Source organism: Burkholderia sp. FW306-1C-G01B (genome assembly GCF_058781685.1).
In genome coordinates this window covers 1-225,202 of record NZ_JBYSWZ010000011.1, presented here as the reverse complement: position 1 = coordinate 225,202, position 225,202 = coordinate 1, and the positions used below count along the sequence as shown (strand labels likewise).

The 225,202-nt window shown below is 68.2% G+C and carries 207 protein-coding genes, 1 tRNA gene, 2 pseudogenes and 1 riboswitch (1 of these 211 cut by a window edge); of the genes and pseudogenes, 92 read left to right on the top strand and 118 right to left on the bottom strand.

Features of this window, described 5'->3' with window-relative positions:
- Positions 1-1,007, top strand: the 3' portion of a protein-coding gene (locus tag AC3WLY_RS22795) for a DUF72 domain-containing protein (RefSeq protein WP_492308923.1). 292 nt of this gene lie to the left of the window's left edge; 1,007 of the gene's 1,299 nt are visible here — the last part of the coding sequence; its start codon lies off the left edge, out of view; it ends in the stop codon at positions 1,005-1,007.
- 42 nt (positions 1,008-1,049) lie between these two features.
- Here AC3WLY_RS22795 and msrA read toward each other — a convergent pair whose 3' ends face one another.
- Positions 1,050-1,610 carry a peptide-methionine (S)-S-oxide reductase MsrA gene (gene msrA, locus AC3WLY_RS22790; RefSeq protein WP_310142253.1) on the bottom strand — a complete coding sequence of 187 codons (561 nt, stop codon included), beginning with the start codon at positions 1,608-1,610 and terminating at the stop codon, positions 1,050-1,052.
- 54 nt (positions 1,611-1,664) lie between these two features.
- Between msrA and AC3WLY_RS22785 the strand changes: the two genes are divergently transcribed.
- The 4 genes from AC3WLY_RS22785 (at position 1,665) to AC3WLY_RS22770 (ending at position 5,070) form a co-directional block, all read left to right on the top strand.
- On the top strand, positions 1,665-1,796 hold the full coding sequence (locus AC3WLY_RS22785; protein ID WP_492308924.1) for a hypothetical protein: 132 nt from the start codon (positions 1,665-1,667) through the stop codon (positions 1,794-1,796).
- A gap of 393 nt (positions 1,797-2,189) precedes the next feature.
- Positions 2,190-3,596, top strand: a complete 1,407-nt coding sequence (locus AC3WLY_RS22780; RefSeq protein WP_131947550.1) for a selenium-binding protein SBP56-related protein — start codon at positions 2,190-2,192, stop codon at positions 3,594-3,596.
- Positions 3,593-4,258 (top strand): hypothetical protein, encoded by a 666-nt coding sequence (locus tag AC3WLY_RS22775; RefSeq protein ID WP_175961924.1) that lies wholly within the window; start codon positions 3,593-3,595, stop codon positions 4,256-4,258. The genes AC3WLY_RS22780 and AC3WLY_RS22775 overlap by 4 nt, the downstream gene beginning before the upstream one ends.
- Before the next feature lie 302 nt (positions 4,259-4,560).
- Positions 4,561-5,070, top strand: coding sequence for a flavin reductase family protein (locus AC3WLY_RS22770; protein ID WP_034178871.1), 510 nt, complete (start codon positions 4,561-4,563; stop codon positions 5,068-5,070).
- Here the strand turns inward: AC3WLY_RS22770 and AC3WLY_RS22765 are convergent.
- On the bottom strand, positions 5,057-5,557 hold the full coding sequence (locus AC3WLY_RS22765) for an Lrp/AsnC family transcriptional regulator (RefSeq protein WP_006477992.1): 501 nt from the start codon (positions 5,555-5,557) through the stop codon (positions 5,057-5,059). The genes AC3WLY_RS22770 and AC3WLY_RS22765 overlap by 14 nt on opposite strands.
- A 130-nt stretch (positions 5,558-5,687) precedes the next feature.
- On the opposite strand from AC3WLY_RS22765, the gene kynB reads away from it, so the two are divergent.
- From kynB to kynA, 3 genes are all read left to right on the top strand, one after another.
- Positions 5,688-6,329, top strand: a complete 642-nt coding sequence (kynB, locus tag AC3WLY_RS22760; protein WP_492308925.1) for an arylformamidase — start codon at positions 5,688-5,690, stop codon at positions 6,327-6,329.
- A gap of 25 nt (positions 6,330-6,354) precedes the next feature.
- Positions 6,355-7,608 carry a kynureninase gene (kynU, locus tag AC3WLY_RS22755; RefSeq protein ID WP_492308926.1) on the top strand — a complete coding sequence of 418 codons (1,254 nt, stop codon included), beginning with the start codon at positions 6,355-6,357 and terminating at the stop codon, positions 7,606-7,608.
- A 91-nt stretch (positions 7,609-7,699) separates the two neighbouring features.
- Complete coding sequence (gene kynA / locus AC3WLY_RS22750; RefSeq protein WP_175962076.1) at positions 7,700-8,644, top strand: tryptophan 2,3-dioxygenase; 945 nt, start codon at positions 7,700-7,702, stop codon at positions 8,642-8,644.
- A gap of 39 nt (positions 8,645-8,683) precedes the next feature.
- Here the strand turns inward: kynA and AC3WLY_RS22745 are convergent, their stop codons facing one another.
- The 4 genes from AC3WLY_RS22745 to mdlC all read right to left on the bottom strand — a co-directional run bounded on the left by AC3WLY_RS22745 (position 8,684) and on the right by mdlC (position 14,387).
- Positions 8,684-10,081 carry an MFS transporter gene (locus AC3WLY_RS22745; protein WP_492308927.1) on the bottom strand — a complete coding sequence of 466 codons (1,398 nt, stop codon included), beginning with the start codon at positions 10,079-10,081 and terminating at the stop codon, positions 8,684-8,686.
- Positions 10,082-10,339: 258 nt separating this feature from the next.
- On the bottom strand, positions 10,340-11,284 hold the full coding sequence (locus tag AC3WLY_RS22740) for a ketopantoate reductase family protein (RefSeq protein WP_492308928.1): 945 nt from the start codon (positions 11,282-11,284) through the stop codon (positions 10,340-10,342).
- A 14-nt stretch (positions 11,285-11,298) separates the two neighbouring features.
- The gene (locus AC3WLY_RS22735; RefSeq protein WP_492308929.1) at positions 11,299-12,750 is read right to left on the bottom strand and encodes an aldehyde dehydrogenase; all 1,452 of its coding nucleotides are present in this window, start codon (positions 12,748-12,750) and stop codon (positions 11,299-11,301) included.
- 29 nt (positions 12,751-12,779) lie between these two features.
- Positions 12,780-14,387 (bottom strand): benzoylformate decarboxylase, encoded by a 1,608-nt coding sequence (gene mdlC / locus AC3WLY_RS22730; RefSeq protein ID WP_492308930.1) that lies wholly within the window; start codon positions 14,385-14,387, stop codon positions 12,780-12,782.
- Positions 14,388-14,484: 97 nt separating this feature from the next.
- Between mdlC and AC3WLY_RS22725 the strand changes: the two genes are divergently transcribed.
- The 4 genes from AC3WLY_RS22725 to AC3WLY_RS22710 all read left to right on the top strand — a co-directional run bounded on the left by AC3WLY_RS22725 (position 14,485) and on the right by AC3WLY_RS22710 (position 19,651).
- Positions 14,485-15,396, top strand: a complete 912-nt coding sequence (locus tag AC3WLY_RS22725) for a LysR family transcriptional regulator (protein ID WP_310142267.1) — start codon at positions 14,485-14,487, stop codon at positions 15,394-15,396.
- A 193-nt stretch (positions 15,397-15,589) separates the two neighbouring features.
- Positions 15,590-16,984: a D-arabinitol 4-dehydrogenase gene (gene dalD / locus AC3WLY_RS22720; protein WP_492308931.1), complete on the top strand. Its 1,395-nt coding sequence runs from the start codon at positions 15,590-15,592 to the stop codon at positions 16,982-16,984.
- Positions 16,985-17,088: 104 nt separating this feature from the next.
- Positions 17,089-18,570 (top strand): xylulokinase, encoded by a 1,482-nt coding sequence (xylB, locus tag AC3WLY_RS22715; protein WP_492308932.1) that lies wholly within the window; start codon positions 17,089-17,091, stop codon positions 18,568-18,570.
- 124 nt (positions 18,571-18,694) lie between these two features.
- The gene (locus AC3WLY_RS22710) at positions 18,695-19,651 is read left to right on the top strand and encodes a sugar-binding transcriptional regulator (RefSeq protein ID WP_425133094.1); all 957 of its coding nucleotides are present in this window, start codon (positions 18,695-18,697) and stop codon (positions 19,649-19,651) included.
- Between the two features lie 16 nt (positions 19,652-19,667).
- Here AC3WLY_RS22710 and AC3WLY_RS22705 read toward each other — a convergent pair whose 3' ends face one another.
- Positions 19,668-20,879, bottom strand: a complete 1,212-nt coding sequence (locus tag AC3WLY_RS22705) for an MFS transporter (protein ID WP_492308933.1) — start codon at positions 20,877-20,879, stop codon at positions 19,668-19,670.
- Positions 20,876-22,072 carry a serine hydrolase domain-containing protein gene (locus AC3WLY_RS22700; protein ID WP_492308934.1) on the bottom strand — a complete coding sequence of 399 codons (1,197 nt, stop codon included), beginning with the start codon at positions 22,070-22,072 and terminating at the stop codon, positions 20,876-20,878. The genes AC3WLY_RS22705 and AC3WLY_RS22700 overlap by 4 nt, the downstream gene beginning before the upstream one ends.
- 114 nt (positions 22,073-22,186) lie before the next feature.
- Here AC3WLY_RS22700 and AC3WLY_RS22695 point away from each other — a divergent pair, with 114 nt between their 5' ends.
- Entirely contained in the window at positions 22,187-23,071 is an 885-nt protein-coding gene (locus AC3WLY_RS22695; protein ID WP_310142277.1) for a LysR substrate-binding domain-containing protein, read from the top strand.
- A gap of 13 nt (positions 23,072-23,084) precedes the next feature.
- Here AC3WLY_RS22695 and AC3WLY_RS22690 read toward each other — a convergent pair whose 3' ends face one another.
- From AC3WLY_RS22690 to AC3WLY_RS22655, 8 genes are all read right to left on the bottom strand, one after another.
- Positions 23,085-24,194, bottom strand: coding sequence for an ABC transporter ATP-binding protein (locus tag AC3WLY_RS22690; protein ID WP_492308935.1), 1,110 nt, complete (start codon positions 24,192-24,194; stop codon positions 23,085-23,087).
- A 55-nt stretch (positions 24,195-24,249) separates the two neighbouring features.
- The gene (locus AC3WLY_RS22685; protein ID WP_492308936.1) at positions 24,250-24,948 is read right to left on the bottom strand and encodes an HAD family hydrolase; all 699 of its coding nucleotides are present in this window, start codon (positions 24,946-24,948) and stop codon (positions 24,250-24,252) included.
- Positions 24,945-25,796, bottom strand: a complete 852-nt coding sequence (locus AC3WLY_RS22680; protein WP_310142283.1) for a carbohydrate ABC transporter permease — start codon at positions 25,794-25,796, stop codon at positions 24,945-24,947. Before AC3WLY_RS22680 ends, AC3WLY_RS22685 begins: the two co-directional genes overlap by 4 nt.
- Positions 25,793-26,740, bottom strand: coding sequence for a carbohydrate ABC transporter permease (locus AC3WLY_RS22675; RefSeq protein WP_425133098.1), 948 nt, complete (start codon positions 26,738-26,740; stop codon positions 25,793-25,795). Before AC3WLY_RS22675 ends, AC3WLY_RS22680 begins: the two co-directional genes overlap by 4 nt.
- 114 nt (positions 26,741-26,854) lie before the next feature.
- Positions 26,855-28,180, bottom strand: coding sequence for an ABC transporter substrate-binding protein (locus AC3WLY_RS22670; RefSeq protein WP_492308937.1), 1,326 nt, complete (start codon positions 28,178-28,180; stop codon positions 26,855-26,857).
- A gap of 58 nt (positions 28,181-28,238) precedes the next feature.
- Positions 28,239-29,600 (bottom strand): D-tagatose-bisphosphate aldolase, class II, non-catalytic subunit, encoded by a 1,362-nt coding sequence (locus AC3WLY_RS22665; RefSeq protein WP_492308938.1) that lies wholly within the window; start codon positions 29,598-29,600, stop codon positions 28,239-28,241.
- Entirely contained in the window at positions 29,588-30,544 is a 957-nt protein-coding gene (locus AC3WLY_RS22660; protein ID WP_492308939.1) for a sugar kinase, read from the bottom strand. Before AC3WLY_RS22660 ends, AC3WLY_RS22665 begins: the two co-directional genes overlap by 13 nt.
- Before the next feature lie 93 nt (positions 30,545-30,637).
- Positions 30,638-31,414 carry an L-iditol 2-dehydrogenase gene (locus tag AC3WLY_RS22655; RefSeq protein ID WP_034178892.1) on the bottom strand — a complete coding sequence of 259 codons (777 nt, stop codon included), beginning with the start codon at positions 31,412-31,414 and terminating at the stop codon, positions 30,638-30,640.
- 328 nt (positions 31,415-31,742) lie between these two features.
- On the opposite strand from AC3WLY_RS22655, the gene AC3WLY_RS22650 reads away from it, so the two are divergent.
- The 4 genes from AC3WLY_RS22650 to AC3WLY_RS22635 are packed head-to-tail and all read left to right on the top strand — an operon-like array spanning position 31,743 to position 34,842.
- Positions 31,743-32,204, top strand: coding sequence for a Fur family transcriptional regulator (locus AC3WLY_RS22650; protein ID WP_011546084.1), 462 nt, complete (start codon positions 31,743-31,745; stop codon positions 32,202-32,204).
- 46 nt (positions 32,205-32,250) lie between these two features.
- Positions 32,251-33,165 (top strand): metal ABC transporter solute-binding protein, Zn/Mn family, encoded by a 915-nt coding sequence (locus AC3WLY_RS22645; RefSeq protein ID WP_492308940.1) that lies wholly within the window; start codon positions 32,251-32,253, stop codon positions 33,163-33,165.
- Between the two features lie 14 nt (positions 33,166-33,179).
- Positions 33,180-34,067: an ABC transporter ATP-binding protein gene (locus AC3WLY_RS22640; protein WP_175961944.1), complete on the top strand. Its 888-nt coding sequence runs from the start codon at positions 33,180-33,182 to the stop codon at positions 34,065-34,067.
- Positions 34,060-34,842, top strand: a complete 783-nt coding sequence (locus AC3WLY_RS22635; RefSeq protein ID WP_174419802.1) for a metal ABC transporter permease — start codon at positions 34,060-34,062, stop codon at positions 34,840-34,842. Before AC3WLY_RS22640 ends, AC3WLY_RS22635 begins: the two co-directional genes overlap by 8 nt.
- Before the next feature lie 128 nt (positions 34,843-34,970).
- Here AC3WLY_RS22635 and fghA read toward each other — a convergent pair whose 3' ends face one another.
- The 3 genes from fghA to AC3WLY_RS22620 form a co-directional block, all read right to left on the bottom strand.
- The gene (gene fghA / locus AC3WLY_RS22630) at positions 34,971-35,819 is read right to left on the bottom strand and encodes an S-formylglutathione hydrolase (protein ID WP_492308941.1); all 849 of its coding nucleotides are present in this window, start codon (positions 35,817-35,819) and stop codon (positions 34,971-34,973) included.
- A gap of 16 nt (positions 35,820-35,835) precedes the next feature.
- The gene (locus AC3WLY_RS22625; protein ID WP_006483756.1) at positions 35,836-36,942 is read right to left on the bottom strand and encodes an S-(hydroxymethyl)glutathione dehydrogenase/class III alcohol dehydrogenase; all 1,107 of its coding nucleotides are present in this window, start codon (positions 36,940-36,942) and stop codon (positions 35,836-35,838) included.
- A gap of 239 nt (positions 36,943-37,181) precedes the next feature.
- Positions 37,182-38,648, bottom strand: coding sequence for a xylulokinase (locus tag AC3WLY_RS22620; RefSeq protein WP_492308942.1), 1,467 nt, complete (start codon positions 38,646-38,648; stop codon positions 37,182-37,184).
- A gap of 3 nt (positions 38,649-38,651) precedes the next feature.
- Here AC3WLY_RS22620 and AC3WLY_RS22615 point away from each other — a divergent pair, with 3 nt between their 5' ends.
- Complete coding sequence (locus AC3WLY_RS22615) at positions 38,652-39,092, top strand: hypothetical protein (RefSeq protein ID WP_492308943.1); 441 nt, start codon at positions 38,652-38,654, stop codon at positions 39,090-39,092.
- Positions 39,093-39,097: 5 nt separating this feature from the next.
- Complete coding sequence (locus tag AC3WLY_RS22610) at positions 39,098-40,474, top strand: nucleobase:cation symporter-2 family protein (RefSeq protein ID WP_492308944.1); 1,377 nt, start codon at positions 39,098-39,100, stop codon at positions 40,472-40,474.
- Between the two features lie 132 nt (positions 40,475-40,606).
- Here AC3WLY_RS22610 and AC3WLY_RS22605 read toward each other — a convergent pair whose 3' ends face one another.
- The 3 genes from AC3WLY_RS22605 to AC3WLY_RS22595 are packed head-to-tail and all read right to left on the bottom strand — an operon-like array spanning position 40,607 to position 46,605.
- Entirely contained in the window at positions 40,607-42,130 is a 1,524-nt protein-coding gene (locus AC3WLY_RS22605) for an efflux transporter outer membrane subunit (RefSeq protein WP_492308945.1), read from the bottom strand.
- Complete coding sequence (bpeB, locus tag AC3WLY_RS22600; protein ID WP_175961953.1) at positions 42,130-45,330, bottom strand: efflux RND transporter permease BpeB; 3,201 nt, start codon at positions 45,328-45,330, stop codon at positions 42,130-42,132. Before bpeB ends, AC3WLY_RS22605 begins: the two co-directional genes overlap by 1 nt.
- Positions 45,331-45,345: 15 nt before the next feature.
- Positions 45,346-46,605, bottom strand: coding sequence for an efflux RND transporter periplasmic adaptor subunit (locus AC3WLY_RS22595; protein WP_492308946.1), 1,260 nt, complete (start codon positions 46,603-46,605; stop codon positions 45,346-45,348).
- Between the two features lie 398 nt (positions 46,606-47,003).
- Here AC3WLY_RS22595 and AC3WLY_RS22590 point away from each other — a divergent pair, with 398 nt between their 5' ends.
- Entirely contained in the window at positions 47,004-47,645 is a 642-nt protein-coding gene (locus tag AC3WLY_RS22590; RefSeq protein WP_174419810.1) for a TetR family transcriptional regulator, read from the top strand.
- Positions 47,646-47,754: 109 nt separating this feature from the next.
- On the opposite strand, the gene AC3WLY_RS22585 is transcribed toward AC3WLY_RS22590, so the two are convergent.
- Complete coding sequence (locus AC3WLY_RS22585; protein WP_175961955.1) at positions 47,755-48,408, bottom strand: cysteine hydrolase family protein; 654 nt, start codon at positions 48,406-48,408, stop codon at positions 47,755-47,757.
- A 152-nt stretch (positions 48,409-48,560) separates the two neighbouring features.
- Here AC3WLY_RS22585 and AC3WLY_RS22580 point away from each other — a divergent pair, with 152 nt between their 5' ends.
- Positions 48,561-49,565: a helix-turn-helix domain-containing protein gene (locus AC3WLY_RS22580; RefSeq protein ID WP_492308947.1), complete on the top strand. Its 1,005-nt coding sequence runs from the start codon at positions 48,561-48,563 to the stop codon at positions 49,563-49,565.
- 68 nt (positions 49,566-49,633) lie between these two features.
- Here the strand turns inward: AC3WLY_RS22580 and AC3WLY_RS22575 are convergent, their stop codons facing one another.
- The 6 genes from AC3WLY_RS22575 to AC3WLY_RS22550 form a co-directional block, all read right to left on the bottom strand.
- The gene (locus AC3WLY_RS22575; protein WP_175961957.1) at positions 49,634-50,341 is read right to left on the bottom strand and encodes an SRPBCC family protein; all 708 of its coding nucleotides are present in this window, start codon (positions 50,339-50,341) and stop codon (positions 49,634-49,636) included.
- 28 nt (positions 50,342-50,369) lie between these two features.
- The gene (locus AC3WLY_RS22570) at positions 50,370-50,729 is read right to left on the bottom strand and encodes a DUF427 domain-containing protein (RefSeq protein ID WP_310142321.1); all 360 of its coding nucleotides are present in this window, start codon (positions 50,727-50,729) and stop codon (positions 50,370-50,372) included.
- A gap of 136 nt (positions 50,730-50,865) precedes the next feature.
- Positions 50,866-51,303, bottom strand: coding sequence for a carboxypeptidase-like regulatory domain-containing protein (locus AC3WLY_RS22565; protein ID WP_034178906.1), 438 nt, complete (start codon positions 51,301-51,303; stop codon positions 50,866-50,868).
- Positions 51,304-51,404: 101 nt separating this feature from the next.
- On the bottom strand, positions 51,405-52,889 hold the full coding sequence (locus AC3WLY_RS22560; RefSeq protein WP_175961959.1) for a DegQ family serine endoprotease: 1,485 nt from the start codon (positions 52,887-52,889) through the stop codon (positions 51,405-51,407).
- Between the two features lie 112 nt (positions 52,890-53,001).
- Positions 53,002-54,348 (bottom strand): ATP-binding protein, encoded by a 1,347-nt coding sequence (locus AC3WLY_RS22555; RefSeq protein ID WP_175961960.1) that lies wholly within the window; start codon positions 54,346-54,348, stop codon positions 53,002-53,004.
- A gap of 3 nt (positions 54,349-54,351) precedes the next feature.
- Positions 54,352-55,014 carry a response regulator gene (locus tag AC3WLY_RS22550; protein ID WP_009691805.1) on the bottom strand — a complete coding sequence of 221 codons (663 nt, stop codon included), beginning with the start codon at positions 55,012-55,014 and terminating at the stop codon, positions 54,352-54,354.
- Positions 55,015-55,215: 201 nt separating this feature from the next.
- On the opposite strand from AC3WLY_RS22550, the gene dacB reads away from it, so the two are divergent.
- From dacB to AC3WLY_RS22535, 3 genes are all read left to right on the top strand, one after another.
- Positions 55,216-56,748 carry a D-alanyl-D-alanine carboxypeptidase/D-alanyl-D-alanine endopeptidase gene (gene dacB, locus AC3WLY_RS22545; protein ID WP_492308948.1) on the top strand — a complete coding sequence of 511 codons (1,533 nt, stop codon included), beginning with the start codon at positions 55,216-55,218 and terminating at the stop codon, positions 56,746-56,748.
- A gap of 392 nt (positions 56,749-57,140) precedes the next feature.
- A complete protein-coding gene (locus AC3WLY_RS22540; protein ID WP_175961962.1) occupies positions 57,141-58,055 on the top strand; it encodes a sterol desaturase family protein in 915 nt (304 codons plus the stop codon).
- Between the two features lie 94 nt (positions 58,056-58,149).
- The gene (locus AC3WLY_RS22535; RefSeq protein WP_492308949.1) at positions 58,150-59,286 is read left to right on the top strand and encodes an SGNH/GDSL hydrolase family protein; all 1,137 of its coding nucleotides are present in this window, start codon (positions 58,150-58,152) and stop codon (positions 59,284-59,286) included.
- Between the two features lie 191 nt (positions 59,287-59,477).
- On the opposite strand, the gene AC3WLY_RS22530 is transcribed toward AC3WLY_RS22535, so the two are convergent.
- The 6 genes from AC3WLY_RS22530 to pyk all read right to left on the bottom strand — a co-directional run bounded on the left by AC3WLY_RS22530 (position 59,478) and on the right by pyk (position 66,260).
- Complete coding sequence (locus AC3WLY_RS22530) at positions 59,478-60,506, bottom strand: L-threonylcarbamoyladenylate synthase (protein ID WP_492308950.1); 1,029 nt, start codon at positions 60,504-60,506, stop codon at positions 59,478-59,480.
- Between the two features lie 11 nt (positions 60,507-60,517).
- The gene (locus AC3WLY_RS22525; RefSeq protein ID WP_175961965.1) at positions 60,518-61,714 is read right to left on the bottom strand and encodes a 5-(carboxyamino)imidazole ribonucleotide synthase; all 1,197 of its coding nucleotides are present in this window, start codon (positions 61,712-61,714) and stop codon (positions 60,518-60,520) included.
- 81 nt (positions 61,715-61,795) lie between these two features.
- Positions 61,796-62,317 carry a 5-(carboxyamino)imidazole ribonucleotide mutase gene (gene purE / locus AC3WLY_RS22520; RefSeq protein WP_006413303.1) on the bottom strand — a complete coding sequence of 174 codons (522 nt, stop codon included), beginning with the start codon at positions 62,315-62,317 and terminating at the stop codon, positions 61,796-61,798.
- A gap of 15 nt (positions 62,318-62,332) precedes the next feature.
- Positions 62,333-63,223 carry a phosphoribosylaminoimidazolesuccinocarboxamide synthase gene (locus AC3WLY_RS22515; protein ID WP_034178915.1) on the bottom strand — a complete coding sequence of 297 codons (891 nt, stop codon included), beginning with the start codon at positions 63,221-63,223 and terminating at the stop codon, positions 62,333-62,335.
- A gap of 229 nt (positions 63,224-63,452) precedes the next feature.
- Positions 63,453-64,517: a class II fructose-bisphosphate aldolase gene (fba, locus tag AC3WLY_RS22510; RefSeq protein WP_034178916.1), complete on the bottom strand. Its 1,065-nt coding sequence runs from the start codon at positions 64,515-64,517 to the stop codon at positions 63,453-63,455.
- A 306-nt stretch (positions 64,518-64,823) separates the two neighbouring features.
- Positions 64,824-66,260, bottom strand: coding sequence for a pyruvate kinase (gene pyk, locus AC3WLY_RS22505; RefSeq protein WP_175961967.1), 1,437 nt, complete (start codon positions 66,258-66,260; stop codon positions 64,824-64,826).
- Here pyk and AC3WLY_RS22500 point away from each other — a divergent pair.
- Positions 66,259-66,387, top strand: a complete 129-nt coding sequence (locus AC3WLY_RS22500) for a hypothetical protein (protein ID WP_258170483.1) — start codon at positions 66,259-66,261, stop codon at positions 66,385-66,387. The genes pyk and AC3WLY_RS22500 overlap by 2 nt on opposite strands.
- 157 nt (positions 66,388-66,544) lie before the next feature.
- Here AC3WLY_RS22500 and AC3WLY_RS22495 read toward each other — a convergent pair whose 3' ends face one another.
- From AC3WLY_RS22495 to AC3WLY_RS22485, 3 genes are all read right to left on the bottom strand, one after another.
- A complete protein-coding gene (locus tag AC3WLY_RS22495) occupies positions 66,545-67,741 on the bottom strand; it encodes a phosphoglycerate kinase (RefSeq protein ID WP_492308951.1) in 1,197 nt (398 codons plus the stop codon).
- Positions 67,742-68,020: 279 nt separating this feature from the next.
- Positions 68,021-68,344 carry an AzlD domain-containing protein gene (locus AC3WLY_RS22490; RefSeq protein WP_059523415.1) on the bottom strand — a complete coding sequence of 108 codons (324 nt, stop codon included), beginning with the start codon at positions 68,342-68,344 and terminating at the stop codon, positions 68,021-68,023.
- A complete protein-coding gene (locus tag AC3WLY_RS22485) occupies positions 68,341-69,096 on the bottom strand; it encodes an AzlC family ABC transporter permease (RefSeq protein WP_175961969.1) in 756 nt (251 codons plus the stop codon). Before AC3WLY_RS22485 ends, AC3WLY_RS22490 begins: the two co-directional genes overlap by 4 nt.
- A 194-nt stretch (positions 69,097-69,290) precedes the next feature.
- Between AC3WLY_RS22485 and AC3WLY_RS22480 the strand changes: the two genes are divergently transcribed.
- The 6 genes from AC3WLY_RS22480 (at position 69,291) to AC3WLY_RS22455 (ending at position 73,850) form a co-directional block, all read left to right on the top strand.
- Positions 69,291-70,214: a branched-chain amino acid transaminase gene (locus AC3WLY_RS22480; RefSeq protein ID WP_047898927.1), complete on the top strand. Its 924-nt coding sequence runs from the start codon at positions 69,291-69,293 to the stop codon at positions 70,212-70,214.
- A 50-nt stretch (positions 70,215-70,264) separates the two neighbouring features.
- Entirely contained in the window at positions 70,265-70,459 is a 195-nt protein-coding gene (locus AC3WLY_RS22475; RefSeq protein ID WP_006749970.1) for a zinc-finger domain-containing protein, read from the top strand.
- Positions 70,460-70,598: 139 nt separating this feature from the next.
- On the top strand, positions 70,599-71,636 hold the full coding sequence (gene waaF / locus AC3WLY_RS22470; RefSeq protein WP_492308952.1) for a lipopolysaccharide heptosyltransferase II: 1,038 nt from the start codon (positions 70,599-70,601) through the stop codon (positions 71,634-71,636).
- 115 nt (positions 71,637-71,751) lie between these two features.
- A complete protein-coding gene (locus tag AC3WLY_RS22465; RefSeq protein WP_034178922.1) occupies positions 71,752-72,198 on the top strand; it encodes a nuclear transport factor 2 family protein in 447 nt (148 codons plus the stop codon).
- Positions 72,199-72,232: 34 nt separating this feature from the next.
- On the top strand, positions 72,233-73,270 hold the full coding sequence (locus AC3WLY_RS22460) for a hydrolase (RefSeq protein WP_175961971.1): 1,038 nt from the start codon (positions 72,233-72,235) through the stop codon (positions 73,268-73,270).
- Positions 73,263-73,850 carry a DUF2946 family protein gene (locus AC3WLY_RS22455; protein ID WP_175961972.1) on the top strand — a complete coding sequence of 196 codons (588 nt, stop codon included), beginning with the start codon at positions 73,263-73,265 and terminating at the stop codon, positions 73,848-73,850. Before AC3WLY_RS22460 ends, AC3WLY_RS22455 begins: the two co-directional genes overlap by 8 nt.
- A 39-nt stretch (positions 73,851-73,889) precedes the next feature.
- Here the strand turns inward: AC3WLY_RS22455 and AC3WLY_RS22450 are convergent, their stop codons facing one another.
- Entirely contained in the window at positions 73,890-75,584 is a 1,695-nt protein-coding gene (locus AC3WLY_RS22450; protein WP_492308953.1) for a M48 family metalloprotease, read from the bottom strand.
- A gap of 178 nt (positions 75,585-75,762) precedes the next feature.
- Between AC3WLY_RS22450 and moaC the strand changes: the two genes are divergently transcribed.
- Both moaC and AC3WLY_RS22440 read left to right on the top strand, forming a co-directional pair.
- Positions 75,763-76,251, top strand: a complete 489-nt coding sequence (gene moaC / locus AC3WLY_RS22445; RefSeq protein ID WP_006759657.1) for a cyclic pyranopterin monophosphate synthase MoaC — start codon at positions 75,763-75,765, stop codon at positions 76,249-76,251.
- A 98-nt stretch (positions 76,252-76,349) separates the two neighbouring features.
- On the top strand, positions 76,350-77,567 hold the full coding sequence (locus AC3WLY_RS22440) for a hypothetical protein (RefSeq protein ID WP_492308954.1): 1,218 nt from the start codon (positions 76,350-76,352) through the stop codon (positions 77,565-77,567).
- Between the two features lie 121 nt (positions 77,568-77,688).
- Here the strand turns inward: AC3WLY_RS22440 and AC3WLY_RS22435 are convergent, their stop codons facing one another.
- From AC3WLY_RS22435 to recA, 9 genes are all read right to left on the bottom strand, one after another.
- Entirely contained in the window at positions 77,689-78,039 is a 351-nt protein-coding gene (locus tag AC3WLY_RS22435; RefSeq protein WP_492308955.1) for a TonB family protein, read from the bottom strand.
- Positions 78,040-78,491: 452 nt separating this feature from the next.
- The gene (locus tag AC3WLY_RS22430; protein ID WP_175961977.1) at positions 78,492-80,270 is read right to left on the bottom strand and encodes a PglL family O-oligosaccharyltransferase; all 1,779 of its coding nucleotides are present in this window, start codon (positions 80,268-80,270) and stop codon (positions 78,492-78,494) included.
- 156 nt (positions 80,271-80,426) lie between these two features.
- The gene (locus tag AC3WLY_RS22425) at positions 80,427-81,023 is read right to left on the bottom strand and encodes a pilin (protein ID WP_175961978.1); all 597 of its coding nucleotides are present in this window, start codon (positions 81,021-81,023) and stop codon (positions 80,427-80,429) included.
- Between the two features lie 97 nt (positions 81,024-81,120).
- Entirely contained in the window at positions 81,121-81,825 is a 705-nt protein-coding gene (locus tag AC3WLY_RS22420; protein WP_175961979.1) for a TerC family protein, read from the bottom strand.
- Positions 81,826-81,981: 156 nt separating this feature from the next.
- A complete protein-coding gene (sucD, locus tag AC3WLY_RS22415) occupies positions 81,982-82,863 on the bottom strand; it encodes a succinate--CoA ligase subunit alpha (RefSeq protein WP_034178933.1) in 882 nt (293 codons plus the stop codon).
- Positions 82,864-82,927: 64 nt separating this feature from the next.
- Positions 82,928-84,094, bottom strand: a complete 1,167-nt coding sequence (gene sucC, locus AC3WLY_RS22410; RefSeq protein WP_110281496.1) for an ADP-forming succinate--CoA ligase subunit beta — start codon at positions 84,092-84,094, stop codon at positions 82,928-82,930.
- Positions 84,095-84,161: 67 nt separating this feature from the next.
- The gene (locus tag AC3WLY_RS22405) at positions 84,162-84,785 is read right to left on the bottom strand and encodes a DUF2889 domain-containing protein (protein ID WP_175961980.1); all 624 of its coding nucleotides are present in this window, start codon (positions 84,783-84,785) and stop codon (positions 84,162-84,164) included.
- 146 nt (positions 84,786-84,931) lie between these two features.
- Positions 84,932-85,801, bottom strand: coding sequence for a recombination regulator RecX (recX, locus tag AC3WLY_RS22400; protein WP_425132509.1), 870 nt, complete (start codon positions 85,799-85,801; stop codon positions 84,932-84,934).
- Positions 85,801-86,871 (bottom strand): recombinase RecA, encoded by a 1,071-nt coding sequence (gene recA, locus AC3WLY_RS22395; protein WP_175961982.1) that lies wholly within the window; start codon positions 86,869-86,871, stop codon positions 85,801-85,803. Before recA ends, recX begins: the two co-directional genes overlap by 1 nt.
- A gap of 188 nt (positions 86,872-87,059) precedes the next feature.
- Here recA and AC3WLY_RS22390 point away from each other — a divergent pair, with 188 nt between their 5' ends.
- The 4 genes from AC3WLY_RS22390 to AC3WLY_RS22375 all read left to right on the top strand — a co-directional run bounded on the left by AC3WLY_RS22390 (position 87,060) and on the right by AC3WLY_RS22375 (position 91,463).
- Positions 87,060-87,788 carry a response regulator transcription factor gene (locus AC3WLY_RS22390; protein WP_310142364.1) on the top strand — a complete coding sequence of 243 codons (729 nt, stop codon included), beginning with the start codon at positions 87,060-87,062 and terminating at the stop codon, positions 87,786-87,788.
- Between the two features lie 17 nt (positions 87,789-87,805).
- Complete coding sequence (locus AC3WLY_RS22385; RefSeq protein ID WP_310142366.1) at positions 87,806-89,353, top strand: sensor histidine kinase N-terminal domain-containing protein; 1,548 nt, start codon at positions 87,806-87,808, stop codon at positions 89,351-89,353.
- A 226-nt stretch (positions 89,354-89,579) separates the two neighbouring features.
- Positions 89,580-91,238 carry an MFS transporter gene (locus AC3WLY_RS22380; protein ID WP_175961983.1) on the top strand — a complete coding sequence of 553 codons (1,659 nt, stop codon included), beginning with the start codon at positions 89,580-89,582 and terminating at the stop codon, positions 91,236-91,238.
- 148 nt (positions 91,239-91,386) lie between these two features.
- Positions 91,387-91,463: transfer RNA gene (locus tag AC3WLY_RS22375), tRNA-Met, on the top strand.
- Positions 91,464-91,633: 170 nt separating this feature from the next.
- Here AC3WLY_RS22375 and AC3WLY_RS22370 read toward each other — a convergent pair.
- Entirely contained in the window at positions 91,634-92,608 is a 975-nt protein-coding gene (locus AC3WLY_RS22370) for a LysR family transcriptional regulator (protein ID WP_175961984.1), read from the bottom strand.
- 174 nt (positions 92,609-92,782) lie between these two features.
- A complete protein-coding gene (locus AC3WLY_RS22365; RefSeq protein ID WP_492308956.1) occupies positions 92,783-93,754 on the bottom strand; it encodes a GlxA family transcriptional regulator in 972 nt (323 codons plus the stop codon).
- 117 nt (positions 93,755-93,871) lie between these two features.
- Here AC3WLY_RS22365 and AC3WLY_RS22360 point away from each other — a divergent pair, with 117 nt between their 5' ends.
- Together AC3WLY_RS22360 and AC3WLY_RS22355 are read left to right on the top strand one after the other, a co-directional pair.
- Complete coding sequence (locus tag AC3WLY_RS22360; protein WP_492308957.1) at positions 93,872-94,555, top strand: DJ-1/PfpI family protein; 684 nt, start codon at positions 93,872-93,874, stop codon at positions 94,553-94,555.
- A gap of 59 nt (positions 94,556-94,614) precedes the next feature.
- Positions 94,615-94,926 carry a cupin domain-containing protein gene (locus AC3WLY_RS22355; RefSeq protein WP_175961987.1) on the top strand — a complete coding sequence of 104 codons (312 nt, stop codon included), beginning with the start codon at positions 94,615-94,617 and terminating at the stop codon, positions 94,924-94,926.
- 36 nt (positions 94,927-94,962) lie between these two features.
- Here AC3WLY_RS22355 and AC3WLY_RS22350 read toward each other — a convergent pair whose 3' ends face one another.
- Together AC3WLY_RS22350 and AC3WLY_RS22345 are read right to left on the bottom strand one after the other, a co-directional pair.
- The gene (locus tag AC3WLY_RS22350) at positions 94,963-95,247 is read right to left on the bottom strand and encodes a PAAR domain-containing protein (protein WP_175961988.1); all 285 of its coding nucleotides are present in this window, start codon (positions 95,245-95,247) and stop codon (positions 94,963-94,965) included.
- A 245-nt stretch (positions 95,248-95,492) separates the two neighbouring features.
- The gene (locus AC3WLY_RS22345; protein WP_492308958.1) at positions 95,493-95,885 is read right to left on the bottom strand and encodes an MAPEG family protein; all 393 of its coding nucleotides are present in this window, start codon (positions 95,883-95,885) and stop codon (positions 95,493-95,495) included.
- 421 nt (positions 95,886-96,306) lie between these two features.
- On the opposite strand from AC3WLY_RS22345, the gene AC3WLY_RS22340 reads away from it, so the two are divergent.
- Positions 96,307-99,414 (top strand): transglycosylase domain-containing protein, encoded by a 3,108-nt coding sequence (locus AC3WLY_RS22340; protein ID WP_492308959.1) that lies wholly within the window; start codon positions 96,307-96,309, stop codon positions 99,412-99,414.
- Positions 99,415-99,448: 34 nt separating this feature from the next.
- Here AC3WLY_RS22340 and AC3WLY_RS22335 read toward each other — a convergent pair whose 3' ends face one another.
- On the bottom strand, positions 99,449-99,796 hold the full coding sequence (locus tag AC3WLY_RS22335; RefSeq protein ID WP_175961991.1) for a GFA family protein: 348 nt from the start codon (positions 99,794-99,796) through the stop codon (positions 99,449-99,451).
- A 152-nt stretch (positions 99,797-99,948) separates the two neighbouring features.
- Here AC3WLY_RS22335 and AC3WLY_RS22330 point away from each other — a divergent pair.
- Positions 99,949-100,208, top strand: a pseudogene (locus AC3WLY_RS22330) (DUF1272 domain-containing protein).
- Between the two features lie 27 nt (positions 100,209-100,235).
- Here the strand turns inward: AC3WLY_RS22330 and AC3WLY_RS22325 are convergent.
- Positions 100,236-100,919 (bottom strand): FadR/GntR family transcriptional regulator, encoded by a 684-nt coding sequence (locus AC3WLY_RS22325; protein ID WP_175962077.1) that lies wholly within the window; start codon positions 100,917-100,919, stop codon positions 100,236-100,238.
- 155 nt (positions 100,920-101,074) lie between these two features.
- Between AC3WLY_RS22325 and dgoD the strand changes: the two genes are divergently transcribed.
- Complete coding sequence (dgoD, locus tag AC3WLY_RS22320) at positions 101,075-102,223, top strand: galactonate dehydratase (RefSeq protein ID WP_072443519.1); 1,149 nt, start codon at positions 101,075-101,077, stop codon at positions 102,221-102,223.
- A 162-nt stretch (positions 102,224-102,385) separates the two neighbouring features.
- On the opposite strand, the gene AC3WLY_RS22315 is transcribed toward dgoD, so the two are convergent.
- Entirely contained in the window at positions 102,386-103,318 is a 933-nt protein-coding gene (locus AC3WLY_RS22315; protein WP_492308960.1) for a CopD family protein, read from the bottom strand.
- Positions 103,319-103,696: 378 nt separating this feature from the next.
- Here AC3WLY_RS22315 and AC3WLY_RS22310 point away from each other — a divergent pair, with 378 nt between their 5' ends.
- The 3 genes and pseudogenes from AC3WLY_RS22310 (at position 103,697) to AC3WLY_RS22300 (ending at position 107,292) form a co-directional block, all read left to right on the top strand.
- Complete coding sequence (locus tag AC3WLY_RS22310; protein WP_175961993.1) at positions 103,697-104,461, top strand: c-type cytochrome; 765 nt, start codon at positions 103,697-103,699, stop codon at positions 104,459-104,461.
- Positions 104,462-104,480: 19 nt separating this feature from the next.
- A pseudogene (locus AC3WLY_RS22305) lies at positions 104,481-105,773 on the top strand (c-type cytochrome); the annotation flags it as partial.
- A 73-nt stretch (positions 105,774-105,846) separates the two neighbouring features.
- Complete coding sequence (locus tag AC3WLY_RS22300; RefSeq protein WP_175961994.1) at positions 105,847-107,292, top strand: DEAD/DEAH box helicase; 1,446 nt, start codon at positions 105,847-105,849, stop codon at positions 107,290-107,292.
- Here the strand turns inward: AC3WLY_RS22300 and AC3WLY_RS22295 are convergent.
- The 3 genes from AC3WLY_RS22295 to AC3WLY_RS22285 all read right to left on the bottom strand — a co-directional run bounded on the left by AC3WLY_RS22295 (position 107,286) and on the right by AC3WLY_RS22285 (position 110,654).
- Entirely contained in the window at positions 107,286-107,792 is a 507-nt protein-coding gene (locus AC3WLY_RS22295; protein ID WP_310142813.1) for a hypothetical protein, read from the bottom strand. The genes AC3WLY_RS22300 and AC3WLY_RS22295 overlap by 7 nt on opposite strands.
- 76 nt (positions 107,793-107,868) lie before the next feature.
- Positions 107,869-108,696, bottom strand: a complete 828-nt coding sequence (locus tag AC3WLY_RS22290; RefSeq protein WP_034178954.1) for a ferritin-like domain-containing protein — start codon at positions 108,694-108,696, stop codon at positions 107,869-107,871.
- A 317-nt stretch (positions 108,697-109,013) separates the two neighbouring features.
- Positions 109,014-110,654 (bottom strand): gamma-glutamyltransferase family protein, encoded by a 1,641-nt coding sequence (locus tag AC3WLY_RS22285; protein WP_175961995.1) that lies wholly within the window; start codon positions 110,652-110,654, stop codon positions 109,014-109,016.
- A 222-nt stretch (positions 110,655-110,876) separates the two neighbouring features.
- Between AC3WLY_RS22285 and AC3WLY_RS22280 the strand changes: the two genes are divergently transcribed.
- Both AC3WLY_RS22280 and AC3WLY_RS22275 read left to right on the top strand, forming a co-directional pair.
- Positions 110,877-111,656, top strand: coding sequence for a DeoR/GlpR family DNA-binding transcription regulator (locus AC3WLY_RS22280; protein WP_006493999.1), 780 nt, complete (start codon positions 110,877-110,879; stop codon positions 111,654-111,656).
- Between the two features lie 316 nt (positions 111,657-111,972).
- The gene (locus AC3WLY_RS22275; protein ID WP_034179421.1) at positions 111,973-112,170 is read left to right on the top strand and encodes a hypothetical protein; all 198 of its coding nucleotides are present in this window, start codon (positions 111,973-111,975) and stop codon (positions 112,168-112,170) included.
- Positions 112,171-112,273: 103 nt separating this feature from the next.
- Here AC3WLY_RS22275 and AC3WLY_RS22270 read toward each other — a convergent pair whose 3' ends face one another.
- Complete coding sequence (locus AC3WLY_RS22270) at positions 112,274-112,642, bottom strand: hypothetical protein (RefSeq protein ID WP_175961996.1); 369 nt, start codon at positions 112,640-112,642, stop codon at positions 112,274-112,276.
- Between the two features lie 162 nt (positions 112,643-112,804).
- On the opposite strand from AC3WLY_RS22270, the gene glpD reads away from it, so the two are divergent.
- The 3 genes from glpD (at position 112,805) to AC3WLY_RS22255 (ending at position 116,734) form a co-directional block, all read left to right on the top strand.
- Complete coding sequence (glpD, locus tag AC3WLY_RS22265) at positions 112,805-114,328, top strand: glycerol-3-phosphate dehydrogenase (protein ID WP_034178957.1); 1,524 nt, start codon at positions 112,805-112,807, stop codon at positions 114,326-114,328.
- 105 nt (positions 114,329-114,433) lie between these two features.
- The gene (gene glpK / locus AC3WLY_RS22260; RefSeq protein WP_492308962.1) at positions 114,434-115,936 is read left to right on the top strand and encodes a glycerol kinase GlpK; all 1,503 of its coding nucleotides are present in this window, start codon (positions 114,434-114,436) and stop codon (positions 115,934-115,936) included.
- Positions 115,937-116,017: 81 nt separating this feature from the next.
- Positions 116,018-116,734 (top strand): MIP/aquaporin family protein, encoded by a 717-nt coding sequence (locus AC3WLY_RS22255; protein WP_310142824.1) that lies wholly within the window; start codon positions 116,018-116,020, stop codon positions 116,732-116,734.
- Between the two features lie 77 nt (positions 116,735-116,811).
- Here the strand turns inward: AC3WLY_RS22255 and AC3WLY_RS22250 are convergent, their stop codons facing one another.
- From AC3WLY_RS22250 to AC3WLY_RS22240, 3 genes are read right to left on the bottom strand one after another with little or no spacing between them, the layout of a single operon-like run.
- Positions 116,812-118,062: an NAD(P)/FAD-dependent oxidoreductase gene (locus tag AC3WLY_RS22250; protein WP_492308963.1), complete on the bottom strand. Its 1,251-nt coding sequence runs from the start codon at positions 118,060-118,062 to the stop codon at positions 116,812-116,814.
- Positions 118,063-118,066: 4 nt separating this feature from the next.
- A complete protein-coding gene (locus AC3WLY_RS22245; protein WP_072443450.1) occupies positions 118,067-118,375 on the bottom strand; it encodes a non-heme iron oxygenase ferredoxin subunit in 309 nt (102 codons plus the stop codon).
- A 36-nt stretch (positions 118,376-118,411) separates the two neighbouring features.
- Complete coding sequence (locus tag AC3WLY_RS22240) at positions 118,412-119,434, bottom strand: fatty acid desaturase family protein (RefSeq protein WP_371287122.1); 1,023 nt, start codon at positions 119,432-119,434, stop codon at positions 118,412-118,414.
- Between the two features lie 238 nt (positions 119,435-119,672).
- Here AC3WLY_RS22240 and AC3WLY_RS22235 point away from each other — a divergent pair, with 238 nt between their 5' ends.
- The 5 genes from AC3WLY_RS22235 (at position 119,673) to AC3WLY_RS22215 (ending at position 124,752) form a co-directional block, all read left to right on the top strand.
- On the top strand, positions 119,673-120,737 hold the full coding sequence (locus tag AC3WLY_RS22235; protein WP_175962002.1) for a LacI family DNA-binding transcriptional regulator: 1,065 nt from the start codon (positions 119,673-119,675) through the stop codon (positions 120,735-120,737).
- 144 nt (positions 120,738-120,881) lie between these two features.
- Positions 120,882-121,916: a xylose isomerase gene (locus AC3WLY_RS22230; protein ID WP_492308964.1), complete on the top strand. Its 1,035-nt coding sequence runs from the start codon at positions 120,882-120,884 to the stop codon at positions 121,914-121,916.
- A 38-nt stretch (positions 121,917-121,954) separates the two neighbouring features.
- A complete protein-coding gene (locus AC3WLY_RS22225) occupies positions 121,955-122,782 on the top strand; it encodes a TIM barrel protein (protein WP_492309911.1) in 828 nt (275 codons plus the stop codon).
- Positions 122,783-122,893: 111 nt separating this feature from the next.
- Positions 122,894-123,880 carry an inositol 2-dehydrogenase gene (gene iolG, locus AC3WLY_RS22220; RefSeq protein WP_492309912.1) on the top strand — a complete coding sequence of 329 codons (987 nt, stop codon included), beginning with the start codon at positions 122,894-122,896 and terminating at the stop codon, positions 123,878-123,880.
- Between the two features lie 185 nt (positions 123,881-124,065).
- Positions 124,066-124,752, top strand: a complete 687-nt coding sequence (locus AC3WLY_RS22215; RefSeq protein ID WP_492309913.1) for an HAD family hydrolase — start codon at positions 124,066-124,068, stop codon at positions 124,750-124,752.
- A gap of 93 nt (positions 124,753-124,845) precedes the next feature.
- Here the strand turns inward: AC3WLY_RS22215 and ribB are convergent, their stop codons facing one another.
- From ribB to AC3WLY_RS22200, 3 genes are all read right to left on the bottom strand, one after another.
- On the bottom strand, positions 124,846-125,556 hold the full coding sequence (gene ribB, locus AC3WLY_RS22210) for a 3,4-dihydroxy-2-butanone-4-phosphate synthase (protein WP_492309914.1): 711 nt from the start codon (positions 125,554-125,556) through the stop codon (positions 124,846-124,848).
- 118 nt (positions 125,557-125,674) lie between these two features.
- A riboswitch (FMN riboswitch) is annotated at positions 125,675-125,823 on the bottom strand.
- 179 nt (positions 125,824-126,002) lie between these two features.
- A complete protein-coding gene (locus tag AC3WLY_RS22205) occupies positions 126,003-126,686 on the bottom strand; it encodes a helix-turn-helix domain-containing protein (RefSeq protein WP_175962008.1) in 684 nt (227 codons plus the stop codon).
- Positions 126,687-126,903: 217 nt separating this feature from the next.
- On the bottom strand, positions 126,904-128,079 hold the full coding sequence (locus tag AC3WLY_RS22200; RefSeq protein ID WP_492309915.1) for an MFS transporter: 1,176 nt from the start codon (positions 128,077-128,079) through the stop codon (positions 126,904-126,906).
- A gap of 146 nt (positions 128,080-128,225) precedes the next feature.
- On the opposite strand from AC3WLY_RS22200, the gene AC3WLY_RS22195 reads away from it, so the two are divergent.
- The 8 genes from AC3WLY_RS22195 (at position 128,226) to lnt (ending at position 136,537) form a co-directional block, all read left to right on the top strand.
- The gene (locus tag AC3WLY_RS22195) at positions 128,226-129,158 is read left to right on the top strand and encodes a LysR family transcriptional regulator (protein ID WP_310142841.1); all 933 of its coding nucleotides are present in this window, start codon (positions 128,226-128,228) and stop codon (positions 129,156-129,158) included.
- A 214-nt stretch (positions 129,159-129,372) separates the two neighbouring features.
- Positions 129,373-130,746: a tRNA (N6-isopentenyl adenosine(37)-C2)-methylthiotransferase MiaB gene (miaB, locus tag AC3WLY_RS22190; RefSeq protein WP_034178970.1), complete on the top strand. Its 1,374-nt coding sequence runs from the start codon at positions 129,373-129,375 to the stop codon at positions 130,744-130,746.
- Between the two features lie 29 nt (positions 130,747-130,775).
- Positions 130,776-131,819, top strand: coding sequence for a PhoH family protein (locus tag AC3WLY_RS22185; RefSeq protein WP_034178971.1), 1,044 nt, complete (start codon positions 130,776-130,778; stop codon positions 131,817-131,819).
- A gap of 138 nt (positions 131,820-131,957) precedes the next feature.
- Entirely contained in the window at positions 131,958-132,734 is a 777-nt protein-coding gene (gene ybeY / locus AC3WLY_RS22180; protein WP_175962011.1) for an rRNA maturation RNase YbeY, read from the top strand.
- A gap of 12 nt (positions 132,735-132,746) precedes the next feature.
- On the top strand, positions 132,747-133,379 hold the full coding sequence (locus tag AC3WLY_RS22175; RefSeq protein WP_072443462.1) for a gamma-glutamylcyclotransferase: 633 nt from the start codon (positions 132,747-132,749) through the stop codon (positions 133,377-133,379).
- A gap of 71 nt (positions 133,380-133,450) precedes the next feature.
- Positions 133,451-133,600 carry a hypothetical protein gene (locus AC3WLY_RS22170; protein ID WP_175962013.1) on the top strand — a complete coding sequence of 50 codons (150 nt, stop codon included), beginning with the start codon at positions 133,451-133,453 and terminating at the stop codon, positions 133,598-133,600.
- Between the two features lie 305 nt (positions 133,601-133,905).
- Complete coding sequence (locus AC3WLY_RS22165; protein ID WP_072443463.1) at positions 133,906-134,793, top strand: CorC family transporter; 888 nt, start codon at positions 133,906-133,908, stop codon at positions 134,791-134,793.
- A 52-nt stretch (positions 134,794-134,845) separates the two neighbouring features.
- Positions 134,846-136,537, top strand: a complete 1,692-nt coding sequence (gene lnt / locus AC3WLY_RS22160) for an apolipoprotein N-acyltransferase (protein ID WP_492309916.1) — start codon at positions 134,846-134,848, stop codon at positions 136,535-136,537.
- 78 nt (positions 136,538-136,615) lie between these two features.
- Here lnt and AC3WLY_RS22155 read toward each other — a convergent pair whose 3' ends face one another.
- Positions 136,616-138,271, bottom strand: a complete 1,656-nt coding sequence (locus tag AC3WLY_RS22155) for a hypothetical protein (protein WP_492332717.1) — start codon at positions 138,269-138,271, stop codon at positions 136,616-136,618.
- A gap of 321 nt (positions 138,272-138,592) precedes the next feature.
- On the opposite strand from AC3WLY_RS22155, the gene glyQ reads away from it, so the two are divergent.
- The 5 genes from glyQ to AC3WLY_RS22130 are packed head-to-tail and all read left to right on the top strand — an operon-like array spanning position 138,593 to position 144,035.
- Positions 138,593-139,597 (top strand): glycine--tRNA ligase subunit alpha, encoded by a 1,005-nt coding sequence (gene glyQ / locus AC3WLY_RS22150; RefSeq protein ID WP_175962016.1) that lies wholly within the window; start codon positions 138,593-138,595, stop codon positions 139,595-139,597.
- A 22-nt stretch (positions 139,598-139,619) separates the two neighbouring features.
- Positions 139,620-141,719, top strand: a complete 2,100-nt coding sequence (gene glyS / locus AC3WLY_RS22145) for a glycine--tRNA ligase subunit beta (protein WP_175962017.1) — start codon at positions 139,620-139,622, stop codon at positions 141,717-141,719.
- A 10-nt stretch (positions 141,720-141,729) separates the two neighbouring features.
- Positions 141,730-142,293 (top strand): D-glycero-beta-D-manno-heptose 1,7-bisphosphate 7-phosphatase, encoded by a 564-nt coding sequence (gmhB, locus tag AC3WLY_RS22140; protein WP_034178978.1) that lies wholly within the window; start codon positions 141,730-141,732, stop codon positions 142,291-142,293.
- 43 nt (positions 142,294-142,336) lie between these two features.
- Complete coding sequence (locus tag AC3WLY_RS22135; RefSeq protein WP_072443470.1) at positions 142,337-143,101, top strand: lysophospholipid acyltransferase family protein; 765 nt, start codon at positions 142,337-142,339, stop codon at positions 143,099-143,101.
- 46 nt (positions 143,102-143,147) lie between these two features.
- Entirely contained in the window at positions 143,148-144,035 is an 888-nt protein-coding gene (locus tag AC3WLY_RS22130) for a YgjP-like metallopeptidase domain-containing protein (protein ID WP_310142857.1), read from the top strand.
- Positions 144,036-144,143: 108 nt separating this feature from the next.
- Here AC3WLY_RS22130 and gloA read toward each other — a convergent pair whose 3' ends face one another.
- The 5 genes from gloA to AC3WLY_RS22105 form a co-directional block, all read right to left on the bottom strand.
- Entirely contained in the window at positions 144,144-144,533 is a 390-nt protein-coding gene (gene gloA / locus AC3WLY_RS22125; protein WP_031401084.1) for a lactoylglutathione lyase, read from the bottom strand.
- 146 nt (positions 144,534-144,679) lie between these two features.
- Positions 144,680-145,507 carry a 16S rRNA (adenine(1518)-N(6)/adenine(1519)-N(6))-dimethyltransferase RsmA gene (gene rsmA / locus AC3WLY_RS22120; protein WP_175962019.1) on the bottom strand — a complete coding sequence of 276 codons (828 nt, stop codon included), beginning with the start codon at positions 145,505-145,507 and terminating at the stop codon, positions 144,680-144,682.
- Positions 145,508-145,556: 49 nt separating this feature from the next.
- On the bottom strand, positions 145,557-146,543 hold the full coding sequence (gene pdxA / locus AC3WLY_RS22115) for a 4-hydroxythreonine-4-phosphate dehydrogenase PdxA (protein ID WP_492309917.1): 987 nt from the start codon (positions 146,541-146,543) through the stop codon (positions 145,557-145,559).
- An 11-nt stretch (positions 146,544-146,554) separates the two neighbouring features.
- Complete coding sequence (locus AC3WLY_RS22110; RefSeq protein ID WP_492309918.1) at positions 146,555-147,913, bottom strand: peptidylprolyl isomerase; 1,359 nt, start codon at positions 147,911-147,913, stop codon at positions 146,555-146,557.
- A 51-nt stretch (positions 147,914-147,964) separates the two neighbouring features.
- Positions 147,965-150,325, bottom strand: coding sequence for an LPS-assembly protein LptD (locus AC3WLY_RS22105; protein WP_175962022.1), 2,361 nt, complete (start codon positions 150,323-150,325; stop codon positions 147,965-147,967).
- A gap of 223 nt (positions 150,326-150,548) precedes the next feature.
- On the opposite strand from AC3WLY_RS22105, the gene AC3WLY_RS22100 reads away from it, so the two are divergent.
- Positions 150,549-151,598, top strand: coding sequence for an aminoglycoside phosphotransferase family protein (locus AC3WLY_RS22100; RefSeq protein WP_175962023.1), 1,050 nt, complete (start codon positions 150,549-150,551; stop codon positions 151,596-151,598).
- A gap of 31 nt (positions 151,599-151,629) precedes the next feature.
- On the top strand, positions 151,630-152,349 hold the full coding sequence (gene murU / locus AC3WLY_RS22095) for an N-acetylmuramate alpha-1-phosphate uridylyltransferase MurU (RefSeq protein WP_204424464.1): 720 nt from the start codon (positions 151,630-151,632) through the stop codon (positions 152,347-152,349).
- A gap of 107 nt (positions 152,350-152,456) precedes the next feature.
- Here murU and AC3WLY_RS22090 read toward each other — a convergent pair whose 3' ends face one another.
- A complete protein-coding gene (locus AC3WLY_RS22090; protein ID WP_310142877.1) occupies positions 152,457-154,328 on the bottom strand; it encodes an ABC transporter transmembrane domain-containing protein in 1,872 nt (623 codons plus the stop codon).
- 175 nt (positions 154,329-154,503) lie between these two features.
- Here AC3WLY_RS22090 and AC3WLY_RS22085 point away from each other — a divergent pair, with 175 nt between their 5' ends.
- Positions 154,504-154,899, top strand: coding sequence for an acyl-CoA thioesterase (locus AC3WLY_RS22085; protein WP_027789162.1), 396 nt, complete (start codon positions 154,504-154,506; stop codon positions 154,897-154,899).
- Between the two features lie 37 nt (positions 154,900-154,936).
- Here the strand turns inward: AC3WLY_RS22085 and AC3WLY_RS22080 are convergent, their stop codons facing one another.
- On the bottom strand, positions 154,937-155,419 hold the full coding sequence (locus AC3WLY_RS22080; protein ID WP_175962026.1) for a nitrate reductase associated protein: 483 nt from the start codon (positions 155,417-155,419) through the stop codon (positions 154,937-154,939).
- 126 nt (positions 155,420-155,545) lie between these two features.
- Between AC3WLY_RS22080 and fdhD the strand changes: the two genes are divergently transcribed.
- Positions 155,546-156,406 (top strand): formate dehydrogenase accessory sulfurtransferase FdhD, encoded by an 861-nt coding sequence (gene fdhD / locus AC3WLY_RS22075; protein WP_492309919.1) that lies wholly within the window; start codon positions 155,546-155,548, stop codon positions 156,404-156,406.
- On the opposite strand, the gene AC3WLY_RS22070 is transcribed toward fdhD, so the two are convergent.
- The 5 genes from AC3WLY_RS22070 to cyoA all read right to left on the bottom strand — a co-directional run bounded on the left by AC3WLY_RS22070 (position 156,391) and on the right by cyoA (position 161,512).
- Positions 156,391-157,566: a fatty acid desaturase gene (locus tag AC3WLY_RS22070; RefSeq protein ID WP_492309920.1), complete on the bottom strand. Its 1,176-nt coding sequence runs from the start codon at positions 157,564-157,566 to the stop codon at positions 156,391-156,393. The two genes, fdhD and AC3WLY_RS22070, sit on opposite strands and share 16 nt — an antisense overlap.
- Positions 157,567-157,661: 95 nt before the next feature.
- Positions 157,662-157,994, bottom strand: a complete 333-nt coding sequence (gene cyoD, locus AC3WLY_RS22065; RefSeq protein WP_310142883.1) for a cytochrome o ubiquinol oxidase subunit IV — start codon at positions 157,992-157,994, stop codon at positions 157,662-157,664.
- Positions 157,995-158,606: a cytochrome o ubiquinol oxidase subunit III gene (cyoC, locus tag AC3WLY_RS22060; RefSeq protein WP_175962029.1), complete on the bottom strand. Its 612-nt coding sequence runs from the start codon at positions 158,604-158,606 to the stop codon at positions 157,995-157,997.
- Positions 158,606-160,618, bottom strand: a complete 2,013-nt coding sequence (cyoB, locus tag AC3WLY_RS22055; RefSeq protein ID WP_492309921.1) for a cytochrome o ubiquinol oxidase subunit I — start codon at positions 160,616-160,618, stop codon at positions 158,606-158,608. Before cyoB ends, cyoC begins: the two co-directional genes overlap by 1 nt.
- 3 nt (positions 160,619-160,621) lie before the next feature.
- Positions 160,622-161,512: a ubiquinol oxidase subunit II gene (gene cyoA / locus AC3WLY_RS22050; protein ID WP_492309922.1), complete on the bottom strand. Its 891-nt coding sequence runs from the start codon at positions 161,510-161,512 to the stop codon at positions 160,622-160,624.
- Between the two features lie 280 nt (positions 161,513-161,792).
- Here cyoA and AC3WLY_RS22045 point away from each other — a divergent pair, with 280 nt between their 5' ends.
- Entirely contained in the window at positions 161,793-162,086 is a 294-nt protein-coding gene (locus tag AC3WLY_RS22045; RefSeq protein WP_492309923.1) for a hypothetical protein, read from the top strand.
- Here the strand turns inward: AC3WLY_RS22045 and AC3WLY_RS22040 are convergent.
- The 20 genes from AC3WLY_RS22040 to AC3WLY_RS21945 all read right to left on the bottom strand — a co-directional run bounded on the left by AC3WLY_RS22040 (position 162,070) and on the right by AC3WLY_RS21945 (position 185,846).
- The gene (locus AC3WLY_RS22040; protein WP_175962033.1) at positions 162,070-162,837 is read right to left on the bottom strand and encodes an enoyl-CoA hydratase; all 768 of its coding nucleotides are present in this window, start codon (positions 162,835-162,837) and stop codon (positions 162,070-162,072) included. The two genes, AC3WLY_RS22045 and AC3WLY_RS22040, sit on opposite strands and share 17 nt — an antisense overlap.
- 92 nt (positions 162,838-162,929) lie before the next feature.
- On the bottom strand, positions 162,930-164,129 hold the full coding sequence (locus AC3WLY_RS22035; RefSeq protein ID WP_034178997.1) for an acetyl-CoA C-acyltransferase: 1,200 nt from the start codon (positions 164,127-164,129) through the stop codon (positions 162,930-162,932).
- A 31-nt stretch (positions 164,130-164,160) separates the two neighbouring features.
- Entirely contained in the window at positions 164,161-166,596 is a 2,436-nt protein-coding gene (locus AC3WLY_RS22030; protein WP_492309924.1) for a 3-hydroxyacyl-CoA dehydrogenase/enoyl-CoA hydratase family protein, read from the bottom strand.
- A 111-nt stretch (positions 166,597-166,707) separates the two neighbouring features.
- Complete coding sequence (locus AC3WLY_RS22025; RefSeq protein ID WP_175962035.1) at positions 166,708-168,495, bottom strand: acyl-CoA dehydrogenase C-terminal domain-containing protein; 1,788 nt, start codon at positions 168,493-168,495, stop codon at positions 166,708-166,710.
- Positions 168,496-168,553: 58 nt separating this feature from the next.
- Positions 168,554-169,153: a TetR/AcrR family transcriptional regulator gene (locus AC3WLY_RS22020; RefSeq protein WP_034179000.1), complete on the bottom strand. Its 600-nt coding sequence runs from the start codon at positions 169,151-169,153 to the stop codon at positions 168,554-168,556.
- A gap of 199 nt (positions 169,154-169,352) precedes the next feature.
- Entirely contained in the window at positions 169,353-170,627 is a 1,275-nt protein-coding gene (clsB, locus tag AC3WLY_RS22015) for a cardiolipin synthase ClsB (RefSeq protein ID WP_492309925.1), read from the bottom strand.
- Entirely contained in the window at positions 170,624-171,118 is a 495-nt protein-coding gene (gene nudB / locus AC3WLY_RS22010) for a dihydroneopterin triphosphate diphosphatase (protein ID WP_034179429.1), read from the bottom strand. The genes clsB and nudB overlap by 4 nt, the downstream gene beginning before the upstream one ends.
- A 71-nt stretch (positions 171,119-171,189) precedes the next feature.
- Positions 171,190-171,774, bottom strand: coding sequence for a DUF4276 family protein (locus tag AC3WLY_RS22005; RefSeq protein WP_492309926.1), 585 nt, complete (start codon positions 171,772-171,774; stop codon positions 171,190-171,192).
- Positions 171,771-172,901 carry an AAA family ATPase gene (locus AC3WLY_RS22000; RefSeq protein WP_492309927.1) on the bottom strand — a complete coding sequence of 377 codons (1,131 nt, stop codon included), beginning with the start codon at positions 172,899-172,901 and terminating at the stop codon, positions 171,771-171,773. Before AC3WLY_RS22000 ends, AC3WLY_RS22005 begins: the two co-directional genes overlap by 4 nt.
- Positions 172,902-172,960: 59 nt before the next feature.
- Positions 172,961-174,763, bottom strand: a complete 1,803-nt coding sequence (gene aspS / locus AC3WLY_RS21995) for an aspartate--tRNA ligase (protein ID WP_034179002.1) — start codon at positions 174,761-174,763, stop codon at positions 172,961-172,963.
- Between the two features lie 67 nt (positions 174,764-174,830).
- Positions 174,831-175,481: a DUF502 domain-containing protein gene (locus tag AC3WLY_RS21990; RefSeq protein WP_072443501.1), complete on the bottom strand. Its 651-nt coding sequence runs from the start codon at positions 175,479-175,481 to the stop codon at positions 174,831-174,833.
- A gap of 61 nt (positions 175,482-175,542) precedes the next feature.
- Entirely contained in the window at positions 175,543-175,893 is a 351-nt protein-coding gene (locus AC3WLY_RS21985) for an FmdB family zinc ribbon protein (RefSeq protein ID WP_492309928.1), read from the bottom strand.
- 95 nt (positions 175,894-175,988) lie between these two features.
- Positions 175,989-176,615 carry a class I SAM-dependent methyltransferase gene (locus AC3WLY_RS21980; RefSeq protein ID WP_175962038.1) on the bottom strand — a complete coding sequence of 209 codons (627 nt, stop codon included), beginning with the start codon at positions 176,613-176,615 and terminating at the stop codon, positions 175,989-175,991.
- A 17-nt stretch (positions 176,616-176,632) separates the two neighbouring features.
- Positions 176,633-178,210 (bottom strand): ubiquinone biosynthesis regulatory protein kinase UbiB, encoded by a 1,578-nt coding sequence (gene ubiB / locus AC3WLY_RS21975; protein ID WP_072443505.1) that lies wholly within the window; start codon positions 178,208-178,210, stop codon positions 176,633-176,635.
- A gap of 12 nt (positions 178,211-178,222) precedes the next feature.
- Positions 178,223-178,849, bottom strand: coding sequence for a ubiquinone biosynthesis accessory factor UbiJ (locus tag AC3WLY_RS21970; RefSeq protein WP_072443507.1), 627 nt, complete (start codon positions 178,847-178,849; stop codon positions 178,223-178,225).
- Between the two features lie 164 nt (positions 178,850-179,013).
- Positions 179,014-180,054: a Tim44 domain-containing protein gene (locus AC3WLY_RS21965; RefSeq protein ID WP_034179007.1), complete on the bottom strand. Its 1,041-nt coding sequence runs from the start codon at positions 180,052-180,054 to the stop codon at positions 179,014-179,016.
- A gap of 41 nt (positions 180,055-180,095) precedes the next feature.
- Positions 180,096-180,827 (bottom strand): bifunctional demethylmenaquinone methyltransferase/2-methoxy-6-polyprenyl-1,4-benzoquinol methylase UbiE, encoded by a 732-nt coding sequence (gene ubiE / locus AC3WLY_RS21960; protein ID WP_072443509.1) that lies wholly within the window; start codon positions 180,825-180,827, stop codon positions 180,096-180,098.
- Between the two features lie 52 nt (positions 180,828-180,879).
- Entirely contained in the window at positions 180,880-181,293 is a 414-nt protein-coding gene (locus AC3WLY_RS21955) for a gamma-butyrobetaine hydroxylase family protein (RefSeq protein WP_425132687.1), read from the bottom strand.
- A complete protein-coding gene (locus tag AC3WLY_RS21950) occupies positions 181,290-181,733 on the bottom strand; it encodes an HIT family protein (RefSeq protein WP_034179010.1) in 444 nt (147 codons plus the stop codon). The genes AC3WLY_RS21955 and AC3WLY_RS21950 overlap by 4 nt, the downstream gene beginning before the upstream one ends.
- Positions 181,734-181,820: 87 nt before the next feature.
- A complete protein-coding gene (locus tag AC3WLY_RS21945; protein WP_492309929.1) occupies positions 181,821-185,846 on the bottom strand; it encodes a DUF3683 domain-containing protein in 4,026 nt (1,341 codons plus the stop codon).
- Between the two features lie 578 nt (positions 185,847-186,424).
- Between AC3WLY_RS21945 and ilvA the strand changes: the two genes are divergently transcribed.
- Both ilvA and queF read left to right on the top strand, forming a co-directional pair.
- The gene (ilvA, locus tag AC3WLY_RS21940) at positions 186,425-187,948 is read left to right on the top strand and encodes a threonine ammonia-lyase, biosynthetic (RefSeq protein WP_175962040.1); all 1,524 of its coding nucleotides are present in this window, start codon (positions 186,425-186,427) and stop codon (positions 187,946-187,948) included.
- A gap of 12 nt (positions 187,949-187,960) precedes the next feature.
- A complete protein-coding gene (queF, locus tag AC3WLY_RS21935; protein ID WP_175962041.1) occupies positions 187,961-188,785 on the top strand; it encodes an NADPH-dependent 7-cyano-7-deazaguanine reductase QueF in 825 nt (274 codons plus the stop codon).
- Positions 188,786-188,842: 57 nt separating this feature from the next.
- Here the strand turns inward: queF and AC3WLY_RS21930 are convergent, their stop codons facing one another.
- The 4 genes from AC3WLY_RS21930 to AC3WLY_RS21915 form a co-directional block, all read right to left on the bottom strand.
- Complete coding sequence (locus tag AC3WLY_RS21930; RefSeq protein WP_492309930.1) at positions 188,843-189,262, bottom strand: bleomycin resistance protein; 420 nt, start codon at positions 189,260-189,262, stop codon at positions 188,843-188,845.
- 97 nt (positions 189,263-189,359) lie between these two features.
- Positions 189,360-189,746: a RidA family protein gene (locus AC3WLY_RS21925; RefSeq protein ID WP_492309931.1), complete on the bottom strand. Its 387-nt coding sequence runs from the start codon at positions 189,744-189,746 to the stop codon at positions 189,360-189,362.
- Positions 189,747-189,877: 131 nt separating this feature from the next.
- Positions 189,878-191,359: an N-acyl-D-amino-acid deacylase family protein gene (locus tag AC3WLY_RS21920; RefSeq protein ID WP_310142949.1), complete on the bottom strand. Its 1,482-nt coding sequence runs from the start codon at positions 191,357-191,359 to the stop codon at positions 189,878-189,880.
- Between the two features lie 2 nt (positions 191,360-191,361).
- Positions 191,362-192,300: a MurR/RpiR family transcriptional regulator gene (locus tag AC3WLY_RS21915; protein ID WP_175962044.1), complete on the bottom strand. Its 939-nt coding sequence runs from the start codon at positions 192,298-192,300 to the stop codon at positions 191,362-191,364.
- A 119-nt stretch (positions 192,301-192,419) separates the two neighbouring features.
- Here AC3WLY_RS21915 and AC3WLY_RS21910 point away from each other — a divergent pair, with 119 nt between their 5' ends.
- Together AC3WLY_RS21910 and AC3WLY_RS21905 are read left to right on the top strand one after the other, a co-directional pair.
- Positions 192,420-193,700, top strand: a complete 1,281-nt coding sequence (locus tag AC3WLY_RS21910; protein WP_204424507.1) for an amino acid deaminase — start codon at positions 192,420-192,422, stop codon at positions 193,698-193,700.
- 167 nt (positions 193,701-193,867) lie between these two features.
- The gene (locus AC3WLY_RS21905) at positions 193,868-194,449 is read left to right on the top strand and encodes a DJ-1/PfpI family protein (protein WP_034179017.1); all 582 of its coding nucleotides are present in this window, start codon (positions 193,868-193,870) and stop codon (positions 194,447-194,449) included.
- A gap of 122 nt (positions 194,450-194,571) precedes the next feature.
- Here the strand turns inward: AC3WLY_RS21905 and AC3WLY_RS21900 are convergent, their stop codons facing one another.
- Both AC3WLY_RS21900 and AC3WLY_RS21895 read right to left on the bottom strand, forming a co-directional pair.
- Positions 194,572-195,018 carry a MarR family winged helix-turn-helix transcriptional regulator gene (locus AC3WLY_RS21900; protein ID WP_034179018.1) on the bottom strand — a complete coding sequence of 149 codons (447 nt, stop codon included), beginning with the start codon at positions 195,016-195,018 and terminating at the stop codon, positions 194,572-194,574.
- Positions 195,019-195,052: 34 nt separating this feature from the next.
- Positions 195,053-196,648, bottom strand: coding sequence for an MDR family MFS transporter (locus tag AC3WLY_RS21895; RefSeq protein ID WP_175962046.1), 1,596 nt, complete (start codon positions 196,646-196,648; stop codon positions 195,053-195,055).
- 108 nt (positions 196,649-196,756) lie between these two features.
- On the opposite strand from AC3WLY_RS21895, the gene AC3WLY_RS21890 reads away from it, so the two are divergent.
- Positions 196,757-197,599 carry an EcsC family protein gene (locus AC3WLY_RS21890; protein ID WP_492309932.1) on the top strand — a complete coding sequence of 281 codons (843 nt, stop codon included), beginning with the start codon at positions 196,757-196,759 and terminating at the stop codon, positions 197,597-197,599.
- Here AC3WLY_RS21890 and AC3WLY_RS21885 read toward each other — a convergent pair.
- The 6 genes from AC3WLY_RS21885 to AC3WLY_RS21860 form a co-directional block, all read right to left on the bottom strand.
- Positions 197,569-198,531, bottom strand: coding sequence for an alpha/beta hydrolase (locus AC3WLY_RS21885; protein ID WP_492309933.1), 963 nt, complete (start codon positions 198,529-198,531; stop codon positions 197,569-197,571). The two genes, AC3WLY_RS21890 and AC3WLY_RS21885, sit on opposite strands and share 31 nt — an antisense overlap.
- Positions 198,532-198,621: 90 nt before the next feature.
- Positions 198,622-199,056, bottom strand: coding sequence for a CHRD domain-containing protein (locus AC3WLY_RS21880; RefSeq protein WP_175962049.1), 435 nt, complete (start codon positions 199,054-199,056; stop codon positions 198,622-198,624).
- Positions 199,057-199,339: 283 nt separating this feature from the next.
- The gene (locus AC3WLY_RS21875) at positions 199,340-199,525 is read right to left on the bottom strand and encodes a hypothetical protein (RefSeq protein ID WP_175962050.1); all 186 of its coding nucleotides are present in this window, start codon (positions 199,523-199,525) and stop codon (positions 199,340-199,342) included.
- A gap of 45 nt (positions 199,526-199,570) precedes the next feature.
- On the bottom strand, positions 199,571-200,344 hold the full coding sequence (locus AC3WLY_RS21870; RefSeq protein WP_048242764.1) for a class II aldolase/adducin family protein: 774 nt from the start codon (positions 200,342-200,344) through the stop codon (positions 199,571-199,573).
- Between the two features lie 240 nt (positions 200,345-200,584).
- On the bottom strand, positions 200,585-202,210 hold the full coding sequence (locus tag AC3WLY_RS21865; RefSeq protein WP_492309934.1) for a phospholipase D family protein: 1,626 nt from the start codon (positions 202,208-202,210) through the stop codon (positions 200,585-200,587).
- A 245-nt stretch (positions 202,211-202,455) separates the two neighbouring features.
- Positions 202,456-203,172: a FadR/GntR family transcriptional regulator gene (locus AC3WLY_RS21860; protein WP_175962053.1), complete on the bottom strand. Its 717-nt coding sequence runs from the start codon at positions 203,170-203,172 to the stop codon at positions 202,456-202,458.
- Positions 203,173-203,306: 134 nt separating this feature from the next.
- Between AC3WLY_RS21860 and AC3WLY_RS21855 the strand changes: the two genes are divergently transcribed.
- The 4 genes from AC3WLY_RS21855 to AC3WLY_RS21840 are packed head-to-tail and all read left to right on the top strand — an operon-like array spanning position 203,307 to position 208,052.
- Positions 203,307-204,107 carry a (Fe-S)-binding protein gene (locus AC3WLY_RS21855; RefSeq protein ID WP_492309935.1) on the top strand — a complete coding sequence of 267 codons (801 nt, stop codon included), beginning with the start codon at positions 203,307-203,309 and terminating at the stop codon, positions 204,105-204,107.
- On the top strand, positions 204,104-204,844 hold the full coding sequence (locus tag AC3WLY_RS21850) for a LutC/YkgG family protein (RefSeq protein WP_492309936.1): 741 nt from the start codon (positions 204,104-204,106) through the stop codon (positions 204,842-204,844). The genes AC3WLY_RS21855 and AC3WLY_RS21850 overlap by 4 nt, the downstream gene beginning before the upstream one ends.
- Positions 204,841-206,286, top strand: a complete 1,446-nt coding sequence (locus AC3WLY_RS21845; protein WP_492309937.1) for a LutB/LldF family L-lactate oxidation iron-sulfur protein — start codon at positions 204,841-204,843, stop codon at positions 206,284-206,286. Before AC3WLY_RS21850 ends, AC3WLY_RS21845 begins: the two co-directional genes overlap by 4 nt.
- A gap of 56 nt (positions 206,287-206,342) precedes the next feature.
- The gene (locus AC3WLY_RS21840; RefSeq protein ID WP_492309938.1) at positions 206,343-208,052 is read left to right on the top strand and encodes a lactate permease LctP family transporter; all 1,710 of its coding nucleotides are present in this window, start codon (positions 206,343-206,345) and stop codon (positions 208,050-208,052) included.
- A gap of 103 nt (positions 208,053-208,155) precedes the next feature.
- Here AC3WLY_RS21840 and loiP read toward each other — a convergent pair whose 3' ends face one another.
- The 5 genes from loiP to AC3WLY_RS21815 form a co-directional block, all read right to left on the bottom strand.
- Positions 208,156-208,917 (bottom strand): metalloprotease LoiP, encoded by a 762-nt coding sequence (gene loiP / locus AC3WLY_RS21835; protein WP_175962058.1) that lies wholly within the window; start codon positions 208,915-208,917, stop codon positions 208,156-208,158.
- 198 nt (positions 208,918-209,115) lie between these two features.
- Complete coding sequence (locus AC3WLY_RS21830; protein WP_111016112.1) at positions 209,116-209,898, bottom strand: glycosyltransferase family 2 protein; 783 nt, start codon at positions 209,896-209,898, stop codon at positions 209,116-209,118.
- Between the two features lie 125 nt (positions 209,899-210,023).
- Complete coding sequence (locus AC3WLY_RS21825) at positions 210,024-211,340, bottom strand: chorismate transformation FkbO/Hyg5 family protein (protein WP_492309939.1); 1,317 nt, start codon at positions 211,338-211,340, stop codon at positions 210,024-210,026.
- Between the two features lie 87 nt (positions 211,341-211,427).
- A complete protein-coding gene (gene fabG / locus AC3WLY_RS21820) occupies positions 211,428-212,144 on the bottom strand; it encodes a 3-oxoacyl-ACP reductase FabG (RefSeq protein WP_492309940.1) in 717 nt (238 codons plus the stop codon).
- A 110-nt stretch (positions 212,145-212,254) separates the two neighbouring features.
- Positions 212,255-212,539, bottom strand: coding sequence for a phosphopantetheine-binding protein (locus AC3WLY_RS21815; RefSeq protein ID WP_175962078.1), 285 nt, complete (start codon positions 212,537-212,539; stop codon positions 212,255-212,257).
- Positions 212,540-213,087: 548 nt separating this feature from the next.
- On the opposite strand from AC3WLY_RS21815, the gene AC3WLY_RS21810 reads away from it, so the two are divergent.
- The 10 genes from AC3WLY_RS21810 to AC3WLY_RS21765 all read left to right on the top strand — a co-directional run bounded on the left by AC3WLY_RS21810 (position 213,088) and on the right by AC3WLY_RS21765 (position 223,415).
- Positions 213,088-213,741, top strand: a complete 654-nt coding sequence (locus tag AC3WLY_RS21810; protein WP_492309941.1) for a COG4648 family protein — start codon at positions 213,088-213,090, stop codon at positions 213,739-213,741.
- Between the two features lie 64 nt (positions 213,742-213,805).
- A complete protein-coding gene (locus tag AC3WLY_RS21805) occupies positions 213,806-215,560 on the top strand; it encodes an AMP-binding protein (protein WP_492309942.1) in 1,755 nt (584 codons plus the stop codon).
- Complete coding sequence (locus AC3WLY_RS21800; RefSeq protein WP_492309943.1) at positions 215,557-216,513, top strand: lysophospholipid acyltransferase family protein; 957 nt, start codon at positions 215,557-215,559, stop codon at positions 216,511-216,513. Before AC3WLY_RS21805 ends, AC3WLY_RS21800 begins: the two co-directional genes overlap by 4 nt.
- Positions 216,510-217,151, top strand: coding sequence for an outer membrane lipoprotein carrier protein LolA (locus tag AC3WLY_RS21795; protein WP_492309944.1), 642 nt, complete (start codon positions 216,510-216,512; stop codon positions 217,149-217,151). Before AC3WLY_RS21800 ends, AC3WLY_RS21795 begins: the two co-directional genes overlap by 4 nt.
- Positions 217,151-219,610, top strand: coding sequence for an MMPL family transporter (locus AC3WLY_RS21790; protein ID WP_492309945.1), 2,460 nt, complete (start codon positions 217,151-217,153; stop codon positions 219,608-219,610). Before AC3WLY_RS21795 ends, AC3WLY_RS21790 begins: the two co-directional genes overlap by 1 nt.
- Positions 219,607-220,497, top strand: a complete 891-nt coding sequence (locus tag AC3WLY_RS21785) for a polysaccharide deacetylase family protein (RefSeq protein WP_492309946.1) — start codon at positions 219,607-219,609, stop codon at positions 220,495-220,497. The genes AC3WLY_RS21790 and AC3WLY_RS21785 overlap by 4 nt, the downstream gene beginning before the upstream one ends.
- A 62-nt stretch (positions 220,498-220,559) precedes the next feature.
- Positions 220,560-221,771 (top strand): beta-ketoacyl-[acyl-carrier-protein] synthase family protein, encoded by a 1,212-nt coding sequence (locus AC3WLY_RS21780; protein WP_425133429.1) that lies wholly within the window; start codon positions 220,560-220,562, stop codon positions 221,769-221,771.
- An 8-nt stretch (positions 221,772-221,779) separates the two neighbouring features.
- The gene (locus tag AC3WLY_RS21775) at positions 221,780-222,595 is read left to right on the top strand and encodes a beta-ketoacyl synthase chain length factor (RefSeq protein WP_492309947.1); all 816 of its coding nucleotides are present in this window, start codon (positions 221,780-221,782) and stop codon (positions 222,593-222,595) included.
- Positions 222,595-223,098: a hotdog family protein gene (locus AC3WLY_RS21770; protein WP_175962070.1), complete on the top strand. Its 504-nt coding sequence runs from the start codon at positions 222,595-222,597 to the stop codon at positions 223,096-223,098. The genes AC3WLY_RS21775 and AC3WLY_RS21770 overlap by 1 nt, the downstream gene beginning before the upstream one ends.
- Positions 223,095-223,415, top strand: a complete 321-nt coding sequence (locus AC3WLY_RS21765) for a hypothetical protein (protein WP_492309948.1) — start codon at positions 223,095-223,097, stop codon at positions 223,413-223,415. Before AC3WLY_RS21770 ends, AC3WLY_RS21765 begins: the two co-directional genes overlap by 4 nt.
- Before the next feature lie 90 nt (positions 223,416-223,505).
- Here AC3WLY_RS21765 and AC3WLY_RS21760 read toward each other — a convergent pair whose 3' ends face one another.
- The 3 genes from AC3WLY_RS21760 to AC3WLY_RS21750 all read right to left on the bottom strand — a co-directional run.
- Entirely contained in the window at positions 223,506-223,712 is a 207-nt protein-coding gene (locus AC3WLY_RS21760) for a hypothetical protein (RefSeq protein WP_175962072.1), read from the bottom strand.
- Positions 223,713-223,821: 109 nt separating this feature from the next.
- The gene (gene phbB, locus AC3WLY_RS21755; protein WP_072445159.1) at positions 223,822-224,565 is read right to left on the bottom strand and encodes an acetoacetyl-CoA reductase; all 744 of its coding nucleotides are present in this window, start codon (positions 224,563-224,565) and stop codon (positions 223,822-223,824) included.
- 217 nt (positions 224,566-224,782) lie between these two features.
- Positions 224,783-225,202: acetyl-CoA C-acetyltransferase (locus AC3WLY_RS21750; protein ID WP_492309949.1), on the bottom strand; the 420-nt coding region annotated here is incomplete at its 5' end.

Here is a 225,202-nt window from a genome sequence, read left to right as displayed (position 1 = left end):
CGCCGCCGAAGAAAAGCCAGCGCCGGCGCGGCGTGCCGCCCGCGCCGATCGCGGCGGACGTCGCCAAGGCAGCGGCCGGCCTGCCGCCCAACGTCCGGCTCGGCACGTCGTCGTGGTACTTCCCCGGCTGGAACGGCATCGTCTACGACGGCGATTTCGCGCAGACGAAACTGTCGCGCGAAGGGCTCGAAGCATACGGCGCGCATCCGCTATTGAAGAGCGTGAGCCTCGACCGGTCGTTCTACGGCCCGCTGTCCGTCGCGGACTACCTGCGCTACGCGCAGCAGGTGCCCGACGATTTCCGCTTCGTCGTGAAGGCGCCGGCCGCCGTGACCGACGCGGTCGTGCGCGGCCGGCGCGGCGAGCCGTCGGGGCCGAACCCGACCTTCCTCGACGCGCAGCTCGCCACCCGGGAATTCGTGCAGCCGTGCGTCGAAGGGCTCGGCCGGAAAGCCGGCGTACTCGTGTTCCAGTTCTCGCCGTTGCCCGATCATCTGCTCGCCGAACCGGCCGCGCTGATCGACCGGCTCGCCGCGTTCTTCGCGGCGCTGCCGCCGCTGCCGCCGGAAGCCGAGGGCCCGCGCTACGCGATCGAGATCCGCGACGCGAGCCTGCTCACGCCGCGCTTCATCCGCGCGCTCGCCGCGCTCGGTGTGCGCTACTGCGTCGGCCTGCACGCGCGGATGCCCGACCCGCTGCGCCAGGCCGCCGCGCTCGCGCTGCTCGACGGCGACGCGCCGGGCCCGCTGATCGTGCGCTGGAGCCTGCACGGCGGCTTCAAGTACGAACAGGCGAAAGCGAAGTACGAACCGTTCGACAAGCTGGTCGACGAGGATCCGGCCACGCGCTCGGCGCTCGCCGAACTGGCCGCGCGCTATGCGCTGGCCGGTCAGCCGGTGCTCATCACGATCAACAACAAGGCGGAAGGCTCCGCGCCGCTGTCGTGCATCGCGCTCGCGCGCGAGATCGCCGCCGCGTGCGCGCAGTGGCGCGGCGAGGCGGCTTAACGTCGGTTTCGCCGGTTTCGTCGGTTTCCGCCGTTCGCACGCTTACGCGCCGCGCAGCGACTTCAGCCGGTGCGAGAACTTCTGCCGGAATTTCGCGAGCTTCGGCCCGATCACGACCGAGCAGTAGCCCTGCCCCGGGTTACGCGCGTAATAGTTCTGGTGATAGTCCTCGGCCGGCCAGTAGTTGCCGTCGAGCGGCACGACCTGCGTAACGATCGGCTGCCCGAACACCTGCTCGCGCTCCAGCTCGCGGATCACGTCGAGCGCGGTATCGCGCTGCGCATCGGAATGCGTGAACACGACCGACCGGTACTGCGTGCCGACGTCGTTGCCCTGCCGGTTCAACTGGGTCGGATCGTGCGTCGCGAAGAAGATCTCGAGGATCTCGCGATAGCCGATGCGCGCCGGATCGAACGTCACGTTGACGACTTCCGCGTGGCCCGTGTCGCCTTCGCAGATGTCGCGATAACCGGGATTGCGCGTGTGGCCGCCCGCGTAGCCCGACTGGACGGCCGTCACGCCGTCGACGTCGAGAAACACGGCCTCCGTGCACCAGAAACACCCGCCTCCCAACGTCGCGGTTTCAAGCATTGCGTTCCCCATGAAATCAGCCCCTCGTTGATGACGGCAGCCGGCACGCAGGTGCCGGCGCCACCGTTGCCTCTCGCCGCCGCGCGTCCGTGGTACGCGACGCAGCGGCACTTCGGCAAGTATCTCACTCGCGCGCGAACCTGGCAGATCGCACAGGTGCCGCGCGCGACCGACCGCACGTTTCTCGACTACACTTAGGCACGCGTGACCGCGGCGCAAACCGTCCGGCCACGCAAAGCGTCCGATGCACGCCCGACCCTGATGCACCCATCATCTGCCGGAACATCGATATGCACGTCTTGACAGACATCGCCCGCGTTGCGGGCCCGGTCGCCGCCACGTCGCGAGCCGACGCTTCAGCCGTACCATCGCGACGCCGTGCGCCCGTATCACCGCGGGCGCGACGATCCCGCACCTCGTCTTCACCCGCATTCACGATCTGATGCACGGCGCCGCGCGTGTCGCCGACGCGTGCGTCCGCCTGCCGATCACGCCCGCCGGCGAGATGCGCGCCGCGCGGCCACCTCGACCCGCACGCCCGCAGCGCACGGCCGTGCGTCAGTAGTCCGATACCACCGAGAGGGCATCACCATGAGCATGCGGCCTGACCCGACGTTTCACGCTTCTCCCGAGCTTGCGATGCAGGCGCCGGCGGAAGAGTTTGCCTATACGTTGTTGCTGAGCCCCGATTTTTCCAGACCCGACGCGCTCGCCGTGATCGACGTGAAGCCCGGCTCGCCGACCTACGGAAAGATCGTGCACACGGTGACGATGCCGAACACCGGCGACGAGTTTCACCACTTCGGCTGGAACGCGTGCTCGTCGGCGCTGTCGCCGCTGACCGGCCATGCGTTCCTCGAACGCCGCTTCCTGATCATCCCCGGCCTGCGCTCGTCGCGCATCTACGTGATCGACACGAAGCCGCACCCGACGCAGGCGCGCATCCACAAGATCATCGAACCCGACGAGATCTTCGCGAAGACCGGTTATTCGCGGCCGCACACCGTTCACTGCGGCCCCGAGGGCATCTACGTGAGCACGCTCGGCGGCGCGGGCAAGGACGGCACCGACGGCGCGCCCGGCATCTTCATCATGGATTGCGAAACCTTCGACGTGCTCGGCCGCTGGGAGATCGATCGCGGCCCGCAGGACAAGCACTACGATTTCTGGTGGAACCTGCCGCGCGACTACATGGTGTCGAGCGAATGGGCGCTGCCGCCGCAATTCGAGAACGGCATCGTGCCCGAGGACCTGCTCGCGAACAAATACGGGCACCGGCTGCATTTCTGGGACCTGCGCGCGCGGCGCAACGTGCAGACGATCGATCTCGGCGCGCAGCACCAGATGGCGCTCGAAGTGCGGCCCGCGCACGACCCGGTGCGCGAATACGGATTCGTCGGCGTGGTGGTCGATACGACGAACCTCGAAGGCTCGATCTGGACCTGGTGGCGCGAGGACGGCAAGTTCCATGTGAAGAAGACCGCGACGATCCCGGCCGAGCCGGCCGCGGCCGACGAACTGCCGCCGCTGCTGAAAGCGTTCGGCGCGGTGCCGCCGCTCGTGACCGACATCGACCTGTCGCTCGACGACCGCTTCCTCTACGTGTCGTGCTGGGGCACCGGCGAGATGCGCCAGTACGACGTGTCGGATCCGCACAACCCGGTGCTCGCGGGGTCGGTGCGGATCGGCGGCATCGTGCGCCGCGCGCCGCACACGAACGGCCGCGCGTTCGCGGGCGGCCCGCAGATGGTCGAGATCAGCCGCGACGGCCGGCGCGTGTACTGGACCAACTCGCTCTATTCGACGTGGGACGACCAGTTCTATCCGGACGGCGTGCCGGCCGCGCAGGTGCTCGCGCATGCGGGGCCGGACGGCGGGCTGACGCTCGCCGACGATTACTGGGTCGAGTTCCCCGACGGCTATCGCGCGCACCAGATCCGGCTCGAAGGCGGCGACTGCTCGACCGACTCGTTCTGCTACCCGTCGGTCAAGCGTTGAACACCGGACTTCACGCGCAGTTCGCGCTGTGGGCGGCCGTGCTCGCGAGCGGCGTGTATCACGGGCTCAATCCCGCGATGGGCTGGCCGCTCGCGGTGTCGAACGCGCTGATGACGCGCCGCGGCGGCGCGCTCGTCGCGGCGCTCGGCTATCTCGCGCTCGGCCATGCGCTCGCGGTATTCGCGGTGATGCTGCCGTTCGGGCTGCTCGCCGCGCTGCTCGCGTGGCAGTCGGCGATCCGGATCGGCGCGAGCGCGCTCGTGATCGGCTTCGGCGCCGTGCTGCTGATCCGGCGCCGGCATCCGCGCGCGCTTGCGCGGATCCCGCCGGCGCGGCTCGGCCTGTGGTCGTTCGCGGTCGCGATCGCGCACGGTGCGGGGCTGATGCTGGTGCCGATCTACCTCGGGCTTTGCGGGCTCGACATGGACGCCGGCCACCGCGCGGCGGCCACGCTCGTCGATGCGCATCTCGGGATGGCGCTCGTCGTCGCGGCCGTGCATGCGGCCGCGATGATCGCCGCCGGCGGCGGGCTCGCGTGGCTCGTGTACCGCTATCTCGGGCTGAAATTCGTGTCGCGGAGCTGGTTCAATCTCGATGCGGTGTGGGCGTCGAGCCTGATCGTGACGGGCGCGCTGTCGCTCGGGCTGGCGGCGACGCAATAGCACGGGCATCGATAGCGCGCGCGGTGGATCGGCGGGTGGACGGACCGACGGCACCGCACAAAAACGCGACAGAACGGCCATGCCGACCGCGCGCCATCGTGATCCTGGCATCGCGCCGCAGCGTTCGTTACGTCACGCTATCCTCGCAATGCGCCGTCCGGCCGGGCCCGGCGGCGCCGATTCCGCTAAAATCGGGCCATGCGCACCACTTCCCAACCGACCGCCTTGTCGCCTTTCGTCCGCCGCGCCCGTCACCCCCGCGTCGCGTCGCGCCCGCCCGTTTCGTTCCGGATGGCCGCCCGATGAGCCGCGCCAATCCGCCGGATTTCGACGCGGCCGCCTTCCGCCAGGCGCTCGGCCAGTTCGCGACGGGCGTGACGGTGATCACGACGCGCGCGCCGTCCGGGCAATTGATCGGCATCACCGCCAGCTCGTTCAACTCGGTATCGCTCGATCCGCCGCTCGTGCTGTGGAGCCTCGCGCACAAATCGGCATCGACGCCCGTATTCCGCGGCAACAGCCATTACGTGGTGAACGTGCTCGCCGCGTCGCAGCTCGACCTGTGTAAGCGCTTCTCGACCTACAAGGGCGACCGCTTCGAAGGAATCGCGCATGTGGCCGGCAACTCGGGGATGCCCGTGCTCGACGGCGCGCTCGCGTGGTTCGAATGCCACAACCGCAGCCGCTATGACGAAGGCGACCACGTGATCTTCGTCGGCGAAGTGGAACGCTGCGGCGTGCGCGCCGCGTCGGACGAGACACCGCCGCTCGTGTTCCACGGCGGCGGCTTCCACGGCCTTACACCGCTTTGATCGCACCCGTGCGCGCCAGCCCGACCGGCGCGCCGGCTTCGTCCTTCAGCGTCTGCAGCACGATGTTCGAACGGATGTCCATCACGCCCGGCGCCTTGTAGAGCCGGTTCAGCACGAAATCCGAATAGTGCTTGAGGTTGTGCGCGAGCACGCGCAGCAGATAGTGGCTCTCGCCCGTCACGACGAACGCGCCGACCACCTCCGGCCATTCGCGCAGCGCTTCCGCGAAGCGCTCGTGCCATTGATTCTCTTCGTTGCGCATCGATACCTGCACGAACGCCTCGAGCTCGAAGCCGAGCTTCTCGCGGCTCAGGCACGCGCGATAGTGCTCGATCACGCCCTGCTCCTCGAGCAGACGCATGCGGCGCAGGCAGGCGGACGGCGAAAGCGAAATCCGTTCCGCCAGATCGAGATTGCTGATTCTGCCCTCCTCCTGCAATACCGCCAGAATCCGGCAGTCGGTGGCATCGAGCGTGATCGCGTGCATTTTTGGTCCCCGTTTTCCCTCTCAGTCGAATTATCTGCCAATCCGGCGGATTGTCCATGTTTATTTCGCAAGCACTTTCTGCGAGCGTCCACCTATCATTCGAAGCATCGATTCACCGATTCGTCATGCCATGGACACTCTCTGGGACATCTCGCCGCCTGTCAGCCCCGCCACCCCCGTGTGGCCGGGCGATACGCCGGTTTCCGTCGAACGCGTGTGGCGGATGGAGGCCGGCTCGCCGGTCAACGTCGCGCGTCTGACGCTGTCGCCGCATACGGGCGCGCACTGCGACGCGCCGCTGCACTACGACGCCGACGGCGCGCCGATCGGCGCCGTGCCGCTCGACACCTATCTCGGCCCGTGCCGCGTGATCCATTGCATCGGCGCATCGCCCGTCGTGCAGCCGGCCGACGTTGCGGCCGCGCTCGACGGCGTGCCGCCGCGCGTGCTGCTGCGCACCTGTGCGCAAGCGCCGGTCACGCAATGGGACCCCGGCTTCTGCGCGGTCGCGCCTGAAACGATCGACCTGCTCGCCGCGCATAGCGTGAAGCTGATCGGCATCGACACGCCGTCGCTCGACCCGCAGGAATCGAAGACGATGGACGCGCATCACCGCGTGCGTGCGCACCGGATGGCGATCCTCGAAGGCATCGTGCTCGACGACGTGCCGCCCGGCGACTACGAGCTGATCGCACTGCCGCTGAAGTTCGCGACGCTCGACGCGAGCCCCGTGCGCGCGGTGCTGCGCGCGCTGCCCGCGCGTGCTTCCTGATTACCCCGACCTACGACCCCACATCATGATCAAGACCCGTGAAGACGCGCTCGCCCTCGACCGCGACGACCCGCTCGCCCCACTGCGCGACCAGTTCGCACTGCCCGACGGCGTGATCTACCTCGACGGCAACTCGCTCGGCGCGCAGCCGCGCGCGTCGGCCGTCCGCGCGCAGCAGGTGATCGGCGCCGAATGGGGCGAAGGGCTGATCCGCAGTTGGAACACGGCCGGCTGGTTCGCGCTGCCGCGCCGTCTCGGCGACAAGCTCGCGACGCTGATCGGCGGCGCGCCCGGCGAAACGGTCGTGACCGACACCATCTCGATCAACCTGTTCAAGCTGCTGTCGGCGATGCTGCGTCATCAGGCCGGGCGCGCGCCCGAGCGCCGCGTGATCGTGTCGGAACGCTCGAACTTCCCGACCGACCTGTATATCGCGCAGGGGCTGATCGAGCAGCTCGGCGGCGGCTACGAGCTGCGCCTGATCGACGATCCGGCCGACCTGCCCGACGCGCTCGGCGCGGACACGGCCGTCGCGATGATCACGCACGTGAACTACCGCACCGGCTACATGCACGACATGCCGGCCGTCACGCAGCTCGTGCACGACGCTGGCGCGCTGATGCTGTGGGATCTCGCGCACTCGGCCGGCGCGGTGCCGGTCGACCTGAACGGCGCGCGCGCGGACGGCTCGGTCGGCTGCACGTACAAGTACCTGAACGGCGGCCCCGGTTCGCCCGCGTTCGTGTGGGTGCCGCAGCGCCATCACGCGCACTTCTCGCAGCCGCTGTCCGGCTGGTGGGGCCACCGCGCGCCGTTCGCGATGCAGCCGGGCTTCGCGCCCGATCCGGGCATCGCGCGCTTCCTGTGCGGCACGCAGCCGATCGTGTCGATGTCGATGGTCGAATGCGGGCTCGACGTGTTCCTGCAGACCGACATGCAGGCGATCCGCCGCAAGTCGCTCGCGCTGACCGACGCATTCATCGCGCTCGTCGAAGCGCGCTGCGCGGGCCTGTCGCTGAAGCTCGTCACGCCGCGCTCGCATCACCAGCGCGGCTCGCAGGCGAGCTTCGAGCATCCGCACGGCTACGAAGTGATGCAGGCGCTGATCGCGCGCGGCGTGATCGGCGACTACCGCGAGCCGTACGTGCTGCGTTTCGGCTTCACGCCGCTCTATGTGCGCTTCGTCGACGTGTGGGATGCCGTCGAGACGCTGCGCGACATCCTGGCCACCGATGCGTGGAAGGCGCCCGAGTTCGCCGAACGCGGCGCGGTGACCTGACCGGTTTTGCCCGGCGCGCGCCGCAGTGACGTGCGGATAACGCGCCGCGCCCCGTCATTCAATCCTGGAGAAAGTCGTGAATTCTGGTCATATGCAGCCGCCCGGCGACGAAGCGCCGGCGGGCTGCCCGTTCTCGGGCGCACGCGCCGCGCAACCGGTACATTCGGCACAAGCGGCACACGAAGCGCCGCACGTGCCGGGCGATGCCTCGGGCCAAGCCGGCTGGCACAACGCGCAGCTCGATTTCTCGAAGTCGATGAGCTACGGCGACTACCTGTCGCTGAATTCGATCCTCGACGCGCAGCATCCACTGTCGCCCGATCACAACGAGATGCTGTTCATCATCCAGCATCAGACGAGCGAGCTGTGGATGAAGCTCGCGCTGTTCGAGCTGCGCGGCGCGCTCGACGCGGTGCGCTCCGATGCGTTGCCGCCCGCATTCAAGATGCTCGCGCGCGTGTCGCGCATCCTCGAGCAGCTCGTGCAGGCGTGGAACGTGCTGTCGACGATGACGCCGTCCGAATATTCGGCGATGCGGCCGTATCTCGGGCAGTCGTCGGGCTTCCAGTCCTACCAGTATCGCCAGCTCGAATTCCTGCTCGGCAACAAGAACGTGCAGATGCTGCAGCCGCATGCGCACCGGCCCGACCTCCTCGAACAGGTGCGCGCGACGCTCGAAGCGCCGTCGTTCTACGACGAGGTCGTGCGCCTGCTCGCGCGGCGCGGGTTCCCGATCGCGCCGGAGCGGCTCGAGCGCGACTGGACGCAGCCGACACGGCACGACGAGACGGTCGAAGCCGCGTGGCTCGAGGTGTACCGACACCCGCAGCAGCACTGGGAGCTGTACGAGATGGCCGAGGAACTGGTCGATCTCGAGGACGCGTTCCGCCAGTGGCGCTTCCGTCACGTGACGACGGTCGAGCGCATCATCGGCTTCAAGCAGGGCACGGGCGGCACCAGCGGCGCGCCGTATCTGCGCAAGATGCTCGACGTCGTGCTGTTCCCCGAGCTCTGGCACGTGCGCACCACGCTCTAACGCACACGATGCACGCGATGCACGCGATGCGCCCGCACGTCACGACGACGTGCGGGCCAGCTCCTCCCCTTCGCGCGGCACCGACTGCGCGCGCGACAGCCGCGGAATGTGCCGCCGCACCGCGAGCAGCGCGATGCACACGACGCCCATCGCCGCGGCCAGCATCGTCAGGTACGCACCCGCACCGCCCGCCGTGATCACGATCGCGCCCGCGAACGCGCTGAGAATCGCGCCGAGCCGGCCGAACGCGAGCGCGCTCGCGGTGCCCGTCGCGCGCACCGCCGTCGGGTAGATGTACGCACAAAGCGCATACATCGTCGACTGCACCGCGTTGACGAACAGCCCGTGCAGGCCGAGCCCGACGATCAGCCAGTTCGTGTGGCGGCTCGCATCGACACCCATCAGCCACACCGCGCTCGCCGCGCCGCCGATGCTGCACAGCGCGAGCGGCCAGCGCGACCCGGCATGCGCGATCGCCCATGCGCACAGCAGCGCGCCGATCACGCCGCCGAGGTTGTACGCGGTGAGACCCGCGCCCGCGACCGACACGCTCAGCCCGCTCGCGGCCAGCATCGTCGGCAGCCAGCTGAACGCCGCGTAGACAGCAAGCAGACACATGAAGAACGCGCACCACAGCGCGATCGTGTCACGCGCCTGGCCGCTCGCGAACAGCGCGCCGAAGCCGCCGCGGCCACCGGGTGCGCGTGCGTCTTTCGTATCGGTGAACACGGTGCCCGGCGCGACCGGCCGCTGCATCCGCGCGAGCAGCGCGCCGAGTTCCGGCCAGCGCGCGGGACGTCGCGCGAGATAACGCGGCGATTCGGGCAGCGCGCGCACGAGCACGAAGCCGAGCACGAGCGGCAGCGCGCCGCCCGCGAAAAACAGCCCGCGCCAGCCGTAGCGCGGCAGCACCTCGTGCGCGAACAGGCCGGCCAGCATCCCGCCGAGCGGCACGCAGACGATCGTCGCGGTCACCATCATCGTGCGGCGCCGCGCGGGCGTGTATTCGGCCGTCATCGTCGTGGCCGTCGGCAGCGCGCCGCCGATTCCGAGCCCCGCGCAGAAGCGCAGCATCGCGATCGCCGCGACGTCGGGCGCGAAGCCGATCGCGCAGGTCGCGATGCCGAACAGGAACACGCTGCCGCTCACGGCCTGGCGGCGGCCGAAGCGGTCCGCGACGATCCCCGCGCACGCGCTGCCGATGCCCATTCCGATCAGCCCGGCCGCGACGGCCGGCGCGAACGCGCCGCGCGTGATGCCCCATTCGCGGATCAGCACCGGAATCGCGAAGCCGATCAACTGGCCGTCGAAGCCGTCGAGCACGATCGCGAGCGCGGCGAGCAGCACCACGCAGCGCTGCATCGTCGTGAACGGCCCGTCGTCGAGCGTCGTGCCGATGTCGACCGACGGCGGCGGCAATCCGTCGCGCGTGCTCATGCGACCTCCCGTGCGCCGCGCGTCGGCGGCAACATGCGCGAACGGCGCGCGGCAAGACAACGGCATTCGATGGCTTTCATGGCGTCTCCTGTTGTCCGGGCTGGCGCGTCGACGCGTGCCCGAATCTCGTACTGCGCGGTCGGCCGGCGTCAATGCGTCGGCGCCGGTGTCTTTTCAACCCGTCTCGATCCGGCGCCATCGCCTGCGCGCGACGGCTCGTATCGTCGTGCGGCGCAAGCCGCGCCGCCGGCCCGATGCTCAGTTCACCCGTGCGTCGATCAGCCGGACGAGCGCGAGCAGCGTCTCGGTATGCGGCACCGCGACGCCCGCTTCGCGCGCGGCTGCGACGACCTTGCCGTTGATCGCGTCGATTTCCGTGCGGCGGCCCGCGAGCACGTCCTGCAGCATCGACGGGCGATGGCCGCGATGCTCGCCGATTGCGTGTTCGACGTTGCGCGCGATGCGTTCACCGTCGACGGCGATTCCGTTCGCGAGGGCGACGGCGGCCGTCTCGGCTGCGATCGCGAGCGCGAGCCGCGGCCCGTCGTGATGATTGCCGAGCTGGTCGACCGTGCAGCCGGTCACCGCGCACAGCGTGTTGAGCGCAGCGTTGAACGCGACCTTCTCCCAGATCGCGGCCCATACGTCGGCGTCGAGCGTGCATGCGAGCCCCGCGCGCGACAGCGCATCGGCCACGGCCGTCGCGAACGGGTGTGCGTGGCCGTCGGCCGTCATCATGCGGATCGTGCCCGCGCCGTGCGAGCGAACGTGCGCGGGCCCCGCGGCATCGGCCGGCCACGTCGTCACGCCGACCAGGATGCGTTCGAGCGGCACGAACGCATTCAGCGTCTCGACGTTGCCGAGCCCGTTCTGCAATGTCAGCACGTGCGTATGCGACGTCAGCAGCGCGCGCACGCCGTCGAGCGCCGCACGCGTATGCAGCGATTTCGTGAAAACGATCAGCAGGTCGAACGATGCATCGGGCGATGCGGCCGCGTCCGCATTCGCGGCTTCCGGCCGCACGGCCCGCAAAACGCGGATGCGGCGTTCGCCGCGAGCGTCGTCGATGCGCAGCCCGTCGCGACGGATTGCATCGAGATGCGCGTCGTTCACGTCGATCAGCGTGACGGCCTCGCCGCTTTCGGCCAGCAGCCCGCCGAACAGCGAGCCCATCGCGCCCGCGCCCAGAATTGCGATTCTCATCGTCGGTGGCCTCGTCAGAACGGATAGTGGCGCGGCGCGGTCTGCACGGTGATCCAGCGCAGATCCGTGAACGCCGCGATGCCGGCCTTGCCGCCAAAGTGGCCGAAGCCGCTGTCCTTCACGCCGCCGAACGGCATCTGCGCCTCGTCGTGCACGGTCGGGCCGTTCACGTGGCAGATGCCCGATTCGATGCGTGCCGCAACGCGCATCGCGCGCGCGACGTCGCGGCTGAACACGGCCGACGACAGCCCGAACGCGTTGTCGTTCGCGCAGCGGATTGCCGCAGCCTCGCCGTCGACTCGCACGATGCCCTTCACGGGGCCGAACGATTCTTCCGCATAGATGCGCATCGCCGGCGTCACGCGATCGAGCAGCGTCGCCGGGAACAGCGTGCTGTCGGCCCTGCCGCCGCACAGCAGTGTCGCGCCGTGCGCGAGCGCATCGTCGATCAGCGCGTTGCAACGCTCGACAGCCTTCATGTCGATCAGCGAGCCGAGCACGACGGGGCCGTTGCGCGGGTCGCCGAGCGGCAGCGACGCGGCCTTGTCGGCAAGCTTCGCAACGAACGCATCGGCAATCGACGCGTCGACGACGATCCGCTCGGTCGACATGCAGATCTGCCCGGAATTCGCGAACGCGCCGAACGCGGCCGCCGCGACCGCTGCGTCGAGATCGGCATCGTCGAGCACGACGAACGGCGCCTTGCCGCCAAGCTCCAGCACCGCCGGCTTCAGGTGGCGCGCACATGCTTCGGCGACGATCCTGCCCACGCGCGTCGAGCCCGTGAAATTCACGCGGCGCACGGCCGGATGCGCGATCAATGCGTCGACGACGGCACCCGCATCGTCGGGCGCATTCGTCACGAAGTTGACGACGCCCGGCGGCAATCCAGCTTCCTGCAGCGCCTCGACGATCAGCCCGTGCGTGACGGGACACAGCTCCGAGCCCTTCAGCACGACCGTGTTGCCGCATGCGAGCGGCAGCGCGAGCGCGCGCGTCGCGAGGATCACCGGCGCGTTCCACGGCGCGATGCCGAGCACCACGCCGGCCGGCTGCCGCACGCCCATCGCGAGCGAACCGGGCACGTCGGACGGAATCAGTTCGCCGCCGACCTGTGTGGTCAGCGATGCAGCCTCGACTAGCCCGCTCGCGGCAAGGTGCACGTTGAAGCCGGCCCACAGCGCGGATGCGCCCGTCTCGGCCGCCATCGCGGCGACGAACTGTTCATGCTTCGCTTCGAGCGCGGCGGCCGCCTTCAGCAGCAGCGCGCGGCGTGCGCCGGGGCCGAGCGCGGCCCATTCGGGAAAGGCGCGCGCGGCCGCGTCGGCCGCCGCACGCGCATCGTCGACGGTGCACGCGGGCGCCTCGGACGCGATTTCGCCGTCGAGCGGGTTGCGGCGCACGAAGGTCGCGCCGCTGGATGAGTGGCGGCGTTCGCCGCCGATCAGCATCGATACGGTTTGCATGGAGTCTCCGGAAAGACGCGCGTCGCGCGTCAGGCAATCTCGACTTCGACGACGACCGGCGTCGCGGCATGCAGCGCGTCGGTCAGCGTGCCGCGCAGGCGCGCCGCATCGGCGACGCGCACGCCGCGGCAGCCCATCCCTTCCGCGAGCGCGACGAAATCCAGGTCGGGCAGATCGGTGCCCTGCACGGGATCGCCGGGGCCAAAGCCGAACACCGGCGCGAAATCCTGCAGCGCCGCGTAGCGCCGGTTGTTCAGGATCACGAACGTGATCGGCAATTTCAACTGCGCGGCGCTCCACAGTGCCTGGATCGAATACAGGCTCGACCCGTCGCCGATCAGCGCGATCACGCGCCGGCCCGGCTGCGCGAGCGCGACGCCGACGGCGGCCGGCATCCCGTAGCCGAGCCCGCCGCTGTCCATCGTGTAGAACGTGCCGCTGCGCGTGAACGGCAGGTGTTCCTGCATCACGGGCCGCGCGCTCGGCGCTTCCTCTACGACGATGTCCTGGGCGTCGCGCACGTCGGCGAGCGTCTGCAGCGCGAACGCGGCCGACATGCGCTCGCCGGCTGCCGGTGCGTCGACGCGTGCGCGCGGCGGGCGCGGCGCGGGCATCGGCCGCTCGGGCGGCGCCGGCCGCGCCAGCAGGTCGCGCGCCGCGAGCCGCAGGTTGCCGACGACCGCGTCGCCCGACGGCGTCCACGCGGCAACGCCCGGATCGTCGACGAGCTGGACGAGTGCCGCACCCGGCGGCACGTGCGGGCCGAAGCCTTCGATGTGGTAGGTAAATGCAGGCGCGCCGAACGCGAACACGAGATCGTGCCCGTCGAGCCGCGCGACGATCTTCTCGCGGATCGCGGGCAGGAAGCCGGCGAACAGCGGATGATCCTCGGGGAAGCTGCAGCGCCCCGACATCGGCGCGACGTACACGCGCGCACGGTGCCGCTCCGCGAGCCGCACGACGTCGTCCCACGCACCGGCGCGATCGACGGCCGCGCCGACCACGAACGCGGGGCGCCGCGCGGCGTCGAGCGCGTCGCCGAGCCGCGCGAGCGCGTCGGGATCGGGCCGCACGACGCTGCTGACGTCGCGCCGCGGCAGCAGCTCGGCCGGCTGGTCCCAGTCGTCGACCGGGATCGACACGAACACGGGGCCGCGCGGCTCCTGCATCGCGATGCGGTAAGCACGCGCGATCGCGGCCGGCACGTCCTGCGCACGCGCGGGCTCGATGCTCCATTTCACGTACGGCTTCGGCAGCTCGGCGGCCTGCGTCGCGCCGAGGAACGGATCGAACGGCAAGATCGCGCGCGCCTGCTGGCCTGCGGTAACGACCATGGGCGTGCGGTTCCTGAACGCGGTGAAGAGATTGCCCATCGCGTTGCCGACGCCCGCCGCCGAATGCAGGTTGACGACCGCCGCATTGCCGGTGGCCTGCGCATGGCCGTCGGCCATCCCGACCACGACGGCCTCGTGCAAGCCGAGCACATAGCGGAAATCGGCCGGGAAGTCGCGGAACATCGGCAGCTCGGTCGAACCGGGATTGCCGAACACGCGGTCGATGCCGAACTGGCGAAGCAGGTCGATGACCGCATCGCGAACGGTGATCGATGCGGCGGATGGGGGCTGATGGCCGGACATGCTCGGCGCTCCTCGATGGCTTGGCGGTTTCCACAGTATCGAAGCGCAAGCCATTCTCGGATACTGTATTTTTTGCGATAAGCCATTACATTCCGGCATGACTTTCGATCTCCGACAATTGCGCGCCTTCACGACGATCGTCGCGTGCGGCAGCCTCGGCCGCGCGGCCGACGCGCTGCATGTGACGCAGCCGGCGCTGAGCCGGATCCTGAAGCGGCTCGAGGACCAGGTCGGCGCGCCGTTGTTCGAGCGCCATTCGAAGGGCGTGCAGCTCACCGCGTTCGGCGACGCGCTGCTGCCGCACGCGACGCTGCTGCAGCACGAGGCCGAGCACGCGCGCGAGGAACTCGACGCAATGCGCGGGTTCGCGAAGGGCACGATCAAGGTCGGCACGGTGGGCAGCATCGCGAGCCTCGTGCTGCCGGTCGCGGTCGGCCGCGTGCTCGACCGCTGGCCGAACCTGCGCGTCGAGATCCTCGAAGGCGTGTGGGACCGCCTCGCCGAGGGATTGAACAAGCACGAGATCGATCTCGCGCTGTCCGCGCACGGGCCCGACACCGACGAGATCGTCGCGATTCCCGAGTGCCGCTGGGAAGATCGCAGCCATATCGTTGCGGCGCCGCACCATCCGCTGCGCGCGCTCGGCCGCGCGCCGACGCTCGTCGACACGCTGCACGCGCGCTGGGCGATTCCGCCGCGCGGCACCGCACCGTTCGACCACATGCGCGCGACCTTCGACGCACACGGGCTCGCGCTGCCCGACATCGCGGTCGAAACGCGCTCGGTCACGACGCTGAAGAGCCTCGTCGCGCATGCCGGTTTCCTGAGCTGGATGGCCGAGCCGATGTACGGCGCCGAGCAGGCGGCCGGCACGATCGACACGCTGCCGGTGCAGGAGGTCGTCGCAGTGCGCACGCTCACCGCGTTCCGGCGTCGCCACGGGATCCTGCCGGGGCCGGCCGGCAAGCTGCTCGACGAACTCGTCGCGCTCACGCGCGAAGGGCGCTGACACCCGCTCCCGACCGGCCGCCTGTTCGCGCCCCTTCGCCTCCGTTCCCGCGCCACCCGCGCGCCGCCGCAGCGCACCATCGAAATGCCGTCTCCCCGCCTTGACTTTCGCTCGCCCGAATACGATCATTCGCTCACATGAAGAGCAAATGATCTAATCGACAGGAAAGACTGGCACGAACAGGAGACACCGGATGAGCGAATCGCCCTCCGCCCGCGCGCCCGTGCTGCTGCACATCGGCGCGGGCTCGTTTCACCGCGCGCACCAGGCGTGGTATCTGCATCGCGTGAACGCGGCCGTGCCGGCCGACGAACGCTGGTCGCTGACCGTCGGCAACATCCGCGACGACATGCGCGCGACGATGGACGCGCTCGCCGCGCAGCACGGCGAATACACGCTCGAAACCGTCACGCCGCAAGGCGAGCGCGCGTACGAGACGATCCGCGCGATCACGCGCGTGCTGCCCTGGTCGATCGACCTCGCCGCGTTGATCGACGCCGGCGCCGATCCGGCCTGCCGGATCGTGTCGTTTACCGTCACCGAAGGCGGCTACTACCTCGACGAACACAACCGGCTCGACGTCGCGAACGCCGATCTCGCGGCCGACCTGCAGGGCGCGGGCACGACGCTGTACGGCGCGCTCGCGGCGCTGCTCGCCGAACGCATGCGGCGCGGCGCGGGCCCGCTCACGCTGCAGAGCTGCGACAACCTGCGCAACAACGGCGCGCGCTTTCGCGCGGGGATGCGCGAATTCCTCGAACGGCGCGGGGCAGCCGACCTGCTCGCGTGGTTCGACGCGAACGTCGCGACGCCGAGCGCGATGGTCGACCGCATCACGCCGCGCCCGACCGCCGACGTGCGCGAACGCGTGCGCGCGGCCACCGGCCTCGACGACGCATGCCCGGTGATGGGCGAATCGTTCATCCAGTGGGTGATCGAGGACCGCTTCGCGGCCGGCCGGCCGCGCTGGGAGCTGGCCGGCGCGGAACTCGTCGACGACGTGCACCCGTACGAGGAAGCGAAGATCCGCATCCTCAACGCGACGCACAGCTGCATCGCGTGGGCCGGCACGCTCGCGGGCTACACGTATATCCACGAAGGCACGCACGACGCGGCGATCCGCCGCTTCGCGCACGACTACGTGACGCAGGACGTGATCCCTTGCCTGACCCCGAGCCCGCTCGATCTCGCGCGCTACCGCGACGTCGTGCTCGAGCGCTTCGGCAACCCGTACGTGCTCGACACGAACCAGCGCGTCGCGGCCGACGGCTTCTCGAAGATCCCCGGCTTCATCGCGCCGACGCTCGTCGAATCATTCGCGCGCGGCGCGGCGCCGGTCGCCACCGCCGTGCTGCTCGCGCTGTTCCTGCGCTTTCTCGAACGCTGGGCGCGCGGCACGCTGCCGTACGCATACCAGGACGGCGTGATGGACGAAGCCGCAGCGCGCGCGATCGTCGACGCCGACGACCCGGCCGTCGCGCTGTGCGCGAGCCGCCCGCTGTGGGGCTCGCTCGCCGGCAATGCGGCGCTGCTCGAGGCGCTGCGCGCCGCGCTCGCCCGCGTCGACGCATGGCTCGCGCAGCGCTGACGCGCGCCAGCCGGCGCCCGGCCGCCCGGCCGGGCAAACCCGCTTGGCACATGCCGTGCGGCACGGCTAAAGTAGCGGCTCCTCTCTGACGGAACGGATCGCTCATGTATCTCGGCATCGACCTCGGCACCTCGGAAGTGAAGGTGCTGCTGCTCGCCCCGGACGGTGCGGTCGTCGGCACCGCCGGCTCGCCGTTCACCGTGTCGCGGCCGCATCCGCGCTGGGCCGAACAGCATCCGGACGACTGGTGGCACGGCACGCTCGCCGCGCTCGCGGCGCTGCGCGAACGGCATCCGCACGCGTTCGCGCAGGTGCGCGGCATCGGCCTGTCGGGCCAGATGCACGGCGCCGTGCTGCTTGGCCGCGACGACCGCGTGCTGCGCCCCGCGATCCTGTGGAACGACATGCGCAGCGCCGACGAATGCGCGCTGCTCACCGAACGCGCGCCCGATCTCCACGCCCTCGCCGGCAATCTCGCGATGCCGGGCTTCACCGCGCCGAAACTGCTGTGGGTCGCGAAGCACGAACCCGACGTGTTCGCGGCAACCGCATGCGTGCTGATGCCGAAGGACTACCTGCGATTCCGGCTGACCGGCGCGAAGGTGTCCGACCCGTCGGACGCGGCCGGCACGCTGTGGCTCGACGTCGCGCGCCGCGACTGGTCCGACGCGCTGCTCGCCGCGTGCGGGATGACGCGCGACCAGATGCCGCGCATCGTCGAAGGCAATGCGCCGTCCGGCACGCTGCGCGCCGATGTCGCGCGCGAGCTCGGGCTGTCGGAGGCCGTCGTGGTGGCCGGCGGCGGCGGCGACAATGCGACGAGCGCACTCGGCATCGGCGCGATCCATGCGGGCGACGGCTTCGTGTCGCTCGGCACGTCGGGCGTGCTGAGCGTGGTCGGCGACCGCTTCATGCCGAATCCCGCGTCGGCCGTGCATGCGTTCTGCCATGCGATTCCCGATCGCTGGCAATTGATGAGCGTCGTGCTGTCGGCCGCGAGCTGCCTGCGCTGGGTCTGCAAGCTGACGGGCACCGACGAGCCCGCGCTGCTCGCCGAAGTCGAGGCGCTCGACGCCGACGCGCTTGCGACGGCGCCGCTGTTCCTGCCCTACCTGTCCGGCGAACGCACGCCGCACAACGATCCGTATGCGCAGGGCGTGTTTTTCGGGATGACGCACGCGACCGAACGCGCGCATCTCGGCTACGCAGTGCTCGAAGGCGTGACGCTCGGCCTCGCCGACGGCCTCGACGCGCTGCATGCGGCCGGCGTCGAAACCGACCAGCTGTCGCTGATCGGCGGCGGCGCGCGCAGCGCGTTCTGGGCGCAACTGATCGCCGATGCGCTGAACGTGCGCACGCGCCAGATCGGCGGCGGCGAAACGGGCGCCGCGCTCGGCGCGGCGCGGCTCGGCTGGCTGGCCGTCGGCGGCGATCCGCAGACGGTACTGACCAAGCCGCCGGTGCGCGCCGAATACGCGCCGGACGCGGCCCGCCATGCGCTGCTGCGCGAACGCCTCGACGCGTTCCGCGCGCTGTACCGCCACGTGCGCCCGCTGTACGAACCGTCGCGCACGCGGCTCGCGTAAGCCCCGTCGCGGCGGCGCGCACCGGCCGTCGGCCGCGCGCAACACATGCGGTACAGTGGATGCCGTCGCGCGGCCCGCCGGCCGGCCCGCGGGGCGGCCCCCAGATCCGAACCGAATCGCTATCGTGTCCAAGTCCTCAGAAAAACTCGATCTCGCCACGCGTGCCGCGTGGCTCTATTACGTCGCGGGCGACACGCAGAACGAAATCGCCGAAAAGCTGCAGGTGTCGCGCCCGGTCGCGCAGCGCCTCGTCGCGTTCGCGGTCGAGAAGAACCTGATCCGCGTGCGCGTCGACCACCAGCTCGCCGACTGCCTCGATCTCGGCGCGCAATTGTCGAAACGCTACGGCCTCGCGATGTGCGAAGTCGTGCCCGTCGATGCCGATGCGCCCGAAGCGATCGACCGCAAGCTCGCGGTCGCCGGCGCGCAGGTGATGGAGCGCTACCTGGGCGAGACGCGGCCGATGGTGATCGCCGTCAGCAGCGGCCGGACGCTGAAGGCCGCGGTCGCGCAGATCGCGCAGATCGACCGCCCGCAGCACCGGCTCGTATCGATGGTCGGCGCGATCGCGGCCGACGGTTCGTCGAACCGCTACGACGTCGCGCAGTACATCTCCGAGAAGACCGGCAGCAAGCACTTCCTGCTGCCCGCGCCGCTGTTCGCCGACAGCGCCGCGGAACGCGCGCAGTGGTGCAACCACCGGCTGTACCGGATCGTCGAGGCGCTGTCGGGCAAGGCCGACGTCGCGTTCATCGGGATCGGCAACACCGGCCCGCACTGCCCGCTCTACGACGACGGCTTCATCACCGAACAGGAGCTCGACGAGATGACCGCGCTCGGCGCGGTGGCCGAACTGCTCGGCATGCCGATCGACGCGCACGGTAAGCTGATCGACGTGTCGACCAGCGCGCGCGTGACGAGCGTGTCGCTCGCCACGCCGCCGAAGCGCCCGACGATCGCGTTCGCGGGCGGCCCGAAGAAACGCGACGCGGTGATCGCCGCGCTGCGCGGCGGCTGGCTGTCGGGGCTCGTCACCGACGAAACCTGCGCGCGCGCCGCGCTCGACGCAAAGGCGGACTGACGCCGCAGCCGGACGCTCAGGCCGCGCGCGGCGCCGGAAACGCATGCCGGCGCGCGCGCCACGCGCCGATCCACGCGGCCGCCAGCAGCGCCACGAGCACCCACGGAATCGCGCCGGCGCCGGTTGCGCCGAGCAGCATCCCGCCCGCGATGCCGCCACCGGCGATCGCGAGATTCCACACCGTCACGAGCATCGACTGCGCGACGTCGGCCGACTCCCCCGCCGCGTTCGCGGCAGCCGTCTGGAACAGCGTCGGCGCGCCGCCGAACGCGAGCCCCCACAGCGCCACGCCGGCATAGACGATCGCCATCCCCGATCCGGCGCCGAGCATCGCCGCCGCGAGCGCGAACAGCGCGATACTGGCAAGCGTAAGACGCCGTTGCGCGGCACCGATCCACGCGCCCGTCAGCGCGATGCCGACCAGCGACGCGATGCCGAACACCAACAGCACCACATCGACCTGCGCACCCATCCGCACGCCCGCGAGAAACGGCGCGACGTACGTGTACAGCATGTTGTGCGCGAGCACGTACGCGAACATCACGGTCAGCACCGGCCGCACGCCGGGCAGCGTCATCACGCCGAGCACCGGTTCGCGCGCGCCGGCCTGCTGCCCCGGGTAATCGGGCACGCGCCAGCGGATCCAGCCGATCAGCGCGAGCGCCGCGAGCGTGATCAACGCGAACGCGACGCGCCAGCCGAGCGCCGCGCCCAGCGCGGTGCCGGCCGGAATGCCGATCGACATCGCGACCGGCGCGCCGAGCATCGCGACCGCGATCGCGCGGCCGCGCAGCGACGCGTCGACCATCCGGCTCGCATAGCCGGCCAGCAGCGCCCACAGCAGCCCGGCCGACATGCCCGCGACGAAGCGCGCGGCGAGCGTGAGTGCGTAGTACGGCGATGCGGCGGTCAGCGCATTCGACACGACGAAGCCGGCCAGCGCCGCGAGCAGCAGGCGGCGCCGGCGCATCGCGCGCGTCGCGGCGACGAGCGGAATCGCCGCGACGATCGAGCCGAGCGCATACACGGTCACGAGCTGGCCGATCAGCGCGTCGGGCACGCGCAGGTCGGCGCTCATCAGCGGCAACAGGCCGGCCGGCAATGCCTCGGTGAGGATCGTGATGAAGGCGGCCGTCGCGAGTGCCAGCAGGTTCGCGATCGGCAGGTGCTCGCGCGCCTGCACCGGCCCGACGGAAACCTCGTCGTCGATCGACGTGCAGTCGCTCATGCCCGGCTCCCGGTATCGATGCCGTAGACCGCATCGCGCACGTCGGTCACGATGCGCCCGTACATGCCCTCGTACAGCGTGTTGGTCAGCGCGACGACCGTCAGCCCGGCCGCGCGGTCGACGAACCACGCATGCCCGTACGCGCCGCCCCAGCGCCAGGTGCCGACCGACTCCGGCGACTGCGCGGCCGCCGGATCGTGCAGCACCGAAAAGCCGAGCCCGAAGCCGAAACCCGGTGCATCCGGCAGCTCGTGCGCGCCCGGCTGGATGCGCGCCATCTCGTCGATCCACGCGCGTTCGAGCCAGCCGTCGCGGCCGGTGCGCAGCGCGTCGAGCAGCGTCACGCAATCGCGCGCGGTGCCGACCATCCCCGCGCCGCCCGACGGCCACGCGTCGCGATCGAACACGCGCGCCGGCTCGAAGCGGATACCGATCGTGCCGTCGAATACCGGCACGAGATCGGTGTCCGCCATCCGCCGCGGCGCGCCCGGCGTGCTCACGTAAGGCGTCGCGACGCGCGCGGCGTCGTACGCGACGAACGCGGTGTCGGTCATCCCGAGCGGCGTCGTGACGAGCACGGCCACCGCCTCGGCGAGCGGCCGGCCGTCGACCGCCTCGATCAGCGCGCCAACCACGTCGGTCGCCAGCGAATAGCCCCACGACGTGCCGGGCGCGAACTGCAGCGGCACGCCGGCGATGCGCCGCACGTTCTCGGCGAGCGAGATGCCCGCGCGATCCATCCCGTCGGACACGCCGGCACGTGCATACGGGCCGTCGCCGTCGGCTTCGAGGAAGCGGTAGCCGAGGCCGGCCGTATGCGACAGCAGATGACGCAACGTGATCGCGGCGGGTGCGCCGTCGGGCAGCGCCGGGCGGAATTCGGGCAACCAGCGCGCGACGGGTTCGTCGAGCGCGATGCGCCCCGCCGCGACCAGCCGCATCGCGGCAGCCGTCACGACCGGCTTCGTGACCGACGCGAGCCGGAACAGCACGTCTTCCCGCATCGGCGTACCGGCTTCGCGATCGGCGAGCCCGACGGCGCGCGCATGGCGCAGCTCGCCGTCGCGCGCGACCAGCACGACCGCGCCGACGATGCGCTCGTCGGCGAGCGCGCGATCGAGCGCGTCGTCGAGCCGGCGGCGCAGCGCGGCGTCCGGTTCGGCACGGGAAACGGTGACAGGCAGGGATGACATGGCGTGACCTCTCGACAGTGAACGAACGTTCATCGTAGGGAGCCGACGCAAGAAGAAAAACCGGGTTAGAGTTCCGGACAATCCGGACGCTGGCGTCCGCAATCGGGAACTTGCATGGAAAATCTCGGCGGTTTCGTCGTGTTCGTTCAGGTCGCGGAAACGCGCAGTTTCGTCGCGGCCGGCCGCGCACTCGGGCTGTCGGCGTCGGCGATCGGCAAGCGCATCGCGCGGCTCGAGGCGCGCCTGAACGTGCGGCTGTTTCACCGCAGCACGCGCAGCATCACGCTGACGGCCGAAGGCACGCGGTTTCTCGAACGGTGCCGGCGCGTGATCGCCGAGATAGAAGCTGCCGAACAGGAACTGACGCACAGCGCCGAAGCGCCGCGCGGACGCCTGCGCGTGAGCCTGCCGACGATCGGCACGCTGCTGCTGCCGGTGCTCGCCGATTTCATGGCCGAGTACCCGGAAATCGAACTCGATATCGATTTCAGCGACCGGCTCGTCGACGTCGTCGACGAAGGGTTCGACGCGGTGCTGCGCACTGGCCAGCCGTCGGATTCACGGCTGTCGTCGCGGCTGCTCCGCCATTTCCGCCAGCACCTCGTCGCGTCGCCCGACTACCTCGCCCGGCACGGCACGCCGCGCACACCGGTCGATCTCGCGCTGCACCGCTGCCTGCACTACCGCTTTCCGAGCAGCGGCAAGCTCGAAACCTGGCCGCTGCGCGTGCCGCGCTCGGGCACGCCGCCCGAAGTGCCCGTCTCGATGGTCAGCAACAGCGCGGAAGCGCGCCTGTGCTTCGCGCTGCGCGGGCTCGGCATCGCGTGCCTGCCCGAGTTCTTCGTGCGCGCCACGCTCGACGACGGCACGCTGTGCGCGGTGCTCGACGAACACGTCGCGAGTTGCACGCCGATCTACGTGCTGTGGCCGTCGGGCCGCCATCCGACGCCGAAGCTGCGCGCGTTCGTCGACTTCATGGCCGCAAACCTGCGCTTCTGACCGATCACGGCCGTCACGCGGCCTTCGCGTGCACGCCGAGCCGGCGAAACGCCTGCCCGTGCTCGTCGAACAGATGGCAGTGCTCGGCCTGCGCGTGCACGTGCAGCGCCTCGCCGCTGCGATACGTGTCGAGCGGCGGAATCCGCGCGATCAGCCCGTCCGGCGCGACCGCCGACTCCGCGTACAGATACGCGGCATCGCCGAGCGACTCGACGGCCATCGTCCGCGCGGCGACGCCCGTGGCCGCCGTGCCCACCAGCAGGTGCTCCGGTCGCACGCCGACCGTCACCGCAGCGCCACGCTGCAGCCCGGCCGCTTCGACCGCGACGTACTGCGTCTCGCCACTGTCGAAGCGCACGAGCACACCGCCCGCGTCGACCGATTCGACCGCACCCTTCAGGAAGTTCATCTTCGGCGAACCGATGAAGCCCGCGACGAACTGGTTCGCCGGCGCGTGATACAGCGCGTTCGGCGTGCCGACCTGCTGCACCGCGCCGCCCGACAGCACGACGATCTTGTCCGCGAGCGTCATCGCCTCGACCTGGTCGTGCGTCACGTAGATCATCGTCGTCTTCAGCTCGTCGTGCAGCCGCGCGAACTCCAGCCGCATCTTCACGCGCAGCGCTGCGTCGAGGTTCGACAGCGGCTCGTCGAACAGGAACACCTTCGGCTTGCGCGTGATCGCGCGGCCGATCGCGACGCGCTGCCGCTGGCCGCCCGACAGCTGCTTCGGCTTGCGATCGAGCAGGTGATCGATGTGCAGGATCTTCGCGGCCTGCTTCACGGCCTGGTCGATCTCCGGCTTCTTCGCGCCCGCGAGCTTGAGGCCGAACGCCATGTTGTCGTACAGCGTCATGTGCGGGTACAGCGCATACGACTGGAACACCATCGCGATGCCGCGCTTCGCGCTCGGCACGTCGTTGACCTTCGCGCCGTCGATCAGCAGGTCGCCGCTCGAAATATCCTCGAGGCCCGCGATCATCCGCATCAGCGTGGATTTGCCGCAGCCGCTCGGGCCGACGAACACGACGAATTCGCCGTCGGCGATGTCGAGGTTCACGTTGCGCAGCACTTCGGTTTCGTCGTAGCGCTTCGCGATGTTGCGCAGGAGCACGCTTGCCATGATCTGTCTCCGTTCGTTCGTGATGCGCCGCGTGGTACGCGGCGCGCAATCGTTGCTAGTTCGGCAGCACCGCGCCCGTCGCCTGCCAGCGCGCGACGTAGCCGGGCAGCTCGTGCATGTCGTCGAATACGTGACGCGCGCCGATGCCGCGCAGCGCGTCGATCTGCGCGGCCGACGCATGCCCGCCGCCGACGAAGCCGAGCACGGTCATGCCGGCCGCGGCCGCCGCGGTGATGCCGGTCACGCTGTCCTCGACGACGAGGCATTGCGCTGGCGCGACGCCGAGCGTGCGCGCGGCCGCGAGATACACGTCCGGCGCCGGCTTCGGCCGCGCGACGGAATCCGCGCAGAACAGCCGTTCGCCGAAGAAGCGCGCGAGGCCCGTGCGCGCAAGCGCCGCCTCGACGTATGCGCGGTAGCTGTTGCTCGCGCAGGCCGTCGTCAACTGAATCGCGCCGAGCGCCGCGTCGATGCCTTCGACCATCGGCGCATTGACGGCGGCCGCCTCGACCGCGCGGCGGATCGCGTCGACGTCGTCGGCCGACAGCGTGCGTCCGACGGCGTCGCTCGCACCCGCCAGCACGCGCTCGATGCGCAGCCCGAGCAGCGGCATCACGGCCGGACGCGCATCGACGCCCGGCCAGCGCATGTCGAGTTCGCGCACGATCACGTCGGCGGCGACGGCCTCGCTGTCGATCAGCACGCCGTCGCAATCGCAGATCAGCACGTTCGCACCTTGGCCCGCCGCGCTCACTTGACCGCTCCGAACGTGAGCCCGCGCACGAGCTGCTTCTGCGACAGCCAGCCGACGATCAGGATCGGCGCGACCGCGAGCAGCGACGCTGCGGACAGCTTCGCCCAGAACAGCCCCTCGGGGCTCGAGTACGACGCGATGAACACGGTCAGCGGCGCCGCGTTCGAGCTCGACAGGTTGATGCTCCAGAACGCCTCGTTCCACGACAGGATCACGAGCAGCAGCGCGGTCGACGCAAGCCCCGGCAGCGCCATCGGCATCAGCAGGTAGACGATCTCCTGCCACGTCGACGCGCCGTCGATGCGGCCGGCTTCCAGGATGTCCTTCGGGATCTCGTTGAAGTACGTGAAGGTCATCCACACCGCGATCGGCAGGTTGATCAGCGTGTAGACGATCACCAGGCCCGACACCGTGTCGAGCAGCCCCGCGTTCTTCCACAGCAGGTAGATCGGCACGAGCACGCCGACCGACGGCATCATCTTCGTCGACAGCATCCACAGCAGCACCTTCTGCGTGCGGCGGTTCGGGAAGAACGCCATCGCATAGGCGGCCGGCACCGCGAACAGCAGCGAGATCACCGTGACGCCCGCCGAGATCAGCACCGAATTCCACGCGAACGAGAAGTAGTTGCTGCGCGCGAACACCTCGCGGAAGCTGTCGAGCGTCGGCATGAAGAACAGCGACGATGCGTATGCCTGCTGCTCGGTCTTGAACGCGGTGATCGCCATCCAGAAGATCGGGAAGAACAGCAGCAGCGCGATCAGCCACGCGAGCGCGCCGGGCATTGCGCGCCGCACGAGGTCGAACACGGCCGGCGCGCGCCGGCCTTCGAAGGTCAGGTCGCTCATTTCTCGTACTCCCCCTTCAGGTTGCGCGCGAGCATCCGCACGAGGAAGAACGACACGACGTTCGCGACCACGACGGCGATGATGCCGCCCGCGGACGCGAGGCCGACGTCGAACTGCTGCAGGCCGAGCGCATAGATCAGGTAAGACAGGTTGGTGGTCGCGTCGCCGGGGCCGCCGCCGGTCGTCGTGTAGATCTCCGCGAAGATCGACAGCAGGAAAATCGTCTCCATCATCACGACCACGGCGATCGCGCGCTTCAGGTGCGGCAGCGTGATGTAGAAGAACATCGCGATCGGGCCCGCGCCGTCGATGCGCGCGGCTTCCTTCTGTTCCTGGTCGAGCGACTGGATCGCGGTGAACAGGATCAGGAACGCGAACGGCAGCCATTGCCATGCGACGATGATGATCACCGCGGTGAGCGGGTAATCGGCGAACCAGTCGATCGGCGTCATCCCGAACGCGCGCATCGCGTTCGCGACGAGCCCGTACACCGGGTGCAGGATCATGTTCTTCCAGATCAGCGCGGATACCGTGGGCATCACGAAGAACGGCGCGATCGCGAGCAGCCGCGCGATGCCCTGCCCGTAGAACTTGCGGTCGAACAGCACGGACATCAGCACGCCGCCGATCACCGTGATCGCGAGCACCGCGCCGATCAGCACGAGCGTGTGCCAGATCGCCGGCAGGAACGACGGATCGGTCGCGAGGAAGCGGTAGTTGTCGAGCCCCGCGAAACCCTTCACGTCCGGGTTCAGCAGGTTGTAGCGCGAGAACGAATACCAGATCGTCATCGCGAGCGGAATCGACATCCACAGCAGCAGCACCGCGACGGACGGCGAGACGAGCCAGCTCGCGCCGCCGCGCGCGCGGCGCGGCGCGCCTGGCGGCAACGACGCGTCGCCGACCGACGGCGCGTGACTCAGGGGAAGACGCAGGTGACGCATGATCGGGGTCCCTCCGGTTGATGCGCGGGCGCGAACGGCCTGCCCGCCTTTCGGCTTCGCCGGCCCGCACCGCGCGCGACGGCGCACGGCGCGGGCCACGCGACTGCTTGCGCGTTACTTCTTGTAGCCGGCCTGCCGTACCGCGCGGTCGGCGGCGGCCTGCCCGGCGGCGAGCGCCTGGTCGACCGTCATCTGCCCTGCAACCGCACCCGCGATCGACTGGCCGACCACCGTGCCGAACGACTGGAATTCAGGAATCCCGACGTACTGCACGCCCGTGTACGGCACCTTCTTCAGCGACGGATCGTTCGGGTCGGCCGTCTCGATCGCCTTCAGCACGAAGTCCGAGAACGGCGCGGCGGCCTTGTACTCGGGGCGCTGATAGGTCGACGCGCGCGTGCCCGGCGGCACCGACGCCCAGCCCTCGTCCTTGCCGACCATCTCGATGTACTGCCTCGACGTCGCCCACGCGATGAACTTGCGCGCGGCATCCTGCTGCTTCGACGTCTTCGGCACGGCCAGCGCCCACGCCCACAGCCAGTGCGAGCCCTTCGGCGTGGCGGCGACCGGCGCGGGCGCGAAGCCGATCTTGTCGGCGACCTGCGACTGCTGCTTGTTATAGAGCATCCCGGCCGCGACCGTCGCGTCGATCCACATCGCGCACTTGCCCGACGCGGTCAGCGTCAGGTTCTCGTTGAAGCCGTTCGAGCTCGCTCCCGGCGGGCCGTCCTTCTTCAGCAGGTTCACGTAGAACGTGATCGCCTTCTTCCATTCGGGCGACGTGAGCTGCGCGTTCCAGTTCTCGTCGAACCAGCGCCCGCCGAACGTGTTCACGACCGTCGACACGAACGCCATGTTCTCGCCCCAGCCGGCCTTGCCGCGCAGGCAGATCCCGTAGGTGCCCTTCGACTTGTCGGTGAGCTTGTCCGCGAACTCGGCGATCTGGTCGTAGGTCGGCTGGTCGGGCATCTTCAGCCCCTTCGCCGCGAACAGGTCCTTGCGGTAGAACGTCATCGAGCTTTCGACGTAGAACGGCAGCGCATAGAGCTGGCCGTTGTACGACAGGCTGTCGCGCGCGGTCTTCACGATGTCGTTCAGGTCGTAGTCGGCGGGCAGGCCCGTGATCGGCGCGAGCCAGCCGCGCTTGCCCCACTGCGGCGTCTCGTAGGTGCCGATCGCCATCACGTCGAACTGGCCGCTGCCGGTCGTGATGTCGGTCGTCGCGCGCTGGCGCAGCACGTTTTCCTCGAGGATCACCCAGTTCAGCTTGATGTCGGGGTTCGCCTTCTCGAACGCCGGCGACAGTTTCTTCAGCTCGATCATGTCGGGGTTGTTCAGCGTCGCGATCGTCAGCGTGCCGGCGGACGCGGCGCAGGCGGCCGTCGCGAGCGCGGCTCCGGCGAAGCAGCGTGCGGCGGCGTCGAGCATCTTTCGTTGCATGGCATGTCTCCTGTGATTGTTCGATGTGTCGTCGGTCTTGCGTTTCCTTCGCGGCCCGTCACGCCGGCCGCTGCATTCCGCACGCGCGCGCATAGTGCGCGATCACGTCGCGTATCCGGTGGCGCACCCACGCGCGCGGCTCCTTCGCGAGCCCGCCCGCGCGGCACGCCGCGTAGACATCCGGCAGCCACTGCGCGACGAGCGTCTCGGGCACCGGCTGCCGCGCGAGGTTGCCGAACAGCTGCTCGACCGCGGCCGCGACGGCCGGCTGCAGCCAGTAGTAGCGAATCCGGTCGCTGTAGCTGAACTGGCGCGCGAGCCGCTGCTCGGTTTCGTCGCCGCGGTAGTACGGCGCCCAGTGCTCGGGCTGCGCGCGCATCGCGGCATCGACCACGTCGCGCAACCGCGAGCGCTGCAAGACGTCGTCGATCAGCGCATCCTCGATGAACGTCAGCGCGAACAGCGCCTCGCGCAGCGCGAACGTCAGCGCGGGGCCGACCTTCAACACCGCGAAGTGGTCGCGCACGAGCGCGGCGAGCGCGCCCTCGGTCTGGTAATCGGTCGAATGCGCCTCGAACACGAGGCGCGGTGTATGCAGGATACTCGCGCCGAGTGACGCTGCCTTGGCGCTGTCGTAGTCGAGCACGTGGCGATCGTCGAAGTCGACACCCGGCTGCGCGACGATCGCGACGACGCGCGTCCACGCGTCGTCGAGCCCGGCCGACGCGAACGCGCGGCGGTGCGCGTCGAGCGTCGCCGCGATGCTGTCGCTGCGCGTGACCGCGATCCGCGCGATCGCCGCGCCGGTCGCATCGCCCGGATTGCCGCTGACCTCGCCGCCCGGCGTCGGCACCTCGGTGCCGATCACGTAGACGGGCGCGACACCGGCGCGCGCCGCCGCGTGTTCCGCCACGCGGCACAGTTCGGCCGCGCGTGCGGCGATCGTGCGGTCGTCGAGCCGCGCCGGATCGTCCGCGCACGCCATGCTCGCATCGAGGTGGATCTTTTCGAAACCGGCTTCGACATACGCGGCGACCATCGCGCCGGCCTCGCGCATCGCGTCAGCCGCGCGGCGGTGCCGCCACGGGTTCGGGCCGAGATGGTCGCCGCCGAGCACGAGCGCCGACGGCGCGAGCCCGCAGCGCGCGGCGATCGCATCGACGTCGCAGCGGAAATCGGCGGGCGTCATGCCCGTATAGCCGCCGAGATGGTTCACCTGGTTGCAGGTCGCCTCGATCAACAGCGGCGAGCCGTCCGCGCGCGCGGCTTCGCACGCGGCCTCCAGCACCAGCCGGTGCGCGCTGCAGATCGAATAGATACCGCGCTGCGCGTCCGCGCGGTTCGCGTCGAAGATCATCCGCAGCACGGCGTCCGCGTGCGCGGTGCGCGGGCGTTCTGCGACGGTCGTCAGGCCGGGCATGCCACACCTCGTTCGGTCAGAAAGCGGTCGATCTCGGCCGCACTGCTGTTGCCTTCCATCGGGCCGCGCCGCGTGACCGCGATCGCGCCTGCCGCGTTCGCGCGGCGCAGCGCGACCTCGATCGGCATGCCCGCGACAAGGCTCGCGACCAGCGTGCCGCCGAAGCAGTCGCCGGCGCCGGTCGGGTCGATTTCGTCGACCGGAAACGCCGGCACTTCGGCACGGCTCGCGCGGTCGAACGCGACGCTGCCTTCCGAGCCGCGCTTCAGCACGACGCGCTCGAGCAGCGGATGCGTCGCGAGCAGGCCCGCAATCGCGCGCTCGGCCGGCTGCGGCCCGCAGAAGAACGGCAGGTCGGCTTCGCTCGGCAGGAACAGGTGGCAGGCGGCGAGCATTTCGTCGAGTGCCGCACGCATCGGACGGAAGCTCAGCATCTCGGGGCGCACGTTCGGATCGAACGATACCTTCGCGCCGGCGCGCGCGGCCTCGATCACGCCGCGCTGGACCGCCGCGATCGCCGATTCGCTCGTCAGCGACGAGCCCATCACATGGAAGTAGCGGCAGCCGTCGAACATCGCCGTATCGACGTCGGACGCATCGACACACGCGGCCGCGCTGGTGGAAAGACTGAAGACGAAGCTGCGCGAACCGTCGTCGCGATACGCGACGAACGCGGTGCCGGTCGGGCGCGCGACGCGGCGGATGCGCGCGACATCGACACCGTCGCGTTCGAGCCGCGCGACGATCGCGTCGCCGAACGCGTCGCGGCCGACGCAGCCCGCATACGCGACGCGCGCGCCGAGCCGTGCGGCCTGATCGGCAAAGATCGCGGGCGCGCCGCTCGGAAACGGTCCGGCGAACAGGCCCGGCGCGTCGAAACCCTGGCCGCGCTCGGCGGCGACGAATTCGGCGAGCAGTTCGCCGGCGACGACGATCGCGGCCATCAGGCGTGCCCTCGTTCGACGGCAGCCGCGGCGTGCGGCGATGCCGCGTCGTCAAAGGCCGGCCGGCAGGTTGCGCGTGCGAGCGGTGCCACGTCAGCTCATCCAGTTGCCGCCGTCGACGTTCAGCGTCTGGGCGGTGATGTAGTCGGCGTCGGCCGACGCGAGGAACAGCGCGGCGCCCGTCAGGTCGCCCGGCACGCCCATGCGGCCGAGCGGCACGGCTTCGCCGACCAGCCGCTTCTTCTCGCCGAGCGGCCGGTTCTCGTAGCGCGCGAACAGCGCGTCGACCTGCTCCCACATCGGCGTGTCGACGACGCCCGGCGCGATCCCGTTCACGTTGATCCGGTGCGGCGCGAGCGCGAGCGCAGCCGACTGCGTATAGCTGATCACCGCGGCCTTGGTCGCGCAGTAGTGCGAAACGAGCGCCTCGCCGCGACGGCCGGCCTGCGACGACATATTGACGATCTTGCCGCCGCGCCCCTGCTCGACCATCCGCTGCGCGACGGCCTGCATCAGGAAGAACAGCCCTTTCACGTTGACCGCGAACAGCCGGTCGAACACGTCCCACGATTCGTCGAGGATCGGGCGCATGTCGAACAGCGCCGCGTTGTTGAACAGGATGTCGACGCCGCCGAAGCGCTCGACGGCGGTGGCGACGATCCGCTCGATGTCGTCGCGGCGCGTGACGTCCGCGGTGACGGCCACCGCGCGGCCGGGGTTCGCTTCGATGAGCCGCGCAAGCGAGCCGCCTGCCGGCTTCACGTCGACGAGCACGCAGCGCGCGCCCTCGTCCAGATAGCGTTGCGCGACCGCCTCGCCGATGCCGCTTGCCGCGCCCGTCAGGATCGCGACCTTGTCTTCCAGTCTCACTGGCTGTCTCCGGTTCGTTCTGCTGTACGACGGTCACGAGGTGAGCGAACGCTCGCAGACCGATCAATTGCTCTGTTATTGATCGAATGATCGGATACGCGATTCGCGCTGTCAAGGCAACGTGACGGCTTTCTATGACGCGCTGCGGCACGACGGCGCATCGCGCCGGCCCGCGGCGCACGCCCGGCAAGGCGCGGCGCGCGCGGTGCGGTGCGGCCGGATCGGCGATGAAGGGGACGGAGCGTAGACGGAATGGGGAATTCGCGCTGCACGGCGCGGCGATACGTTATATCATCGCCGTACTCTGTTTGACTGCCTGCTTCACGCCATGGCTACCTCATCGTCCATTGACGCCCGGCTGTCCCGGGCCGACGCATTCGCCGCCGAGCACGGGCTCGCGTGGACGCCGCTGCGCCGCCAGGTCTACGAACGCGTGCTGGCCGCGCAGCGCCCGATCGGCGCGTACGACCTGCTCGCCGAGCTCGAACCGCAGCGCGGCCGCGTGCCGCCCACGACCGTCTATCGCGCGCTGGATTTCCTCGTCGAGCACGGTTTCATCCACCGGATCGAATCGAAGAACGCGTTCTTCGCGTGCTGCGAGATCGGCGTGCCGCACGAAGGCCAGTTCCTGATCTGCGATTCGTGCGGCGACACCGTCGAGATTCCCGGCGGCGACCTCGCGAAGCAGTTGTCCGCGAGCGAGCCCGCGCACGGTTTCGAAGTCCACCACCAGGTCGTCGAGCTGAGCGGCCTGTGCGGCCACTGCAAGCGCAAGCCCGCGCAACGCTGACGCCGCATCGCGCGGCGCATGTGCCGCCTTTCCAACGAGGAGTTTCATGTCCATTGCCTTGAAGCGCGCGCCGCGGCGCGCCCTGTCGCCTGTCCGCTGGTTTGCCGCCGCTGCCGCCGCGCTGTCGCTCGCGGCGCCCGCGTTCGCGCAGGCCGTGACCGTCAACGTCGTCGCCGCCGAGAATTTCTATGGCGATGTCGCGTCGCAGATCGGCGGCCGCCACGTCGCGGTAACCAGCATCCTCAGCAATCCCGAACAGGATCCGCACCTGTTCGAAGCAAGCCCGAAGACCGCCCGCGCGCTCCAGCACGCGCAGGTCGTGATCTACAACGGCGCCGACTACGATCCGTGGATGGGCAAGCTGCTCGGCGCATCGAAGCAGGCGAAGCGCGCGACGATCGTCGTCGCCGATCTGGTCGGCAAGAAGGCCGGCGACAACCCGCACCTGTGGTACGACCCGGCGACGATGCCGGCCGCCGCGCGCGCAATCGCGGCCGAGCTCGGCCGCGCCGATCCGGCGAACAAGGCCGACTACGACGCGAACCTGCAGAAGTTCGTCGCGTCGCTGAAGCCCGTCGACGACAAGGTCGCCGCGCTGCGCGCGCAGTACAAGGGCGTGCCGGTGACGGCCACCGAGCCCGTGTTCGGCTACATGTCCGACGCGATCGGGCTCGACATGCGCAACCAGCGCTTCCAGCTCGCGACGATGAACGACACCGAGGCGAGCGCGCAGGACGTCGCCGCGTTCGAGAACGACCTGCGCAAGAAGCAGGTGCGCGTGCTGATCTACAACAGCCAGGCCGAAGCGCCGATGACCAGGCGCATGCTGAAGATCGCGCGCGACGGCGGCGTGCCGGCCGTCAGCGTCACCGAGACGCAGCCGGCCGGCAAGACCTTCCAGCAATGGATGGCCGGCCAGCTCGATGCGCTCTCCAGCGCGCTTTCGGCCGGCAAGAAATAAGCGACTGCAACGACATGACCGCCACTCCCCACGCACTCGCAGTCGATCGCGTCACGCTCGAACTGGGCGGACGCACGATCCTGCGCGACGTCAGCTTCTCGATCGAACCCGGCGAATTCGTCGGCGTGCTCGGGCCGAACGGCGCGGGCAAGACGACGCTGATGCGCGCCGTGCTCGGCCTCGTGCCCGTCTCGGCCGGCACGCTGTCCGTCGGCGGCGTGCCGGTCGTGCGCGGCAACGCGTCGATCGGCTACATGCCGCAGATCAGGAGCGGCCTCGCGAACCGCCGGATGCGCGGCTACGACTTCGTCGCGATGGCCGCCGACGGCCACCGCTGGGGGCTGCCGCACACGAATGCGGCGACACGCCGCGAGGTCGACCGCGTGCTCGACCTCGTCGGCGGCCCGACGCTCGCGCGCCGGCCGCTGTCGGAGCTGTCGGGCGGCGAGCGGCAGCGCCTGCTGCTCGCGCAGTGCCTGCTCGGCAATCCGAAGCTGCTGCTGCTCGACGAGCCGCTGATCAGCCTCGACCCGAACCACCAGCGCGGCGTGGTCGAACTCGTGCGCAACGTGCAGCGCGAGCTCGGCATCACCGTGCTGTTCTCCGCACACGAACTGAATCCGCTGCTGAACGCGCTCGACCGCGTGCTGTATCTCGGCAACGGCGTCGCGGCGCTCGGCACCGTCGACGAGGTGATCACGAAGCCCGTGCTGTCGCGGCTCTACGGATCGCCGATCGACGTGATGCGCGTGAACGGCAAGATCTTCGTGATGTCGGGCGACGTCGAGATCGAGAAGCACGACCACGAACACGAGGACGACGACGGCCACTCGCACGGCGGCGGCGGACACGGCCATCACCACCACGGACACGCTCATCCCGGGCATTCGCACGATGTTTGAATACGACTTCATGATCAACGCCTTCGCGGCGTCGGGCATCGTCGCGGTGCTCGCGGGCATCGTCGGCTACTTCCTGGTGCTGCGCGGGCAGACCTTCGCCGGCCATGCGCTGTCGCACGTCGGCTTCACCGGCGCGACGGGCGCGGTGCTGCTCGGCATCTCGCCGATCTGGGGGATGGTCGGCTTCACGCTCGCAGCCGGGATCGGGATGGGCGCGCTCGGCGAACGGCTCGCGGGCCGCGACGTCGCGATCGGCGTGATCCTGTCGGGCGCGCTCGGCTTCGGCCTGCTGTTCCTGCATTTCTATACGTCGTTCGCGACGCAGGTGACCGCACTGCTGTTCGGCAACGTGCTCGCGGTCAGCCACGACACGCTCGCGGTGCTGGCCGGCATCGGCGCGGTGAGCCTGATCGCGCTCGCGCTGATCGCGCGGCCGCTGCTGTTCGCGTCGCTGCAGCCCGAACTGGCCGAAGCCAAGGGCGTGTCGCTGCGCACGGTGTCGATGCTGTTCCTCGCGGTGTGCGCGCTCGCAGTGGCCGCCGCGACGCAGATCGTCGGCGTGCTGCTCGTGTTCACGCTGCTGGTCGGGCCGGCCGCGGCCGCGCAGAACGTGTCGACGCGGCTGTCGACGGGCGTGCTGCTCGCCGCGCTGTTCGCGCTGTTCGAGGCGTGGGCCGGCATCACGCTTGCCTATCACACCGACTGGCCGACGAGCTTCTGGATCACCGCGCTGTCGGCGCTCGTGTACGGCGCGAGCCTGTTGCGGCGCCACTGATCGCCGCCCGACGGATCGCCGCCCGATGCCAATGAAAACGCCGGCGTGCCCGAGGGCAGCGCCGGCGTTTTTTTTATGCGCCCGCAATCGCGTGCGGCGATGCGTGCGTTACCTGCTTCGCTCCCCGTTCATCGTGAGAGCACGCGCGCGTGATGCGCGATGTGATCGGCGATGAACGTCGAGATGAAGTAATACCCGTGGTCGTAGCCCGGATGACGGCGCAGCGTCAGCGGCTGGCCGGCCTTTGCGCACGCGGCTTCGAACACGTCGGGGTTCAGCTGGTTCGCGAGGAATTGATCGGCGAGGCCCTGGTCGATCAGGATGCCGTCCGCGAACTTCGGCGCATCGGCGCGCGCGACGAGCTCGCTTGCGTCGTGTGCGTTCCACGCGTCGCGATCGTCGCCGAGATAACCCGAGAACGCCTTCTCGCCCCACGGGCAGCGCGTCGGCGCGGCGATCGGCGCGAACGCCGACACCGACCGGTACAGGCCGGGATGACGCAGCGCGAGCGTCAGCGCGCCGTGTCCGCCCATCGAGTGCCCGAAGATCCCGAGCCGCGCGCCGTCGATCGGCAGCTCGGCCGCGACGAGCTCGCGCAGCTCGCCCGTCACGTACGACTCCATCCGGTAATGCGTGGACCACGGCGCCTCGGTCGCATCGACGTAGAAGCCCGCGCCGACACCGAAGTCCCACGCATCGGTCTCGCCCGGCACGCCCGCACCGCGCGGGCTCGTGTCGGGCATCACGAGCGCGACGCCGTGCTGCGCCGCGTATTGCTGCGCGCCGGCCTTGATCGCGAACGTCTCGTCGGTGCAGGTCAGCCCCGCGAGGTAGAACAGCGCCGGCACGCGGCCGTGCGCGGCCTGCGGCGGCAGGTACACCGAGAACTTCATCGGCAGGCCGATCGCCGCCGAATCGTGGCGGTAGAAGCGCTGCTCGCCGCCGTGGCACGCATGCGAGGAAACGAGTTCGAGCATGACGGTGCGCTCCCGGTCAGTACAGCACGACCGAGCGGATCGACTCGCCGGCCTTCATCAGGTCGAAGCCTTCGTTGATCCGCTCGAGCGGCAGCGTGTGCGTGATCAGGTCGTCGATGTTGATCTTGCCTTCCATGTACCAGTCGACGATCTTCGGCACGTCGGTGCGGCCGCGCGCGCCGCCGAACGCCGAGCCCTTCCACTCGCGACCCGTCACGAGCTGGAACGGACGCGTGCTGATTTCCTCGCCGGCTGCGGCCACACCGATGATGAACGACTGGCCCCAGCCCTTGTGCGTGCACTCGAGCGCCTGGCGCATCAGCTTCACGTTGCCGACGCATTCGAACGAGTAGTCGGCGCCGCCGTCGGTCAGCTGCACGATGTGGTCGACGACGTTCTCGACTTCGTTCGGGTTGATGAAGTGCGTCATCCCGAACTTCTTCGCGAGCTCGACGCGCTTCGGGTTGATGTCGACGCCGATGATCTTGTCCGCGCCGACCATCTTCGCGCCCTGGATCACGTTCAGGCCGATCCCGCCGAGGCCGAACACGACGACGTTCGCACCGGCCTCGACCTTCGCCGAATAGACGACCGCGCCAACGCCCGTCGTCACGCCGCAGCCGATGTAGCAGATCTTGTCGAACGGCGCGTCCTCGCGCACCTTCGCGACCGCGATCTCCGGCACGACGATGTAGTTCGAGAACGTCGACGTGCCCATGTAGTGGAACAGCGGCTTGCCGTCGAGCGAGAAACGCGACGTCGCGTCGGGCATCAGGCCCTTGCCCTGCGTCGCGCGGATCTTCTGGCACAGGTTGGTCTTGCGCGACAGGCAGAACTTGCACTCGCGGCATTCCGGCGTGTAGAGCGGAATCACGTGGTCGCCCTTGCGCACGGTGCCGACGCCGGGGCCGACGTCGACCACCACGCCCGCGCCTTCATGGCCGAGGATCGCTGGGAAGATCCCTTCCGGATCGGCACCCGACAGCGTGTAGTAGTCGGTGTGGCAGATGCCGGTCGCCTTCACTTCGATCAGCACTTCGCCTGCGCGCGGCCCTTCGAGATCGACTTCCTCGATCGTCAGCGGCGCACCCGCCTTCCATGCAATCGCGGCTTTCGTTTTCATCGTGTCACTCCTGTCTGTCAATTAGGTTGCCCGGGGCGGCGCTTCGGCGCTTACGCAGGTCCCATTCGCACCGGGCCCCGTTCAAAGCTGTCGAAACCATGCCGCGCGACATCGCGTGACACGGCAAAAGCATCTCGTGCTCGCCATGATGGCCGGTCCCGCCGCACACCGCGAGCGGGAAACGGTCGCCGGCTTGCCACGATGCGTCATCGCTGACGCAAAAGAACAAGTGTCCGAGTTTAAACGCCCGTCGTGAACCATGCATCCGTGCGCGTATACAGATCGATGAAGCGTGCGTGGCGCGCGGCCAGCAGGCGGTCGTCGCGCGGCGCGGCGACCGGCGACGCAGCCGGCGCCAGCGCGTGCAACGCATCTTCCCGCCAGTGTCCGATCGCGACGCCCGCGAGCAGCGCGGCGCCGCGCGTCGCGGCGTTCGGGCAATCGATCGCGTGCAGCGACGCGCCGAGCGCGTCGGCGAGCAACTGGCGCCAGCGCGGATCGACCGAGCCGCCGCCCGCGAGACGCAGCGTCGTCACCGGGTCGCGACGATCCGCATCGCGAATTGCATCGAGCCCCGCGCGCAACGCGAACGCGACGCCTTCGAACGCGGCACGCATCATCGCGCCGCGCGTGTCGCCGAGCCCGAGGCCGAGCCAGCCGCCGCGCGCATCGGGGTTCATCCACGGCGAACGCTCGCCGGTCAGGTAGGGCAGGAAGCACAGCCGTTCCGACGCCGGTTGCGCGAACGCGTCGTCATACGCATCCGCCCATCCCGAATAACCGAGCCAGCCGCGCACGGCTTCGAGCGCGAGCCCGACGTTCTGCATCGCGGCCATCGTGTAATAACCGCCGCCGGCTGCCGCGCGATAGCGATGCAGCCCGCGCCGCGCGGGCGGCAGCGTATCCGCGAGCACGACGATCTGGCCGCCGCTGCCCGTCGTCAGCAGCGCGTCGCCGGCCGCGGCGAGCCCGCTGCCGAGCGCCGCGCATGCGGTGTCGGCCGCGCCCGTCGCCAGCGGCACGCCGGCCGGCAGACCGAGCGCCGCGGCCGCCTGCGCACCGAGCGTACCGCTGCGCGCAGTCGACGCATGGACCGGCGCGAACCGGTCGGCCGGCAGGCCGAGCGCGTCGATCAATGCCGTATCCCATGCGCCGTCGGGCGTCGCGAGCGCGGTCGCGCACGCATCGCTCGGATCGGCCGCGACGTCGCCGCCGAGCGCGATGCGCAACCAGTCCTTCGGCTGCACGGCCCAGCGCGCGGCGCGCAGCGCATCGGGCTCGTGCGCGGCCAGCCAGCGCAACAGCGGGCCTGCCATGCCCGGCGCGACCGGGTTCGGGGCGACGGGCAATCCGGCGACGGGCATTCCGGCAACGGACCAATCGGACGCGTCCGCTTCGCGCACCGCGCGCGTGTCGGGCCACAGCAGCGCGGGCCGCACCGGCTGCCCGGCCGCATCGATCAGCACGACGCCATGCATCTGGCCCGAGAAGCCGATCGCCGCGACCTGCGCGCGCTCGCCGGCCGGCAGCCGCGCGGCCGCGCGCACGAGCGCCTGCCACCAGGCATCGGGCGCGATCTCGGCCCAGCCGGGCCGCGGCGACGACAACGTATAGGGTTCGCTCGCGACCGCACGCTCGACGCCGTCGGCATCGAGCGTGACGAGTTTGACGGAGCCGGTGCCGAGGTCGATTCCGAGCAGGCGCATGACGTGACGGTGAATTCGAATGAACGGATGTCGATGATAACGGGATCGCGATACTCGCCCCGGCTTTTGCGCTCACCGCAGCGCCATGCGATGCACGGAAGCCGCGGTCGGCAGCCGGGTTTCGCCGGGCTGCACCTTGCGCGCAAAAGCGGCCGTTCGCGGGTTAACCCGGCGCGGTTTTCCGACACCCCTTTTTGCCACTATGCGGCCGCGCCGATACACACCATAAAGCGGCCGATATTTGACATGGGGGCCGGCGCTATTTTGAAGGGCTATAAAACCGGGGAACCTCACTCCTGCGGCAGTTTCCCGATGATCGACACCCTGTTTCATGCCGAAATGGCATATCGAACCAGCAAAGAACGGAATAGTACCCAGTGCTCTTGTTGCACGGATTCATTCCGCATAACTTCGTATCACCCCGAAAACAAGATCATGGAGTGAGACAGATGCAATCGAACACGGTCCATCCGTGCGATGAGGTGCTGCCGACCGGCAAGCTGGTAACGCTTGGTCTGCAACACGTCCTCGTCATGTACGCCGGCGCCGTCGCCGTGCCGCTTATCGTCGGCGGCGCGCTCAAGCTGCCGAAAGACCAGATCGCGTTCCTGATCAGCGCCGATCTGTTTTCGTGCGGCATCGCCACGCTGATCCAGACGCTGGGCCTGTGGATCTTCGGGATCCGCCTGCCTGTCATCATGGGCTGCACGTTCGCGGCCGTCGGCCCGATGATCGCGATCGGCACGAACCCCGGCCTCGGCATTCTCGACATCTTCGGCTCGACCATCGCGGCCGGCATCATCGGCATCGTGCTGGCGCCGACGATCGGCAAGCTGTTGCGGTTTTTCCCGCCGGTGGTGGTCGGCACCGTGATTGCCGTGATCGGGCTGTCGCTGATGGAAGTCGGCATCAACTGGGCCGCCGGCGGCGTCGGCAATCCCGAATACGGCAGCCCGGTCTATCTCGGCCTGTCGCTGCTCGTGCTGACGCTGATCCTGCTGATCAACAAGTTCGGCCGCGGTTTCATCGCGAACATCTCGGTACTGCTCGGCATCGTCGCCGGCTTCGTGATCGCGTTCATCCTCGGCCGCGTGAACACCGAAGGCGTGTCGCTCGCGCCGTGGGTCGGCTTCGTGATGCCGTTCCACTTCGGCTGGCCGCACTTCGACCCGCTGTCGATCGCGACGATGGTCACGGTGATGTTCGTCACGTTCATCGAATCGACCGGCATGTTCCTCGCGGTCGGCGACATGGTCGATCGTCCGGTCGACCAGGAGCGCCTGGTACGCGGCCTGCGCGTCGACGGCCTCGGCACGCTGATCGGCGGCATCTTCAACTCGTTCCCGCATACGTCGTTCTCGCAGAACGTCGGCCTGATCGGCGTGACGGGTGTGAAGAGCCGGTTCGTGTGCGCGACGGGCGGCGTGATCCTCGTGATGCTCGGCCTGTTCCCGAAGATGGCGCAGGTCGTCGCGTCGGTGCCGCCGTTCGTGCTCGGCGGCGCGGGCATCGTGATGTTCGGGATGGTGGCCGCGAACGGCATCAAGGTGCTGTCGAAGGTCGACTTCGTGAACAACAGCCACAACCTGTTCATCGTCGCCGTGAGCGTCGGCATGGGCCTCGTGCCGGTCGTGTCGCCGCACTTCTTCTCGAAGCTGCCGCCCGCGCTCGCACCGATCCTGCACAGCGGCATCCTGCTGGCATCGGTAACGTCCGTGATCCTGAACATCGTGTTCAACGGCGTGAAAGGCGAAAAGGATGCGAAGTGCGACATCCGCCGCGCAGGGCACGACTTCGACGGGCGGCCCGCCGACGTGCGCCACTGATCGCGCCGCACCGGACGACGGCGCAACGCGGTAACGAAAAACGCCACGGACTTTCGTCCGTGGCGTTGTCGTTTCCACATACCGCCGGTTCGACGGACAGGAGCGGTCGCCCGCTCCCGCCCTGCTTCGCGCTTACCCGTTCGTTGCCGCCGACGACGCGGGCGCCGGCGCTGCCGCCTTGTCGTAGTCGACCGGCTCATCCGGCGCGCGCGGCGTCTCGCCGGCGCGCTGGGTCCAGCCGCCGCCCAGTGCGCGGTACAGGTCGACCAGGTTCGTCCAGCGCGCGAGACGCGCGCTGATGAGCGTCTGCTGCGCCGAGTACAAATCCGTCTGCGCGGTCAGCACCGACAGGTAGCTGTCGACGCCGTTCTTGTAACGCAGGTCCGACAGGTCGAAGCGGCGCTGCTGCGCGTGCTCGTTGCGTTCGAGCGCGGCGATCTGCTGATCGTACGTGCCGCGTGCAGCCAGCCCGTCCGACACTTCGCGGAATGCCGACTGGATCGCCTTCTCGTAGTTCGCGATCTCGATGCGCTTCTGCACGTGCGCGAGATCGAGATTGGCGATGTTCGAACCGCCCTCGAAGATCGGCAGCGCAATACTCGGCGCAAACGACCACGCCGCCGTACCGGCCTTGAACAGGCCGCCGAGCGTCGGGCTCGCGGTGCCGAATGCCGCGGTCAACGAGATCTTCGGGAAGAACGCCGCGCGTGCCGCGCCGATGTTCGCGTTCGCGGCCAGCAGCGTCTGCTCGGCCTGCATCACGTCCGGACGACGCGTCAGCAGGTCCGACGGCAACCCGGCCGGCACGTCCGTCAGCAGGTTCTGCGCGTCGAGCGGCATGCCCGGCGGCAGGTCGTCCGGCAGCGGCTCGCCGATCAGCAGCACCAGCGCGTTCAGCGCCTGCGCACGCGCACGCGCCTGCGCCTGCTGGTTCGCGAGCGCCGTCTCGACCACCGTCTGCGCCTGACGCAGATCGAGCTCGGAGCCCGTGCCGTTGTCGAACTGCAGCTTCGTCAGGTCGTACGACGCCTGCGCGGTCTTCAGCGTGTTTTCCGTGACCTTCAGCAAATCGTCGGTCGACAGCAGCGTCAGGTACTGGTCAGCCACCTGCGACACCAGCGAGATTTCCGACGCCTGCCGTGCGTACGCGGTCGACAGGTACTGCGCGAGCGCCTGGTCCTTCAGGCTCTGCACGCGGCCGAACAGGTCGAGTTCCCACGACGCGGAAAGCCCGACGTTGTAGCTGCGCGAGATGTACGGCGCACCGGTCGTCGACAAGCCCTGCGGTACGCGCTGGATGCTGCCCGTACCGGTGCCGTCGAGCGTCGGGAACAGGCCCGCGCGCGTGATCTGGTACTGCGCGCGCGCCGCCTCGATGTTCAGCACCGACACGCGCAGGTCGCGGTTGTTCTTCAGCGCGATCTCGATCAGCCGCTGCAGGCGCGGATCGACGAAGAACTCGCGCCAGCCGATGGCGGTCGCCGCCTGGCCGTTCGCGCTGCGCGCGCCGGCAGCGCCCGGCTGCGTCGCGTAGACGCCGCCGGCCGGGTACGCCTGTGCGACGGGTGCGTCGGGCCGTTTGTAATGCGGCGCCATCGTGCAGCCCGTGGCAAAGAGCGCGACCGCGATTGCAGTCAAAGCGTGTTTTTGCATCATCACTGTCCCTTCTTCTCGTCGTCGCCGTGGCCGCCCTTCTCCGCCTCGTGCATGTGATCCTGCGCAAGACGCAGCGCCTCGTCGACATCTTCCTTCTCGCCGCTGAAGATCGCGCGGATCTTCACGAAGAACATCGGGATCATGAAGATCGCGAGGAACGTCGCCGTGATCATCCCGCCGATCACGCCCGTACCGATCGCGTGCTGGCTCGCCGAACCCGCGCCGTTGCTGATCGCGAGCGGCATCACGCCGAGAATGAACGCGAGCGACGTCATCAGGATCGGACGCAGCCGCAGGCGCGCCGCTTCCAGCGCGGCCTCGATCGGCCCCATCTTCTCCGACTCCTGCAGCTCGCGCGCAAACTCGACGATCAGGATCGCGTTCTTCGCGGACAGGCCCACGGTGGTCAGCAGGCCGACCTGGAAGAACACGTCGTTCTCGAGGCCGCGCATCGTCGCCGCGAGCAGTGCACCGATCACGCCGAGCGGCACGACCATGATCACCGAGAACGGGATCGACCAGCTTTCATACAGCGCCGCGAGACACAGGAACACGACGAGGATCGAGATCGCGTACAGGATCGGCGCCTGCGAACCGGACTGGATTTCCTGGAACGACAGGCCGGTCCACGAATAGCCGATACCGACCGGCAGCTTCTTCGCGAGCCCTTCCATCGCGGTCATCGCCTGACCGGTCGACTTGCCCGGTGCCGCCTGACCCTGGATTTCCATCGCCGAGATACCGTTATAGCGCTCGAGCTTCGGCGAACCGTAGGTCCAGTGACCGGTCGCGAACGCGCTGAACGGCACCATCCCGCCCGACCCGTTGCGCACGTACCAGATGTTCATGTCCTCCGGCGTCATCCGGAACGGTGCGTCGGCCTGCACGTAGACCTTCTTGATCCGGCCGTCGGTGTCGAGGAAGTTGTTCACGTACTTCGACGCCCATGCGATCGAGAACGTCTGGTCGATCGCATCCGCCGTCACGCCGAGCGCATTCGCCTTCTCGCGGTCGATGTCGACCTTGTACTGCGGCGTGTCGTTCAGGCCGTTCGGGCGCACGCCCTGCAGCGTCGGATCCTTCGAGGCCATCCCGAGCAGCTGGTTACGCGCGGCCATCAGCGCGTCGTGGCCGAGACCGGCGTTGTCCGTCAGCTCGAAGTCGAAGCCGGCGGCCGTACCGAGTTCGGGGATCGACGGCGGGTTGAACGGGATCACGATCGCGTCCTTGTAGCCCGCGTAGCGCCCGAACATCCGGCCGATCAGCGCCTGCACCTTCTGGTTCGCATGCTGACGCTGCGAGTAGTCCTTCAGGCGTATGAACACGAGACCCGAGTTCTGGCCGCGGCCCGCGAAGCTGAAGCCGTTCACCGTGAACGCCGATTCGACGATTTCCTTCTCGTCCTTCAGCAGGTAGTCGGAAATGTTCGCGAGCGTCTTCGCGGTCGTTTCCTGCGTCGAACCCGACGGCGTCTGCACGATCACGAACATCAGGCCCTGGTCTTCATCGGGCAGGAACGACTTCGGCAGGCGCACGAACAGCAGGCCAACCGCGACGATCACGACCAGGTAGATGATGAGCCAGCGGCCCGAACGCTTGATCACGTGGTGCACGCCGACGTGGTACTTGTCGCGGCTGTTGTTGAACGTGCGGTTGAACCAGCCGAAGAAGCCCTTCTTCTCTTCGTGATGCCCTTGCGGGATCGGCTTCAGGATCGTCGCGCACAGCGCCGGCGTCAGAATCAACGCGACGAGCACCGACAGCACCATCGCCGACACGATCGTCAGCGAGAACTGGCGATAGATCGCGCCGACCGACCCGCCGGAGAACGCGACCGGCACGAACACCGCCGACAGCACGAGCGCCACGCCGACGAGTGCGCCGGTGATCTGGCCCATCGCCTTGCGGGTCGCCTCCTTCGGTGACAGGCCCTCTTCCGCCATCACGCGCTCGACGTTCTCGACCACCACGATCGCATCGTCGACCAGCAGGCCGATCGCGAGCACGAGGCCGAACATCGACAGCGTGTTGATCGAGAAGCCCACCAGCGACATGATCGCGAACGTGCCGAGCAGCACGACCGGCACCGCGATCGTCGGGATGATCGTCGCCCGCAGGTTCTGCAGGAACAGATACATCACGAGGAACACCAGCACGATACCTTCGAGCAGCGTCTTGACCACTTCCTCGATCGACAGCTTCACGAACGGCGTCGTGTCGTACGGATACTTCACGACGAGGCCGTGCGGGAAGAACGGCGCCAGCTCGTCGATCTTCGCGCGCACGGCCTTCGCGGTCGCGAGCGCGTTCGCGTTGGTCGCGAGCTGGATACCGAGTGCCGCGGTCGGCTGACCGTTGTACTTCGTGTCGAAGTTGTAGTTTTCACCGCCGAGGCCGATCTGCGCGACGTCCTTCAGGCGCACCTGCGAGCCGTCCTGGTTGACCTTCAGCAGGATGTTGCCGAACTGCTCGGGCGTCTGCAGCAGCGTCGATTCGGTGATCGTCGCCTGCAGCACGGTGCCCGGCTTCGCCGGCGTGCCGCCGATCTGGCCGCCCGCGACCTGCACGTTCTGCGCGGTGATCGCGGAGCTCACGTCGACCGGCGTGAGGCCGTAGTTCGTCAGGCGGTTCGGGTCGAGCCAGATCCGCATCGCGTACTGCGAGCCGAACAGCGTGACGGTACCGACGCCGTTCAACCGGCTGATCGGATCCTTCACGTGCGACGCCACGAAGTTCGCGAGGTCGTACTTGTTCATGCTGCCGTCTTCGGAGTTGAAGGCGAGCACCAGCAGGAAGCTGCTGCTCGACTTCGTCACCGACAGGCCGAGCTGCTGCACGACCTGCGGCAGAACCGGCGTCGCGAGCGACAGCTTGTTCTGCACCTGGACCTGCGCGATGTCGGCGTTGGTGCCCGGCGCGAAGGTCAGCGTGATCGTCGCGTTGCCCGAGTCGTCACTCGTCGACGACATGTACAGGAAGTTGTCGAGACCGCTCATCTGCTGCTCGATCACCTGCGTCACCGTGTCTTCCACCGTTTTCGCGGAAGCGCCCGGGTAGTTCGCGGTGATCTGGATCGACGGCGGCGCGATCGTCGGATACTGCGAGATCGGCAGCGTGAAGATCGCCGCGATGCCGGCCAGCATCAGGATGATGGCGATCACCCACGCGAAGATCGGGCGATCGATAAAAAACTTTGCCATGAAACAGGCTCCCTGTTATTGCGCGCTCGAAGCAGCGGCAGCACTCGCCGGCGCGGCGCCCGATGCGGCGGCGCCGGAACCGGCGGCAGCCGGTGCGGCGGTTGCGGCGGCGGCGCCCGATGCGGCACTGGCCGCCGGTGCGAGCTGCGCCGGCACCGACTTCACGGTCGCACCCGGGCGTACCTTCTCGCCGCCCTGCACGATCACGTGATCGCCCGCTTGCAGACCGCCTTCGACGATCCAGTTCTGGCCCTGCATGCCCGTCGTCTTCAGCGGACGCGGCTCGACCTTGTTGCCGGCGTTCACCACCATCGCGATCGCCTGGCCCTTCTGGTCATGCGTGACGCCGATCTGCGGCACCAGGAACGCGTTCTCGTTCACGCCTTGCTCGATCCGAGCGCGCACGAACATCCCCGGCAGCAGCACCTTGCCCGGGTTCGGGAAGACCGCACGGATCGTCACCGAGCCGGTGGCCTGGTCGACCGTCACGTCCGAGAACTGCAGCTTGCCCGGCTCCGCATAGGTCTTGCCGTCCTCGAGGATCAGCGACACCTTCGCCGCGCCCGGGCCGCTCGTCTTCAGGCGGCCGCTCTGCACGTCCTGGCGCAGCTTCAGGCCGTCGAGGCTCGACTGCGTGAGGTCGACATACACCGGGTCGAGCTGCTGCACCGTCGACATCAGCGTCGCCTGGCTCGCCTGCACGTACGCGCCCGGCGTCACTTGCGAAATGCCGACGCGGCCCGTGATCGGCGAGACCACGTCCGTGTAGCCGAGGTTGATCTGCGCGGTGTCGACCGCCGCCTTGCCGGACGCGACGTCCGCCGCGGCCTGCCCTTGCGTGGCCACCGCGTTGTCGTAGTCCTGCTTGCTGACCGCGTTCGCGGCCACCAGCACCTTGTAGCGCGCGACCAGCGCGTTCTGCGTGGCGAGGTTCGCCTGCGCCTTCGCGAGCGTCGCCTTCGCGCTGTTCAGCGCGGCGATATACGGCGCCGGATCGATCTTGTAGAGACGCTGGCCGGCCTTGACGTCGGTGCCTTCGGTGAATTCACGGCGCAGCACGATGCCGTCGACCCGCGCGCGGACTTGCGCGACGAGGAACGCGCTGGTGCGGCCCGGCAGCTCGCTGAAGACCGGTACGGCTTGCGGCTGGACGGTGACGACGCCGACTTCCGGCGTTTGCGGTGGCGGTGCCGATTCTTTTTTTCCGCATGCAGCCAGGAAAACCGCGGCTGCCGCGACAGTGATCAAGCGGTATGGAACCCGTTCGACGCGCATGGAGCGACCTCTGTGTGTAACCAATGGAATAAGTGCAGCACCCGACGGGAGCGCAACACGGATGCGCCTCGCGGCGCAGATCGAACACCTGAATTACTGGACTGCTGGATACGGCACGTCGGCACGAAACCTCCATGCCGACGGGATGCAGCGAACTGCGGACTGGTACTAGGGCGGGAATCAGCAGAGTGGGATATTAACTGATTGCCACTTGGGTCATTCGATCGTAGGGTGGTATTGTATATACATTCACGAATGTATGTAAAAAGCCCGTTTGTGTCGCGCAGACCGTCCAGTCTTACGAATTATTACCAGTCGCAAGCATAGCCAATCCGCATGACGGCAAAGAGGGTTGCGGACCCTATATTCACCTACGATCGATCCAATCAGGCCTGCACATGGTCAGACGTACCAAGGAGGAGGCGCTCGAGACGCGCAATCGCATTCTCGATGCCGCCGAACACGTGTTCTTCGAGAAGGGCGTGTCGCACACGTCGCTCGCGGACATCGCCCAGCACGCCGGCGTCACGCGCGGCGCGATCTACTGGCATTTTGCGAACAAGAGCGAGCTGTTCGACGCGATGTTCGACCGCGTGTTCCTGCCGATCGACGAGCTGAAGCGGATGCCGCTCGACGCACCGGGCGGCAATCCGCTCGAGAAGATCCGCAAGATCCTGATCTGGTGCCTGCTCGGCGTGCAGCGCGACTCGCAGTTGCGGCGCGTGTTCAGCATCCTGTTCATGAAGTGCGAATACGTCGCGGACATGGAGCCGCTGCTGCAGCGCAACCGCGCGGGGATGAGCGAGGCGCTGCACATGATCGACGCCGATCTCGCGGTCGCCGTGCGGCTCAAGCTGCTGCCCGAGCGGCTCGATACGTGGCGCGCGACGCTGATGCTGCACACGCTCGTCAGCGGCTTCGTGCGCGACATGCTGATGCTGCCCGACGAGATCGACGCCGAGCAGCATGCGGAAAAGCTCGTCGACGGCTGCTTCGACATGCTGCGCTACAGCCCGGCGATGCTGAAGGAAAGAGACTGACGGCACGGCGGGTGCCCGCGCGCCGTTTGATTGTCATCGATCGGCGAGCCGGGCCGGGCCGTGCAACAGTCGCGGCAATGCACTGCCCGCCTCCGTCTCCCCGGCCGGCTCAGGCCGCCTTCGCGCGATCCGCGCGAGCCCGCCGGTTCGACGCGGCCACCGAATCGCGCTTCGGCATCGGCGCGCCGGCCAGCCCGGCGATCCACGCGTCGGTCGACATCACGGCCGCGAAATTCGACTGGAACACCACCGTGTACGCGCGGTGAATCTCTTCGGCGCTCGCCGCGCCCGCTTCGTTCTCGTACGGCAACGCGCCCGTCGCATCCTCGAGGTACTCGACGTTCAGTCCCGCGTGCGCCGCGTGATAGACCGTCGACGCATTGCAGTTGTGCGTCATGTAGCCGGCCACCGCGAGCGTGTCGATCCCGTGCGCGTCGAGCCATGCGGCAAGATCGGTCCCGGCGAACGAGCTCGCCTGCGCCTTCTCGATCAGGTGCGCGTACGGGCGGCCGGCGACGACCGCGTGCAGCGCGACGCCGTCGGTACCGGGCGCGAAGATCGGCGCGCCGGCCGGCGCGACATGCTGGACGACGATCACGGGCACGCCGGCCGCATGCGCGGCGTCGATCGCGCGGCCAATGTTCGCGAGCGACACGTCGAGCGGCGGATACTCGATCGGCAGGTTGCCCGTCACGTATTCGTTCTGGACGTCGATCACGATCAGCGCGCGGCGGGAAGTGGTATGCGAGGCGGTGTTCGACATGGATGGCTCCTGGTCCTGACGCGCGGCCCCGCCCCGGAACGGGACGGCCAGCGGCGCGATGCGATGCATTGTCGGGCCGCCTCGCACGCGCGGACAGTGGCCCGATAGCCATTCTTCGATAAAATTGGGCCATTGCCATTCCGGAGCCCGTCATGACCGCCGTCGCGTCACCCGCCCCGACCGTCGTCGCCGTGATCGCATACGACGGCATCAGCCCGTTCCACCTGTCGGTGCCGTCCGTCGTGTTCGGCAAGGAACGCGACGCGGCCGCGTCGCCGGCGTTCGAGTTTCGCGTCTGCTCGGCCGAGCGCGGCCCGCTCGCGACGACGGGCGGCTTCACGATCACCGCGCCGTACGGGCTCGACGCACTCGACGACGCGGACATCGTCATCGTGCCGGCGTGGCGCGACCCGGACGAAGCGCCGCCCGACGAACTGCTCGACGCGGTGCGCGCGGTCGCCGCACGCGGCGCGCAACTCGTCGGGCTGTGCCTCGGCGCGTACGTGCTCGCCGCGGCCGGCCTGCTCGACGGCCGCCCGGCCACCACGCACTGGGCGTGGGCCGACGACTTCGCGCAACGCTTTCCGCGCGTGAAGCTCGATCCCGACGTGCTGTACGTGGACGACGGCAACCTGATGACGTCGGCCGGCACGGCCGCGGGGCTCGACTGCTGCCTGCACGTCGTGCGGCGGCGCTTCGGCTCGGATGCCGCGAACCGGATCGCGCGCCGCCTCGTGATCCCGCCGCACCGCCAGGGCGGGCAGGCCCAGTACGTGCCGCAGCCCGTCGCCGCGCACCCGCGCGATGCGCGGCTCGCGGGCCTGCTCGACTGGGTGCGCGCGCACCTCGACGCCGCGCACAGCGTCGATTCGCTCGCCGAACGCGTGCTGATGAGCCGGCGCACGTTCACGCGCCACTTCCGCCAGGCGACCGGCACGACCGTCACCGCGTGGCTGCAGGCCGAGCGGCTCGCGCGCGCGCAGCATCTGCTGGAAACCACCGGACAATCGATCGACGCGATCGCGCAGGCGGCCGGCTACGGGTCGAGCGTGTCGCTGCGCCAGCATTTCGCGGGCGCGCTCGGCACGTCGCCGTCTGCGTATCGAAGGGAATTCCGCGGCGCCGGAGCCGGAGCCGATGCCGTTGCGAGGCAGTAATGCCCGCCGCGCGCCCGGGGGTGGGCGGGCCGTGAAGCGAAACCGGCGGTGCTCGGCCGCTCTGCCGCTCAGCCGCCGTTGATCCAGCGCGCCGCATAAAGCAGCAGCGCGACGAACACGATCATCGCCGCCCATGCCCAGACGGGCACCGTGCCGGCACCGCGATGATGAAGCACGCTGGCCGCACGCCCGGTCGGCGCGCCGCCAACGTGCGGCGGCAGCGGACGCTTCGTCGCGGCCATCAGCGACGCCGGCCGCAGGAACACATGCTGGCGCCGCTGTGCGGCCGGGTTCGCGCGATTCGGCGCGAGGCCGTGCTTCGCCTGCACGACCGCGCAGAACTCGCGGAAGAAATCGTCGGTCCACTCGCGCAGCGCATTCTCGATCTGCCGCGCCGGCAACTCGGCGAGCGGCCCGCTCGCCGTCGCCCAGACGACGTACTCGATGCTTGTGGCGTTCGCATCGTCATCGGGCAGCAGCACCAGTTCGACCTGGCCGCGCAGCGCGCCGAGGCCGTCGGCCCGCGCCTTGAAATTGATCACGCGGCGCGGCCGCCCTTCCGCGTCGCCCTGCTCGCCGGCCGCATGCGCACGCACGTCGTAGTGTGCGCGCAGCGGGCCGAGCGGCACCGTGATCGTCAGCGCGAACTCGCCGTGCGCGAGCTTCACGAACGATTCGCAATGGTCGAAGCTCGCCCGCAGCAATGCGGGATCCTCGAAGGCCTCCCGCACGACAGGCGGCGCGAGCGGGACGCGTAACGTGTCGTTCAGTTCCATGATGTCTCCCCGATGAACGCGCGCCGCATCAGGACGTCTCGACGAGACTGTCGATCCGTGCGACATCGAAGGCGACGTAGTGCGCAAGCGCGGCAACGGCCGCCTTCGGTTCCTCGTAACTCCATGCGGCGTTCTCGATCACGCCGTCTTCCGTCTGCAAGTCGAAATGCACGGCTTCGCCCCTGAACGGGCAGGCGCTCGTCACGCCCGACTTCACGAGCCGGCGCATGTTGACGTCGCCGCGCGGCAGGTAATGGACGTCCGGCAGCCCCGCTTCCCGCACGGTCAGCACGCCGTGCGAATCGGCATACGTGATGCCGCGGTGGATCACGCGCACGCGATGGCGGTTCGGCACGATTTCAAGGTGAGGGGCGGCGGCGTCTGACATCGTTTCTCCTTCGGGCGGCCCGGCAGGCAGGCCGGTGACAGGAAACGAAAAAAGCCACGGCACGAATGCCGTGGCTTTCATTATGGGCGAAACTTCGTCCGATTGCGCAACCCGGGCGGGGGCCGCGTGCGGCCGGCTACTGCGCGCTCCACTGGAACGCGGCTTTCGCGCCGCCCTTCGCGCCGACCGTGACGGTACGGGATTCGTCGCTACCCTGGTACGACGCCTGCACCGTATAGCGCCCCGGCGGCACCTGCACGAGCATATACGGCCCGCGCGTGTCGGTTTTCAGCACTTCTGCACCCTTGCCGTCGACGATCCGCACATGGACGTCGGCCAGGAATTCGCCGCCCTTGCCGGTGAAGCGCAGCGCCAGCGGCCACTTCGCCTCGTTGCGCTGGAACGCCGTCGATTCGTCCAGCCCGATGCCGCCGGACACGAAGGTGACGTCGCCCTGCTGGCGCGCGGCGGGCAAGCCGTCCGATTGCGCGTACGCGCCGGTCGCGCCGGCTGCGAGGCCGGCGGCCAACGCCGCGGCGACGGCAAATCGGGACACGTTGCGTAGATATTGCATGGCTCTCTCCTTTGGGTCGGAACACATACGGGGCACCACGCCACGGGGTCGGACGGCGGCGCCCGCCGCGGCCGGCCTGGCCGGCCGTCGGCCGTCGCCGGTCAGCTCAGGTCGACCGGCACGAAGATCTGTGCATTATCGCGCTGGATCAGCAGAGCAAGACTGTTGCCCGCGCCCTTCACCGCGTCGCGCAACTGCTCGGGGCTCGTGACCGGGCGGCCGTTGACCGCGAGGATCACGTCGCCGGGCTGGATGCCCGCGTTGGCGGCCGGCCCGCCGGCCTGCTGCACGATCAGCCCGTGCGACAGGTTGCTGGCGCTGCGCTCCTGTGGCGACAGCGGGCGCACCGCGACGCCCAGGCGGCCCTGCTCGACCGGCCCGCCGTCGTTCGACGCGAGTTTCGCATCGGCCATCGCGCCGAGCGTCACGCTGATCGACTTCTTCGACTTGTCGCGCCAGATCTGCAGGTCGGCCTTCGAACCCGGCTTCAGGTTAGCGATCTGCGCGGGCAGCGACGTCGAATCGGCGACCGGCGAGCCGTTGACCGACAGGATCACGTCCCCCGGCTGCAGGCCCGCCTTCGCGGCCGGGCCGTTCGAATCGACGGAGCTGACGAGCGCGCCGTCCGGCTTCTGCAGCCCGAACGAGCTCGCGAGCGTCTGGTTCAGCCCCTGCACGGCGACGCCGAGGCGGCCGCGGCTCACGTGGCCCGTCTTCACGAGCTCGTCCTTCACCTTGATCGCCTCGTTGATCGGGATCGCGAACGACAAGCCCTGGAAGCCGCCCGTCTGCGAGTAGATCATCGAGTTGATGCCGATCACCTCGCCCTGCAGGTTGAACAGCGGGCCGCCCGAGTTGCCGGGGTTCACCGGCACGTCGGTCTGGATGAACGGCGTGTAGTTCTCGTCCGGCAGCGCGCGCGACTTCGCGCTGATGATCCCCGACGTGACCGTGTTGTCGAAGCCGTACGGCGAACCGATCGCGACGACCCACTGGCCGACCTTGCTCTGCGCCGGATCGCCGATCTTCACGGTCGGCAGCCCACTCGCGTCGATCTTCAGCACCGCGACGTCGGACTGCTTGTCCGAGCCGACGACCTTCGCCTTGTATTCGCGCTTGTCGGTCAGCCTGACCGTGACGACGTTCGCGCCGTCGACCACGTGCGCATTGGTGAGGATGTACCCGTCGGAACTGATCACGAACCCGGAACCGAGGCTCGCGCTCGGCTGGTCGTCCGGCTGCGCATCGCCGCCCATGCCCGGCACCTGGCCGTAGAAGTGCTTGAAGAACTGGTAGAACGGGTCGCTCGGATCGACCGGCAGCTGCGGCTGCGGCACGCGCCGCGCCACCTGCTTCACGACGTGCTTCGCGCTGATGTTCACGACCGCCGGGCCGTAGGTCTCGACAAGCCCGGAGAAATCGGGGATGCCGGTCTTCGCGGCCGCTTCGGCCGGCATCAGCGCGGCGGCCTGCGCGGGCGTGATGATCTGCGGATCGGCGCGGCGGGTGCCGGCAAAGTAACCGGCCGACAGGGCGGCCGCCACGGCGACCGCGACGGCGCCGCGCGCAAGGAATCGGGTGTTCATCGTTGGACCTCCTCTTTGTTAGGACGCAGCGTAACGACCCTGACTTAAAGGAGGCTTAATCAGCCTTAAGCGGCGCTTAAGCGGGCCGGCAAGGCCCGTCCGACAGCGTTCTTCACACGGATTCGGACTGCTGCGGCGCCTCGGCCGGCATCTCGGCGTCGCGGAACACGACGCTGACGAGCAGGCCGCCCGCGGCCGCGTCGCCGAGCGACACCGTCGCGCCCTGCTGCGCCGCCACGCGCTTGACGATCGCGAGCCCGAGCCCGCTGCCCGACAAGTCGGCACGCGCCCGCGCGGAGCTGTCGCGGTAGAAGCGGTCGAACACGCGCTCGCGCTCGTCGGCAGGGATGCCGGGCCCGCTGTCGCCGATCTGGACGCACGCGCGGCCGGCCGCGTCGGAGGTCAGCGACACGTCGATGCGGCCGCCGTCCGGCGTGTACTTCACCGCGTTGTCGAGCAGGTTGCCGAACATCACGCGCAGTGCGCCGACGTCCGCGACGACGCTCGCCGCGCGTGTCTCCTCGAAGCCGAGATCGATGTCGCGCCGCTGCGCGAGCGGCGCATGCGCGGCCACGCATTCGGCCAGCAGCGCCTGCAGGTCGACCGGCTCGCGCATCGTCGCGCCGTCCGGCTCGGCGCGGGCGAGCGCGAGCAACTGCTCCGCGAGGCGCGTCGCGCGCGTGACGCCGTCCTGGAGATCCGCGACCGCCTCGCGGCGCGACGCGTCGTCCTTCGCGCGGGCGACGAGCTGCGCCTGGATCTGCACGGCCGCGAGCGGCGTGCGCAGTTCGTGCGCGGCATCGGCCACGAACGCCTTCTGCGTGTCGAGCGCGGCCGACAGCCGCGCGAGCAGCCCGTTCAGCGCGCGCACGAGCGGCTGCACCTCGAGCGGCAGGCGCTCGTCGGGCAGCGGATCGAGCGCTTCCGGCCGGCGCGCCTCGACCGCGCGCGTCACGCGGCCGAGCGGCGCCAGCCCGCGCCCGACGATCACCCACACGGCCGCGCCGAGGAACGGCAGCAGCACGATCAGCGGCCACAACGTGCGCAGCGCGACGTTCGCCGCGAGCCGGTTGCGCACCGACAGCGGCTGCGCGAGCTGCACGACGTTGTCGCCGACGATCGCGCCGTACACGCGCCATTCGCCGCGATCGGTGCGCTCGGTCGAGAAGCCGAGCTCCGCGCGCGGCGCGATCGGCGCGCGCGGATGCGAGAAGTACATCAGCACGCCGTTGCGGTTCCAGATCTGGATCACGATGCCTTCGTCGCCGTTGGTCCGCGAGCCGAACACCTGCGAGAACGGCTCGGACGGCAGCGCCGCGGCGATTTCCTGCAGCTGGTAGTCGAACAGCTCGTTCGCCTCGGCGAGCGCCTGCCGGTAGATCAGCCAGCCGGCGAGGCCGACGCCGGCGACGACGATCGCGAGCAGCCAGATCAGCAATTGATGACGAATCGACCTCACGCGTCAGCTTTCCTTGACGACCATGTAGCCGAGCCCGCGCACGTTGCGAATCAGGTCCGAGCCGAGCTTCTTGCGCAGTGCGTGGATGTAGACCTCGACCGTGTTGCTGCCGATCTCCTCGCCCCAGCCGTACATCTTTTCCTCGAGCTGGCTCTTCGACAGCACCGCGCCGGGGCGCGCGAGCAGCGCCTCGAGCAGCGCGAACTCGCGCGCGGACAGCGCGACGGGCGCGCCGTCGAGCGTCACCTGGTGCGAAGCGGGATCGAGCGTCAGCGCGCCGTGGCGGATCAGCGACTCGCTGCGCCCGGCCTGGCGGCGGATCAGCGCGCGCATCCGCGCGCCGAGTTCGTCGAGGTCGAACGGCTTGACGAGGTAATCGTCGGCGCCCGCGTCGAGCCCCTTCACGCGATCGGCGATGGCGTCGCGCGCGGTGACGATCAGCACGGGCAGCGACAACCCGCGTGCGCGCAGCGTGCGCAGCACGTCGATGCCGTCGCGCTTCGGCAGGCCGAGGTCGAGCAGCAGCAGGTCGTACGTCTCGCCGCCGAGCGCCGTGAGCGCCGCGTCGCCGTCCTGCACCCAGTCGACCGCAAAGCCGTCCGAGCGCAGCGCCTTGCGCACGCCCTCGGCAATCATTCGGTCGTCTTCGACAAGCAGAATCCGCATCGGGACAGGCATCCATGGGTCGGGTGAAACACGCCGATCATTGTAGCGCCGCGAATCGCGTGCGCGGCATGCCCGCCGCAAAGTGATGCCTCAATGCGGCACGACACGCGATTTCGGCGGGCATTTGCCCACTTGTCTCTACAATGTGCGCTTGCGCGCGACGCACGCGCCGCCCGAGCCCCTGCTTACCCGTATTCGTCCATGCCGATTTCCGCCCTTTCCGCCCGGTTCGCCCCCCGCGCTCAAGTCTGCCTGCGCGCAGCCGCCGTCATCGCCACCTGCACCGCGCTGGCCTTCGCGCCGCCCGCGCAAGCCCGCAAGAAATTCCACAAGGAAGCGCGCAAGACCGCCGTCGTGTCGCCCGCCGCGCGTGCGGCCGGCCTGCCGGCATCCGTGCTCGTCGCGCTGCAGCGCGCGAAGGTGCCGGCGTCGGCGATGAGCGTCGTCGTCGAGCGCGTCGGCGACCCGGAACCGCTGATCGCGTGGAATGCGAGCCGGCCAATGCTGCCGGCGTCGACGATGAAGCTCGTCACGACCTTCTCGGGCCTGTCGATCCTCGGCCCCGACTTCCGCTGGCGCACGACCGCCTACACGGACGGCACGGTCGACCCCGACGGCACGCTGCAGGGCAACCTGTACATCAAGGGCACCGGCGATCCGAAGCTCGTGCCCGAAGAGCTGATCGACCTCGTCGACAAGATCCGCAAGGCCGGCATCAAGCGCGTGGCCGGCGGCCTCGTGCTCGACAAGAGCTATTTCGCGGCATCGACGCGCGACCTGCCGTCGTTCGACGACGACGTGAGCGCGCCGTACAACGTCGGCCCCGATCCGCTGCTGTACGCGTTCAAGGCCGTGTCGTTCACGGTCACGCCGGGCGACGACGGCAAGGTGGCCGTCGACGTGCTGCCGCCGCTCGCGGACCTGTCGATCGACAACCAGCTGGTCGAAGGCACGGGCTCGTGCAGCGCGGCCGCCGCGGCCGCGCGCCCGACGCTGACGGCCGGCGCCGGGATGATGACGGCGTCGTTCGCCGGCGACTATCCGCTGCGCTGCGGCGCGCGCACCACCAACCTCGCGATCCTCGATCACACGACGTTCTTCGCGCGCGGCTTCCTCGCGCTGTGGCGGCAGGACGGCGGCACGATCGCGGGGCCCGTGAGCGAAGGCAAGGTGCCGACCACCGCGCGGCCCGTCGCCGTGCATCACAGCCCGGTGCTCGGCAGCATCGTCTACGACATCAACAAGTTCAGCAACAACGTGATGGCGCGCAACCTGTTCCTGACGATCGGCGCGGTCAGCGGCAAGCCGCCCGCGACGCCCGAGCAGTCGAGCCGCGCGATCCAGGCGTTCCTGCAGAAGAACGGCATCGCGATGCCGGACCTCGCGCTCGAAAACGGCTCGGGGCTGTCGCGCGAAGAGCACGTGAGCGCGCTGTCGCTCGCCGCGCTGCTGCAGGCAGCGAATGCCAGCCCGGTCGCGCAGGCGTTCGTCGATTCGCTGCCGATCGCCGGCATCGACGGCACGATGAAGAACCGCCTCACCAACGCCGGCGTGCTCGGCAACGCGCACATCAAGACCGGCATGCTGCGCGACGTGCGCGCGATCGCCGGCTACGTCGCCGGCGCCGACGGCCAGAGCTATATCGTCGTCAGCTTCATCAACAACGATCATGCGGAAGGCGCGCGCGCCGCGCACGACTCGCTGCTCGAATGGATCTACGCGGGCGCGCACTGACGGCTCGCGCGCCGCGACGCGGCGCATCCCCGCCCCTCGGTCGGCGTCGGCGTGCGTTGGCTACGGGGCGGCACCGCGCAACGGGCAGCCCAGACGGGCCGCCCGCGCGGCCTGCCGCCGCCCCGCCCACGGAATCCCGCCGTTCGCGGTTTGAAACGGACGCCATCACCGGCGCGCGATGCGCCGCACGCCAGCCATGCCCGTAAAACGGGGCCGCACCGCCCGGCCCCGCGCCGCACGGTTTCCGTAGAAACCCTGTCCTCAGAGGGAACCCTCTACGCTGCCCCCTCGCCTAGCGCGTGGCGATTGCGTAGGCTGTTGGCCTGACCGATATCTACAACGGGCCACGCGCCCGGCCTCACGGCTTGCAGGGGAAAGGAGGAGACACGCCCATGCGATTCGACGTCGAATTGCTTCTGCTCGCGCTGGCGCCCGTCTTCCTGCTCTGCATCGCATGGGAAGCCTGGCACCTCGCCCGCACACGTGCGCAGGACCATGTCTATGCGTGGCGCGACACGCTGTGCAATGCAGCGCTCGCGCTGATGCACCAGGGCGCGGACAAGATCGCGTGGCTCTTCGTGATCCCCGTCTATGCGTACTGCTACCGGCACTATCGCCTGTTCACGTGGCACGACGGCTGGCTGTCGTTCGCGGTGCTGTTCGTCGCGCAGGACTTCCTCTACTACGTGTTCCATCGCGCGAGCCATCGCGTGCGCTGGCTGTGGGCCGCGCACGTCGTGCACCACTCGTCCGAGCGGATGAATTTCTCGACCGCGTTCCGCCAGAGCCTGATGTACCCCGTCGCGGGCATGTGGGTGTTCTGGCTGCCGCTCGCGTTCGCCGGCTTTCCGCCGCAACAGGTCGTCGGCATCGTGCTGATCAACCTCGCGTTCCAGTTCTTCGTGCACACGCAGGCGATCGGCAAGCTCGGCTGGCTCGAGTACGTGCTCAACACGCCGTCGATCCACCGCGCGCACCATGCGCGCAACCCGCGCTACATCGACCGCAATTACGCAGGCGTCCTGGTGATCTGGGATCGCCTGTTCGGCAGCTATGTCGAGGAAACGCCGGACGACCCGCCGCAGTACGGGATCGTCGAGCGGCTCGGCTCGAACAACCCGCTCGTCGCGACGTTCCACGAGTGGGTGTCGATGGCGGCCGACGCGGTGCGCGTCGATGGATGGCGCAACAAGCTGCGCGCGATTTTCGGCCCGCCCGAGTGGGCGAGCGCTTATCATGCGCAGATCGTCGAGGCCGCCAACCAGGATCCGCGCACCGTGCCGCTTGCGGCCGCGCGTGACCAATAACCGTTTCAGCCAACGGCCGCCGCGCAGCCCGGTTCCGAGCAGGCACGCGGCAGATGAGAAACACATCAGGCCATATCTACGAGGAGATCGAACGATGCAGTCACAACAACAATTCCCGTCGCATATCCGGCAACGCCTGCTGCGCACCGCCCAGGTCGCGATCGCGGGCGCCGCGCTCGCGCTGCTCGCCGCGTGCGGCGGCGGTGACGACAACAACAGCAGCGCGTCGAATACGCCGCCTTCCGGCGTGAAGATGCAGGTCGTGTCGTTCGGCGACAGCCTGTCCGACGCCGGCACCTATTCGCAGATCAAGCTCGGCTTCGGCGGCGGCCGCTTCACGACCAACCCGGGCCAGGTGTGGACGCAGCTCGTCGCGACCTACTACGGCGACACGCTGCAGCCCGCGAACCAGGGCGGCTTCGGCATTCCGCTGCAGGCCACGGGCGGCCTCGGCTACGCGCAGGGCGGCGCGCGCGTCACGCTGCAGCCGGGCATCGGCCACGCGGACGCGAGCGTGCCGAATTCCGACTACGCGCAGGCGACGACGATGCCGATCGCCGACCAGGTCAAGCAGTACCTGTCGCAGCACGGCAGCTTCAACACGGGCCAGATCGTGCTGCTCAACGGCGGCGCGAACGACATCTTCTATCAAGCGGCAGTCGCGCAGGCGCAGGGCAACACGCCGGCCGCGCAGCTCGCGGCGGCCCAGGCGATCGGGCTCGCCGCGCAGCAGTACGCAGGCATCGTCCAGCAGATCGTCGGGGCAGGCGGCACGCACGTGTTCGTGTCGAACATGCCGGACATCGGCGGCACGCCACTGGCCGTGGCAGGCGGCACGCAGGCGGCGTTCACGCAGCTGTCGGGGCTGTTCAATCAGACACTCGTCGCGACGCTGCAGGCGCTCAAGGTCGACACGACCAAGTACACGCTGCTCGATATTTTCACGTGGCAGGATGGCATCACGGCCAATTTCCAGGCGAACGGCTTCACGGTGTCGAACACCGGCACCGCGTGCAACCTGCAGGCGATGATCAACGCGGCGAGGGCGTTCGGCGCGCCGATGCCGACCGCATTCGGCTCGTCGCTGTTCTGCTCGCCGCAGACCTACACGACCGCGAACGCGGACCAGACCTACATGTTCGCCGACACGGTCCACCCGTCGACGCACATGGGTCAGCTGATCGCACAGTTCGTCGAGAAGCAGATCGCGGCGACCGGCGTCGGCAAGTAAGCCCCGCGTCCGGTCCGCGCAGCTGCTGCGGACCGGACGGCGGATGCTTCGCGCCAGCGAACGCGAACATAAGCGAAAACGCCCGACCGGGTTCACCGGTCGGGCGTTTGTTTTTCCGATCCCGACGCGTCGCACAATGCATGCTCGTCGGCGAGCGACCTACGGCGTCGGCACGTGCCGCGCTGCCGCGCTCACCCCTGTGCTTCGAACGCGGCCGCAGCACGACCGAGGCGATCGTTGACGGCGATCCATTCGACGGTCTCGGGCAACTTCTCGACGAGAATGCGCGCGACCTGCGCGCGGTCGAGCTCACGCAGCATCCCGTACAGGTCGCGCGCATAGGCCTGCGGATCTTCCGGCGCCGCGACGAAATGCACGCCGTCGGCCTGCGCCCAGCGTCCCGCGCGCGACGCGCGAGCGACGAGCGCGACGCGCTCGCCGTCGGTTTGCGCGGCCGCGAGCAGCGGCTCGAGCGCATCGAACGGCAGCAGCGCGAGCGGCGTGCGCGGCGCGTAATGCGCCTTCAGCGTGCCGGACGCACGCGGCGCGGTCGCGTCGCTGCCGTCCGGCAGCCGCGGCGCACGGCCGAGCACGTCGGCGATCTGCTGCGGCGTCACGTGGCCCGGGCGCAGCAGCGCCGGGAAGCCGCGCGACAGATCGAGGATCGTCGATTCGATGCCGACTTCGGATGCGCCGCCGTCGAGCACATGCACGGTGTCGCCGAATTCGTCGCGTACATGCTGCGCGGTCGTCGGGCTCACATGGCCGAACCGGTTCGCGGACGGCGCGGCAACGCCGCCGTGGCCGCCGCGCCGCGCGCTGAACGCGGCCAGCAGCGCCTGCGCGACCGGATGCGACGGGCAGCGCAGCCCGACCGAATCCTGCCCGCCGCTCACGGCGTCCGGAATGCGCGCATGGCGCTTCAGGATCAGCGTCAGCGGACCGGGCCAGAACGCATCGATCAGCTTCCGCGCATCGTCGGGCAGGTCGTCGGCCCAGTAGCCCGGATCGCCGCCGGGCGGCAGGTGCACGATCACCGGATGGTTCGCCGGCCGCCCTTTCGCCGCGTAGATGCGCGCGACGGCCTCGGGATTCGCCGCGTCGCCGCCGAGCCCGTAGACGGTTTCGGTCGGGAACGCGACGAGTTGCCCCGCGTCGAGCAGCGCGGCGGCCGCGTCGATCTGCGCGGGCGTCACGGAGTTCGGGAGATCGATGGACATCGGCTGGCGCCTCAGTCGAGCGGCACGCGCAGCAACTGTGCGCACGCAGTGGCCGCGGCGACGGCTTCGTCGCGCGTCGGGGCCGTGAAGTTCACGTGCCCCATCTTGCGGCCGACGCGCGCGTCTTCCTTGCCGTACAGGTGCAGGTGCGCAGCCGGCATCGCCGCGACCGTGTCCCACGGCGGCGTGACGGCATCGGCCGCGGCACCGTTCGGGAACCACACGTCGCCGAGGATGTTCAGCATCGCGGCCGGCGAATGCTGGCGCGGGTTGCCGAGCGGCATGCGCGTCATCGCGCGCACCTGCTGCTCGAACTGGCTCGTTGCGCACGCATCGACCGTGTAGTGGCCGGAGTTGTGCGGGCGCGGCGCCATCTCGTTCGCGACGAACGAGCCGTCTTCCAGCACGAAGAATTCGACGCACAGCACGCCGACGTAGCCGAGCGTATCGGCGATCCGCACGGCCGCCTGCTGCGCCTCTTCGACGCGCGCGGCATCGGCGGCCGGCGCGGGCACCACCGTCAGCGCGAGGATGCCGTTGTGGTGCGTGTTCTGCGCGAGCGGAAACGCGGCCGAGCGGCCGTCCGCGCCGCGCGCGATCAGCGCCGACACTTCGTATTTCAGCGGCAGGCGTTTCTCGAGCACGCACGGCACGCCGCCGAGCGCCGCATGCGCGTCGCGCGCTTCCTGCGCGGAGCGCACGCGCACCTGGCCCTTGCCGTCGTAGCCGAGGCGTGCCGTCTTCAGGATGCCCGGCAGCACCGCGTCGAGCGCGGCATCGTCGAGCGCGGCGAGCGCCGCCGACGATTCGATCACGACGTGCGGCGCGACCGGTACGCCCGACGCCTCGATGAAGCGCTTCTCCGCGATCCGGTCCTGCGCGACCGCGACGCAGCGGCCGGCCGGCGCGACGAACGTCGTGCGCGCGAGGAAATCGAGGCTCGCGGCCGGCACGTTCTCGAACTCCGTCGACACCGCGTCGCACAGGTCGGCCAGTTCGGCGAGCGCGGCTTCGTCGTCGTAGGCCGCGCGCAGATGGCGGTCGGCGACCGCGCCGGCGGGGCTCGTCGGATCGGGATCAAGCACGGCGACGCGATAGCCCATCGACTGGGCGGCAAAGCAGAACATGCGGCCGAGCTGGCCACCGCCGACCATGCCCAGCCACGCGCCGGGCAGGATCGGGGAAACGGAATCAGGAGTTGCGGTCATGTCAGTGGTCGGTCGCGGCGGGCGCTGCCCGCCGCAGTGGGAAGAATCAGGCAGCCGCGACGCGCGGCCGCCGGTGCGCCGTCATTCCAGCGGCGGCAGCACCATCGCGTGCGCGGCTTCGTTCTGGCGCACGCGGAACGCGGCGAGCCGGTTCGCGTAGTCGACCGACGTGCCGGACAGGATCGACACCGCGAACAGCGCGGCATTCGCGGCACCGGCCTCGCCGATCGCGAACGTCGCGACGGGCACGCCCTTCGGCATCTGCACGATCGAGTGCAGCGAATCGACACCCTTCAGGTACTTGCTCGCGACCGGCACGCCGAGCACCGGCACCGTGGTTTTCGCGGCCAGCATGCCGGGCAGGTGCGCGGCGCCGCCGGCGCCCGCGATGATCGCGCGCAGCCCGCGCTCGCGCGCCTTCTCCGCATAGTCGAACATCTCGTCGGGCATCCGGTGCGCGGACACGACCTTCGCTTCGTACGGCACGCCGAATTCCTGCAGGATCGCTACCGCGTGCTTCATCACGTCCCAGTCGGAACTCGAACCCATCAGCACACCAACGAGCGGCGCGCTGTGCGTGTGGGCGGTTTGGACTTCGCTCATTTGTCGTTTCCTTGCTCAGGCGAGCGACTGGCCCGTGATGCGCTCGAGCGCTTCCTGGTACTTCGCGGCCGTCTTTTCGACGACGTCGGCCGGCAGCGCCGGCGCCGGCGCCGTCTTGCCCCACGGCTGCGCCTCGAGCCAGTCGCGCACGAACTGCTTGTCGAACGACGGCGGGTTCGTGCCGACCTGGTACTGGTCGGCCGGCCAGAAGCGCGACGAATCGGCCGTCAGCACTTCGTCCATCAGGTACAGCTTGCCGTGGTTGTCGAGGCCGAATTCGAACTTCGTATCGGCGATGATGATGCCGCGCGTCGCCGCGTAGTCGGCCGCTTCCTTGTACAGCCTGATCGAGATGTCGCGGATCGTCGCGGCCAGTTCGGTACCGATGCGGCGCTCGGTTTCCTCGAACGTGATGTTCTCGTCGTGCTCGCCCATCTCGGCCTTCGCGGCCGGCGTGAAGATCGGCTCGGGCAGCTTCTGCGCGTTCTGCAGGCCTTCCGGCAGCTGCACGCCGCACACGGCGCCCGACGCCTGGTATTCCTTCCAGCCGCTGCCGGCCAGGTAGCCGCGCACGACCGCTTCGATCATGATCGGCTCGAGGCGCTTGACGACCACGCCGCGGCCCGTCACCTGCTCGACCTCGTCGGCCGCGACGACCGCTTCCGGCGCGTCGCCCGTCAGGTGGTTCGGCACGATGTGCGCGAGCTTGTCGAACCAGAAGTTCGCCATCTGATTCAGCACGCGGCCCTTGTTCGGAATCGGCTCGCCCATCACCACGTCGAATGCCGACAGGCGGTCGGTCGTGACGATCAGGAGCTTGTCGTTGCCGACCGCGTAGTTATCGCGGACCTTGCCGCGACCGAGGAGCGGCAGCGAGCGGAGCGTGGATTCGTAAAGGGTAGACATCGTCTTTTCGCAGATAAGGAGCCAAACAAAAAGGGAAACGCCGTTCCCCGCGGCAGGCGGGAACGGCGGTCTTGCAATACGTCGGCGAACCGGCCGGGCAGTGCCCGGGCGGTTGCCGGCCGGCCCTCGTTCGGCCGGACGGAACGGCTGCCTGGGGCCGGATCACATCCGGCCTGGCTGCCCGCCCCTGCCTTGCAGAAGAATCGGGCGGGGCAATCGTACTACAGTCTCAGCGTACGACCTGCGCGAGCGCGCCGGACTTGTACTGCTCGGCGATCTTGTCGAGCGACACCGGCTTGATCTTCGCGGCCTGGCCTTCGCAGCCGAACGCGAGGTAGCGGTCGACACAGACCTGCTTCGCCGCTTCGCGCGCGGGCTTCAGGTAGTCGCGCGGATCGAACTTGCCCGGGTTCTCGAACAGGTAGCGGCGGATCGCGCCGGTGATCGCAAGACGCAGGTCGGTGTCGATGTTGATCTTGCGCACGCCGTGCTTGATGCCTTCCTGGATTTCCTCGACCGGCACGCCGTAGGTTTCCTTCATGTCGCCGCCGAACTGGCGGATTTCTTCCAGCAGCTCCTGCGGCACCGACGACGAACCGTGCATCACGAGGTGCGTGTTCGGGATGCGCGCGTGGATTTCCTTGATGCGCTGGATCGACAGGATGTCGCCCGTCGGCTTCTTCGAGAACTTGTACGCGCCGTGCGACGTGCCGATCGCGATCGCAAGCGCATCGCACTGCGTGAGCTTCACGAAATCGGCCGCCTGCTCCGGATCGGTCAGCAGCTGCTCGCGGGTCATCGTGCCTTCCGCGCCGTGGCCGTCTTCCTTGTCGCCCTTCATCGTCTCGAGCGAGCCGAGCACGCCGAGTTCGGCTTCGACCGTCACGCCGATCGAGTGCGCCATCTCGACGACCTTGCGCGACACGTCGACGTTGTACTCGTACGACGCGACCGTCTTGCCGTCGGCTTCGAGCGAACCGTCCATCATCACGCTCGTGAAGCCGCTGCGGATCGCGCCCATGCAGACCGCCGGCGACTGGCCGTGATCCTGGTGCATCACGACCGGGATGTGCGGATACGACTCGACCGCCGCTTCGATCAGGTGGCGCAGGAACGGCTCGCCCGCGTACTTACGCGCGCCGGCCGATGCCTGCATGATCACGGGCGCGCCGACCTGGTCCGCTGCCGCCATGATCGCCTGGACCTGCTCCAGGTTGTTCACGTTGAAGGCCGGCAGGCCGTAACCGTGCTCTGCCGCGTGATCCAGCAATTGACGCATTGATACGAGAGGCATTGTGGAACTCCTTGAATGAAAACCGGTGCGCCCTGACGCCGGCGCGGCACCCGCCCTCGTTCAAACCGGGGCGGCGCGGCGCGGCTGAGCGTCGAATAGCCGCATTTTATCGCGAAGCGCCTCCGATTCCGACCGCCCGGTGGCGCCCACTCGCAATTTGTTACGTTCGCACGGCACAATGCGGGCAAAAAAGAGAAAAAAAGCCGCGCGGGGCTTCGGACCCCGCGCGGCTTTAGCGCGAAAAACGGTGCCGGATCGAGTTCGATCGACCCGGGTCGCCGGCAAGGCGCCCGGCGAATGCTCGACTCAATAGTGCTCGCCGACGCGCACGATCTTCAGCGTGTTGGTGCCGCCCGCCTGCCCCATCGGTTCGCCGACGGTCAGCACGACCATGTCGCCGTGCTGCACGTAGCCCTGCTTGACGACGAGCTCGAGCGCCGCCTGCAGCGCCGAGTCGCGGTCGCTGTTGAAGTCGACGTGCAGCGGCGTCACGTTGCGGTACAGCGCCATCGTGCGCTCGCTGCCGACGCGCGGCGTCAGCGCGAAGATCGGCACGTGCGTGTAGTGACGCGACATCCACAGCGCGGTCGCGCCCGATTCGGTCAGCGCGATGATCGCCTTCGCGCCCAGGTGGTACGCGGTGAACAGCGCGCCCATCGCGATCGACTGGTCGATCCGCGTGAACGTGCGGTCGAGGAAATCCTTGTCCAGCTCGACGTGTTCCGACTTTTCCGCCTCGACGCACACGGCCGCCATCGTCTCGATCGTGACGACCGGGTACTTGCCGGCGGCCGTCTCGGCCGACAGCATCACCGCGTCGGTGCCGTCGAGCACCGCGTTCGCGACGTCCGACACTTCCGCGCGGGTCGGCACCGGCGCGTAGATCATCGATTCCATCATCTGCGTCGCGGTGATCACGAGCTTGTTCGACTCGCGCGCCATCCGGATCATCCGCTTCTGCAGCGCAGGCACGGCCGCGTTGCCCACTTCCACCGCGAGGTCGCCGCGCGCGACCATGATGCCGTCGGACGCGTCGAGAATGCTCTGCAGCGCCGGAATCGCCTCCGCGCGCTCGATCTTCGCGATCATCTTCGGCTTGATGCCGTACGGCGCGCCCGCGATGTTCGCGAGCTGGCGCGCCATTTCCATGTCGGTCGCGTTCTTCGGGAACGACACCGCCACCAGGTCCGCGCCGAGCGACATCGCGGTGCGGATGTCTTCCATGTCCTTCGCGGTCAGCGCAGGGGCCGACAGGCCGCCGCCCTGGCGGTTGATCCCCTTGTTGTTCGACAGCTCGCCGCCCACCTTGACGATCGTGTGGATCTCGTCGCCGAGCACGCGCTCGACGGTCAGCACGATCAGGCCGTCGTTCAGCAGCAGCAGGTCGCCCGGCTTCAGGTCGCGCGGCAGTTCCTTGTAGTCGAGGCCGACCCGCTCGTCGTTGCCGAGCTCGCAGGCCGCGTCGAGGATGAACGGTTGGCCGGGCACGAGCGTGGTCTTGCCGTTCTCGAACTTGCCGACGCGGATCTTCGGGCCCTGGAGGTCGGCCATGATCGCAATCTCGCGGCCGACCTTGCGGGCGGCCTCGCGCACCATCTCGGCGCGCTGGCGGTGATCGTCGGCCGTGCCGTGCGAAAAATTGAGCCGCACGACGTCGAGGCCCGCCTGCATCATCTGCAGCAGAATCTCCGGCGAACTGGAAGCCGGGCCGATCGTGGCGACTATCTTGGTGGCGCGCTGCATGAAACTCCTCATCTGGATCAAGGTGGATGCGCTGGGTGAAACGCTGCGAGAGCCGGACACGGCGGGCCCAGCGGCGGCCGTTCCGGAGGGCGTGCCGGTGCTTGCGCCCGGCATCGCTTTGTTCTGAATCTCGTGGTGCTGCACGGCCGCGTCGCCGGCGGCCGCCGGTGCGCGCGGGGCGGTGTTCGCCCGCGCGGGCGCGCGTTTGCGCTTGCCCGCGCCGGCCGGCTGCTCCGCTTTCGCGGAGCGCGCGGCCTTCGTCACCCCTGCGCGCGCCGCCACGCTCAGGCCGCCCGCGTTTCGAGCACTTCCACCGCCGGCAGCTTCTTCCCCTCGAGGAACTCGAGGAAGGCGCCGCCGCCCGTCGAGATGTAGCTGACCTGGTCGTGGATGCCGTACTTCGCGATGGCCGCGAGCGTGTCGCCGCCGCCCGCGATCGAGAACGCGGACGATTTGGCGATCGCTTCGGCAAGTGTCTTGGTGCCGTTGCCGAACTGGTCGAACTCGAACACGCCGACCGGGCCGTTCCACACGATCGTGCCGGCCTTCTCGAGCTGGCTCGCGAGCGCCTTGGCCGTATCGGGGCCGATGTCGAGGATCATGTCGTCCGCTTCGATGTCGGCGACCTGCTTCACCGTGGCCGCGGCCGTCGGCGAGAATTCCTTGGCCGTCACGACGTCGGTCGGGATCGGCACCGACGCGCCGCGCTCGCGCGCTTCGTCGATGATCGCCTTCGCCTCGTTGACGAGGTCGGCTTCCGCGAGCGACTTGCCGATCGACAGGCCGGCCGCGAGCATGAACGTGTTCGCGATGCCGCCGCCGACGATCAGCTGGTCGACCTTGCCGGCCAGCGACTTCAGGATCGTCAGCTTGGTCGACACCTTCGAGCCGGCGACGATCGCCACCAGCGGACGCGCCGGGTTGCCGAGCGCCTTGCCGAGCGCGTCGAGTTCGGCGGCCAGCAGCGGGCCCGCGCACGCGACCGGCGCGTACTTCGCGATCCCGTGCGTGGTCGCTTCCGCGCGGTGCGCGGTGCCGAACGCGTCGTTCACGTACACGTCGCAGAGCTTCGCCATCTTTTGCGCGAGCTCGTCCGAATTCTTCTTCTCGCCCTTGTTCACGCGGCAGTTCTCGAGCAGCACGACCTGGCCCGGTGCGACGTTCACGCCGTTCTCGACCCAGTTCGACACGAGCGGCACGTCGCGGCCGAGCAGCTCGGCGAGGCGCTTCGCGACCGGCGCGAGCGAGTCTTCCGGCTTGAATTCGCCTTCGGTCGGACGGCCGAGGTGCGACGTGACCATCACGGCCGCGCCGGCGTCGAGCGCGGCCTGGATGGCCGGCACGGACGCGCGCACGCGCGTGTCCTCGGTGATGTCGCCGTGATCGTCCTGCGGGACGTTCAGGTCGGCGCGGATGAACACCCGCTTGCCGGCGAGCTGGCCGGCGGCGATCAGGTCGGTAAGACGCTTGACTTGGCTCATGTTGAACAGATTGAAGTAGTGGATGGGGAAAGGGGTTCACGCTGGACGTGCGCGGGCTGCCGCGAAAGGGCGCCGGATGCGGCCGTGGCTGGCGGTTCGCATGACGCGCACGGGTAAAAAATCTTGAACGGGCATTCTAGCCGATCCACCCGTCAGACTGCCCCGTGCGGCGGCGAATTCCGCCTATTTGGGATCGCGCGCGGCAACGGCCCCATTGCCGCAATGCAGCAATACCCGCGCGCACGCGGCCGACGCCCGGCGGGCCGGAACGGCGGCCCATCAGAAGATCAGGCGCAGCGCGGTGAACACGAGCATCCCGACGACGATCGTGCCAAGCATGCTGCGCCGCCATAAAAACCAGCCGAGGCCGGCGAGCGCCGCGTAGAACGGATGGTTGGACAGCGCGAACGACAGCCCGGCCGGCGTTTCGAGCACGTCGGGCAGCACGACGGCAACGAGCGCGGCGGCCGGCGCATAGCGCAGCGCGCGCTGCGCGCGTTCGGGCAGCACGGTGCGCTCGCCGCCGATCAGGAACAGCGCACGCGTGACGGCCGTGACGATCGTCATCCCGATGATGACGATCCAGATCTCGGTCGCGCTCATTCGACCTCCTTCTCGTGCACGGTTTCGGTGCGGATGCGCCGCCAGTCGGCCCGCTCGACGAAGAAATCGGCCGTGCTGCCGGCCGCGAGCGCGGCGAGCACCGCGAGCGGCAGAGCGAGCCGGTACGGCAGGTCGAACGCGACGAGCGACACGATGCCCGCGACCGCGACGGCCGCGAGCGTCGAGCGGTTCGCGACCGCCGACACCATGATCGGGATCAGCGCGAGCGTGCCGGCCAGTTCCAGCCCCCAGCTCGCGGGAAAGAAGCTCGCCAGCAGGATGCCCGCCAGCGACGACACCTGCCACGACGCCCAGCTCGCCAGCGCCATCCCCCAGAAATACGCTTCCTTGCCCGGCACGTGGCCGTTCGCGAAGCCCTGTTTCTGGAACAGCAGGTAGATCACGTCGCCATTGAAATAGCCGATCGCGAGGCGCCGCCACAGCGGCAGGTAGGAAAAATGGGGAGCAAGACCGGCGCTGAAGATCACGAAGCGCGTGTTGACCATCGCGGCCGTGAGCAGCACGGTCCAGATCGGCAGCTTCGCGGCGAGGAGCGGCAGCACCGCGAGCTGCGACGAGCCCGCGTAGACGAGCAGCGACATCGCGCTCGCCTGCCCGAGCGTCATCACCGACTTGCTCATCGCGATGCCGGTGACGAGCCCCCAGGACAGGATCGCCATCAGCGTCGGGGAATAGTCGCGCGCGCCCTGGATCAGCGCGAAACGGTCGGTGGCGGACAATCGAGCAAGCATGGGAAAGCGGGCCGCAGCGGGCGGTTCGTCGGGACGCCGGCGCCTCCTGCCGGCACGACCCGTCGTTATTGGAATCGGTACCGGGCGATTATAGCGCCGGCCCCGCGCCGGCCGACCGGATCGTCGCCAAATGACGCTAAAATAAGCGTCTTTCCGGCTCAACGCTGCATACAACCGCATCCCAGGAGAATCCTATGTCAATGGCCGACCGCGACGGCAAGATCTGGATGGACGGCAAGCTGATCGACTGGCGCGACGCCAAGATCCACGTCCTGACCCATACGCTGCACTACGGCATGGGCGTCTTCGAGGGCGTGCGCGCGTACAAGACGGCCGACGGCAGCACCGCGATCTTCCGCCTGCGCGAGCACACGAAACGTCTGCTGAATTCGGCGAAGATCTTCCAGATGGACGTGCCGTTCGACCGGGAAACGCTCGAAGCCGCGCAACTCGAAGTCGTGCGCGAGAACAAGCTCGAGTCGTGCTACCTGCGCCCGATCATCTGGGTCGGCTCGGAAAAGCTCGGCGTGTCGGCGAAGGGCAACACGATCCACGTCGCGATCGCCGCGTGGCCGTGGGGCGCGTACCTCGGCGAGGAAGGCCTCGCGAAGGGTATCCGCGTGAAGACGTCGTCGTTCACTCGCCACCACGTGAACGTGTCGATGGTGCGCGCGAAGGCGTCGGGCTGGTACGTGAACTCGATCCTGGCGAACCAGGAAGCGACGGCCGACGGCTACGACGAGGCGCTGCTGCTCGACGTCGACGGCTATGTGTCGGAAGGCTCCGGCGAGAACTTCTTCCTCGTGAACAACGGCAAGCTGTACACGCCCGACCTGTCGTCGTGCCTCGACGGCATCACGCGCGACACGGTCATCACGCTCGCGAAGGACGCCGGCATCGAGGTGATCGAGAAGCGCATCACGCGCGACGAGGTCTACACGGCCGACGAAGCGTTCTTCACCGGCACGGCCGCCGAAGTCACGCCGATCCGCGAGCTCGACAACCGCACGATCGGCAGCGGCGCGCGCGGCCCCGTCACGGAAAAGCTCCAGTCGGCGTTTTTCGATATCGTGTCGGGCAAGAACGCGAAGTACGCGCACTGGCTGACGAAGGTCTGAGCGCGCCGCGCCACCGACCGCCCCACAAAAGAGTGATAAGAGAAAGTCTCATGAGTGAAATCAAGGAAATGCCGCTGGTCGAGCTGACGGCCAAGGATCTTCCCGCCTACTGCCCGAACCCGGCCATGGCGCGCTGGAGCGCGCACCCGCGCGTGTTCATCGACGTCTCGCACGGCGAAGCGCGCTGCCCATACTGCGGCACGCGCTACAAGCTGCGCGACGGCGAGGTCGTCAAGGGCCACTGAGCCCGGGCGGCCGGGCCCGCGGGCCCGCCGCTCGCGAGGCGGCGCAACCGGATGCCCGGCGCGCCGCCCTTCTCCATTCTGGCAACCCGAACGCGGCGCCCGCGCGCCGTGCTTCATTACGACATCGGAAGTCCACCTGATGCGTCGAGCGCTGGTTATCGCACCGAACTGGATCGGTGACGCATTGATGGCGCAGCCGCTCTTTGCGCTGCTGAAGAAGCTCCATCCCCGCATCGCGATCGATGCCGTCGCGCCCTCGTGGGTCGCGCCCGTGCTCGAGCGGATGCCCGAGATCCACGATGTCTACGCGACCGATCTCGCGCACGGCAAGCTGCAACTGCTGCGCCGCTGGCAGCTCGCGAGCGACCTGCGCGACGTCGGCTACGACGCGGCGTACGTGCTGCCGAATTCGCTGAAGTCCGCGGTGATCCCGTGGCTCGCGAACATTCCGCTGCGGATCGGCTACACGGGCGAGCACCGCTACGGGCTGTTGAACGTGCGGCACACGAACCCCGACAAGTCGGGCGAGCGGCCGCCGATGACGACCCACTACGCGGCGCTCGCGTACGCGCCGGGCGCGAAGCTGCCCGAATCGATGAAGACGCTGCCCGCGCCGCGCCTCGACGCCGACCTGAACGAGACGGCGCGCGTGTCCGCGCGTTTCAATCTCGATACGCGCAAGCCGCTCGTCGTGTTCTGCCCGGGCGCCGAATACGGCCCGGCCAAGCGCTGGCCGCCCGAGCACTTCGCGTCGCTCGCGACGATCGTGCACCAGTCGTTCCCGTATACGCAGATCGTCGCGCTCGGCTCGCAGAAGGACGCCGCGGCCGCGCAGGCGATCGCCGACCACGCGCCGAACGTGCGCAACCTGTGCGGGCAAACGTCGCTGTCCGAGGCGTGCGCGCTGATCGCGCGTGCGAACGCGGTCGTCACCAACGATTCGGGGCTGATGCACGTCGCCGCCGCGCTGCGCCGGCCGCTCGTCGCACTGTACGGATCGACCGATCCGCGCCACACCCCTCCGCTGTCGGACCTGGCGAAGGTACAATGGCTGCATCTCGAATGCAGTCCCTGCTTCGAACGCGAGTGCCCGCTCGGCCACCTGAAGTGCCTGCGCGAACTCGGTCCCGAGCAGGTATTCGGCGATTTGCGCGGCATGCTCGTCGGGCAGCGCTGACCCTGGCCGGCAGCGTCGCACGGCGCGCCGGGCAATCCGATTCACCGGTGTGCGGCGGCCCCATCCGGGCCGCCGTGCTGAATACGGCGCGCGACGCGCGCGAGAGACAACCCCGATGCCACGTTTTGCCCGCCTCTTCGAAGCCGCTGCCGATACGCTGAACGCCTACTACCAGGCCGTCGCCGATGCCAATCTCGACGCGCTGCTGGCGTTGTGGATCGACGAGGATTTCGCCAGCTGCGTGTGGGCGGACGGCGAGCATCTGCACGGCCTCGACCAGATCCGCAGCGGGCTCGCCAACCGGCTCGCGACGCGCCCGGTGACGATCGAACCGCTCGACATCCGCGTCTACGACAGCCTCGGCACGGTCGTCTACACGATCGCCGAAGCGCATCAGCAGGCCGACCTGACGGCCGAACCCGACATGGTTTTCGCCACGTACGTGATGATTCACGAACGCGGCGAGTGGCGCATCGCGCACATCCACGCAAGCCCGATTCCCGAACAAGCGGCCGGGCAGTTCGCCGCGAAGATCCGTCATGGGCAGGGCCCGCTGCACTGACGAAAAGACGAAGCAACGCATACGCGGGGCGATCATGAGTACGGCTTCTCCGCCCACCTCGCCGCTCGCCGGGGCCCCGGCCCCGGACGACGACACACTGCGCTATCGCGCACCACGCTGGCTGCCGAACAGCCATGCGCAAACCATCGTGCCCGCGCTGTTCGCGCGACGACCGGCCGTCGCCTACCGACGAGAGCGATGGGAAACCCCCGATCACGACTTCATCGATCTCGACTGGGTCGCCCATCTCGACAGTGCGGCGCCGCCGCCCGATGCGCCGCTGTTCGTGCTGTTCCACGGACTCGAAGGCAGTTCCGGCTCGCACTACGCGCTCGAGATGATGGCCGCCGCGCGCGCAAAGGGCTGGCACGCCGTCGTGCCGCACTTTCGCAGTTGCAGCGGCGAGATCAACCGCCAGCCGCGCTTCTACCATCTCGCCGATAGCGCCGAGGTCGACTGGATCCTGCGCCGGCTCGCCGCGCAGCATCGCGGGCCGCTGGTCGCGGCCGGCGTGTCGCTCGGCGGCAACGTGCTGCTGCGCTGGCTCGGCGAGCATCGCAGCGACACGTCGATCCTGCGGGCGGCCGCCGCGATCTCGACGCCGATCGACGTGCATGCGGGCGGCCGCGCGCTGTCGCAGGGGTTCGCGATGATCTATACGCGCAGCTTCCTGAAGACGCTCAAGCGCAAGGCACTCGCGAAGCTCGACCAGTATCCGGGGTTGTTCGACCGCGACGCGATGCTGGAGGCCGTGACGATGCGCGACTTCGACGAGGCGGTGACCGCGCCGCTGCACGGTTTCGCCGACGCCGACGACTACTGGACGAAGGCGACGACGCGGCCGCTGCTGCCCGCGATCGACGTGCCGACGCTGATCCTCAACGCCCGCAACGACCCGTTCCTGCCCGAATCGGCACTGCCGGGCCCGGCCGACGTATCGCCGGCCGTCGAGCTCGACCAGCCCGAGGCCGGCGGGCACGCGGGATTCATGACCGGGCCGTTCCCCGGCCGTCTCGACTGGCTGTCGGCGCGGGTGTTCGGCTATTGCTCGAAATTCGTCGACCATGGATGACATCGTCAGGCAGGCGCTCGCCAAATGGCCGAACGTGCCGCACTGCACCGGCTGGCTGCTGCTCGACCGGCGCGGCGAATGGCGGCTGCGCGACGACGCGGCGCAGGCGGCCGGCGAGCTCGGCTCGCCGATCCGGCATGCGGCGCTGAACGCGTTCATCGGCCGCAACTACGAATGCGACGCGCGGGGCCGGTGGTTCTTCCAGAACGGGCCGCAGCGCGTATACGTCGAGCTCGCCTATACGCCGTGGGTCGTCCGGCTCGCCGAGCGCGACGGACAGCTCACGCTCACCGACCAGACGGGCGCCGCGTTCGAACCGGACGAAGCATGGCTCGACGATGGGGGCGGCGTGCTGTTTCGCGACGCAGGCGCGCCGCCGCGCATCGCAGCGCTGCACGACCACGATCTCGGGCTGTTCGCCGATCATGCGGATTTCGACGCCGCGCCGCCCGTGCTGCGCTGGCGTGACGGCCGCGCGCTGCCGCTCGGCACCATCGTCTGCGCGGACGTGCCCGCGCGGTTCGGCTACGTCGCGAGTCCGGCGCGACAGGCACGCGACGCGGCCGACAACGGCAACTGACCCGCACCCGCCCTTCCCGCGTTCGCCGCGCGCCGGCCGCTACCCGCGGCCGTTCTTCTCGTCGTCGCGCTCTTCCTTGTAGCGCGCCTCGAATTCCAGCAGCCGCGCGCCGATGATCGACTGCTCGTAGAACGACACGTCCTTCGCATCGCGCGCTTCCTTCAACTGGCGGATCGCCGACGGCCATGCGCCATCGAGTGCAAGTTTCTCCGCGAGCGCGCGGCGCCGCGCGAGCACGTCGCCCTTGCCGTCGCTCGCCTTCGCGAGGTAGTCCCACCAGTCCGGCTGCTCGGGATCGGCCTGCGCCTGCGCGCGTGCGAGCGCCTGCGCCTCGGCGAAGCGGCGCGCGGCGATCAGCGCCTGCAGGTGCGCGACGATCGCCGCGTGCGACGCCGGCCAGCGCCGCTGCGCGAGCGCCGCGAGCCGCACCGCGTCGTCGGTCCGGCCCGCACGGCGCGCGATGTCGGCGGCCAGCACGTCGAGGCTCGGCGAACTCGTCGCCGGGTCGCCCTCGCGCCGCTCGCGCGCATCGAACGCGCCGCGCGCCGAAGCGAGCGCCTTGTCCGCCGCGTCGTACTGGCCGAGCAGCGTGTTCGCGAGCGCGATGCCGTACCAGTTCGCCGCGACGTTCGGCGCCGTGCGATCGTCGATCTCGAGCTGCATCCGGCGCGCCTCGGCCGAGATGTCGGTCGGCGCGCGGTTCTGCAGGACGCGCAGCCGCGCGCGCACGAATCCGTACTCGGCCGACTGGCGCGGCTGCCGGTACGGCGCGCGGCGCGCGCGATCCTCCATGTCGGCGATCCGTTCGCCGGTCAGCGGGTGCGTGCGCGCATAGGCCGGCACGCCCGCATCGCCCATCGACGCGCGTTCGAGCCGCTCGAAGAAACCCGGCATCCCGTACGGGTCGTAGCCCGCGCCCGCGAGCAGCTGGAAGCCGACGCGATCGGCCTCGCGCTCGGCCGAACGCGAGAAGCGCAACTGGTTGTCCACCGCGTACGCCTGCCCGCCCATCGCGATCGCGCTACCGAGATCGCCGCTTCTCGCGAGCACGCCGGCCAGCACGCCGAGCAGCATCGTCGCGAGCGCCGTGTAGCCGCTCTTCTCGCTCGCGCCGATCATCCGCGCGATGTGCCGCTGCAGCACGTGGCCCATCTCGTGGCCGACCACCGACGCGAGCTCCGATTCCGTCTGCGTCGTGACCACGAGCCCGCTGTTGATCCCGATGAAGCCGCCCGGCATCGAGAACGCGTTGATCTGCGGATCGCGCACCGGGAACAGGTCGAAGTCCGGCATGTAGCCGCCGATGTAGCGCGCGGCCGCCGCGGCCGCGAGGCGCGCCGCCATCGCGTTCAGGTAGTCGCGCACGAGCCAGTCGTCGAGATAATCGGGATCGCGCCGCACTTCGCGCATCACGCGCTCGCCGAGCCGGCGCTCGGCACGCGGCGTCAGCGAACCGCCGGAGCCGTCGCCGAGGTCGGGCAGCTCGAGTGCGCGCAACGGCGCGCGCAGGCTCGCGGCCGGCGCCGACGCGCCGCCCGCGCCCGAAAACCGGCTCTCCGCGCCGCCGTACGTGCCGAATACGCCGGTCGCGATGCCGGACGGCACGGTGGAAATCGACGGGGAATCGCCGGCCGCCGCCTCGAGCGGTGGCGCGGACGCGCTCTGCGCATGGCCGCTCGGCGGCAACGCGAGCGCGACCGACAGCGACACGGCGAGCAACTGTTTGACACGCATGGCAGGATGAAAACGACGCCGTCCCGCGCGCCGGGCGCGCATCGCGGCGTTTGGTCTGAATATTCGGGTCATTGTACCGGCGCATGCGCGACTGTCTCGTGCCGCGCATGCGTCATCTGCGCCCCCGGCGACGCGAACGCCACTGCTATGATAAGCGCCCGTTGAGACGGAGCATGACATGTCAGGACTCACCCATTTCGATGCCGCCGGCCATGCGCACATGGTCGACGTCGGCGGCAAGCAGGAAACCCAACGCATCGCGATCGCGCGCGGCACGATCCGGATGCTGCCGGCCACGTTCGCGCTGATCCGCGACGGCAAGGCGAAGAAAGGCGACGTGCTCGGCGTCGCGCGCATCGCGGCCATCCAGGGCGCAAAGCGCACGGCCGACCTCATTCCGCTGTGCCACCCGCTCGCGCTGACGCGCGTGGCCGTCGACTTCGAACTCGATGACGCGCTGCCGGGCGTGCACTGCGTCGCGCAGGTCGAGACGTTCGGCCGGACCGGCGTCGAGATGGAAGCGCTGACCGCCGTGCAGGTCGGGCTGCTGACCGTCTACGACATGTGCAAGGCCGTCGATCGCGGGATGGTGATCACCGAGGTGAGCGTACGGGAAAAGCGCGGCGGGAAGTCGGGGGACTGGAAGGCGGAAGACGCGGCAGGTTGAAGCGCCCGCCGCTGCGCACGTGCGCGCAGTTCACGGAGAATCGTCGGCCGTAACGATTCCCCGTTCGAACGATAAAGAATCAGAACAACAAGTCATCGATGAAGAACAACACGCTGAAGTACGCCGCGCCGCTGCTGTGCGCGCTTTCCCTGCCGCCGGCAACCGCGTCGGCCGTCGGCACCTGCCCCGCCGCCGACACCGCCGCGCGCGCGGCAATCGATGCGCAGCGCCGCGTGCAGCAGGTCCGCAATCCGCAAGGCGACGGTGGGGGCAACGTCGATGTCTCGCCGCCGCTGCGCGACGCGCTTCGCGCATACAAGCAGGCGCTCGTCGGCGCGATCGACGCGCGGCTTGCGTGCAACGACGAACACGTCGAACCGGCTGCACTGAAACGCACGCTCGCGGCCGCGCTCGGCGTGCCGGCTCAATCGACCCAATCGGCAGCACCGAAAAACGGCGAATCGGCGTTCGGCCGCAACCCGGACGTCGACGTCGAACGCGGCGGCGCGTCCCGCCCGCTTCTCTTCGTGCGCGCCGGCTTCGACATCGCGTGCGGCGACGACAACCTGCTCACCGCGTACGCATGGGAAAACGGCGGCTGGCGGCGCGTGCTGCGCTGGCAGGCCGACGATTACAAGGACATCGGCGGCGCCTACGGCGGCGGCTTCTGGTTCTCGGCGCTGCCTGGCGGCCAGGTCGCGGTCGTGCACGGCACACCGTGGTGCTCATCTCGCTGGAGCCGGTTCGGCGCCGACGTGGTCGCACCGGCAAACGGCTCGACCGCGCAACGCACGCTGTTCCATACCGAACACGGCTACGTGATCGACGACGACGCCATCCGGTTCAAGGTGCGCCCCGACGGCTTCGAGCTGCGCACGACGGTCGGCTCGCTCGACAGCGAAGTCATGACTCGGCCGGGCATCTTCCGCTACCGCGTCGAAGGCGACACCGTGCAACGCGTGCAGCCCGCGGCGCTCAACGGCCGCGATTTCGTCGACGAATGGCTGAAGGTGGACGATGCGCTTGCGCGCGAATGGAGCGAGCCCGCCGCCGCAGCGGCCGCGCTGAAAGCCCGGCAGGCGTTCAACGCGGCAAGCAAGGCGCCCGATACAGGCTTCGCGTACGGCCCCGTGCGCGGCTGCTCGGACAGCAACGAGCGCTTTCAGGTCGAACTGGATCTGACGGGCAAGAGCGGGGAAACCGTCACGCGGCGCTATGCACTGATTCGCCAGGAGCGCAACGGATTCACGATGCTCGGGCTGCGCAATTCGGCCGAACAGGCCTGCCACGGCGCGAACCTGATGCCGCAGCACTGAATATCGGGCATGCGCGGCGCAACGGCCGCGCGTATCGACTTTCGACGGCCGCGCGAAACGGCGCGGCCGGACAGAGACAATACCCGACGGAAAGCGGCGCGCAGGGCGCACCATCCGCGCATCACTCGCCGCGTCGCGGCTCGAACACGAACGGCTGGGTCAGCAGGAACGGATTCGCGGTCGCGCCCGTCTGCATGCAGGTCGCGTGCGTCATCGCGTCGACGGCCGCACGATCGGCGGCCGCATTGCGGCTGCTCGTCGTCACGGTGACGTTCTGCGCTTCGCCGGACGTCGTCATCAGCGCGCGCACGAGCACGGTCGCCGGACGCGTGAGCGGCTTCGCGGTGTCCGGATAGACGGCACGCGGAATGTGGCAGGTCAGCTTGCTTTCCTGCGACGACGACAGCATCGCGCAGCCGGAAAACAGCATCGCGACGGCGGGCAGGATCAGGTAGGTCGAGCGAATGGCCATGGTCGAATATCGTTCTTCATCACTGTTCTGGACGAACGCGCGCGTACCGGAAAACCTCGCTCCCGCATCACGTGCGTCGCACTGCGCCGCGGCCATCGGACCGGCGCCCCGTTACGGCCGCATGGCCGATCGATGCTCGGCCGCGATCCTGCCTGGCGGAGCCCGGATAGCCGGGGTGGCCCGCGCTCACGCCGGGCCCCGTGCCACATGCGGGCCGGCTCGCGAGCGCTTGCGCGCATTGTGCACGCGCCACGCGGCCAGCGGCGCCGATTTGACAATGGTTGACGCGAATCGACGCGCCCTCGGCCGGAATCCACGCCATTCGCGAGGTAATCGATACCTGGCCGAATTCACGCGGTTCACGCAGGGCCGATCTGTCCGACGGCGGCCCCTGTCGTGCGCCACGACGCGGCAAACGCCGGAATTCCCCGTTCCGGCGGCCGCTGCGCGTTTTAATCCGAGTCGTCGTCGTCCGAGTCGTCGGCCGCATCGGCCGGCACTTCCCCGTACTTCGCGACAACGGCCGCCTTGAACGCCTTCAGCGCCGGCTGCTGGTCGCACAGCTTGTACAGCAGGGCCAGTTGCTGCGGCCAGTCCTTCAGCTCCTTCGCAAACACATGCAGGCGCGCGACAGTATCGAGCGCGTCGGCCTCGCGGCCCGCCAGCGCCTGCAGCGCTGCATAGCGGCGCAGCACCGTCTCGCCGGGCAGCAGCGCGATCGCGCGCTCATGGGCGGCGAGCTTGGCCGGCAAGTCTTCCGGCGAAATCGTCAGCAGCGTCGCCGCGCCGTAATCGCCCCACGCGCCGAACAGCAGCGACGGCGCATCGCGATACTGCGCGGCCGGGTCGCTGCCGTAATACAGCACTTCCGCGCGCTGGTAGTCGCGCAGCACGGGCACCGCCGCCAGCACGCCGCCGAACGACAGCACCGCGAACAGCCCGAACGCCGCGCGGCCCGGCAGGATGCGCAGCGGCTTCACGTCGAGCAGCCCGATCACGAACATCGCCGGCAGCAGGAAGAACATGTACTGCTGCGGATACTCGACGAGCGCATGCATCAGCAGGATGCCGATCAGCGCGAAGCCGAACACGCGCGTGCTCGACTGCGGCGCGCGCAGCGCACGCACGAACCACATCACGAGCGTGACGGCGAGCACGCCAAGGCCGGCGAGACCCGACTTCGCGAGCAGGTCGATGAAGATGTCGTGCGAGTTGTTCGCGATCTCGACGCCGCCGAGCGTGCGCACGAGCGCAAACTGGTGCGACGGGAATTCACCCCAGCCGACGCCGAGCAGCGGATGCTCGCGGAACATCGCGAGCCCGTACTTCCACAGTGCGAGGCGCGGCGCGATCTGCCCCGCATCGCGCATCCGGTCGGCCGCCGATTCCGCGAGATTCAGGTGATAGTGCACGTTGGCCCAGCGCACCGCGACGTTCACCGCGATGAACGCAACCGCGAGCACGACCGGCATCAGCCACGCACGCGTATTGCCCGGCGCACGGCGCGATTCGAGCCACGCCATCCAGAAGCCCGCGACGACCATCACCGCGACCTGCAGCCAGGGCCCGCGCGACACCGTCAGCGCGAGACCGACCGACAGTACGATCGACAGCACGAACCACGCCCACACCGCGAGCCGGCGCGTCTGCACGAGATACAGCGCGCCCGCGAGCGCGAACGCGATGTAGGTGGCCAGATGGTTCGCCTGCGCCATGTTGCCGTACGGGCGGCGATCGACCGCGATGTTGTACATCACGACGAACGGCGATACGGCCGACTCGAGGTGAAACAACTGCACGATCTGCGTTCCGACCGCGAACACGCCGCCGACGAGCAGCGCACCGGCCATCATCCGCGAGACGGTTTCGGCCAACCCGTCGCGCGCGAGCGCGTAGCCGGCCTGCATCGCGACCAGCGCGGCGGCGAGATAGCCGAGCGCCAGCCAGTTCATCGACGGCACCTTGAGCGACATCAGCGCGACCTGCGCGATCAGCACCGCGGCGAACCCGAGCGGCACGACGAACGCGGCCGGCGCGGCAAACGGCTCGGCCGCTCGGCTCGTCCGTACGAGCAGGACGACCGACAGCCCCACCAGCAGATACAGCACCAGCGCGGAAAATTCGGAATAGAAGGTCGGAATCGGATACGTGTGATTCGTGATCGCGTACGGCACGATCAGGGCGACAGCCAGCGCAACGAGCGACAACGAACGGGAAAAAGTAGAAGGCATGAGCGAACCGGATGTCAGCAACCGGCGCACTATACAAAACTTTCCCCCCTCTGTGCGGGGCCGTCGCTCGGCCACCCGACTCGGCGCGATCGGCCCGGCCGGCCGAAGCGACGGCCGGCGTACCACGCGCGCCGCCGCCCTCCTCCTCCGCGGGCGCTACGCGCGACACTCCGCGGGCGCATATTTCGCAGGCAGCGTCGCGGCGGTGCCCGGCAGCGGCCCGGCCCCCGGCGCCGGCAGCGACGACGCATCCTTGCCGGCGGCGAAGCACTCCCACGCAATCGCACCGGCCTGCATCGCGCCCTTTTTGAGCGCCACGCGCGCGGTGGGCGCATCGGCCTTGTCGGGCGCGGATGGCACGAGTACCAGCGTATTCGTGCCGGCCGAGGCGACGCGGGTCGTGAACGCGACCGTGATCTGGCCGGTCTCGCCGTCGACGGCAACCGATTCGACGTTGCGGGTCGCGGCCGGCGGGCTGTAGCCGCCGTCGAGGCTCGCGCCGCTCGCCGCGTTGTCGGCGACCGCGAGCCGCGCGGACGACGCGAGCGCGAGCCCCTCGCCGACGCGCGAACGGGCAAGGTAATCCTGGTACGCGGGAATCGCATAGGCCGCGACGACGCCGACGATCGCCAGCACGATCATCAGCTCGATCAGCGTGAAGCCGGCCGGCCGCCAGCGCGGCGACGGCCGGTTCGCGCGCCGCAGATCGGCGGCAACGCGACGGAACAGTGAAACGGAAAAGGCTTCGAACATGGCAGGCTCCGGAAACGAAAAACGCCTGCCGGTAAAGGCAGGCGTCTCGATCGTAGCCAGCGGGCCGCGATTCCGGCAGTCGGCCGGACGGCCAACGTCAGTGCGTGCCCGGTGCGCCGCGGCGGCGTCTGAGCGCGTAACCGGCCGCCACAACGAACAGCGCGCCGGCCATGCTCGCACCGTAGATCGCGGGTGGCGTGTCGAGCACCGGCCAGCGATCGCCGACCGGGTCGTTCACGATCAGCCCGCCCGCGATCCAGCCGAGCAGCGCGGCGCCAAGCGTCACGATGATGGGGAAGCGGTCGAGCATTTTCAGCACCAGCGTGCTGCCCCACACGATGATCGGCACGCTGACGACGAGCCCGAAGATCACGAGCGCGATCCGGTGCGACGGATCGGCCTGCTCGGCCGCGCCGGCGATCGCGATCACGTTGTCGAGGCTCATCACCGCATCGGCGATCACGATCGTCTTCACGGCGTCCCACAGCCGGTCGGCCGGCTTGATGTGATCGTGCGCGTCGGCGGCCGGCGCCATCAGCTTGACGCCGATCCACAGCAGCAGAAGCCCGCCGCCGATCTTCAGGAACGGCACGTCGAGCAGCGCGACCGCGAACGTGATCAGCGCGACGCGCAGCAGGATCGCCCCCGCGGTGCCCCAGACGACGCCGCGCAGCCGCTGGTTCGCCGGCAGGTTGCGGCACGCGAGCGCGATCACGACCGCGTTGTCGCCGCCGAGCAGGATGTCGATGATGACGATCTGGAGAACGGCACCCCAGTGCAGCGACGTCAGGAATTCGAGCATGGGGGGATGTGCAGGATATGGCCACCCGGCGGGCGACCCGGTTCATCGCCGGCACATGCGCGATGCATGCCCGGTGCTTACGAATTCATTGCGCGAGCATAACAAAAAACGCCGGCAAAGCCGGCGTTTTCTGCAGGACAAACCCAGGCGGAAATATTACAGCGCTGCCTTCAGCAGACGGCCCATTTCCGACGGGTTGCGCGTGACGGTGATGCCGCACGCTTCCATGATTTCCAGCTTCGCTTCGGCCGTATCCGCACCGCCCGAGATCAGCGCGCCGGCGTGGCCCATGCGCTTGCCCGGAGGCGCCGTCACGCCAGCGATGAAGCCGACGACCGGCTTCTTCATGTTGGCCTTGATCCACTCGGCCGCATTGGCTTCGTCCGGACCGCCGATTTCGCCGATCATCACGACCGCGTCCGTATCCGGATCGTCGTTGAACATCTTCATCACGTCGATGTGCTTCAGACCGTTGATCGGGTCGCCGCCGATGCCGACTGCCGACGACTGGCCGAGGCCAAGTGCCGTCAGCTGTGCAACGGCTTCATACGTCAGCGTGCCCGAACGCGACACGACGCCGATGCGGCCCTTGCGGTGGATGTGACCCGGCATGATGCCGATCTTCAGTTCGTCCGGCGTGATCGTGCCCGGGCAGTTCGGCCCGAGCAGCAGCGTCTTGCGGCCTTCGCGGCGCATGCGGTCCTTCACTTCGATCATGTCGCGCACGGGGATGCCTTCCGTGATGCAGATCGCGAGATCCAGATCGGCTTCGACCGCTTCCCAGATCGCAGCGGCTGCGCCTGCCGGCGGAACGTAGATGACCGACACGGTCGCGCCGGTTTCTTCCTTCGCTTCCTTGACGCTTGCGTAGATCGGAATGCCTTCGAAATCTTCGCCGGCCTTCTTCGGGTTCACGCCCGCGACGAATGCTTCGCGGCCGTTTGCATATTCACGGCAGGCGCGCGTATGGAACTGACCGGTTTTGCCGGTGATGCCCTGCGTGATGACCTTCGTGTCCTTGTTGATCAGAATCGACATGTATTTTGACCTCTGTTCGATTGGCGTCGCGTATCTGCCGCGCCGCCATGCGTATTCGATAGCGTTACTTGCCTGCGGCAGCCGCGACGACCTTCTGCGCAGCTTCTTCCATGCTGTCCGCCGAGATGATCGGCAGGCCCGAGTCGGCCAGCATCTTCTTGCCGAGGTCCTCGTTCGTGCCCTTCATGCGCACGACGAGCGGCACCTTCAGGTTCACGGCCTTCGAACCGGCGATCACGCCTTCCGCGATCACGTCGCAGCGCATGATGCCGCCGAAGATGTTCACGAGGATCGCCTTCAGGTCCGGGTTCTTCAGCATCAGCTTGAACGCTTCCGTGACCTTCTCGGTCGTAGCTCCTCCGCCGACGTCCAGGAAGTTCGCCGGCTCGCCGCCGAACAGCTTGATGGTGTCCATCGTCGCCATTGCCAGGCCCGCGCCGTTCACGAGACAGCCGATGTTGCCGTCGAGCGAGATGTACGCGAGATCGAACTTCGACGCTTCGATTTCAGCCGGATCTTCTTCGTCCAGATCGCGGTACGCGACGATTTCCGGATGACGGAACAGCGCGTTCGAGTCGAAGTTGAACTTCGCGTCGAGTGCGATGACCTTGCCGTCGCCGGAGACGTTCAGCGGGTTGATTTCAGCCAGCGACGCGTCGGTTTCCCAGAATGCCTTGTACAGGCCTTGCAGGATCGCGCGCGCTTGCGGAATCGACGCGGCCGGCACGCCGATCTTCGCGGCGAGGTCGTCGGCCTGGGCGTCCAGCAGGCCCGTCGACGGCTCGACGATGACCTTGTGGATCAGTTCCGGGTGCTTTTCGGCGACTTCTTCGATGTCCATGCCGCCTTCGCTCGAACCCATCAGCACGATCTTCTGCGAGATGCGGTCGACGACGAGGCTGACATACAGTTCCTGCTTGATGTCGGCGCCTTCTTCGATCATCAGGCGGTTGACCTTCTGGCCTTCCGGACCGGTCTGGTGCGTGACGAGCTGCATGCCGAGGATCTGGTTCGCGTATTCGCGCACCTGCTCGATCGACTTCGCGACCTTCACGCCGCCGCCCTTGCCACGGCCACCCGCGTGAATCTGAGCCTTGACGACCCACACCGGGCCGCCCAGCTCTTCTGCCACCTTGACGGCCTCGTCCACCGAGAACGCCGGCTTGCCGCGCGGTACCGCGACTCCGAATTTCCGCAGGATTTCCTTACCCTGGTACTCGTGAATCTTCATGCGTGATTCCCTTCAGTCTGAGAGTTGGATGAAAAGTCGCTTAGACGCTTCTTCGAATGATTTCCGTTCATTCCTTCGTGCCGTCCCTGACGGGCATGTCGTCGACAGGCACGTCCGGCCGGCTCGCGCCATACCAGCGCGGGTAGTACTGCCGCACGACCTCGCCGTCGAACCGCAGCGCACGGCAGCGGCCGAGCTGGAAAGGCGGTTCGTCGCGCACGCCGTCGTGATCCGGCCCTTCGCCGCCCTCCTCGCGCACGTTCCACACGTCACCGGCGAACGCCTGGATCGCTGCCGTCGGCAGCACGGCGCACAGTTCGGTGAGATGGGAGCAGCCTGCGACACCGGACAGCAATCGGTTCGCATCGCGGCGGAAGTGGCGGAAGAGATTGAGCCCGATGAGGGCCCGATAGGCGGGAGGGGCGGATTGACACTGACCGGGATAGGGCACCCATTCCGAAGACGCTTCGGCGTCGACGACATTGAGTTCACGATCGATAGTCACGCGCAGCCAGAGTTCGTGGATCGGCAGGCCCTGGGGCCGGATGCCCGACGCAAGCGCGACATCGCGCGGCTTGTGGTCGGTCAGGCAGGCTTCGATGTCCCACAAGCCGTCGCCGCGCTCGTAAGCTTCCGCTCGGATTGCGCGTCGATGTCGCAACTGACGGGGCACGGGCTCGGATAGCGGCATGCTGGAGGTTGAGGCCGAAGAGGAAAACCCACGGATTTTAGCATATTGGGTATGTGAGACAGTTTGACGCGACGGCGGGTATTCCCGCCTGTCCGGGAGCGGTTGCGTTGCAGCAAAATCGCGCGCCGCGCGCGCGACCGGAGCGCTCAATCGTCGATCGGGAAATCGTCGCCGACCTTCAGCAACTTCACGATGGTCGCGCTCGAGAAGCCGCGCGCGGCGAGAAAGCGCGCCTGCTTCGCCCGCTCGGCCGGCGTTTGCGGCAATGCACCGAATTTCTTGCGCCAGACCGCCTGCGCGCGCGCCCATTCGGTCTCGCGCAGCTGCGCGTTCACTTCCTCGACGAGCGTGTCGCCGACCGCATGACGCTTCAGCTCGCTGACGATGCGCGCGACACCGACGCGCGACGCACGCCGATGCACGAGGCTCTCGGCGAAACGCGCGTCGGACAGCCAGCCTTCCTTCTCCAGCGCATCGAGCACCGGTTCGACGGACTCGTCTTCGCCGACATACGGCGCGAGCTTGCGCGCGAGTTCCGTGCGGCTGTATTCGCGCCTGGACAGATAGCCGAGCGCGCGGCCCTTCAACGAACGCGGCGGCTTCGACGACTTGCGTTTGCCGGCGCCCGGATCGTCGCCGGAGGCAGCGCTTGAAGCAGCGCCGGACGCACGGCGCGTGCGGCGCGGATGCTGGCTGCTGCGCGTATAGACATCTTCCCTGGCAGGTGCCGACGCATCGGATGCGCGATCGCCCGGGAAGCTGACGCCGGACACACGACGGCGGGACCGGTCGTGCGCGTCGAACGATTCATCGTCATCGAACGGATCGTCCGGCGCGGTTATCTCAAACGAAACGAGGGCATCGTCAGATGCCCTCGTCGCGGTGCGGTTCGCGGCGTTGCTGCCAGCGACCCGCCGGTCGGCGCCCGAGGATCCGGCTCGCCGGCCGGAGCGACCCGCCATTTCGGGCGCGTCGCTCTCCTCCGGCTCGCCAGCCTGACCTCGGCGCCCGACCATCACTCTTCTTCGTCCATCGCCTCGGCTTCGTTGCCTACGCCATCGGGCATTGCGACGACGCCGAGCGATTCGCGGATGCGGTTCTCGATCTCGCGGGCGATTTCCGGATTCTCACGCAGGAATTCACGCGCGTTGTCCTTGCCCTGGCCGATCTTCTCGCCGTTGTAGCTGTACCAGGCGCCTGCCTTGTCGACGATCTTCGCCTGCACGCCGAGGTCGATGATCTCGCCCTGGCGCGAGATGCCCTCGCCGTACAGGATGTCGAAGATCGCTTCGCGGAACGGCGGCGATACCTTGTTCTTGACGACCTTCACGCGGGTTTCGTTGCCGATCACTTCGTCGTTCTTCTTGATCGAGCCGATCCGGCGGATGTCGAGACGCACCGACGCATAGAACTTCAGCGCGTTGCCGCCCGTCGTGGTTTCCGGGTTGCCGAACATCACGCCGATCTTCATACGAATCTGGTTGATGAAGATCACGAGGCAGTTCGTGCGCTTGATCGTGCCGGTCAGCTTGCGCAGCGCCTGCGACATCAGGCGGGCCTGCAGGCCCGGCAGCGAATCGCCCATCTCGCCTTCGATTTCGGCCTTCGGCACGAGCGCCGCGACCGAGTCGATGACGATCATGTCGATCGAGCCCGAGCGCACCAGCGCATCGGTGATTTCCAGCGCCTGCTCGCCGGTGTCCGGCTGCGAGATCAGCAGTTCCGGCACGTTCACGCCGAGCTTCGCCGCGTACTGGACGTCGAGTGCGTGCTCGGCGTCGATGAACGCGGCCGTGCCGCCGATCTTCTGCAGTTCGGCGATCACCTGCAGCGTGAGCGTGGTTTTACCGGACGATTCCGGACCGTAGATCTCGACCACCCGACCGCGCGGCAGGCCGCCGACGCCGAGCGCGATGTCGAGCCCCAGCGAACCCGTGGAGACGACCTGGATGTCCTCGGCCACCTCGCCGTCGCCCATCCGCATGATCGACCCCTTGCCGAACTGCTTTTCGATCTGCGCGAGTGCGGCCGCCAGCGCCTTGCTCTTCTCGGCGGTCATCCCGGAGCCCTTCTTGCTTTCTTCCATGAATCGTCCTTTGCTATGATGAGCAGCGTCTGTTAAAGGCGCGCCCGCTTTCAAGCGCCGCCCACGAATGCAGACACTGTATAAAAAAACAGTGTTTTATGCAAGCCCGCAATGCAGGGCGTTGTACACGAATAACTTCGGAGACAGCCGCGCCGGCGCGAACACCCTGCCGGCCATCGGTCAGCAACATGCGAATTCTCATCGCCGAAGACGACAGCATACTCGCGGACGGCCTCACCCGGTCACTCCGCCAATCGGGCTATGCGGTCGACCACGTGAAGAACGGCGTCGATGCCGATACGGCGCTGTCGATGCAGACATTCGACCTGCTGATCCTCGATCTCGGACTGCCGAAAATGTCCGGGCTCGACGTGCTCAAGCGCCTGCGCGCCCGCAATTCCAACCTCCCCGTGCTGATCCTGACCGCCGCCGACAGCGTCGACGAGCGCGTGAAGGGCCTCGATCTCGGCGCGGACGATTACATGGCCAAGCCGTTCGCACTCAACGAACTCGAAGCGCGCGTGCGCGCACTGACCCGGCGCGGCGCGGGCGGCGGCCCGACCGTCGTGCGGCACGGCTCGCTCGCGTTCGACCAGGTCGGCCGCATCGCGTACGCGAACGATCACGTGCTCGATCTGTCCGCGCGCGAACTCGGCCTGCTCGAGGTGCTGCTGCAGCGGATCGGCCGGCTCGTATCGAAGGAGCAGCTCGTCGACCATCTGTGCGAATGGGGCGAGGAAGTCAGCAACAACGCGATCGAAGTCTACGTGCACCGGCTGCGCAAGAAGATCGAACCGAGCGGCGTCCGGATCTCGACCGTGCGCGGCCTCGGCTATTGCCTCGAAAAGGCCGCGCCCGCCGCGCCGGCCGACACCACAGCGCCCCAGCCCGCGACGGCCGGCACGCCGCTGCGCTGAAGCCGCGCGTCGCCGCGATGGCCACGCCGGCCCATTCCCGCCACCCGACCGGCGCGCCGTCGTCGGCCGCCGACGATGCGCGCGACGCGCGCTACGAGAACCCGTTCGCGCCGCCCGACGAAACCGATGCGCCCGAGGCGCCGCGCCCGCGCTCGCTGTTCGGCGAAATCCTCGACTGGATGCTCGCGCCGCTGCTGCTGCTGTGGCCGATGAGCATCGCCGTCACCTATCTCGTCGCGAAGACGATCGCGAACGGCCCGTTCGACCGCGCGCTCGAGACCAACGCATACGTGCTTGCACGCCAGATCCACCCGGTGAACGGCGTCGCCGAGCTGACGCTGCCGGAGCAGACGCGCGACTTCCTGCGCGCGGACAACGTCGACAGCGTTTACTTCCAGGTGCTCGGCGCGCGCGGCGAGCTGGTCGCGGGCGAAGCCGACATGCCGCTGCCGCGCGACGAGGACCGCCCGCCGCCGGGCGTCGTCGTGTTTCGCGACGACCTGCTGCGCGGCAACGACGTGCGCGTCGCGTATACGACGGTCGCGCTGCCGCAGGCGAACGGCACGCAGCCCGTGCTCGTGCAGGTCGGCGAGACGCTCGACAAGCGCAACGCGCTCGCGAACGACATCATCAAGGGCGTGATCCTGCCGCAATTCGTGATCCTGCCGCTCGCGATCCTGCTCGTCTGGTTCGGGCTGTCGCGCGGGCTCGCGCCGCTCAACGCGCTGCAGGCGCACATCCGCGCGCGGCGGCCCGACGACCTGTCGCCCGTCGAGGCGCAGCGCGCGCCGCCCGAGATCGAGCCGCTCGTCACGTCGTTCAACGACCTGCTCGCGCGTCTCGAACAGAACATGGCGCTGCAAAAGCGCTTCATCGCCGACGCCGCGCACCAGATGAAGACGCCGCTCGCGGGCCTGCGCACGCAGGCCGAATTCGCGCTGCGCCACCCCGTCCCGCCCGACGTGCAGCGCTCGCTCGAGCAGATCGCGACGAGCTCCGAGCAGGCCGCGCGGCTCGTCACGCAACTGCTTGCGCTCGCGCGCGCCGAGAACCGCGCGAGCGGGCTCACGTTCGAGCCGGTCGAGATCGCCGCGCTCGCGCGGCGCGCGGTGCGCGACTGGGTGCAGGCCGCGCTCGCGAAGCGGATGGATCTCGGCTACGAAGGCCCGCCGGACGACGCGCCGCTCGATGTCGACGGCAACCCGGTGATGCTGCGCGAGATGCTCGGCAACCTGATCGACAACGCGATCCGCTACACGCCGGAAGGCGGCCGGATCACGGTGCGCGTGCGCGCCGATCGCGCGGCGCGGCTCGCGCATCTCGAAGTCGAGGACACGGGGCCCGGCATCCCGGCCGCGGAACGCGAGCGCGTCGTCGAGCGCTTCTACCGGATCCTCGGCCGCGAAGGCGACGGCAGCGGCCTCGGGCTCGCGATCGTGCGAGAGATCGCCACGCAGCACGGCGGCACGCTGACGCTCGACGATCACGTCTACCAGCAGGCGCCGCGCCTCGTCGGCACGCTCGTGCGCGTCAGCCTGCCGCTGGCGGAAACCGCTCCGGATTAACCCTGACGCGCACCGCGGCAACGCGCCGCGATCGTGCCGAAACCGGCGTTTTGCCGGACGTTCGCATCACGATCGTCACGCGAAGCACCCGATTCGGCACGGGTTAACGCGCAGTCGTTTTGTGCGCGCGAGTCAGTGCGCCGTAAGTTTCCGTGCCAATAATCGTCGACAGGCCCGCCCACCCAAGGCGGCCGCATATCTATATCAAGGGACTTGGAGACGATTCATGGCAACGTTAGGCGGGCAAATTTCGCACGCGCCGATGACGGGCGAAGAGAAAAAGGTGATCTTCGCGTCGTCGCTCGGGACCGTGTTCGAGTGGTACGACTTTTACCTGGCCGGCTCACTCGCGGCCTACATCAGCAAGAGCTTCTTCTCCGGCGTCAATCCGACCGCCGCATTCATCTTCACGCTGCTCGGCTTCGCGGCCGGCTTCGCGGTGCGGCCGTTCGGCGCGATCGTGTTCGGCCGGCTCGGCGACATGGTCGGACGCAAGCACACGTTCCTCGTGACGATCGTGATCATGGGCCTCTCGACGTTCGTGGTCGGTTTCCTGCCCGGCTATGCGTCGATCGGCATCGCCGCGCCGGTGATCTTCATCGCGATGCGGCTCCTGCAGGGCCTCGCGCTCGGCGGCGAGTACGGCGGCGCGGCGACCTATGTCGCCGAGCATGCGCCGGCGAACCGGCGCGGCTTCTACACCGCGTGGATCCAGACGACCGCGACGCTCGGCCTGTTCCTGTCGCTGCTCGTGATCCTCGGCGTGCGCACGTTCATCGGCGAGGAAGCGTTCGGCAACTGGGGCTGGCGCGTGCCGTTCGTCGCATCGATCGCGCTGCTGGCGGTGTCGGTGTGGATCCGGCTGCAGCTGAACGAATCGCCGGTGTTCCTGCGCATCAAGGCGGAAGGCAAGACGTCGAAGGCGCCGCTGACCGAAGCGTTCGGCCAGTGGAAGAACCTGAAGATCGTGATCCTCGCGCTCGTCGGCCTGACCGCCGGCCAGGCCGTCGTGTGGTACACGGGCCAGTTCTACGCGCTGTTCTTCCTCACGCAGACGCTGAAGGTCGACGGCGCAAGCGCGAACATCCTGATCGCGATCGCGCTCCTGATCGGCACGCCGTTCTTCCTGTTCTTCGGGTCGCTGTCGGACAAGATCGGCCGCAAGCCGATCATCCTCGCGGGCTGCCTGATCGCGGCGCTGACCTACTTCCCGCTGTTCAAGGCGCTCACGCACTACGCGAACCCGCAGCTCGAGATCGCCACGCAGAAGGCGCCGATCACCGTCGTCGCCGATCCGGCCACCTGCTCGTTCCAGTTCAACCCGGTGGGCACGTCGAAGTTCACGAACTCGTGCGACATCGCGAAGAGCGCGCTCGCGAAGGCCGGCCTGAACTACGAGAACGTCGCGGCACCGGCCGGCACGATGGCCGAAATCAAGGTCGGCGATACGGTGATCCCGGCGTACGACGGCAAGGCGGCCGACGCGAAGGCACAGGGCGCGGCGTTCGACAAGACGCTCGCGTCGACGCTGAAGGGGGCCGGCTACCCGGCGAAGGCCGACCCGGCGCAGCTCAACTGGCCGATGACGATCGTGATCCTGACGATCCTCGTAATCTACGTGACGATGGTCTACGGGCCGATCGCCGCGATGCTGGTCGAGATGTTCCCGACGCGGATCCGCTATACGTCGATGTCGCTGCCGTACCACATCGGCAACGGCTGGTTCGGCGGCTTCCTGCCGGCGACCGCATTCGCGATCGTCGCGGCGAAGGGCAACATCTATTCGGGGCTCTGGTATCCGATCGTGATCGCGCTGGCCACGTTCGTGATCGGCCTGCTGTTCGTCAAGGAGACGAAGGACTCGAATATCTACGCGCAGGATTGATGTCGAGGCATGGGCGGTTGCCGGGCGCGTTCCGGTGACCGGCAACCGCCCTGCGACGAGGCCGGTACGGATCATCGGCAACTTTTTTCGGGGAAGACGAAAAAAGGTGTTGACAGCCAGACGGCCCATCTCCATAATTCATTTCTTCGGCGAATTAGCTCAGTCGGTTAGAGCGACGGAATCATAATCCGCAGGTCCGGGGTTCGAGTCCCTGATTCGCCACCAGTTGTAAAAAAAGCCGCTGTTCCGCAAGGAACAGCGGCTTTTTCATTTGGCTCATCCGATTCGCGATCCTCTCGCGCCGCCTCCCGCCGGCATGCGGCATTTCACGCGCCCCGGCACCGACGGCCCCCGCTTCGCGGACACAACGGCCGAAACCGCCGCGTCCCGGCTCGTTACGCCGCCACCGTCCCGCGCCGCTCCTCCGGCAACTGCCCGCGCACCTTCCCGCGCCAGTTCTCCCCGCCTTCCAGCGCCGGTGTCGACTCGAACACCTCCGCGATCCAGTCGGCGAACACTCGCACCTTCTGCGACAAATGCCGGTTGTGCGGATAGACGATCGAAATCGGCTTCGGCTTCGGATTGCAGTCCGGCAGCACCTCGACCAGCGATCCGTCGAGCAGGTTCGGCAGCACCATGAACAGCGTCGGCTGGATCATCCCGAACCCTTCGAGCCCGCACGTCACGTAGGCATCCGAATCGTTGACCGTGACGCTCCCGCTCATCCGCACCTCGACCGGCTTGCCGTCGATCATGAACACCCACGGAATCGCACGCGCGCCGTGGCTCGAACGGAAATTCACCGCATGATGTTCGGCAAGATCGGCAATCTCGTGCGGCTCGCCGTGACGCGCGACGTAATCGGGCGACGCGCAGGTCACGCGCTTCAGCATCCCGATGCGCCGCGCAACCATCGACGAATCCTCGAGCGGCCCGACCCGGATCATGCAGTCGATGCCCTCCTCGACCGGATCCACGTAGCGGTCGGAAAGCCCCAGCTCGAGCGTGATGTCCGGATAACGCTGCCGGAAAATCGACAGCGACGGCAGCACGATGCGCCGCCCGAGCGAACTCGGCATGTGGACGCGCAGCACGCCGCTCGGCTTGCGGTTGCCGGTCTGGAAGCTCGCGTCGGCTTCCGCGATCTCCGCGATGATCTTCATGCAATGCTCGTAGTACGCGGCACCTTCCGGCGTCAACGACAGCCGGCGCGTCGTCCGGTGCATCAGGCGCACGCCGAGCAGCGCCTCGAGATTCTGGATGATGGTCGTCACCGACGCGCGCGGCATCGCGAGCGTGTCGGCCGCGCGCGTAAAGCTGTTCGCGTCGACCACACGGGTAAAAACTTCCATTGCCTGGATTCGGTCCATGCTGCCCCCCTTCGAATCGCCAACGGAACAGAATAGAGCGCGCGGCGGGCGCGACACAAGCCCCCGACCATTGTTCTCCAACCCTGAATAGTCTTGGAATTTCGCACTGGAAAATGATCGGTTTTCGTTCAGTTCCACACGACAACCGCTCCGGCCCCGATCGCGCGCCGCGCGTTACCGCACGAACCGCTCCCGATACGCCTGCGGCGACACGCCCAGCACACGCACGAAGCTGCGCCGCAACGTCTCCTCCGAACCGAATCCGCACCGCGCGGCGATCCGCTTGACGGGCCAAGTCGTTTCGCCGAGCAGGCGCTGCGCGGCCTCGACGCGGATCTGCTCGACCGCGCGCGCGGGCGTGCGGCCGGTTCCCGCACGATAGTGGCGCACGAAGCTGCGTTCGCTCATGCGCACGCGCTCGGCCAGCGCGGGCACCGACAGGTCGGCCGTCAGGTGCTCGGCCATCCACGCATGCAGTTCGCCGAACCGGTCGTCGGTGCGCTGCATCGACAGCATCGCGCTGAACTGCGCCTGTCCGCCCGGACGCTTGAGGAACACGACGAGTTCGCGCGCGGCGTCGAGCGCGGTCGCGCGGCCGAGATCCTCCTCGACCAGCGCGAGCGCGAGATCGATGCCGGCCGTCACGCCGGCCGACGTCCACAGCGCGCCCTCGCGGATGAAGATCGGATCGGCTTCGACGCGCACGTTCGGGTAGCGCGCCGCGAATTCGTCGCAGCGCGCCCAGTGCGTAACCGCACGCCGTCCGTCGAGCAGGCCAGCCTCGGCGAGCAGGAACGCACCGGTGCAGACCGACGCAACGCGCCGCGCACGCTCCGCCTGCTGCCGCACCCAGCGCACCAGCCGGGCATCCTGCGATGCCGCGTGCACGCCCTTGCCGCCCGCGACGATCACCGTATCGGGACGGCGCGCGGCCGAGCGCAGCGACTCGGCCATCACGACGAGGCCCGACGACGTCTCGACGGGCCCGGCGTCGGCCGCGACGACACGCGGCGCATACGGCGCCGGCTGCCCGCGCTCAAGCGCGAGTTCGTTGACGGACGCGAACACCTGCAGCGGCCCCGACACGTCGAGCAATTGTGCACGGGGAAATGCAAGGACCAGGATCGAGCGCGGGGCGGCAGGCATGGCGATTGGCTGAAAACGTGGGCGATATGGCAATTTCGCCAAACACTACGCGCCTAGAATCGGTCTGTCCATCGTGTGCCGGCAACGGCGCGTTCCTCTTCCACCCGGAGTCTTCGCATGACCCTGCATATCGGCCTTCTCGTGTTTCCCGGCGTCCAGCAACTCGATCTCACCGGCCCGCACGACGTGCTCGCGTCGCTGCCCGACGCGGCCGTCCACCTGGTCTGGAAGTCGCGCGACACAGTCGCGTCGAGCAGCGGCCTCGCGCTCGCGCCGACCTGCACGTTCGACGACTGCCCGCCGCTCGACGTGATCTGCGTGCCGGGCGGCATCGGGATCAACGACCTGCTGCTCGACGCCGAAACGATCGCGTTCGTGCAGCAGCGCGCGGCTACCGCGCGCTACGTGACGTCGGTCTGCACGGGCGCGCTGCTGCTCGGCGTGGCCGGCCTGCTGCGCGGTCGGCGTGCGACGACGCACTGGGCGTTCCACACGCTGCTCGAACCGCTGGGTGCGGTGCCCGTGCGCGAGCGCGTCGTGCGCGACGGCAACCTGATCACCGGCGGCGGCGTGACGGCCGGTATCGACTTCGCGCTGACGATCGCCGCGGAGTTGGCCGGCGATGAAGAGGCGCAGGCGATCCAGCTTCAGCTCGAATACGCGCCTGCGCCGCCGTTCAACGCCGGCTCGCCCGACACCGCGCCGGCATCGGTCGTGAAGCGCGTCACCGAACGTTCGGCGGCCAGCTTTGCGAAACGCAAGCAGACAATCGAGCAGGCGCTGCGCGCGATGTCGCGCTGAATGCGGATGCAGGAGAATTGACGGGAAGACGACGCGCATTCGCGCCGGAGAACATATCGATGAACATCATCCGCAGCGCGGCATTCACCGCGGACCGCCCGTGGGGCGCGCTCGACATCGCGAACCTGAACGGCATCACGGTCCGCCTGCACTGGACCGACCAGCCGTATCGATGGCATGTGAACGACGGCGACGAAGTGTTCGCGGTGCTCGACGGTCGCGTCGAGATGCGCTATCGCGTAGCAGGCATCGAGCACGCGACGGTGCTCGAAACCGGCGACGTCTTCCACGCGACGGTCGGCACCGAGCACGTCGCGCATCCGCTCGGCGAAGCGCGCATCCTCGTGATCGAGACGGAAGGCAGCGTCTGACGGCAGGCCGCCGTGCGCCGTGCCGCGCGGCGGGTTTTACCCCGAGATCGTCCCCGTGCCCTGCGACGGGATCAGTTTCGGTTGCGGCGTGCACTGGCACTGGCACAGGTCGTGTTCGAGCGCGACGACCTTGCCCATCACGGTCATCGTCCGCTCGCCGCCGTCCGACACGATCACACCTGTCGTCTTGCACGTGGCGCAGAACACGGGCGCGCCGAGATAGGCGAGTTCGCGTCCGTCGAACGACGAATTGGCGATCCCTTCGAGCACCACGCCGCCGTGGTCGGTCGTGTCGCCCTTCAGAATGAATTTGCGGCTCATGATGTCGGTTCTTCCCTCGGAAACGCCGCGCCACGCGGCAGCGTGGCCGCGCACGGGCAATCGGAAACCGCCCGTCGGTCGCGGGCGTCCCGCGAGCATATCACCGCTCGCGGCGGCCGCCGTCGCCCGCCCCGTCGAGTCGGCGCCAGACGCGCACCGGCAGACGGCGGTCAGATACACATCGGTGCGCTTCGACAGGAAGCAGTCGAGCCCTGCCGCGACCTGGCGATACGTCGCGCCGCCGCTCAGACGACCAGCGCGATGCACAGCGCGGCGCCGCACAGATACGTGCCGATCGCGCCGATGAAACGCACGGGATTCGGCCTGGCCATCGTCGGCCACGCGAGCAATCCGATCACGAGCAGGCAACGGCATGCAGTCGCCGCGACGATCAGCGACAGGATCGCGCGCGACGGATCGTGTGCGCCGAAATAGAGAAACAGCACCGCGAGAAACGGCGCGTATTCGGCCGTGTTGCCGTGCGCGCGCACGATCTTGTGCAACCCGTTCGTCGGATCGGGCGCACACCCGGATCCGGTGGTGCACCGGAAGCGCGTGACGGACACGACAAGTCCGAGCCCGAACAGCAGCAGCCCGAGGATGGCCGTGCAAACGAGCGCGACGGGATGGATCGGCATGGGACTCCCGGCGAAAGCGAAAATGCGCCGCAGATCCGGCGATCCTACCCTCTGCCGGCGTGCACGGCTATCGCGGAAACCCGTAGCGTCGCCATGCGCCGGCCGCGATTTCGCGAACAGGATCCGGCCCGATTTGCCGCGATGCCGCACCGCACGAAACCGGTGCAGCGCCCCTGCCCGGCCACCCGGGCCTGCCCGCCGAAACCGTTGTCGCGCGGACGCTTAGGCACGGCACGCGCAAACGTTTCGCCGCGACGGCGTGCGCCATCGCATCGCAACGCCGGTCGCCGCGCGTCACAGGCACGCGCGTTGCATCGGCGCATCTCGGTAGTGAACCGCCCTTGGCAGCCCGCGGTTGAGGACTACACTAATCCTTAATGGGGTGCGGCCGGACAGCCTGTGCCCTCAGGGAGACGCCGCCATGAATCGGCCGCTTAATCGTATCCTGCCGCGCGTGACCGGTCTCGCATCGGTCTGGACGTGGGTCAAATGGTCTTTGCTGGCCGCGCTGCTGATCGCGCTCGCGATAATCGCGCGGCTCGTGCAGACCGAGATCGAAACGTCCCGGCTGCAGGCGCGCTACCTGTCCGAGCTCACCCGCGATGTCGGCTACACGGTCGAAACGGGCCCGAGCGATCACATCCGCTTCCCCGCGAACGGCCCCTACGACCAGCGCCTCGGCTACGCGATGATTCCGTCGTTCCAGGAGCGGCTGCTCGCGCGCGGTTTCGTCGTCGGCAAACAGGCGCGCGATTCGCAACGGATGCTGTCGCTCGGCGAGCGCGGGTTGTTCCTCCCTTACGAAGAAAAGGACCAGACGGGCCTGATGCTATTCGATTCGACCGGCGCGCCGCTGTTCGCGACCGTGTTCCCGCAGCGCGTCTATGCCGACTTCGACACGGTGCCGCGCGTGGTCGTCGATTCGCTGCTGTTCATCGAGGATCGCTACCTGCTCGACGCGAACGAACCGAACCGCAACCCGGCGATCGACTGGGGGCGCTTCAGCCGCGCGCTCGCCGACCAGGCGCTGCACGTCGTCAACCGTCACCAGGCGCGCCCGGGCGGCAGCACGCTCGCGACCCAGATCGAGAAGTTCCGCCATTCGCCCGAAGGCCGCACCGCGACGCCGCCCGAGAAGCTGCGGCAGATCGCGTCGGCGTCGGTCCGCGCGTATCTGAACGGCCCGCAGACGATGCTCGCGCGCCGCACGATCGTCGTGCGCTACCTGAACTCGGTGCCGCTCGCCGCGCGGCCGCATATCGGCGAAATCACCGGCATCGGCGACGGTCTCGCCGCCTGGTACGGCCGCGACTTCAACGACGTGAACCGGATCCTGTCCGCGCCGACGACCGGCGACAACGTCGACGAACAGGGCAAGACGTTCCGCGAGGTGCTGTCGCTGATCATCGCGCAGCGCGCGCCGTCGTACTTCCTCAACCGCGGCTATCCGGCGCTGCAGCGGCTGACCGACAGCTACCTGCGGCTGCTGTCGAACGGCGGCGTGATCTCGCCTGCATTGCGCGATGCCGCGCTGTCCGCGCAGATCGAACGCAGCGCGCCGCCTGCCGCCGCGCAGGTGCAATCGTTCGTGTCGCGCAAGGCGGTGTCGTCCGCGCGCGCGTCGCTGCTGTCGGCACTCGGCATCAGCGACGTCTACCAGCTCGACCTGCTCGACCTGGAGGCGACCAGCACGCTCGACAACGGCGTGCAGCGCGCCGTCGCCGAGCGGCTCGCGAAGGCATCGACGCGCGACGGCGCGCAGGCCGCCGGCCTCTATGGCTACGAGATGCTCGCGCCGAAGGACGACCCGTCGCATCTCACGTACAGCTTCACGCTGTACGAACGCCGCAACGGCGCGAACATGCTGCGCGTACAGACCGACAGCGTGAATGAGCCGTTCGACGTGAATCGCGGCGGCCGCATCAACCTCGGCTCGACCGCGAAACTGCGCACGCTGATCACGTACCTGCAGATCGTTTCCGATCTGCACGCGCGCTATGCGAACCTGTCGAACGCGGAGCTTGCGCGCGTGAAACCCGACCCGGTCGACGCGCTGTCGCGCTGGGCGCTCGACTATCTGTCGCATACGCGCGACCGCTCGCTGCAGGCGATGCTCGACGCGGCCGTCGAACGCAAGTATTCGGCGAGCCCCGACGTGTTCTACACGGGCGGCGGCGCGCAGGTGTTCTCGAACTTCGAGAAGTCGGACAACGGCCGCATCCTGACGCTGCACACTGCGTTCGAGCATTCGGTCAACCTCGTGTTCGTGCGGCTGATGCGCGACATCGTCCACTACGAGACGCTGCAGGCGGCCGGCCCGTCGTCGTCGTGGCTCGGCGATCCCGAACAGCGCCGGCATTACCTGCAGCAGTTCGTCGACGGCGAAAGCCAGGTCTACGTGAAGCGCTACTACACGCGCTATGCGGGCAAGGCACCCGACGACGCACTCGCGCTGATGCTGAAGGACGTGCGCAAGTCGCCGCCGAAGATCGCGACGGTGCTGCGCAGCGTCGCGCCGAACGAATCGCTCGCGTGGTTCGATGCGCAGATGCGCGCGCAACTGAAGGGCACGCCGGCCGCGACGCTGCCCGACGACGATCTCGCCGCGCTCTACGCGAAATACGCGATCGACCGGTTCAACCTCAACGATCGCGGCTATATCGCGAGCGTGCACCCGCTCGCGCTGTGGACGCTCAACTACCTGCGCGCGCACCCGAGCGCGTCGCTCGGCGAGGTCCAGCGCGAGAGCCGCGATGCGCGTTTCTACACGTATTCGTGGCTGTACAAGACGCGCTACCACGCGACCCAGGACCGCCGCATCCGCCGCATGGTCGAGCTGCGCGCGTACGCGGAGATCACGAAGTCGTGGCGCGCGCTCGGCTACCCGTTCGCGGAAGTCACGCCGTCCTACGCGGCCGCGATCGGCGCATCGGGCGACCAGCCCGACGCGCTCGCGAAACTGATCGGCCTGATCGCGAACGGCGGCCAGAAAGCGCCGACCGAGACGATCACGCGGCTCGACTTCGCGAAGGGCACGCCGTACGAAACGCGCTTCGTGCGCGCGGCCGCGCAGCCGCAGCCGATGCTGTCGCCGGAAATCGTCAACGTGGCGCACACGCTGCTGCGCGACGTCGTGCTCAGCGGCACCGCGCGCCGCCTCGCGGGCGGCTTCACGCTGCCCGACGGCAAGACGCTCGAGGTATACGGCAAGACGGGGACGGGCGACCAGCGCTTCAACATCTATGCGCGCGGCGCGCGGCTGATCGAGTCGCGCAAGGTAAACCGCAGCGGCACGTTCGTGTTCGTGATCGGCGACCGGTTCTTCGGGGTCCTGACGGCAACCGCGCACGAACCGTACGCGGCGCGCTACGACTTCACGAGCGCGATGGCCGTGCAGTTGCTGAAGTCGATGGCGCCGGCGCTCGCGCCGCTGATCGAACGCCCGGCCGCCACCGGCACGCACGCCGCGGACCCCGCGCCGCAGGCGGAAATGCCCGCGCCGGGCACCGCGTCGGCGCAACCTTCCTGACCGCGGCACATACGTTCACGCGACGGCACGCCGCTCAGTGCGAGCGGCCGTCATAGTGCGTGACGGGCAGCGCGTCGAGGTCGATATCCTCGAGGCAGCGCACGTTGATCGCGGCCATCGCGGTGCCGTTCGGATGAACGCCCTCGGCGAACGGATGCATCCCGCAGCGCTTGCAGAAGCGATGCCTGATCGCGTGCTTGTTGAACAGGTAGGTCGCGAGATTCTCGTCGGGCGTGAGGAGCTTCATGTGGTCGCGCGGCACGAACCACATCAGCGCGCCCTTGCGCTGGCAGATCGAGCAGTTGCACGCCATCACGCCCTGCAAGTCGCCTTCCACTTCGAACTTCACGTCTCCACAGTGACAGCTTCCGCGATAAAGCATGGTCGTCTCCCGGTGTGGCCCGTGCGCGTCGACGGCGCCCGGACGGACGCCGTTGGCCAGGCCGATTCAAGCGGGTACGGTAGCGCGCGCATGCGCCGCGCGCAATGTCCGGCGGCGCCCGTCCCGAACCTCCCCAATCAAGGAAAACCGTCATGCTCGAACTGCGCCCCGGCTGCGAATGCTGCGACAAGGACCTGCCGCCCGATTCGGCGGATGCGCGCATCTGCACCTTCGAGTGCACGCGGGCGGCGAGCCGTTCTGCGCGACCTGCGCCGACGACGTGCTGAAAGGTCGCTGCCCGAACTGCGGCGGCGACCTGGTCGTGCGCCCGCGGCGTCCGGCAAGCCTGCTCGCGAAGTATCCTGCGTCGACGCAGCGCATCCACAAGCCGGGCGGTTGCGCGAACGCCTGACGACGCCGCACCGCCGGCCCCCGCCCGTCACGACATCTCGATCCGCGCGCGCGTCACCGCGAGCAGCGCCGCCATCGCGCGGCGTGCGCCGTCCTCATCGCGCACGCGGATCGCGTCGCTGACGGTCGTGTGCTCGGCGAGCGACGCGTTGTACACGTCCGCGCGGCGCGCATTCAGATGCAGTTGCGCCTCGAGCGTGCGGTCGATCAGCGCGCCGAGCGGCACCAGCAGTTCGTTGCCGCCGGCCGCGAGCACGCTCAGGTGAAAGCGCAGGTCGGCGCGCACCCATTCGTCGACGTTGCGCGCGGCAGCCATCGCGCGCGCCGCGTCCTCGATCGCATCGAACGCTTCCGGCGTATGCGCGCGCGCGGCAAGCGCGGCCGCGTACGGCTCGATCATCTCGCGCATCTCCTGCAGCTTCAGCGCGAACGCGAGCGGCGGCGCAACGCGCGCGTACCAGTCGAGCAGGTCGGCGTCGAGCAGGTTCCATGCGTGGCGCGGCCGCACGCGCGTGCCGACCTTCGGCCGCGATTCGACCAGCCCCTTCGACGTCAGCGTGCGCAGCGCCTCGCGCATCACCGTACGGCTCACGCCGTACAGCTCCATCAGGTCGGGCTCCCTCGGCAGCAGCGATTCGGGCGGATAGTCGCCGCGCAGGATCGCCGTCGCCAGCCGGAAGGCCGTCTGTCCATGCAGGTCGTGTTGAATGATCGTTCTCCGTTGGGCCCGCGTGCCGGCTGCCCACTATCTGCACAATAGTGCTATTAATACTATTTTTTATCCGACTACGCTAGGATAATCGCGAAAGCACGCGACCGCGCGCCGCGCCCGTGCGCCCGCGCCGGCCAACCATGGAGACTCGTATCGTGAAAATCACCCGCCTCGAAACTTTCGTCGTCCCGCCGCGCTGGCTGTTCCTCAAGATCGAAACCGACGAGGGCATCGTCGGCTGGGGCGAGCCGATCGTCGAAGGCCGCGCGCATACGGTCGAGGCCGCGGTGCAGGAACTGGCCGACTACCTCGTCGGCCGCGACCCGCTGCTGATCGAGGATCACTGGCAGGTGATGTACCGCGCGGGCTTCTACCGCGGCGGCCCGATCATGATGAGCGCAATCGCGGGCGTCGACCAGGCGCTTTGGGACATCAAGGGCAAGCATCACGGCGTGCCGGTGCACGCGCTGCTCGGCGGCCAGGTGCGCGATCGCATCAAGGTGTATTCGTGGATCGGCGGCGACCGGCCGAGCGACGTCGCGAACAATGCGCGCGCGGTCGTCGAGCGCGGCTTCAAGGCCGTGAAGATGAATGGTTCCGAGGAACTGCAGATCGTCGACACCTACGACAAGGTCGAGCAGGTGATCGCGAACGTCGCGGCCGTGCGCGACGCGGTCGGCCCGCACGTCGGGATCGGCGTCGACTTCCACGGCCGCGTGCACAAGCCGATGGCGAAGGTGCTCGCGAAGGAGCTCGACCCGTACAAGCTGATGTTCATCGAGGAACCCGTGCTGTCGGAGAACGCCGAGGCGCTGCGCGACATCGTCAACCAGACCAACACGCCGATCGCGCTCGGCGAACGGCTGTACTCGCGCTGGGACTTCAAGCACATCCTCGCGGGCGGCTACGTGGACATCATCCAGCCCGACGCGTCGCACGCGGGCGGCATCACCGAGTGCCGCAAGATCGCGACGCTCGCGGAGAGCTACGACGTCGCGCTCGCACTGCACTGCCCGCTCGGCCCGATCGCGCTCGCCGCATGTCTGCAGCTCGATGCGGTCAGCTACAACGCATTCATCCAGGAACAAAGCCTCGGCATTCACTACAACCAGGGCAACGACCTGCTCGACTACCTGCGCAATCCCGAGGTGTTCCGCTACGAGGACGGCTTCGTCGCGATCCCGCAGGGCCCGGGGCTCGGCATCGACGTCAACGAGGAGAAGGTGCGCGAGATGGCGAAAACGGGCCACCGCTGGCGCAACCCGGTGTGGCGCCACGCGGACGGCAGCGTCGCCGAGTGGTGAGCACGCTGCGTATCGCGCGCGGCTGCGGCCCGCGCGATACGCATCGACTTCGAAACGGCTGCCCGACAGGCGGTCGCTTTTACGTGAGCGGCGCGACGAGCGGCACGTGCCGCGCACGCGCCCGCGCCCGCGGGCTTGCGTCGCGCCATGCGGAACCCGCCGTCAACCGAGCGCCGCGAACCCCGGCACGCTGAACGACAGCACGGCGGCCGCGACGAACACGCCGATCATCGTCATCCCTTCGAGATGCAGGATGTTGCGGAACGTGTGCGCATCCTCGGTCGACGCGGTGCGGCGCAGCCGCGGCAGCGCCGAGAAGCGGTTCAGGCCGCCGAGCACGAGCGCGAGCGCGACGAGCAGCAGCTTCAGCAGCAACACGCGCCCCCACGTGCTGCCGTCGAGCGGCGCGAGCGAGCCGCCGAGCCCGCGCAGCGCATTGAGCATGCCCGTCCCGAGCAAGAATACGACCGCGATGATCGACGTACGCGACAGTTGCTGGCCGATGCGGATCAGCGCGCCGCGTGCGACCGAAGAACCGAGCGCCGGCAGCACCGCGAGCCCGCCCGCGAGCACGAGGCCGCCCCACACGGCCGTCGCGAGCAGGTGCAGCGTCTGCACGCCGACCGCCGCGGACAGCGCGCCCGTATCGGCCGCATGGCCGAGCGATGCCTTGCCGGCCGCGACCACGATCACCGCGAGCCACAGCACCGCGTGCGCGCCCGGGCCCTCCGGCTTCGCCAGCGCGACGATCGCGAGCACCACCGCGCCGGCGAACGCGACGCTCCACGCGAAGCCCGCGTGCGTCTGCATCAGCACGACGGGAATCGCGGCGAACGCGCCGCCGAGCCCCGCGCCGCTCATCGTCGCGGCCTCGTAGACCAGCCAGCCGAGATCCGCGAGCACGAGCGTCAGCGCCGCCGCGACCAGGGAATGTTGTGCGCGCAACCACGCGGGATGCGAAGGCGAGACGACCGGCCGCGCGCCGTCCTTGCCGAGCCACGCCTTGAGCAGCGCCGAGCCGACCGCCATCGCGAACGCGGCGTCCATCAGCGCCGCGAGCGTGACCTGCCCGATCCACAAGCTGTCGAACTTCATCGTGCACATCCTCCCGGAAAAGGCCGGCCGGCGGCGCGGCGGCAACGGGACAGACAACGGGAACGAGGCAACGGCACGGTAGAAAGCGTCATCGATGAATCCGGAAACGGGAGAAATGACTGGACCTGCGGCGGAGGCGGCGCCGCGCGAGTCGCGAGTGTACGGTCTTCGATGGCGAAAGCGCACGCCGGTTCACTTCGCCGCTGTGCAATACGCGTCAAATTGTCGCAAGTCGTAAACAGACAGGAACCGCTGTCCTTTTGCCAAATAGCCGTCATTACCCATCGATGATAGAATGCCGCGTCGCAGCAGCCCGGCTGTCCTGCCGTCCATGCGCCGAGCCGATCGTAGCCCGGACAAGGTCCCCGACGAATAATCATGGAGTCTCGTGTGTCTTCAAGACGCCTCTTCCGTCCGCTGCTCGCCGTTCTGTTGATCGGCGGAGCGGGCCTTATGAGCGCTGCCCAAGCGCAGACCAAGCCCACGGAGCAAGCGCACGCCCAGCAGGCGCCGCTCAAGGCACCCGATACGATGGCCGAGCGCGTGCGCGGCTGTACCGCATGCCACGGCGTCCACGGCCAGGGCACGGACAACGACTACTTCCCGCGTCTTGCCGGCAAGCCGGCCGAGTACCTGTACAACCAGCTCGTCAACTTCCGTGATGGCCGGCGCAAGTACCCGCCGATGAACTACCTGCTGACGTACCTGAACGACGACTACCTGCGCGAAATCGCCGAGCACTTCTCGGCCGAACGCCCGCCGTACCCGGCGCCGGCGAAGCCGACGCTGCCGGCCGCGACGCTCGCGCGCGGCAAGCAGCTCGTCACGCAAGGCGACCCGTCCCGCAAGCTGCCGGCCTGCGTGGCCTGCCATGGCGCGACGCTGACCGGCATGCAGCCGGCGATCCCGGGCCTCGTCGGCCTGCACGCCGATTACCTGAGCGCACAGCTCGGCGCATGGCGCTCGGGCAACCGCCACGCAAAGGCACCGGACTGCATGCACGACATCGCAGCGAAGCTTTCCGACGAAGACGTGACGGCCGTGACCGCATGGCTCGCCGCGCAACCGGCGCCCGCCAACCCCGTGCCGGCCCCGGCGCGCTCGATGAAGACTCCGCTCGCCTGCGGCAGCGAACCGCAATAAGGCAAGGGAGACAGACACAATGAAACGCAAGTCCCTGTTTGCACTCTCGGCTGTCGCGATCGTCGCGGCTGCCGCCCTCGTGCCGGTCCTGTGGCCGGGCAACGACACGCTGCACGGCGCTGCCGCCGTCGCGGCCACGCCGGCCGACCAGGCCGCGCTGATCAAGAAGGGCGAATACCTCGCGCGCGTCGGCGACTGTATCGCGTGCCACACCGTGCGCGGCGGCAAGTCGTTCGCGGGCGGCCTGCCGATGGCGACGCCGTTCGGCACGATGTACACGCCGAACATCACGCCGGACGACAAGGACGGCATCGGCAAGTGGACCTCGGACGACTTCTACCGCGCGATGCACACGGGTCGCTCGAAGGACGGCAGCCTGCTGTACCCGGGCTTCCCGTTCGCGAGCTACACGAAGGTCACGCGCGCGGATTCGGACGCGATCTTCGCGTACCTGCGCTCGGTCGCGCCGGTGTCGGTGCCGAGCCGTCCGCACGAACTGAAGTTCCCGTTCAACAACCGCAACCTGCTGATCGGCTGGCGCACGCTGTTCTTCAAGGAAGGCGAGTACAAGCCGGATCCGACGAAGTCGGTCGAATGGAACCGCGGCGCCTACCTCGTCGAAGGCCTCGGCCACTGCTCGATGTGCCACACGTCGATCAACATGATGGGCGGCCCGGTGAGCTCGTCGGCGTTCGCAGGCGGCCTGATCCCGCTGCAGAACTGGTATGCGCCGTCGCTGACGAACGACAAGGAACTCGGCCTCGGCGACTGGCACGTGCAGGAGCTGTCCGACCTGCTGCAGGCCGGCGTGTCGCAGAAGGGTGCGGTGTTCGGCCCGATGGCGGACGTGGTCCACAACAGCCTGCAGTACATGACCGACGAAGATACGCGCGCGATGTCGACGTACCTGAAGTCGATCCCGCAGAAGGCTGAAGCGCCGAAGAACATGCAGTACGAGCCGTCGAAGCAGTTCGGCAATGCGCTGTTCGACCAGGGCAAGAAGATCTACGCCGACAACTGCGCGACCTGCCACGCCGAAACCGGCGCGGGCAAGCCGCCGGCATATCCGCCGCTCGCGGGCAACCACTCGATCATGATGGAATCGGCGGTCAACCCGATCCGCATGGTGCTGAACGGTGGCTATCCGCCGAGCACGTTCAAGAATCCGCGTCCGTACGGCATGCCGCCGTTCGCGCAGTCGCTGTCGAACCAGGAAGTCGCAGCCGTTGTAACGTATATCCGGATGTCGTGGGGCAACAACGGTACGCCGATCTCGCCGCAACAGGTGAGCGACCTGCGTTCCGCGCCCCTTTGCTTTTTGCGACGCCAGTCCCCGCGCGGGCCGCGCGAGGTGTCGCCGATCATAAAACTCAAGAGTGGTATCTATGTCTTTCGAATCTCTCGGCCTGGCCGAACCGCTTGTCAAGGCGGTCAACGAGCTCGGCTACACGTCGCCGACTCCGATCCAGCAGCAGGCGATCCCCGCCGTGCTCGGCGGCGGCGACCTGCTCGCCGGCGCACAAACAGGCACCGGCAAGACCGCCGGCTTCACGCTGCCGATCCTGCAGCGCCTGCACACGTTCTACGCCGAGCATCGCGGCGCGAAGCGCGCGGTGCGCGCGCTGATCCTCACGCCGACGCGCGAACTCGCCGCGCAGGTCGAGGAAAGCGTCCGTGCCTACAGCAAGTACCTGAAGCTGCGCTCGACCGTGATGTTCGGCGGCGTCAGCATCAATCCGCAGATCGATGCGCTCAAGCGCGGCGTCGACATCGTCGTCGCGACGCCGGGGCGCCTGCTCGACCACATGCAGCAGAAGACGATCGACCTGTCGAATCTCGACATCCTCGTGCTCGACGAAGCCGACCGGATGCTCGACATGGGCTTCATCCACGACATCAAGCGCGTGCTCGCGAAGTTGCCGCCGCAGCGCCAGAACCTGCTGTTCTCGGCGACCTTCTCCGACGAGATCAAGGCGCTTGCCGACAGCCTGCTCGACTCGCCCGCGCTGATCGAGGTCGCGCGCCGCAACACGACCGCCGAGAGCGTCGCGCAGAAGATCCACCCGGTCGACCGCGACCGCAAGCGCGAGCTGCTCACGCACCTGATCCGCGAACACAACTGGTTCCAGGTGCTCGTGTTCACGCGCACCAAGCACGGCGCGAACCGGCTCGCCGAACAGTTGACGAAGGACGGCATCAGCGCGATGGCGATCCACGGCAACAAGAGCCAGTCGGCCCGCACGCGCGCGCTTGCCGAGTTCAAGAACAGCACGCTGCAGGTGCTCGTCGCGACCGATATCGCCGCGCGCGGGATCGACATCGACCAGTTGCCGCACGTCGTCAACTTCGACCTGCCGAACGTGCCCGAGGATTACGTGCACCGGATCGGCCGCACGGGCCGCGCGGGCGCGACCGGTGAAGCCGTGTCGCTCGTGTGCGTCGACGAGAAGCAACTGCTGCGCGACATCGAGCGACTGATCAAGCGCGAGATTCCGCAGGAAGTGATCGCGGGCTTCGAACCCGATCCGAACGCGAAGCCGGAGCCGATCCAGCAGCGCCGCGGGCAGCAGCAACCTCGCGGCGGTGGTGGCGGCGGCGGCGGCAATCGCCAGCCGCGCGCAGGCGGCTCAGGCCAGCCGGCCGCGAAACGCGACGGCAACGCGCAACCGAAGGCATCGCAGCAGAAGGCCGCGAAGCCGCGCACGCAAGGCGGCGCCGGCGGCAGCGGCGGACGCCCGGCGGGCGGCGGCAACAGCGCGCGCCCCGCGAGCGGCAACGCCGCGCACCCGAACCGCAACCGTTCGTCGCGCAGCGGCCAGCGCGGTCACTGAAGCCGCGCGGCCGCGCGCCGCAGGTGCTCGACCTGGCGTTGCCAGCGCGCGAGCACCGCGGCGCGCTCCCCTTCCAGCGTGAACGTGACGCCTGTCGCGAGACGCGCATAACCGACCCGCTGCGCATCGCCGTGCGCGATCGTCGCAGCGAATCCGGCCAGTCCGCCGAAGTCGCCTTCGAGCGGCTCGATCCTCAATTGCGCCTGAAAGAATGCGCCGTCGGCGACGAGCGTCAACGCGGCCGCGCGCCGTTGCGCGAGCGCGCGCGCCGCACGCGATTGCGGCCATAGCGCCAGCAGCAGCGTGTGCGCATCGTGCGCATAGATCTCGCCGACGCCAAGCAGCGTCGTGCGCAACTGCCCATCGTCGGTCGCGACGATCAGCGATGCGGCGATATCGGCATGACGCTCGAGCGCGGTGCCGTCGAACAGCGATACGACGGCCGGCGGCCACGCGTCGAACGTCCATTGTTCGAGCGCGTGGCGATGGGTATCGGTCATGGTGGCGTGGCCCCGGTGCGGATCAAGATCGGATGACGATGCGGCAGCATACGCCAGCCGGGCCGGGCCGCGGCGATCAGCGCAGGAATACGTGCCGCGTGATCTTCGTGAGCGGATAATGGACGCCCGGCTGGATCCTCGCGGGCAGGTCGAGCGGCTTGAGCAGCATCTTCACGCACATGTCGGCCGACAGGTTGCGCCGCACGAGCGTACTGATGCGCGCGGCGCGCTCGCGGTTGTACTGGCTGTCGCCGACGCGATCCGGATAACGAACCGCGAACACGTGGCGCAGCGCGATCTCGGAATCCTCGTTCTTGATTTCCATCACGCGGCGCGCCAGCGCGCCGAGCACCGCGAGCCGGCCATTGCCTTCGAGCTTGTTGTACTTCTTGAAGAATTTGAAGAAGTGCTTGTAGTGACGCACTTCGTCCGTGCGGATGTTGTCGGTGATTTCCTTCAGCACGGGCTCGTCGGAGCATTCGTTGATCGCACGATAGAGCGTGGCCGTGCCCGTCTCGACGACGCAGCGCGCGACCATCTCGAGCGCGCGGGTCTTCTCGAATGCCTCGACCTTGCAGGTCTTCGAATACTCGGCGAAGAAATTCGCGAAGGCGGTATCCCAGTCGAACTCGGGCCATACGTGCGCGATGTACGCCTTCAGCGCGCGGCCGTGCTGCAATTCTTCGTGCTCCCATGCATTGTTGAGCCACTCGGATACTTCAGGATCGTCGTTGAAGAATTCGCTCAGATTGCTCGTGTAGAGATCCGAGCCGCTTTCGATGAACGACGACGCGCACAGCAGCAGCAGCAGATCCTCGTTCGCGGCGGCACGCTGACGATCGATCCGGTTCAGGTCGATGTCCTCGATTCGCCACGGCATGACATGCGTCGTTTTAGTGTCCATGGTGGTGCGCTCCCAGTCGTCGCGCGGGGGCCGGCCCATGCCTTGGCACAGGCGCCGACCGTCCCGCAGGCGGCGTATTACATGCGTTTCTAGTGAATTGGTCCGGCCGAACCATCCTGGCATCTTAGCCGGACTTTGACGTTCGTGCTCCAGAGCACTGACCATACCGGACAGGCGCAGTTCCACGGCGTCTGTTGCCGTTCGTTAGACGAGTCCTTCGAACTGCTTGCAGCCGTTCAGCAGTACGGCCGCATCAAACGAAACGAAACGGGCGGCCGTTCGGCCGCCCGTCGAGCGCATGAAATTGAGGCGAACCGTCAGAAGCCGGCCGCCAGACCGTCGCGCCGGCTGTCGCTCGCAGCCACGTAGCCGCGCTCGCGATCGTCGCGATCGAGACGCCAGATGAACTGCCCCGAACCGAAATCCATGTAAGGATCGTCGATCGACTTGATCGTATGGCCGCGTGCGGCCAGCGCGTCGACCGTCGCGCGATTCATCGTCGATTCGACGTCGAGCGTGAAGTCGCGGTTGACCTTCCAGCGCGGCGCATCGCATGCGGCCTGCGGCTGCTGCCCATGGCCGAGCATCCGCACGATGGTCTGCAGATGGCCTTGCGGCTGCATGTCGCCGCCCATCACGCCGAAGCTCATCACGGCCTCGGTGCGGCCGTCGACCTGCTCGGTCACGAACGCCGGGATGATCGTGTGGAACGGCCGCTTGCCGCCCGCGACGACGTTCGGCGAAGCCGGATCCATCGAGAAGCCATGCCCGCGATTCTGCAGCGCAATGCCGGTGCCCGGCACCACGAGCCCCGAGCCGAAGCCCATGTAGTTCGACTGGATAAAGCTCACCATCATCCCGCGCTCGTCGGCCGCCGACAGGTAGATCGTGCCGCCCGAATGCGGCCGGCCGGCGCCGAAGTGCGTCGCACGCGCGGGATCGATCTGCTTCGCGCGTTCGGCGAGATACGCATCGTCGAGCATCTGCTCGGGCGTGACTTCCATCGCGCGCGGATCGGCCACGTAGCGATAGACGTCCGCGAATGCGAGCTTCATCGCCTCGATCTGCAGATGCTGCGAGTCGACCGAATCGAGCGGCCATTCGGTCACGCCCGCATGCTCGGCGATCCCGAGCGCGATCAGCGCGGCAATGCCCTGCCCGTTCGGCGGGATCTCGTGAATCGTGTGACGGCCGAAGCGCTTGCCGATCGGCTCGACCCACTCCGGTCGGTACGCGCGCAGGTCGGCTTCGGTCAGCGCGCCGCCGCCGTCGCGGGCGAACGCGGCGATGCGCCCGGCGAGCGCGCCTTCATAGAACGCACGGGCGCCGTCCTTCGCGAGCGTGCGCAGCGTCTGCGCATGGCCCGGCAGGCACACGCGTTCGCCGACGAGCGGCGCACGGCCGCGCGGCATGAAGGTCTCCGCGAAACCCGGCAGGCCCTGCAGCGCAGGCACCGCCGCCGCCCACTTGTGCGCGACGATCGGCGGCACCGCATAACCGCGCTCCGCGATCTCGATCGCCGGCTCGAGCAGATCCGCGAACGGCAGCGAGCCGAACTTCGCGTGCAGCGCCTCCCAGCCCGCGATCACGCCCGGCACGGTGACGGTATCCCAGCCGCGCATCGGCTTGTTCGCGATGCCGTGCGCATCCTCGCCGTGGCGCTTGCGGAAATAGTCGACGTTCCACGCGGCCGGCGCGACGCCCGACGCGTTCAGCCCGGACAGCCGCTCGCCGTCCCACACGAGCGCGAACGCGTCGCCGCCGAGCCCGCAGGACACGGGCTCGACGACGGTAATCGCGGCCGCGGCGGCCAGCGCCGCGTCGACCGCGTTGCCGCCTTTCCACAGCATCCGCAGCCCGGCCTGCGCGGCGAGCGGATGCGACGTCGACACGACGTTGCGCGCGAATACCGGGATGCGGGTCGTCGGATACGGGTTGTGCCAGTTGAAGCCAGTCATCGGTGCCACCTCGTCGAAAGCTGAATGAACGCGCCGAACGCGTGCCCGCGTGCGCGGGCAGTCCGCCATTGCAGCGCGATCAGCGCAATCGCACAAATTCATTTGTCACATGAATCCATGCGATTTCCGCATGAATTTCACGCGGCCGTGCCGGCCAGGCCGGCCGAACGGCGTTGCCGCCCTTACAATACCCGCTCCGTCTCACGACACGACCATCGAGCCATGACCCGAGATCCCCGCCTCACCCTCAACGCGCGCCAGCAGGAACTGCTCGAATGGGTGCAGCGCGACGGCTTCGTGACCGTCGACGATCTCGCCGCGCACTTCGCGGTGACGCCGCAGACGATCCGCCGCGACGTGAACTGGCTCGCCGACCTGAACCTGCTGCGCCGCTACCACGGCGGCGCGAGCCTGCCGACCAGCTCGGAGAACGTGTCGTATACGGCGCGCCAGCGGATGTTCCACGACGAGAAGCGGCGCATCGCGGCGCTCGCGGCTTCGCACATCCCCGACCAGGCGTCGCTGTTCATCAACCTCGGCACGACGACCGAGGAAGTCGCGCGCGCGCTGAACCGCCACCACGGGCTGCACGTGATCACGAACAACCTGAACGTCGCGTCGATGATGAGCGGCTACCCCGACTGCGAGGTGCTGATCACGGGCGGCATCGTGCGGCCGTGGGACAAGGGTATCGTCGGCGAACTCGCGATCGACTTCATCCGCCAGTTCAAGGTCGACTACGCGATCATCGGCACGTCGGCGATCGAGGCCGACGGCACACTGCGCGACTTCGACACGCGCGAGGTGCGTGTCGCCGAGGCGATCATGCAGCATGCGCGCACGGTCTACCTCGTGACCGACCATTCGAAGGTCGGCCGCCCGGCGCTGGTGCGCCAGGGCCACCTGAGCCAGGTGCACGCGCTTTTCACCGACAAGCCGCTGCCGCCCGAGATGGCCGACACGGTGGCCGCCGCCGGCACCCAGGTGTACGTCGCGGAATGATGCTTGCGAAGGTGCCGGCGATGCTGCACCGCACCCGAAACTTCAAGTGAAATCAAGAAGTTGGCGCCGCGAGCGGACCGCTTGCGGTGCATCCTTCTGTCAAACGGAAAATTAACGGGGCACGATTTGTCGTTGCCCGCGCGCTCGACTAGACTCCAGTTCCCCGGCCCGTTCGCAGATCCGCCTGTGCCAGGGCGGGTGCGAATCGCAGGGCCGGCGAATGCAGCTTTTCCCCCCAAGCCATACACCCCGCGGGGTATCGTGCGTCGGCGTTTGCGCCGGCCGCGCGGGCAGACCGGTTGCCATGGAGAGAACGATGCTGAGTCCGCATGAATTCGCCACGCTATTGCTTGTAAAGGACGCGCCTGACCAGCGCGACATGGATCGGGATGAACTGGACACACTGCTCGAACAGCAGCTCGTCCGCCTTGAAGGACTCGGCTCGGGGCGCAAATACTGCGTGACCGAGACCGGCGACGCCGCGCTGCGATCCATCAAGTACCGCTATTCGTGAAACCTCGCTGTTCCTGACCTGACCGCGCGGCCGGACCGACTCCCGGCCGCGCGGTCGTTTCCGCTTCCCCCGCCGGTTCGCCTCACCCGGGCCGCAGCCGGCTTCAGCCGCCGCGCAGCGTCGGATCGACCGCCGCCCGCCAGCTGATGGCCTGCGCGCGCGCACCGTTGAAATACGCGATCCAGCCGGCGCGCGCCGCCGCGTCGGGCGCCGCATAGTGCGTCGAAAGTTCGTTTACGAACGCACAATAGTTCGCTTCGGTCAGCCCGCGATACCGTTTCGCCACGTACGCGTCATACAGCGTCGAGTAGACCGGCTGCGCGTCCGCGCCCCAGTCGCGCGCGGTGCCGCCGCACGATGTCTGCAGGTCGGCGAACGACGGCGCCCGCCAGTTGCCGGCAAGCGGCGGCGTGCCGGCGCTGCACCCGGCCAGAAGGACGGCGCACACGCCGGCCCACATCCCAATACGCATGATTCACCTCGCAAAACGGTCGATTGCGCCAGTATCGTCCGGGATCGCGCCGCGCGCTACTGGCCCCGCTTTTTCGAACTTTACTTTTTCGATTTCGTTCGTTAAATTTCGAATTCGAACATTTCGTGTTCGCCAATTTCCATCAGACGATAAGGACAGCAGGTGACCCAACCGAATCGCTACGATCTGCTCGTCGTCGGCGGCGGCATCAACGGCGCGGGGATCGCGCGCGATGCGGCCGGCCGCGGCCTGTCGGTCATGCTCTGCGAGCAGGACGATCTCGCGTCGCATACGTCGTCGTCCAGCACGAAGCTGATTCACGGCGGCCTGCGCTATCTCGAGTACAACGAGTTCGGGCTCGTGCGCAAGGCGCTGCAGGAGCGCGAAACGCTGCTGCGCGCGGCGCCGCACATCATGTGGCCGCTGCGCTTCGTGATGCCGCACATGCCGAACCTGCGTCCGGCCTGGCTGATCCGCATCGGCCTGTTCCTCTACGATCACCTCGCGAAACGCGAACTGCTGCCCGGCTCGCGCGGCATCGACATGCGCCGCCATGCGGCCGGCGCGCCGCTGATCGACTCGATCAAGCGCGGCTTCGTGTATTCGGACGGCTGGGTCGACGACGCGCGCCTCGTCGTGCTGAACGCGATGGATGCGAAGGAGCGCGGCGCCGAGATCCTGACGCGCACGAAGCTGGTATCCGCCGAACGCCGCGGCGACGAATGGGAAGCACGGCTGCAGCACGCCGACGGTTCGATCCGCGTCGTGCATGCGCGCGCGATCGCGAACGCGGCCGGCCCGTGGGTCGGCGACGTGCTGCACGGCGCGCTCGGCCGCGGCGCGCAGCACAGCGTGCGGCTCGTGAAGGGCAGCCACATCATCACGCGCCGCCTGTTCGATCACGATCACGCGTACATCTTCCAGAACCCGGACAAGCGGATCATCTTCGCGATTCCGTACGAACACGACTTCACGCTGATCGGCACGACCGACGTCGAATACACGAACGATCCCGCGAAGGTCGCGATCGATCGCGACGAGACGCAGTACCTGTGCGATTCGATCAACCGCTACTTCAAGCGCAAGATCTCGCCGGCCGACGTGCACTGGACCTATTCGGGCGTGCGCCCGCTGCTGGAAGACGAGAACGCGGCGAATGCATCGGCCGTCACGCGCGACTACCGCCTCGAGCTGGACGACGGCGCGGGTGCGCCGCTGCTGTCGGTGTTCGGCGGCAAGATCACGACGTTCCGCAAGCTCGCGGAAGAAGCCGGCGACATGCTGTGCCGCGCGCTCGGCCGCGACGCGAAAACCTGGACGGCCGGCGTCGCGCTGCCGGGCGGCGACATCGCGAACGCGAAGTTCGACGTATTCGCCGACACGTTCGCAAAACGTCATCCGTGGCTGCCGGCCGCACTCGCCCGTCGTTATGCGCGCGCCTACGGCACGCGTGCGGAACGCGTGGTCGACGACGCGAAGTCGCTCGCCGATCTCGGCACCGAAATCGCGCCGGGCATCTACGACGCCGAACTGCGCTACCTGCGCGATGCCGAATGGGCGACCTGCGCGCAGGACGTGCTGTGGCGCCGCTCGAAGCTCGGCCTGCACGTCGCGCCTGGCACGCTCGATGCCGTGACGGCCGCGGTCGACGCGTGGTTCGCCGCCGCGCATGCGCCGCACGCCTGATCCGAAAGCAGTTGCAGTTGTCTGACCGAAGTTGACTCAACGACGCGCCGCCCACCATGCGGCGCGCATCACAACTAAGCCAATCCACGGATGGAGATGAGAGACATGCAGGACCAGTACATCCTCGCGCTTGACCAGGGCACCACGAGTTCCCGCGCGATGCTGTTCGATCGCCAGGGCAATATCGTGTCGATCGCCCAGAAGGAATTCGAACAGATCTACCCGCAACCCGGCTGGGTCGAGCACGACCCTCAGGAAATCTGGTCGACGCAAGCCGGCGTCGCCGCCGAAGCCGTCACGCGCACGGGCCTGAACGGCACGTCGATCGCGGCCATCGGCATCACCAACCAGCGCGAGACGACGATCGTCTGGGATCGCGAGACGGGCCAGCCCGTCTACAACGCGATCGTCTGGCAGGATCGCCGCACGGCCGACTTCTGCGACTCGCTGAAGAAGCAGGGCCTCGAAGCGAAGGTGCGCGCAAAGACCGGCCTGCCGATCGATTCGTACTTCTCCGCGACGAAGATCCGCTGGATCCTCGACAACGTGCCGGGCGCACGCGACAAGGCACGCCAGGGCAAACTCGCGTTCGGCACCGTCGACAGCTGGCTCGTGTGGAACTTCACGAAGCACGAACTGCACGTGACCGACGTGACGAACGCGTCGCGCACGATGCTGTTCAACATCCATACGCGCGAGTGGGACAGCGAGCTGCTCGAATTGCTCGACATCCCGCGCAGCATGCTGCCGGAAGTGAAGGCGTCGTCGGAAATCTACGGCCATACGAAAACCACCGTATTTGCGTCGAAGATCCCGCTCGCGGGCATCGCCGGCGACCAGCACGCGGCGCTGTTCGGCCAGATGTGCACGACGTCGGGCATGGTGAAGAACACCTACGGCACCGGCTGCTTCCTGATGATGAACACCGGCGACAAGCCGATCGAGTCGAAGAACAACCTCGTCACGACGATCGCATGGCAGATCGGCGACGACGTGCAGTACGCGCTCGAAGGCAGCATCTTCATCGCGGGTGCGGTCGTGCAATGGCTGCGCGACGGCGTAGGCATCATCAAGACGGCCGCTGAAATCGAAGCGCTCGCCGCGAGCGTGCCGCACACCGACGGCGTCTATCTCGTGCCCGCGTTCGCCGGCCTCGGCGCACCGCACTGGAACCCGCGGGCGCGCGGTTCGGTGTTCGGCGTCACGCGCGGCACGACGGCCGCGCATCTCGCGCGTGCGGCGCTCGATTCGATCGCGTACCAGTCGCTCGACGTGCTGGCCGCGATGGAAGCCGATTCGGGCATCAGCATCGGCGAGCTGCGCGTCGACGGCGGCGCGAGCGCGAACGACCTGCTGATGCAGTTCCAGGCCGACCTGCTCGGCGTCGACGCGGTGCGCCCGCAGATCACCGAGACGACCGCGCTCGGCGCGGCGTATCTCGCGGGCCTCGCGATCGGCTACTGGAAGAACCTCGACGAAGTGCGCGACCAGTGGCAGCTCGATCGCCGCTTCTCGCCGACGATGCCGAAGGAGCAGGTCGAACGCTGCATGGCCGGCTGGCAGCGTGCGGTGCGCGCCGCGAAGGCGTGGGCCGACGACACCCAGTAATCGTCAGCCATCCAGACGAAATACAACAACACCGGCGGACCGCGCGGCGCGCGAGTCCGCCGCGACATACGAGAGACAACCATGTCACCTTATATTGCAGAATTCATCGGCACAGCAATCCTCGTGCTGCTCGGCAACGGCGCGGTCGCAAACGTGCTGCTTGCGAAGACCAAGGGCAAGGGCGCAGACCTGATCGTGATCGTGTGGGGCTGGGCGATGGCCGTATTCGTCGCCGTCTACGTGACCGCGTCGTTCAGCGGCGCGCACCTGAACCCGGTCGTGACGATCAGCCTCGCGCTCGCGGGCAAGTTCGCGTGGTCGAAAGTCGGCGGCTACATCCTCGCGCAGATGCTCGGCGGGATGGCGGGCGCACTGCTCGTGTGGCTCGCGTATCGCCAGCACTTCGCGAAGGAAGCCGATGCGGACCTGAAGCTCGCGGTGTTCTGCACGGCGCCCGCGATCCGCAGCGTCCGGCACAACGTGCTGACCGAGGCGATCTGCACGTTCGTGCTGATCCTCGGCGTGCTGTATCTCGCGTCGCCGCAGGTCGGCCTCGGCGCGCTCGACGCGCTGCCCGTCGGCCTGCTCGTGCTCGGCATCGGCATCTCCCTCGGCGGCCCGACCGGCTATGCGATGAGCCCCGCGCGCGACCTCGCGCCGCGCCTCATGCATGCGCTGCTGCCGATTCCCGGCAAGCGCGACAGCGACTGGCGCTATGCGTGGATCCCGGTGGTCGGCCCGCTGATCGGCGGCTCGCTCGCTGCCGCGCTCTATCTGCAACTGCACGTGCCGCACTGACGCGGCCCGTCGCACCGACGAAGCAACACAGCCCGCGTGCCGGAAGGCCGCGGGCTGTTTTTCATTGCACGTTCCGCCTACCCGCCGGCGGACGCCGGCAACAGCGATTTCAGCTTCAGGTTCGCGTCGGCGACCGCCGCGGGCGCCACCGCGGCGCCGCGTTCGACCAGCGCCCTCGCCAGCTTCATCTCCTTGGCGAATCCGGACGCGCGGCCGAAGCCGCTCGCCGCGACGAGCCGTCCGCCACCATCGAAATGGAAATGGATTTCGGCGTCGCCGTCGAGCCTGCGCGCGACCGACCATTCGCCGAGCGCCGGCTCTCCGGCCACCTGCAACTGTGCGTCGTACTGATCCGACCAGAACCACGGCATCTCTCGATACGGTTCGTCGGCGCCGAGCATGTTGCGCGCGGCGGCGCGCGCCTGGGTCTCGGCGCCGTGCCATGTCTCCTGCCGGACCGGTCGCCCCGACAACGCACTCGGAAACACCGCGACGTCGCCGGCCGCATAGATGCCGCGCGCCGACGTCTCGAGCCGCGCGTTCACGACGATGCCGCGATCGACCGCGAGGCCCGCGTCGCGCGCCAGTTCGTCGGCCGGTTCGATGCCGATGCCGGCCACGACCGTATCGGCGATCAGCGTGTCGCCGTCGTCGAGCACGACTGCCAGCGCGCCGCCCGAGATCCGCTCGATCGCAACGGGCTTCCGGTTCACGCGGATCGCCACGCCATGCTCCTCGTGAAGCGCCTGCACGCGCGCCGCGATCGACTCCGGTACCGCGCGCCCAAGCAGACGCGGCGCGGCGTCGAGCACGGTCGCGCGGCAGCCGCGCAGCCGCGCCGACGCCGCGACTTCGAGACCAATGAAGCCGCCGCCGATCAGCACGATCCGCGCGCCGGACACGAGCCGCGCGCCGAGTGCCGCCGCGTCGTCGAGCGTGCGCAATGCAAACACGCCGTCGAGCGCCGCGCCCGGAATCGCGAGGCGGCGCGCGCGAGCGCCGGTCGCGAGCAGCAGCGCGTCGTAGCCGAACACCCGGCCGCCGGACACGCGCACTTCGCGTGCGTGCGGATCGATGCGCTCGACCGTCGCGACGACCGGCTCGATGCCGTCGGCCGCCCATGCGCCCGGATCGCGCAAGCGGCACTGCGCCGCGCTGCGCTCGCCCGTCAGCACGCCCTTCGACAACGGCGGCCGTTCGTACGGCAGGTGCGCCTCCGCGCCGATCAGCACGATGCGACCGCGCCAGCCGGACTCGCGCAGCACCTGCGCCGCGCGGCCGCCCGCATGGCCCGCGCCGACGATCGCCATCACACGGTGGTTCGTCATCGCATCACACCTCGATCAGGATGCGGCCGCCCTCGATCTTCGCGCGGTACGTGCGCAGCTTCTCGCATGCGGGCGCTGACAGCGGCCGGCCGTCGCGCACGTCGAAGCGGCCGTTGTGCTTCGGGCATTCGATCACATGGCCCATCACGAGCCCGTCCGCGAGATGCACGTTCTCGTGCGTGCACAGGCCGTCGCTTGCATAAACCTGGCCGTCGATCCGGTAGATCGCGTACGTGCGGCCTGCGTGATCGAAGCGCGCGACGTCTTCATCGTCGATGTCGTCGAGCGCGCCGGTGTCGATCCATTGCGTCATGATGCGTGTCTCCTTGATCGGGTTGTTCGATGCCGGTCATGCGCGCGCCGTGTCCGGCACCGGCCGCACGACGTAATGGGACGGGTCGCGCGTCTGCCGGACCAGCGCCGGCACGATCTCCGCATACGCGGCGAGCGTGCTGCAGTATGGCGGCGGCATGTCGGCCTTCACGGCCTCGTGCAGCTTCGGCAGCGCGTGAAACGGCACCATCGGGAACATGTGGTGCTCGACGTGGTAGTTCATGTTCCAGTACAGGAAGCGGAACACCGGATTCATCATCACGGTGCGGCAATTGCGCCGGTGATCGAGCACGTTCTCGGGCATGCCTGCGTGCTGCGTGAGGCCGAAGTACAGGTACAGCCACGCGCCGTAGAGGCTCGGCAAGCCGATGTAGAGCAGCGGCAGGAGCGTGTGCCAGTACAGCGACGCACCGGCCACGAGCGCATAGACCGCCAGATGGATGCGCGCCTCGCGCACGACCTTCGGCCATTCCGACTCGGGCACGTAGGTGCGCTCCTCGTCGTCGAGCCGGCCGGTGAACGCGGCCGCGATCATCTTGCGCAGTTCGCCGGCCACATGCTTCAGCGCGACGACGTTCAGCGCGAGCGCGAGCCAGTCGGTCGGCTTCGGCGCGGCGATTTCCGGATCGCGCCCGACGACCAGCGTGTCGGTGTGATGACGCGCATGGCTCCAGCGCCACGCCGTCGCGCGGCGGAACACCTGGAACGACGCGACCTGGTACAGCGCGTCGTTCATCCAGCGCGTGCGAAACGCGGTGCCGTGCCCGCATTCGTGCCAGCGCGAGTCGGCCGGACTGCAATAGAGCGTGCCGTACACGAAGAACGCGGGAATGGCCCACGCCGAATGCGCACGCCAGGCAAGCCACGCGAGCGCGCCGCTGGCCGCGATCGCCGCGTACCAGATCAGTGTGTCGCGGATCGCACGCGCGTCGCCGCGCTGCATCAACTGCTTCATCAGCGGCCGCGGCACCGCGCACCGGTACCACTCGGCGTTGACGAGCCCAGCCGCGTGCGCGCGCTCGCCGGCGCCGCCGATCATTCTGTATTCCTGACGGCGCGCCGCCGTGCGATCGTGCGCCTGGTCGTCGGTATGGACCACTCGTGTCTCCCTGGTTTGCTTGTGCGCGGGAAGCGCGGCAAGCGCTTCCCCATGGAACCAAAATTAGGCGACCGGCCGCCCCCGCTCAATCGAAACGTTGACGAAATTTCGCCATCGTTTTAGCGTTCCTGGCAGCGCCACGCCCCCGATGATGGCGACCACAACGATGGAGACGACCATGGCAGGTGAATCCGGGCCGCGCTGGCGCAAGCGCACCGCGCGCTTCGACGAGATCGCGGCGCTCGCGGGCGTCAGCACGACCACCGTCGACCGCGTGCTGAACGAGCGCGGCAGCGTGTCGGCGCAGGCGCGCGAGCGCGTGGTCGCGGCGGCGCGGCAGCTCGGCGTGCCGCGGCAACTGCCCGACACGCGGCACGGGCTGATCCACGTCGACGTGCTGCTGCCGGACACCGACGCGCCGTTCTTCCGGCGGCTGCAGCAGGCGCTGCAGCGCTCGCTGCAGATGCTCGACCGGCGCGTGGTCGTGCACCGGACGATCCTGCCCGCCGCGGACGACGAACGCGCCGCCGCGCTGATCGAACGGCCCGCATACCGGCGCGCGGCGCTGATCGTCACGGCACGCGACACCGCCCGCGTGCGCGATGCACTGGCCGGCGCGATCGCGCGCGGCGAAACCGTCGTCACGATGGTCACCGACATCGGCGGCATCGATCGCGTGCACTACGCGGGCATCGACAACTACCGCGCCGGACGCACGGCCGGCTACTACGTCGGCCGCCTGGCGGCACGCCCCGGCCGCGTGCTGCTGCTCGGCGGGCGCATGGGCTACCGCGCGCACGCCGACCGGATGGCCGGCTGCCGCGACCAGCTTGCCGACGCGTTCGCCGCGCTGCGCTGCGACGGCGAGCCGGTCGAGACGCTCGACCAGGACGACCGCTGCTACCGCGCGGTGACGAAGGCACTGCAGGCACACGACGACGTGGTCGCGATCTACAACAGCGGCGCCGGCTCGGCCGGCATCGAAGCGGCGCTGCGCAAGGCCGGCGCGACCGGGCGCGTGGTCTGGATCGGGCACGAGATGCTCGACGAGCACCGCAGCTTCATCGAAGCCGGCGCGATGGATCTCGCGATCGACCAGGATCCCGACGGACAGGCGATTTCCGCGCTGCAGCACGTGCTGCATGCGTGCGGGATCGTCGAACAGCCGCCGCCCGGCGACCCGGTCGAATTCCGCGTGTTCTGTGCGGCGAACGTGAGGACGAGCGCCTACCTGCAGCCCTGAATGTCGCCGCGCCTCGCGGCGCACGCGCGTGCCGAAAAAATCGACCGGCGCATTGGCGATTTTTCGTCAACGTTTGTCATGCAGCCCGCGCGGCGCATCCGTACATTGAGCAGCCATCCCCACGACAACAACGGACAGGAGACGATGGCTGAACCGATCCTCATCGGCGTGAACCTCGACGGCGTGCTCGAACACGACGGCCTGCCGTTGCCCGCGCCCGCCGAACGCTTCCGGATGGTCGCCAATGCCGGCATGTTCGACTACATCGAAAAGAACCCGGCGCGCGGCGAAGATCTGTCGCCGTATTTCGCGCTGGTCGAACGCCATGCGCTGCCGATTCGCGTGATCGGCAGCATCTGGCGCGCGGGCCATGACGAAGCGCATGTCGCCGAAATCGTCGATGCCGGCGCGCGGTTCGGCAGCACGGTGCTCAACTGCCAGCTCTACGCGCATCACGCGGACGGCCATCCGCTGTCGGACCGCGAAGTCGCCGATTTCTACCTGCGTACGTACGAACGCGGCGAGCCGGTCGGCTGCCTGCCGAGCTTCGAAGTACATGTCGACATGTGGAGCGAGGATTTCACGCGCGTCGCGCGTGTCGCGCGGCATGTCGAGCAGGCCGGTGCGCCGTTCCGGATCACGCTCGATCATTCGCACCTGCTGTTCAAGATCGGCAATCGCGCCGAACTCGACGCATCGGGCATTCGCGAACGGGTCGACAGCGGCAGCCTCGTGCTCGACCCTGCATCGCCGGCCGCCATCTACGCCGACTGGATCGCGCGCGGCTGGGTCCGGCATGCGCATGCGCGCAGCGTGATCCCGAACAATCCGGAGAACCGCTGGATGCGCCGCGCGGACGGCAGACCTGGCCGCGGCATCCAGTACCCGTTCGTCATGCCGGCACCGGGTGCATACCACGGCGATTGGCACGCGGCGGCGCTCGACACGTGGAAAGCCGCGCTACGCCAGTTGCTGCAATCGCAGGTTCACGCGCGGCCGGCGCGGCTCGAGCAGATCAGTTGCGAGTTCATCCCGTTTCCCGATTACGGCGGCGGCGCACGCTATTCGATCTTCGACAACAACGTCGCGTGCGCACACTGGCTGCGCGACACGTGGCACGCGCTCGCAGCGCCGCCGGCAAACCCGCCGGCCGGCGGCACCGCCCGCCCCGGCCCCTGATTCGGACCCCGCCCTACTCGACACACAAGGACAGAACGATGACGCAAGCATTCCACTTTTCGCTGAACCGGATGAGCGCGCCGCGCCTGCCGCTCGACCGCTATGTCGCGCTGTGCCGGCGCCTCGGCATCGACGCGATCGAGATCCGCAACGATCTCGACGGCGTCGAGATCGTCGACGGCACGCCGGCTGCCGCCGTGCGCGCGACGGCCGAATCCGGCGGCGTGACGATCCTGACGATCAACGCGCTGCAGCGCTTCGAGCAATGGAACGCCGAGCGCGCGGACGAAGCGACCGTGCTGGCCGACTACGCGGCGCAGTGCGGCGCGCGTGCGCTGGTGCTGTGCCCGACCAACAGCCGCGGCGACACGCGCGGTGCGGACGCGCGCCATGCGGATCTCGTGAAGGCGCTGAAGGCGCTCAAGCCGATCCTCGAAGCGCGCGGCCTGCTCGGCTTCATCGAGCCGCTCGGTTTCGAGGAGTGCGCGCTGCGCCGCAAGTCCGATGCGGTGAAAGGCATCTACGCCGCGGCCGGCGAACAGGTCTTCCGGCTCGTGCACGACACGTTCCACCATCACCTGTCGGGCGAGGACATCTTCTTCCCGAACCTGACGGGCCTCGTGCACATCTCTGGCGTCGACGAAGACGACCTGCCGGTCGACCGGATGCGCGACGGCCATCGCGTGCTGGTCGGCGGCGCCGACCGGCTCGGCAACATCCGGCAGTTGCGCGAACTGCTCGCGCGCAGCTACCGCGGCGCGTTCTCGTTCGAGCCGTTCGCGAACGAAATCGCCGAAGCCGACGACATCGAAGACCGGCTGCGCGCGAGCGTCGAATACGTGCGGCGCGAACTGGCGGATTGCTGAGCGTCGCCGCGGTACGCGGCCGGCGCGGCGACCGGCACGCATGACGCCATGCGCGATACGCGCGGGCCAGACAGGAAGAAGACCACGGACTCAACGGAACAGGAGAACAGGATGATCGAATTCGCTTTGTTCGGCGCGGGAAGAATCGGCAAGATCCATGCGGCGAATCTCGCGCGCCATCCGGGCGCGAAACTGAAATACGTGATCGACCGGCATGCGCCGTCGGCCGAAGCGCTCGCACGCGCACACGGCGCGCAGGTCGCGGATATCGATCGCGCGCTCGGCGACGCAACCGTGCAGGCGGTCGTGATCGCGTCGAGCACCGACACGCATGCGGACCTGATCGTCGCGGCGGCGAACGCGGGCAAGGCCGTGTTCTGCGAGAAGCCGGTCGACCTGAGCGTCGAGCGCTCGCGCGCATGCGCTGACGTCGTGCGGCGCACCGGCGTGACCTGCATGATCGGGTTCCAGCGCCGCTTCGACCCGACCTTCGCCGCGCTGAAGGCGCGCGTCGAACGCGGCGAGATCGGCGCGCCGGAGATGCTGGTCGTCACGAGCCGCGACCCGGGCGCGCCGCCCGTCGACTACATCCGCAGCTCGGGCGGCATCTTCAAAGACATGCTGATCCACGACTTCGACGTGTTCCGCTGGATCCTCGGCGACGAAGCGCAGACGCTGCACGCGACCGGCAGTTGCCTGACCGACCCGGCCGTGCTCGATGCCGGCGACCTCGATTCGACCGCCGTCACGATCCGCACGCGGCGCGGGCTGCTGTGCCAGATCAACACGTCGCGGCGCGCGGCCTACGGCTACGATCAGCGCTTCGAGCTGCTCGGCAGCAACGGGATGCTGCAGGCCGGCAACGTGCGGCCGACCGAGGTGAGCGCGTGGCTGGCCGGCGGCATCGCGACGGACGTGCCGGAGCCGTTCTTCCTCGAGCGCTACCGGCATGCGTATTCGGCCGAGATCGCGCACTTCGTCGACGCGCTGCGCGACGGCACGCCGGTCAGGACGACGATCGACGACGGGCTCGCCGCGCTCGAGCTGGCCGAGGCCGCGATGACGTCGTGGAAAACGGGGCGCGTGATCGAGATGTGACGCAAGCGATGGCGGCCCGTGCAAGCGGGCCGCCGCCGTCGCACCATCGGCAGCACACCTGTACGAAATGCTGCGACGGCACGGCCGCATCGGGCAGATTTGCCGAAACGTCGCGCGGCATGCGCGTGAAAGCACGTATGATGGCGAATCGATCGGCGTCGCCGATATCCCGCTTTTTCACCATCATGCTCGATCACCTCATCTGCGACTGCGACGGCGTGCTCGTCGACAGCGAAGTCATCGCCGACCGCGTGCTGCTCGACACGCTGACCGCCACCTTCCCGCACATCGATTTCGAAGCCGCCGCGAAGTCGGCGTTCGGCCAGCAGACGTCGCGTTTCCTGTCGGGGCTCGAATCCCGCTTCGGGCTCGAGATGCCCGCCGACTTCATCGAGACCATCGAGCACAACATCGAGATCGCGCTGGCGCAATCGCTCGCGCCGATCACCGGCGTGCGCGACGCACTGCTGAAGGTCAGCCTGCCGGCCGCCGTCGTGTCGAACAGCCGGCTCGTGCGCGTGCGCAACTCGCTGAAGCGCGCATCGCTCACCGAGATCTTCGGCGAGCGCGTGTTCAGTTCCGAGCAGGTGTCGCGGCCGAAACCCTACCCCGACGTCTACCTGCATGCGGCGCAGACGCTCGGCGTGGCGCCGGCGCGCTGCATCGTCGTCGAGGACAGCGTATCGGGGTTGAATGCCGCGCGTGCGGCGGGGATGAAGACGATCGCGTTCGTCGGCGCGAGCCACATCCCCGACAACTACGCGGACGCGCTGCGCGCGATGGGCATCACGCGGATCATGCGCAAGATGGACGAACTGCCGGCGCTCGTCGAAGCCGGCATGCGCGGCGAATTCGGCGACGTGCAGTCCTGACTTTTATACAGGCCGGATCAGGCCGGCCCGGCGTGCGCCGGTTCACGCACGCCGTATCAGGCAGGGGCGCGAACGCGCCCGCTCCCTCCTCGCTCAGGCCGGCTCGCAGCAGCGCTCGCGCGCAACGGCCAGCGCCTCGCGGAATTCGACGAGTTCCGCGATCGTCAGCATCGGCAGCCCGTGCTGTTTCGCGAAACGCTCGACGTCGTCGCCGCGCGTCATCGTGCCGTCCGGATTCATCAGCTCGCACAGCACGCCGGCCGGCTTCAGGCCCGCCAGGATCGACAGGTCGACCGTGCCTTCGGTGTGACCGCGGCGCGCAAGCACGCCGCCCGGTTGCGCACGCAGCGGAAACACGTGGCCGGGACGCACGATGTCGTGCGGCTTCGCGTTGTCTGCAATCGCCGCGCGGATCGTCGTCACGCGGTCGGCCGCCGATACGCCCGTATGCACGCCGTCGCGCGCCTCGATCGAGACAGTGAACGCGGTGCCGTTGCGGCTCTCGTTGGTCTGCACCATCGGCGGCAGCTCGAGCGCGCGCACTGTGTCGTCGGTCAGGCACAGGCACACGATGCCGCTGCACTCGCGGATCAGCAGCGCCATCGTCTCGGGCGTGATGCGCTCGGCGGCGACGATCAGGTCGGCCTCGTTCTCGCGGTCGTGGTCGTCCTGCAGCACGACCGCGCGGCCAGCACGCATCGCTTCGAGCGCAGCGGCGATGCGCGGCGGCACCGGTTCGGAATCCAGCAACGGGAGATCGGCAAAGGCGTCGGCGGGTGCCGACGAAACGGACATCAAGGACATGTGAAACGCTCCTCGCAATTACGATTTGGGCGAAAAACGTTTCAGGGCATTGCAAACAGACAGAACGACAACCCGCTTCGCGCGCGTCGCGAAGCGGCCCTGGCGGACATGACTATCTGCACATCTTCTCTCATCCGGACTGTGACCGTCGGCTCTGGCATTCGACCAGATCTGCTGACCCCGCGCGGTTGCGCGGGCGCTCGCGGGCTCGCCGACTTACGCCAGCCTACCGCCGGTGGGGAATTTCGCCCCGCCCTGAAGACGCACTGATTGCCGGATGGGGGCTGCCCATCGACGGCGGGCCAAGCATACAACAGCCGCGCACGTCGCGCAGCCAACAACATCTAAAACCTTACTGACGACTCCGTCTAACGACATCGTCCAAACGGCCGCGCTGCGATCCCGCCCCAGACGGGGACGTCAACCGTTCCGTGCAACCCGCACGATCAGCCGGCCGCGTGCGCCGCCTCGGGCACGAGCCAGCGCGGCGGCACTTCAGGACTCACCGTCACGCGGAACGCGCGCGCTTCGCTGTCGCCCGGGTTGCGCAGGCTGTACGGCTGGTCGGCATCGAACACGATCGCGTCGCCGGTCGCGAGCAACTGGCGGCGGTCGTGCACGCTGACTTCGAGCGTGCCTTCGCTGACGACCAGATTGACCGTCGTGCCGGGCGCGCGGCGCGTACCGGGCTCCGTATGCAGCGGCGCGATCCGCAGCTCGTGGAATTCGGCCGCGGCCGGCTCGCCTTCCGGGTACAGCGCGCGCGCCGAAAAACGGCCGTTCGAGCTGACGACGCGCGACGCGCGCTCGGCCGCCAGGTGCTCGAAGCCGTTCACCGCATGGCGGCGCAGGAATGCGGCGACCGACACCTTCAGCGCCGCGGCGATCTTGCAAAGCACCTTGATCGACGGCACGCTGCGCGCCGACTCGATCTGCGCGAGCATCGCGCGCGACACGCCGGACAGCCGCGCGAGCGCATCGAGCGACAACTGCCGCTCGGCGCGCAAGCGCGCGAGGTTCACGCCGACGACCTGTTCGAGGACATCGAGCGATGCGGATGCCCGCGCGTCGGCGGCGTTGCCGGACTCGAAGGAAGACACGTCGCGCACCAGCGCCAGGGATGAAGACATAGCATTGCCTCCGGGCCGCCGCGCGGCCCTGCGTATGGGGTAAGCCGGGATCGAAATCGGGTTGCGCCTGCAACGGCGCGTATCGAGACGCTATCACCCGGCCTTGCGCGGGCAAACGAAGTTATCTTCACACCGTTATCAGCATCGCGGAGGAATGCGTTTCTCGCGAACCTTTTCCTGCCGCTATGGCGTCGCCGTCACGCCACTATCGCGCCGCTCATTGCGCCGCCGGCGCCGCGCCGCGGGCCGGCGCCCGCGCGTCGAGCCGCATTGCAAGCCACGTGACGACGAGCGCCGCGAACGTCACCGCGACGGCGACCCACGGCAGCGTATCGAGCGCGAAGCCGTGTTCCAGCGCGAGGCCCCCGAGCCACGCGCCGCCTGCATTGCCGACGTTGAACGCACCGATATTGAGCGTCGACGCGAGATGCGGCGCGCTCGCGGCCTTCTCGACCACGCGCGCCTGCAGCGGCGGCACTGTCGCGAACGCGGCGATCCCCCACACGAACACGGTGACGGCGGCCGCGACCGGCAGGTGGCTGGTTTTTGCGAATACGGCCATCACGGCCATCAGCGCGACGAGGATCGCGATCAGCGACGGCATCAGCGCGCGGTCGGCAAGCTTGCCGCCGATCGTATTGCCGATCGTCAGCCCCGCGCCGAACAGCACGAGGATCAGCGCGACCGAGCGCGGCGAGTAGCCCGACACCGTCTCGAGAATCGGCGCGATATACGTGAACACGACGAACACGCCGCCGAAGCCGAGCACGGTCATCAGCAGCGCGAGCCACACCTGCGGCTCCTTCAGCACGCGCACCTCGTGGCCGAGACCGACCGGCCCGCTGTCGTGGCGGTTCGGCACGAGCGCGGCCACGCCGCCGAGCGCCAGCACGCCGAGCGCGGCGACGATCCAGAACGACGCGCGCCAGCCGAGCAGCTGGCCGACGAACGTGCCGAACGGCACGCCGAGCACGTTCGACAGCGTGAGCCCCGTGAACATCAGCGCGATCGCGCTCGCCCGCTTGTCGGCCGGCACGAGCGACGCGGCGACCACCGCGCCGATCCCGAAGAACGACCCGTGCGCGAACGACGTGACGACGCGCGCGACCATCAGCATCGCGTAGCCGGACGCGGTGGCGCACAGCACGTTGCCGACGATGAAGATCGCCATCAGCAACTGCAGCGCGGCCTTGCGCGGCATGCGGCTCGTCAGCACCGCGAGCAGCGGCGCGCCGGCCGCGACGCCGAGCGCGTATCCGGTGACGAGCAGGCCGGCCAACGGCAGCGAGACGGCGAGATCGTGCGCGACTTCGGGCAGCAGGCCCATGATGATGAATTCGGTGGTGCCGATGGCGAAGGCGCTGATCGCGAGCGCCAGTAACGGAATGGGCATGACGTTCTCCGGAAGGCGGCGGACGCGGCGCCCGGTCGGTGCCGCACCGCACAAGAAGCGGGATGTGCGCGCATTGTCCCGAAGACGCCTATATTTGATAATTGGCGTGGCATTTGAACCATTTTCAAAAAATTCTGGAAAATCGAATGGATCGACTGGGCGATATCCGGCTGTTCGTCGAGGCGGCGGAACTGGGCAGCCTGTCCGCGGCCGGGCGCAAGCTGAACCTCACGCCGGCCGCCGCGAGCGCGCGCCTCGCGAAGCTCGAGGCGAAGACCGCGACGCGGCTCTTCGAACGCTCGACGCGGCAGTTGCGGCTCACCGACGAGGGCCGGCTGTACCTGAACTGCTGCCGCCAGGCGCTGCAGGCGCTCGACGACGCGGACGCGATGCTGCAGGAAGGCCGCAACGTCGTCGGCGGCAAGGTGCGGCTGTCGTCGACGTCCGATTTCGGCCGCAACCAGTTGCTCGACTGGCTCGACGAATTCACGACACGCCATCCCGACGTCACGTTCTCGCTGACGGCGTCCGATTCGTCGTCGAACCTGTGGCAGGACGAAATCGACCTCGCGATCCGCTTCGCCGCGCCGCCCGACGGCGCACTGATCGCCCGCCGTCTCGCGACGAACCGGCGCGTGCTGTGCGCGGCGCCGTCGTTCGTCGAGCGCCACGGCATGCCGACCGACCCGCACGATCTGGCCCGCTTTCCGTGCAACGTGATCACGATCGCGTCCGGGCCGATGAACGTCTGGCACTTCACGCGCGGCGACGAGGTGCAGATCCACAGGGTGCCGGTCGCGACCGCGTTCGAGACCAACGACGGCGGCCTCACGCGCGAATGGACGCTGCGCGGCCACGGCATAGCGTTGAAATCGCTGTGGGACATCGCCGACGACGTGCGCGCGGGCCGGCTGCGCGTGCTGCTGCCCGACTGGCGCCACCAGGACGCGCCGCTGCACGCGATCTATCACAGCAAGCGCTACATGGCGCCGCGCGTGCGCGTGCTGCTCGACTTTCTCGCCGAACGCTTCGCGCGCGAGGAAGCCGCTCTCGACGACCTGCTGCACGCATGCCGCTGACGGCCGGTGCACCGCCGCTCAAGGGTCGGAACCTGACGACCGACGTCGCGCGGCCGCAACCCGCCGGCCATCCGGCGCAGCGCGAAAAGCTATAATGGAATGCTTTCCCGACGGCCTTTCATACTCGACGCGCGCAACCTGCGTGCAGCGCACGGCCGTCCCGATTCACCCTTGACGACGCCCCCAGGTCAACCACTGCGAACGGCGAATCCCCATGACCAAGAAAGTTTACGTAAAGACCTTCGGCTGCCAGATGAACGAGTACGACTCGGACAAGATGGTGGACGTGCTCAATGCGGCCGAAGGCCTCGAAAAGACCGACAACCCCGAAGACGCGGACGTCATCCTGTTCAACACGTGCTCGGTGCGTGAAAAGGCGCAGGAGAAGGTGTTCTCCGATCTCGGCCGCGTGCGCGAGCTGAAGGAAGCGAAGCCCGGCCTGCTGATCGGCGTCGGCGGCTGCGTCGCGAGCCAGGAAGGTGCATCGATCGTGTCGCGCGCGCCGTACGTCGACCTCGTGTTCGGCCCGCAGACGCTGCACCGCCTGCCGCAGATGATCGACGCGCGCCGCGCGAGCGGCCGCGCGCAGGTCGACATCACGTTCCCCGAGATCGAGAAGTTCGACCACCTGCCGCCCGCGCGCGTCGAGGGGCCGAGCGCGTTCGTGTCGATCATGGAAGGCTGCTCGAAGTACTGCAGCTACTGCGTGGTGCCGTACACGCGCGGCGACGAAGTGTCGCGCCCGCTCGACGACGTGCTGACCGAAGTGGCCGGCCTCGCCGACCAGGGCGTGCGCGAAGTCACGCTGCTCGGCCAGAACGTGAACGCGTATCGCGGCGCGCTGACGGCCGGCGCATCCGAGATCGCCGATTTCGCGACGCTGATCGAATACGTCGCCGACATCCCCGGCATCGAGCGGATCCGCTACACGACGTCGCACCCGAAGGAATTCACGCAGCGGCTGATCGACACCTACGCGAAGGTGCCGAAGCTCGTGAGCCACCTGCACCTGCCCGTCCAGCACGGTTCCGACCGCATCCTGATGGCGATGAAGCGCGGCTACACGGTGCTCGAGTACAAATCGGTGATCCGCAAGCTGCGCGCGATCCGCCCCGACCTGTCGCTGTCGACCGACATGATCGTCGGCTTCCCCGGCGAGACCGAGGAGGATTTCGACAAGATGATGGCGCTCGTGCACGACATGAGCTACGACACGAGCTTCTCGTTCATCTACAGCCCGCGCCCCGGCACGCCGGCCGCCAACCTGCACGACGACACGCCGCGCGAAGTGAAGCTCAAACGCCTGCAACATCTGCAGGCGACCATCGAGGAGAACGTCGCGCGCATCAGCCAGTCGATGGTCGGGAAGGTCGAGCGGATCCTCGTCGAGGGCCCGTCGCGCAAGGATCCGAACGAACTCGCGGGCCGTACCGAGAACAACCGGGTCGTGAATTTCCCGGCGCCGCTCGCGTCGCACCCGCGCCTGATCGGCCAGATGATCGACGTGAAGATCAACCATGCGTACCCGCATTCGCTGCGCGGCGAGCTCGTGCTCGTCAGCGACGACGCGAGCGCGGCCACCCACTGACCGACGCATCACCGGAGCCCGACGCCACTTTGAAGCCCGCCCACCCCCTGGAATTCATCGCGCCGCGCGACGACAACGCGCGCCTCGCCAATCTCTGCGGCCCGCTCGACGAAAACCTGCGGCAGATCGAACAGGCGCTCGACGTGACGCTCGCGCGGCGCGGCCACCGGATCACGATCCGCGGGCGCGGCGCCAAGCTCGCGCTCGCGGCGCTCGATAACTTCTACAACCGCGCGCGCGATCCGCTGTCGGTCGACGACATCCAGCTCGCGCTGGTCGAAGTGCGCCACACCGCCGGCAACGGCCGCGAGAACACGCTCGACGTGCGCTTTCGCGGCGACCCCGACCATCCGTTCGACGAGCCTGTCGTGCAGCTCGACGACGAGGCGCTCGAAGAGCAGGGGCCGAAGCTCTACACGCGGCGCGCCGACCTGCGCGGCCGCACGCCCGCGCAGCGCGAATACCTGAAGCAGATCCTGTCGCACGACGTCACGCTCGGCATCGGGCCGGCCGGCACCGGCAAGACCTACCTCGCGGTCGCGTGCGCGGTCGACGCGCTCGAGCGCGACCAGGTCAAGCGGATCGTGCTGACGCGCCCGGCCGTCGAGGCCGGCGAGCGGCTCGGCTTCCTGCCGGGCGATCTCGCGCAGAAGGTCGACCCGTACCTGCGTCCGCTGTACGACGCGCTGTACGACCTGCTCGGCTTCGACAAGACCGCGAAGATGTTCGAGCGCCAGATGATCGAGATCGCGCCGCTCGCATACATGCGCGGCCGCACGCTGAACCACGCGTTCATCATCCTCGACGAGGCGCAGAACACCACGCCCGAGCAGATGAAGATGTTCCTCACGCGGATCGGCTTCGGCTCGAAGGCGGTCGTGACCGGCGACACGAGCCAGGTCGACCTGCCGCGCGGCCACAAGAGCGGCCTCGTCGAGGCGCAGCAGGTGCTGAGCGGCGTGCGCGGCATCGCGCTCACGCGTTTCACGAGCGCGGACGTCGTGCGCCATCCGCTCGTCGCGCGCATCGTCGAGGCATACGACGAGTTCCACGCGCAGCATCAGGACGGCTGACCGGCGGCGCCCGCGCGCTGCCCCGGCCTGCCGGCCCGGCCCGCCAGACGGCGCGCCGGGCCTTTTTTCGCCCGCGCGAATTCGGGCGCGATCGGCCGTTTGGTGTATCCTCAACGCGTTCCAATCGCCCCACGTGTCATGAAATCCTCCCGTTCTCGCAAGTCCGGCCGCACCCAGTCCGCCGCGCCCGAATCCCCCCGTCTTTCGCTGTTCGATGCGAAGGGCAAGGCCCGGACCGTCAACGCACTGGGGCTGCGAATCGACTTCCCGGACGGCCGCAGCCTGATGTTCGACCTGTCGGGCAGCTCGGGGGACGCGGCCGTCGCGATCGTCGCGCAGCACAACGATCCGGAGATGCGCGCGAAGCTGGCGCTGCAGCCCGAGCACTACGACAGCGTGACGCTGCACGTGGGCGCCGAGCCCGCGCCGCGCGAAGACGAAATCGAAGGCGCGCTGCGCGAGCCGGAACTCGACCTGTCCGTGCAATACGGCGACGAAATCACGAGCGACGTGCGCAAGACGCTGCCCAAGCGCAAGCTGATCGCCGAATGGATCGAGCCGGCGCTGTTCGCCAGCGCGCAGCTCACCGTGCGCTTCGTCGGCGAAAACGAAGGCCGCACGCTGAACGCCGGCTACCGCCACAAGGACTACCCGACCAACGTGCTGACCTTCGCGTACGACGCGGCGCCCGACGGCACCGTGATCGGCGACCTCGTGCTGTGCTGCCCGGTCGTCGAGCAGGAAGCGCACGACCAGGGCAAGCCGCTCACGGCCCACTACGCGCACCTGCTGGTGCACGGCGCGCTGCACGCGCAGGGCTACGACCACGAGACGAGCGACGAGGACGCGGCCGAAATGGAAGCGCTCGAAGTCGACATCCTCGCGAAGCTGGGCTTCCCGAACCCGTACCAGTAAGCCGGCCGCACGATGCGCAACGCCGCGATGCTCCCGCCCGCCTACCCGCCGTCGATCGGCGACGGGCGGCTTCTGACGGAAGACGAGCTCGCGGCGTCGCTCGCGCACACGATGCGCGACTGGGACGGCCGGCAGGACCTCTGGCTGTTCGGCTATGGCTCGCTGATCTGGAACCCGGGGTTGCCGACCGTCGCCGCCGTGCGCGGCAAGGTGCACGGCTACCATCGCGGGCTCTACCTGTGGTCGCGCGTGAACCGCGGCACGCCCGAACGTCCGGGCCTCGTGCTCGCGCTCGATCGCGGCGGCTCGTGCTCGGGCATCGCGTTCCGGCTCGCGGGCCCGACCGCGCAGCCGCACCTCGAGACGCTGTGGAAGCGCGAGATGCCGATGGGTTCGTACCGGCCCGCGTGGCTGCCGTGCTCGCTCGAGAACGGCGAGCGCGTGAACGCGCTCGCGTTCGTGATGCGCCGCGACGCGCCGACCTATACGGGCAAGCTGTCCGACGCCGTCGTGAAGGAAGTGTTCGGCTGCGCGGCCGGCCGCTACGGCACGACGCTCGACTACGTGAGCCGCACGGTCGACGCGCTGCGCGCGAGCGGCATCCCCGATCGCGCGCTGGAAGGGCTGCTTGCGCGATGCCGGTGACGCAAACGCGACGCCCGGCTTGCCGCGGCGCGAAACCGCGCTCCCTGCGCATTCGAACGAGGTTCCTGCCGATGAAACCGTCACACTGGTCGCGCTGCAAGGTCGCCGCGCTGATCGTCGCCGCGAGCGTCGCGCTGTCCGGCTGCGGAATACTCGGCTGCGGTGGCGCCGCGACCAACGGCGCGGCCGCCGGCGGCTGCTCGACCGGCATGCGGTTCTGAGCCGCGCGCCTGGCGCGATCGCATGCGGCAGAATGCCGCCCCGGTACCGACCGGCCGGCCGGTCGCCCTTGCGCGCCGCACCCGCCCTTCCCGCACCCGTTTTTTGCCGCTGCTGCGCCGCCGCCCTTTTCTGGGATAGGATGGACACGAGGACGATGCCGCGCCCGGCGCGGCCGTCCGCGAGCAGGCCCGCGCGGGCTGCGCACCCTGGCCGCACGGCCGGGGTGACACGGTCGCGTCGTGCCCTTGGTGTATCCTTGCCTACTCCGTGACAGCGCGCCCCGGCACGACCCGGGCGCACCACCATGAACGATTCGTATCCCAGTCGTAAGCCAACCGACAAACCGCAAGAAAAGCGCTCGCTCCTCGAGCGCCTGACCGACTTCATCTCGCCCGAGCCCGAATCCCGCGGCGAGCTGCTGGAAATCCTCCAGGACGCCCACGAACGCAACCTGATCGACGCCGATTCGCTGTCGATGATCGAAGGCGTGTTCCAGGTATCCGACCTGTGCGCGCGAGACATCATGGTGCCGCGCGCGCAGATGGACGCGATCAACATCGCCGACAAACCCGAGGATTTCATCCCGTTCGTCCTCGAAAAGGCGCACTCGCGCTACCCCGTGTTCGAGGAGAACCGCGACAACGTGATCGGCGTGCTGCTCGCGAAGGATCTGCTGCGCTTCTACGCCGAAGAAGAGTTCGACGTGCGCGGGATGCTGCGCCCGGCCGTGTTCATTCCCGAATCGAAGCGCCTGAACGTGCTGCTGCACGACTTCCGCGTGAACCGCAACCACCTCGCGATCGTCGTCGACGAATACGGCGGCGTCGCGGGCCTGATCACGATCGAGGACGTCCTCGAGCAGATCGTCGGCGACATCGAGGACGAATACGACTTCGACGAGGAAGCCGGCAACATCATCGCGGGGCCGGACGGCCGCTACCGCGTGCGCGCGCTTACCGAGATCGAACAGTTCAACGAGGCGTTCGGCACCGATTTCCCCGACGACGAAGTCGATACGATCGGCGGCCTGATCACCCATCATTTCGGACGCGTGCCGCACCGCGGCGAGAAGCTGCAGCTCGGCAACCTCGTGTTCGAGATCCAGCGCGGCGATGCGCGCCAGGTTCATGTACTGCTGGTACGCCGCAACCCGCTCGCCAGCCGTCGCGCCGACACCTCGCACGAGGACTGACCGTCCCGCGCCAGCCGCGTCTCCTTCAACCGCTCGCCCACTTCCGCTTCACATGGACGATCCGATCCCGTCCCGCCCGGCTGGCGGCCTTCTCGCGCCGGCACCCGGCCGCGCGCTGCCGCGCTGGCACTACCCGGCCGCGCTGCTCGCCGGCGCGGCCAATACGCTCAGCTTCGCACCGATGCCGCACGGCGGCTGGCTGCAGCTCGCCGTATTCGTCTGGTTTTTCGCGCAACTGACGCGCACGTCGAGCTGGCGCGGCGCCGCGCTCACGGGCGGCGCGTTCGGCTTCGGCAACTTCATCAGCGGCGTCTGGTGGCTTTACATCAGCATGCACGTATACGGCGAGATGGCTGCGCCGCTCGCGGGCGGTGCGCTCGTGCTGTTCTCGCTGTACCTGTCGCTGTACCCGGCGTTCTCGGCCGGGCTGTGGTCGTTCTGCGCGGGCCATGCATGGCATCGCCGCGCGCCCGACCCGCGGCCGTTCTCGCCGACCTGGCACGGCGCGTTCGCGTTCGCGAGCGCGTGGGCCTTCGGCGAATGGCTGCGCGGCACGCTGCTCACCGGCTTCCCGTGGCTCGCGAGCGGCTACCCGCAGGTCGACGGCCCGTTCGCGGGCTTCGCGCCGATCGTCGGCGTGTACGGGATCGCGTGGGTGCTCGCGCTGTTCGCCGCGCTGGTCGTGCAGGCGCTCGCCGCCGCGCGCCCGTCGCCCGCGCGTGAAAGCGGCGCCGGCGGCAACGCGCGCGTGCGCATCGCCGCGCCGGCCGGCGTCGCCGTCGCGCTCGTCGCGGCCGGCCTCGGGCTGTCGCAGGTCACGTGGACCGTGCCCGCGAACGCGCCGCTCACCGTGCGGCTGCTGCAGGGCAACGTGAAGCAGGACATCAAGTTCGAGCAGGAAGGCATCGACGCGGCGATCAAGATGTACCAGCAGATGATCGTCGAGAAGCCGGCCGACCTGATCGTCACGCCCGAGACCGCGATCGCAGTGATGATCCAGGAGCTGCCCGAGCCGTTCGCCGTCGCGATCCGCAAGTTCAGCGACACGACCGGTTCGGCCGTGCTGTTCGGCGCGGTCGGCGCGTCGGTGACCGAGGAGGGCCGCTACGTCGACTATACGAACAGCCTGTACGGCGTGACGCCGAACTCGCGCGACATCTATCACTACGACAAGCACCACCTCGTGCCCTTCGGCGAATTCATTCCGTGGGGCTTCCGGTGGTTCGTCGACCTGATGAAGATGCCGCTCGGCGATTTCGCGCGCGGCGCGCCGGTGCAGAAGCCGTTCCTCGTGCACAACCAGCCCGTGATGGCCGACATCTGCTACGAGGATCTGTTCGGCGAGGAAATCGCCGCAACGATCCGCGACAACCCGCAGCCGCCCGGCGTGCTCGTCAACGTGACGAACCTCGCATGGTTCGGCGACACGATCGCGCTCGACCAGCACCTGCAGATCGCGCGGATGCGCTCGCTCGAAACGGGCCGGCCGATGCTGCGCTCGACCAATACCGGGATGACGGCCGCGATCGACGCGCACGGGCGCGTGCTCGGCCAGTTGAAGCCGTTCACGATCGGCTCGCTCGACGTGCGGATCGAAGGCACGAGCGGCTTCACGCCGTACGTGACGAGCGGCAACAACATCGTGCTCGCGGTGTCGTTCGTGCTGCTTGCGTTCGGCTTCACGTTCGGGCCGGGGCTGCGCCGGCGCAACGGCCCGAAGCCCGACGACGACCGGCACGCATGACGCAACAGGCGGCCGCCGCGCGCTGCATGGAGGCCGCCGCCGCGCGACGCGGCCCGCGACCGCAACGCGGTCGGCCGCTCAGGCCTGCCGGGCCGATCGGTCCGATTGAGCCGGCTGCGCGGCCAGGCTCCACAGATCGCGGCTCACCTCCTCCATCACCGGCTCCCACGCGCCGAACGTCCGCTGCCGGTACAGCGTCGCGGTCGGATACCACGGGCTGTCCTTGCGTTCGAGCAGCCACGGCCAGTGCGGATTCACGTCGAGCAGCACCCAGGTGCGCGCACCGAGCGCGCCCGACAAGTGCGCAACCGACGTGCACACGGTGATCACGAGATCCAGCGCGCCGATGAACGCGGCCGTATCGTCGAAGCTCTTCAGTTCCGCCGTGAAGTCCGCGATCGCGAAGCCGGCTGCACGCGCCGCCGCGACATCCGCATCCGCGCCCGGCTGCAGCGAATAAAACGCGACGCCGTCGATCCCGCGGAACGCGTCGGCATAACGCTCGAGCCCGACGCGCCGGAACGGATTGCGCTGGTGGCCCGCACTCCCCGTCCACACGAGCCCGACCTTCAGCCGGCGCTCGCCCGCGAGCCGCGCGCGCCACGCATCGCGCGCATCGGGATCGGCCCGCAGGTACGGCACCGACGACGCGAGCGTCGACGCTTCCATGCCCAGCATCAGCGGCAGGCCGATCAGCGGCACTTCGTAATCGAATGCGGGCAGCGCGTCGACGCCGCCGCCCGCGCCGAACGCGTCCGCCTGCGCGCCCAGGCTGCGCTGCATCAGCGTGCCCACCTGCGGGAACGTATTCCACGCGAGCCGGCCGCCCTCGCGATGCACGCGCTCGGCGAGCGGCGTGACGAAGCGGCAGAACTGCAGCACGTCGCCGAGCCCCTGCTCGCCCCATACGAGCAGCGTCTTGCCCGCGAGCGGCTCACCCTGCCAGCGCGGGCCCGGCAGCGCCGGCCGGCGGCCGCGCAGTTCGCCGGCACCGTCCCAGCGCGCCTCGTGGCCGCGCCAGCCGGCCGCGTGGTTGCCGCGCACGAGCTGGATGATCGCGAGGTTGAAACGGAACGACGCGTCGTCGGGCGCCAGCTCGCACGCACGCGCCGCGTAACGCTCGGCGTCGTCCCAGCGCTGCGCCTCCTTCATCGCCATCGCGACGTTGTTCATCGCGAGCGCGTTGTCGGGCGCGAGGTCGGCGAGCCGTGCGGCGCACGCGAGCGCGCCGTCGAGGTCGTGCGTCGCGAGCCGCGCGACGACGAGGTTGATCCATGCCTGCACGTCGCGCGGATCGGCGTTCACGGCCGCGTCGAGCAGCGCGATCTCCTCCGCGCGATCGCCGCCCGACAGCCGCAGCGCGATCGCGAGGTTGTTGCGCAGCGACGGCCAGCCGGCATCGGCCGCCAGCGCCGCGCGGTACGGCGCGACCGCGTCCGCGTGACGGCCGGCCATCTGCAGCGCGTAGCCGTGATTGAAGTGCGCGGCCGCGCCCGGCCGCACGCGCGCCGCGCATTCGGCGAGCGCGAGCGCGTCGGCCGGGCGCTGCCGCGCGACGAGCGTCGATGTGAGCTGCGCGAGCGCATCGGCGTCGACCGCATGCAGATGGGCGGCTGCGGCGAGCCACAGATCGTGCGCGGCGCGCTCGCCGCGCGCCTGCGCATCGGCGGCCTGCCGGAGCAGCGCGAGGAACGGCGGAAGCAGCGGAATGAGGATGTCGGTCGGGTCGTCCATGCGGTCGGAGCCTGCAAGCGGTGACGCGGCACGCGTCGCGCGAGCCGCAATACGCGCATCTTAACGCCCGCGCGAAGCGGCGCGACACGCGCGTCGCGACGGGTCATATGCGCCCGCGCGGAGCGCATGGGGCCACGCTTGCGCAGGCCGCAGGAAGCGGGCCGGCAGCGGCCTCGCCAGCGTTCCGGCCGCATCCGGTCGCCGATCCGGTAAAATTACGCGTTTCAGCACACTAACAAGCCGCGCCGCCGCGCGAGCCGACCCTCGGGGCCCTGCCCGGAGCGCGGCCGCAACGGAGCGCCAGCGCCTCGAAGGCTCTTCATGCTTACGTTTCAGCAAATCATCCTGACGCTGCAGTCCTACTGGGACAAGCAGGGTTGCGCCCTGCTCCAGCCCATCGACATGGAAGTCGGCGCGGGCACGTCGCACGTCCACACGTTCCTGCGTGCGGTCGGCCCCGAGCCGTGGCGCGCCGCATACGTGCAGCCGTCGCGCCGCCCGAAGGACGGCCGCTACGGCGAGAACCCGAACCGCCTGCAGCACTACTACCAGTACCAGGTCGTGCTCAAGCCGGCGCCGGAGAACATCCTCGACCTGTACCTCGGCTCGCTCGAAGCGCTCGGCTTCGACCTGAAGCAGAACGACGTGCGCTTCGTCGAGGACGACTGGGAAAACCCGACGCTCGGCGCATGGGGCCTCGGCTGGGAAGTGTGGCTGAACGGGATGGAAGTCACGCAGTTCACGTATTTCCAGGAGGTCGGCGGCCTCGAATGCAAACCCGTGCTCGGCGAAATCACGTACGGCCTCGAGCGCCTCGCGATGTACCTGCAGAAGGTCGAGAACGTGTACGACCTCGTGTGGACCGAGTGGGAGGAGCACGGCCCGAACGGCCCCGAGCTGCGCCGCCTGTCGTATGGCGACGTCTACCACCAGAACGAGGTCGAGCAGTCGACCTACAACTTCGAGCACGCGAACGTCGACCTGCTGTTCACGTTCTTCAACAGCTATGAAGCGGAAGCGAAGCGGATGATCGAAGCGCAGCTCGCGCTGCCCGCGTACGAACTCGTGCTGAAGGCCGGCCACACGTTCAACCTGCTCGATGCGCGCGGTGCGATCTCGGTGACCGAGCGCGCGGCGTACATCGGCCGCATCCGCGCGCTGTCGCGTCTCGTCGCGCAGGCTTATTACGACTCGCGCGAGAAGCTCGGCTTCCCGATGCTCGGCAACCCGCCGGGCGTGCCGGGCCTCACCACCGACGCCCAGGACGCCGCGCAGCCGGCATGGGCACCGCCGCTCAAGGTCGAACGCAAGATCGACCAAGACTGACGAGACGAGATTTCTTCCAAACATGACGCACAATCATCCCGCTCCCCTGCTCGTCGAACTGCTGACCGAAGAGCTGCCGCCGAAGGCCCTCGCGCGCCTCGGCGACGCATTCGCCGAAGGTCTCGCGCAACGCCTCGCGGCGCGCGACCTCGTCGAAGGCGAACTCGTGTTCGAACGCTACGCCACGCCGCGCCGCCTCGCCGTCGTCGTGCAGAACGTGCGCGCCGTCGCACCTGACAAGCAGGTCCGCGAAAAGGTCCTGCCCGTATCGGTTGCGCTCGACGCCGAAGGCAAGCCGACGGCCCCGCTCGCGAAGAAGCTCGCGGCGCTCGGCCACCCGAACCTGTCGATCGCCGATCTCGAGCGCGCGCAGGACGGCAAGGCCGAAGCGTTCTTCATCAACTATTCGGCAGCCGGCGCGACGCTCGCCGACGGCCTGCAGGCCGCGCTCGACGAAACGCTCGCGAAGCTGCCGATCCCGAAGTTCATGACCTACCAGCGCCCGGACGGCTCCGACGTGAAATTCGTGCGCCCCGTGCATCGCCTGACGGTGCTGCACGACGATCGCATCGTGCCCGTCACCGCGTTCGGCATCGACGCCGGCGACACCACGCTCGGCCACCGCTTCCTGTCCGACGGCCTCGTCGCGATCCAGCATGCGCGCGCCTACGCCGACACGCTGCGCGACAAGGGCCGCGTGATCGCGCACTTCGCCGATCGCCGCGAAACGATCCGCACGCAACTGAACGAGCACGCGAACGGCGACACGGTCGTGATGCCCGAAGCGCTGCTCGACGAAGTGACGTCGCTGGTCGAATGGCCGGTCGTCTATCCATGCCGCTTCGAGGACGAATTCCTGCAGGTGCCGCAGGAATGCCTGATCCTCACGATGCAGACGAACCAGAAGTATTTCGCGCTGACCGACGTCGGCGGCAAGCTGCGCTCGCGTTTCCTGATCGTGTCGAACATCGAGACGAAGACGCCGGGCGAGATCATCGAAGGCAACGAGCGCGTCGTGCGCCCGCGCCTCGCCGATGCGAAGTTCTTCTTCGAGCAGGACAAGAAGAAGCCGCTCGCCGACCGCGTGCCGCTGCTCGCGAACGTCGTCTATCACAACAAGCTCGGTTCGGCGCTCGCGCGGGTCGAGCGCCTCGAGGCGCTGGCCGGCGAGATCGCACCCGCGATCGGCGCCGACGCCGCGCACGCGAAGCGCGCCGCGCGCCTCGCGAAGGCCGACCTGCTGACCGACATGGTCGGCGAATTCCCGGAACTGCAGGGCACGATGGGCACGTACTACGCGCGCCACGACGGCGAAGCCGACGACGTCGCGCTCGCGTGCGCCGAGCACTACCAGCCGCGCTTCTCCGGCGACGCGCTGCCGACCACGCCCGTATCGACCGCCGTCGCGCTCGCCGACAAGCTCGAGACGATCGTCGGCATCTGGGGCATCGGCCTCGCGCCGACCGGCGAGAAGGATCCGTTCGCGCTGCGCCGCCATGCGCTCGGCGTGCTGCGCCTGCTGCTCGAGAAGCAGTTGCCGCTCGATCTCGTGTCGCTGCTGCGCACGGCCCACGCGCGCTTCGAAGGCGTGCCGGGCGTCGCCGAAGCGACCGATGCGATCTTCGCGTTCTTCATGGATCGCCTGCGCGGCCTGCTGCGCGAGCGCGGCTATTCGGCCGGCGAAGTCGACGCGGTACTGAGCCTGAACCCGACGCGCGTCGACGATCTCGTCGCACGCCTGGACGCGGTGCGCGAATTCACGCTTCTCGTGGAAGCCGAAGCGCTCGCGGCCGCGAACAAGCGGATCTCGAACATCCTGAAGAAGTCGGAAGGCGGCGTGAACGGCGCGGTGCAGCCGGCGCTGCTCGTCGAAGCCGCCGAGAAGGCGCTGCACGAACAGCTCGCGGCCGTGACGCCGCACGTGCAGTCGCAGCTCGAGGCGCGTGCGTATACGGGCGCGCTGTCGGCGCTCGCCGCGCTGCGCGCGCCGGTCGACACCTTCTTCAACGACGTGATGGTCAACGCTGACGATCCCGCGCTGCGAGCGAACCGTCTCGCGCTGCTGTCGGCGCTGCACCAGCAGATGAACTGCGTCGCCGACATCTCGAAGCTCGCCGCATAAGGGCCGCACGATGCCGACCAGCCCCACCCGAAAACTCGTCGTCCTCGACCGGGACGGCGTGATCAACGTCGATTCGGATGCGTTCATCAAGACGCCCGACGAATGGATCGCGCTGCCCGGCAGCCTCGAGGCGATCGCCCGGCTCAACCACGCGGGCTATCGCGTGGTCGTCGCGACCAACCAGTCCGGCATCGGTCGCGGGCTGTTCGACATGGCCGCGCTCAACGAGATGCACCTGAAGATGCATCGCGCGGCGGCCGCGGTCGGCGCGCGCATCGACGCGGTGTTCTTCTGCCCGCATACGGCCGAGGATCACTGCGACTGCCGCAAGCCGAAGCCCGGCATGATGCAGATGATCGCCGAGCGCTTCGAGATCGATCCCGGTCACACGCCGGCCGTCGGCGATTCGCTGCGCGACCTGCAGGCCGGTGTCGCGGTCGGCTTCCAGCCGCACCTCGTGCTGACCGGCAAGGGCAAGAAGACGCTCGCCGCCGGCAATCTGCCGCCCGGCACGAAGGTCCACGACGACCTGCGCGCATTTGCGCTCGATTTCCTTTCACACGAACACGAGTGATGCGGCTGCCGCGCGCATCCTCCCCAACGCCAGACTCACGCCGATGCGCTTCGTCCGCTCCCTGCTGCTGCTGATCTACTTCATCCTGTACACGGTGCCGTACGCCACCGCGTGCTTCATCGCGTTCCCGTTCATGCGCCCCGATGCGCGCTACTGGATGGCGGCCGGCTGGTGCAAGTCGACGCTGTGGGTCGTGCGCTGGCTGAACGGCATCCGCTACCGGATCGAAGGGATGGACAACCTGCCCGACGGCCCGGCCGTGCTGCTGTCGAAGCACCAGTCCGCGTGGGAGACGCTCGCGTTTCCGGCGCTGATGCCGAAGCCGCTCTGCTACGTGTTCAAGCGCGAGCTGCTGTACGTGCCGTTCTTCGGCTGGGCGCTCGGGATGCTGCACATGGTCAACATCAACCGCAAGGAAGGCAAGAACGCGTTCGTCTCGGTGATCCGCCAGGGCAAGAAGCGCCTGTCGGAAGGCGCATGGATGATCATGTTCCCCGAGGGCACGCGCACGCCGGTCGGCAAGCAGGGCAAGTACAAGACGGGCGGCGCGCGTTTCGCGATCGAAACCGGCACGCCCGTCGTGCCGATCGCGCACAATGCAGGACGGGTGTGGCCGCGCAACTCGTTCATGAAATTCCCGGGCGTCGTTACCGTGTCGATCGGCAAGCCGATTCCCGTCGACGGGCTGACGCCCGATGCATTGAACTCGCAGGTCGAAGCATGGATCGAAGCGGAAATGCGCCGTATCGATCCCGATGCGTATCGTCAGGCGGGCAATGCCGGCACGCGCGATGCCGCGCGAGTCTGAATCCCGCGGATTGCAGCCGTTGCGTACGTCAAAAAGAAGCGAACTGATGAAACAGCGTCCGCGGCCACGGCCAGCCGTCGTGGCTCTCGATCATCGCCAGATGGATCTGCCGCTCTTCGACGGGCCGGCCGCCGCACCGTCTGCGCCCGCCACGCCGCCGCCGGCGCCCGAGGCGGCGCCCGTCGCACCGCTCGATCCGGGCCCGGCGCCCGACCGTTCGCGCGTGCGCACGTTCGCACTCGACAGCCGCGTGCTCGAATACCGCCTGAAGCGTTCGGCGCGACGCACGATCGGCTTCACGATCGACGGCAGCGGGTTGTCGATCACCGCGCCGCGCTGGGTCACGCTCGCCGATATCGAAGCCGCGATCTCCGAGAAGCAACGCTGGATCTTCGCGAAGCTCGCGGAGTGGAAGACGCGCACCGAGCAGCGCGCGCTGCCGCAGATCGACTGGCGCGACGGCGCGCAGCTTCCGTATCTCGGCAAGACGGTGACGATCGCGCTCGGCGCGGGCGCCGTCGGGTTCGACGCCGATGCGCTGCGGCTCTCGTTGCCGCTGCCCGCGCAGGCCGACATGCAGCAGATCAAGGATCGTGTGCAGGGCTGGCTGCAGGGCGAGGCGAAGCGGATCTTCGGCGAACGCCTCGCGGTCTATGCGGAAAAGCTCGGCGTCACGTATTCGATGTACGCGCTGTCGTCGGCCGCGACGCGCTGGGGCAGTTGCTCGAGCGACGGCAAGATCCGCCTGAACTGGCGGCTGATCCATTTCCCGATGTCGATCGTCGACTACGTGGTCGCGCACGAACTGTCGCACCTGCGCGAGATGAACCACAGCCCGGCCTTCTGGCAGACCGTCGAATCGATCTTCCCCGAGTTCCGCGAAGCGCGGCACACGCTCAAGCACCACCCGCCCGAGCTGCTGCCGTCGCTGTAACGCGCAACGTCTTGTTTGCAAACGCGAACGGGCGATGCGGGTCACCCCGCACCGCCCGTTCGCACCGCCGCCGCGCGCATCGTGCGCCGCGGCCTGCTCATCCGGCGCTCAGTGCGCCTTCTTCTGGATGAACTCGATCTTGTAGCCGTCCGGATCCTCGACGAAGGCGATCACGGTCGTGCCGTGCTTCATCGGCCCCGCTTCGCGCGTGACCTTGCCGCCTTGCGCCTTGATCTTCTCGCAAGCCGCGTAGGCATCCTCCACCGCCACCGCCAGGTGGCCGAAGCCGTTGCCGAGATCGTAGGACGGCGTGTCCCAGTTGTGGGTCAGCTCGATCACGGTGCCCGTGCTTTCGTCTTCGTAGCCGACGAACGCGAGCGTGAACTTGCCTTCCGGATAATCCTCGCGACGCAGCAGCTTCATGCCGAGCAATTCGGTGTAGAACTTGATCGAGCGGTCGAGATCGCCGACTCGCAGCATCGTATGCAGCAAACGCATGTTGTGTACTCCTGTGGGGACTTTCCAGAACCGGAAACTCTACCAGACGGCAGCCGGACATGCGAAGAAAGGTACGAGCGCAAAAAAAGCTGCCCTGCGGGGCAGCCTCGTCGCGACATCCGTTGGTCCGGCCCGCGCCATGCGCGTTACCCGGCGTTGCGCACCGCCGCGAGCGCCTGCGCGACACCGACGTATTCGGCCACGCTCACGTCCTCCGCACGGCGCGCGAGATCGAAGCCGAGCGCATCGAAATCGATCGTCTCGCGATAGTCGCCGAGCGTATTGCGCAGCATCTTGCGGCGCTGCGAGAACGCGGCGGTGACGATTTCGCCGAGCAGCACCGGATCGACGTCCGGCAGTTCGTGCGGTTCGTACGGAATCATCCGGACGATCGCCGAATCGACCTTCGGCGGCGGCTGGAACGATTCCGGCGGCACGTCGAGCATCTTTTCCATCACGTAGCGGTACTGCAGCATCACCGACAGCCGCGAAAACGCCTTCGTGCCCGGCTCCGCGACCATCCGCTCGACGACTTCGTTCTGCAGCATGAAATGCTGGTCGATGACCACATCGGCGAACGTCATCAGGTGAAACAGCAGCGGGCTGGAAATGTTGTACGGCAGGTTGCCGACGATCCGCAGCGACGGCTTGTCGCCGGGCGCCGCGAGCGAACCGAAGTCGAACGCGAGCGCGTCGCCCGCGTGCAGTTCGAGCAGCGCGCCGAAGCGCTGTTGCAGGCGCCCGATCAGGTCGCGGTCGAGCTCGACCGCGTGCAGCGGCGCCTCGGGCGTCGCGAGACGCTCGATCAGCGGCCCGGTCAGCGCGCCGAGCCCGGGGCCGATCTCGACCATGCGCTGGCCGCGCGCGGGACCGATCGTCGACACGATCGAATCGATCACGCCGTGATCGACGAGGAAGTTCTGCCCGAAGCGCTTGCGCGCGAAGTGGCCTTGGTGCTGTCTGCTGTTCGACATCGACTCAATAAAACGAAAAATACGGCGAATGGGGTGAGGTCGGGCCGCGTCAGGCGGCACGGCGATGGCGCGCCATCGTGACGGCCGTATCGAGCGCGGCGACCATGCTGCCCGGATCGGCGCGGCCCGTACCGGCCAGATCGAGCGCGGTGCCGTGATCGACCGACGTGCGGATGATCGGCAGCCCGAGCGTCACGTTGATGCCCTCGCCGAACGTCGCGTACTTCAGCACGGGCAACCCCTGGTCATGGAACATCGCGAGCACACAATCGGCATCGGCCAGATGGCGCGGCTGGAACAGCGTGTCGGCCGGATACGGGCCGCGCGCGTCGATACCCTGCGCATTCGCGCGGGCCAGCGCCGGCGCGATCACGTCGATCTCTTCGCGGCCGAGATAACCGTTCTCGCCCGCGTGCGGGTTCAGGCCCGTCACGAGGATGCGCGGCGCGGCGAGACCGAAGTCGCGCCGCAGGTCGCGATCGATGATCGCGAGCGTCTCGACGAGCCCGTCGACCGTCAGCGCGGCCGACACGTCCTTCAGCGGCAGGTGCGTGGTCGCGAGCGCGACGCGCAGCGGCCTGGCGCCGGTGCCCGCCAGCATCATCACGACACGCGGCGTATGCGTGCGCTCGGCCAGGTATTCGGTATGGCCGGTGAACGGCACGCCCGCATCGTTGATCGTGCTCTTCTGCAGCGGCGCGGTAACGATCGCGTCGTACCGGCCTGCCAGCGCGCCGTCGATCGCCGCGTCGAGCAGGTCGAGCACGTACCGGCCGTTCGCCGCGTCCAGCTTGCCCGCCTGCACGGGCGCGGCGAGCGCGTGATGCGCGACCGACACCTGCCCGCCGGCGAGCGTTGCCGGGTTCGCGCCGACCGCCGCCGCGCGTGCGTCGAGCAGCGCCGCATCGCCGAGCACGGTGAAATGCGCGTCGGGCCAGCGCTGCGCGGCATCTCGCAGCGCCTGCACGGTCAGCTCGGGGCCGACGCCCGCGGGTTCGCCGGTCGTGATCGCGATCTGCAGCGCGGGCGTGGTCATCGGAGGCTCGTTCAGTTCGCCGGGCCGGCGCCGCCGATCTTGTACTGCACGTACGACGAGTCGCGCAGCTCGCGCAGCCAGTCGGCATATGCCTGCTCGGCCTTGCGCTGGCCGATCGCCTGACGCGCGATGTCCATCTGCTGCTGCACCGAGCCTTCCGCCTCGCGGCGGCTCAGCACCTGGATCAGGTGGTAGCCGTACTCGGTACGAATCGGCTGGCTGATCTGGCCGTCCTGCAGGTTGTTCATCGCACGCTCGAATTCCGGCACGGTTTCGCCCGGGCTGATCCAGCCGAGATCGCCGCCCTGCGACGCCGAACCGTCCTGCGAGTAGGTGCGCGCGAACTTCGCGAAATCGCCGCCCGCCTCGACCTGGTTGCGGATGTCGGCCAGTTGCTGGCGCGCCTGCCCTTCCGACTTGCCTTCGCCCACGCGCAGCAGGATGTGGCGCACGTGCGTCTGGACGATCTTCGGCGCCGCGGCGGAAGCGCCCTGGCTCTGGCGGCGGTCGACGAGACGCACGATCTCGAAGCCGTCCGGCACGCGGATCAGCGTCGGGTTGACCTGGCCCGGGCGCAGCTTCGACGCGGCATCGACGACTTCGGCCGGCAGCGCGCTCGGCGCCTTGAAGCCGAGGTCGCCGCCCTTCTTCGCGTCGTTCGCTTCGGAGTTGTTCTTCGCGAGCCGCTCGAAATCGGCGCCCGACTTCGCTTGCTGCAGCAACGCGTCGGCCTTCTTCTGCGCGGCTTCGATGTCGGCCTGCGGCGCGTTGGTCGGCGCCTTGATGAAGATGTGCTGGAAGCGCAGGTCCTGCTGCTGTGCCGCGTTCGGCCCGCGCTGGCTCGCGATGTAGTTCGCGACCTCGGCGTCCGACACGGTGATCTTGCCGTCGACCTCGCGCTCGCGCAGCTTCGACAGCATCAGCTCGGTACGCGCATCGCTCGTGAAGATGCTCCAGGGCACGCCTTGCGACTCCAGACGCGCGCGGTACTGCTCGAGCGTCATCCCGTTCGCTTGCGCGAGACGCTGCAGCGTCGACTGCACGGTCGCGTCGTCGATGCGGATCCCGTCGTCCTTGGCCTTCTGCACCTGGATCCGCTCGAGCACCATCTGGTTCAGCACCTGCGCACGCAACTGATCGGCCGGCGGCACCGGCGCGTTCTGCTGCTGCAGCCGGCGCGCGATCAGGCCGACGCGCTGGTCGAGTTCGCGGCCCGTGATCACGTCGTTGTTGACGACCGCGACGACTTCGTCGGCGAGCTGCGCACCTCGCGAACCGAGCGCCTGCGCCGCGGCCGGCGCGGCGGCGAGCAGCGCGGCGGACGCGGCGAGGCTGGACACGACTGCCGCGAAACGAAGGGATTTCTTCATTGCCACTGATACTCCATTGAAATCGTGCTGACCGGTGCAGACAAGCCTGCGTTACTCGTAGTTGCTGAAGCGGGACATCGGCGGCGGCGGCGGCGGCAGCGGCGTGTAGCCCGGCACCCCGGCGCGGAATGCGGACACGAGGCCGTTGTCGATGGTCGACAAGCCCTTGAGCGTCAGCTGCATCATGAAGCGCGTCGACGAGTTCTGCTGTCCCGACGAATTTATGCCGTTCGCAGCCCGCTGCACCCCGACCCCGAGCGCCCAGCAATCCGCGTCGTATTGTAAGCCGAGCAGACCGTCGACCACGCGATCGCCGGCCAGATCGTAGTTGAAACGGCCGATCGCATACAGGCGGCGCGTGAGCGGCCATTGCGCCGACACCAGGAACTGGTTGATCGGCTGGCCGTCGAGCGTGGGGTTGGCGCGCGTATAGCGGTAGCCGACGTTGATCACGCGGCGCTCGCCCGGGCTGTAGCCGAAACCGATGCTCGACTTCACGAGCTGGTTGTTGTTCTGGTTGTACTGGAACGCCGTCTCCGACATGAAGCCCGAGCCGAGCTTCAGCGCGGCGCCGACGATCAGGTCCGAGTGGCGCGCCTGCGCCGCAGGCTGCACCGAATTCAGCGTGACGCGCTGATCGGCGAAGTAGTACTGCTGCGCGATCACGAAGCGCGCACGCTCGTCGCCGGTGCGCGGATCGATGAAGCGCGACGTGAGGCCGGCCGTGATCCGGTTCGCATCGGCGATCCGGTCGTTGCCGACGAACGTGTTCGGCTGGTAGATCTCCGCGAGGCCGAAGTCCGATTCCGCGGTATCGAACAGCGGCGCGTTCGACTGGTCGCGATACGGCGTGTACACGTAGTACAGGCGCGGCTCGAGGGTCTGGATGAAGTCCTGCCCGAACAGGCGCACCGAGCGGTCGAAGATCAGGCCCGAGTCGAAGCTCACGGTCGGGATCGACTCGGTGAAGCGCTTCGGATTGTTCGACGTGCCCGACGACAGGTGGCTCAGGTCGTACGACGCGAAGTGGTACTGGACCTTCGGCACGACGAAGTAGCCGGGGCCGTACACGCCGTATGCGATGTACGGGTTGAAGACGATCCGGTCGCCTTCGGTCGCATCGGCCGTCGTGATGCGGAACCGCGAATAGTCGGCTTCCGCGCCGAAGTCGAAGCCGCCGACGTTGTACTTCGTGTACTTCACGTTCAACTGCGGCTCGCGGCTGTACGGCGCGATCGACGGCGGCAGCGTCTGCCAGTGCTGGTAGCGTGCGAGCACCGACCACGGGCCGTTGTTGTACGTGAGGCCGGCCTCCTGCTGGTACAGCGTCTGCGTCCCGTTGATGAACTGGTTCGACGAACCGAGATCTTCGGGATACGTGTTGTCCGAGACCTTGTTGTAGTAGACGTAGCCGCCGAAGCCGCCGCCGAAGTTCTGCTGGTGCTGCCAGTAGATCGCGTAGCGGTTGCGGTGCGCGAGCCGGTCATCCGGCAGGTAATTGGCCGTAAACGTGCCCGAATACGACGGCGACAGGTAGCGGAACGTCGCTTCGGTCATCACGCCGCGCCGCGAGATGATGCGCGGCGTAAGCGTCAGGTCGCGGTTCGGCGCGATGTTGAAGTAGTACGGCAGCGACAGCTCGAAGCCGTTGTTCGAGTTCATCGAGAACGTCGGCGGCAACAGGCCGCTGCGCCGCTCGCCCGACAGCGGGAACGTCAGCCACGGGCTCGCGAAGATCGGCACACCCTGGAAGAACAGCACGCCGTTGCGCGCGGTGCCTTCGTCGGCGCCCGTATCGAAGTCGAAGCGGCTGCCCTTGATGTACCACGCGGGGTTCGTCGAGCACTGGCACGCCGTGTACGTGCCGTTGACGAACACCGAGCGCTCGTTGTCGACCATGTCGACGCGCTCCGCGCTGCCCGACCCGCCCGTCACGTTGAAGTGGTACTTCGGCGCCGTCATGAAGCCCTGGTTCGCCTCGATCTTCAGATGCGCCTCGGGGCCCGCGAACGACGTGCCGCCATTGACCACCTTGACCTGGCCGTACGCATCGGCCATGTCGGTATCCTGATCGTAGTGGATCGCGTCGGCCTTCACGACGGCGTCGCCGCGCCGCAGCTCGGCCGAGCCCTTCGCGGCCAGGTCCTGCTCGGCCGTGCCGCTCGTGTGGTCGGCGATCACGAAGGCAGCGGGCTTCGCGCCGTCCTTCAGCGGATGATCCTCGAGCTGGGGTGCGAGACGCAGATCCCACGGCGAGTCGAGCGGCTGCGGCTGCGCAGCCGCGCCCGACAGCTGCGCGTACGACACGGCCGGCACGAGGCCCGGCACGGCCAGGAGCGCGAGCGCGAGCCGCCGTTTGCGCGGCGCCCCGTCACCGGGGAAGACATTCGGGAATAGCGGTTTGGGCGGCATCTATCGTTTGGCGAATCGCCCCTTGTCAACCGCGCCTTCACGGCACACTCGCGCACGGCGGGCCGCGCCGTCGAACCGCGACTGCGGCTGAGCGCAAACCGGGGAGGCGATCGGGCGGACGGCGCGACAGGCCGCGGGCCTGTACGGCGGAAGCTGACGCGGGGCGCGTCAAAAAAGTCGTGGGGTATTATATGGCAAGACGTTCTCCCCTCCCCCGAGTTTCATGACGCCCCCATCCGCCGCATCCCAGCCCGACGCCCGCCTCGACGCACTCACCGCGTGGCTGCGCCCGCTCGCCGGGCGCTACGCCCTTGACCTGTCGACTCTCGCGCCTGCGTCGTCGGACGCCAGTTTCCGCCGTTATTTCCGTGTCGCGTCGGCCACGAGCCCTGGCGGCGCGCTGATCGCCGTCGACGCGCCGCCGCCCGAGAAGTGCCGCGAGTTCGTCCAGGTCGCGCAGTTGCTCGCCGCGGCCGGCGATCACGTGCCGGACATCCTGGCCCACGACTTCGACGCGGGCTTCATGCTCGTGACGGACCTCGGCCGCACGCCGTACATCTCGGTGCTCGATCCGGCCGACCCGGCCGCCGCGCGGCCGCTGATGCGCGACGCGCTCGACGCGCTGATCCGCTTCCAGCTCACGTCGAAGCCCGACGTGCTGCCGCCGTTCGACGAAGCGTTCCTGCGCCGCGAAATGGAGCTGCTGCCCGAATGGTTCGTCGGCCGCCACCTCGGCAAGCCCGTCACCGACGCGATGCGCGGCACGCTCGAGCGCACCTTCGCGCTGCTGGTCGCCAGCGCGTACGCGCAGCCGCAGGGTTTCATGCTGCGCGACTTCATGCCGCGCAACCTGATGGTCTGCGAGCCGAATCCGGGCGTGCTCGACTTCCAGGACGCCGTCTACGGGCCGCTGACGTACGACGTCGTGTCGCTGCTGCGCGACGCATTCATCAGCTGGGACGAGGAGTTCGAGCTCGACTGCTTCGCGTATTACTGGGAAAAGGCGAAAAAGGCCGGCCTGCCGGTCGATCCGGATTTCGGCGAGTTCTACCGCCAGCTCGAATGGATGGGGCTGCAGCGCCATATCAAGATCCTCGGCCTGTTCGCGCGCATCAATTACCGCGACGGCAAGCCGCACTACCTGAACGACCTGCCGCGCTTCCTCGCGTATGCGCGCAAGGTCGCGCTGCGCTACCGCCCGCTCGTGCCGTTCGCGAAGCTGCTCGACGAACTCGAGGGCAACGCGCCGGCCGACGTCGGCTATACGTTCTGACCGTCCCGACTGCCCTGATACCCAGCCGAACATGAGCGACACCCTGACCACGGCGATGATCTTCGCTGCCGGGCGCGGCGAACGGATGCGCCCGCTGACCGACACCCGCCCGAAGCCGCTGCTCGAAGCGGGCGGCAAGCCGCTGATCGTCTGGCAGATCGAAGCGCTCGCACGCGCGGGCATCGAGACGATCGTGATCAACCATGCGTGGCTCGGCGAACGGATCGAGGCCGCGCTCGGCGACGGTTCGCGCTGGGGCGTGCGGCTCGCGTATTCGGCCGAAGGCGAAGCGCTGGAGACCGCCGGCGGCATCGCTCAGGCGCTGCCGCTGCTGGAACACGACGGGCGGTCGACGGTGTTCGTCGCGGTGGCCGGCGACGTGTTCGCCGAATTCGATTACGGGAAGCTCGCCGCCCCCGCCGCGCGCATGTCGGCGCTCGACGCGCCCGCGATGCATCTCGTGATGGTGCCGAATCCGCCGTTCCATCCGTCCGGCGACTTCGTGCTCGGTGGCGACGGGCGCCTGTCGCTCGACGGCGGCGAGCGCGTCACGTTCGGCAGCATCGGCCTGTACGACACGCGGATGTTCCGCGATCTCGCGCCCGGCACGCGACGCGCACTGACGCCGTACTTCCGCGCGACGATCGAAGCCGGCCGCGCGAGCGGCGAACTCTACGAAGGCATCTGGGAGAACGTCGGCACGCCCGCGCAGCTCGGCGAGCTCGACGCGCGGCTGCGCGCCGCGGGCTGACCGGACGACGGACGGCACGGCGCCGCGTCGTGCCGCTGCGCCGCCCGCGCGCCCTTGCGGCGGACCGCCGCCTTCCCGCTGCGCGCCACCGCGCGCAGCATCGCCGCTCACGCGGCCTCGGCCTCTTCCCCGCCCGCCGCCGCGCGCTGCTGCTGCAGCGCCCACATCTGCGCATACAGCCCGTCCGCGCGCACGAGTTCGTCGTGCGTGCCGCGTTCGACGATCCGCCCGTGATCCATCACGAGGATCTGCTGCGCGTGCACGACCGTCGACAGCCGGTGCGCGATCACGAGCGTCGTGCGATGCCGCGCGATCTGGTCGAGCTCGTGCTGGATCGCGCGTTCCGAACGCGAATCGAGCGCCGACGTCGCTTCGTCGAACAGCAGGATCGGCGGATCCTTCAGCAGCGTACGCGCGATCGCGACGCGCTGCTTCTCGCCGCCCGACAGCTTCAGCCCGCGCTCGCCGACCGGCGTGTCATAGCCCTTCGGCAAGCTTTCGATGAAATCGTGGATGTGCGCGGCGCGCGCGGCCGCGACCACCTCGTCGCGGGTCGCGGTCGGCCGGCCGTACGCGATGTTGTAGTAGATCGAGTCGTTGAACAGCACGGTGTCCTGCGGCACGATCCCGATCGATGCGCGCAGCGAATCCTGCGTGACGTCGCGAATGTCCTGGCCGTCGATCCGGATCGCGCCGCCCGCCTGCCGGTCGAGATCGTAGAAGCGGAACAGCAGGCGCGACAGCGTCGACTTCCCCGAGCCGCTGTGACCGACCACCGCGGTCGTCGTGCCCGCGTCGATCGTGAACGACACGTCGTGCAGGATCGATCGCGCCGGCTCGTACGCGAAGTTCACGTGCTCGAAGCGAACCTGCGCGCCGGCCACCGCGAGCGGCCGTGCATCGGGCAGGTCCGCGACTTCCTTCGCGGCCGACAGCAGCCCGAACATCCGGTCCATGTCGGTGAGGCTCTGCTTTAGCTCGCGATAGACGACGCCGAGAAAGTTCAGCGGAATGTAGAGCTGCAGCATGAACGTGTTGATCAGCACGAGATCGCCGAGCGTCAGCTTGCCCGCGAGCACGCCCTGCGTCGCACGCCACAGGATGAACACGAGCCCCGTGCCGATGATCGCCTGCTGGCCGAAGTTCAGCACCGACAGCGAGTTCTGCGAGCGGATCGCGGCCTTGCGGTAGCGCTTCAGGTTCTCGTCGTAGCGCTGCGCTTCCCACTCCTCGTTGCCGAAGTACTTCACCGTCTCGTAGTTGATCAGCGAATCGATCGCCCGCGCGTTCGCGCGCGAATCGAGTTCGTTCATCGTGCGGCGGAAGTGCGTGCGCCAGTTGGTGACCTTCACCGTGAACACGATGTACGTGACCAGCGCCGCGAACGTCACGTACGCGTAATAGGCCTCGTACTTGACCACGAAGAAGCCGAGCACGAGCCCGACCTCGACGAGCGTCGGCAGGATGCTGTACAGCGAATACGAAATCAGTTGCTGGATGCCGCGCGTGCCGCGCTCGATGTCGCGCGACATGCCGCCCGTCTGGCGCTCCAGGTGAAACCGCAGCGACAGCCCGTGCAGGTGCCGGAACACCTGCAGCGCGAGCTGGCGCACCGCGCTCTCGGTGACCTTCGAGAACAGGATCTCGCGCAGCTCGGTAAACAGCGACGTCGACAGCCGCACGAACGCATACGCGACGACCAGCAGGCCGACGCCGCCCGCGAGCACAATGCCGGCCGACTGCTCGGCGCGGCCGAGCGCGGTGAGCTGCTGCACGTAGGACAGGTGGTCGACGATGCGCTTCATCACGACCGGCACGCCGAGGTTCGCGACCTTCGCACCGATCAGGCAGGCGAGCGCGAGCGCGACGCGCCATTTGTAGGTGGTCAGGTACGGCAGCAGCGACCGGATGGTCTGCCAGTCGTTGCGGGGCCCGGTCGAAGCCGGCGCGGGCTCGCCGGAAGCAGGAAATCGGCGCATGGGGGGAAGGATCGGCGGCGGTGCCGGACGCGTGCCTCGGCGGCCGGCTCGCCCGCTTTCTCGTACAATTTGCGAACGTTGTATTGTCGCAGAAGCCGCTTCGCGCCGCTGCCGGCGGCCTTGCCGGCCAGCCTGCGCGCGGCGGCGAATTTATTACAGGATGAAAGCCCCCGCCATGACCGATTCGACCCTCGAACTTCCGCAAAAGCAGCCCGCGCTGCGCGTCGTCCCGCAACCGCACGACGCGAACGTCCACGGCGACGTGTTCGGCGGCTGGATCATGTCGCAGGTCGACATTGCAGGTTCGATCCCCGCGAGCCAGCGTGCAAATGGCCGCGTCGCGACGGTCGCGGTCAATTCGTTCGTGTTCAAGCAGCCGGTGTTCGTCGGCGATCTTCTGAGCTTCTACGCGACCATCATGCGCACCGGCAACACGTCGATCACGGTCGACGTCGAGGTGTATGCACAGCGCATGCGCCTGATGGGCGAAATCGTGAAGGTCACCGAAGCGACGCTCACGTACGTCGCGACCGGCCCGGACCGCAAGCCGCGGCAACTGCCGCCGCTCTGACGGGCGAGCGCCGCGCTGCGGTGCGGCACGCAGCGAGTCAGTGCGTGGCCGTCAGCCCGAACTCCCGCATCGCGGGCAGGAAATCGTGATTCAGCTTCGGTTTGCGCGACAGCTTCACCAGCACATAGCGCTGGAACGGCGCGAGCCGCTGCCACTGCGCGAGCGCCGGCGCCGACAACCCGGCCAGCGCGCTCTGCTGCACGAGCGACTCCGGCACCGTGTCGGTGGCGCGCCAGGCCGGCTGCTCGTCCGGCTGGAACCACGACGGTTCGAGATCGGCGTGCGTGCGCAGCATCTCGAACAGCGCATGATCGAAGTTGGGCTCGATCGCGGTGTCGTCGTCGGCCGGAAAGCGCGCGAGCAGCTTGCGGTCCTCGAGCGGCAGCAACTGCCATTGCTCGAGCGAAATCCGCAAACCGAAGCGGTCGAGGTTGAAACGCACGATCATCGGGATGTACGTGAAATTTTCCGACGAATCGTGTTCGAAGTTGAATAGCAACGGAGCGTCGCTGAGTCCCATGGTCGTTACCTGACGTGACGGTTGCCGGCGCGGCCGGCCTGCCTGGGGTATTTTAGAACCTCTGCGCGCGGGCGGCGGACACGATTGATAGTCCGCCGGCCGTGCGTCGAATCAACGGGAGTGCTCGTGAATCCGACCGAATCCGACGAACTGCGCGACGAACTGCGCGACGAACTGCGCGCCGAACCGCGCGGCGCGATCGAACTGTCCGTGCGCCGCACGCGCGGCGGCGCCGTCGAAACCGCGCACGACTACGTGGGCCAGGAATGGCCCGTCGCACTCGTCTTCAACGGCATCTCGCACGCGGTGATGATGTGCACGCCGTGCGACCTCGAAGCGTTCGCGGTCGGCTTCGCAATCTCGGAAGGGATCGTCGCGCGCGGCAGCGACATCAAGGACATCGAGGTGATCCTGCACGCCGACGCGCCGTTGCCGCACGCGGAAGTCCATCTGGAAGTCGTCCAGCAGGCGTTCGCCGCGCTGAAGGACCGGCGCCGCGCGCTCGCGGGGCGCACCGGCTGCGGCGTCTGCGGAATCGAAAGCATCGACCTGCTCGACCTCGCGCCCGAACGCGTGCCGGACACGGGCTTTCTCGCGCGCCTCGCGCCCGACGCGCTGGCGCGCGCGGCGCATGCGCTGCCGGCCCACCAGGCGCTCACGCAGCTCACGGGCGGCCTGCATGCGGCCGCATGGTGCGACGCAACAGGCGCGATCCGGATCGCGTTCGAGGACGTCGGCCGCCACAACGCGCTGGACAAGCTGATCGGCTCGCTCGTGCTGTCGCGCGCCGACGCGACCGACGGCTTCGTGTTCCTGTCGAGCCGCGCGAGCTACGAGCTCGTGCGCAAGGCCGCACGGGTCGGCATCCCGATGGTCGCAACCATCTCCGCGCCGTCGTCGCTCGCGATCGAGATCGCAAAGGCGGCCGGTTTGCGGCTCGTCAGCTTCTGCCGCGAAACCGGCCACGTGGATTACGGCACCGCGTGAGCGCTCGCGGCGGGCACCTTGCCCGCCGGTTCGGGAACCGCGCCCGGCAGTTCGTCCGCGGCGGCCGGCGGGAGCGCCTCGCATGCCGCGTCGCTCGTCCGGTTTCCGAGGTAGTCCGTCCAGAGCTTGCGGTCGGTGTCATAGAGCTTGCAGCGGCGCGCCGTGGCGAAATACCAGCGCCAGCTGAAGCGCTGCACGACGATCCGCCCGGGCAGCATGTCCTCCAGTTTCGCCTGCGCGGGCTTGAGCCGGTACAGCGGCACGCTCATGTCGACGTGATGCGCCGTGTGCTCCATGATGTGGTGCAGCAGGCCGCCGATACCGAACGGGAACGTCAGGTGCAGCGTGGTCGACACGAACGGCGCGGCATTCGACCATTCCGCGCGGTTCGCATGCCACGCGATGCGCGGATCGGTGTGGTGGACATACACGACGAAGCCGATCATCGAGCACCAGAACAGGAACGGCACGAGCACGGCGGTTGCGAGCAGCAGCGCGATGGGCTGCCCTGTCGCGATCGCCACCCAGACGACGGCGGCGATCCACACGGCCGCGAAGCCCGTCACCAGCAGGCAGTCGCGCCGGAACACGGGCCGCGACGTACCGATATAGGTCCTGGTCGGGAAATACATCCGCAACCACCAGATCTCGACGAGATAGTAAAGCCCCGGCGCCCAGCCGCTTCGGTAGACGCGATCCAGCAAGCGGCGCGCCGGCGACAGCGCGGCGTATTCCGCCGGGGTATGGGGCGCCCACACGAAGTCGAAGCCCTTCAGGTTCGTATAACCGTGGTGCACGACGTTGTGCCCGACTTCCCACAGGCTGTATGGCGTCAGCGACGGCAGGAATGCGATGCGGCCGAGCCAGCGGTTCAGCCGGCGATCGGGCGTCAGGCTCTGGTGACACGCGTCGTGCCCGATGATGAAGAGCCGCCCGGTGATGAAGCCGGCGGCCATCCCGCAGACGATCTTGCCGATGATCGACGGAATCAGCAGCGCGCCGGCGAACGCCGCGAACAGCAGCAGGTAGTCGAGCACGAGCAGCGCGATCGGGCGCACGATCTCGCGCGTGGCGAACGGCACGAGCCACGCGCGGATGACCTTGCGATGCGGGATCGGCTCGTCGGCACGAACCGGTGTCTGGGAATCATTGTTGATCATGATGCGCAAAGGCGCGCGAACCGCGCGCCCGAAAGGAAAAAAGCCGTGCGGCGGGCACGGCGCGGAAGGGCGGGCCAAACCACGGCCCGGGCCGGTCAACGCGACATCATGTTCATGCTGACGTTGTGCATCACCCACAGCGTGCCGAAGATCAGGATCAGCGCGGTGAGCACCGTGTAGCTGAACGCCATCACGTTCCAGCGCTGGCTGGACGACGTGTTCATGTGCAGGAAGCACGCGAGGTGCACGAGAATCTGCACGAACGCGAGCACCGCGAGCGCGATGAGCGCCGCCCTCGGCGCCAGCACGCCGCCCGTCACGAGGCCGAACGACGCGGCCGTCAGCAGCACCGACAGCACGAAACCGACGATGTAGCCGCCGGCCGTGCCGTGCGCTTCATCGTGGTGGATGAGTTCCGAATGAGCCATTTAGATCACGCTCGCGAGATAGACGAAGGAGAACACGCAGATCCAGACGATGTCGAGGAAGTGCCAGAAGAGGCTCAGGCAGGTGAGGCGCCGGAAGTCGCGTTCCGTCATGCCGGGGCCACGGGCGATCTGCACCACTAGCACGACCATCCACAACAGGCCCACCGCCACGTGCAATCCGTGCGTGCCGACCAGCGCGAAGAACGCCGACAGGAACGCGCTGCGCTGCGGGCCCGCGCCTTGCGCGATCAGGTGCGAGAACTCGCGCAGTTCCATCGCGAGAAACGCGGCGCCGAGCACGAACGTCACCGCAAGCCAGACGAACACGGTGCCGCGTCGGCGGCGCTGCGCGCCGAGCATCGCGAAGCCGTACGTGATGCTGGACAGCAGCAGCGCGGCGGTCTCGAGTGCGACGCCCGGGATATCGAACAGGTCCTTCGCGGTCGGCCCGCCCGCAAACTGGTGGCCGAGCACCGCGAACGTCGCAAACAGCGACGCGAAGATCACGCAGTCGGTCATCAGGTACAGCCAGAAGCCGAACACGGAATGCGACGGCGGATGGTGGTGCGCCGCCGGTTGATGGCCGGCGCCCGCGAGAGATTGATACGACATCAGTTCGCCTCCAGTTCGGCTTGCGGCGCCGGCGTGCCGATCCGCACGCCCGCGCGTTGTTCCTCGATCGTGCGGACGGTATCCGCCGGAATGTAATAGCCGTCGTTGTCCCGTGCGCTGTACAGCACCACCGTCGCGACGATGCCGACGAGCGCGGCGATCGCGAGCCACCAGATGTGCCAGACGAGTGCGAAGCCGAGCATCAGGCTGAAGAGGCCGACGAAGAAACCCGCACTCGTGTTCGACGGCATGTGGATGTCCTGGTACCTGACGTTCTTGCCGAGGCCGAGCCCGAGGCCCTTCGCCTTGCGATACGCGAGCTCGTCGAGTTCATGAACGGTCGGAATCACCGCGAAGTTGTAGACGGCGGGCGGCGAACTCGTCGCCCATTCGAGCGTGCGGCCGTTCCACGGATCGCCCGTCGCATCGCGATACTGCGGCTGGTTGCGATTGCGCCAGCCGACCCACACCGATGCGACCTGACACAGCACGCCGAGCGCGATCAGCGCGACGCCGAGCGCGGCGGCGACCAGCCACGGATGCCAGGCCGGGTTGTCGTAGTGGTTGAGCCGCCGCGTCATGCCCATGAAGCCGAGCACGTACAGCGGCACGAACGACGCGTAGAAGCCGAGGAACCAGCACCAGAACGCGCGCTTGCCGAACTTCTCGTCGAGCCGGAAACCAAACACCTTCGGGAACCAGTAATGCACGCCCGCGAAGTAGCCGAACACGACGCCACCGATGATCGCGTTGTGGAAGTGCGCGATCAGGAACAGGCTGTTGTGCAGCACGAAGTCCGCGCCGGGAATCGCCATCATCACGCCGGTCATGCCGCCGAGCGTGAACGTGACCATGAAGCCGATCGTCCACAGCACGGGCGCCGTGAATTCGATGCGTCCGCGGTACATCGTAAACAGCCAGTTGAAGATCTTCACACCGGTCGGAATCGCGATGACCATCGTCATGATGCCGAAAAACGCGTTCACGTTCGCACCCGAGCCCATCGTGAAGAAGTGGTGCAGCCACACGAGGAACGCGAGCACCATGATCACGCACGATGCATAGACCATCGTCCTGTAGCCGAACAACGGCTTCTTCGCGAACGTGGCGATGACTTCCGAATAGATGCCGAACGCGGGCAGCACGAGGATGTACACCTCCGGATGCCCCCATGCCCAGATCAGGTTCAGGTACAGCATCGCGTTGCCGCCGGCATCGTTCGTGAAGAAGTGCATGTCGAGGTAGCGGTCGAGGCCCAGCAGCGCGAGCGCGACCGTCAGGATCGGGAACGTGGCCATGATCAGCACGTTCGAGCACAGCGCGGTCCACGTGAACACCGGCATCTTCATCAGCGTCATGCCCGGCGCGCGCATCTTGATGATCGTCACGAAAAAATTGATCGCCGTGATCAGCGTGCCGACGCCCGAAATCTGCAGCGCCCACAGGTAGTAGTCGACGCCGACGCCCGGGCTGAACTGCAGCTCCGACAGCGGCGGATACGCGAGCCAGCCCGTCTGCGCGAATTCGCCGATCACGAGCGAGATGTTCATCAGGATCGCGGCCATCGCCGTCATCCAGAAGCTCAGCGAGTTCAGGAACGGGAACGCGACGTCGCGCGCGCCGATCTGCAGCGGCACGATCAGGTTGAAGAACGCCACCAGCAGCGCCATCGCCATGAAGAAGATCATGATCACGCCGTGCGCGGTGAAAACCTGGTCGTAATGATGCGGCGGCAGGTAGCCGGGGCCGTTGTACGCGAGCGCGAGCTGTACGCGCATCATCACGGCGTCCGCGAAGCCGCGCAGCAGCATCAGCACCGCGACGACCAGGTACATCACGCCGATCTTCTTGTGATCGACGGACGTCAGCCATTCGCTCCACAGCCATTTCCATCGGCCGGTGACCGTCAGCGCGGCGACGATGCCCAGCACGACGAGCCCCATGAAGGCGCTCGCCCCCATGATGATGGGCTGATCGAACGGGATCGCCGATAGTGTGAGTTTGCCGAACATGCGTTACCCCTTCGTCGTGCAGGCGGCGTCCTTCGGGTCGAGGACGTGGCCGTTGTTGTATTTCGCGATGATGTTGTGAAAGAGCTTCGGATCCACCGACGAGAAGTAGCGCACGGGCGCCTTCTCGCTCGGCTGCGCGACCGCGCCGTATGCGGTCATGTCGAGCCGGTCGGACGACGCCTTCACCTTCCGCACCCACGCGTCGAACTGCTCGCGCGGCTCGGCCAGCGTGCGGAACTTCATGTCGGAGAAGCCGCGGCCGCTGTAGTTGGCGGACACGCCCGCGTAGCTGCCCGCCTCGTCGGCGATCAGGTGCAGGCGCGTCTGCATGCCGGCCATCGCATAGACCTGGCTGCCGAGCTGCGGGATGAAGAACGAGTTCATCACCGAGTCCGACGTGATGCGGAAATTCACCGGCGTGCCCACCGGAATCGCGAGCTGGTTCACCGACGCGATGCCGAGTTCCGGATAGATGAACAGCCACTTCCAGTCGAGCGCGACGACCTCGACATCGATCGGCTTGACCAACGATTCGAGCGGCTTGTACGGGTCGAGCTCGTGCGTCGTCCGCCACGTGAGGATGCCGAGGAACAGGATGATCAGCGTCGGCACCGTCCAGATCACGACTTCGATCGCGGTCGAGTGCGACCAGTTCGGCGCGTAGGTTGCGTTGCGGTTCGACGCGCGGTAGCGCCACGCGAAGTAAAGCGTCAGCAGGATCACCGGCACGACGACGACCAGCATCGCCCACGTCGCCGTCGCAATCAGCGATTTCTCGGCGACGCCCACCGCACCCTTCGGATCGAGCACGTGAAGGTCGCTGCATCCGGCGAGTGCCGCCAGCAGCCCGATGACGGGCGCCGCACGCGCTCCGCCGGTGATTCGTCCGATCATTGTTCGTTCGCCTGATTGTCGTTGAGAAGAACTGCTGGCCGTACGCCGCCATCGCGCGACGCATCCGGCCGCGGCGACCTGTGCGCGAACTGTACGGAAAATTGCCGCAGTGCAACTTGACGGCGGACAAGCTTTGCCGAGGTGAGCCGGAACCGCCGAGCGGGGCGAGTCGGGACGCCGGCACCCGCGCACGATTGCCGGCGATGGCCTATGACGCAACGGATAGGGGGTCGCCGCTCAAGCACCGCGGATAGCGGGCGGCAATGGCGGAACGGGAAACATGACGGCGCCGCACCGCGCCATGAGAGATGTCGGCCGCGGCATCACGCCATCGTCGACACCGACGCGCGTTGCGAGTGCAGCGCGGCTGCAGAACGGCGCAGGGGAACGCGGAACGCCGCGCGAACGCGCAGCGGCGCAGGTTCGAGCCGACGCGTCGATTGACGCATCGGCCGTGAAGACCGAACGGAAGCCGCGCGGTCGGCGGCTCGCGGGGGCCAGCGTGGCCGCCTCGGACGGCGAAGAAATCCGGGGCGGCAAAGCACGGGTGCCGGGTGTCAGTCGAACTGACTGAAATCCGGCTTGCGCTTCTCGAAGAACGCGGCCATCGCCTCGCGCGCTTCGGGCGCACGCAGCATCGCGGAGAAATGGCCTGCCTCTTCGGCCATCCGCGCGGCGGTCGCCACGCCGCCCGTATCCTTCAGCAGCGCCTTCGTCACGCGCAGCGACGACGCCGGCAGCGCCGCGAGCTTCGCCGCCTGCTTCGCCGCGAACGCGTCGAGTTCGGCGGCCGGCAGCACGCGATTGACGATCCCGATCCGGTGCGCCTCCAGCGCATCGAACGCCTCGCCGAGCAGCAGCTTCTCGGCGGCGACCTGATGGCCGGCCAGGCGCGGCAGCAGCACGCTCGATGCGGCTTCCGGGCACAGCCCGAGCTGCGCGAACGGCAGCGAGAACGTCGCGGTGTCGGCCGCATAGACGAGATCGCAGTGCAGCAGCATCGTCACGCCGACGCCGACCGCGATGCCCGGCACCGCGGCCACGATCGGCTTCGGTGCACCGCTGATCCGCGCGAGAAACTGGAACACCGGCGCGTTCTCGTCCTTCGGCGGCGCCTTCAGGAAATCCTCGAGATCGTTCCCCGAGCTGAAATTGCCGTCGCCGCCGCGCAGCAGGATCACGCGGACCGCCTTGTCTTCCTGTGCTTCGGCGAGTGCGTCGGCCATCGTCTGGTACATCGCCGCCGTCAGCGCGTTCTTCTTCGCCGGGCGCGCGATCGTGATCGTCATCACGCCGTCGGCGCGTTCCACTTGAATTTCGGCCACAACCGTCTCCTTTGACTTTCCTCTATCGGAATGAAAAAACGGTGCGCGAGCTCGTGGCCCCCGCACCGTCGTCGCTTTTCGTCGCGTCCCGCTTACAGGCGTTCGATGATGCCCGCGGCGCCCATGCCGGTGCCGACGCACATCGTGACCATCCCGTACTTCAGGTTGCGGCGGCGCAGGCCGTGCACGACGGTCGCCGCGCGGATCGCGCCGGTCGCGCCGAGCGGGTGGCCGAGTGCGATCGCGCCGCCCAGCGGGTTGACCTTCGACGGGTCGAGGCCGAGATCGCGGATCACCGCCAGCGATTGCGCGGCGAACGCCTCGTTCAGCTCGATCCAGTCGAGATCGTCCTGCTTCAGGCCCGCGGCCTTCAGCGCGGCCGGAATCGCTTCCTTCGGACCGATGCCCATGATTTCCGGCGGCACGCCGCGCACCGCGAAGCTCACGAAGCGCGCGAGCGGCGTCAGGTTGAATTCCTTGAGCACCTTCTCCGACACGACGAGCAGCGCGCCCGCGCCGTCCGACGTCTGCGAGCTGTTGCCGGCCGTCACCGAGCCCTTGTTCGCGAACACCGTGCGCAGCTTCGCGAGGCCTTCGAGCGACGTGTCCGCGCGCGGGCCTTCGTCGAGCGCGATCTCGCGCGTCTTCACGTCGACTTCGCCGGTCGCGAGGTTCGGGAAACGCTCGGTGAGCGTGTACGCGGCGATCTCGTCGTTGAACTCGCCGGCCTGCTGCGCGGCGAGCGCCTTCCGGTGCGACTCGACCGAGAACGCGTCCTGGTCCTCGCGGCTCACCTTCCACTGGTCGGCGACACGCTCGGCCGTCAGGCCCATCCCGTATGCGATGCCGAAGTCTTCGTTGCGATCGAAGATGTGCGGCGACATCGACGGCTTGTTGCCCATCATCGGCACCATGCTCATCGATTCGCAGCCGCCCGCGAGCAGCGCGTCCGACTCGCCGACACGGATGCGGTCGGCCGCCATCGCGAGTGCCGTGATGCCCGACGCGCAGAAGCGGTTGACCGTCACGCCGCCGACCGTCTGCGGCAGGCCCGCGAGCAGCGCGCCCATCCGCGCGACGTTCAGGCCCTGCTCGGCTTCCGGAATCGCGCAGCCGATGATCGCGTCCTCGATCAGCTTCGTGTCGAAGCCGGGCACCTGCGCGACCGCCGACCTGATCGCGTGGACCAGCAGCTCGTCCGGGCGCGTGTTCTTGAATACACCGCGCGGGGCCTTGCCGATCGGCGTGCGGCTGGCGGCGACGATGTATGCGTCTTGCAATTGTTTGCTCATTTCAGACTCCTTGTCCGCTCTGTCCGCTCGCTCAGTTACGCACCGGCTTGCCGGTCTGCAACATGCCCATGATCCGTTCCTGCGTCTTCTGCGTGCCGAGCAGCTCGACGAACGCACGGCGCTCGAGCGCGAGCAGCCACTGCTCGTCGACGAGGCTGCCGGCTTCGACGTCGCCGCCGCACACCGCTTCGGCGATGCGGCTCGCGATCAGGTAGTCGTGCTCGCTGATGAAGCGGCCGTCACGCATGTTGACGAGCGACGCCTTGATCGTCGCGATCGCCGAGCGGCCCGCGACCGGCACGTCCTTCGCCCGCAGCGGTGCGCGGTAGCCGCTTGCGGCCAGCGCGCGCGCTTCCTTCTTCGCGGTGTCGAGCAGTTCGAACACGTTGAAGATGATCGTGTCGGACGGCTTCAGGTAGCCCATCGCACGCGCATCGTGCGCGGACGCCGACACCTTCGCCATCGCCGCGTTCTCGAACGACTTCGTGACGAACTTCAGGATGTCGGTGGTCGCATTCGCAGCCGTTGCGGCATCCGCCGCGCGCAGCGCGGCTTCCTTCAGGCCGCCGCCCGCCGGCACCAGGCCGACGCCCACTTCGACGAGGCCGATGTAGCTCTCGACGTGCACGACGCGCTTCGCGCTGTGCAGCATCAGCTCGCACCCGCCGCCGAGCGCGATGCCCGACACGGCTGCAACGACCGGCACGTTCGCGTACTTCACGCGCAGCATGCCTTCCTGGAACTTCTTCACGAACGGCTCGATGCCCTTCGCGCCGCCCATCATGAACGCGGGCATCGCCTCTTCGAGGTTCGCGCCGGCCGAGAACGGGCCGCCCGGCGTGCCGAGCTTCAGCGACGTCGGCTGCCAGATCACCACGCCCTTGTAGTCCTTCTCCGCGAGTTCGATCGCCTGCACGAGGCCGTCGATCACGCTCGGTCCGATCGTGTTCATCTTCGACTTGAACGACACGATCACGACGTCGTCCTCGCCCGCCCGGTCGTCGACCCAGGCGCGCACCGCGTCGGTCTCGAACAGCGTCTTGCCGTAGGTCTTCGGATCGGCACCGGTTTCGCCGAGCAGCGGCGCGCGGAACACCTGCTTGTTGTAGACGGCGAGGTCCGAACGCGGCACGAAGCGCTGCGCCGCCGGTGCCCATGAGCCTTCGGCCGTGTGCACGCCGCCCTGCTCGGCAACCGGGCCTTCGAGCACCCACGTCGGCAGCGGCACGTTCGCGAGCGCCTTGCCGGCCGCGATGTCTTCCTGCACCCACTCGGCGACCTGCTTCCAGCCGGCGGCCTGCCAGCCTTCGAACGGACCTTCGTTCCAGCCGAAGCCCCAGCGGATCGCGAGGTCGACGTCGCGCGCGTTGTCGGCGATCGACTCGAGATGCACGCCGATGTAGTGGAACACGTCGCGGAAGATCGACCACAGGAACTGCGCGTGCGGATGGTCCGTCTCGCGCAGCAGCTTCAGGCGCTCGGCCGGCGGACGCTTCAGGATGCGGCCGACGGTTTCGTCGGCCTTCGCGCCCGAATCGACGTAGGTGCCCGTCTTCGCGTCGAGCACCTTGATCGCCTTGCCTTCCTTCTTGTAGAAACCGGCGCCCGTCTTCTGGCCGAGCGCGCCCTGCTTCACCAGTTCGGCGAGCACGGCTGGCGTCTGGTAGACCGGAAAGAACGGATCGTCGGCGAGGTTGTCCTGCATCGTCTTGATCACGTGCGCCATCGTGTCGAGGCCGACCACGTCCGCGGTGCGGAACGTTGCCGACTTCGCGCGGCCGAGGCGGCTGCCGGTCAGATCGTCGACTTCGTCGAAGCGCAGGCCGAACTTCGCGGCCTCGGTGATCACCGCGAGGATCGAGAAGATGCCGACGCGGTTCGCGATGAAGTTCGGCGTGTCCTTCGCGCGCACGACGCCCTTGCCGACGATGCTCGTCAGGAACGTCTCGAGCTGGTCGAGGATCTCCGGGCGCGTATGCGCGGTCGGGATCAGCTCGACGAGGTGCATGTAGCGCGGCGGGTTGAAGAAGTGCACGCCGCAGAAGCGCGCCTTCAGCTCGTCCGAGAAACCTTCGGACAGCTTCGTGATCGACAGGCCCGACGTGTTGGTCGCGAAGATCGCGTTCGGCGCGAGGTGCGGCGCGACCTTCTTGTACAGGTCGTGCTTCCAGTCCATCCGCTCGGCGATCGCCTCGATCACGACGTCGCATTCGGCCAGCTTCGCGATGTCGTCTTCGTAGTTCGCTGCCTCGAGGTACTTCGCGTCGTCCTTCACGCCGAACGGCGCGGGCGACAGCTTCTTCAGGTTCTCGATCGCCTTCAGCGCGATCGCGTTTTTCGGGCCGTCCTTGGCCGGCAGGTCGAACAGCAGCACCGGCACGCGCGCGTTGATGAGGTGCGCGGCGATCTGCGCGCCCATCACGCCGGCGCCCAGCACGGCGACCTTGCGAATCAGGAAATTGCTCACGGGATGTCTCCGGATAGTGTCGTGCAGCGCGGGATGTGAGGGCTGCACGGAGAAGTGAGTACCAGGAACCGTTGCGTTCGGGCGGCACGCAGCGCACCGCCCGGACTCGCGTCAGAACAGCGATTCGTCGACTTCCATCAGCGTCTTCGAGCCGGCGCGCGCGGCGCGGATCGTCGATGCCGTTTCGGGCAGCAGGCGCGCGAAGTAGAAGCGGGCCGTCGCGAGCTTCGACTTGTAGAACGGATCGCCCGACGCTTCGTTATCGAGTGCGAGGCGCGCCATCCGCGCCCAGAAGTACGAGAACACCAGGTGGCCGACGGTGCGCAGGTACGGCACGGCGGCAGCGCCGACTTCGTCGGGGTTCTGCATCGCCTTCATGCCGATTTCCATCGTCAGCTTCTGCACCTTGTCGCCGATGTCGGCGAGCGGGTTGATGAACTCGGCCATTTCCGGCTTCACGCCTTCGGCTTCCGCGAATTCCGTGACGAGCTTGCCGAACTTCTTCAGCTTCGCGCCCATGTCGCCGAGCACCTTGCGGCCCAGCAGGTCGAGCGACTGGATCGAGTTCGTGCCTTCGTAGATCATGTTGATCCGTGCATCGCGCACGTATTGCTCCATGCCCCACTCGGAGATGAAGCCATGGCCGCCGTAGATCTGCATCGCGTGGTTCGTGCACTCGAACGCGTTGTCGGTCAGGAACGCCTTGATGATCGGCGTGAGCAGCGCGACGAGGTCGGCCGCTTCCTTGCGCACCGCTTCGTCGGCGTGCGACAGTTCCTTGTCGATCTGCAGCGCGGACCAGTACGTGAACGCGCGTGCGCCTTCCGCGTACGCCTTCTGCGTGAGCAGCATGCGGCGCACGTCCGGGTGCACGATGATCGGGTCGGCCGGCTTGTCCGGCGCCTTCGGGCCCGTCAGCGAGCGCATCTGCAGGCGCTCCTTCGCATACGCGAGCGAATTCTGGTACGCGACTTCCGTGAGGCCGAGGCCCTGCGCGCCGACGCCGAGACGGGCTGCATTCATCATCACGAACATCGCGTTCAAGCCCTTGTTCGGCTCGCCGACCATCCAGCCCTTCGCGTTGTCGAGGTTCATCACGCAGGTCGAGTTGCCGTGGATGCCCATCTTGTGCTCGATCGAGCCGCACTTGATGCCGTTGCGCTCGCCCGGCTCGCCCGCCGCGTCGGGAATGAACTTCGGCACGATGAACAGCGAGATGCCCTTCGTGCCCTGCGGCGCGTCCGGCAGGCGCGCGAGCACGAGGTGGACGATGTTCTCCGCCATGTCGTGTTCGCCGCTCGAGATGAAGATCTTCGTGCCGCTGATCGAGTACGAGCCGTCGCCGTTCGGTTCGGCCTTGGTGCGCAGGATGCCGAGGTCGGTGCCGCAGTGCGGCTCGGTCAGGCACATCGTGCCGGTCCATTCGCCCGTCACGAGCTTCGGCAGGTAGGTCTTCTGCAGTTCCGGTGCGCCGTGCGCGTGCAGGCATTCGTACGCGCCGTGCGACAGGCCCGGATACATCGTCCATGCCTGGTTCGCCGAGTTCATCATCTCGTAGAGCGCGTTGTTCACGAACGCGGGCAGGCCCTGGCCGCCGTAGTCCGGATCGCAGCCGAGCGCCGGCCAGCCGGCCTCGACGTATTGCCGGTAGGCTTCCTTGAAGCCGGTCGGGGTCTTCACGACGCCGTCGCCTTCATACGTGCAGCCTTCGCGGTCGCCGACCTGGTTCAGCGGGAACAGTACCTCGGAGCAGAACTTGCCCGCCTCCTCGAGGACCTGGTTGATCGTGTCGGCGTCGAGGTCCGCATGCTTGGGCATTTGCTTGACTTCGGCTTCGACGTTCAGAAGCTCGTGCAACACGAATTGCATGTCGCGCAGCGGCGCGGCGTACTGTCCCATGACTCTCTCCAAAGGTGGGCAAAACGGCTCGAGCTCCTGGCGGGCGGATCACGCGCCGCTAACGGCTCTCGCTCTGATACGAAACAATCGTCTTTTCCAGCGCGGCCCACGTGAGGCGCACGGCATCCGGCGAATGCAGGAAACGTGCGTCGTGATGCAGGCCGAGCGTGAAGCTGTACAACTCGAAGAGCATCAGGTCCGGATCGGTATCCGTGCGCAGATGCCCCTCTTCCATCGCCTGCGAGATGGCGCGCAGCAACGCGGCACGCCAGGCCGTCACGCTCGCGATCAACTGCTCGCGCACGGGGCTGTCCGGCCGGTCGTCGTACTCCACTGCGCCGCTGATGTAGATGCATCCGGTCGTCACCTCCTGGATGCGCTTCTCGATCCAGCGCGCCAGCATCGCCCGCAGACGCGGCAGGCCGCGCGCTTCGCGCAGGCTCGGAAAGAACACCTCGTTTTCGAAACGATGGTGATACTCGCGGACGACCTCGACCTGCAGGTCCTCGCGCGATCCGAAGTGCGCGAACACGCCACTCTTGCTCATCTGCATGCGCTCGGCCAGCAGGCCGATCGTCAGCCCCTCCAGCCCGTCACGGCTGGCGAGGTCCAAAGCAGCTTCAAGTATCGCGGCACGCGTCTGTTCGCCTTTTCGCATAGCTATTTCTGTAACCGTTCGGGGGTTCGAATAAAATCGAACGGCCGTACTATTATTGAGTGCGGCCGCTCGCGAAACAAGGAAATTATTAGAAACCGGTGTCTAACCGAGCCGCTATTTTGCGCGATTCCGGCGGGACCGGAGCGGCTTTTCCGCACGAACGTGCGGACAGATTTTTGAAGCGAATGCTTAGTCCGCGTCAGTCGTAACTGCCGACCGTCAGCGCCTTCATCACGACGCGATACACGGTATAGGCGAGCCAGTTCAGCATACGCTCGATGCGCGGGCGCGCGGCGAATCGCGCGGCGTCGATCTCCCGGCCGTCGGCGAACGCGGCCGCGATCGCGTCGCGCAGTTCGTTCGTGACCGAATCGTAGCGCACCAGCACGACGTTCGCCTCATTGTTCAGCATCAGGCTCAGCGCGTCCAGATTCGACGAGCCGACCGTCGCCCAGGTGTCGTCGATCACGGCCACCTTGCCGTGCAGCATCGTCTTGTCGTATTCGGCGACGCGCACGCCCGCGCGCAGCAGCGTGTGATAGAGGAACGGCACGGCCGTATCGAGCGCCGCGAACTCCTTGCGGCCGATCAGGATCCGCACGTCGACGCCGCGTCGCGCGGCGCCCGTCAGCGCACGGCGCAGCTTGCGGCCGGGCATGAAATACGGATTCGCGACCAGGATCCGCTGGCGCGCCTGGCCGATCGCCGCGAGATAGGCCTTCTCGATCGCGCGGCGGTTCACGACGTTGTCGCGTGCGACGAACGCGACGCTCGGTTCCGTCACGACCCGCAGCGCGCCGGCCTTGATCCACCGGTGGCTGCGTATCCAGCGCCGGAACATGTCGGGGAACGCTTCGCCGCCATGCAGCCCGGCCGCGTACTGTTCGTACGGCTTGTGGCCGAACTGGATCCGGTGCCACTGCAGCTCGAACGCGGCGCGCACGTCGGACACTGCCGGCCCCGCCATCTCGACCGCGAAATCCCAGCGCGGAAACGGCAGCGTCGTGCCGTTTTGCGCGTAGTCGTCGATGATGTTGATGCCGCCGCAGAACGCGGCCGCGTGATCGATCACCGCGAGCTTGCGGTGCGTGCGCGAGAAGCCGAAGCGGCCGAACAGGAAACGGTTGTAGATGCAGTGCTCGACGCCGGCCTCTGCCCACGTGTCGAACAGCGGCAGGCGCGCGGTGCCGACGCCGTCGGTGATCACGCGCACGCGCACGCCGCGCTGCGCCGCGCGGATCAGCGCATCCGACACCGGCCGGCCGGCCGCATCGTCGCAGAAGATATAGGTTTCGAGCATCACCTGCTCGCGCGCGGCATCGATCCGCTCGATCAGCGCCCGGAAGAATTCGCCGCCGCCTTCGCACAGCCGCACCGTGTTGCCCGCCGTGAACGCGAGCCGCGACGCGGAGCCGCGTTCCTGCAGGAACATCTGCCGCAATTGCGCGAAGCGCTTGCGAGCCTCCGCAGTCATGCGGACGAGCCGTGCGGCGTGCGCGCGAGTGCGACGCGCACGGGCAATTGCAGGATCGCCTCCGCGTTCGACGGCGAGAAGCAGCGCGCGGCCGCCTCGCGGAACGGCAGCCATGCGTGATCCACATGCTCGCGCGGCGACAGCGTCACGTCGACGCGACGCGGCACGCACAGGCCGAACCAGTGTTCGGTGTTGCGCGTGACGCCCGGTGCATAGCGGTGCAGGTATTGCGGATAGATCGTGTATTCGATCCGGTGGCGCCAGTCGACCAGCGCGGTGGCCGGCACGTCCGGCGTGCCGACCGAGATGCCGGTTTCCTCGGCCACTTCGCGCGCGGCCGTGACCGCGAGCGGCTCGTCGAGCGCGTCCTTCGATCCGGTCACCGATTGCCAGAAATCGGGCTGGTCGGCACGCTTGATCACCAGCACATCGAGGTCGGGCGTGTAGATCACGACGAGAACGGATTCGGGGATTTTCGGCGGCTTCGTCATCACTCGTGGTTAGACATCGTTGTCATACAACAAGCAGAGTAACACCATCGCAATCTGCGTCCACCTGAGCCCTAGGTAAGCGCCGCCAAACGGTTCACACATGCGTCTAGGCTCGCCGACTCTGTTCGCGCCGCATCAACATCCCATATGTCTGTAGCAAATCGGATCATTTCTGAGACGTACTGCCGCCCAACGCTAACCGACAAACCGCTCTCCGGAACCAGTAACTCGATTACTTTTTTACTTCTCGATTTCCGCGCAACGTTAACGAGTGCAACTTTTGGTTGTTCGATCTCTTCGACCGAATCAGGAACCTTAGCAACGGGAACCCCAAGAAATTTTGCCATCCCTTTCCTATCAGCCAAGAGCCATGATTCGATCTCTTGCACGACAAGACGAAATACCATCCTCGGATGCTGATTCGGAATCCATGCCTCCCGCACCTCACTAGGACACCGCATACCTGTATCTCGCAGATCAACCAACGTCAAAATAGGAGCGGCTTGGGCTGCCTGATTAAATCCTTTGATTTTTGTCTTTATATATCCGACACCATTCCTACCGTAACACGCTCCAATTTGGTGCCCGGCATATGTCACGATTCGCTTTGCCACTGCCTCGTCGAGTGGCCCCTCAACAAGAGAATTGACAATCATTCAAATGCCAATGACAGTTGGTTTACATTTTTTGGGGCAGATTTCGGCAAAATCACATCCGCAACGGTCAAACCGGCGCTAATCATTGACTTATCTACCTCGGACGCCGCAATCACTTTTGTCCCATTCTGCCCCGGCTCCAATCTCAACGTTTCCTCAGCAGCAATACCAGGATCGCGCAGCATTTCTTCAGAATGGGTACTAATGATCACCTGCCGCCGAATTTTTCGAGATCTGTTGATTTTATCGATAATCTGCGGCAACCTAACAACAACCTCTTTATGCAGCGATATTTCCGGCTCTTCCAACAACAGCGGCCCAACACCCTCGAAAAAAGTCCACAGCAACCCAAGTAGTCTCAGTGTCCCGTCCGACAGATCTCTTTCGGTCTGCTTTGCCGCATTTGGTCGCCAGTGCTCAAACCCGACGACCAAGTGCGGGGACCCGACCTCGTCCATATCAACGGTAATTGAAGTCAACTGAGGAACGGCCACCCTGAGTGCCGCGCCGATCTTCTTAAGCCTCGACTCTCTGATCTTCTTCTCGGTTGTCCATATTCTCAGCAAAAAATCTCGACCGAAAGGATCGTCTATCACCGGCACAGGCGAAAACGCCTTCGCATCCCGAACAACTTGCGGCACTAAACTTTGGTACGAAACAGTTTTCAAAAACTCCGCAAGTTTGCGGAATTCTTGATTTGCAACAACCTGCTCAAGCGATGTATAACGCAGTCGCTCGGTATCCTCCTCGTCTTGCGGAGGCAAACGATGGACAATTTCTCGATCATTTAGAAAAACTCGTTCCTCACGAACAACCGGGCGACGCAAATTATCTCTATTTATAACAAGTCGATAGACCCACGACTCGTTTTCATCCGAAATAGCAATCTGAATATCGATGTTTGAGTATGCTCGCGCACTCAAACATCGCAACATAGAAATTCCGCCACGGACAGAAACAGCCTTGGCCAAACCATCGTTCGCTATATCGCGGAGAAATCGGAATACATCGAGAAAGTTAGACTTTCCCGATGCGTTTGGGCCAATGATGAATGTTCGCCCACCGATAGCGCAGTCGACGTCCTTGAAGTTACGCCAATTGCGTAAAATAAGATGCGTCACTTGCATAAGAACCTCAATGAAGTCAAGTCAACCACATGTGCGTTGGGTGCGGACTACACCCAACGTTAAGCCTTCGGCTGTTCCGGCTGACGCAGACGGATGTGCAGTTCGCGCAGCTGACGCTCGTCGACCGGGCTCGGTGCCTGCGTGAGCAGATCCTGCGCACGCTGCGTCTTCGGGAACGCGATCACATCACGGATCGAGTCGGCGCCGGCCATCATCGTGACGATGCGGTCGAGGCCGAATGCGATACCGCCGTGCGGCGGCGCGCCGTACTGCAGCGCGTCCAGCAGGAAGCCGAACTTCAGCTGAGCCTCTTCCGCGCCGATCTTCAGCGCGCGGAACACCTTGCTCTGCACTTCCTCGCGGTGGATACGCACCGAGCCGCCGCCGATTTCCCAGCCGTTCAGCACCATGTCGTATGCCTTCGCGAGGCAGCGGCCCGGGTCGGTCTCGAGGTACTCGAGGTGCTCGTCCTTCGGGCTCGTGAACGGGTGGTGCGCAGCGACGTAGCGCGCATCTTCGTCGTCGTATTCGAACATCGGGAAATCGACGACCCACAGCGGCTTCCAGCCGGCCTGGACGAGGCCGTTCGCCTTGCCGAATTCCGAATGGCCGATCTTCAGGCGCAGCGCGCCGAGGCTGTCGTTGACGACCTTCGCGCGGTCGGCCGCGAAGAAGATGATGTCGCCGTCTTCAGCGCCGGTGCGCTCGAGGATCGCCGCGATCGACGCGTCGTGCAGGTTCTTGACGATCGGGCTCTGCAGGCCGTCGCGGCCCTTCGCCTTCTCGTTGACCTTGATCCAGGCGAGGCCCTTTGCGCCGTAGATGCGCACGAATTCCGTGTAGCCGTCGATGTCGCCTCGCGACAGCTCGCCGCCCTTCGGCACGCGCAGCGCCGCGACCCGGCCGTCCTTCGCGTTGGCCGGCGTGCTGAACACCTTGAAGTCGACGTCCTTCATCGCGTCGGTCAGCTCGGTGAATTCGAGCTGCACGCGCAGGTCCGGCTTGTCCGAGCCGAAACGCGCCATCGCTTCCGAGTACGGCATCACCGGGAAGGTCGCGTCGAGCTCGACGTCGATCGTCGTCTTGAAGATGTGACGGATCATGTCTTCGAACAGGTCACGGATTTCCTGCTCGCCGAGGAACGACGTCTCGCAGTCGATCTGCGTGAATTCCGGCTGACGGTCGGCACGGAGATCTTCGTCGCGGAAGCACTTGGTGATCTGGTAATAACGGTCGAAGTTCGCGACCATCAGCAGCTGCTTGAACAGCTGCGGCGACTGCGGCAGCGCGAAGAACTGGCCCGCGTTCACGCGCGACGGCACGAGGTAGTCGCGCGCGCCTTCCGGCGTGCTCTTCGTCAGCATCGGCGTTTCGATGTCGATGAAGCCCTGCTCGTCGAGGTACTTGCGCGCCTCGATCGCGACGCGGTAGCGCAGGCGCAGGTTGTGCTGCATCTGCGGACGGCGCAGGTCGAGCACGCGGTGCGTGAGACGCGTCGTTTCCGACAGGTTGTCGTCGTCGAGCTGGAACGGCGGCGTGACCGACGCGTTCAGCACGTTCAGTTCGTGGCACAGCACTTCGATCTTGCCGCTCTTCAGGCCGGCGTTGACCGTGCCGTCCGGACGGTTGCGCACGAGGCCCTTGATCTGCACGCAGAACTCGTTGCGCACGCCTTCGGCGGTCGCGAACATCTCCGCGCGATCCGGGTCGCACACCACCTGCACGAGGCCTTCACGATCGCGCAGGTCGATGAAGATCACACCGCCGTGATCGCGGCGGCGCTGCACCCAGCCGCACAGCGACACGGTTTGGCCCAGCAGGTGTTCGGTCACGAGACCGCAGTATTCAGTACGCATCGACATGATGTTTGCTTTCGTTCGGTTTGATCAACGGGCGCCGCAACGCGCGGCCCGGGCGATGATTCTTTACTTACAGCGGCGGCTCGACGGGGCGGCGGGCGGGCGCCGGAGCCGGCGCCAGGGGCGCCACGACGCCCATCGAGACGATGTACTTCAGCGCGGCATCGACCGACATGTCGAGTTCGATGACTTCGCTCTTCGGCAGCATCAGGAAGAAGCCCGACGTCGGGTTCGGCGTCGTCGGGATGTATACGCTCACGTATTCTTCCGTCAGATGATTGAGCACGTCGCCGCCGGGCGTGCCGGTCAGAAACGCGATCGTATACGAGCCGCGGCGCGGGTATTCGATCAGCAGCGCCTTGCGGAACGCGTTGCCGCTGCTCGACAGCAGCGTATCCGATACCTGCTTGACGCTCGTGTAGATCGGCCCGACGACCGGGATGTGGCGCACGACCGCATTCCACCAGGTGACGAGCTTCTGGCCGATGAAATTCCGCGTGGCCAGCCCGACGACGAAGATGAACGCGAGCGTCAGCACCGCGCCGATCCCCGGCAGGTGGAAGCCGAGCATCCGCTCGGGCTGCCACGATTCGGGCAGCAGGAGCAGCGTCTGGTCCATCGTGCCGATGATGAGACCGAGCACCCACAGCGTGATCGCGAGCGGGACGAGAACCAGCAGGCCGGTCAGAAACACCGATTTCAGGGTCGTCTTTTTCATCATCTGCCGTCAATGAACCGCGCCGGCGGCGCGGGGTGGTCGCGGCCCGGCCGGGCCGCGACGGTCAACTGCTGGCGGCGGCGGGCGCTGCGGCCGGGGCCGGCGCGGCACTCGTCGTCGTGCTTTCGGAACTGCTCGATGCAGCCGGCGCATCCGATGCGGGCGTGGCCGCCGCAGCGGCTGCCGGCGCCGCGTCGCCCGACGTCGTCGCCGGTGCGCTGGCGCCGCCGGAGCCGCCGCGGAAATCGGTGACATACCAACCCGAACCCTTCAGCTGGAAGCCCGCGGCAGTGACCTGCTTGCGAAACGCATCCTTCCCGCATTCCGGGCACTGCGACAGCGGCGCGTCGCTCATCTTCTGGAGCACGTCCTTCGCGAAACCACACGCTTCGCATCGATAGGCGTAGATCGGCATGATATTTTTCCCGCGGAAACTGGAAACGGCTTGCAAAACCTTGAATTATAGCCGAAACCTCGGCGCGCTCCGGCAACGGCCTCGACGCCCGGGCGTCAGCGGCGGCGCCACGTGAGCCAGCGCTCGTGCCCTTCGAACACCGGCAGCGAATCGGTCACGGGCAAATCCTCGATCAGTTCGAAGTGCGGCGCGAGCAGCGCGTCGAGTTCGGCACGCTCGATCCCGAACGGCGGCCCCTTCGGTTTCGCCGTCAGAAAGAAATAGCCGGCCAGCAATCCGTCCGTGGACAGCAACCCGGCCATCCGTGCCGCATAGTCGGCGCGCAGGCTCGGCGGCAGCGCGCACAGGAACGCGCGCTCGTACACCCACTGCACGTCGAACGGCGGCCGGTACGTGAAGAAATCGGCCTGCTCGACGACGTCCGCATGCGCGCCGAGCCGCGCCTTCGCGGCAGCCACCGCCTGCGCGGCAAAATCGATCGCACGCACGGGCCAGCCGGCCTGCGCGAGCCACCCGGCCTCCTGCGCACTGCCGCAGCCGGGAATCAGCACCGCGCACGGCTCGAGCCGGTGCGCGAACACGCGAAAGCCGTCCGGCACGCCGCCGAATTCCCACGGCGTCACGCCGCGCTCGAAACGCTCGTCCCAGAACGACGCGTTGCCGGGGTCGCGCGTCGCGAAATCGGCGGCCGCCGGTGCGGCCGGTTGCTTCGGATCGGACATCGCCCTGCTCCTTTCGGTCATGCGCCGTACGCGAGCGCCAGCAGCACGCGCGCGACGAGCGCCCCGACGCCGACGGCGAGGCCGAAGATCAGCAGCGCCTGCAGCAGCCGGTTGGTACGCTTCTGCTCGACGAGGACCTGACGCATCAGGTCCTCGCTCGCGGCACGCGGCGCGTCATGGCGCGCCGCCATCGCGTGATGGATCAGGCGCGGCAGTTGCGGCAGCGTCTTGCTCCACTGCGGCGCCTCGACCTTGAAACGCTCGTACCAGCCGCGCAGGCCGATCTGCTCGGTCATCCAGCGCTCGAGGTAAGGCTTCGCGGTCTTCCACAGGTCGAGTTCGGGGTCGAGCGAGCGGCCGAGCCCTTCGACGTTCAGCATGGTCTTCTGCAGCAGCACGAGCTGCGGCTGGATCTCGACGTTGAAGCGGCGCGACGTCGAGAACAGGCGCATCAGCACCTGGCCGAGCGAGATGTCCTTCAGCGCACGGTCGAAATACGGCTCGCACACCGCGCGGATCGCGCTTTCGAGCTCCTCGACGCGCGTCTCGGGCGGCACCCAGCCCGATTCGAGGTGGAGCGTCGCGACGCGGTGATAGTCGCGCTTGAAGAACGCGAGGAAGTTCTGCGCGAGGTAATTCTTGTCGAAATCGGACAGCGCGCCGACGATCCCGAAATCGAGCGCGATGTAGCGGCCGAACGTGTTCGGGTCGAGGCTCACCTGGATGTTGCCGGGGTGCATGTCCGCATGGAAGAAGCCGTCGCGGAACACCTGCGTGAAGAAGATCTCGACGCCTTCGCGCGCGAGCTTCTTGATGTCGACGCCGGCCGAGCGCAGCGTCTCGACCTGGCTGATCGGCACGCCGGTCATGCGCTCCATCACGAGCACCTGCGACGTCGAGAAATCCCAGAACATCTCGGGCACGAGCAGCAGGTCGAGGCCCGCGAAATTGCGGCGCAACTGGCTGCCGTTCGCGGCCTCGCGCATCAGGTCGAGCTCGTCGTGCAGGTACTTGTCGAATTCGGCGACGACCTCGCGCGGCTTCAGGCGCCGGCCATCGGCCCACATGCGCTCGGTCCAGATGGCGATGTCGCGCATCAGCGCGAGATCCGAATCGATCACGGACAGCATGTTCGGGCGCAGCACCTTCACGGCGACGGCCTTGCCCGCGTGCAAGCCCTGCTTGAGTTTCGCGAAATGCACCTGCGCGATCGACGCGCTCGCGATCGGCTCGCGCTCGAATTCGTCGAACAGCTCGTCGACCGGCGCACCGAGCGACTTCTCGATGATCGCGATCGCGACCGCCGAATCGAACGGCGGCACCTGGTCCTGCAGCTTCGCGAGTTCGTTCGCGAAATCGACCGACAGCAGGTCGCGACGCGTCGACAGCACCTGGCCGAACTTCACGAAGATCGGGCCGAGGCTTTCGAGTGCGTGACGCAGCCGCACGGCGGGCGGATCGGAGTAGCGGCGGCCGATCGTCGTGATCCGCAGCAGCAGCTTCACGCGACGGTCGTCGATCCGGGACAGCATCACTTCGTCGAGGCCAAAGCGGATGACGGTGTAGACAATCTTGATGAAACGGAAAATGCGCATGCCCTGCGGCCCTCAGTGCGCGCCGCGCGGGCCTGAACCCGTGCGCGCGCCGATTTTTTGTTCGAGTCGCTCGACCCGCTTTTCGACCCGCGCAAGCGCATCGCGTGCGCGCGCCAGTTCGGCGTCGAAGCCGCCGAGCGCCGTGCGCCGGACGACTTGCGGATTCTCGTCGAGCCAGTACTCGGCGACGGAATCGAGCACGTTGCGGCCGGTGCGTCGCGCGCGCGCGCCGGCGTCGCGCACGACCGTCGCGATCCGGTGTGCCGCCGCGTCGCCGACCAGCTTCGCGAGATCTTCCTCCGGTTCCCAGCGCAGGTGCTCGGCCAGCTTCGCGATCTGCGTCGCGAACTCCGCATCGCCGTCGATCTTCACGTGCTTCATCACCGCCGCCTGGCCGCCCTGCAGGAACGCGGCGACCGTGTCGCCCGCGAGTGCGATCGACACGTCGACCTGTTGCGCATCGTGCGCGTCGACGGCCGACAGGTAGCCGTCGGGCTGCACCAGCAGCGTGAGCGTGACGGGGGGCACGTCGATCCGGGCAGTCTTGCCCGCATACGGAATCAGGCGGTCGCGCGCCCACGATTCGCGCGCGAGCAGGTGATTGACAGCAGCAGCAAAAGGCTTGGCGGCAAAGGTCATCGGGCTGGGAAAGAAAAAACCCGCGCAGGCCGGGCGCCCACGCGGGTTTCTATTGTAACGTCGGATCGTCGGCAGACCGTGCCCGACCGTACACCCGGGCGGCAAGCGGTCGCAGTGCGGCGGCGCTCGCCCGGGCATCCGGCGGCGCCGGCCGTCGGTCATGCTCAGTGCGTGTTGAGCTGCTGGATGCCCGCGAGCAGCCAGCCCTGACTGCCCGACTTCGACAGGTTCCACACTTCGTCGAACGGCGCGGCCGACGCATTCGCCGATTCGCGGATCAGGCCGTGGAAGCGCACGCTCGCCGACTGCTCGATGCCGCGATCCTCGATCGCGACCAGTTCCGCGTCGAGCTGCACGACGTCGGTCTGGTTCGACTCGTTGCCGCGCGAATCGAGGTCGATCTTGATCTCGGCGAACATTTCGGGCGTCGTGAACTCGCGGATGTCGGCCAGGTTGCCCTGGTCCCACGCAGCCTGCAGGCGCACGAAATAGACCTTCGCGCTGCGCAGGAACGCTTCGGTGTCGAAGCCGGCTGGCACCTGGAGCGGTGCGGCCGAGGCCATCGCACCCGCTGCCGCGCCGGCAGCCGCGGCACCGCCGCCGAACACGCCTTGCGCTTCGTTCGCGTAGCTGCTGCCGCTGCCCGCCTGGTTGCTGCCGGTGTTGCCCTGCTGGAACGACGGGCTTTGCGAGTAGCCGCCCGACGACGACGCCGAACCGCCGACCGAATACGCGGGCTCCTGCGAACGACGGCGGTTCATGAACTTGCGCACCAGCCAGATGCCGATCATCGCGAGCAGCGCGATCACGATGATGTTCGACATCATGCCGGCAAACGCTTCGCCGAGACCGAAGTGCGACAGCAGCGCCGCGATGCCGAGACCGGCCGCGAGGCCGGCGATCGGCCCGAGCCAGCGCGAGCGGTTGGGCTGTGCGGCCGGCGCGGGCGCGGCCGGGTTGGCACGCTGCGCCTGCGACGGCGCGGCCTGCTGCATCGGCTGCTGCGCGGGCGGCGTGGCCTGGCGCTGCGTGACGGTGGAATTCTGGCGGCCGATGCTGCGCCCGCCCCCCATGCGCCTGGCTTCGGCGTCGAGCGACGCGAACGTGCCGGCCGTGAGCAGGCCGACCATCAGCAGCGTGCCGACCCGTCGAGCCCACGGCTTCGACGGCTTGCTACGGTTGAACAACGAACGCGATTCGGACATCACTTTCTCCAGATGTAAGACAAATGTATGGGAAGAACCCCTTAGTACTTGGTTCCCATGTGTAAAGCTACCACGCCACCTGACAAATTGTAATATTTGACGGCATCGAGGCCCGCTTGTTCCATCATCGTCTTCAGCGTGTCCTGATCGGGGTGCATCCGGATAGATTCAGCAAGATACCGGTAACTTTCAGCATCTTTCGCGAACTTGTCGCCAAGCCACGGTAATACTTTGAAAGAATACAGATCGTACGCTTTTTTCAGCGGATCCCAGACTTTCGAGAATTCCAGCACCATCACGCGGCCGCCGGGCTTCGTCACGCGGCGCATTTCCGCCAGCGCGGCGTCCTTGTGCGTCATGTTGCGCAGCCCGAACGCGACCGTGACGACGTCGAAGTAGTTGTCCGGAAAGGGAGTTTTCTCCGCGTCGCACAGCAGCGACGGCGTCACGATGCCCTTGTCGAGCAGCCGGTCGCGGCCGACGCGCAGCATCGATTCGTTGATGTCCGTGTGCCAGACCTCGCCCGTCGGCCCGGCCGCCTTCGCGAACGACTTGGTCAGGTCGCCGGTGCCGGCCGCGATATCGAGCACCTTGAAGCCGGGGCGCACGTTCGCCTGTGCGATCGTGAACGCCTTCCACGCGCGGTGCATGCCCGCCGACATCAGGTCGTTCATCAGATCGTAGTTGCTCGCGACCGAATGGAACACACCCGCCACTTTCTTCGCTTTTTCGTTTTCCTCGACGCTTTCGAAGCCGAAGTGGGTTTTGCTCATCGCGTTGATCCTCAGTAAATGGCAAGACGGCGCCGAGCGGGCGCCGTCGATTTCAGTGGCAGTGGCCGTGCGGCGCCGCGGCCGCCTGCATCGGGGCGTCGCGATCGGCGCCCGCCGCCTTCAGTTTGTCGAAATAGTCGCGCCACAGCGCGTCCTGCTGCGTCGCCAGTTCGTACAGCAGGTCCCACGAGTAGATGCCGGTCGAATGGCCGTCGGAGAACGTCGGCTGCAGCGCATAGTTGCCGACGCCTTCGAGCGCGGTGATCGTCACCTCGCGCTTGCCCGTCTGCAGCGTCTCCTGGCCGGGCCCGTGGCCGCGCACCTCGGCCGACGGCGAATAGACGCGCATCAGCTCGAACGGAATCCGGTAGCTGTCGCCGTTCGGGTACTGCAATTCGAGCACGCGCGATACCGCGTGCACGACGACGCCGGACGGAATCGGCGTCTTGGAAGTCAAACCGCTCATGGCTGCCTCGAATCGGTCGTTCGTTGAATTTCCTCGCGCACCGCATTGTGCAGCAGCGAGGCCTGAGCGGCGCGCGTGCGCAGCAGCGCCTCGGACACGCCGCGCTGGCGCGGCGCCCACACGGGCTGCGGGAAATGGGCGTCGTTCGAGAAGCGCGGGATCACGTGCCAGTGCACGTGCGGCACCATGTTGCCGAGGCTCGCGAGATTCACCTTGTTCGGCTGCATCACGCGGCGCACGGCCCGCTCGACCGCATAGACCACGCGCATCAGGTGTGCCCGCTCGGGCTCGCCGAGATCGGAAAACTCGGCCACGTGCGCACCCCAGATCACCCGGCAGAAGCCCGGGTAGTCGTGCTCGCCCGTTGCCAGCACGACGCGCAGCGCATCGTCCCGCCAGAGCAGCTCGCCGCCGTCTTCACGGCAAAACACGCATTCCATCGTCGCTCCCATGTGGGCGGGCGCCCGCGCATCGGCGCCGGCGCCCGCTCTCATCCCAAGCCCGGTCGGGCGGTCGTCATGCCCGCATTAGACCAGCACGCGCTCGATCCCGCCATGGTTCGCACGTGCGACATAATCGGCCATCCAGTTCTCGCCGAGCACCTGGCGCGCGATCTCGACCACGATGTAGTCGGCCTCGATGTTCGCATCCTCGTTGTAGCGCGACAGGCCCTGCAGGCACGACGGGCAGCTCGTCAGGATCTTCACGTCCGGGCCGGCGTTCGCAGCCGGCGCCGGTGCGCTCGCGCCGTCGGCGACGACCGGGATGCTGCGCAGCTTCGCGGCACCCTTGCGGATTTCCTCTTCCTTGCGGAAGCGGACCTGCGTCGACACGTCCGGGCGCGTGACCGCGAGCGTGCCCGATTCGCCGCAGCAACGGTCGTTCTTCTCGATCTTGTAGCCGTCCTTCTCCGCGCCCATCAGCTCGTTGACGAGCTTGACCGGGTCCATCGTCTTGATCGGCGTATGGCACGGGTCGTGATACATGTAGCGCGTGCCCGTTACGCCGTCGAGCTTCATCCCCTTCTCGAGCAGGAACTCGTGGATGTCGATGATCCGGCAGCCGGGGAAGATCTTGTCGAATTCATAGCCGGCGAGCTGGTCGTAACACGTGCCGCACGACACGACCACCGTCTTGATGTCGAGGTAGTTCAGCGTGTTCGCGACCCGGTGGAACAGCACGCGGTTGTCCGTGACGATCTTCTCGGCCTTGTCGTACTGGCCCGAGCCGCGCTGCGGATAGCCGCAGCACAGGTAGCCCGGCGGCAGCACCGTCTGCACGCCCGCTTCCCACAGCATCGCCTGCGTCGCGAGCCCGACCTGCGAGAACAGGCGCTCGGAACCGCAGCCCGGGAAGTAGAACACCGCCTCCGAATCGACGGTCGTCGACTTCGGGTTGCGGATGATCGGCACGATCTTGTTGTCCTCGATGTCGAGCAGCGCGCGCGCCGTCTTCTTCGGCAGGTTGCCCGGCATCTTCTTGTTGACGAAGTGGATCACCTGCTGGACGACGGGCGGCTTGCCGACGGTCGCCGGCGGGTGCTGCGTCTGCTTCTTCACGACGTTCTTCAGCATGTCGTTCGCGAAGCGCTGCACCTTGTAGCCGACGCCCATCATTACGCTGCGCGCGGCGTTGATCGTCTGCGGATTGGTCGCGTTCAGGAAGAACATGCCCGCCGCATTGCCGGCGTTGAATTTCTTCTTGCCCATCTTGCGCAACAGGTTGCGCATGTTCATCGTCACGTCGCCGAAGTCGATCTTCACCGGGCACGGCGTCGCGCACTTGTGGCACACCGTGCAGTGGTCGGCCACGTCGTTGAACTCGTCCCAGTGCTTGATCGATACGCCGCGGCGCGTCTGTTCCTCGTACAGGAACGCCTCGACCAGCAGCGACGTCGCGAGGATCTTGTTGCGCGGGCTGTACAGCAGGTTCGCGCGCGGCACGTGGGTCGCGCACACCGGCTTGCACTTGCCGCAGCGCAGGCAGTCCTTCACCGAATCGGCGATCGCGCCGATGTCGGACTGCTGCATGATCAGCGACTCGTAGCCCATCAGCCCGAAGCTCGGCGTGTACGCGTTGCGAAGATCGGCGCCGTCGAGCAGCTTGCCCTTGTTGAAGCGGCCGTTCGGGTCGACGCGCTGCTTGTACGCGCGGAATTCGGCGATCTCGTCGTCGGTCAGGAACTCGAGCTTCGTGATGCCGATCCCGTGCTCGCCGGAGATCACGCCGTCGAGCGAGCGCGCGAGCTTCATGATGCGTGCAACCGACGCGTGCGCGTCCTGCAGCATCTCGTAGTTGTCGGAGTTGACCGGGATGTTCGTGTGGACGTTGCCGTCGCCCGCGTGCATGTGCAGCGCGACGAACACGCGGCCGCGCAGCACCTGCTTGTGGATCGCCTGCGCTTCGTCGAGGATCTGCTTGAACGCGCCGCCGTTGAAGATCGCGCGCAGCTCGGCGCGGATCTCCTGCTTCCACGAGATGCGGACCGTGCGGTCCTGCGTGATGTGGAACACGGTCGCGCCCGGCTGCTCGTCCGCGCGATCCGCGAACTTCTCGGCCAGCGCCTCATAGCCGAGCTGCACGAGGTAGTGCTGCGCCTCGCGCAGCGGCTGGTCGAGCCGGTCGCGCACGAATTCCCAGCGCGCACGCACGCGCTTGAGCAGCTCCAGCGCCTGCTGGACGCGATCCTCGAGCAGCTCGGCGCTCGGGATCTCGTTGGCGTCGTCGGTCTTGCCGAGCGGCAGGTTGCCGCCGCGGAAGAACGCTTCCAGCGCGTCGACGAGCTGCAGCTTGTTCTTCAGCGACAGTTCGATGTTGATCCGCTCGATGCCGTCGGTGTACTCGCCCATCCGGTTCAGCGGGATGACGACGTCCTCGTTGATCTTGAACGCGTTCGTGTGCTTCGCGATCGCGGCCGTGCGGCTGCGGTCGAGCCAGAAGCGCTTGCGCGCCTCCGCGCTGACCGCGACGAAGCCCTCGCCGCTCTTGCCGTTCGCCATCCGGATCACTTCGGACGTCGCGTGCGCGACCGCATCCGCATCGTCGCCGACGATGTCGCCGATCAGCACCATCTTCGGGAACGAATTGCGCTTGCTCTTGGTCGCGTAGCCGACCGCGCGCAGGTAGCGCTCGTCGAGGTGCTCGAGGCCAGCAAGGATCGCGCCGCCCTGCTTCGACGTTTCGAACAGGTAGTCCTTGATTTCGACGATGCTCGGGATCGCCTCGCGCGCCTGGCCGAAGAATTCGAGGCAGACGGTGCGCGTGTGCGCGGGCATCTTGTGCAGCACCCAGCGCGCGGACGTGATGAGCCCGTCGCAGCCTTCCTTCTGCACGCCCGGCAGGCCGGCGAGGAACTTGTCGGTCACGTCCTTGCCGAGCCCTTCCTTGCGAAAGCGCCGGCCTTCGATCTCGAGCATTTCGGTGCGCAGCAGCTTCTCGCCCGGCGCGTATGCGCCGTCGAACCATTTCAGCTCGAAGCGCGCGACCGCGATGTCGTGGATCTTGCCCTGGTTGTGCTCGTGGCGCGTGACTTCGAGCCAGTTGCCGTCCGGGTCGACCATCCGCCACCAGGCCAGGTTGTCGAGCGCGGTGCCCCACAGCACGGCCTTCTTGCCGCCCGCGTTCATCGCGACGTTGCCGCCGATGCACGACGCGTCGAGCGAAGTCGGATCGACCGCGAACACGTAGCCGGCCGCCTCGGCCGCCTCGGTCACGCGGCGCGTGACGACGCCCGCGCCGGAGAAGATCGTCGGCACCTTGTGCGCGACGCCCGGCAGCTCGGTCAGCTCGACCGCGCCGAGCTGTTCCAGCTTCTCGGTGTTGATCACCGCGGAGAACGGCGTGAGCGGCACCGCGCCGCCCGTGTAGCCGGTGCCGCCGCCGCGCGGGATTACCGTCAAGCCGAGCTCGAAGCAGGCCTTGATCAGGCCCGCGATCTCGGCTTCGGTATCGGGCGTCAGCACGACGAACGGGTATTCGACGCGCCAGTCGGTCGCGTCGGTGACGTGCGACACGCGCGACAGCCCGTCGAAGCGGATGTTGTCCTTCTGCGTGCAGCGGCCGAGCGCCTTGGTCGCGCGGCGGCGCAGGTCAGCCATTTTCGCGAATTCGTCGGCGAACTCATTGACTGCGCGCTGCGCGGCGGCTTCGAGCATCTCGACGCGCACCGCGCGCTCGCGGCCCGCGTCGTCGCGGTGCGCGGTGAGATCCGCGCTGCGGCGCTTGCCGATCTCGGTCAGGCGGTGGTTCAGCGCCTCGATCAGCAGCGCGCGGCGCTTCGGGTTGTCGAGCAGGTCGTCCTGCAGGTACGGATTGCGGCGCACGACCCAGATATCGCCGAGCACTTCGTACAGCATCCGTGCCGAGCGACCCGTACGGCGTTCGGCGCGCAGTTCGTCGAGCACCGACCACGCCTCTTCGCCGAGCAGGCGGATCACGATCTCGCGATCCGAGAAGGACGTGTAGTTGTAGGGGATCTCGCGCAACCGGGGCGCGGGGTCGGCGGCGACGGCGGCGGCCGCGCCATTCGGATCGAAAACTTGTGGTGCGTTCATGTTCGGACGACTCGGAGGGCCGATACCCCGTGCACGGGCGTCGGCAAGCGCGTGGGCGCAATCTTGGGGAAATCTGTTCTGTTACCAGGCGCGCGGCTGTCCTTCATGGGGCCGGAGCGGGCGTTGATTCGCCCCTCCTGGCCGGCGACAGGGCCTGGCGGCACTCGGAACCATCAGCACGATCGCGCGCGGCGCGCGTGCCGTTCCGCCGCGGGGCTGGCTGCGCGCGGCGTCGGCTTCAACGGGGCGATCCGAGGGTGCCTCTGCATCTTCCGATCCTTGATTCAAAACGGAATTCTAACCCATGATCGGGCCATGCGTGACACGCCGGACAGGTCGTGGGGCTATCCCCGCAAGCCGCGCCAGGCTTGGTTCGGCGCGGATTCGTGCGATCATTCGCCGCCCGTCCGGTCGGTAACCGCGCGGTTAAACCGGTAAAAACGGGACGCCCGGCGTCGCGAATGCACCGCCCGCGCCGCCCCGCGACCGCTCGCCCGGCATGCCGCTTGCATGCGGGTGGACCCTTGGCGCTATCATTGATCCTTTACCGTCTGCTTCCGCACTGCACGCGAGCGCCCATGGCATCCCACGATTACCTGAAGAAAATCCTCACCGCGCGCGTCTACGACGTCGCGATCGAGACGGAACTCGAACCCGCCCGCAACCTGTCGGCCCGGCTGCGCAATGCCGTTTACCTGAAGCGCGAGGACAACCAGCCGGTGTTCTCGTTCAAGCTGCGCGGCGCGTACAACAAGATGGCGCACATTCCGGCCGACGCGCTTGCGCGCGGCGTGATTACCGCGTCGGCCGGCAATCACGCGCAGGGCGTCGCGTTCTCGGCGGCCCGGATGGGCGTCAAGGCGGTGATCGTCGTACCCATCACGACGCCGCAGGTGAAAGTGGACGCGGTGCGCGCGCACGGCGGCCCGGGCGTCGAGGTGATCCAGGCCGGCGAGTCGTACAGCGACGCGTATGCGCATGCGGTCAAGGTGCAGGAAGAGCGCGGCCTCACGTTCGTCCACCCGTTCGACGATCCTTACGTGATCGCCGGCCAGGGCACCATCGCGATGGAGATCCTGCGCCAGCACCAGGGCCCGATCCACGCGATCTTCGTGCCGATCGGCGGCGGCGGCCTCGCGTCCGGCGTCGCCGCATACGTGAAGGCCGTGCGCCCGGAGATCAAGGTGATCGGCGTGCAGGCCGAGGATTCGTGCGCGATGGCGCAGTCGCTGAAGGCCGGTGAACGCGTCGAGCTGACCGAGGTCGGCCTGTTCGCGGACGGCACCGCGGTGAAGCTCGTCGGCGAGGAAACCTTCCGGCTGTGCCGCGAATACCTGGACGACGTCGTGACCGTCGACACCGACGCACTGTGCGCGGCGATCAAGGACGTGTTCCAGGATACCCGCAGCGTACTCGAGCCGTCCGGCGCGCTCGCGGTCGCGGGCGCGAAGCTGTACGCGGAACGCGAGGGGATCGAGAACCAGGCGCTCGTCGCGGTCACGTCCGGCGCGAACATGAATTTCGACCGGATGCGCTTCGTCGCCGAACGCGCGGAGGTCGGCGAGGCGCGCGAAGCTGTGTTCGCGGTCACGATCCCCGAGGAGCGCGGCAGCTTCAAGCGCTTCTGCTCGCTCGTCGGCGACCGCAACGTCACCGAGTTCAACTACCGGATCGCCGACGCACAGTCCGCGCATATCTTCGTCGGCGTGCAGATCCGCCGGCGCGGCGAATCGGCGGAGATCGCCGCGAACTTCGAGTCGCACGGCTTCAAGAGCGTCGACCTGACGCACGACGAGCTGTCGAAGGAACATATCCGCTACATGGTCGGCGGCCGCTCGCCGCTCGCGCTCGACGAGCGCCTGTTCCGCTTCGAATTCCCGGAGCGGCCGGGCGCGCTGATGAAGTTCCTGTCGTCGATGGCGCCGGACTGGAACATCAGCCTGTTCCACTACCGCAACCAGGGCGCGGACTACAGCTCGATCCTCGTCGGGCTGCAGGTGCCGCAGGCCGATCGCGCCGAGTTCGAGGGCTTCCTCGCGGCACTCGGCTATCCGTATGTCGAAGAGAGCGCCAACCCGGCTTACCGCCTCTTCCTGTCGTAAAGGCGTCGTGCAATGAATCCCGAACATTCCCCGCTCGGCAAGGCCACCGTCTACGCAGCCCGGTACGATGCGTCGCTGCTGTTCCCGATCCCGCGCGCGGGCGCGCGTGAGCAGCTCGGCATCGCGTCGGCGCTGCCGTTCTTCGGCACCGACATCTGGAACGCGTACGAGCTGTCGTGGCTCAACGCGCGCGGCAAGCCGCAGGTCGCGGTCGCGACCTTCTACGTGCCGGCCGAATCGCCGAACATCGTCGAATCGAAGTCGTTCAAGCTGTATCTCGGCTCGTTCGCGCAGTCGAAGTTCGACTCGATCGACGCGGTGCGCGACACGCTGAAGCGCGACGTGTCGGCCGCATGCGGCGCGAGCGTCGCCGTGCAGCTCGTGTCGGCACACGATTTCGGCAAGCTGGAAATGGACGAGCTCGACGGGCTGTCGCTCGACCGGCTCGATCTCGACACCGACGTGTACGAACCCGATCCGTCGCTGCTGTCGGCCGCCGAGAACGAAGCGCCGGTCGAGGAAACGCTCGTGTCGGACCTGCTGCGCTCGAACTGCCCGGTCACCGGTCAGCCCGACTGGGGCAGCGTGCAGATCCACTACGTCGGGCCGCAGATCGACCATGCCGGCCTGCTGCGCTACATCATCTCGTTCCGCAATCACACGGGCTTTCACGAGCAGTGCGTCGAGCGGATCTTCCTCGACATCCTGCATGCGTGCAAACCGGTGAAGCTCGCGGTGTACGCGCGTTACACGCGCCGCGGCGGGCTCGACATCAACCCGTTCCGCACGAACTACAACCAGCCGATGCCGGACAACGCGCGGACGGCGCGGCAGTGAGCGAGCGCCCCCTCTCAACGGCGGGCCACGGCATCCCGGACGGCGGACTGCCCGGGGTCATCCTTGCAGCGGCCGCTCCGGGAGGATTTCCACCAGGCGCAGCAGGTAACCGTCGGGGTCCTGCACCAGCATCTCGATCTGGCCATGCTCGATGTCGTCCTGCCGATACCAGGAAGTGCGCGGCTCGACGAACAGCGCCACGCCTGCGGCGCGGATCCGGGCGTGAATGGGTTCGAGCGAATCGACCTCGATCTGCAGATTGATCCCACGGCCGAACGGCGGTTCCAGCGGGCCCGTCAGCCAGCTCTCCGGACGGTGCTGTTCAAGCATGAGCTGGGCCGGGCCGATCTCGATGTATGCGAATCCGTCTTCCGGACGCTCGAAGCGGATCCGGAATCCCAGCACGTCACGATAGAAGCGAACGCTTCCGGCAAGATCCGTGCAGACCAGCTCCGGCACCAGCGCAGCCCATTCCATGTTTTTCCTCTCAACGCAATCGTGCGGCACATGACAAAACGGGCCCGGCGCAAATGAATGCGCCGAGCCCGTTGCGTATCGGCTCACCGTTGCGGGGTTACTTCGCCGGCGCCTTGTAAGCGATGCAGTCGACCTCGACCTTGCAGTCGATGACCATGCTCGACTGCACGCACGCGCGCGCCGGCGGATGCTCGCCGAAGTACGACACGAACACCTTGTTGAACGACGCGAAATCGCGCGCATCGTCGAGCCACACGCCGCAGCGCACGACGTGCTCGAGGCCGTAGCCGGCTTCCTTCAGGATCGCGATCACGTTCTCGATCGTCTGCTTCGACTGCATGACGATCCCGCCTTCGACAACCTCGCCGTTCACCATCGGCGTCTGGCCCGACACGTACAGCCAGCCGTCGGCCTCGACCGCACGTGCGAACGGCATCACCTGGCCGCCGGTACCCTTCGCTTCGCCTACGCCATATCGCTTCATCGTTTCACTCCTTGTTTTGTCGACCCGGGCCGGCGCTTCAGCACCGCCCCGGATCCCGTGCAACGCTCGGTTGCGGATGCGCGCGCCGGCAGCGGCACACGCGAAGATCGGGACAATCGCCGCGTCCGGACTCAGAACGCAGCCTCGGCGCCCACCGGCACGCGCTCGCCGCGCGCGACGAAGCCGCCGGCGCGCTCGCCGGTCGGCTGGCCGTTCTCGTAGGTCAGCACGCCATTCACCCACACGGCATCGATCCCGTGCGCGGGCTGCTGCGGCTTCTCGAACGTCGCGGCGTCGATCACGCGCGCCGGATCGAACAGCACGAGATCCGCGTGATAGCCCACATGCACCTCGCCGCGCCGCGCGATCCCGTAGCGGCGCGCGGACAGCGACGTCATCTTGCGGATCGCCTCCTCGAGCGGCAGCAGGTTCGTGTCGCGCACGTAATGGCCAAGCACGCGCGGAAACGCGCCCCACAGCCGCGGGTGCGGCAGCGGATCGTTCGGCAGGCCGTCCGAGCCGACCATCGTCGCGGGGTGCGACAGGATCCGCCGTACGTCGTCCTCGGACATGTTGTGGTACACGGCGCCCGCCGGGCGGATGCGCTGCGCGGCTTCCTGCTCGGTCACGCCCCAGTCGGCCGCGATCGCCTTCAGCAGCTTGCCCGCGACTTCCGGGTGCGGCTCCGACCACGTGATCGTGATGTCGATGTCGCCCGTCACCTGCTTCAGGTCGAGCGTCGACGAGCTGCGGCTGTACGGATAGCAGTCGCAGCCGACCGGCTGGTAGCGGCGCGCGCCCTCGAGCGACTCGAGCACTTCGGTGCTGCGCCCCCAGTTCGACGGGCCCGCGCATTTCAGGTGCGAGATCACGACCGGCACCTGCGCATGGCGACCGACGCGATACGCCTCGTCCATCGCGTCGAGGATCGCGTCGAACTCGGTGCGCATGTGCGTCGTGTACAGCGCGCCTGCATTCGCGAGCGGCTCGGCGAGCGCCATCACTTCCTCGGTCGGCGCCGCGAACGCGGAACCGTACGCGAGGCCCGACGACAAGCCGAGCGCGCCGTTCGCGAGTGCCTCCTCGAGCTGCGCGCGCATCGCGGCGATCTCGCCGCCGGTCGCCGCGCGGTCGAGGCGGTCCATCTGGTTGTTGCGCAGCGCCGTGTGGCCGACGAGCGCCGCGACGTTCACGGCCGGACGCGCGTCGTTCACGGCCGCGACGTAGTCGGCGAAGGTCGGGTACTGGAACGCGCCGCGCTCGCCGAGCAGGTTCATCGGATCGGGCGGATCGCCCGCGAGCGTCACCGGCGACGCGCTGATCCCGCAGTTGCCGACGATCACGGTCGTCACGCCCTGCGAGATCTTCGGCAGCATCTGCGGCGCACGGATCACGTGCGTGTCGTCGTGCGTGTGCACGTCGACGAAGCCCGGCGCGAGCGCGCGGCCGTTCGCATCGACGACGGTCTCGGCGAGCCAGTTCGACAGGTTGCCGATCGCCGCGATCACGCCGTTGCGGATCGCGACGTCGCGCGTGACGGGCGGTGCGCCGGTGCCGTCGTACAACTGCGCGCCGACGATCAGCGTATCGGCGGCTTCGGGATGCGAATGCATGGTCAGTCTCCTACCGGTTGACGGTCTCCGCCGCCGCGATGCGCATCGAGCGCATGCTTGATGCGGCGCAGCGATTCTCGGCCCGCATCGCCGAGCCGCAGCGCGACTCCGGTGACGAGCACGTCGATCGCCATCATCATCGCGTAGCGCGATGTCGACGGCTTGTAAATGAAATCGGTTTCGAACGCGACGACCGGGATCAGGTGGTCGGCGAGCTTCGCGAGCGGCGAAGCCGGCGCGGTGATCGCGATCAGCTTCGCGCCGTAGCGTTTCGCGAGGCGGCAGCTCTCGAGCAGCTCGGGCACGCGCCCGCTCACCGACAACGCGACGACGACCGCGTCGCGCGACAGCGTCGCGGACACCATCCGCTGCAGCAGGCTGTCCTGGTAGCTCGCGACCGGCCGGCCGAAGCGCACGAGCCGGAAGCGCAGCTCGTCGGCGAGCATGGTCGAGCCGCCGCCCTGCCCGTACACATAGATCATCTTCGCGCCGGCAAGCAGGTCGGCCGCCGCGTCGAACGACGTGTTGCGCAGCAGTTGGTGGTTGTGCGCGAGCGCCACGCGGATCTCGTCGTAGACGACCGACGCGGGGCTCGCGTCGGCGGTCGGTACATCGTCGGACGGCACCAGAAAACGCTGGCCGACGGCCGCCGCCTGCGCAACGAGCACCTTCAGTTCGCGCACGTCGCGGCAGCCGACGGCCTTCGCGAAACGCGTGACCGTCGCGGCACTGACCTCCGCGTCGCGCGCGAGCGCGCCGATGCTCGCATGCGCGGCGCGCGCGAGATCGGCGAGGATGAACGCGGCGACCTTGCGCTCGGCTTCGCGCAGCTCGGGCGCGCATTCGGCGATCCTCGCGACGATGTCGAGGACCGGCGGGGCGGCCGAAGCCGGATGAGGCTCGGCCGCGAGCGGAGCGGACGGGGTGGCGGGCGTATTCATCTGCTGAAAAGGGTTCGAAGCTTGATGTTACTAAATAACATCACCGCGCCGATGCTACTTTCTGTACCATCGGCATGTCAACTTCAGTGCAATGCATAGTGATGATGGAGCGGGATGACATGAAAGTTACAAACTATCAGGAAGCGACGATCGATCCTTTCGGCAAGGGCCTCGGCAACCTGCCGAGCGCCAGCGTGCCGCTCGGCGACGCGGGCCGCCTCGAGTGGAACCTGCTCGCGGAAGACGTCAGCCTGCCGGCTGCCGTGCTTTACGAGGATCGCATCGAACACAACCTGAACTGGATGCAGGCCTTCGTCCAGCGGTATGGCGTCAAGTTCGCGCCGCACGGCAAGACGACGATGGCGCCGCAACTGTTCCGCCGCCAGCTCGATGCGGGCGCGTGGGGCATCACGCTCGCGACCGCGCACCAGACGCAGGCCGCGTATCACGGCGGCGTGCGGCGCGTGCTGCTCGCGAACCAGCTCGTCGGCCGCCAGAACATGACGATCATCGCCGGGCTGCTGTCCGATCCCGACTTCGAATTCTTCTGTCTCGTCGATTCCGCCGAGGGCGTCGACCAGCTCGGCCGCTTCTTCGGCGACGCGAAGAAAACGCTGAACGTGCTGCTCGAGCTCGGCGTGCCGGGCGGCCGCGCGGGCGTGCGCGACGCCGCGCAGCGCGAGGCCGTGCTCGCCGCGCTCGCGCGCTATCCGGACACGCTGAAGCTGGCCGGCATCGAACTCTACGAAGGCGTGCTGAAGGAGGAAGGCGAGATCCGCGCGTTCCTGCAGGACGCGGTCGCGCTCACGCGCCAGCTGGCCGACGCCGGCCGCTTCGCGCGCACGCCGGCGATCCTGTCCGGCGCCGGTTCGGCGTGGTACGACGTGGTCGCGGAGGAATTCGCGAAGGCGTCCGACGCAGGCTTCGCGGAAGTCGTGCTGCGTCCGGGCTGCTACCTGACGCACGATGTCGGCATCTACAAGAAGGCGCAGACCGACGTGTTCGCGCGCAACCCGATCGCACGCACGATGGGCGAAGGGCTGCTGCCCGCACTGCAGCTGTGGGCGTACGTACAGTCGGTGCCGGAGCAGAATCGCGCGATCGTCGCGCTCGGCAAGCGCGACGCGGCGTTCGACGCGGGCCTGCCCGAGCCGGCGCGCCACTTCCGCCCGGGCCGCGACACCGCGCCGCGCGACGTCGCCGCCACCGAAGGCTGGGCCGTCACCGGGATGATGGACCAGCACGCATACCTGCAGATCCCGCCGGGCGCCGACGTGAAGGTCGGCGACATGGTCGCGTTCGACATCTCGCACCCGTGCCTGACGTTCGACAAGTGGCGCCAGGTACTCGTGCTCGATCCGCAGTTCCGCGTGACGGAAGTGGTCGAAACGTTCTTCTGACGCACGTTGCGCGCGCCGCCCCGCCGCTCGCGCGGGGCGGTCGTCACGCGCGCTTCAATCTGCCGGAGTACACTGCGCTTTCGTCCTCGGGGCTCCTCGCGGCCGTTGCGTCGGTCTGCCGCACGCGGCGCGAGCGGGCCCTCAACGCTGCTTCACTGGAGAAAGCCATGGCCGCGAAGAAGATCCTGTTCCTGACCGGCGATTTCGCCGAAGACTACGAAACGATGGTGCCGTTCCAGGCGCTGCAGGCCGTCGGCCATCACGTCGACGCAGTCTGCCCGGGCAAGCGCGCGGGCGACAAGATCAAGACCGCGATCCACGATTTCGAGGGCGACCAGACCTACACCGAAAAGCCCGGCCACCAGTTCACGCTGAACGCGGCGTTCGACGACGTCGACGCATCGCGCTACGACGCGCTCGCAATCGCGGGCGGCCGTGCGCCCGAATATCTGCGACTCGACCCGAAGGTGATTTCGCTCGTGCGCGAGTTCGCTGCGGCCGGCAAGCCAATCGCCGCGATCTGCCATGCGGCGCAACTGCTCGCGGCCGCCGACGTGATCCGCGGCAAGCGCATCTCGGCCTACCCGGCCTGCGCGCCCGAGGTGAAGCTCGCGGGCGGCGAATACGCGGACATCCCGGTCGACGCGGCCGTGACCGACGCGCCGTTCGTCACCGCACCCGCGTGGCCCGCGCATCCGGCATGGCTCGCGCAGTTCCTCGCGCTGCTGGGCACGCGCATCGAGCTGTGAACCTGAAGTGAATTGAGATGAGATGAAGCGCCGGCCGGCGGCGGGATTTCATGCCCGCGTGCCGGTCGCAATCGGTCGCAATCGGTCGCCGACGCGACGTACGCGCCTGCCCGCGCCGCGCCTCAGCGCGCGACCGGCGTCGAACCGACGTCCGCGATCCGCGATTCCAGCATCGCCAGCGCGCCCGACAGCGCATTCAGCACGTCGTCCGGCAACTGCGCCACCGTCTGTTCGAGAAACGCCTTGCGGCGCGGCAGGCACGCGTCGAACGCTGCGCGGCCGTCGTCCGTCAGCGTCACGTTGGTCACGCGGTTGTCGCGTGCGTCGGACTCGCGCTCGATCCAGCCGAGCGCGTCGAGCGACTTCAACTGGCGCGTGAGCGCGCCCGGATCGATGCGCAGCACTTCGACGAGCTTCTTCTGCGACGAATGTCCGCCCATCGTGTGCAACGCGACCATGATGCGCCAGCGCGGCATCGGCTGCCCGACGTGCGCTTCGAACGCGGTCATGAACGCGCGATACGTGCGTCCGAATTGCTGCAAGATCGCGACGCGGTCCTGTTCTTCCATGCGCTGATTTCGTTTCCGGTGAATCGTTGAATCGTTAATCGGCCGCGACGTGCGGCTCGATCTTGCGCCGCAGCGCGATCGGCGGCACGCGGCGGCACTGCCATACCGACACCACCGCGACGACGGCCGCCATCGCGACGCCCAGGTGAATCGCGCCGACGAGCGATTCGCGGGCCGCTTCCAGCAGCAGCGCGCCATTATGCCCGGCGCGCGTCAGCTCCGCGACGAGACCGCCCTGCGCCGCCCGGTCGATCAGGATCTGCGGATCGGCGAGCTGCGCATGCCACTGCATCGCATGGTCGGCCGCGAGTGCATTGCGCACGCCGCCAGAATACATCTGGTTGACGAGCGTGCCCGTCAGCGCGGTGCCGATCATCCCGCCGACCATCCGCAGCGACTGCAGCAGCGCCGTCGCGATGCCGAGATGTTCGCGGCCAGCCGCCTGCTGTGCGAATACCGTGAGGTTCGGCAGCACGAAGCCGAGCCCGATGCCGCCCGCGACCATCAGCGCCATCAGCATCCAGGTCGGCGTCGTGTGCGTCGACACGACGATGCCCGCGCATGCGATCGCGAACAGCACGAAGCCGACGTGCAGCATCGCGTTCGGATTGCGGATGCGCGTGACGACGCGGCCGTTCATGATGCTGCCGATCGTGATGAACACGACGAGCGGCGTAATCACGAGCCCGGCCTCCTTCGGCGACATCCCGAAGCCGCCCTGGAACAGCAGCGGCGCGTAGAACAGCAGCGAGAACATCGAGAAGCCGGCGAGGATCGCGAGCACGAACAGCGCCGACAGCGCGCGGTTGCCGAACATGTCGAACGGCAGAATCGGCTGCGCGCAGCGCTTCTCCCAGTGCCACAGGCCGATGCCGGCCGCGACCGCGACGACGAGCAGCAGCGACGCCCAGCTCGCAACGCCGTACTTCGGCAGCCATTCGACGAACAGCTGCAGCGCGCCGAGCGACAGCGCGATCAGCAGCGCGCCCGGCCAGTCGAGCCGCATCTTGCGATCGTGCTCGACGTGGCGCAGGTGCGGCAGGTAGCGCCACACGAACAGCAGCGACAGCAGGCCGACCGGCAGGTTCACGTAGAACACCGAGCGCCAGCCGAACGACTGGGTCAGCACGCCGCCGAGCGACGGGCCGACCGCGTTCGCGATGCCGAAGGCCGAGCTCATCAGCACCTGCCAGCGCAGCCGCACGACCGAATCGGGGAACAGGTCGGGAATGCACGCGAACGCGGTGCCGACCAGCATCCCGCCGCCGATCCCCTGCAGCCCGCGCGCGAGCACGAGGGTCAGCATGTCGTTGGCCATCCCGCACAGCACGGACGCACCGGTGAACACGACGATCGACACGATCACGAACGGCTTGCGGCCGTAGTAGTCGCCGAGGCGGCCGAAGATCGGCACCGTGATCACGGAACTGAGCAGGTACGAGGTCGCGACCCACGCGTACAGGTCGAAGCCCCTCAACTCGGCGACGATGGTCGGCAGCGCGGTGCCGACGACGGTCTGGTCGAGCGCGACGAGCATGGTGACGAACGAGATCCCGATCATCGCCAGCAGCGATTCGCGGAACGGCAAGACTTGCCCGCTCGAATGGTGGGCGGCAGTATGGACGGCCATTTTTTGTTGATGCAACTTTTGACGAGTCAAACAATCTCAAAATTCTAGCATGTCGGAGTAATCTAGGCCGGCGGCGGTCAAACCGCCCCCCGGCCGCCAAGGAGAATGATGGAACCGATTTCAATCACGCCCGCGACAACGCTGTCGCCGGAGGACCGGGACGCGCTGCGGCGCGCGAAGCAGGTGCTGGAAAGCCCGTCGCTGACGATGAAGCTGACGGGCGTGCTCGGCGCACCGGTCGAGAAGATGATCGCGCGGCTGCCTGATTTCGCGACCGGCAAGATCAACGATGCGACGCAGCTCGCGCTGCGCAAGTGCCTGAACATCGCGCTGCGCACGCTCGGCAAGCCGCAGGCGCCGGACGCCGAGCCCGAGAAACCCAGCAACCTGCTGCACAAGCTCGCGGTCGCGACAACCGGCGCGGCGGGCGGCGCGTTCGGCTTTCTCGCGCTGCCGGTCGAGCTGCCGGTGACGACCACGCTGATCTTCCGCTCGGTGTGCGACATCGCGCGCAGCGAGGGCGAGGATCTCGCGTCAGTGGATACGCAGTTGCAATGCCTGGCCGTGCTCGGCATGGGCGGCAACCCGGACAAGCAGGAAGAGGACGCCGATCTCGGCTATTTCGTGCTGCGCGGCGCACTCGCGCAGGCGATCTCGAAGGCGTCTTCCGACATCACGACGAAAGGCATCGCCGCGCACAGCTCGGCGGCGGTATTCAAGCTGGTACAGACGGTGGCATCGCGGTTCTCGGTGCAGGTGACCGAGCAGATGGCCGCGAAGTCGATCCCGGCGATCGGCGCCGTGCTCGGCGCGACCGTCAACACGCTGTTCATCGACCACTTCCAGCAGATGGCGCACGGCCACTTCACCGTGCGCCGCCTCGAACGCAAGTACGGCCCGGCGGCCGTCCAGGCCGCCTATCAGGCGATCGACGCCTCGCCGACGCGCTGAACCGCGCGTTCGACCGCGACGCGGCGCAGGAACGCGGCCGCGCGATCGAGCGCATCGCGCGCTTCCGGCACCATCGGCGCGTAAAGCTGCCACACGTGCGGCATGTCCGGCCACACCTCGATCTCGACCGGCACGCCGGCCGCCTTCGCCTTCTCCGCGACACGGCGCGAATCGTCCAGCAGCACCTCGGTGCTGCCGACCTGGATATACAGCGGCGGCAGGCTCGCGAAATCCGCATAGAGCGGCGATGCATACGGATGCGTCGCCGGCGCGTCGCCGAGGTACAGCTTCGCGGCCTTCGGCAGCGCGGCGCCGGCGAACATCGGATCGGCGCCGTCGTTGGTGCGCATCGTATCGCCCGTGCCGGCCAGGTCGGCCCACGGCGAGAACAGGATCGCGCCGGCCGGCAACGGCTCGCCGCGATCGCGCAGCGCGACGAGCGTCGCGAGCGCGAGGCCGCCGCCGGCCGAATCGCCGCCGAGCACGATCGACTCGGGCGGCGTGCCGAGCGCCAGCAGTTGACGGTACGCGGCCAGCGCATCGTCGAGCGCGGCCGGGAAGCGGTTTTCGGGCGCGAGCCGGTAGTCGAGCGAGAACGAGCGCACGCCCGCGCGCTTCGTCAGGCCGAACACGAGCGGCCGGTGGGTCTTCGTCGAACAGAAGTAATAGCCGCCGCCGTGAAAGTACAGCAGCGTGCGGCCGGGCGCGCGACCCGCGCCCGCGTCGGTGCGTTCGAGCCATTCGCCGCGCAGCGGCGCGTCGCCCGCGCCATGGCATTCGCGCAGCCGGTAGCCCGACGGCGCACGGCGCGGCACGACCATCCGCAGGTCGGTAAAGCGCCGTGCGCGGGCGGGATCGAGCACCTCGCGCGTGGTCTCGGGACGGAACTGCCGGCGCAGCAGCCAGCAGGCGAACTTGCTTTGCCAACTCATCGGACGCACTCCTTAATCACTCGTGTGACGATGGTACGTGCGATCGTTACCGCGCCGCTCGAACGGAGCCTCTATATCAAACGCCGGCGCTCAGTTCGCCGGCATCAGCTGGCCGCGGATCTCCCCGGACGGGTGCTCCTTCGTATGGACGTTGAAATACCACTTGCCGCCCATCAGGTCGGTGACCTGCGCGTCGGTCAGCACCTTCGAACCCTTGATCGGGCTCGCGAGCTCGTCCTTCGGAATCGGCACCTGCACGCCGGCGTTCTGGCCGACCGGCGCGGGCCCATGGAAGTGCGCGGCCGTCGCCGGGCCGGTGAGGTGTTCGTAAGTCACCATCCATTGCAGCGTGCGGCTGGCCGTGTCGTAGGTGGCGTCGACGGCGCCCGAGCCCTTGGTCGCCGTCGGCGGCACTTCGCTCGACGGCTGAAGACTGGCGGACAGGCGCACCGTTTCGGCAGCGGCGCTGCCGGCGGCCAGCACGCCCGCGAGTAACGCGACCTGGAGCAAACGCAGCTTGAGCATAGACTCTCCTTGCACGACGTTGTACGCCGCCCGAACGGGGACGCTACACGTGATGGTAGTCGATCGCCGCCGATCCGGGAGTCGTCCGAACGGCCATGCCGCGAATCGCCTCACGCCCATCGGCGCGCCGCGCACGGCAGGTCGTCTCGCGCGACGCATCGCGTCAGTCTGCGTCAACCTGGAAGAGACCTTTGCAGCCTGACGCCTGAATCCGCGCGCGGCCTTTCGCTACACTTCGTCTCACAGTTGCTTGTTTCCTTCGTCCGAAGGAGTCTGCGAGTATTCACGCGGCCACCCGGCCGCGTTTTTTTTGCGTGCGCCGCGCGGCCTGGCGATGTGGCATGCCGGCATCGCAACGCGAATCCGCATTCGTCATATGACAAGCATGACGAAGCAATTTCCGCTGCTTCTCCTTCGCATCGAATATCGCGCTGCCCATCCTGTCGTGCGGCGCGAGGACGCGCACCAAGCCGGCCTCGGCTACCGCTTCTAGCGGCCGCGCGGCCGCCCCGCGTCACGCGCGATAGCCGGGATCGATGCGATCGACGATGCGCTGCAGCGCGTCGAACGCGTCCTGCCCCGCGCCATGCTTCGGGTCGAAATTCAGCGAATCGCGAACGCACGCTTCGAGCACCGGCGGCGCGATCGGCAGCGCGTCGCCGATCGCGTGCGTGGCAACCTGCACCTCGCAAGCGCGGTTGAGCAGCCACATCAGCGAGAACGTCTGCGCGAGCGTCGCGCCGATCGTCACCGGCCCGTGGTTGCGCAGCAGCAGCACGGGCCGCCCGCCGGCGCTCTCGACGATGCGCCGCCCCTCCTCCAGATGCACGGTGATGCCCTCGAAGTCGTGATATGCGATCTTCCCGTACAACTGCGCCGAATAGAAATTCGAGAACGACAGCCCGTCGCGCGAACAGCACACGGCCATCGTGGGCGTCGTGTGCACGTGCATCACGCAGTGCGCGTCGGGCAGCGCCGCATGGATCGCGCTGTGGAACGTGAAGCCGGCCGGATTGATCGGCCAGTCGGAATGGCCGATCACGTTGCCGTCGATGTCGATCTTCACCAGGTTCGACGCGCACACCTCGCGGTAATGGAGCCCGAACGGGTTGATCAGGAAATGCCCGTCCTCGCCCGGCACGCGCAGCGAGATATGGTTGTAGATCAGCTCGGTCCAGCCGAGATGATCGAAGATGCGGTAGGCCGCCGCGAGCTGCACGCGCGCCTGCCATTCGGCTTCGGAGAAGCGGGCGGGACGCGTAAACGGCTGGTTCGGTACACGTTGCATGGGGCACTCCGGTTGCGGGCGTGCGCGTCCGCGCGGGCGGCTGCGCGCATCGTCCATCGTCTCCTGGCGCCGCACGCGGCTCATGCGGCTCATGCGGCGCGTCGTTCGGTCACCGCCCCGGCCCCGCATTGCGAGAGCCGTCCGGCGACGTCTTCACGATACGCATATCGTTGCGTACACAACCATATCACCTTTCCCCGCGCACCGGTATCGCGGGTTTGGCCTGAGCCGTTCCGGCCCTTACAACTGGTCGTCGACCGGCAGCAGCATGAAGATGCCGGTCATCATGTTGCGCAGCAGCCCCGCGTGCGGATCGACGTGATAAGTGGTCGGCCGGCCGTCGTCCGTGCCCGTCCACTCGAGTTCGGGCGCGCCGCCGCCCGCCGGCGTCGCGAGGCTCACGCGATAGCTTTCGTCCGGCTGCGTCACGCGCGCGAAAATCGTCGCGACCTGCTGCGCGAGCGCCGGGCTATGGATCACGAGCGCCAGTTCGGTATTCAAGTGCGCGGAACGCGGATCGAGATTCATCGAGCCGATCACGAGGATCTTCCGGTCGATCACGTACGCCTTCGCGTGCAGGCTCGCGCGCGAGCGCGATCCGAACAGGCGCGGACGCTGCCGGCCGGGCTGCGCCTTGAACTCGTACAGCTCGACGCCGTGCCGCAGCAGCGGCACGCGGTACGGCCCGTAGCCGGCCTGCACCGCAACCGCGTCGGTCGCGGCGAGCGAATTCGTCAGGATCGCGACGCGCACGCCGCGCGCGGTCGTGTCGCCGAGAATCTTCACGCCCGCGTCGTGCGGCACGAAATATGGCGAGAACGCGAGGAATTCCTGCTGCGCGCCGCGCGTCAGCTCGACGAGGCGCCGCATCGGCGGGCTCACGTACGCGTCGGTCGGCTGCGCGACCTTGTCGGGCGCGTCGACCTTGAACTCGGCCGGCGCCCACACGAGCGCGAGCTCGTCGCGCGCGATCTGCTGCGCGAGCGGCGTCGCGTTCAGCGGCTTCGCGTTGTACGGATCGGCGTTCTGGCGCCAGTGGTTGCGCAGCTCGTCGCGCATCGCGTCGAGATCCTTCGGATCGAACGACTGGTGATTCAGCATGCGCAGCGGATAGCTGCTCGCGCTCGCCCAGTAGGTGTCGAAGCTCGCCGAGATGTCGTTCGTCACGGGGCCGACGGCGAGCACGTCGAGATCGCGGAACTGCAGCGTAGGGCTCGCACTGAAGTATTCGTCGCCGAGATTGCGGCCGCCGACGATCGCAATCCGGTTGTCCGCGATCATCGCCTTGTTGTGCATCCGGCGCGTGAAGCTGTCGATACTCGTGAAGAAATTGGTCGTGCGCTCGACCATGCCCTGCTGCGACGCGCCGAACGGGTTGAACACGCGGATCTCGATGTTCGGGTGCGTGTTCAGCGCGGCCATGATGCGGTCGATGTCGCGGAAGTTCAGGTCGTCGACCAGCATCCGCACACGCACGCCGCGATCGGCGGCGTACAGCGCCGCGGCGAGCAGCAGCTTGCCCGTCGTGTCCTCGGTTGCGATGTAGTACTGCATGTCGAGCGTCTTCGTCGCGGCGCGCGCGAGCGCGATGCGCATCTGCAACGCCTCGGCGCCGTCCGCCAGCAGCCGAAAACCCGACTGGCCCGGATGCGCGGCCTCGGGCGCGGCCAGCGCGTCGCGCAGCGGCGTCGCGGTATCGGACGGCAATGCATGGGAAACCGGGCGATCGAGCGTGGTGGCGGGCGGATGCGTCGCGCACGCGGCGACGAGCGACAGCAGCACACAGACGGCCAGCGCACGGGCCGGGCCGCATGCGGCGCGCCACGACAGCGCGGCCTGCGCGCGCCGGATGAAAGACGTGAGCACGGAAGCTTCCTCGACTGGCGGAACAAGGGTCCGCATTCGCCGCGGCGCGAGGCTGGCGGGCGGTTCCAGCCGATTTTAGTGGGCGCCCGATGAACCGGTCAATCTCGCGGGTGGCGCAAGCGGCGCCCCGCTGCGGCAGCGGGCGGCGTGGGCGACCGGCGATCGACCGCGGATCTGGTGTCGCGGTCCGACCGCCCCGGATCCGCCCGCCGGGCGGCCCGCGCACCGGAACGGTCCGACCAATCTCATGCCCCGTCGCCGCTGCGCTCGAAATGGCTGCGCACGTAGTCGATGTGCGTCTGCATCGCGGTGCGCGCCTCTTCGGGCCGATGCGCGCAAATCGCGTCGCACACGACACGGTGCTGCAGCAACAGCAGCTCGGACGCCTGCTCGTCGCCCGTCGTCATGCCTGCCACGTTGATCGAGATGTGCTCGCGCAGCATCCCGATCACGCTCGTATGCAGGTGCAGGAACATCGTGTTGTGCGACGCGAGCGCGATCGCCTCGTGCAGCTTCGCGTCGGTCGCGGCTTCGACGGCCGCGTCGTCGTTCGCATGCGCGGTTTCGAGTTCGCGCAGCAGCGTGCGGATCCGGCGCCGGTCGTTCGCGTCGGCCCGCAGCGCAGCGAAATATGCGGTCGCGCCTTCGAGCACGCGGCGGAATTCGAGGATGTCGTCGCGCAGCGCCGGATGATCGGCGACCAGCTGGCCCCACGGCGACGCGATGCCCGCGCGCAACTGGTCCGTCACGTAGACGCCCGCGCCGCGCCGGCTCTGCAGCAGCCCGCGCGCGACGAGCCGCTGGGTCGCCTCGCGCACCGTGTTGCGCGCGACGCCGTACTGCTGCGCGAGCACGCGCTCGGCCGGCAGGCGCGCGCCGGCCGGCCAGGTGCCGTCGAGCAGCGCCGTCTCGATCTTGCGCATCACCACTTCGGTCCGGCCCCGTGCCGTCATCGCTGCCATCGTCGCGTCTCCCCCCGGAATACCCGTCGCGCCGATTGGCCCAACCAATTTGAGCCGCGGCGCCGTCGCGGGAATTATGCAGCGAAATCGTCGTCCCGCATCCGCATGCCGGGCCGTCGCCACTGGAGCGAGACATGAACGAAAGGCCGTACCCCGCCGGCGCCCCCGCGCACGTCTATCTGTTCGCGACCTGCCTGGTCGACCTGTTCGTCCCCGAAGCGGGGCTCGACGCGGTCCGCCTGCTGGAGCGCGAAGGGCTGACCGTCCACTATCCGCGCGGCCAGAGCTGCTGCGGGCAGCCGGCCTACAGCAGCGGCAATCCCGACGAAGCGCGCCGCGTCGCGGCCGCGCAGCTCGACCTGTTCGCCGAATCGTGGCCCGTGATCGTGCCGTCCGGCTCGTGCGCGGGCATGATCCGTCACCATTGGCCGGCGCTGTTCGCCGACGATCCCGTCCATGGCCCGAAGGCGCGCGCGATCGCGGAGCGGACCTACGAACTCGCCGAATTCCTCGTCCATGTGCTCGACGTGCAACTCGACGCGGCCGCGGCAAGCGCCGGGCCCGACGAGTGCGTCGTGCTGCACACGTCGTGCGCGGCGCGCCGCGAAATGGGCACGCGCGGGCACGGCGTCGCGCTCGTCGACGCGTTGCCGGGCGTGACGCGGATCGAACACGAACGCGAATCCGAATGCTGCGGCTTCGGCGGCACGTTCTCGCTGAAGCATCCCGACATCTCCGGCGCGATGGTGCGCGACAAGGTCGCGTCGGCCTGCGCGACCGGCTGCGACCGGCTCGTGTCCGCGGACTGCGGCTGCCTGCTGAACATCGGCCACGCTGCGACCAAGGCCGGCGCGCGGCTGCCGGTCGAGCATCTCGCGAGCTTCCTGTGGCGGCGCACGGCCGGTGCCGCGCCGCTGCGCGGAGACAAGCAATGAGCGCGCGCGACGCGATTCTCGCGCGCCTGCGCAGCGCCGCTCCGAGCGTCGCCGCGACGGCCGCCGCCGCGCTCGATGCGCGCATCGACACGCATTACGACACGCGCCGCGCATCGGCCGCGCGCGATCCGCACGCGCTCGTACAGGCGATGCAGGCCGCGCTCGCCGCGTCGCACGCGGAGGTCTGGTGCGCGACCGACGACGAATGGCCTGCTCAGCTTGCCGCGCGCCTCGCGGACGCCGGCGTGCGCCGCCTGCTGCTCGACCCGGCCCGCGCCGAATCCGCGGCGCTCGCCCGCGCGCTGCCGGACGCGGTCACGCCCGTGCCGTTCGACCGGCCGATCGACGCGTGGAAGACCGAACTGTTCGACACGATCGACGCGGGCTTCACCGTCGCCCGCTCGGGCATCGCGGCCACCGGCACCGTCGTGCTCGCGCCCGATGCCGGCACGCCGCGCACGGTGTCGCTGGTGCCGCCGCTGCATGTCGCGCTCGTCCACTCGAACACGCTGCATGCGGACCTGCACGCAGCCGTGCACGCGGAGCGCTGGCACGCCGGCATGCCGACCAACCTCGTGCTGGTGTCGGGCCCGTCGAAGACGTCCGACATCCAGCAGACGCTCGCTTATGGCGCGCATGGCCCGCGCCGCCTGTGGGTCGTGATCGTCACCGATCCGGCTGCCGATGCCGCGGCCGCCCGGCCGGCCGCAACCGCTTGCGAGGACCAGCCGCGATGAGCGACCACACGCTGCAATTCGTCGCCCCCGGCGACTTCAAGGCCCGCGCGCGCGCCGCGCTCGACGATCCCGCGCTGCGCCGGAGTTTTCGCGGCGCGATGGATTTCCTGCAGGGCAAGCGCGCGACGCAATTCCCCGACGACACCGAGTTGCAGCAGTTGCGCGATCTCGGCGAAGCCGTGCGTCAGCACGCGCTCGCGCAGTTGCCCGCGCTGCTCGATCGGCTGGAGGCGAAGCTCGTCGAAGCCGGCGTGCACGTGCACTGGGCCGAGACGGCCGCCGACGCGAACGCGATCGTGCTCTGCATCGCGCAGGCGAAGAAGGCGCGCCGCGTGATCAAGGGCAAGTCGATGGCGAGCGAGGAAATCGAGCTGAACCATTACCTCGCGGATCACGGCGTCGACTGCATCGAGTCCGACATGGGCGAGTTCATCGTGCAGCTCGCGGGCGAGAAGCCGTCGCATATCGTGATGCCGGCGATCCACAAGACGCGCGGCGACATCGCCGAACTGTTCGAGAAACACATCCCCGGCACGCGCTACACGGAAGACGTCGACGAGCTGATCCAGACCGGCCGGCGCGCGCTGCGCCGCGCGTTCGCCGACGCGGACATCGGCCTGTCGGGGGTGAACTTCGCGGCAGCCGACACGGGCACGCTGTGGCTCGTCGAGAACGAGGGCAACGGCCGCCTGTCGACGACGGTGCCCGACACGCACATCGCGATCATGGGGATCGAGAAGGTCGTCGAAAAACTCGAGCACATCGTGCCGCTGTCGAGCCTGCTCACGCGCTCGGCCACCGGCCAGGCGATCACGACCTACTTCAACCTGATCTCGGGCCCGCGCCGCGACGGCGAACGCGACGGCCCGCGCGAACTGCATCTCGTGCTGCTCGACAACGGCCGCACGCAGGCCTACGCGGACGAACAACTGCGCGCGACGCTGCAGTGCATCCGCTGCGGCGCATGCATGAACCACTGCCCCGTCTATACGCGCATCGGCGGCCACGCGTACGGGACGACCTACCCGGGGCCGATCGGCAAGATCATCTCGCCGCACCTGCTCGGCCTCGACGCGACGGCCGACCTGCCGACCGCGTCGACGCTGTGCGGCGCATGCGGCGAGGTATGTCCGGTCCGGATCCCGATCCCGGAACTGCTCGTGCGGCTGCGCACCGAGGCGAACCGCAAGCCCGACGAACCCGTCGCGCATCCGCTGCGCGGCCAGGGCGCGAACTACAACCGCGCGGAAGACCTCGTGTGGCGCTTCTGGTCGGGCGCATTCGCGCATCCGCGCGCGTACCGCGCGTTCCGCTGGACGGCGACGCGCCTGCGCGCGCTGACACCCGCGAAACAGATGGGCTGGACGCAGCACCGCACGCCGCTCGAACCGGCGCCGCGCAGCCTGTCCGACCTGCTGCGCGCACGCGGCCAGCCCGAATAGACACCGCTTTCCCGACCGTACCCATAGAGATACAAACACAGATGGAGGAGACAACCATGCAGGTTTGGCATCAGATCTACACCCCGCTCGGCAGCCTCGGGCTGTCGGCGTTCGTCGCCGCGATCCCGATCATCTTCTTTTTCGTCGCGCTGGCCGCGCTGCGGATGAAGGGCCACGTCGCGGCCGCGATCACGCTGCTGCTGTCGCTCGGCGTCGCGATCGTCGCGTACGGGATGCCCGTGCCGCAGGCGCTCGCGGCGGCCGGCTTCGGCTTCGCGTACGGCCTGTGGCCGATCGCGTGGATCATCGTCGCGGCCGTGTTCCTGTACAAGATCGTCGTGAAGACCGGCCAGTTCGACGTCATCCGCGCATCCGTGCTGTCGATCACCGACGACCAGCGCCTGCAGATGCTGCTGATCGGCTTCTCGTTCGGCGCCTTCCTGGAAGGCGCGGCCGGCTTCGGCGCGCCCGTCGCGATCACCGCCGCGCTGCTCGTCGGCCTCGGCTTCAAGCCGCTGCACGCGGCCGGGCTGTGCCTGATCGCGAACACCGCGCCGGTCGCGTTCGGCGCGATGGGCATCCCGATCATCGTCGCCGGACAGGTGACGGGCATCGACCCGTTCCACATCGGCGCGATGGCCGGCCGCCAGTTGCCGCTGCTGTCGCTCGCGGTGCCGTTCTGGCTCGTGTTCATGATGGACGGGCTGCGCGGCGTGCGGCAAACCTGGCCGGCCGCGCTCGTCGCGGGCGGCAGCTTCGCCGTCACGCAGTACTTCACGTCGAACCACATCGGGCCCGAGCTGCCGGACATCACGTCGTCGCTCGTCAGCCTCGTCGCGCTCGCGGCGTTCCTGAAGGTATGGCAGCCGCGCACCGCGCAGCAGCCGGCCGGCGGCATCGTCGCGACCGGCGGCGGCGCTGCGCTGGCCGGTTTCGGCGCGGGCAAATTCGGCGCGGGCGGCACGGGCGCGAGCCGGCAGGCGTCGCCGTACACGCTCGCGCAGACGGTGCGCGCGTGGTCGCCGTTCCTGATCCTGACGGCCGTCGTCACCGTGTGGAGCATCGCGCCGTTCAAGGCGCTGTTCACCGCGCACGGCGCGCTCGCGTCGACCGTGCTGAAGTTCCATGTGGCGGAGCTCGACCAGCTCGTCGTGAAGACCGCACCGATCGCCGCGACGCCGAAGGCGCTCGAAGCCGTGCTGAAGATCGATCTGGTGTCCGCGGTGGGCAGCGCGATTCTCGTGACCGCGCTGATCTCGATGGCGCTGCTGCGGATGAAGCCGCGCGACGCGCTCGTCACGTTCGGCGAAACGCTGAAGGAGCTGACGCGCCCGATCCTGTCGATCGGCCTCGTACTCGCGTTCGCGTTCGTCGCGAACTATTCGGGGATGTCGTCGACGCTCGCGCTGATGCTGGCCGCAACCGGCGCCGCGTTCCCGTTCTTCTCGCCGTTCCTCGGCTGGCTCGGCGTGTTCCTGACCGGCTCGGACACGTCGTCGAACGCCCTGTTCTGCTCGCTGCAGCAGGCCACGGCCCATCAGCTCGGCGTGCCCGAGACGCTCGCGGTGGCCGCGAACACGACGGGCGGCGTGACCGCGAAGATGATCTCGCCGCAGTCGATCGCGGTCGCGTGCGCGGCGACGGGCCTCGTCGGCAACGAGTCGGCGCTGTTCCGCTTCACGGTGCGGCACAGCCTGCTGTTCGCGGTGATCGTCGGCTTGATCACTCTGGTGCAGGCGTACGTGCTGCCGGGGATGGTGCCGTAAGCGGCGCGCACACCCGCAAAAACAAAACCCCACGCCCGGAAGAGCGTGGGGTTTTTCTTTCTGCCTGTCGATCGTCGGCGTCGGCCGGCGAGCGGCTGCGCGATCAGCTGCCCTTCGCGATGCGATCCTCGATGTGCTGCGCACGGCTCGTCGAAGACGGGTGCGAGCTCATCATCGAGCTCTGGCCGCCATCGAGCTTCGCCAGCTTCTGGAATGCGGTGACGAGGCCCTTCTGGCTCATGCCCTTCTGCTTCATCAGGTCGAACGAGTAGTCGTCCGCCGCGCTTTCCTGCGTCTGCGAGAACTGCGCGTTGATGAACTTCTCGGTGATGTCGCCGAGCTGCGAGCTCGTCAGCGCCGCCACGCCCGGCGATGCCGCGCCGGCCGCGCTGCGCGCTGCGCTCACCGCGTACGCCGTCTGCATCGCCTTCTTCGAGTGACCCAGTGCGACGTGGCCCATTTCATGGCCGATCACGCCGCGCAGTTCGTCGTCGTTCATCATGTCCATCAGGCCGCTGTACACGCGCACGCAGCCGTTGCCCATCGCCCACGCGTTGACGTCCTTGGTCACGTAGACCTTGTAGTTGACCTTCTGGCCATTCAGCGTCATGTCGCCGAAGCCCTTCATCACCTTCGTCAGGCGCTTCGAATACGCGCTGTTCGCCGGCGCGATCTTCGATTCGGCGTCGCTGGACTTGCACGAGTCGTTCGACAGCGCGGCGATGTCCGAATCAGACAGCGTCGCTGCCTTGAACAGGTTCGTCCCCGCCGACGTCAGGCCGTTCGCGTCGAGACTCTGTACCCCGCCGCATGCGCTCAACAGGAACGCCACGCCACACGCTGCCACCGCTTTCTTGAGTTGCATCCCGGATCCCTCGATAGTTGTATTTGGGAGCGGCGATTTTGCATAATCCGGCAGAAAATTACCAGATGTTTACATCCGATGACACCTTAATTACTCATAGGATTGATACGAAGCGGCGATTTTCAGCGGAATTGAAGATCAAACCCGAAGCAATCGCCGCGAGCGAACGACGATCGGAAGGGAAAACGGGCGCGCCGCTCAGGCCGCCTGGTCGCGGCGTCGCGTCAGCCGCCGCGCGACCAGCATCGGCAGCCGCACCGCGAAGCCGGTGAAAAGCCGCAGGTGCATCCATGCAAGCAGCGCGTTGTCGCGACCGTAGTGGAAATGCGACACGCCGCCCTCGTGCCGGCCGAAGTAGCGCACCGGCGCGTCGATGCGGATCGGACGTACGCCGGCCCAGCACAGCCGCACGGCCGCTTCGGGATCGAAGTCGAAGCCGCGCATCCACGGCTGGCGCCGCATGATCGCGGCGAGCGGCGCGACCGGATACACGCGAAAGCCGTACAGCGAATCGCCGATCCCGGCCCACAGCGTCTCGAGGTCGGCCCAGGCGTTCGACAGCCGGCGCCCCTGCACGCGCAGCTGCGGCGCACTCGCGTCGAACTTCGGCACGCCGAGCACCATCGCATCGGGCGCGGCCTGCGACGCGGCCATGAAAGCGGGAATCAGGTCGGCCGGATGCTGGCCGTCGGAATCCATCGTCAGCACGTGCGTGAAGCCGCTCGCGGCAGCCGCGTCGAGCCCTGCGAGCACCGCGGCGCCCTTGCCGCGGTTCTCCGGCAGCACGATCACGCGCAACCCGGGATCGTGCTCGGCCATCGCCTGCAGCCGCTCGGCGCTGCCGTCGGTGCTGCCGTCGACGACGACCCACACCGGATTCCACTGCGCGCGGGCATTGCGCACGGTCGTGTCGACCTTGGCGCCAGGGTTGTAGCTCGGAATCAGGACGAGGTGGGTGGACGAGGCGTGCAGCTTGGACATGGGAACGGCCGATTGCGAAGACAGGGATCCTGACAAAAGTTTATGACTTGCCGGCGACTGGCGGCAGGCTTCGTCGACGCCGCCCGTATGCGGTGCCGGTGGCCGGATCGTGAAGTTCTCCCGCTTCATGACAGCCGCTCCATCGCGTGCCCCGCGCTCGCCTCGATCTCGACCAGCAGGTCGTCGCGGCATACGTCCGCATGGACGAAGAGCGGCCGCACGCCGGGGCCGGCCGCATCGCGCAGCACCCGATCGATCGCGGCAAGCGCCGCGGCATCGCCGGCGTCGCGCACGTAGACGCGATAGCTCAGGTCGGCAAGCGAGAACGGGCCATGCCCCTGCCGCGCGGCCTGCTCGAGCACGGCCGCGAGGTTCGCGACCGTCTCGCGCGTTTGCGCGACGACGTCGCCGCGATGCACGGTGCGGTGCCCGACGATGCTCGCGGTGCCCGATACGAACAGCACCGACGCGGCGCCGCCGTCCGCCCAGGCCGCTGCACGCGCGAACGTCGGCGCACGCGGGCCGTATTGCGCCGGATAGTGATACGCGCTGACCTGGCGCGGGTTCTCGACCGGATCTGCGGGCGTGCGGCTCGCGATGAAATGGATCGCGAGCGGCGCGGCCGGCAACGCGTCGCCCGCGACCGGCACGACCGAACCGAGCGCGCACGCGGCCGGCACGCCGCCCGTCAATGCGCGGCGGCACGCGTCGAAGGCGTGCTGACGGCCGATATTGAACTGACGATAGCGTTCGATCCCGAACTGCACGGCATTGATCGCCGGCACGGTATTCCAGATGCGCAGCGGATGCGGCATGCCGAGCGTATCGAGCACGTCGAACAGCGCGCGGTATGCATCGTATGTCGCGCGTTCGAGCGGCGTGCCGCCGTCGCGCTGCGTTTCGTTCGTTTCGTGCGTTTCGTTCGTTTCGTGCACGACGATGCTGCCGAACACGAGCCCCGCCGCTTCGCTGTAGCGATAGTGCAGCGCACCGCGCCGTTCGCTGCGCAGGTCGCGCGCATTGCATTGCCAGATTTCGCAGACGGCATCGCCCGGTGCGACGCCGGCGCCGAGCAGCGCCATCTGCACCGGTGCGACCGGCAGGTCGGGGGCTGCATCGGCCAGCATTCGTGCCGCCGCATCGGCGTGCGATTCTGCGTTCAATTCGTCCTGCAATCCGGCCGCGCCGATGCACACCGCGCCCAACGCACCCGGAAACGCGCGGTCGATTCCATCGCCACGCATGCGCGCATCGTGCAGCAACGCAGCGAGCCGCGCATGACTCATCCGGACGAGCTGCAGTGCGAGGTCGCCACCGTGTGCGAGCGGCGCGCCCGATCGCGATGCGTCCGGCCTGCCGGCCGCCTGCCCGCGCGCGAGCGGCGCGGTGGCTGACGACAGGGAACACGGGCGCCGTTCGGCGTCGACTGGATGCACGGACACTTCGATTTCCTCACTATGCGATGCAGGCCGCGCGACATCGCAGCCAGCATCGCGTTGCGCGACGTCAGGCCGACACCGCGCGTTTCGTCATGCGAGCCCGCCGTTGACGGACATCACCTGCCCCGTCACATAGGCCGCGGCGTCGGACACCAGATACGCGACCATCGCCGCGACTTCGTCGGGCCGGCCCGCGCGCTGCACGGGCACGAGCTGCTTGATCCGTTCGGCGGGAAACGCCTGTTCGGCCATCGGCGATTCGATGATGCCGGGCGCGACCGCGTTCACGGTGATGCCGCGCGACGCGAGCTCCAGCGACAGCGATTTCGTCGCGCCGATCAGCCCTGCCTTCGCGGCCGCGTAATTGACCTGCCCGCGATTGCCGGTCACGCCGGCCACCGATGCGATGTTGACGATCCGTCCGCGTCGCGTGCGAATCATCGGCAGCAGCAGCGGCTGCGTGACGTTGAAAAAGCCGTTGAGCGTCACGTCGATGACGTTGTGCCACTGCCGGCGCGACATGCCGGCCATCGGCGCGTCGTCGTGAATGCCGGCGTTGTTGACGAGGATCTGCACCGGCGCTTCGTCGGCGAGCGGCGCCAGCGCGGCGAGCGTCGCGTCGGCGTCGGTCACGTCGAACGCGATCGCGCGCGCGGTGCCGCCGGCCGCGACGATCTGCTGCGCGACCGCCTCCGCCTGCGCGAGATGGCGGTTCGCATGGACCCACACTTCATGGCCGGCCTGCGCGAGCGCCACGCAGATCGCCTGCCCGAGTGCGCCGCTGCCGCCCGTCACGAGCGAGCGCATCGCATTGCTCCGTTCATCGCGTTTCACCTCGATCGACGCGGCGGCGCATCGTCTGCCGATCGCCGCCGCATGCCGTCGTCACCTGCGCGCCGCGCCCGTGCGCGGCGCCGTCACTTCGTACGATGCGCGGCCACGTACGCGGCCAGCGCGCCGAGCGTCGCAAAGATCTTCTGGTTATCCGGATTGTCCGAGCGCAGTTCGAAGCCGTATTTCTTCGAGATCAGCAGCGCGATTTCCAGGATGTCGATGGAGTCGAGCCCGAAACCTTCGCCGTACAGCGGGGTCTCGGCCGTCACTGTTTCGAGCGGGACGTCTTCGAGATTCAGTTCGCCGATGATCAGCGTGGCGAGCTCTTGTTCCAGTGCGTTCATCATGCATGCGAGCAGGCGGCCAATGGCAGCGGGAGGCGCCCGGAAACGGCAACCGTCGTGCACGCCCGGCGCGTGCAAATCTCCGTCCCTCCGGCGTCTGCCGGCGTCCCCGCCTGCGTTATTTGGGGATCGTTTGTAAAAGTTACGCGGATTCTAGACGATGGGTATCGGCCCGTATACCGAGATTGGTTACAGACTGGCGGGCCGGCGCCGCGGCCCGTTTCGTGACACGAATGCACGAGACGCTTGAGCCGCTTTGGATGGAAATGGACCGACCCCGCGAAACCGTTCGTCCGGTGCCATACAATCGGTTACAAAACCCGCACACGCCCGCCCCGAACACGCCATGCCTCGGCCCTAAAATGGGCGCACTCGACTACCGGCCCCGACCCGCGTCCCGGCCGCCCATTCATATGATGTTTGACGGCCCGACCACCGCGTTCGGCCACGATCCGCCCGATGTTTCCAGTCATGCCGCGTCCGTCCTTCCGCTCCGTTCCGGTTCGCCCGTCCGTCTGCTGCCGCCTGGCGGCCGCCGGCGACGCGCGCCCGCGCCCGCACGGAGGCCGCCGATGAGCAGGCTGCTGTCCATCGCGCGCGGCGTCGCCGCGGTCGGCGCCGTCGCCGCCTACCAGGCCGGCGCGCACTACGCGGCCGCGACGCCCGGCGCACACGGCTTCGGCCTCGCGATGGCGCTCGTGCCGCCGCTGCTGCTCGCGCTCGGCGCGGCGCTGCGCTCGCCGCGACGTGCATGGTTCGTGCCGGCGTGGCTGCTGGCCGCCGCCGCACTGTGGGCCGCGCGCGCGCCGCTCGCGCAGCACTTCGAATGGGGCCTGTATCTGGAACACGCGAGCTTCAACGTCGCGATGGCGCTGCTGTTCGGCCGCACGCTCGCGGCAGGCGAGGTGCCGCTGTGCACGCGCTTCGCGACGATGATCCACGGCGCGGTCACGCCGACCGTCGCGCGCTATACGCGGCAGATCACGCTCGCGTGGACGCTGTTCTTCGTCGCGATCGCCGCCGTGTCGACGCTGCTGTTCGCGACCGCGCCGATCGTCACGTGGTCGACGTTCGCGAACTACCTGTCGCTGCCGCTCGTCGCCGTGATGTTCGCCGCCGAGCATGCCTGCCGGCGCTTCGCGCTGCCGCACGAGCCGCGGCCGCGAATGGTCGACGCGGTGCGCGCGTATCGCGCGACAACCCACGCGTCGCAGGCGTCACGATGAATTCACGGCCGGCGCGGCGCCGCAACGCGGCCGCGCCGGCCTTCGCTCCCGTTTTTACCGATTTATGCCGACTCACCCGCTGGTATTCCATTCGTCGCCGGACCAGACGATCGCCTGGCGCGACGGCGCGCCCGTCACCGTGCGCGCGTTCGTCGCCGATGTCGCGCGCGTGGCCGCCGCGCTGCCCGCCGGCGGCCACGTGTTCAACGTGTGCCGCGACCGCTACCGTTTCGCGGTCAGCCTGTGCGCGGCGCTCGTCTCCGGCAGGGTCAGCCTGCTGCCGTCGACGCACACGCCGGAAATGGTCCGCCAGCTCGCGTCGTTCGCGCCCGATGCGTTCTGCCTGCACGACGCGCCCGACTGCGCGATCGACCTGCCGCGCTTCGCGTATCCCGACGCCGCCCCCGGCGACCTCGCCGACGATGCGCCGTTCGCCGTGCCGCAGATCGATGCGGCGCGGATCATGGCGTACGTGTTCACGTCCGGCTCGACCGGCGCGCCGGTGCCGCACCGCAAGACCTGGGGCTTCCTGGTCGGCTGCGTGCGCGCGGCGGCCGACCGCCTCGGGCTGCTCGACGGCCGCGCGGCCACGCTGATCGGCACGGTGCCCGCGCAGCACATGTACGGCTTCGAATCGACGGTGCTGCTCGCGCTGATCGGCGGCCTCGCGTTCAGCAACCGCCAGCCGTTCTACCCGGTCGACATTCGCGACGAACTCGACGCGATCCCGCAGCCGCGCGTGCTCGTCACGTCGCCGATCCACCTGCGCGCGCTGCTGTCGGCCGGCCATGCGCTGCCGCGCGCGGCACTCGTGCTGTCGGCCACCGCGCCGCTGTCGGAGAAGCTCGCGTGCGAAGCCGAGGCCGCGCTCGACGCACCGCTCGTCGAGATCTACGGCAGCACCGAGACCGGCCAGATCGCGACCCGCCGCACGTCGCAGGGCGCAGCGTGGCAGCTGTTCCCCGGCATCCAGCTCGACGCGCGCGACGAGCCCGCAAGCGACGGCGCCGGCGACGACGGCGGGCCGACCGTCTGGGTGTCGGGCGGACACGTCGAGGCACCCGTGCCGATGGGCGACGCGCTCGAACTGCTCGGCGACGGCCGCTTCCTGCTGCACGGCCGCAAGGCCGATCTCGTCAACATCGCCGGCAAGCGCACGTCGCTCGCGTACCTGAACCATCAGCTCAACGCGATTCCGGAGGTGGTCGACGGCGTGTTCTTCATGCCCGACGAAACCGCGGCCGCGCACGATGATACGAGCCTCGAACCGGTCACGCGCCTCGTCGCGCTCGTCGTCGCGCCGACGCTCGCGGCCACCGATCTGCAGCGCGCGCTGCGCGAGCGGATCGATCCCGCGTTCATGCCGCGCCCGCTCGTGTTCGTCGACGCGCTGCCGCGCAACGAAACGGGCAAACTGCCGCGCGACGTACTGGCCGCGCTCGTCGCACGACACGCACGCGCCGCGGCCGCACCGCTTCCCTCGCGCGACGCGGCCGGCACGCCCGCGCTCGCGTTCACGATTCCCGCCGACCATCCGGCGCTGCCCGGCCACTTCCCCGGTCATCCGGTCGTGCCGGGCGTCGTGCTGCTCGATCACGCGATCCACGCGATCGGCGCGGCGCTGAACCGTCCGCTGCACGCGTGGCGGCTCGGTTCCGCGAAATTCCTCAGCCCGGTCGCGCCCGACGAACCGCTCGATCTCGCGTTCGACGCCTCGGCCAGCGGCGCGATCCGCTTCACGCTGCGCGCCGGGTCGCGTGATGTCGCGACCGGCGTGCTGTCCGCGCCGCCGGCCGTGCAGGACGGTGCCCAGCCATGAAGCGCACCGCGTGGGCCGAGCGCCAGGAGCGCAGCAACGCGGGATTGCTGCGCGCGATGACGTGGATCTCGCTGCGCTTCGGACGGCAGCGTGCGCGCATCGTGCTGCATCTGATCGCGACGTATTTCGTGCTGTTCTCGCCGGTCGCGTGCGCCGCGTCGCGCGACTACCTGCGTCGCGTGCTCGGCCGCCCCGCACGCTGGCGCGACGTGTACCGGCACGTGTTCACGTTCGCGGCGACGATCCACGACCGCATCTATCTGATGAACGGGCGCTTCGACCTGTTCGACATCCGGCTGCACGGCGAAACGCTCGTCGACGATGCGCTCGCGGGCGGACGCGGCGCGTTCCTGATGGGTGCGCACCTCGGCAGCTTCGAGGTCGTGCGCGCGATCGGGCGCACGCACCCGGACCTGCGCGTCGTCGTCACGATGTACGAGAACAATGCGCGCAAGATCAACGCGACGCTCGCCGCGGTGAATCCGGCCGCGACGCCGGAAGTGATTCCGCTCGGGCAGGTCGACTCGATGCTGAAAGTACGCGAGCGCCTCGACGCGAACTGCATGATCGGCATGCTCGCCGACCGCACGCTGCGCGACGACGCGGCCGCGTCGCTGCGGCGGCTGCCGCTGCTCGGCACGCCGGCCGCATTCCCGCTCGGCCCGCTCTACATGGCCGCGATGCTGCGGCGTCCGGTGATCTTCATGACGGGCCTCTATCGCGACGGCAATCGCTACGACGTGCACTTCGAAACACTCGCCGATTTCTCCGACGTGCGGCGCGACGCGCGCGCGGCGGCCGTCGACGCGGCACTCGCGCGCTACGTCGCGCTGCTCGACAAGTACTGCCGAGCAGCGCCGTACAACTGGTTCAACTATTTCGATTTCTGGCAAGTCGGCGACGCTGCGTGCGCCGCTGCCGACCTGCCCGCCACGAGGGATTCCGACGCATGACCGCCGTTCGCCGCTTCCTGCTCCCGTTCCCGCTCGCGCTGCAACGCGGCGCCCGCTTGCTCGCCGCAACCGCCGCAGCGATCGCGCTGGCCGTGCCCGCGCACGCGGCCGACACGGGTTCGGCCTGGAACCTCGACCGGCTGATGTCGACGCTCGCGCAGCACAAGTCGGGGCGTGCGACGTTCATCGAAACGAAGTACCTGTCGATCGCCACGCAGCCGGTCGAATCGTCCGGCGAACTCGTGTTCGTCGCGCCCGATCATCTGGAAAAGCACACGCTGAGCCCGAAGCCCGAACACCTCGTCGTCGACGGCGACATGCTCACCGTCGAGCGCAACAACCGCAAGTACACGCTCGCGCTCGCGCGCTATCCGGAACTCGGCGCGTTCATCGACAGCATCCGTGCGACGCTCGCCGGCAACCGCTTCGCGCTCGAACAGGTGTACAAGGTCGCGCTCGCCGGGCGCGGCGACGACTGGACGCTGACGCTCACGCCGCTCGACTCGCGGATGCTGAAGGTGGTCAGCACGATCACGCTCGACGGCACGCGCGATGTGTTGCGCGGCGTCGCGATCCGGCAGGCCGACGGCGATCATTCCGTGATGCGCCTGCAACCCGTTCCGGCGAATCCGAACTGATGGACGAGCAGCGCATCCGTCCGTCGCCCGTCATGCGCCGCCTGCACGCGTTGCGGCAGCGCGCGGTGCTCGTGTGGCTGCTCGCGCTCGTCGCGTGCGGCGTCGCGATCGGCCGCGCGCACTTCACGGCCGATCTGTCAGCGTTCCTGCCAAACTCGCCGAGCGCCGGGCAGCGCGTGCTCGTCGACCAGTTGCGCGACGGCATCGTGTCGCGGCTGATCCTCGTCGCGATCGACGGCGGCGATGCAAATACGCGCGCCTCGCTGTCGCGGCGCATCGCCGGCACGCTGCGCACCGATCCGCAGTTCGCGGCGGTGAACAACGGCGAAGCCGCGAACGACGCGCGCGACCGGCAGTTCATCTTCGATCACCGCTACCTGCTGAGCCCGGCGGTCACGCCGCAGCGCTTCAGCGCCGACGGCCTGCATCAGGCGCTCGGCGACAGCCTCGACCTGCTGAGCTCGTCGGCCGGCCTCGTCGCCAAGGCGATGCTGCCGCGCGACCCGACCGGCGAAGTCGCCACGCTCGTCGACCAGCTCGACAGCGCGGCGCAGCCGGCGAACCGCGACGGCGTGTGGGCGTCGCACGACGGTACGCGCGCGGTGCTCCTCGTGCGGACCGCCGCAGCCGGCTCCGATACCGACGCGCAGGCGCGCGCGATCGACACGGTGCGCCGCGCATTCGCCGCCGCGACGCAGGCCGTGCCGAACGCGGCCGCGACCACGCTCGCGATGACGGGCCCCGGCGTGTTCTCGGTCGACATGCGCGATACGATCCGGCACGACGTCGAGCGGTTGTCGATGGCGAGCGTCGTGTTGATCGTCGCGCTGCTGCTGACGCTGTACCGCTCGCCGCGCACGCTCGCGCTCGGGTTGCTGCCGGTGCTGACGGGCGTCGCGGCCGGGATCGCGGCGGTCGGCGTCGCGTTCGGCACGGTCCACGGGCTGACGCTCGGCTTCGGCACGACGCTGATCGGCGAAGCCGTCGACTATTCGATCTACCTGTTCGTGCAATCGGCGCAGGCCGGCACGCGCAGCGGCGCGCGCCCGGCCGATGCGACGCGCGCATGGCTCGCCGCGTACTGGCCGACGATCCGGCTCGGCGTGCTGACGTCCGTGTGCGGTTTCGCGTCGATGCTGTTCTCCGGATTCCCGGGCCTCGTGCAGCTCGGGCTGTATTCGATCGCCGGGCTCACGGCCGCCGCGCTCGTCACGCGCTTCGTGCTGCCGCACCTGCACGGCGGGCATGTCGCGATCCGCGACGTGTCGCGCGTCGGCGCCGTGCTCGCGCGCGCGGCCGACGCCGCGCCGCGGCTGCGCTGGCCGCTCGCCGCACTGGTGGTCGCCGCGTGCGCGACGCTCGTGCTGCATCGCGACGGTCTGTGGAGCCGCGAGCTCGCCTCGCTCAGCCCCGTGCCGGCGCGCGCGCAGGCGCTCGACGCGCGGCTGCGCGCCGATGTCGGCGCGCCCGACGTGCGCTACCTCGTCGTGATTTCCGCGCCGACCGAGCAGGCCGCGCTCGAAGGCGCCGAAAAGGTCGCCGCGCAACTGCAGCCGCTCGTCGACCAGCGCGCGCTCGCGGGTTTCGAAAGCCCCGCGCGCTACCTGCCGAGCGACGCCGCGCAGCGCGCGCGCCAGGCGAGCCTGCCCGATGCGGACGTGCTCGCCGCGCGGATGCGCGACGCCGTCGCAAACCAGCCGATCGCGGTGAAGCCCGACCTGTTCGCGCCGTTCATCGCCGATGTCGAAGCCGCGCGCCACGCGCCGCTGCTGACGCGCACTGACTTGCGCGGCACGTCGATGGCGCTCGCGGTCGATGCGCTGCTGACCGAACGCGACGGCCGCTGGAGCGCGATGCTGCCGCTGCGCGCGCCGGACGCCGCACGCGCGGCGCAAGGGTTCGACGCAACGCCGATACGCACGGCCGTCGCGCAAGCAGGCGTGCCCGATGCACTGTTCGTCGACATGAAAGCCGAAGCCGATCGCCTGTACGTGAGCTACGTGCACGAGGACATCCGGCTGTCGCTCGCGGGTTTCGCGGCGATCGCCGTGCTGCTGCTGATCGCGCTGCGCTCGCCGCGCCGTGCCGTGCGCGCGCTCGCGCCGCTCGTCGCGGCCGTGCTGGTCGTGACGGCCGGCTTCGCGCTCGCCGGCGTGCAACTGACGATCCTGCACCTCGTCGGCATGCTGCTGATCGTCGCGGTCGGCTCGAACTATGCGCTGTTCTTCTGCAAGCGCGACGACGCGCAGCCCGTCACGCCGTACACGCTCGTGTCGCTGCTGGTCGCGAACCTCGCGACGGTCGCCGGCTTCGGGCTGCTGGCGCTGTCGCGCGTACCGCTGCTCGAAACCTTCGGGCTGACCGTCGGCCCCGGCGCGATGCTCGCGCTCGCGTTCGCGGCGATACTCGCGCCACGCGCCGCGGCGGACGGCGATCGTCGTCAACGGAGCCAGGCATGAACGCACCGTCGTCCGTTCCGCCTCGACAGCCCGGCCAATCCGGCGCGCGCCGCTGGAAGCCGACGCCGCTGATCACGGGCACGGCCGCGCTGCACGCGGGCGCGGCCGCCGCTGTCGCCGTGCAGCCGGCCGCGTGGCCGTGGGCCGTCGGCGGCGTGGTCGCGTCGCATCTCGCGCTGACGGCAGCCGGCCTGTGGCCGCGCAGCACGCTGCTCGGCCCGAACTGGACGCGCCTGCCGGCCGGCGTCGGCCGCCGGATCGCGCTGACGATCGACGACGGCCCGGACCCGGACGTCACGCCGCGCGTGCTCGACCTGCTCGACCGTTACGACGCGCGCGCAACGTTCTTCTGCATCGGCGATCTGGCGCGCCGTCATCCGCAGTGGATCGAAGCGATCGTCGCGCGCGGTCACGCGGTCGAGAACCACAGCCAGCGGCACCGGCACACGTTCTCGCTGTCGGGGCCCGCCGCGCTGCGGCGCGAGATCGCGGCCGCGCAGCAGACACTGACCGAGATCGCCGGCACGCGCCCGCTGTTCTTCCGCGCGCCGGCCGGCCTGCGCAATCCGTTTCTCGAACCGGTGCTGTGCGAACTCGGCCTGCAGCTTGCGAGCTGGACGCGGCGCGGCTTCGACACGCGCGCGCACGACGCCGCGACCGTCACGCGCCGCCTGCTGAACGGCCTCGCACCGCGCGACATCCTGCTCGTGCACGACGGTCACGCGGCACGCGACGCGCGCGGCGCACCGGTCGTGCTCGACGTACTGCAAGCGGTGCTGCGCGCAGCCGCCGATGCGCAACTGCACTGGACCACGCTGCGCGCGGCGCTCGCGCCCGAACCGCCCGGCCAGCCGGGCGTTCCGGCACCCCCGTTTGATAAAATCTGAACTCGAACGCGCGCCTGCCAGCCTTGCTGCGGCGCCCGTTCCGGCCACCGGATGCGACCCTCGTGAAACCTCTCCTGCTCTCGCACTTCACCGCCACCAGCTGCATCGGCCGCGGCCTCGATGCGACCCTCGACGCACTGCGCGACGCCCGCGGCGGGCTCGCACCATGCGATTTCGAGCGTGCGGATCTCGACACGTGGATCGGCGCGGTGGACGGCGTCGACGAGCAACCCGTGCGCGCGGACCTCGCCGACTTCGAGTGCCGCAACAACCGCCTCGCGCAACTCGCCCTCACGCAGGACGGCTTCGACGCACGCGTCGCGGCGGCCGTCGCTCGCCACGGCGCGGCGCGCGTCGGCGTGTTCATCGGCACGAGCACGGCCGGCATCCTCGAGACCGAACGCGCGTACCGGCATCGAGATCCGGCGAGCGGCGCGCTGCCTGCCGATTTTCGTTATGCGCACACGCACAACCCGTATTCGCCGGCCGCGTTCGTGCGAGCGTATTTCGCGCTGCGCGGGCCGGCAATGGCGATCTCGTCCGCGTGCTCGTCCGGCGCGAAGGTGTTCGGCTCCGCGCGCCGCATGATCGAGGCCGGGTTGATCGACGCGGCCGTCGTCGGCGGTGTCGATTCGCTGTGCCTGACGACGCTGTACGGCTTCAACTCGCTCGAACTGCTGTCGCGCCTACCGTGCCGGCCGTTCGACGTTGCGCGCGACGGCATCTCGATCGGCGAGGCCGCGGCATTCGCGCTCGTCGAACGCGTGCCCGAACCGCCCGCCGCGCTCGACGGCCACGCGATCCTGCTGCTCGGCATCGGCGAATCGAGCGATGCGCACCACATGTCGTCGCCGCATCCGGACGGGCTCGGCGCGCGCGTCGCGATAAAGCAGGCACTCGCGTCCGCCGGCCTCGACGCGAACGACATCGATTACGTGAACCTGCACGGCACCGCGACGCCGAGCAACGATGCGGCCGAAAGCCGCGCGGTCGGCGCGCTGCTCGCGCGCACGCCGTGCAGCTCGACGAAAGGCGCGACCGGCCACACGCTCGGCGCGGCCGGCGCGCTCGAAGCGGTCGTCGCCGCGCTCGCGCTGCGCGAGCAGTTCGTGCCGGCCGGCGTCAACACGACGCAACCCGACCCGGCGCTCGCCGCCGACTACGTGCTCGCGAGCCGCGAGATGCGCGTGCGCACCGTGCTCTCCAATTCGTTCGGCTTCGGCGGCACGAATTGCAGCCTGATCCTCGGCCGCGCCGGCCACGTACGCCGTTGAGGCCCGACATGACGCTCACCGCCTTCATCGAAAGCATCGGCCTCGTCGGGCCGGGCTTGAACGACTGGCCGCACGCGGCCGACGTGCTCGCGGGCCGCGCGGCCTATGCGGGCGCGCGCACCGTGCTGCCGCCGCCGGCCGGCCTGCCGTCGGCCGAGCGGCGCCGCACGGGCCCCGTCGTGCGCGTCGCGCTCGCAGCCGGCAACGAAGCGGTCGCCGCGAGCGGACGCGATGCGGCCACGCTCGCTACCGTGTTCAGCGCGTCCGGCGGCGACGGCCAGAACTGCCATGCGATCTGCGAAACCCTCGCCGGCGACGATCGCCAGCTGTCACCGACGCGTTTCCACAACTCCGTGCACAACGCGCCGGCCGGCTACTGGAGCATCGCGACCCGCGCGATGGCGACGTCGAACGTGCTATGCGCGCACGACGGCAGCTTTGCCGCGGGCCTGCTCGAGAGCCTGTGCCAGGTCGCGGTCGATCGCTTGCCGACCCTGCTGATCGCGTACGACACCGACTATCCGGAACCGCTGCGCACGGTGCGGCCGATCGACGACGCATTCGGCGTCGCGCTCGTGTTCGCGCCGGAAGCGAGCGAGCGCACGCTCGCCCGCATCGACGTGCAGTTCACCGACGCGCCTGCCACGACGCTCGCGAATGCCGAGCTCGACGCACTGCGCACCGGCAATCCGGCCGCGCGCGTGCTGCCGCTGCTCGATGCGCTGGCTGCACGGCGTTCGACACGCGTCGTGCTCGACTACCTTGCCGATACGCGCGTGCAGGTCGACGTCACGATGCCGGCTGCCTTCGCGGAGCGCGCGTGATGGCCGCGACGATCGCGTTGACGCCGCCGCTCGACCACGCGTGGATCGCCGCGCATATTCCGCACGGCGGCACGATGTGCGTGCTCGATACGGTCGATGCGTGGGACGCCGAACGCATCCGCTGCACGGCGACGAGCCACCGCGATCCGCACAACCCGCTGCGCTCGCACGGCCGGCTCGCGTCGGTCTGCGGCATCGAATACGCGGCGCAGGCGATGGCCGTGCACGGCGCGCTGCTCGGTATGCAAGAAGAACGTCCGCGCGCCGGCTATCTGGCGAGCGTGCGCAATGTCGACGCGTTCGTCGACCGGCTCGACATGTTCGACCTGCCGCTCACCGTCGACGCGGAACGCATGAGCGGCGACGGCCGCTCGGTGCTGTATGGCTTCGCGCTGCGCTGCGGCGATCGCGTGCTGCTGACCGGCCGCGCCGCGGTGATGCTCGACGCATCGGCGGCCGGCACGTTTGCCCCGCCGCCCGCCGGCAATTCGAATCCTCGATGAAGAGACTTATACAAGGAAACCAGGTCGTGAAAGTTCGTCAGTTCATTGGCACCGCACTCGTTCTGGCGCTGATCAGCCCGATCGCGCATGCGGACATGTCGGAAGTGAAGCAGGACATCAAGCGCGATTCGAAGGAAGCCGCGCACAAGACGGGCGAAGCTGCGCGCAGCTTCGGCCACGCAACCGCCAGCGCCGCGAAGGCGGTCGGGCACGGGGTCGCACACGCGTCGCGCGAAGGCTGGGATGCCACCAAGCGCACGACGAAGCGGATCTTCCACAAGAACGACTCGGGCGCGTCGGGAGGAAAGAGCGATTGAGCACGCGCATCGCGCGCATCCCCGACTGCATGCGCGCGATGCGTGACCGTCCGTCGGTCGCGACGCCGCGTTACCACGGCGTCGCGGCCGTCATCGCGCGCCGCGCATGCGGCGTGCCGGCCTCGCGGGCCGACGCGCGAAGCACTTGCCGTACGCGACGAACCAGCAATCGCGATGATCGAAGTTCCGCAGCAGCCGCGCGCGGCGCCGCTCGAGCCAGTAGAGCAAGACCGCCATCGTCAGCGCGACGGCCAGTGCCGAGCCGCCGATCGCGAGTCCCATCCAGGTTTCACCCATGCCTTCTCCGGAATGCGAGGCCGAAGCGGCGCGCCTGCCGCCGCTCCGGCACTGGATATAGCGGAACGCGGCCTGAAACGCGCGCGAACGCGGTCCGGGCCGCCGCGCGTCAGTGCATGTGCTGGCCGCCGTTGATCGCGATGTTGGAGCCCGTCACGAAACCGGCCTCCTCCGAGCACAGGTAAGCGACCAGCGCCGCGACTTCCTCGGGCTTGCCGAGCCGGCCCGCCGGAATCTGCGGGAGGATCTTCGTGTCGAGAATGTCCTGCGGGATCGCCGTGACCATCTTCGTCGCGAGGTAGCCCGGCGACACCGTGTTCACCGTCACGCCCTTGCGCGCGACCTCGAGCGCCAGCGATTTGGTGAACCCGTGCATGCCGGCCTTCGCGGCCGCATAGTTGGTCTGGCCGACCGAACCCTTCGAGCCGTTCACCGACGAGATGTTGACGATGCGACCCCAGCCGCGCTCGACCATGCCTTCACAGACGGGCTTCGTCATGTTGAACACGGAATCGAGGTTCGTGCGGATCACGGCATCCCAGTTCACCTTGTCGAGCTTGCGCAGCGTCATGTCGCGCGTGATGCCCGCATTGTTCACGAGAATGTCGACCGGGCCGACGTCCCGCACGATCGCCTCGATGCATTGCTGGCACGAATCGTAATCGGCCACGTCCACCGGGTATGCATGGAACTCGCGGCCGGCCGCGTGCATCTCGGTCAGCCAGCGGTCGGCGCCGGTGTTGTTCGGCGAATACGTGACGACTACCCGGTGGCCCGCGTCGTTCAACCTGATGCTGACCGCTTCGCCGAGACCGCCCATCCCACCTGTCACAACTGCAATTCGCTTAGTCATCCTATAAATTACCGACAAAAAAGTAATCGATGAATGCGGGGCGACGGCATCGCACATGCTGCCGCCCCACCGCTTCGATGCGCAGCCGCCCGCGTCGCGGGCACGGCACGCACCGGAACATCGCGCTTGTTGTTGGCTGCTTGTCGTGCGCGACAACCGCTTCGCCCGCACGCGGCGCCGGCCGGCGCCGCCAGCGGGTCGTGTCTTCAGACCCGGCTCAGACGCGCTCGACCGCGAGCGCGACGCCCATCCCGCCGCCGATGCACAGCGACGCCAGCCCGCGCTTCGCATCGCGCTTGGCCATCTCGTGCAGCAGCGTCACCAGGATCCGGCAGCCCGACGCGCCGATCGGGTGGCCGATCGCGATCGCCCCGCCGTTCACGTTCACCTTCGACGTGTCCCAGCCCATCTGCTTGTGCACCGCCAGCGCCTGCGCCGCGAACGCCTCGTTGATCTCCATCAGGTCCAGGTCGCCCGGCGTCCAGCCCGCGCGCTCCAGGCACCGGCGCGACGCCGGCACCGGGCCCATCCCCATCACGCTCGGATCCACGCCCGCGTTTGCATACGCCTTGATCCGCGCCAGCGGCGTCAGGCCCAGCGCCGCCGCCTTCTGCGCCGACATCACCAGCACCGCCGC

Excerpts from the sequence above, each read along its gene's own strand:
- msrA (WP_310142253.1), bottom strand. The coding sequence starts at position 1,610 with ATGGGGAACGCAATGCTTGAAACCGCGACGTTGGGAGGCGGGTGTTTC.
- AC3WLY_RS22780 (WP_131947550.1), top strand. The coding sequence starts at position 2,190 with ATGAGCATGCGGCCTGACCCGACGTTTCACGCTTCTCCCGAGCTTGCG.
- AC3WLY_RS22770 (WP_034178871.1), top strand. The coding sequence starts at position 4,561 with ATGAGCCGCGCCAATCCGCCGGATTTCGACGCGGCCGCCTTCCGCCAG.
- AC3WLY_RS22765 (WP_006477992.1), bottom strand. The coding sequence starts at position 5,557 with ATGCACGCGATCACGCTCGATGCCACCGACTGCCGGATTCTGGCGGTA.
- kynB (WP_492308925.1), top strand. The coding sequence starts at position 5,688 with ATGGACACTCTCTGGGACATCTCGCCGCCTGTCAGCCCCGCCACCCCC.
- kynU (WP_492308926.1), top strand. The coding sequence starts at position 6,355 with ATGATCAAGACCCGTGAAGACGCGCTCGCCCTCGACCGCGACGACCCG.
- kynA (WP_175962076.1), top strand. The coding sequence starts at position 7,700 with ATGCAGCCGCCCGGCGACGAAGCGCCGGCGGGCTGCCCGTTCTCGGGC.
- AC3WLY_RS22745 (WP_492308927.1), bottom strand. The coding sequence starts at position 10,081 with ATGAGCACGCGCGACGGATTGCCGCCGCCGTCGGTCGACATCGGCACG.
- AC3WLY_RS22740 (WP_492308928.1), bottom strand. The coding sequence starts at position 11,284 with ATGAGAATCGCAATTCTGGGCGCGGGCGCGATGGGCTCGCTGTTCGGC.
- AC3WLY_RS22735 (WP_492308929.1), bottom strand. The coding sequence starts at position 12,750 with ATGCAAACCGTATCGATGCTGATCGGCGGCGAACGCCGCCACTCATCC.
- mdlC (WP_492308930.1), bottom strand. The coding sequence starts at position 14,387 with ATGTCCGGCCATCAGCCCCCATCCGCCGCATCGATCACCGTTCGCGAT.
- AC3WLY_RS22725 (WP_310142267.1), top strand. The coding sequence starts at position 14,485 with ATGACTTTCGATCTCCGACAATTGCGCGCCTTCACGACGATCGTCGCG.
- dalD (WP_492308931.1), top strand. The coding sequence starts at position 15,590 with ATGAGCGAATCGCCCTCCGCCCGCGCGCCCGTGCTGCTGCACATCGGC.
- xylB (WP_492308932.1), top strand. The coding sequence starts at position 17,089 with ATGTATCTCGGCATCGACCTCGGCACCTCGGAAGTGAAGGTGCTGCTG.
- AC3WLY_RS22705 (WP_492308933.1), bottom strand. The coding sequence starts at position 20,879 with ATGAGCGACTGCACGTCGATCGACGACGAGGTTTCCGTCGGGCCGGTG.
- AC3WLY_RS22700 (WP_492308934.1), bottom strand. The coding sequence starts at position 22,072 with ATGTCATCCCTGCCTGTCACCGTTTCCCGTGCCGAACCGGACGCCGCG.
- AC3WLY_RS22695 (WP_310142277.1), top strand. The coding sequence starts at position 22,187 with ATGGAAAATCTCGGCGGTTTCGTCGTGTTCGTTCAGGTCGCGGAAACG.
- AC3WLY_RS22690 (WP_492308935.1), bottom strand. The coding sequence starts at position 24,194 with ATGGCAAGCGTGCTCCTGCGCAACATCGCGAAGCGCTACGACGAAACC.
- AC3WLY_RS22680 (WP_310142283.1), bottom strand. The coding sequence starts at position 25,796 with ATGAGCGACCTGACCTTCGAAGGCCGGCGCGCGCCGGCCGTGTTCGAC.
- AC3WLY_RS22675 (WP_425133098.1), bottom strand. The coding sequence starts at position 26,740 with ATGCGTCACCTGCGTCTTCCCCTGAGTCACGCGCCGTCGGTCGGCGAC.
- AC3WLY_RS22670 (WP_492308937.1), bottom strand. The coding sequence starts at position 28,180 with ATGCAACGAAAGATGCTCGACGCCGCCGCACGCTGCTTCGCCGGAGCC.
- AC3WLY_RS22665 (WP_492308938.1), bottom strand. The coding sequence starts at position 29,600 with ATGCCCGGCCTGACGACCGTCGCAGAACGCCCGCGCACCGCGCACGCG.
- AC3WLY_RS22660 (WP_492308939.1), bottom strand. The coding sequence starts at position 30,544 with ATGGCCGCGATCGTCGTCGCCGGCGAACTGCTCGCCGAATTCGTCGCC.
- AC3WLY_RS22650 (WP_011546084.1), top strand. The coding sequence starts at position 31,743 with ATGGCTACCTCATCGTCCATTGACGCCCGGCTGTCCCGGGCCGACGCA.
- AC3WLY_RS22645 (WP_492308940.1), top strand. The coding sequence starts at position 32,251 with ATGTCCATTGCCTTGAAGCGCGCGCCGCGGCGCGCCCTGTCGCCTGTC.
- AC3WLY_RS22640 (WP_175961944.1), top strand. The coding sequence starts at position 33,180 with ATGACCGCCACTCCCCACGCACTCGCAGTCGATCGCGTCACGCTCGAA.
- AC3WLY_RS22635 (WP_174419802.1), top strand. The coding sequence starts at position 34,060 with ATGTTTGAATACGACTTCATGATCAACGCCTTCGCGGCGTCGGGCATC.
- fghA (WP_492308941.1), bottom strand. The coding sequence starts at position 35,819 with ATGCTCGAACTCGTTTCCTCGCATGCGTGCCACGGCGGCGAGCAGCGC.
- AC3WLY_RS22625 (WP_006483756.1), bottom strand. The coding sequence starts at position 36,942 with ATGAAAACGAAAGCCGCGATTGCATGGAAGGCGGGTGCGCCGCTGACG.
- AC3WLY_RS22620 (WP_492308942.1), bottom strand. The coding sequence starts at position 38,648 with ATGCGCCTGCTCGGAATCGACCTCGGCACCGGCTCCGTCAAACTCGTC.
- AC3WLY_RS22610 (WP_492308944.1), top strand. The coding sequence starts at position 39,098 with ATGCAATCGAACACGGTCCATCCGTGCGATGAGGTGCTGCCGACCGGC.
- AC3WLY_RS22605 (WP_492308945.1), bottom strand. The coding sequence starts at position 42,130 with ATGATGCAAAAACACGCTTTGACTGCAATCGCGGTCGCGCTCTTTGCC.
- bpeB (WP_175961953.1), bottom strand. The coding sequence starts at position 45,330 with ATGGCAAAGTTTTTTATCGATCGCCCGATCTTCGCGTGGGTGATCGCC.
- AC3WLY_RS22595 (WP_492308946.1), bottom strand. The coding sequence starts at position 46,605 with ATGCGCGTCGAACGGGTTCCATACCGCTTGATCACTGTCGCGGCAGCC.
- AC3WLY_RS22590 (WP_174419810.1), top strand. The coding sequence starts at position 47,004 with ATGGTCAGACGTACCAAGGAGGAGGCGCTCGAGACGCGCAATCGCATT.
- AC3WLY_RS22585 (WP_175961955.1), bottom strand. The coding sequence starts at position 48,408 with ATGTCGAACACCGCCTCGCATACCACTTCCCGCCGCGCGCTGATCGTG.
- AC3WLY_RS22580 (WP_492308947.1), top strand. The coding sequence starts at position 48,561 with ATGACCGCCGTCGCGTCACCCGCCCCGACCGTCGTCGCCGTGATCGCA.
- AC3WLY_RS22575 (WP_175961957.1), bottom strand. The coding sequence starts at position 50,341 with ATGGAACTGAACGACACGTTACGCGTCCCGCTCGCGCCGCCTGTCGTG.
- AC3WLY_RS22570 (WP_310142321.1), bottom strand. The coding sequence starts at position 50,729 with ATGTCAGACGCCGCCGCCCCTCACCTTGAAATCGTGCCGAACCGCCAT.
- AC3WLY_RS22565 (WP_034178906.1), bottom strand. The coding sequence starts at position 51,303 with ATGCAATATCTACGCAACGTGTCCCGATTTGCCGTCGCCGCGGCGTTG.
- AC3WLY_RS22560 (WP_175961959.1), bottom strand. The coding sequence starts at position 52,889 with ATGAACACCCGATTCCTTGCGCGCGGCGCCGTCGCGGTCGCCGTGGCG.
- AC3WLY_RS22550 (WP_009691805.1), bottom strand. The coding sequence starts at position 55,014 with ATGCGGATTCTGCTTGTCGAAGACGACCGAATGATTGCCGAGGGCGTG.
- dacB (WP_492308948.1), top strand. The coding sequence starts at position 55,216 with ATGCCGATTTCCGCCCTTTCCGCCCGGTTCGCCCCCCGCGCTCAAGTC.
- AC3WLY_RS22540 (WP_175961962.1), top strand. The coding sequence starts at position 57,141 with ATGCGATTCGACGTCGAATTGCTTCTGCTCGCGCTGGCGCCCGTCTTC.
- AC3WLY_RS22535 (WP_492308949.1), top strand. The coding sequence starts at position 58,150 with ATGCAGTCACAACAACAATTCCCGTCGCATATCCGGCAACGCCTGCTG.
- AC3WLY_RS22530 (WP_492308950.1), bottom strand. The coding sequence starts at position 60,506 with ATGTCCATCGATCTCCCGAACTCCGTGACGCCCGCGCAGATCGACGCG.
- AC3WLY_RS22525 (WP_175961965.1), bottom strand. The coding sequence starts at position 61,714 with ATGACCGCAACTCCTGATTCCGTTTCCCCGATCCTGCCCGGCGCGTGG.
- purE (WP_006413303.1), bottom strand. The coding sequence starts at position 62,317 with ATGAGCGAAGTCCAAACCGCCCACACGCACAGCGCGCCGCTCGTTGGT.
- AC3WLY_RS22515 (WP_034178915.1), bottom strand. The coding sequence starts at position 63,223 with ATGTCTACCCTTTACGAATCCACGCTCCGCTCGCTGCCGCTCCTCGGT.
- fba (WP_034178916.1), bottom strand. The coding sequence starts at position 64,517 with ATGCCTCTCGTATCAATGCGTCAATTGCTGGATCACGCGGCAGAGCAC.
- AC3WLY_RS22500 (WP_258170483.1), top strand. The coding sequence starts at position 66,259 with ATGAAACTCCTCATCTGGATCAAGGTGGATGCGCTGGGTGAAACGCTG.
- pyk (WP_175961967.1), bottom strand. The coding sequence starts at position 66,260 with ATGCAGCGCGCCACCAAGATAGTCGCCACGATCGGCCCGGCTTCCAGT.
- AC3WLY_RS22495 (WP_492308951.1), bottom strand. The coding sequence starts at position 67,741 with ATGAGCCAAGTCAAGCGTCTTACCGACCTGATCGCCGCCGGCCAGCTC.
- AC3WLY_RS22490 (WP_059523415.1), bottom strand. The coding sequence starts at position 68,344 with ATGAGCGCGACCGAGATCTGGATCGTCATCATCGGGATGACGATCGTC.
- AC3WLY_RS22485 (WP_175961969.1), bottom strand. The coding sequence starts at position 69,096 with ATGCTTGCTCGATTGTCCGCCACCGACCGTTTCGCGCTGATCCAGGGC.
- AC3WLY_RS22480 (WP_047898927.1), top strand. The coding sequence starts at position 69,291 with ATGTCAATGGCCGACCGCGACGGCAAGATCTGGATGGACGGCAAGCTG.
- AC3WLY_RS22475 (WP_006749970.1), top strand. The coding sequence starts at position 70,265 with ATGAGTGAAATCAAGGAAATGCCGCTGGTCGAGCTGACGGCCAAGGAT.
- waaF (WP_492308952.1), top strand. The coding sequence starts at position 70,599 with ATGCGTCGAGCGCTGGTTATCGCACCGAACTGGATCGGTGACGCATTG.
- AC3WLY_RS22465 (WP_034178922.1), top strand. The coding sequence starts at position 71,752 with ATGCCACGTTTTGCCCGCCTCTTCGAAGCCGCTGCCGATACGCTGAAC.
- AC3WLY_RS22460 (WP_175961971.1), top strand. The coding sequence starts at position 72,233 with ATGAGTACGGCTTCTCCGCCCACCTCGCCGCTCGCCGGGGCCCCGGCC.
- AC3WLY_RS22455 (WP_175961972.1), top strand. The coding sequence starts at position 73,263 with ATGGATGACATCGTCAGGCAGGCGCTCGCCAAATGGCCGAACGTGCCG.
- AC3WLY_RS22450 (WP_492308953.1), bottom strand. The coding sequence starts at position 75,584 with ATGCGTGTCAAACAGTTGCTCGCCGTGTCGCTGTCGGTCGCGCTCGCG.
- moaC (WP_006759657.1), top strand. The coding sequence starts at position 75,763 with ATGTCAGGACTCACCCATTTCGATGCCGCCGGCCATGCGCACATGGTC.
- AC3WLY_RS22440 (WP_492308954.1), top strand. The coding sequence starts at position 76,350 with ATGAAGAACAACACGCTGAAGTACGCCGCGCCGCTGCTGTGCGCGCTT.
- AC3WLY_RS22435 (WP_492308955.1), bottom strand. The coding sequence starts at position 78,039 with ATGGCCATTCGCTCGACCTACCTGATCCTGCCCGCCGTCGCGATGCTG.
- AC3WLY_RS22430 (WP_175961977.1), bottom strand. The coding sequence starts at position 80,270 with ATGCCTTCTACTTTTTCCCGTTCGTTGTCGCTCGTTGCGCTGGCTGTC.
- AC3WLY_RS22425 (WP_175961978.1), bottom strand. The coding sequence starts at position 81,023 with ATGTTCGAAGCCTTTTCCGTTTCACTGTTCCGTCGCGTTGCCGCCGAT.
- AC3WLY_RS22420 (WP_175961979.1), bottom strand. The coding sequence starts at position 81,825 with ATGCTCGAATTCCTGACGTCGCTGCACTGGGGTGCCGTTCTCCAGATC.
- sucD (WP_034178933.1), bottom strand. The coding sequence starts at position 82,863 with ATGTCGATTCTGATCAACAAGGACACGAAGGTCATCACGCAGGGCATC.
- sucC (WP_110281496.1), bottom strand. The coding sequence starts at position 84,094 with ATGAAGATTCACGAGTACCAGGGTAAGGAAATCCTGCGGAAATTCGGA.
- AC3WLY_RS22405 (WP_175961980.1), bottom strand. The coding sequence starts at position 84,785 with ATGCCGCTATCCGAGCCCGTGCCCCGTCAGTTGCGACATCGACGCGCA.
- recX (WP_425132509.1), bottom strand. The coding sequence starts at position 85,801 with ATGGTCGGGCGCCGAGGTCAGGCTGGCGAGCCGGAGGAGAGCGACGCG.
- recA (WP_175961982.1), bottom strand. The coding sequence starts at position 86,871 with ATGGAAGAAAGCAAGAAGGGCTCCGGGATGACCGCCGAGAAGAGCAAG.
- AC3WLY_RS22390 (WP_310142364.1), top strand. The coding sequence starts at position 87,060 with ATGCGAATTCTCATCGCCGAAGACGACAGCATACTCGCGGACGGCCTC.
- AC3WLY_RS22385 (WP_310142366.1), top strand. The coding sequence starts at position 87,806 with ATGGCCACGCCGGCCCATTCCCGCCACCCGACCGGCGCGCCGTCGTCG.
- AC3WLY_RS22380 (WP_175961983.1), top strand. The coding sequence starts at position 89,580 with ATGGCAACGTTAGGCGGGCAAATTTCGCACGCGCCGATGACGGGCGAA.
- AC3WLY_RS22370 (WP_175961984.1), bottom strand. The coding sequence starts at position 92,608 with ATGGACCGAATCCAGGCAATGGAAGTTTTTACCCGTGTGGTCGACGCG.
- AC3WLY_RS22365 (WP_492308956.1), bottom strand. The coding sequence starts at position 93,754 with ATGCCTGCCGCCCCGCGCTCGATCCTGGTCCTTGCATTTCCCCGTGCA.
- AC3WLY_RS22360 (WP_492308957.1), top strand. The coding sequence starts at position 93,872 with ATGACCCTGCATATCGGCCTTCTCGTGTTTCCCGGCGTCCAGCAACTC.
- AC3WLY_RS22355 (WP_175961987.1), top strand. The coding sequence starts at position 94,615 with ATGAACATCATCCGCAGCGCGGCATTCACCGCGGACCGCCCGTGGGGC.
- AC3WLY_RS22350 (WP_175961988.1), bottom strand. The coding sequence starts at position 95,247 with ATGAGCCGCAAATTCATTCTGAAGGGCGACACGACCGACCACGGCGGC.
- AC3WLY_RS22345 (WP_492308958.1), bottom strand. The coding sequence starts at position 95,885 with ATGCCGATCCATCCCGTCGCGCTCGTTTGCACGGCCATCCTCGGGCTG.
- AC3WLY_RS22340 (WP_492308959.1), top strand. The coding sequence starts at position 96,307 with ATGAATCGGCCGCTTAATCGTATCCTGCCGCGCGTGACCGGTCTCGCA.
- AC3WLY_RS22335 (WP_175961991.1), bottom strand. The coding sequence starts at position 99,796 with ATGCTTTATCGCGGAAGCTGTCACTGTGGAGACGTGAAGTTCGAAGTG.
- AC3WLY_RS22315 (WP_492308960.1), bottom strand. The coding sequence starts at position 103,318 with ATGAAGTTCGACAGCTTGTGGATCGGGCAGGTCACGCTCGCGGCGCTG.
- AC3WLY_RS22310 (WP_175961993.1), top strand. The coding sequence starts at position 103,697 with ATGGAGTCTCGTGTGTCTTCAAGACGCCTCTTCCGTCCGCTGCTCGCC.
- AC3WLY_RS22300 (WP_175961994.1), top strand. The coding sequence starts at position 105,847 with ATGTCTTTCGAATCTCTCGGCCTGGCCGAACCGCTTGTCAAGGCGGTC.
- AC3WLY_RS22295 (WP_310142813.1), bottom strand. The coding sequence starts at position 107,792 with ATGACCGATACCCATCGCCACGCGCTCGAACAATGGACGTTCGACGCG.
- AC3WLY_RS22290 (WP_034178954.1), bottom strand. The coding sequence starts at position 108,696 with ATGGACACTAAAACGACGCATGTCATGCCGTGGCGAATCGAGGACATC.
- AC3WLY_RS22285 (WP_175961995.1), bottom strand. The coding sequence starts at position 110,654 with ATGACTGGCTTCAACTGGCACAACCCGTATCCGACGACCCGCATCCCG.
- AC3WLY_RS22280 (WP_006493999.1), top strand. The coding sequence starts at position 110,877 with ATGACCCGAGATCCCCGCCTCACCCTCAACGCGCGCCAGCAGGAACTG.
- AC3WLY_RS22275 (WP_034179421.1), top strand. The coding sequence starts at position 111,973 with ATGCTGAGTCCGCATGAATTCGCCACGCTATTGCTTGTAAAGGACGCG.
- AC3WLY_RS22270 (WP_175961996.1), bottom strand. The coding sequence starts at position 112,642 with ATGCGTATTGGGATGTGGGCCGGCGTGTGCGCCGTCCTTCTGGCCGGG.
- glpK (WP_492308962.1), top strand. The coding sequence starts at position 114,434 with ATGCAGGACCAGTACATCCTCGCGCTTGACCAGGGCACCACGAGTTCC.
- AC3WLY_RS22255 (WP_310142824.1), top strand. The coding sequence starts at position 116,018 with ATGTCACCTTATATTGCAGAATTCATCGGCACAGCAATCCTCGTGCTG.
- AC3WLY_RS22250 (WP_492308963.1), bottom strand. The coding sequence starts at position 118,062 with ATGACGAACCACCGTGTGATGGCGATCGTCGGCGCGGGCCATGCGGGC.
- AC3WLY_RS22245 (WP_072443450.1), bottom strand. The coding sequence starts at position 118,375 with ATGACGCAATGGATCGACACCGGCGCGCTCGACGACATCGACGATGAA.
- AC3WLY_RS22240 (WP_371287122.1), bottom strand. The coding sequence starts at position 119,434 with ATGATCGGCGGCGCCGGCGAGCGCGCGCACGCGGCTGGGCTCGTCAAC.
- AC3WLY_RS22235 (WP_175962002.1), top strand. The coding sequence starts at position 119,673 with ATGGCAGGTGAATCCGGGCCGCGCTGGCGCAAGCGCACCGCGCGCTTC.
- AC3WLY_RS22230 (WP_492308964.1), top strand. The coding sequence starts at position 120,882 with ATGGCTGAACCGATCCTCATCGGCGTGAACCTCGACGGCGTGCTCGAA.
- AC3WLY_RS22225 (WP_492309911.1), top strand. The coding sequence starts at position 121,955 with ATGACGCAAGCATTCCACTTTTCGCTGAACCGGATGAGCGCGCCGCGC.
- iolG (WP_492309912.1), top strand. The coding sequence starts at position 122,894 with ATGATCGAATTCGCTTTGTTCGGCGCGGGAAGAATCGGCAAGATCCAT.
- AC3WLY_RS22215 (WP_492309913.1), top strand. The coding sequence starts at position 124,066 with ATGCTCGATCACCTCATCTGCGACTGCGACGGCGTGCTCGTCGACAGC.
- ribB (WP_492309914.1), bottom strand. The coding sequence starts at position 125,556 with ATGTCCTTGATGTCCGTTTCGTCGGCACCCGCCGACGCCTTTGCCGAT.
- AC3WLY_RS22205 (WP_175962008.1), bottom strand. The coding sequence starts at position 126,686 with ATGTCTTCATCCCTGGCGCTGGTGCGCGACGTGTCTTCCTTCGAGTCC.
- AC3WLY_RS22200 (WP_492309915.1), bottom strand. The coding sequence starts at position 128,079 with ATGCCCATTCCGTTACTGGCGCTCGCGATCAGCGCCTTCGCCATCGGC.
- AC3WLY_RS22195 (WP_310142841.1), top strand. The coding sequence starts at position 128,226 with ATGGATCGACTGGGCGATATCCGGCTGTTCGTCGAGGCGGCGGAACTG.
- miaB (WP_034178970.1), top strand. The coding sequence starts at position 129,373 with ATGACCAAGAAAGTTTACGTAAAGACCTTCGGCTGCCAGATGAACGAG.
- ybeY (WP_175962011.1), top strand. The coding sequence starts at position 131,958 with ATGAAATCCTCCCGTTCTCGCAAGTCCGGCCGCACCCAGTCCGCCGCG.
- AC3WLY_RS22175 (WP_072443462.1), top strand. The coding sequence starts at position 132,747 with ATGCGCAACGCCGCGATGCTCCCGCCCGCCTACCCGCCGTCGATCGGC.
- AC3WLY_RS22170 (WP_175962013.1), top strand. The coding sequence starts at position 133,451 with ATGAAACCGTCACACTGGTCGCGCTGCAAGGTCGCCGCGCTGATCGTC.
- AC3WLY_RS22165 (WP_072443463.1), top strand. The coding sequence starts at position 133,906 with ATGAACGATTCGTATCCCAGTCGTAAGCCAACCGACAAACCGCAAGAA.
- lnt (WP_492309916.1), top strand. The coding sequence starts at position 134,846 with ATGGACGATCCGATCCCGTCCCGCCCGGCTGGCGGCCTTCTCGCGCCG.
- AC3WLY_RS22155 (WP_492332717.1), bottom strand. The coding sequence starts at position 138,271 with ATGGACGACCCGACCGACATCCTCATTCCGCTGCTTCCGCCGTTCCTC.
- glyQ (WP_175962016.1), top strand. The coding sequence starts at position 138,593 with ATGCTTACGTTTCAGCAAATCATCCTGACGCTGCAGTCCTACTGGGAC.
- glyS (WP_175962017.1), top strand. The coding sequence starts at position 139,620 with ATGACGCACAATCATCCCGCTCCCCTGCTCGTCGAACTGCTGACCGAA.
- gmhB (WP_034178978.1), top strand. The coding sequence starts at position 141,730 with ATGCCGACCAGCCCCACCCGAAAACTCGTCGTCCTCGACCGGGACGGC.
- AC3WLY_RS22135 (WP_072443470.1), top strand. The coding sequence starts at position 142,337 with ATGCGCTTCGTCCGCTCCCTGCTGCTGCTGATCTACTTCATCCTGTAC.
- AC3WLY_RS22130 (WP_310142857.1), top strand. The coding sequence starts at position 143,148 with ATGAAACAGCGTCCGCGGCCACGGCCAGCCGTCGTGGCTCTCGATCAT.
- gloA (WP_031401084.1), bottom strand. The coding sequence starts at position 144,533 with ATGCGTTTGCTGCATACGATGCTGCGAGTCGGCGATCTCGACCGCTCG.
- rsmA (WP_175962019.1), bottom strand. The coding sequence starts at position 145,507 with ATGTCGAACAGCAGACAGCACCAAGGCCACTTCGCGCGCAAGCGCTTC.
- pdxA (WP_492309917.1), bottom strand. The coding sequence starts at position 146,543 with ATGACCACGCCCGCGCTGCAGATCGCGATCACGACCGGCGAACCCGCG.
- AC3WLY_RS22110 (WP_492309918.1), bottom strand. The coding sequence starts at position 147,913 with ATGAAGAAATCCCTTCGTTTCGCGGCAGTCGTGTCCAGCCTCGCCGCG.
- AC3WLY_RS22105 (WP_175962022.1), bottom strand. The coding sequence starts at position 150,325 with ATGCCGCCCAAACCGCTATTCCCGAATGTCTTCCCCGGTGACGGGGCG.
- AC3WLY_RS22100 (WP_175962023.1), top strand. The coding sequence starts at position 150,549 with ATGACGCCCCCATCCGCCGCATCCCAGCCCGACGCCCGCCTCGACGCA.
- murU (WP_204424464.1), top strand. The coding sequence starts at position 151,630 with ATGAGCGACACCCTGACCACGGCGATGATCTTCGCTGCCGGGCGCGGC.
- AC3WLY_RS22090 (WP_310142877.1), bottom strand. The coding sequence starts at position 154,328 with ATGCGCCGATTTCCTGCTTCCGGCGAGCCCGCGCCGGCTTCGACCGGG.
- AC3WLY_RS22085 (WP_027789162.1), top strand. The coding sequence starts at position 154,504 with ATGACCGATTCGACCCTCGAACTTCCGCAAAAGCAGCCCGCGCTGCGC.
- AC3WLY_RS22080 (WP_175962026.1), bottom strand. The coding sequence starts at position 155,419 with ATGGGACTCAGCGACGCTCCGTTGCTATTCAACTTCGAACACGATTCG.
- AC3WLY_RS22070 (WP_492309920.1), bottom strand. The coding sequence starts at position 157,566 with ATGATCAACAATGATTCCCAGACACCGGTTCGTGCCGACGAGCCGATC.
- cyoD (WP_310142883.1), bottom strand. The coding sequence starts at position 157,994 with ATGGCTCATTCGGAACTCATCCACCACGATGAAGCGCACGGCACGGCC.
- cyoC (WP_175962029.1), bottom strand. The coding sequence starts at position 158,606 with ATGTCGTATCAATCTCTCGCGGGCGCCGGCCATCAACCGGCGGCGCAC.
- cyoB (WP_492309921.1), bottom strand. The coding sequence starts at position 160,618 with ATGTTCGGCAAACTCACACTATCGGCGATCCCGTTCGATCAGCCCATC.
- cyoA (WP_492309922.1), bottom strand. The coding sequence starts at position 161,512 with ATGATCGGACGAATCACCGGCGGAGCGCGTGCGGCGCCCGTCATCGGG.
- AC3WLY_RS22045 (WP_492309923.1), top strand. The coding sequence starts at position 161,793 with ATGACGGCGCCGCACCGCGCCATGAGAGATGTCGGCCGCGGCATCACG.
- AC3WLY_RS22035 (WP_034178997.1), bottom strand. The coding sequence starts at position 164,129 with ATGAGCAAACAATTGCAAGACGCATACATCGTCGCCGCCAGCCGCACG.
- AC3WLY_RS22025 (WP_175962035.1), bottom strand. The coding sequence starts at position 168,495 with ATGGGACAGTACGCCGCGCCGCTGCGCGACATGCAATTCGTGTTGCAC.
- AC3WLY_RS22020 (WP_034179000.1), bottom strand. The coding sequence starts at position 169,153 with ATGCGAAAAGGCGAACAGACGCGTGCCGCGATACTTGAAGCTGCTTTG.
- clsB (WP_492309925.1), bottom strand. The coding sequence starts at position 170,627 with ATGACTGCGGAGGCTCGCAAGCGCTTCGCGCAATTGCGGCAGATGTTC.
- nudB (WP_034179429.1), bottom strand. The coding sequence starts at position 171,118 with ATGACGAAGCCGCCGAAAATCCCCGAATCCGTTCTCGTCGTGATCTAC.
- AC3WLY_RS22005 (WP_492309926.1), bottom strand. The coding sequence starts at position 171,774 with ATGATTGTCAATTCTCTTGTTGAGGGGCCACTCGACGAGGCAGTGGCA.
- AC3WLY_RS22000 (WP_492309927.1), bottom strand. The coding sequence starts at position 172,901 with ATGCAAGTGACGCATCTTATTTTACGCAATTGGCGTAACTTCAAGGAC.
- aspS (WP_034179002.1), bottom strand. The coding sequence starts at position 174,763 with ATGTCGATGCGTACTGAATACTGCGGTCTCGTGACCGAACACCTGCTG.
- AC3WLY_RS21990 (WP_072443501.1), bottom strand. The coding sequence starts at position 175,481 with ATGATGAAAAAGACGACCCTGAAATCGGTGTTTCTGACCGGCCTGCTG.
- AC3WLY_RS21985 (WP_492309928.1), bottom strand. The coding sequence starts at position 175,893 with ATGCCGATCTACGCCTATCGATGCGAAGCGTGTGGTTTCGCGAAGGAC.
- AC3WLY_RS21980 (WP_175962038.1), bottom strand. The coding sequence starts at position 176,615 with ATGTCCGATCCGAAGCAACCGGCCGCACCGGCGGCCGCCGATTTCGCG.
- ubiB (WP_072443505.1), bottom strand. The coding sequence starts at position 178,210 with ATGCGCATTTTCCGTTTCATCAAGATTGTCTACACCGTCATCCGCTTT.
- AC3WLY_RS21970 (WP_072443507.1), bottom strand. The coding sequence starts at position 178,849 with ATGACCTTTGCCGCCAAGCCTTTTGCTGCTGCTGTCAATCACCTGCTC.
- AC3WLY_RS21965 (WP_034179007.1), bottom strand. The coding sequence starts at position 180,054 with ATGTCCGAATCGCGTTCGTTGTTCAACCGTAGCAAGCCGTCGAAGCCG.
- ubiE (WP_072443509.1), bottom strand. The coding sequence starts at position 180,827 with ATGAGCAAAACCCACTTCGGCTTCGAAAGCGTCGAGGAAAACGAAAAA.
- AC3WLY_RS21955 (WP_425132687.1), bottom strand. The coding sequence starts at position 181,293 with ATGAGCGGTTTGACTTCCAAGACGCCGATTCCGTCCGGCGTCGTCGTG.
- AC3WLY_RS21950 (WP_034179010.1), bottom strand. The coding sequence starts at position 181,733 with ATGGAATGCGTGTTTTGCCGTGAAGACGGCGGCGAGCTGCTCTGGCGG.
- AC3WLY_RS21945 (WP_492309929.1), bottom strand. The coding sequence starts at position 185,846 with ATGAACGCACCACAAGTTTTCGATCCGAATGGCGCGGCCGCCGCCGTC.
- ilvA (WP_175962040.1), top strand. The coding sequence starts at position 186,425 with ATGGCATCCCACGATTACCTGAAGAAAATCCTCACCGCGCGCGTCTAC.
- queF (WP_175962041.1), top strand. The coding sequence starts at position 187,961 with ATGAATCCCGAACATTCCCCGCTCGGCAAGGCCACCGTCTACGCAGCC.
- AC3WLY_RS21930 (WP_492309930.1), bottom strand. The coding sequence starts at position 189,262 with ATGGAATGGGCTGCGCTGGTGCCGGAGCTGGTCTGCACGGATCTTGCC.
- AC3WLY_RS21925 (WP_492309931.1), bottom strand. The coding sequence starts at position 189,746 with ATGAAGCGATATGGCGTAGGCGAAGCGAAGGGTACCGGCGGCCAGGTG.
- AC3WLY_RS21920 (WP_310142949.1), bottom strand. The coding sequence starts at position 191,359 with ATGCATTCGCATCCCGAAGCCGCCGATACGCTGATCGTCGGCGCGCAG.
- AC3WLY_RS21915 (WP_175962044.1), bottom strand. The coding sequence starts at position 192,300 with ATGAATACGCCCGCCACCCCGTCCGCTCCGCTCGCGGCCGAGCCTCAT.
- AC3WLY_RS21910 (WP_204424507.1), top strand. The coding sequence starts at position 192,420 with ATGAAAGTTACAAACTATCAGGAAGCGACGATCGATCCTTTCGGCAAG.
- AC3WLY_RS21905 (WP_034179017.1), top strand. The coding sequence starts at position 193,868 with ATGGCCGCGAAGAAGATCCTGTTCCTGACCGGCGATTTCGCCGAAGAC.
- AC3WLY_RS21900 (WP_034179018.1), bottom strand. The coding sequence starts at position 195,018 with ATGGAAGAACAGGACCGCGTCGCGATCTTGCAGCAATTCGGACGCACG.
- AC3WLY_RS21895 (WP_175962046.1), bottom strand. The coding sequence starts at position 196,648 with ATGGCCGTCCATACTGCCGCCCACCATTCGAGCGGGCAAGTCTTGCCG.
- AC3WLY_RS21890 (WP_492309932.1), top strand. The coding sequence starts at position 196,757 with ATGGAACCGATTTCAATCACGCCCGCGACAACGCTGTCGCCGGAGGAC.
- AC3WLY_RS21885 (WP_492309933.1), bottom strand. The coding sequence starts at position 198,531 with ATGAGTTGGCAAAGCAAGTTCGCCTGCTGGCTGCTGCGCCGGCAGTTC.
- AC3WLY_RS21880 (WP_175962049.1), bottom strand. The coding sequence starts at position 199,056 with ATGCTCAAGCTGCGTTTGCTCCAGGTCGCGTTACTCGCGGGCGTGCTG.
- AC3WLY_RS21870 (WP_048242764.1), bottom strand. The coding sequence starts at position 200,344 with ATGCAACGTGTACCGAACCAGCCGTTTACGCGTCCCGCCCGCTTCTCC.
- AC3WLY_RS21860 (WP_175962053.1), bottom strand. The coding sequence starts at position 203,172 with ATGGCAGCGATGACGGCACGGGGCCGGACCGAAGTGGTGATGCGCAAG.
- AC3WLY_RS21855 (WP_492309935.1), top strand. The coding sequence starts at position 203,307 with ATGAACGAAAGGCCGTACCCCGCCGGCGCCCCCGCGCACGTCTATCTG.
- AC3WLY_RS21850 (WP_492309936.1), top strand. The coding sequence starts at position 204,104 with ATGAGCGCGCGCGACGCGATTCTCGCGCGCCTGCGCAGCGCCGCTCCG.
- AC3WLY_RS21845 (WP_492309937.1), top strand. The coding sequence starts at position 204,841 with ATGAGCGACCACACGCTGCAATTCGTCGCCCCCGGCGACTTCAAGGCC.
- AC3WLY_RS21840 (WP_492309938.1), top strand. The coding sequence starts at position 206,343 with ATGCAGGTTTGGCATCAGATCTACACCCCGCTCGGCAGCCTCGGGCTG.
- loiP (WP_175962058.1), bottom strand. The coding sequence starts at position 208,917 with ATGCAACTCAAGAAAGCGGTGGCAGCGTGTGGCGTGGCGTTCCTGTTG.
- AC3WLY_RS21830 (WP_111016112.1), bottom strand. The coding sequence starts at position 209,898 with ATGTCCAAGCTGCACGCCTCGTCCACCCACCTCGTCCTGATTCCGAGC.
- fabG (WP_492309940.1), bottom strand. The coding sequence starts at position 212,144 with ATGCGCTCGCTCGTGACGGGCGGCAGCGGCGCACTCGGGCAGGCGATC.
- AC3WLY_RS21810 (WP_492309941.1), top strand. The coding sequence starts at position 213,088 with ATGAGCAGGCTGCTGTCCATCGCGCGCGGCGTCGCCGCGGTCGGCGCC.
- AC3WLY_RS21805 (WP_492309942.1), top strand. The coding sequence starts at position 213,806 with ATGCCGACTCACCCGCTGGTATTCCATTCGTCGCCGGACCAGACGATC.
- AC3WLY_RS21800 (WP_492309943.1), top strand. The coding sequence starts at position 215,557 with ATGAAGCGCACCGCGTGGGCCGAGCGCCAGGAGCGCAGCAACGCGGGA.
- AC3WLY_RS21795 (WP_492309944.1), top strand. The coding sequence starts at position 216,510 with ATGACCGCCGTTCGCCGCTTCCTGCTCCCGTTCCCGCTCGCGCTGCAA.
- AC3WLY_RS21790 (WP_492309945.1), top strand. The coding sequence starts at position 217,151 with ATGGACGAGCAGCGCATCCGTCCGTCGCCCGTCATGCGCCGCCTGCAC.
- AC3WLY_RS21785 (WP_492309946.1), top strand. The coding sequence starts at position 219,607 with ATGAACGCACCGTCGTCCGTTCCGCCTCGACAGCCCGGCCAATCCGGC.
- AC3WLY_RS21775 (WP_492309947.1), top strand. The coding sequence starts at position 221,780 with ATGACGCTCACCGCCTTCATCGAAAGCATCGGCCTCGTCGGGCCGGGC.
- AC3WLY_RS21770 (WP_175962070.1), top strand. The coding sequence starts at position 222,595 with ATGGCCGCGACGATCGCGTTGACGCCGCCGCTCGACCACGCGTGGATC.
- AC3WLY_RS21765 (WP_492309948.1), top strand. The coding sequence starts at position 223,095 with ATGAAGAGACTTATACAAGGAAACCAGGTCGTGAAAGTTCGTCAGTTC.
- AC3WLY_RS21760 (WP_175962072.1), bottom strand. The coding sequence starts at position 223,712 with ATGGGTGAAACCTGGATGGGACTCGCGATCGGCGGCTCGGCACTGGCC.
- phbB (WP_072445159.1), bottom strand. The coding sequence starts at position 224,565 with ATGACTAAGCGAATTGCAGTTGTGACAGGTGGGATGGGCGGTCTCGGC.